The following is a 226,743-nucleotide window of genomic DNA, read 5'->3' on the forward strand; positions in this document are numbered from 1 at the left end:
GGCACCACCATGGAGCTGTTTTTCGACACGGATTTTTATTATTCCATAATAGGCTTGCGGATTTACGGTGGCGATCCTTCCCTTCTTGGCGGATTCTTAAACGATACCCAGACGGGGGCCCTGACACAGTTGTCCATATCGGGTTATGATTACCTGGGCAGTGCCGACGTGACGGCCTCAGGACTCTATACCACCCCGGAGCATCTTGTGGTGTCCATATCCGGCGATAGCAGTTATGTGGATGATTACGTCGATCTGTCCGGGATTTTCGGGGGCAAGGCGGTGCAGTCTTTGACGTTGAGCGAATTCGTCGCTGCGGACGGATATCAGAACGGTTTTTCCTTTAGCGAGATAGAGGTATACGGGGAGAAAATCGAGATCCCCGGCCAGGATGACCCCACCGCTCCGGTGCCGGAGCCGTCGGCGCTGTTGCTGACCGGTCTCGGCATTGTCGGTCTTCTTGCCCTTCGCCGTTGCCGCAGGGCTGTCCGCGACTAGCAGCAAACACATACACAACAGTAAACGCACCCCACGTGGGTGCGTTTTTTGTTTGGGGATAAAAGTGCACAACCCCCACTTGACTCTTAAGCTTTTTTTAGATTCGACCGAATACTAAGGCGTGGCACTGGCAATCAATCATAACCTGATGGCGATGAACGCCTCCCGGAACCTGGGCGCGACCTTCGGCGACCTGGCGACCTCCACACGTCGTCTTTCTTCCGGACTGCGCATCTCCCAGGCCTCGGACGATGCAGCCGGGCTGGCCATCCGCGAACTCATGCGGGCCGAGATTGCTTCCCTGAATCAGGGCATTCGAAATGCCAACGATGCCATCTCCCTTGTCCAGACTGCTGACGGCGCTCTCGGGGTCATCGACGAGAAGCTCATTCGCATGAAAGAGCTGGCAATGCAGGCCGCCACCGGAACCTACAATTCGGACCAGCGGTTGATCATCGACTCCGAATACCAGGCCATGGCCAGTGAGATCACCCGCATCGCCCAGTCCACCGACTTCAACGGCATCCACCTGCTTAACGGCAACCTGTCCGGTGCGCACAACGGCACCGGGCTTCAGGCCTCCGGCAGGCTCAAGGTCCACTTCGGCACGGGCAACGACTGCGCCGAGGACTACTATTACATCCAGATTAATACGGCCACGGCCAGCGCCCTCGGCGTTGGAGGCGGTACCAGGCGGATAGATAACCTCGACCAAGCAGGCATCCTGGCAGCAAATGCCGGAGCCACTTTCATCGCCACCGGAACCTGGCAGGTGGGGTTGCCTCTCTATAACAATACGCCGGACCCGCCCCGGAGCGAATTTGCCTCTGGATCCCAGGCCCAATTGTATACCTACAACGGCAACGTTTATGCGGTGATGACCGACACGACCGGCAGCCAGCGCGCCCTGCGTTATTCTGGCGTGACCTATCAGGGAGAGGGCGGCCTCACCGTGACCGAGGTTACCACGCCTCCGGGCAGCCACGTGGACACCCAGGAGCGGGCGCAGGAGGCTCTTGATCCGCTCAACCGGGCCATCATCTCCAAGGACACCATCCGCGCCAATCTGGGTGCGTTGCAGAACCGGCTGGAGAACACGGTCACCGCCCTGGAGATCCAGGCCGAAAACCTTCAGGCCGCCGAGTCGCGCATCTCGGACGTGGACGTGGCCACCGAGATGACCGAGTTCGTGCGCAACCAGATCAAGGCCCAGGCCGCCGTCTCCATGCTTTCACAGGCCAACTCCCTGCCGAGAATGGCTCTCTCGCTTATCGGCTAGGCCGGTTGCGACACGATCACAGAAGTTCTCCTGCGGACCGTCGTGGCATGCTGGGTGATGGCGTTCCGGAAGTGGTCAGGGATAGCTTACAGAGACAAGGGTGAGCCCCTGCGGAGGGGCCGTGGCGGGCGCAAGGCTCCGATCGCCGCTTTCCAGAATGGTCCTGATCTCGTCGGGCGAAAGCCTGCCGCGTCCGGCGGCCACCAGGCAGCCCGTCAGATTGCGCACCATCTGTTTGAGGAAGCCGTTGGCCGTGAACCGCCAGACTGTTTCGTGTCCGCTGGGGCCTGGGTGGCGCGAGATACCCGTTATGGTCCGCACCGTGGATTTGACCGGGGTGCCCACGTTCTGGAAGGAGGCAAAGTCGTGCTCACCCAGAAAGACGCGGGCTGCCGCTTCCATGGCCTCGAAATCCACGGGGCCGCAGTTCCAGACGAATCGCCTGCGCTGGGGCAGGCAGAACTCGCGGGTGTGCCAGAGAGCATACTCGTAGGTTTTTCCCGTGGCCGAGTAGCGGGCATGGAAGTCCTCGTCGGTCACGACACAATCCACGACGCGAACGTCCTTGGGCAGGATGGCGTTGAGCGCCCGCTGCCAGGGCAGGTCGGCCCGTTCGTCCGGGCTGTCGAAGTGTGCGGCCTGGCCCAGGGCATGGACCCCGGCGTCCGTACGCCCGGAGCCGTGTACACGCGGCGGCGCGCCCAGGATTTTACCCAGGGCGCGTTCCAGCTCACCCTGCACGGTGCGGCCGTAGGGCTGCAATTGCCAGCCGGAAAAGTCGGTGCCGTCGTAGGCTAGGGTGAGCTTGACGCGAGCCATGGGTTCCTCCAGGCCGGGACCATAGCGCATTAGCGCGGGGCGGGGAAGGGTGGGCTTCTGGCGTCCCGGACCGGGCTGTGCTATCACTCCGGCCATGGGTCTGATTGCACGAATTCTGCCGTCCAGGCGGCGTGGGGAACAGGGCGAGGAAGCGGCCGCCCGGTTCCTCAAGACGCGTGGCTTCCGCGTGCTGGAGCGCAACTGGCGATACCGGCAGTGGGAGCTGGACCTGATATGTCGCGACAGGGACACCCTGGTTTTCGTTGAGGTCAAGACCCGGGCGGCCACGACCATGGGCTCACCAGCCGACGGGCTGGGCAGGCGGAAGCGGGAACGGCTGGTCAAGGCCGCGAGCCGGTATCTTTCCACCAAGAACCTGTGGGACATGCCGTGCCGCTTCGACTTCGTTGCCGTGGTGGACAGGGAGGGCTCCCTGGAAGTGGAGCATGTTGAAAACGCTTTTGATCTGACAGGGATGGAGTAAATGGACGAGACGGGTAAACTGTGGGTGGTAGCCACCCCTCTGGGCAATGCGGACGATCTGTCGCCGCGCGCCAGGGCAGTGCTGGAGGACGCGGACGTGGTTCTGGCCGAGGACACCCGCCGGGCCGGACTGCTCTTCAAGCGGCTGGAGTTGGAGCGCCATGGCCGCCTCATGTCTTTCTTCGAGCACAACGAGGACAAGCGGCTGCCCCGTGTTCTCGAATTTCTGGAGGAGGGCCTTTCCGTGGCCCTGATCTCCGATGCCGGGACCCCGCTGCTCTCCGACCCCGGCTTTACCCTGGTCCGAGCCTGCCGCGAGCGGAATATCCCGGTCTCGCCCGTGCCCGGCCCCAGCGCGCCAGTTACCGCGCTTTCGGCCTCGGGGCTGCCGCCGCTGCCCTACACCTTTCTCGGCTTCATGCCGCGCCGCAAGTCTCAGACCGAAAAGCTGCTCGCCGCCCATCGCGACACCGGGGCCACGCTGGTCCTGTTCGAACGCAAGTCGCGTCTGGAGGGCACCCTGCGTATCGCCGGGGAAGCCCTCGGCGGACGGGAGTTCTGCGTGGCTCGGGAGCTGACCAAGGAGTACGAGGAGTTCCTGTACGGCTCGTTGGACGCACTGGAGCTATTCGATTGCGACCTGCGCGGCGAGTTGACGGTTATCATCGGCCCCGGCGGTGGAGAGGGCGAAGTGTCAGAGGACGACCTGGCCCGACTCATCGAAGAGGAACGCGAGGCCGGCGGCAAGCCCAAGGAGATCGCCCGGCGCGTTGCCGAGCGGGCGCCCGGCTGGACCGCCAAGGAGATTTACGGGCTGATGCGCGATTGAGTTTGCGCCTGCTCAAAAAGATAACGGACCGGCAACCGGATGATTCCGGTTGCCGGTCCGTTATTTTCCTCTTTCACGCGGCCGTTGTCGCCGCGTGGGTTCTTCCTACATGCGGAAGCGGTCCCTGTCGAAAAAGGCGTAGAAGGTGGTGCCCGCGTCGCACCAGCGGGGGTAGCGTTTTTCGCAGTGCCTGGTCAGGCGGTGCAGGATGGGCGTCCAGCGGGCAATGCGCGGACCGACGACGAACTCGGCCTCAAGGATGATGCCAATCAGCACGAACGCCAGCAATACATAAACAAACAACATTTCCATCGACATGTGTCGGACCTCCTTAGTGATAGGGGTAACTACTGTAGCCTTTTTTGGGGCTTGGTCAACAGGGTTTGCAAATTCTATTTTTCACATACTTCCGGTGGGTCCGCGGCTGGACAGCCGTGGGCGTGTGTGCTTTGATGCGCTCCTCATGAGTCTCGACGTTATTTCCCGCAAGGTTCTGGACGGGGCCGCGCCCTCCGATTCCGACATCCGCTACCTGATCGGCCTGCCCGATGAACGGTTGGGCGAGTTGCTCCGGGCGGCCCACGCCATCCGAACGGCCCATTTCGGCAACCGGATCGGACTGTGCGCCATCATCAACGCTAAGTCGGGCACCTGTTCCGAGGACTGCGCCTTTTGTGCCCAGTCAGGGCATCACCGGGCCGAGAGCCCCGAGTATCCGCTCTTGTCGCCAGAGGAGATCGCGGCAGCGGGCGAGGCGGCACGCCGCAATGGCGCGTCTCGATTCGGGATTGTTGCCAGCGGCAAACTGGTGAGCAGCGCGGACCTGGCCGGTTTCACCGACGCGGTCCGGCGGCTTGCGGCCCTCGGGGTCAAGCCGGACCTCTCTCCTGGCATTCTCGACTGTTCGCAGCTAAAAGCATTGAAAGTCGCAGGGCTCGCGGGCTATCATCATAATTTGGAAACCTCGGCCTCCTTTTTCCCGAACATCTGTACCACCCATTCCTACGACGAAGATGTGCGGGCCGTGCGGGCCGGACTGGAAGCGGGCCTGTACGTCTGCTCGGGCGGCATTTTCGGCGTGGGCGAGTCCTGGGACGACCGGGTGGAGCTGGCTCTGCTGCTCAGGGATCTCGGTGTGCCCTCCGTGCCCATGAATTTTTTGATTCGCATGGTAGGCACCCCGCTGGAAAACCAGGAAGTGCTCACCTCAGGGGAGGCGCTGAAGATTGTGGCCCTGTACCGTTTTCTCCTGCCGGATCGCGCCCTGCGTATCTGCGGCGGGCGGCTCACGGTGTTCGGCGCGGCGGGAAAGAAGGCGCTGCTGACCGCAGGAGCCAGCGGACTGATGATCGGCGACTACCTGACCACCCGGGGCGGCGACCCGGAAGGGGACCTGCGCGAGATCGAAGAAGCGGGACTTGTCCCGGAGACCATCAAGGCGTAAGAAACCAAAGCATATGACGAAGAATTCCCTGACCGACCTGCATCTGCTCGTTTGGACCGCGCTCATGGCGGCGGCCATCGGCGCGGGTGCATACCTCATCGTGCCCATCGGGCCGGTGCCTATTTCCATGCAGCCCTTTTTCATCTTCCTGGCCGGGTACGTGCTCGGCGCCAGGCGCGGTGCGCTGGCCGTGGGGCTTTACCTGCTGGCCGGAACCATCGGGCTGCCGGTCTTCGCGGGCGGCAAGTCCGGCCTGGGCCATCTGCTGGGCCCCACCGGAGGCTATCTATTCGGTTTCATGGTCTCTGCCTGGCTGTGCGGCCTGGCAGGCCACCACGAGCGGGTCATCCCCTGGATCAAAGGGCTGGCCTTCGGCGCGGGGGCACTGCTCACGGCCTATGCCGCAGGCGCGGCCTGGCTCAAGTTCGCCCTGGGCCTGACCTGGTACAAGGCCTGGCTGGCGGGCGTGGTCCCGTTCATCCCGTGGGACGCCGTCAAGGTCGTCCTCGCCCTGCTCTGCGTCCGCTATCTGGCCAGACACAACCTGTTGCCGGGACAGCGCTAGGAACGGAACTTCATGTCCATGTCCCTGCCGTCCAGACCGGATTCGCGCACCATGGCGCACATGCGCAGCTTCATGCGCTGTTATCTGGCCGGGGCCGGGTTCAACACGCGGGGCATGCAGAACATCGGACTCATGTACGCCATGCAGCCTGGACTTTCTTCGGTGCATGACGACCCCAAGGCCCTGAAGACGGCCTACAAGCGGTATGTCAGCCACTATCAGTCCCATCCGTTCTGGATGCCCTGTCTGGTGGGCATCTACCTGAACGTGGAGGCCGCCATCGCGGCGGGGCGCTTTCCGCCCAAGATGTTCGCCAAGGTCAAGGACACCACGGCCTACACCCTGTCGGCAATAGGCGACTCCGTATTCGCGGGCAGCCTGCTGATTTTCTGGGCGCTGCTGACCATCTGCCTGCTGCTCACCGGGCACGACGCGTCGGCCCTGGCCCTGGGCGTGATTCTCTTTATCGGGCTCCAGGCGTTCCGGGCATATACTTTTGTCCAGGGACTGCGCCATGGTTTCAAGGTCCTGGAGCGCCTCAAACGGTGGGACCTGATCAACTGGGGCCGGCGGATAAAATATGTCAACGCGGTGCTGATGGTTTGGCTTCTGGCTCTGATCTGGCCCAAGCCGCACGTGTGGTGGGAGTGGCTCGTGGGCGTGAGCGCGCTCCTGCTTTTCGGACGATTCGTGCGCATCGGGCTCATGGCCCGGGTCTTCGCCGCTGCGGCCTTTGTCGTCCTCATCGATTCGTTCCCGCAGTTGGTGCAGTGGATTAATAATGCCCTTTAACTTGTATTTTTCGGCCAAAAGGACATATAAACGGCTCCAAGAAGTAGGTATGCATGACGGTTGATACGCAGACCCCGGGTTCCTTCCCGGAAGACATCGAATCCCGGCAGGTGGTGGTGGCCAATGATCACGGGCTGCATGCCCGTCCCGCCGGCAAGCTGGCCCAGCAGGCCCAGGCCTTCGAGGCCGAGATCCTGCTGGTATACGGCGAGCAGTCCGTGGACGCCAAGTCCATCCTGGACGTGCTGACCCTGGCAGCGGGCCCCGGCGAGGTGATCGAGATCCGCGCCAGCGGCGACGACGCCGCCGAGGCGGCCGACGCCCTGGAAACCCTCTTCCGGAACAAGTTCGACGAGTAGATATATGGCGGACAAGATCCTCACCGGCATCCCGGTGGCCACCGGCATAGCCATCGGAAAGGCGTTTTTCGTCAACCGGAACCACCGCGCGCGGCTGCCCAGGCAGACCGTGACCCTGGACCTCGTTTCAAACGAGGTGCACCTGTTGCAGGACGCCTTCCACTCCGTGGAGGCCGAACTGTCCGCCACCCGCGAGCATGTGCCGGCCGAGCTCAAGGACTACCGGCTGCTCATCGATACCCACATCCTGATGCTCAAGGATCCCAAGCTGGCCGGAGCAGCCGAGGAGTACATCAAGTCCCTCGGGCTGAACGCGGCCTGGGCTCTGGAAAAGGCCGTATCCGACCAGGAGGCCGCCTTCCGCGCCATCAACGACCCCTACATCCGGGAGCGGATGCAGGACGTGCGCGTGGTGGCGGACAAGGTCCTGGCCAAGATTATCGGCGAGGAGACCGACCTCGGGGCCATGGAAGGGCGGGCCATCATCATGGCCCACGACCTGACCCCGGCGGACACCGTGGAACTCCAGGTGAACAAGATCATGGGCTTTGCCACGGTCTGCGGCGGCAAGACCTCGCACACCGGCATCATGGCCCGTTCTCTGGCCATCCCGGCCCTGGTGGGTGTGAACAAGCTGGAGGACAACGTTCACGACGGCGACCTGGTGGTGCTGGACGGGCTGTCCGGCAAGATCGTGGTCAACCCCACCGAGACGGAGCTGGCCGAGTACAATGAGCGCGCCGCGTATTTCGAGGAGTACACGCGCAAGATCAAGCGTCATTGCCATCTGCCCGCCGAGACCATCGACGGCTCGCGAGTCCAGGTCCTGGCCAACATCGAGTTGGTGGAGGAGGTCGCCTCGGTCCTGGACAACGGCGGCGAAGGCGTGGGGCTGTATCGCACGGAGTACGCCTACCTCAACCGCACGGACCTGCCCGGCGAAGAGGAGCTGGCCGAGAAGTATATCGACCTGGCCTCGATCATGTCGCCGAAAAAGGTGGTCTTCCGTACCCTGGATTTGGGCGCGGACAAGTTCATTTCCTCCTATGGCGAGCTGGGCGAGACCAACCCCGCCATGGGGCTTCGGGCCATCCGCTTCTGCCTGAAGAACCCGCAGCTGTTCAAGACCCAGCTCCGGGCCATCCTGCGCGCCTCGGCTCACGGCAAGGTGTCGCTCATGTTTCCCATGATCTCGGGGGTCAAGGAGGTGCGCCAGGCCAAGGCGTGGCTGGCCCAGGCCAAGGCCGAGCTGCGACGCGAGGGCGTGGAGTACGACCCGGATATGCCCGTGGGCATCATGATCGAGCTTCCCGCCGCGGTGATGATCGCCGAATACCTGGCCTACGAGGTGGATTTCTTTTCCATCGGCACCAATGATCTGATCCAGTACTCCATCGGCGTGGACCGGACCAACCACCACGTGTCCTATCTGTACCAGCCGTTGCACCCCGCCACGCTGCGGACCATCAAGCTGGTGGTTGACGCGGCCCACCAGGCGGGCATAGAAGTGTCGCTCTGCGGCGAAGTGGCGTCCGACCCGTTCTGCGTGCCCATCCTGTTGGGCATGGGTATCGACTCCCTGTCGCTGACGCCCCAGGCTATCCCCGGCATCAAGCGCATCATCCGGCAGACCAACATGCACGACTGCCGCAAGCTGCTCAAGGAAGTCCTGGAGTGCCGCACGGTCGGACGCATCAATGATCTGGTGATGGACAATATTTTCAAGCACTTTCCGGACGAGGTGACCTTTTTCTCCTCGCTCCTGGAAAACGACGAAGCGCCTTCCTAGGCATCACATACATTCATGGCGAAGAAGAAAAAAAAGAAGGTGTCCCCGGACACCATTGCGGTCAATAAACAGGCGCGTCGTCTGTACGAAATCCTGGAAACCTTCGAGGCGGGCATCTCCCTGCTGGGCAGCGAGGTCAAGTCCCTGCGCGGCGGGCAGGTCTCGTTCAAGGACGGCTATGTGTCGTTTCGCGACGGCTCGGCCTTCCTGATCGGCGTGCATATCGCGCCCTACGAGCAGACCGGCCCCTTTGACCAGCACGAGCCCGAGCGGCCCCGCCGCCTGCTCCTGCACAAGCGCGAGATCGACCTGCTCCAGGCCAAGTCCGAGCAGAAGGGGCTGACCGTGGTTCCCATGAAGCTCTATTTCGCCCGGGGCAAGGTCAAGGTCCAGATAGGCCTGGGCCGGGGCAAGAACGTCCACTCCAAGAAGCAGGACCTCAAGGACCGCGACATCGCCCGCGACACCGCCCGCCAACTGGCCTCGTACAAGTAAGCGAGCAAGCCATGCTCAGTACCTTCGAGGACCTCGTCAACGCCTGCCTTGGAAGCGGCAAGCATTTCCATCTGCTCTACGTGTACATGAAGACGGCGGCCATGCCTGCCGGGGATGTGGGACAGGCGCTCTTTCCTGGCCAGGACGTGGCCGGTTTGGATAACCTGTGCACCATTCAGTTCGACGCCCATGAGCCGGTCAAGCCCGGGCTGACCTTTGCGGAGATGGTTTCCCACGCCGATTCCTACTGTCCCGACTGGGACGTGGTTTTTGTTCAAACCGCCCGCAACCGAAGCAACGCTCCGGTCTCGGATGAACAGGCCAAAATCTTTCTGGCCGACATGCGGGAAAAGATTCTGTCCGGCAACTTCCCGCAGGGCGCGCCCATCTTCGACAAGCAGGGCAACCTCAAGGGCATCCAACGCAGCGCCCCGATCCGCGTCAACGATTCCACGCATCGCGCCCAGTAACCCTGGTCTTTTTCTTCGGTCACCTTCCCGGCTTGTCGCTTCTTGCGGCTAACAAGGACGGAACCAACATCACCTCCCCGCCGAAGGCGCGCCAAAAAGTTTAGGAAGGGAGAGGAGATGGGGGGGCGGGGGAAGGGGAGAGGGGAACCCTTTACAACGGGTTCCCCTCTCCCCTTCCTCCGGCCGCCGGAGGCATACCATTGACTCCACCGCGCACCCCTCGTAAGGGTGTGGCATGTCCGATCTTGCCCAATCCCTGACCGCTGCCCATCGCGCCTTTCTCTCCGAGCTCTTTCCCGGCGAGGATTGCCTGTTCGCGCCCGAGGAGCGGGCCGCGTTTTCGGCTGACGCCAGCCTGGAGCGCGGTATGCCGTGGGCCGTGGTGCGCCCGGAGCGGCGGGAACAGGTGGAGGAGCTGCTGCGCTGGGCCGACCTCGAGCGGGTGGCGATCCTGGGGCGGGGGCGCGGCACCGGCCGCGTGGGCGGCGCAGTGCCCGCGCAGGGCGGCGTGGTGGTCTCCCTGCTCAAGATGAACCGCATCATCGATGTGAACGAGCGCGACTTCGTGGCCGTGGTCGAGCCGGGCGTGATCGCCGGAGACCTCCAGACAGCGTGCGCGGCAAAGCGGCTGCTCTACGCACCGGACCCGGCCAGCGTGCGTATTTCCACCATCGGGGGCAATGTCTCCACCTGTGCCGGCGGCCTGCGGGCCGTGAAATACGGCGTGACCCGCGACTGGGTGCTCGGCGTGGAGGCGGTCCTGCCCGGCGGCAGAGTGCTGCGCGCGGGCGGACGCTCGCACAAGGACGTGGTCGGCCTGGACCTGACACGGCTTTTTGTGGGCGCGGGCGGCAAGCTCGGCCTGCTGACCGAAATCACGGTGAAATTGCTGCCCCTGCCCGAAGCCTCGGCCTCGGTGCTCGTTGGTTTTTCCGACCTGGGCGCCTCGCTCTCGGGTGCGCAGGCTGTCTTTCGGGCGGGCGTACTCCCGGCGGCGTGCGAGTTTATGGACCGCGAGACCTTGCGGGCCGTGCGCCTGATCGGGGCGGACATCCCCTTGGCGGACGGAGCCGAGGGCGCATTGCTTTTTAAATTGGACGGCACCGGGCCTGGCGTTGACGCCGAAATCCGGGCGCTGACGGAGGTCCTGAAGCCGCTCGATCCCGCGTCGGTGGAAGTAGGGCGCGGCGAGGCGGAAGAGCGCCTCTGGTCGGTGCGCCGGTCCATCTCTCCAGCGGCCTACCAGATCGCGCCGGACAAGCTCTCCGAGGATATCGCCGTGCCGCGCGGCAGGGTTGCCGAGGCCGTAGAACGCGCCCACGCCATCGGGCGGGAGCGCGGGCTTACGATCCTCTGTTTCGGGCATCTGGGCGACGGCAACATCCACGTCAATATTCTGCATGACGCCCGACAGGAGGGCGAGGCCGCAAGGGCGGAGCAGGCCAAGGACGCCGTGTTCCGCCTGGCCGTGGAACTGGGCGGCACGATCTCCGGCGAGCACGGCACCGGCCTGACCAAGGCTTCATTCGTGTCCGAGCAGCTTTCCCCGCTGGCTCTGGAGCTGATGGAGTCCATCAAGCGGACCTTCGACCCCCACGGCATCATGAACCCCGGCAAGGGGTGGTAGCCGTGGCGGACTATTACCTTCACCGGATGCTGGCTAAAGATAGATAGAAGCCCCGAAGCCATGATGCGGCCTCGGGGCTTCCGTTTTTGCGGATCGTTTCCCGGTCACAGCGTCAAGACTGAGGCTGTTCGCATGTGAGCAGACCTTTCTTTTGACGGTGAGGACAGGAGTGCGGCATTTATTCATCCTTGAAGTATGGCAACCGGCAACAGGGGTCGGCGTCTGGCTGCTCTCCTCGGTAGTGTCGAAGGGTGTAGTCCAGCGGCTCCAGGGAAAAGCTGAGGGCGTCGGGTTGGAACAGGCCGATTCGTTTGCCTTCGACCTCTTTTGCGGCGATCTCCTCCTTGGAGTGGAAGGCGCAGTCGTCGTGCCGCAGGAATTGACTCGTCTCGATATTGTAGACGATGGAGGTGTCGCCGGGAATGATGAATTTGCGGTTTTCACTGCCCTGCATCCGCTGCAGGCCGAGGGCCAGGAACTCCGCGATCTGCATTCTGAGGTCCTTGAGTTCGGAGCCGAACTCGCTGACTATCGTTGATGCCGGGTCCAGTTCGTGGATCATGGTCGCCGTACCCAGCAGGCCGAGGTGGTTGGCGTAGAACATGGGTTCGTCCGGGTTTCTGGAGGGATCGAACTCATATCGCTGGATGGACCCGATGTGCGGGATGAACAGGTCCGGCGACTTGCCGAACTCCTCCGGGTAGTTCTTGTGGAGGGCTAGGCTCGGCTCATCCTCCCGGACCTTGGTGATGCCCTCGTAAGGTGGTTTGTCGAATTTTTCTATCTTGTTATCCAGGTCCTGCTTGGGCGGGAAAAGCCCGGTGTCTCCCGTGAAGACGATCTTGCGGGTTCTGCGGCCCTGGAACTTGAACTTGAAGCCGAGGCCAACGGCGTAGTCCTCGGTGAAGACGTCGTCGTGGTATGCCGGAAGCACTGTGAGCGAGCACTGGCTTGAGAGATGGATGGTCTGCTCGGACGTCGGATCATAGCTGTTCAGGCAGATGACCCGGTCGATATATTCGCAATCCTTGTGCAGCCGGAAGCCGGAGAACTTCTTGAGTGTACTGTGGTTAAGGAGCAGGAAGACCTTCTTCTTTTTCCCCTTCTTGTTGTACTGGTGGAACATGGTCAGCAACTGTTCCAGTTGCGCCGTGTGATCATCGTGGGCGTGGGTGATGACAATGTGGGTGATGTCGTGAATGCGCCCGCCGATCTTGTGGAAGTGCTCGATGAAGTCGTAGCCGGGGTCAACGACGATGCCCATGCGGTTGTGATAGATGAAGTAGCCGCCTCCGCGGTCGGACTCGGTGCCGTCGGCGATGATCGGGGTGAAGGAGTTCCACTGGCGCAGGACAAAGACGAGCGAGGCGCGGTGCTTGAACCGGCTGTGCTTTTCGAGGAAGGCGTCGATCTTCTTCTTTCGTCGGTCCATCTTGCTCAGAAAGTTTTCCTTTTCGTTGGAGAAGCGGTCGATGACTCCGGCCAGGGATTCCCTGAGGGTGATCCGCTGGACCTGCTGGTTCTCCGTGGCGCGGGCGGTTTCGATGGCGTCCTCAAGCACTTGTTGGGATTCGGCTTCCATTCCCATGTCGCGCAGGATCAGGCGCTTGTATCGTCTGGCCAGGGAGACCTGCTCCTGAATGTTGGCGTCGGCGCTGTCTTCAAATGTCTCCAGAACCCGGTTGTAGGCCTCGATCTCCCTGTCCGGTTCATCCATCTCGTTGAAGGCGAGCCCGATGTTGTTCAACGCCTCGGCCACCGTGACCTGGACCTCCTGCGACGGATTGTCCTTGAAGCGGTGGTAGATGTCTTCCCACTGGGCGATGGCTTTTTCGTATTCCCCGAAGTCCAATCGGCAATGACCCATGTTGAACATGGCCTCCGCGACGATCTCCTGGAGCCACTTGTTGTCACTGCCGCGATACGCCTTGATCAGCTTCAGGTAGTGGTCCGGCTCGGCCTTGTCCTCGATGTCGCCGCTGATGATGCCGATGTTTAGCCTGGCCGTGGCCACCGCAATGGTTATGTTGATGTCATCGAACTGTTTGAAGTCATTGATGACCTGGTTCAAGCAGCCATAGGCCTTGGTGACGTTCTTGAGCCGTCCGTACATGACTCCCATATTGTTCAACGCACGGGGGATGAAGGACTGGATACGGAGATCGCCGCTGTCCTTGAATGAGTCGAGCAGCTTCTCCAGGCATTCTTCCGCCGTGTCGGCGTCATCTATCGAGGAGGAAGCGGCTACAAGCTGGTAGAGAGCGTGCGCGACCAGCCACGGTTCGACTGGCGTCTTGCGCTCCACTGCCCATCTGTAGAATTCCCACAGCCTCTTGATGTAGGTGTCCTTCTTCTCAAAATCCTCCTGGACTTCCAGATAGCGTTTCCAATCTTTCCAGCCCTTTTTTGTAGCTGTCTCCAACAGGCTGGCGACCTGTTGGGCTCGGCCCGTGGTGTCGTAGGGATAGAATTGCTGCGAGTTGATGACGGTTTCGATCCATTCTGCCAACAGGGTGTCTCTCGTGTGCTGCATGCCGTCTCCCGGTGTTGAATCGTGACTTGCGTAATTTGATAATATATTCACAATCAAATATCAAGATCAAATATAAAATAGAAAATATAACGGTTGCCCGAGAGGGAGACGAAGCGTATGGATGCGGGTATGTCCAAAGATTGTATCCTGTGCGGCAAGTGCCTGGAGGTCTGTCCGCTTTTGCGGGCAACCGGGCGGGAGGAGCTTTCCCCGCGCGCCAAGGCGGACCTTGTTCGGTTGTTGGATGGCGACGGCGGCGAACTGCGAGAGGCGAACGTGGCCCGGCTGGCCTCCCTGTGCCTTGGCTGCAAGCGGTGCCGGGCTGTCTGCTCTCAGGATGTGGACGTGCCCGGGTTGGTGGCCATGCTGCGGGCGGCCCATCCCGATTTCAAGCAGTGGCTGTGGAAGACCTGGTTGAGCCACGCAGGGACGTTGTGGTCCGCTGGCTCGACTGCGGCCGGACTCATCCCCGAACGGTTCCGGCCGGAAAAGTTCGGCCCCATGCTCAAGATGCTCGCAGGCTTGAAGGGCGGGCCGGGGCTGACGCCGTTCCTCTCTCCCCAAAAATTCCCTGACACATCTCGCGGCGAGAAAATGCTGCTCTTTGCGGGCTGCACCGCCACCCATGTGCAGGGACGCTGGCTCATGGCCGCGTTGAGACTGTTGGACGGCCTCGGCATCGAGGTCCTGCCCGGCGACTTCGGCTGCTGTGGGGCGAGCCTCGAAGCAGGGGGGTGTCTGGACGAAGCGAAAGCCATGGCCAAGCACAACCTTGCGGTATGGCGTGCGGCGGGCAGGCCCAAGGTTGCGGTCTTCTGCGCCTCCTGCAGGGCGGGGCTGCTCGGGTACTCGGATTGCAGGGATGAGGAGGAATGTCTCCTCTGGAGGAAATCCATCCTGCCGTTATCCGAAGTTGTGAAAAATACTGAATTTATGATATTCGACAATGCGCCGGAAAAATTGGGATACCATCATCCCTGCCATGCCGGTGACGGCGATCCTGACTTCGGGTTCCTTTCCGCAGTGCTGGGCGAGCGCCTGGCCGCTCCGTCCGGCAGGGAGTGTTGCGGATTCGGCGGACTCCTGCGCCTGGCCGCGCCCGAGGTGGCCGAGGATGTCAACCGGCGCTGTTGGGACGCGCTGACCGGGCCGGAGGTGATCGTCACCGGGTGTTCGGCGTGCGTGGCGCAGCTTGCGGCCACCGCGCCGGAGGGAACGGCGGTGGGGCATTGGTTGGAACTGATAGGATAGGAGCATTCATGTCGGACAAGATTTCGGTGCTTCAGGTGTTCAAGGAGAGCATTGCTCTCATAAAGGAAAAGCTGGTTCTCCTCATTGTTGTGGTGGCTGGGATGACCGCCCTGGCCATTCCCATGCTCATGCAATTGGGCGGCAGGCCGCAAGACGCGCTTTCACCGGCGTACCTCGGGCAGTTTGTTTTGTTGGCGGTCATCGGCGTGGCGATCTACGTCATCCTGTTTCACGATTTTATCGGAACGCTTCGCAGCGAAGCGCATCCGTTGATCCCCGAGGGGTTTTGGGGGAAATATTTCAAGACGCTTCTCAAGATCTTGTTGCTGTCGCTGGCTCTCATAGTACCCTTTGCCCTCTTTTCGTTCCTGATTGTGTTCATTGTTGCGACTGTGGGAGCCGTCGGATCGGGGGAACGGGTCGTGGTGATGGCGCTCTTCGTGTCGAGCGCAATGGTGGCGCTGGGTGTGGGGTGCCTGCTTCTTGCCTGTCGCTGGGGGTTCCTGGTCCCGGCCGTTGCCGTCGACGAGGTTTCCACCTTCAAGCGGTCCTGGCGAATGAGCCGGGGGTATACCTTCAGGCTGGGGCTTTTCGGTCTCCCCTTCCTGATCGTGCAGTCGCTCCAACGCGTCTATTTCAATGGGCAAATTGAAAGCCGAACGTTCAGCTGGCACTCCCCCGGCTCCATCGCCTGGTCGCTGGCTATATCCGCCGTGTTCTGGTTCACCTTCACGTCCTATGTCGTCTGGTATGTTCGTCTCAAAGAGCGTTATGACGCAATGGAGGCGGCCGGAGCCGGGAACGGCGATGCCGCCGATGCGGGATAGACTCCCGCCGTCTTGAGGAGGGGGAGGCCTGCGTCCTGTAACGTGATTGAAACATTTTCTTCCGGGGTCTCCCTTTGCCCGGGGGGTGGTTTGTGCTATCCCAAGGCTCGTTGCGCCGCTGCGCAGGGAGCCACATGAATTACGTCCTTTCCCCGCCCGATATCCTTTTCAAAACCTTCGCCCGGTTGCGGCGCGGTTCCGGAGCGTTTGCGCGCATCGTGGCCGCCATCTTCGGAATTCATCTGCTGGCCGGATTGGCGCGGGGCCTTTTCCCGGGGCTGTATACATTCAATCCCTTTGACCTGGGGTGGCTGCTTATCCCCGAGGCCATGGCGCTCGGGCCCTTGCTGGCGTTGCTCTGCCACCGCATCCTGGACACGGGGGACGCCTTTGGCTGGTCCGGCGAGAACCGCCTGGTCAAGCTCGGCAAGGCGGCAGCCTACTGTTACGTGCTGTTCGTCTCGTTCATGCTCGGGACATTCGTCGTGGTCACGCTGGTGCCGACGCTGTTCGGGCAGGTGGTCGGTCCTGCGGCGGGCCGGTTCCAGCCGCTGATAGTGGCCGCCGGGGCTTTCCTGCTGCTGCCGGTTTATGTCCGGGCCATTTTGGTGTATCCCGTGTTGTCGGGCGACGAGGCCGAGCCGCTCATGCGTTCCCTGGCTCTGACCAAAGGATATGGCCGCCAAATGGCCTCCTGCCTCTTGCTTCTGGCCTCGCCCGTGCTTATTCCTTGGGTTGCCGCCTCGGCCTATGCCGGGGACTGGCTGAACCCGAGCCTGGGACCCGGGCTGCGGCTCATGCCGATCATCACGCGCTCCATGCTGTTGACGCTGGGCGCATTGTTATTATCCACAGGGCTTTGCGTTATATATGAAGCCCTCATCGCCGAAGAGGCCCGCGCAGAGCGAGCCCGGAAACAAGGCGACACCGACCTAGACGTGTAGGAGTCAGAATGCTCAAATTCCTGTTCGGTTCCAAAAATGACCGATACCTGAAGAAACTCAAGCCCATAATCGCCGAAATCAACGGTTTCGAATCCAAGATGGAGGCGCTGTCCGACGAGGACTTCCCTCGGATCATCAGTGAGTGGAAGGCCCAGGTGGCAGCCGGGGAAAAGACCCTGGACGACCTCCTGCCTGAATGTTTCGCACTGGTCCGCGAGGCCGGAAAGCGGGCCTTTGATCCGCCCATGCGGCACTACGACGTCCAGCTTATCGGTGGTATCGTCCTGCACCAGGGAAAGATTTCCGAAATGAAGACCGGTGAGGGCAAGACCCTGGTGGCGACCCTGCCCGTGGTCCTCAATGCGCTCTCCGGCAAGGGCGTGCACGTCATCACGGTCAACGACTACCTGGCCTCCCGTGACTCCGAATGGATGGGCCAGCTCTATGCCTTCCTCGGCCTGAGCGTGGGCGTCATCGTCCACGGCCTGACCGACCAGGAGCGGCAGGAAGCCTACGCCGCGGATATCACCTACGGAACCAACAACGAGTTCGGCTTCGACTACCTGCGCGACAACATGAAGTTCTACAAGGAGCAGCTCGTACAGCGGCCCCTGAACTACGCCATCGTCGACGAAGTTGACTCCATCCTCATCGATGAGGCCCGGACTCCGCTGATCATCTCCGGTCCCGGCGAAAAGTCCTCCGGTCTCTACCGCCGCGTGGACTCCATCATCCCCTCGCTGGCCAAGTCCTCGCCCATGGACCCCGAGGACAAGGACGCCGTGCCCGACGGCGACTTTGTGCTCGACGAAAAGACCAAGGCCGTGACCCTGTCCGACGCGGGCGTGGAAAAGGTCGAGGCCATGCTGGACGTGGACAACCTGTTCGACCCGCAGAACATCGCCCTTCAGCATCACGTACTCCAGGCGCTCAAGGCGCATCACTGCTACCAGAACGACGTGGAGTACATCATCAAGGACGGCCAGGTGGTGCTGGTGGACGAGTTCACCGGTCGCCTCATGCCGGGCCGCCGCCTCTCGGACGGCCTGCATCAGGCCATCGAAGCCAAGGAGAACGTCAAGGTCGAGGCAGAGAACCAGACCCTGGCGTCCATCACCTTCCAGAACTATTTCCGCATGTACGACAAGCTGGCGGGCATGACCGGTACGGCCGATACCGAGGCGGTGGAATTCGGCCAGATCTACAATCTTGAGGTCATCGTCATCCCCACCCACAAGCCCATGGTCCGCAAGGATCATCCGGACGCCATCTACAAGACCCAGGAGCAGAAGTACGAGGCCATCGCCGATGATATCGCCGACTGCTACCATCGCGGCCAGCCCACCCTGGTGGGCACGGTCTCCATCGAGAAGTCGGAGCTGCTCTCGCACCTGCTCAAAAAGAAGAAGATTCCGCACGACGTGCTCAACGCCAAGCAGCATGAGCGCGAGGCCGAGATCGTGGCCGAGGCCGGTCACAAGAAGAAAGTCACCATCGCCACCAACATGGCCGGCCGTGGTACCGACATCAAGCTCGGCGAGGGCGTGCGCGAGCTGGGCGGCCTGCACATCATCGGCACCGAGCGCCACGAATCGCGGCGTATCGACAACCAGCTCCGCGGCCGTTCAGGCCGTCAGGGCGATCCCGGCTCCTCCCGCTTCTACCTGGCCCTGGACGACGACCTCATGCGCCTGTTCGGCTCTGACCGGCTCAAGGGCATCATGGACAAGCTCGGCCTGGAAGACGGCATGGCCATCGAGAACAAGATGGTCTCCGGTGCCATCGAAAAGTCCCAGACGCGGGTGGAAGGACACCACTTCGAGATACGCAAGCAGCTCCTGGAATATGACGACGTCATGAACCAGCAGCGCGAGGTCATCTACTCCCTGCGCCGCGATCTGATGCAGGCCGAGACCGTGGACGGCATCGCCCGCGAGTACGCCATCGATCTGCTGGAGGACGTGCTCGAACCGGCCCTGGATATGCGCGATCCCGACAAGGAGACCGTGGACTCGGTCCGGGCGAGGCTGGAGGAGGTCTTCAACTTCGAGCGTTTCGAAGGGTGGCACGACAATCAGCTGCCGTCCCGCGAGCAGGCCGAGACCTGGGTGGATGAGATATTCGGTTACCTGCGGGCTTCCACGGGCGACCACTACCAGGAGATCCTGCGCTACTTCCTGCTCGATTCCCTGGACCGCAACTGGAAGGAGCACCTGCTGAACATGGACCACCTGCGCGACGGCATCGGCCTGCGCGGATACGGCCAAAAAGACCCCAAGCAGGAGTACAAGCGCGAGGGCTTCGAACTCTTCTCCGAGCTGGTTTACACCATCAAGGAGAGTTCCATGCGCGCCTTCTCGCACTTGCGCATCGAGGCCGAGGTCCGGGACGAGGAGTTTCAGCACGAGACCTCCGACGAGCTGGAGTACACCGACAGTGAATCGGCGGACAAGAAGGCCGAGCCGGTCAAGAAGGCCCCCAAGGTCTCCCGCAACGCCCCGTGCCCCTGCGGCAGCGGCAAGAAGTACAAGAAGTGCTGCGGCGCGTAAGCCTTATTACAGACAATTGATAGCAAGAAGGCCGTCCTAAGGGCGGCCTTTTTTGTTGAACAGACCCCGCCGAAGGCGAGAATGGGAATCCAAAGGGCTTGCCCTTTGGCCGCCGGATGCGAAATCACCCGGCAGCGCCGCCAACGGCGGCATCATATCCTGATTCCAAAAACATGGTGACTGTCCACCATGTCCACTCCGGGCACGGGAGTTGCTATTTACCTGTCAGCCCGCTCGGAAACGGGGAAACCAGGTGTGGATTGTCCACAATTTGCCCACAAGGTGCGCACGGTGCGCACCGGAAAGCGCGTCACACTCTCCTGGTCCGTTTCCGGCGGGTTGCGCTTGTCAGGGAGCAGGAGAGGGAGTATCTGGAGACGTCATGCACTACCTCTGCCGTTTGCTGCTCCTGCAGTTCCTCCTCCTGTTCCTGGCCGTCCATCCTGCTTTTGCCGAGGAGCCTTCCTTCACGTCCAGGCCGGGCTTCCTGCTGGCCGCGCCCACCAACGTCTCTACCAAGCTCAGAATGGAGGCGGACGTCTCCTATGTGGAGAACTCGGATTTCACCAATGGGCTGGGCAGCGTGGCCGTGGCGCGCACGACCATCAGCGCGGACTATTCCATCTTCCATTTTTCCTACGGCATTTCCCACTTCATGTGGGAGGACAAGGGGCAGGTGACCTTTGCCTCCAGCCATCGCGAGCCATGGGACAACCTCTACGACGTCACGCTCCAGGCCCGGCTGCTCAACAATCGGTTCTGGGAGAATTGGCGGTACTGGGTCAACGGGGAACTCTCCTCCTCGTTCGAGAGGGATTTCCCCGGCGCGGTAGGCGCGGGCTTCGACGGTGGTGTTGCCTATGACTTCTGGGACGGCTGGATGCTCGGAATCACAGCCAAGACCGTGGCCCTGAGCGCCTTGCATCAGGACCTGTTCGGCGACGTGGAATTCGGCCTGGCCGTGGCCGTGTCGCAGAAGACGCTGCGCGAGACCCTGAAGCGGATGGGCTTTTTCCCGGCCCTGCCCGGCGGCTCGGACAAGATCGGCTTCAGCATGGCCCTGTCCGGCGCGGACAAGACCTATCGCCTGTCACCGGACAGCCCGGTGCGCAAGAATGGCTATCTCGGCCTGGTGCGTGCCAAGGTCGGGGCCTATCTGGACTATTCGCCTGATAAGAGCTGGACCATCTCGGTTGGCCCGGAATACCATTACAACCGACGCTACAAACTCTACGATTCCCAGGGCAAGCTTCACTCCACCCACCGTCTGGCCGATGGCTGGGGCGGCTACGCACGCGTGCTCTATACCTTTTAGTCAGGCACGAAGAAAGCGGGCCCCGCATGAGCAGGCACCCGCTTTCGTCCACTATCCACGGGGTATCCCCGAAGAAATATTTCCCTTACTGCCCCTTGGCGCAGGAGATGTAGGTCTCGGCGTCCTCCCTGGACAATCCGTGTCCGCCGAGGATCTTGGCGGCCATGACCCAGACCTCAAGCCGCTCGTCATCGGTCAGATCGTAGCCCTTGGCAGTGATGAACGCCTCCATGCCAGCTTGGTCCGTAATGGTCATGGCCTCGGACAAAAGGGCCGGGTTGTTCATGACGTCGTTTACGAGGCGGGAAAGTTCATCCTGGCTCATGCGTTTCTCCTTGCGGTTATTCTACCTTGACGGCGGAGACGCTGTTCTTGGGCGATCCTTCAACCAGCTTGTCGCTGTAGACCATGTAGACGAGCACGTTGCGCTTCTTGTCATAGAAGCGCACCACCTGCATGGATTTGAAGACCAGCGAGGTGTTCTTCTTGAACAGCCGCTTGCCGTCCCGTTTGCCGTTTTTGACGTCTTCGGGGACCTTGATGGGCCCGGTACGGATGCACTCCAGCGAGGCGTCCGACGGGTCTTCGGCCACCCCGATCATGCCTTTTACCCCACCCTTGCGCGCCCGGCTCAGGTAGCAGGTCACGCCGGAAACCTCGGGGTCGTCGAAGGCCTCAAGCACGATGTCATCGTCCCGCGAAAACATGTGGAAGACCGTGTCCACGCTTCCTATGGTCTCCGAGGCCACGGGCGAGGCCGTGAGCATGCACAGGACCAGCGCGAAAAACACAGCCTGGACCGAGAAGCCGAAACCGGATCGAGATTTTTTCGAGTAAAAGTCTAGAGATTGCATGAGACGATATCTAGCAAGGGTTTTCCGAAAAGGCAAGGGAGAGGCATGGCGGTGTCCCCTCGCGTCTCAGGAGAGAGGCGATGTTAAGGAGAGGGGCTCTTGTTAGGTGACGTTGAGCGAGTCAAACCGCTTGGCACTGGCTCGCGCCAAAAGCGTGAAGACGAAAGTGAGAAGCCAAACTCAAATCGTGTGTTCTATCACGCGACCGCACTGTTCCGCGCTGGGCTCCAAGTCTGCCAATCCGAAGGCTGGATGAATTGCAGGGCTGGCGGATTTGCCGCCGTATCGTACGGAAGAGTGGGGCTTGTGCCGTTGTGATCGTCTATTCGGCAAGAATGCCGAGAGGTGGCTCCGGCTGGTAAATAGCAGAAGACGCGCGAGAGGCGGAGATCGGCGTCAGCCTGCGTCGATGAACTCGCACTCCATGGAGCAGTCGTCACGTACGGTGACGAGGGCAAGGGAGCGGGATTCGCCCAGGGAACCGGGGTTGAGCATCTGGACGCCCTCGACGATTGACCAGTCGCGCCTGTGGGTGTGCCCGTAGCAGATCAGGTCGAAGTCCGGGCCGAAGGCCTTGGCCACCTTGATCGGCACCTGGGAGCGCGGCCCCCAGCCATGGGCGGCTGCAAGGGTAATGGGGCCGACACGGGCCGTGAGGGTGTCCTGAAGTTGGGCTGTCAGTTGCAGGTCCCAGTCGCAGTTGCCGCGTACGCAGAGGAACCGGTCATGCTGCATGAAATAGGACCAGGTGGAAAAGGTGGTGATGTCACCGCAGTGGATGAGGCAGTCGGCGGGCGCAAGCCACTTGGCGTAAACGCGCTCGAGCCACGGCTCCGGGCCGGTCAGGTGGGTGTCGGAAATGACGGCGATTTGCATGAGGCTGAGGCCGGTTCGGTCGTTCGTTATTCCTCGACCTTCTTGGCCCTGAAGCGAATGTAGGCGTCGCGGACTGCGGCGTATTTGTCCACCGCGCCCTCGGTAATGGCTTCGTACTCGTTGCCCGTGAGTTGCAGCGACAGGTCGTTCAGGTTCTTGTAGGTGCGGATGGCCGCAAACTCGATGAACGTGAACTTACCGTAGGTGATCGGGTCAAGGTAGGCGTCGGCCACCCAACCCACTGATTCACGGATGGAGCTGGGGCCGATGATGGGCCAGACCAGGTAGACTCCGTGCCCGATGCCGGCCTTGCCCAGCGTCTGGCCGAAGCCGTCCGCTGTGGGCCGTTCAGGCTCCCAGTTGCGCTTCATGCCGGACGTGACGTCCGCCAGGCCCAGTGCGCCGAACGCGGTGTTGGCGATGAACTTGGAGGTCTCCATATAAGCGGCGTCGAACTTGCCCTGGAGCAGGTCGTTCACGAAACGGACAGGGAAGAGCAGGTTGGTGAAGAAGTTGCGGACCCACTGGCGTGGTTTTTCCGGCACGGCCCAGGCATAGCCCTTGGCGATCGGCTTGAACACGCCGTGGTACATGGCGTCGTTGAAGTGGAACATGACGAGGTTGAAGCCGTAGAGCGGATCAGCCACCAGCGGACCCTGATCCGCGTATTCGTCGTCCGCGAAGATGTCCTCATCCGCGGCGGTTCCGGTTGCGTCCTTGGCAGCTCCGGCTCCCTTCATACCCGAGAACTGGGCGACCATGCGGGTGGAGTCCCCGGATGGCGTATCGCCTGACGCGAGGGCAGACCCGGCCCCAAGCAGGAGAAGGGCGGCCAGTACGCCGCAGATCAGCATTTTGAAATTCATTGTATCAATTATCCCTGAACCTTGTCTTCGGAAGCGTCTACTTCACCCCGGTCAAGTTTCTGGATGCGTTCACGAATCAGATTGAGCAGATCCTCCGGGCTTCCGGTATCCAGAATCTCGGAGAATTGACTACGATAATTGGCCACCAGGCTGACGCCCTCGGCAACCACGTCGTAGATCATCCACTGCTCTCCAGTGTCCCTCAACCTGAATTCAACAACTATTTTTTTATCTTTGTCAATGATTTCTGTGAAAACTTTTGCTTTTTTCCCGGCGACAAGCTCCTTGTCGTACTTCACTTCCTGGCCTCCGTAGGCCGGGATGCGCTTGAGGTAGGTGCGCTCCAGAAGCTGGACAAATGCCTCGGTCAGGTCGCTTTGCATCTGCTCGGACATCTTCAACCACGGCTTGCCCACGGAGTACATGGTCACCAGCCGGAAGTCGATGTATTCCTCGGCGGTCTTGCGCAGGGTGCTGATGGCCTCGTCGTGTTTTGCCTCGTCCTGCAAGGCGGGATCGGACAGGACCTTGATGAGCTTGTCCGCGCCCTCCTTGACCCGCTCCATGGGGGTCTGTTTGGCGGCGGACACGGTTGCCGCGGCCAGGAGCGCGCAGAGGAGGACCAGGGGAAAGAGTATCTTCTTGAGCATTTATGTACCTTGTTGCGGGTCTTTTTGCTTATTTTACGTTGCCCAGAGCGAACTTGCTGATCAGGTCCTCTAGAATGATTGCGGGGTTGGTGTCAAACAGCGTGTCGCCCGGTTTTACCGGTTCGCCCAGACCGCCTGGGGAAATCTTGAGGTATTTGTCACCGATAAGGCCGTTGGTCTTGACCGAGACGATGGCGTCGTCGGTGAGCATGATCTCCTTTTCAATGAGCATGGTGACCGTGGCCATGCCCTTTTCCTGATCCAGGCCGATCTGCTCGACATAACCGATGGAGACACCGAACATCTGCACGGGCGCGTTGACCTTGAGGCCGGAGATGTCCGTGAAGTTGGCGTGGACCGGATAGTATTTGTCCGAGAACAACTGGACGTTGCCGAGCTTGACGGACATGTACACGATGGCGGCCAGTCCGAGGAGAACGAACAGGCCCACGGCGGTTTCCTTTTTCAGTTTCAGCATCTCTCACCCTTTCGGACAGTGTCTTTTTCGCCCATTACGGCGTTGCAGTTGCGTTTCATCATGCTCTGGTCGATGGGCGGCAACGTCAGCCTCGGCGCATCGCGTTCCGTGGCGATGCGGTCCAGGAAATTTCTCAGATACGGGTCCGTCGTCGCCTCGAGCTCCTCCAGCGAACCCTGGAAGAGGCACCGGGCCTCGCCCAGGACGACCACGTAGTCGGCCAGGCTGCGCATGCTTGCCAGGTCATGGGTGACCACGATCATTGTCATGTCGAAATGGCACATCATCTCAAGCAAGAGCTGGTCCAGTTCGGCGGACATGACCGGGTCGAGCCCACTGGTGGGTTCGTCGCAGAAGAGCACCTGCGGGTCCATGACCAGGGCCCGCGCCAGCCCCGCGCGTTTGCGCATGCCGCCCGAGAGTTCGTTGGGGTAGAGGTCCAGGGCATGCTCCAGGCCGACCATGGCCAGGCGGTCCTCCACGATGCGCAGGATTTGCGCTTCATTCAACCTGGTGTGCTCGCGCAGGGGCAGGGCCATGTTGTCCTTGACCGTGAGCGAGCCGAGCAGGGCGCCGTCTTGAAACAGGACGCCCGTGCGCTGGCGGATGCAGTGCGCCTCCATCCGGCTCATGGCGTTCGTGTCGTGCCCGCCGATGAGGATGCGGCCGCCCAGGGGCGGCTGCAGCTGGAGGATGTGCTTGAGCAGGGTGGACTTGCCCGAGCCCGAGCCGCCCACGACCATGGACAGCTTGCCGCCGGGAAATTCGATGTTCAGATCCTTGCAGATGACCTTGCTGCCGTAGCCGATGGCCAGATTTTCAAGCTTTATGCCGGGTGCGCCGCTCATCTTTCACCTACCACAACAGCGACGTGAGCACGTAGTCCGCCGCAAGAATGATGACACACGACTTGACCACCGCGTTGGTGGTCGACTGGCTCACGCCCTCGGGCCCGGCATGGCCGGAGCGGGTGTGAGTCCAGTATCCCTCGAAACAGCAGATGGTGCAGACCAGCACCCCGAAGACCATGGCCTTGATGAAGCCGCCCTGGATGTCGTCCCATTGCAGGGAGGATTCCACGCTCGACCAGTACACGCCCTCGTTGGCCCCCAGGAGCTTGACGCCGGTCAGCCAGCCGCCCCACATGGCGATGAGGTTGAAGAACGTGGTCAGGATCGGGAATGAGAGCAGGCTGGCGGCCAGCTTGGGGGCCACCAGGTAGCGCATGGGGTTGATGTCCATGATGGTCAGAGCGTCGATCTGCTCGGAAATGCGCATGACGCCGATCTCGGCGGTCATGGCCGATCCGGCGCGGCCGGTAAGCATGATCGCGGTCAGCACCGGGGCCAGCTCGCGGACCATGGACAGGGCCACACCCGTTCCCAGGAAGCCGTCCGCGCCGAAGGTGGACAGGGCGTAGTAGAGCTGCATGCCCATGACCATGCCGGTGAAGAGCCCGATGAGCGCGATGACCGAGATGGACTGGACGCCGATGAAGTAGATCTGTCGGACCGACTTGGCGAACTGGCCCCATCCCGCGAATATGAGCACGAAGGACTCCAGCAGGAACAGGGTCATATTGCCCAGTTCATCGACGAAATCGCGGCACATCCTGTACGGAACCGCAAAAGAAAATATGGATTTTCCAGCCTGTTCGGCCATCGAAAGTCCCACTCCCGGCAGAGGACTGCCCTTAACTTTGTCTTGCACCAACGGTCTGCGGATTTTCAACCGGCCAGCTTCGTTGGCGTTCCCCATCAAACGTTAAGAATTCATTACTGACACGTCTGTACCGAAATAGTGATGAAACGGCAAGGCTGTTAGCCCTTTCCGTCACTTCGTGCACCAGCATCGCCGGGGAACTAAACACGAAACAAGTTGTTCGTGCAACTTATTTTTTGTCTTTGCCGTTCTTTTTGACCCACCAGGACGGGTCCGGGCCGAGGAACCACCACTCCTTGTGATCGGTTCTGGCGATGGTTTCGGCCAGCTCGTGGCCCCACTCGGTGCGCACCCGCTTTACGGCCATCTCCAGCCACTCGCCCGCATACTTGTTTCCCATGTCGAACTCCTCCTTCAGGTTCAGGATGAAGTCCAACTGATCGGCGTCCTGGGCCAGTTTCGCCTCCAGGGTCTCGGTGGTCTCCAGCTCTTCCCAGTAGCCCAGGATTTCCTCCTCCAGCCCGGTGCCGCCCGTGGCGTGTTCGAGCGCCGTGGTGCGGTCCGACCTGTCGTAGATGCTGTTGACGTAATTGAAGTCCGCCGTGCGCGCCTCGTGAAGGTCGTGAAAGAGGCACATGTACGTGGTCCGCGCCACGTCCGCTCCGGCCATCAGCGCCAGCACGTGGCCTATGACCGCCGTGCGGAACGAGTGCTGGGCCACGTCTTCGCTGCCCGAGCCCAGAAACTGGTAACCCGTGCGCGGCGTCTTGCGGAGCATGCCGCACTCGTTAAAAAAATCGACTATCCGGGTTGTCTTGTCCCGGCCCTTCATGTCTGCCATGGAATGCCTCCGGCAAGCCTCTTCCCCTCTATCTCTCCCGCACGTATTGACGCTGCCTCGCGACGAGAGCGGAGTGGGGTGATGGGGTGTGCCGTGTATAGTATAATGGTATTATGTTAGCTCAGTAAAATGCTTCCGATGCCGTTACTTGTCCGGGAACCGCTCGGAGCAAAGCTCGCCCGCCGCGCCCCAGTTCTCCTTGGGGACCTCGTCGATGATCACGGTCACGGCCTCGGGCGGGCAGCCCAGGATGCGCGTGGCCTCCCTGGTCAGGGTTTCCACGAAGTCCCGCTTCTTTTCCTTGGGCAGTCCGGCCCAGGTCTCGACGCGCAGGATGGGCATGTTTCCGTCTCCTAGCTGCGGTAGTCCGCGTTAATGCTGATGTATTCCTTGGTCAGGTCCGAGGCGAGCAGCATGGTGCTGCCCGGCCCGTCGCCCACGTCCAGGTGGATGACGATGTCCCGCTTGGCCATGATCGGCGCTAGCAGATCGTCCATGTCTCCCGGCTCGGGCGTGCCGTTGCGGAAAACCAGAACGCCGCCGATCTTGAGCACCAGATCCTCGGCCCGGAAATTCGCGCCCGAGTAGCCCGCGGCGCAGATGATCCGGCCCCAGTTGGGGTCCGATCCGAACAGGGCGGTCTTGACCAGGGGCGAATTGCCCACGGCCCGGGCCACGAGCTCGGCGTCCGCATCGGTCTTGGCTCCGGACACCTCGATGAAGGCGACCTTGGTGCCGCCCTCGGCGTCCATGACGATCTTGTAGGCCAGCTCCTCCAGCACGCTCAGCAGGTGCTTGCGCAGCAGGATGTAGTCGTCCTCGGACTCGATGGCCACGCCGGACCTGCCATTGGACAACGCCAACACGCAGTCGTTGGTTGACATGTCGCCGTCAACGGTGACCCTGTTGATGGTCAGGTTCACGCAGTCGGAGAGCATGGTCTGCCACGCCTCGGCCGAAACGTCCGCGTCGCAGGCGATGAAGGAGAGCATGGTCGCCATGTTCGGGGAGATCATGCCCGCGCCTTTGCACATGCCTATCAGGCGGACCTCGCCGCCCTTGAGCTCGAAGGAGGCCTCGGCCAGCTTGTGGACCGTGTCCGTGGTCATGATCGCCTTGGCTGTGAGTTCCGGGTCGTCGCCCAGGGACTCGGCCAGTGAGGGCATGACTGCCTCCCACTTGGCCATGTTGAACTGTGCGCCGATGACGCCGGTGGAAGCGGGCAGGATTTCGTCCGCCGGGACGCCCAGCGCCCTGGCGGCCAGGTTCAGGGTCTCACGGCAGTTGGCACGGCCCTCTTCGCCGGTGCAGGCGTTGGCCTGGCCGGAGTTGCCCATGATGGCGGAAATTTTTCGACCGTCGGCCAGCATCTCCTTGCACTGGAGGACCGGCGCGGCCTGGAACTTGTTGGTGGTGAACACGCCCGCGGCCACGGCCGGGGTGTCGCTGACGATGGCCCCGAGGTCGAGCTTGCCTTCGTACTTGAAGGCGGCCCGTGCCGCGGCGAACCGGTATCCCTTGGGTATATTCATGTCGTGCTCCATATGGATTTTCGTGATTGAGGCATTGGTGTACCCCAGAGCGGCCCTGCTGAAAAGGGGTAACCGCTTGCCAGCGGTCCAGGGAGGGCGTAGTCAGGTGCGATCATGGAACCGCTGACAATCGCCTTCGTCTTCGCCACCTTCCTGTTCGCCGCTTTTCTCAAGGGAACCGCAGGGCTCGGTTTCGCCACCACCTGCCTCGGGGTCATGGCGGGCTACCTGGACATGCGCCTGGCCATTCCGCTGGTTATCGTTCCGTCCCTGCTCTCCAACGCCCTGGTCATGATCGACGCGGGCGGCTTCGTGCGCATCTTCCGCCGCTTTTGGTTCCTGTACGCGGCCACGCTGCCCGGCCTGGCCGTGGGGTTGTGGGTGCTGGGCGGCGGGGACACGACCCTGCCCAGGGCCGTGCTCGGCATCTCCATGGTCCTGTACGGCCTCTACGGGCTCTGGGGCGGCAGCTTTTCCCTGCCTTACACCCGGTTTACCGCCTCGGTCGCGGGCACCCTCACCGGTCTGGTCAACGGCCTGACCGGATCGCAGATCATGCCCATGCTGCCCTACCTCATGTCCCTGAACATCACCAAGGACGAGCTGGTTCAGGCCATCAATACCTCGTTTACCATCTCCAGCGTGATCATGCTCGCCGGGCTGGGCCGCATGGGGCTGCTTTCCGCCGAAACCATGACCGTGTCGGCGGCGGGCGTCATTCCTGTGGCCGTGGGCATCTGGCTGGGGGGAAAGGTCCGCCGAAAACTGCCGGAAACCGTATTCCGGAAGATCGTTCTCGGCCTGGTGGCGGTGCTGGGCGCGGCCCTGGTCGTCAAGGCCCTCGGCTGACCTTGCAATTCCCCGGGCGAGCGGGCATATATCCGGGTACGATCCCCGTTCCATCAAGGAGTTCCCATGCGCCGTAATACTTTGATTCCCGTCCTGGCCGTACTGGCCGCATTCCTGTTCGTCCAGTCCGCACAGGCCGGGCGCGAGTTGTTTCTTTCAAGCGGACAGAAGGTCTACGTGCCCGTGTATTCGCATGTCTACCAGGGACCCAAGAATCGTCCGTACAATCTTTCGGCTTTGCTCTCCATCCGCAACGTGGACTCCGAGCACTCCATCACCGTGTCGTATGTGCACTACTACAACGACGACGGAGAATTGGTGAAAAGTTTCTTCAAGGAGCCGGTGGTCATCCCGCCCATGGGCACCAAGGAGGTCTACATCCCGGAGCGTGACACTTCCGGCGGGTCCGGCGCCAACTTCACGGTCAAGTGGGAGGGGGGAGCGAAGGTATCCACCCCCATCATTCAGGCGGTCATGATCGGCACGGCCTCCACCCAGGGCATCTCCTTCGTCTGCGACGGGGTGGCCATCGAGGAAGACTGAGTTCCTCCGGTTCAAGGAAAACAAGAGGGCCGTTTCCATCTGGAAACGGCCTTCTCTTTCATTGTCGGTATCGCAACGCCGGATCAGGCGTCGAGCAGCTCCATGAGCCACTTCTTGATGGGCGGGGTCAGTTCCAGGATGCCCTTGATTCCCTTGATGTCTTCCAGCAGTTCCTTGACCAGCTCGTCCGGGATCTTCTTGGAGCAAAGCACGGTGGAGCCGTAGTTGTCCATCTTCATCAGCACGACCTTGGGCTCGTCCCAGGTGTCGATGGCGAAGTAGATGGAATACTCGCCGCTCTTGGTCACCGGGGACCGCATGGCGTCGCGATAGTTGTTGTTGCCCCATTCCAGGTACAGGGTGACCGCGTCCTCGTGGATCATGTCCCAGTTCACTTCATTCAACCACTGCTTGCAGGCATTTTCGTCACTCATATGGCTACCTCCGGTATTTTTCCATTCTTCCATGATATATAACAACGGAAGCGCTGTTCGTCCAGCATGCGGGGACAGCTAGGGGTCGATGCCCCCGGCCATGTTGTCCCGGACCACGTATACCAGGTAGGCGAAGGCGGCGAGCAGGGCCAGGACCACCGGGTCGCGGGTCCACAGGGCCCATGCGGCCACGAGGGCCACAAGGAGGACAAAGGCGAAGCGCAGCACCTTGTGTCGGTTCCACGGAGCCGCTGCCCAGTTCTTTTCCCATTCCACGGCGCGGGCTGCAAGGCGGAACCACCGGTTGTCCGGCGGCGTGGGCAGATCTGGTTCGAAGAAGCCGGCCCCGGCCACGATGAGCGAGGCGGCGAAAAGCAACGGGCTGTGCGCAAGCAGGGTGAGGGCGAAACCGGCCAGCGCCGCAGTGTGCAGGGTCCAGTTCCATGGCAGGCGATGGCGTTTTACGGCCAGGTCGAAAATCTCGGACGGGGTGGCTGTCATGGTCATATTCTATCCGCTTGAAGCTGCGCATTGCAACCGGCAAGGGGATTTTGTAGAACCATTGCCGGAGGAATACATGGATACCAATCTCATCAGCCGCGCCATCGCCGAACTCGGCGAATGCCTGCGCGCTCACGGCAACATGCTCGCCACGGCCGAGTCCTGCACCGGCGGGCTCCTTTCCAGCACCCTGACGGACGTTCCCGGCAGCTCCGAGTGGTTCGCCGGAGGCATCGTGGCCTACGCCTACGAAGTGAAAACCAAACTGCTCGGCGTGCCCAAGGAAATGCTGGAAGAGCACGGCGCGGTATCGGAACCCGTGGTGCGGGCCATGGCCGAAACCGTGCTCAAGACAGTGGGCGCGGATGTGTCCGTGGCCATATCCGGCATTGCCGGTCCCGGCGGAGGCACCCCTGATAAACCCGTGGGCACGGTCTGGATGGCCTGGGCCTGGGCAGGCGGCGTGCGCGCCAAATGCTATACTTTCAGCGGCGACCGCGCGTCGGTAAAGGGCCAGTCGGTCATGGCCGCCGTCAACGGACTGCTGTCCGTGGCGCGGTAGGCCTGGATACTGGCGCCTCGGGAGGGCCGAGGGGGAATTCCTCCAGGGCGGTGTAGCTGGCTCCCTCTTCGGAAAGCTCGCTCTGCCACAGGGTGAACCTGTCCACCGTGAAGCTCGGCCAGACGCCCCTGCACAGGAGCAGGGCGGATTCCCAGTCGTCGTTGCGGTTTTCCTTGATCCGGCCCAGCGTGATGTGGCTGGTGAAGGGCTGCTCTTCCGGCGCGAAGCCGATGGGCGTGATGGCCGCCGTGACGGATGCCGCCAGGTCGGCGCACGCCCGCGCTCCCTTCATGATGCCCGTCCACAGGACGCGCGGTTTTTTCGCATTGGGGAAATAGCCGCAGCCTCCCGCCCGGAGCGAAAACGAAGGATAGCCCACGGTGGACAGGAGCGTCTTGACCCTGGGGAGGGCCTCTTTGTCCACATGGCCGAGAAAGGCGAGGGTGATGTGCGCGTTGCCGCGCGGGGTCCACTTGATCCGGGAGGCCAGCTTCCGGTCGAGGAGCCTGGCCAGTTTTTCCGCTTTGTCGTGATAGGATTCCGGCAGCGGAATGCCGATGAAGAGTCGCATGGTGTAGTTCCTCCGCATTGGGGTGCGGGAGCGGGAAGACCGTGAACGGGAAATCGCCGGAGTGGGATTCGCGTTGTATGCACCTAGTCGGGAAAGAGTTTTATGCCGTTGCCTTTTTCCAGAAGTCCGGCCACAGCTCCAGGAGCTTCTTCATGGCCTTGCCCCGGTGGGAGCGTCCGTTCTTGACCTCCGGGTCCAGCTCGGCCACGTGACAGCCCAGTTCCGGGTCGATGACGATGACGTCGTAACCGAAGCCGCCCTTGCCCTTATACCCGTGGCCCACCAGGATTTCGTATGCGCCGTCGGTGTCGATCTCGGCCCCGTTGGGTGCGGAGGCGGCCATGACGCAGCGGTAGCGGCCGGTGCGTTTTTCTTCAGGCACATCCTTCATCTCGGCTAGCATCTTCTCGTTGTTGGCGTGGTCGTCGCATTCTTCTCCGGCATAGCGCGCGGAATAGACGCCGGGGCGTCCGTCCAGGGCGTCGATTTCGATGCCGGAATCGTCGGCCACGGCCACCAAGCCTGTCTTCCGGGCCACGGTGCGCGCCTTGATGAACGCGTTTTCCTTGAAGGTCTCGCCGGTCTCGGGGATTTCGCCGATCTCAGGGAATTCAGCCAGGGACTTCACAGTCACGCCGAAGGGCTCCAGCATGACGGACAGTTCCCGGATCTTTCCCTTGTTGTTGGTCGCAAGGACAATGGTATCCATTGTAACGTCTCGTTCTGAAAGGGTTTATGTAAAAACACATATTGCGAAAGCCCAAGGCACAACGGCTCTCGGGGCGCTCCGCAGCTTCATGTTGAGGGAATTACTTACTCGGAGTCGGGCGCTTCCGCAACCGCAAGCAGGGGAGGAAGGGTCAGGGTGATGGTTGTGCCCGCCCCGACCTTGCTGGCCAGGTCCAGGCTGCCGCCGATCTCGTCGACGATCATCCGCGTCTGGGCCAGACCCAGTCCGGAGCCCTTGTCCTTGGTGGAGAAGAACGGGCTGAAAATCTTGTCCCTGATCTCCGGCGGGATGCCGTGCCCCGTGTCCGCCACGGAGAGGGATACACCGTCCGGGACCCGGGCTACGGCGATGCGCAGCTCGCCGCCGTCTTCCATGGCCTCCAGGCTGTTCTTGACCATGTTGCTCAGGCATTGCTTGATCAGGTCGGGGTTGGCTTTGACCAGCGGCATGTCCGGCGGCAGGTCCAGCTCGGCCCGGACGTTCTGGTTCTGGCAGGGCAGGGCCATGACGTCCATGGTCTCGCGCGCCACTATGGCCAGGTCCACCTCGGCGACCTCCACCCCGGCCGGGCGAGTGAAGCGCATCAGGCTGTTGAGGACCTGCTCCAGCCGCCGGGCTTCATCCAGGATGATCCCGAGCTTGGAGCGCACCCGCGTGTCCAGGTCGGGTTCGCGCATGAGCGAATTGGCGAAGCCGCTGATAGTGAAGAGCGGGTTGCGGATTTCATGGGCCATATAAGTGGAGAGTTCGCCGATGGAGGCGAGCCGCTCGGCCTGTTGGAGACGGTTCTCGATGGAGGCGCGGCGGGTGATGTCCCTGCGGACGGCCACCACGTGGCTGACTTCCTTGTCCTCGTCCTGCACCGGGTGGGTGTAAACGCGAAAATACTGCACCCGACCGTCGCCGTTGATCGCCGTGGTCACGGTTTCGGATGGCTGGCCGGTGCGCATTGTGGCCGCGAAAGGATCGCCGTCCCCGCCGCACTTCGGGTTGGCGGACTGGAGAAAGAGGTCGCAATAGGGCTGTCCGATGATCGTTTTCTTGGTCAGGCCGGTTCGCATCAGGACGGTCTGGTTGGCGTCGAGGACCATGCCCTTCCTGTCCAGGAACAGGATTTCATGCTCCATCTGGTCTATTATCGTCTTGAGCATGTTCTGGGTGTGGAGCAGGTCGAGCTTGCAGGCCACCCAGATCTTGTTTTCGGTCAGCAGGTTGATAAAAAAGTTGGCCGCGCCACGCTCCACGAGGACGACGGAGGGGGGAAGGTAGGTGCGCAATTCGTGGACCAGGGCCTTGCGCCCGGTGGCCTCGATGATCATGTTGATCTCCGGGTGGCTGTCGAGCATGGCCTTGTAGCCCGCGTAGGTGGGTATGGTCCGGTCGCCGTCGTGGGCCTCGGGCAGCACGGTCTCGCCGGGAAGGGCCGCCGCCACGATGCCGATCTCCTTGCGGAGTTCCTCGTTGGAACGGTCCCGGAACATCTCCCAGAACGTCAGCAGCGCGGGGATGTCCCCGATGACGCCGATGGCGAACCGTTTGTTCTGGTTGTACGTTGCGCTGAGCAAGTTGACCTCCTGCCTGGCCGTGGTGCACTCTCCACCCGGGGCGGAGAGAAATCCCTGCCCATGAACCTAATCCATTTGTCCGTTCATATCAAAGGAAATGCCATGCCTCATTCTTCCGATCCCGTCCGCGTCTACACCGTCAGCCTCGGTTGCCCCAAAAACCGGGTGGATACCGAGCGGTTGCTCGGAACCCTGGGTGAGGCCATGGTCCCGGCCGAGACCGTTGACGGGGCCGACCTGGCCCTGATCAACACCTGCGGTTTCATCCAGCCCGCCGTGGAGGAATCGGTCGCCGCCATCCTGGACGCCGTGCGCGAGGCTGACGAGGCCGCCGAAGGCCATGGAATCCGTCCCCTGGTGGCCGTGGCCGGGTGCCTGGTCTCGCGCTACGCCGAGGACCTCAAGAGCGAACTGCCCGAGGTGGACCTCTGGCTCAATACCGAGGAGATCGGCCTGTGGCCCGGTATGGTCAAGGCCGCTCTGGGCGTCGGCGTGGAAGAGGACACCCCCCGCCGTCTCTCCACCGGTCCGGGACACGCCTATCTGAAAATTTCCGAGGGATGCTCCCACGACTGCCGCTTCTGCACCATCCCCTCCATCCGGGGGCCGCACGTGAGCTGGCCCGTGGACGTGCTGCTCAAGGAGGCCGCCGAGCTCGCCCGGGCCGTGCCCGAGATCGTGGTCGTGGGCCAGGACTCCACGGCCTACGGCTCCGACCTGGGCGGGGACAACGATCTGGTCCATCTGGTCGGCGGACTGGCGAAAATCCCGGATCTGCAATGGCTGCGGCTCATGTATCTCTATCCCGCCGGGCTGACCGAGTCCCTGCTCGGGTTCCTGCGCGACGTGGGCGCGCCGTTCCTGCCCTATTTCGACATCCCGCTCCAGCACGCCCACCCCGATGTGCTCGGGGCCATGGGCCGCCCCTTTGCCCGCAACCCGGAAAAGGTCATCGACCGCGTCCGTCGTTTCTTCCCGGAGGCGGCCCTGCGCACCACCATCATCGTTGGCTACCCCGGCGAGACCGACGCCCACTTCGAGCACCTGATGCGCTTCGTGGAAAAAACCCGCTTCCATCACCTCGGCGTGTTCCCGTATTGGCCGGAAGAGGGCACGCCCGCCGCGGTCATGGACAACCAGGTGCCGGACCACGTGAAGGAGGAACGCCGGGACGCGCTCATGGCCCTGCAGGCCGACATCAGCCGCGAGATCATGGAAAGCTACGTGGGCGAGATCCTGCCCGTGCTCATCGAACGCCCCTCGCCCGAATGGCCCGGACTCTACGAAGGCCGCGCCTGGTTCCAGGCCCCGGAGGTGGACGGCGTCACCTACGTCAGCGCGCCGCCCGAGACCGGATTGACGCCCGGCACCATCATTGAAGTGGAGATCGAAGGCGCGGACACCTACGACTTGTCAGGGCTGGCTTAGCTTAGGCTAGTCCTTGATAGGGGGGGGGGCGGTTGCTCGCAACGGGCTGCCATGGGATGCGCCTTTCAAAGAGAACGAGGGTTCGGCATTTCCATCCCCAAAAGCAGGCATGAATTGGAGGGGGGCAGACCTCATGCCGCCACTTCAACGCGCCGTCGTAATTCTGCTCGACCGGACGGGGTGAGTCTGGCATTTTGGTGAATGGTTGTTTGTAGGCTGTCTGCCGGTTGAGATCGGGCAATCCCGACTTGCGCCAGTCAGAGGTGAGCGGGCAACCTCCCGGCACTGCCCAGTCGGCGCAAAAACGCGCTGTCTCATTGCACCCGGACACGATGATAGCCATGCACCACCCCCTCTCCCATACCGGGCCGAAGCCCGTGCTTCCCCGCTCCATCCGAACCTTGGGCTGGGTCAGCTTCTTTACCGACGTGGCCTCGGAAATGGTCTACCCGGTGGTGCCGTTGTTCCTGGTCTCGGCGCTCGGGGCTCCGGCCACGGTGCTCGGCGCCATGGAGGGAGTGGCCGAAGCCGTGGTCTGCGTGATGAAAGGGGCCTCCGGCTGGCACAGCGACCGCCTGGGACGGCGCGTCCCGTATATCCGCGCCGGGTACGGGCTGGGCGCCCTGTCCAAGCCGTTGCTCGCCATGGCCCTCTCCTGGCCCCTGGTCTTTGTCGCGCGCATCATCGACCGCTCGGGCAAAGGGCTGCGCACCACGGCACGAGACGCGATGATCGCGGATGCGGCACCCGCGTCGATGGGCGGGAGGGCGTATGGATTTCACCGCATGATGGACACGGCAGGGGCCATCGTGGGCGTGCTGCTGTCCATGGGGCTTCTGGCCCTGCTGCCGGGAGCGTATCGCACCATCTTTCTGCTGGCCCTGCTGCCCAACGTCGTGGCAGTCTGGCTCACCTTCCGGCTCAAGGACCGTGCGCCCGCACCTGGCAACCCGGCCCCGGGCCGTCCGCTCCGCCGGTCACTCAAAGGCCTGCCGCGCGCATACTGGCGCGCTCTGATCCTCTTGTCGCTGTTCGGCCTCGCCAACAGCACCGACGCCCTCCTTTTGCTCAGGGCAAGGAATCTTGGGCTCAGCGATCTTCAGGTAATCGGCACCTATGTCCTTTTCAATCTGATCTATGCGGTCACGGCCTATCCGGCGGGCATCCTCAGCGACCGCTTCGGCCGCTGGCGCGTCCTGCTCACCGGGTGGACCCTCTACGCCCTGACCTATTTCGGCTTTGCCCTGTCCGGCCCGGGCGGGGTCTGGCTGCTGTTTCCGGCCTACGGCCTTTACATGGGCCTGACCGAGGGGGTGGGCAAGGCGATCATCGCCTCCGGGATTCCCATGGAGCGCCGAGGCACGGCCATGGGCTTCTTTCTCATGCTCACGGGGTTGCTTACGCTGGTTGGGAATCTGGCCGCCGGGCTCGCCTGGGACCTGATCGGACCACGCGCCCCGTTCCTGATGGGCGGCGCGCTCTCGCTCCTGGCCGTGGTCGCCGCAGTGATCTTGCTTCGCAGCCGAGACGTAGCCTGACCACGCGGCAACGCTCAGGCGTGATCGGCCGGAACGATTCCCCTCCCGGGAGGAGCGTCGCTTTTGCGCGGCAGGGTGTCTGAACAGCGAGGCTCTGCTACGGAACGTCAGATGTCGATTTCGATGCCGATGGGGCAGTGATCGGAGCCCAGGATATCTGGCTCGATCCAGGCGCGGACGACCTTGTCTCGCAGCTCCTCGGAGACGAAGAAGTAGTCGATGCGCCACCCGGCGTTGTTCTTGCGGGCGTTGAATCGGTATGACCACCAGGAGTAGTGGTGCGGCCCTTCCTCGAAGAGCCGGAAGGTGTCCACGTAACCGTGCTCGATGAACTTGTCGAGCCAGGCTCGCTCCACGGGCAGGAACCCGGAGCGTTCGGCGTTGGCCTTGGGGTTCTTGAGGTCGATTTCCCTGTGTGCGGTGTTGAAATCGCCGCCGACCACGATGGGTTTGTCCCGGCGCAGTTCTTCGGCGTGGGCCAGGAAACTGTCGTAGAAGCCGAGCTTGAAATCCAGGCGCTCGTCCGACATCTGGCCGTTGGGGAAATAGATGTTGAACAGGTGGAAGTCGGGGTATTCGAGATGGAGCACGCGGCCTTCGTCCTGAAAGCGCGGGTCGGGCAGGCCTGTGTCCACGGCCAGGGGCTCGGGGTTGGCGAAGCACGCCACGCCGGAGTAGCCCTTCTTTTTCTTGGACCAGTTCCAGTAGTGATTGGAGAAGGAATCCGGTTCGCGGTCCTCCTCGCCGAGCTGATCGGGGTGGGCCTTGGTTTCCTGGAGCATGACCACGTCTGCGCCGCAGGCGTCCAGCCAGTCCCGGAAGTTCTTCTTGATCACGGCCCGGTAGCCGTTCACGTTCCACGAGTAGATGATCATGACGATACCCTTTTCATGAAAAAGGGGGGAACCGGACTGCCGGTTCCCCCCTGTCGCCGCGCGGGCGGCAAAGATTACTTTTCGTTGGGGGAGCTGACCTTGATCATGACAAGCGTGGCAATGGTCATCATTAACCCCAGGAAAAACCAGAAATAACCCATCATCCTTCTAACCTCCGTTGAGTCTCTGTCAATGAGTCAGCCAATAGCAGAAACCGGGGTGGATGAAAAGGGTGCTTTCGCGGTCCGGACGGCTAAGGCTCGATGGTGGTGCCCAGCACTTCCAGGAACTTGCGCATCCATTCGGGGTGGGCGGGCCAGGCCGGGGCGGTGACGAGCTTGCCGTCCACGCAGGCTGAGCTGAAGGTCTCGTTGGGTTCGCACCAGGTGCCGCCCGAGCCCTCGATGTCCGGCCTGACCGCGGGGTAGGCGGAGCAGGACTTGCCCTTGACCACATCTGCGGCGGTAAGCAGTTGCGGGCCGTGGCAGATGGCAGCGATGGGCTTGTCCGCGTCGGCGAAGTGGCGCACGCAGGCAATGACCGCCGGGTCCAGGCGCAGGTATTCGGGTGCGCGTCCGCCGGGGATGACCAGGGCGTCGTAGTCTGCGGCCTTGATGTCATCGAAGGTGGTGGTGATCATGAAGTTGTGTCCGGGCTTCTCCGAGTAGGTCTGGTGGCCCTCGAAGTCGTGCACGGCGGTGGCCACGGTCTCGCCCGCTTTCTTGCCCGGGCAGACCGAGTGGACCTCGTGTCCGGCCATGAGCAGCATCTGGAAAGGCACCATGGCCTCATAGTCTTCGACGAAATCACCGACCAGCAGCAGAATCTTTTTCACAGACATGTTTTCCTCCATAGATGGGATTGGTAGCCTCCTATGTGATCAAACAGATGTTTTTTGTCAACGCCCCGGTGTGAAAGTCCGGTGAAGGTCGCAGCTTGCTCTCCTCCCCGGTCTGCCGTAAGACCGGCCCATGACATCCAGCGACATTCTCATCCTCGGCGCCGGGGCCTCCGGGCTCTACTGCGCCATGCACGCGGCCCGCAGGGGCCGCACGGTAACGGTTCTCGACCACGGGAAGAAGCCGGCCCGCAAGGTCCGCGTGGCCGGCGGCGGCAAGGCCAACTTCACCAACCTGTCGGTGGAGCCGGAGAATTTTCTCTGCCGCAATCCCCACTTCGTCAAATCCGCTCTGGCGCGGCACACCAACTGGGACGTGATCGCCTTTTTCGCGGAGCACGGCATCAGCTACGAGGAACGCGACCACGGGCGGCTCTTCAGCCGGGAGGGTGCGGGCAGGATGGCGGGCATCCTTGCCGACCAGTGCCACCGGCTCGGCGTGGAGCTGGTTTCGGAGCGACCCATCGACTCCGTAGAAGGGACGGGCCCGTTTCGGGTGCGCTCCGGCGACGAGGCCTGGAAGGCGGACAAGTTGGTGCTGGCCCTTGGCGGTCCGTCCTGGCCCCAGGTAGGGGCGACAGACCTGGGGTTCCGGCTGGCCAAACAGTTCGGTCTGCCTGTGGTGAGGCCGAGGCCCGGCCTGGTTCCGCTGGTTTTTCCCCGGTCGCGGCGCGCCATGTGCGAGGATCTGGCGGGCAACGCGTTGCCCGTGACCATATCCTGCGACGGCCACGCCTTTTCCGATGCCCTGCTGTTCACTCACAAGGGCGTGTCCGGCCCGGCTGTCCTCCAGATTTCCTCCCATTGGCGAGAGGGGAAAGCCGTGCTTGTGGACTTCCTGCCCGGAGACCCCATGGAGGAGCTGGTGGAGGCGAATCGCGGTGCCAATACCCGGTTTCGCACGTTCCTGGGCAGGATGCTGCCCAAACGGCTTGTAGCCCATCTCGTGTCCGGCGAGCTGGCGGAGACGCCGGTGAGCCAGTTGTCCAAGGCCCAGATAGAGGCGGCGGCCAACCGGGTGCACCGCTTCCGCATCGTTCCGGCTTCCACCGAGGGCTATGCCAAGGCCGAGGTCACGGTGGGCGGGGTGGACACGGACGCCATTTCGTCCAAGACCTTCGAGGCCGTGGACGTGCCGGGCCTGCACGTCATCGGCGAGACCCTGGACGTGACCGGCCACCTGGGCGGCTATAATCTGCAGTGGGCCTTTTCTTCAGGGGCGGCCTGCGCGGAGACGCTGTAGCCGAACGAGCTAAGGGAAAAGCTGGACTTTTCATCGAAAAACGCGGGATACTGGCGCGAGAAGAAACCACGCCTGTGGAAAACCGGCCCCTGAAACCGGGGCGCAGCCAGTCCATCACATCATGACGAAACACTGCTTCCGACTTCTTCTGCTGTCTTTGGTGGTACTCACGGCCACCGTGCTTCCCGCCGCTGCGGCGGGCAGGATCTACGAGGAACTTGCCGGCAAGTATCTTGTTCGCGGCTGGGACCCCGGCCACAAGCCCGAGGGAAAGCCCGACTATGAGGGCTGGGCCGTGCTCGAGGTCTGGGGAGACGTCCTGCACTACCGGGGCTACATGGACGAAATGACCTATGCCGGGGCCGGAATCTATGACGCACGCGGCGAGACCCTGAGCCTCTCCTTTACCAACGGCGACGGCTCGGAGCGGGGGATTACCGTGCTGCGCCATGCAGAGGGCGTTCTGGCAGGGAAGTGGACCACGGACAACGGCGGCGAGGGCAGGACCGGCACCGAAATCTGGACAAAATGGGGGCAGGAACAATGAAGACCAAGGAAGCTTACCGCTGCGCCTCCTGCGGAGCCCAGTCACCGCGCTGGCAAGGGCAATGCCCCTCCTGCAAGGAGTGGAACACCCTGGAGCCCGTGACCGTGACCAAGACGACCTCCCGGCCCGTCGGGGCCGCTGCGGCGCAGGACGCACCTCGGCCGCTGGAGGAGCTGGCCTCCGAGGACCTGCATTCCCGCCCGTCGGGCATCGACTCACTGGACGAGCTGCTCGGCTCCGGCCTGGTGCCGGGCGCGGCCATCCTGCTGGGCGGCGAGCCGGGCATCGGCAAGTCCACGCTGCTGTTGCAACTGGCGGGCAGCCAGTCCCGGCTCGGGCATACGGCGGTCTATCTTTCCGGTGAGGAATCCCTGCCCCAGCTCCGCTCCCGCGCCGACCGCCTCGGGTTGCTCGGGCCCGGCCTGCTGGCCCTCTCCACCAACAAGGTGGAGGACGCCCTGGCCATTCTCGACGGCCCGGAACCGCCTGAACTGCTCATCGTGGACTCGGTCCAGACCCTGGCCTCGCCCCTGGCAGAGGGCATCCCCGGTTCGGTCAGCCAAGTGCGCGCCGTGGCCGGTGAGCTGGTGGAGAAGACCAAGAGGAGCGGCACCACGCTGATTCTGGTGGGCCACGTGACCAAGGACGGCCAGATCGCCGGACCCAAGCTGCTGGAACACATGGTGGACACGGTCCTCTACCTGGAAGGCGACCGGAAACATTTTTCCCGAATTTTACGAGTGCTCAAGAACCGGTTCGGCCCCAGCGACGAGCTGGTGGTCTTCACCATGAAGGAGAAGGGGCTGGAAGTGGTGGAAGACCCGGCCACGTTCTTTCTCGGCGCGCGGGACCCGTCTCTGTCCGGTACGGCCATGGCCATGGCCGTGGACGGTCAGCGTCCCTTTGCCGTGGAGGTCCAGGCCCTGGTCTCCAAGTCCTTCCTGTCCATCCCCCGGCGGACGGCCCTCGGGTTCGACACCAACCGGCTGAATCTGCTCCTGGCCGTGCTGGAGAAGCGGCTTCGGCTCAACCTGTCCGGTTACGACATCTACGCCAAGATTTCCGGCGGCCTGGCCACACGCGACCCCGGCCTGGACCTGGCGGTTATCTCGGCCATTCTCTCCTCTTTCTATGATCAGCCCCTGCCCGAATCTTCGGTCTTCTGGGGCGAGATCGACCTCAACGGGCAGGTGCGTCCGGTGGCGGCCCACGATGTCCGGCTCAAGCAGGCCGGGCGGCTCGGGCATGATCCGGTCTGCCACAGCGGGAATTGCCCCACCCTGGCCGACCTCCAACGCATGCTCTTCGGCAGGAACGGATGATCTCCTAGTCCCCGGCGTGGAGGGGGAGGAGAAAGTGGAAGGAGGCCCCTCCGTCCTCGGGGGATTCGGCCCAGAACTTGCCGCCGTAGTGGGTTATGATCTGATGGCAGATGGGGAGCCCCAGGCCGGTGCCGCTTTCCTGTATCAGGGGCTGGGCGCCCTGGTAGTACTGCTCGAAAATGCGGTCGATCTCCTGCTTTGAGATGCCCCTGCCGGTGTCGGTCACGCGCGCCTCGGCCCAGCGGCCGTCCCGGATGCCCACGGCCAGTTCGACCCGTCCTTTTTCCGTGAATTTTGCCGCGTTGTTCAGCAGGTTGATGAAGACCTGCTTGATCCTGTCGCTATCGGCCCTGACCGGGATGGGGTCGGTGTAGAGGATGTGCCCCAGCTCCACCTGCGGCTTGGCGGCAAACTGCCCCTTCATGGCCTCGGCCGAGGCCCTCGCCACTTCGTTGAGGTCGAATACCTCATCGTTCCAGGTCATCTTTCCCGATCCGATCTTCTCCAGGTCGAGCAGGTTGTCGATGAGCCGCTTGAGCCGCAGCCCCTCGTCGGTGATGATGGACGCGTTGGATTCCATCCTGGTAATCACCCTCCTGGTTTGCGGGAGTGTCTCGCAGGTGAGGGTTCGGACGTTGGCCGCGTCCCGGCGGATAAGGCTGGCGAAGCCGAGGATAGACGTCAGCGGGGTCCGCAATTCGTGTGAGACCGCCGACATGAAGTCATTCTTGAGCTTGACGCCTTCCTCCAATCTGCGGTTGGCCTCCAGCAGCTCTTCCGTCCGTCTGGCCACCCTGTATTCGAGGTTCGCGCTCGCTTCGCACAGCTCCCGCTCGATCTCCTTCTGTCGTGTGATGTCCCAGAACATGCCCATGACGCCGATGGTGCGCCCTTCCTCGTCGCGCAGGGGGGCCTTGACCACCTCGATCCACTTGGAGCCGCCGTCCGGGCGGACATGCCGCTCCTGGCAGTTGAAAATCTCCCCCGTGGCTGCCACCCATTCGTCGTCACTCCGGTATTTTTTCGCCGCTTCCGGGGCATGCAGGTCATAGTCGTTCTTTCCTCGCAATTCCTCCAGAGAGAGATGCATGGCTTTGCAGTATGCGGGATTGCCATACAGAAAGTTGCCGCCGAGGTCCTTGCAGAACACGGCATGGGGAATGGAGTTGGCCAGGTGGGCGAAGTTGGCTTCACGGGCGGGGAGAAGGGCGGCGACTCCCGGGAGGCCGGACGTTTCCGTCTCCAAGCCTTTCCGGGCGGCCGACAAGAAGAGGATTTTCCAGCGTCGGTGCTCCGCCTCCGTTATGCCGTTGGCTTCCAGCAGCTCCGTTTCGGGAGTGCCTTGGAGTCCCTCCAGGACGATTCGGTAAATCTCGCTCGGCGTCTTGGAGTCTTGCATGCCCGCTACCACCGTTGTAAAGCAAGTAGGATCAGGGGAGATTCCCTACTTCTGAAGTTACGCCAAACTCCCCGTCCTGTCGAATCAGGTGATTTCTCGAGGAAAAAGGCATACAAGGCATGTCTCGGAGACCAAAAATAACAGGAACTCCGTGCATGTCCCCTTCAAACAGTGTATGATAGGTGGCCGGTATGACGCAAATGCAGACGTATTACGATATAGCAAGCCGTTGCCCATGACGGGCAACCCGGAGGAAGACATGGCTGACATCCTCGACTGGACCAACGCGGCCCTGAACGATCTGGACATGAACGCCTACGCTGAGCGGGCTGATGAAATGGCCGGACGCCTGTCGGCGGAGACCTCGGCCGGGCGGCTGCCCTTCCTGACCATGCCCTACGAGGCCGGACTCAGGCGGGAACTCGAAGAGCTTAGGGAATATCTTCATGATTTCGAGCACATGCTGTTGCTCGGCATCGGTGGCTCGGCCTTGGGCGCGCGGGCGCTTCAGAGGGCGTTCTTTCCCCAGCAGGACCAGCCCGGGCACACGGGGCAGTCCCTGTGGATCGCCGACAATGTGGACGCCTACGCCCTGGAGGCCTATCTGGCCAAGCTCCCGCCAGAAAAGACCGTGGTCGTCACGGTCTCCAAGTCCGGCGGCACCATCGAGACGGTGGGCCAGTATTTCATTCTCAAGCAGTGGGCGCAGAAAAGCCTGGGCGATGCCTGGAGCGACCACATGCTTCTGGTCACCGACGCCAAGCAGGGCTTCTTGCGGGGTGAAGTGGAGCGTTACGGCATCAAGGCCCTGCCTGTTCCCGACAACCTCGGCGGGCGCTACTCGGTGCTTTCGGCCGTGGGCCTGATCCCGGCCCTGTTCCTGGGCATCGACGTGGAAGCGCTCCTGTCCGGGGCGCGCAAGGTGGCGGCCCCCCTGGCGCAGGACGACCTTACCGGCGAACAGCTGGCCGCGCATCCCGCGTTCCAGCTAGCCTGCTGGGGGGCGGCGCTGCAGGACAAAGGGTTTGATGAGATGATCTTTTTCGCCTATATCCCTCTCTGGGCCAGTTTCGGAGACTGGTTCGCCCAGCTCTGGGCCGAGTCCCTGGGCAAGGAGGGCAAGGGGAGCCAGCCTGTTCCGGCCACCGGCGTGACCGATCAGCACTCCGTGAACCAGATGTTCATGGACGGCATTCGCAACAAGGCGTGCCTCTTCCTGACCTGCCCGAACCTGCCGTCCGGGCCGAGATTCCCGGCGGACCTGCCGGACCAGTTCGGTTACGTCCGTGGCAAGGACTTCGGGAAACTCCTCCAGGCGGAAGGATTGGGCACGCGCATGGCCCTGGCCGCAAGCGGCGTGCCCCTGGTGGAAATCAGTCTGGGCGAAGACTCTCCCGAACAGGCAGGCAAGCTGATCGCGCTGCTGGGCGCGGCCACTATCCTGACCGGCTGGCTCATGGGCATCAACCCCCTGGATCAGCCCGCGGTGGAGCTCGGCAAACGACTTGCCAAGGCTCGCATGGACGCGGACGGGCTGGAAGAGGAGAAGGCCGACTTGGCCGCCTACCTTACGGCCGAAAGGGACATACGGGAGTTCTAACTCGTTGAGACAATTCAATGAAGGCGGCAGCAGGCCGCTCCAGTTCGTCAGGGTCATTTCCTGGACCCTGTTCGTCATCATCCTGGGCTTCAGCCTGCTGCTGTCGGTCTTCATCTCCAAATACGCGGAGCGGACCCTGCTGGAGAAGCAGAAGGAATTCGGCCTGTTGCTGGCGGAAAACGTCAGCCACCAGGTCTTCACCCGCTTCGTCATGCCTGCAGTCATGCAGTACGGCGGCATCAGCCTGCGCAACGAGGTCCAGTCCAAGGCCCTGGACGAAGTGGTTCGTTCAACCATTCATTCCTTTCACGTCACCTCCCTGCGCATTTACGATCAGAACGGCGTGATCACCTATTCCCTGGACAAGGACGAGATCGGCACCAAGGGCAACGCCCTGTACATGGTCACCCGCACCTGGAAGACCGAGGAATTTTCCTCCGAAATCCTGGCCAAGGTATCCAAGTTCGTCTCCCTGTTTCGTGTCCGGCTCAGTCCCGGGAACATGACCCTGCGCGCCTACTACCCGCTGCGCGCCGAGCGGAGTCTCACCGACATTTCCGAGAACCCGATCATGGGTATCCTGGAGTTCAAGCAGGACATCTCGGCGGACTTCATGGCCATGCTCAACTTCGAACGGTTGGTCATCGCCTTCTCCCTGGTCACCTCCCTGGTCCTCTTCTTCCTGGTGGTAGCCGTGCTGCGCAGGGCCGAGCGGCTCTCCAACAAGCAGCTCAAGGAGAAGGAACAGCTTCTCTTCGAGCTCCAGCAGCAGGAAAAGCTGGCGGGCATGGGCCGCATGGTAGCGGGCGTGGCCCACGAGATCCGCAATCCGCTGGGCATCATCAGCTCCAGCGCCGAGTTGGTCCTGAAGAAGGCTCGCAAGGAAGGCAGCTCCTACACTCGGCTCCTGGAGGCCGTGCATGAGGAGGCCAAGCGGCTGACGCGCACCGTGGCCGAGTTCCTGGACTACGCCCGGCCCAAGAAGCCGACCATGGCCGATGTGGACGTGGGCAGGCTCCTGGATCAGGTGGCCGTGTTCATGGAGCCCGAGTGCGAAAAGCTTGGCGTTACCATCCAACGCGACTACTCGGGAGACCTCTCGGCCAAGGGGGACAAGGACCTGCTCTACCGCGCCTTCTACAACCTGGTGGCCAACGGGCTCCAGGCCATAGCGCAGGCGGGGGTAAATGGCGGTCTGCTTGTCATCCGCGCCGTACGCGAGGAAGGGCGGTTGCATGTGCTCTTCCAGGATTCCGGCCCCGGCTTCCCCGCCGAACATATTGAAAAGGTCCGTGATCCCTTCTTCACCACCAAGGACTCGGGAACCGGTCTGGGGCTGGCTCTGGTCTCCACCATCCTCGAATCCCACGGCGTGGAGATGCACCTCTCCAATGCCGAAGAAGGCGGCGCACGGGTGGACATCCTTTTCCCGGAGGGCTAGAAACAAGCTATGTCGAAAGCGTGGATACAGGCCAAACACCCCGAGTTCGTCCGGGATCTGTTCAAGTTCTTCTGCCAGAGTTGCGAAGTGCTTGAGGAACAGTTTGCCGCCTTTGACGAGGACGGCTCGGTCCGGTTCGAGGTGCTCAAGGACATCGTGGGCAACGAAATGGACAAGGGGCTGCTGTGGCGGATGAAGGACACCGCGCACCACGTCTTCCGTAACGATCCGCACTCCCAGCTCGGCGGCATGTTTCTGGACTGGGCCATCGGCTACATTTTTCACGAGACCCTCAAGCTCAAGGAAGACGCCTACCAGAAGCAGAATTACGCGCCGTGGTTCCACAAGCTTTACGAAGAAGAACTCGACGGCAACGAGAAGGACGTCACCGGAGAACTTTTCCTGGTCCTCAACCAGACCGAGGAGTCCATGCGGCGTGAGATCGACCGCATCCGCTTCATCATGGCCAAGTGCCGGCAGCTCCTGCCATACTATCTCCACCGCTACAGCGCCAACGAACTGCTGGCGCGCTATATTTTCTCGGAAAACGAACTGGTTAGGTCCGTCTTTGCCGATGAATACGAGGGGCTGGTCAAGGCCATCTATGGCGACGAACCCGAGCGGTTATACCTTCTCGCCTGCCAATCCCTGCGCATGGGCGGCTGGATGGAGGAGGCCACCCGCGCCATCGGGCAGGCCATGGAGGTTAATCCAATGTCCAAAATAGTCTTGCAAGAAAAGAAAATGATTGATAATTGGGTGTCCAGAATCGAAACCTGAGCTGGCTGCTTTCAGGTCATACAAAAAGATTATCAATTCGAGGAGGCCATTAATGAAGAAGCTGATTTTACTCGCAATCGCCGCGTGCCTCGTGTTCGCCTGGGGTTGCTCCAAGAAAGTGAAGACCGAACCCGAAGTGGTCGTGGTCGAGGAAAAGGAAGTGATGGTCGAGGAAAAGGCTCCTGTGACCGATCCCATGCAGGTTTACAAGGCCGAATACGACGCCCTGCCTGTGTCCCACACCGTGACCAAGGGTGAATGTCTCTGGTGGATCGCCGAGTACAAGCATGTGTACAACGATCCTTTCATGTGGCCTCTCATCTACAAGGCCAACCGCGACCAGATCAAGAATCCCGATCTGATCTACCCCGGCCAGCAGTTTGAAGTGCCCCGCTACGGTTTCGACCTCGAAGAGGTCAAGGCCGCCCGCAAGGACGCTGGTGCCCCGTGGAAGGCTCTCGAGCCCGGCGAGGACGCCATGCTGCCTGCCGAGATGCGCGCTGCACTTGGGTATAGCTTCTAGCCTCGAAGAAAAGCATAAAAAAAGACCCTGTGGCTTTTGCCGCAGGGTCTTTTTTTATGCTTTTCTTCGAGAGTGCCGGCTTGCGATAGCGGGCCATCTGCGCCGCTGCCGGGCGCAATTTGATCCTCAACGTCGCAGGGCTACGCCTGCGGTCAAATTGTGCCCGTCGTCGACACAGCCGACCCACTCTCACAAGCCTCCCTGCGTGGTGGGGCTCGCATTGCTTCGCTCTGCACGCGCGGGCGGGGCTGGACACGGCCTCGGCCTTGTCGGCGCTAGGGGGAGGATTTTGGTCATTTGAAGATTTCGGCATCCCCTTGGGGGCTATGTGTCCATGGTTTATGTTCGCGAGGTCTGATTCTCTCGCTTCACGACGTCGGGTGCGTCAGATGGCCATGCGCTTTTTTCCTGCTGGTACCTGTGCGGTATGGGAACGGCCCCAATCGGCTTTTTATCCCCAAGCTGCAGTCGCCACAGCGGGTATTGCACACCGTCCATTTTCCCTCCCTTTCCTTCGCCTTTTCCCCGGCTGCCGGAGGCGTTGCCATCCGTTAGCTTTCCGGCCATGATGGGGCATGCCGCGTTTTCCTTCCAAAGAATCCGTCTCCATGACACCGCTTCCATTCTGGGGCGGGGTGGAAGTGTTGCGAGCGCGGTTCGTGACCCAGCGGTTCTCGAAGCACAGCCATGAGGGATACGCTCTGGGGTGCATCGAGGACGGGGCCATGCGCTTCAGGTATCGTGGAGAGAGCGTGGTCGCGCCCCGTGGGCAGGTCAATCTGGTGGTGCCGGGCGAGCCGCACGACGGGCACGGGGCTGACGAGAGCGGCTGGGCTTACCGCATGTTCTACCTCGATCCCGGCGCATTGCTGGAGGCGGCGGGCGGGCTGATGCGGCGTCCCGGAATGCCTCATTTTCGGGCGGGAGTCCTCGATGACCCGCAGTTGGCGGCGTGGGTGGATATGACACACCGTGCGTTGTCGAGTCCCGACGTCTCTTCCATGGAAAAGGAAACCCGGCTGCTGTGGCTGCTGACGCACTGGATTTCGCGGCATGCGGACGAGCGGGGAGAGTGGCCGAAGCGGAGCAATGAGCACGGGGCCGTGAATCGGGCGCGGGAGATTATCCGGGCGAGGTTCGGCGAGGACCTGCCGCTCGGAGAGCTGGCGCGGGAGGCCGGGCTGTCGCCTTTCCATCTGGTGCGGGTCTTCGAGAAACAGCTTGGCATGACCCCGCACGGCTACCTGACGCAGACCCGGGTGGAGCGGGCGCGGGAGCAGTTGTCCGGCAACGGGCGGCTGGCCGACATCGCGGCCGCGTGCGGGTTCTCGGACCAGGCGCACCTGACACGGCTTTTCAAGCGCCAGACAGGACTCACCCCCGGCAAATACCGCAAGATGCTTCAAAACAGCTAGCCGCCGATGGGACATGGTCGGGCCATGTCCAAACCGATCCTTCCTTATATATACCTGTCGCTGGCCATGATCATCGTGGGCAGCTCCGTGGTGGCGGGCAAGCTGATGGTTGCCGAACTGCCCGTGTTCCTGGCCTCGGCCCTGCGTTTCGCTCTGGCCCTGGTCCTGCTGCTTCCCATTCTTTACTGGCGCGAGGGCGGCCTGCCTCGCCTTTCCCGCCGTTCGTGGCTCCTGATGGGGGCGCAGTCCCTGTGCGGCTCGTTCCTGTTCACGGTCTTTCTGCTCTTCGGCCTCAGGTACACGGGCCCGGCCAGCGCGGGCGTCATCACCTCCACCACCCCGGCCTGCATGGGGCTCATGGCCTGGCTGTTCCTGGGCGACAGACCATCGGCAAAGACCGGGGCTGGTATAGGGCTGTCGGTGCTCGGCGTGGCCGCCATCAATGTGGCAGGGCAGGGCGGAACGGGCGGGACAACGCCGCTCGTGGGTAACGCACTGGTGCTCGGCGCAGTGGTCTTCGAATCCCTGTTTCTGCTCCTGCGCAAGACCGTGCCGGAGCCCGTCTCGCCGCTTGCCGTGTCCACGATCATCTCACTTTTCGGCCTGGCCTGGTTTCTGCCCGTGGGCGGTTGGGAGCTGTTTTTCACGGATCTGGGCGCGGTCTCGGCCACCGGCTGGTTTACGGTCATCTATTACGGTGCCTGCGTCACCGTGCTTGCCTATCTGTTCTGGTTTGCGGGCATCACCCGTGTTCAGGCCTCGGTAGCCGGAGTGTTCACGGCGATCATGCCTGTCTCGGCCCTTGTCCTGTCCATGCTCGTCCTGGGCGAACCCGTGGGCTGGCCTCAGCTGGCTGGATGCGGCTGCGTACTGGGCGGCATCGTGCTCATCTCCAGGGCGTGATCCGGTCCGGCTTTTCAAACTTCCGGTAGGGCATTTTTTTCACCCTCCATGCGACGAACCCTTGACGGGCAATGGTTTCCTACCCTGAAAAAACAGGGAAAAAATGTCCACTTACACCTTTATCCTCAAGATATGGGCTTAATATTTCTATACAATCTTAATTTGGCATGCATGATGCTGAAGAACCCGCAAATGGATTTGTGAAAAGAACAAGGAGGGTTCTGATGTCTTTAGTCATTAACCATAACCTCATGGCGATGAACGCCCAGAGAAACCTGTCCGACCACTATGGCCGGCTCGGTGTCTCCACCCGGCGTTTGTCCTCCGGCCTGCGTGTCGGCACGGCTGCCGACGATGCCGCCGGGCTGGCCATTCGCGAATTGATGCGTTCGGAAATCAGCTCCATGCACCAGGGCATCCGAAACGCCAACGACGCGATTTCCCTTATCCAGACCGCTGACGGCGCGTTGCAGGTCATCGATGAGAAGCTCATTCGCATGAAGGAACTGGCGATGCAGGCTTCCACCGGTACCTACAACTCGGATCAGCGGCTGATCATCGACTCGGAGTACCAGGCGATGTCTTCGGAAATCAACCGAATCGCAAACGCCACGGACTTCAACGGAATTTATCTCCTGAACGGCAACCTGTCCGGCGACCTGGGTTCGGCAAACAACCCGCACAACGGTCACGGCATCAACTCCACCGGTCCGCTGAAGATCCACTTCGGTACCGGCAACGACTCCAGCGAAGACTACTACTACGTTGCCATTCAGGGCGCGACAGCATCCGCCTTCGGCCTCGGCCATGCTGCGGCTATCAAGTCCGGCTCCAGCGCCGAGGCGCGTAACGCGGGTCGGGCCATTTCCACCCAGGCCCTTGCCCAGTCGGCCATGGCGGCGATCAACAATGCCATCATTTCCAAGGACAAGATCCGCGCCAACCTCGGCGCCATGCAGAACCGGCTGGAAAACACCATCACCAACCTGGAAATCCAGGCCGAGAACCTGCAGTCCGCCGAATCCCGCATCTCCGACGTCGATGTGGCGCAGGAAATGACGGAGTTTGTCCGCAACCAGATTCTCACTCAGTCCGCCGTGGCCATGCTGGCCCAGGCCAACTCCCTCCCGAGGATGGCCATGCAGCTCATCGGCGGCTAGCCGTAACACGCAAGACACGGCTGAAGACGATCAGAACCGGACCCGGTTGGGAAAAGGAATTTCCGCCGGGTCTGTTCTGATCGTTTTTTCTTGGCCTGCAGGGGGGGGATTGCTGCGTTGCTGCGCAAAAGCCGGACCCTCGCGTATGAAGAATACGCTTCGGTCCCGTCTTTTGCTTGCGCCTTGCACTCACCTCCCTGCAGGCCAAGAAAACCAGTCTAAGGGCCGGGGAAAGGCCGAGCCGACTTTTCCAAGCTCTTCATTGCCCCAAACAAATCTCTCATCGTTTTTGTGAAGCCATTTCAATGCAAAGGGGCAGATGCCCGCAGTCCCCAATACGGGGTAGGGCGGACACGCTCGTCCCGCAGGCCCCGCACGGAGCTGGCTTCCGCACGGCTCTGAGCGGAGCGAACATAAAAAGTTTAGGAGGGAAGAGGGGATGGGGGTCCGGGGGAAGGGGAGAGGGGAACCCTTTACAAAGGGGTCCCCTCTCCCCTTCCCCCGGCCGCCGGAGGCGCTTCTATTCTTCGCCGAGATGTTCGAGGGCGGCTCGGGCGGCGGTTTGTTCGGCGCGTTTCACGCTGGTGCCGCGCCCATGGAAGAGTTCGCCGGTGGGCAGGGTCACTTCCACGTCAAAGAGTTTGGCGTGGTCCGGGCCGTGGGTATCGGACAGCACGTAGACGGGCAGACTCTTGTTCCGATCCTGGGTGACTTCCTGCAGACGGCTCTTGTAGTCCTTGGCCTTGGCTTCCATCACCTCGTCCGGCCAGTGTTTTTCGCAGATTCGCAGGATGGCGTGCCGGGCGGTTTCGTAGCCCGCGTCCAGAAAGATTGCGCCGAAGACCGCCTCCATGGCGTCGGACAGGATGGAGTCCCGCTCGCGTCCTCCGTGCATATCTTCGCCCCGGCCCAGGCGGATGTGCTCGTGCAGGCCCAGTTCGCGGGCCATGGCGGCGAGGCTTGCCTCCCTGACCAGCCGGGAGCGGATGCGCGTGAGCTGGCCTTCGGGCAGATTCGGGAAGCGGGCGAAGGCCTCCTCCGAGATACTCAGCTCCAGAACGGCGTCGCCGAGGAACTCCAGGCGCTCGTTGTCCTTCTCCTCGCCATGCTCGTATGCATAGGTAGAATGTGTCAGCGCCGTTTCCAGGAGCTTGACTTGGGTAAACCTATGGTGGATACACTCTTGAAGGTCGTCGGTATCCATTCAGCCTCCGGTAAGTTATGCAATCGAACGCAAAATTCCACTCACTGCTCTGCCCGGACTCCATCGCCATTGTCGGCGCGTCACGGAATCCGGCCAAGCTTGGGCACGTGGTGGTTTCCAACCTGATCCGCTCTGGATACAAGGGGACCTTGTACCCCGTCAATCCTGCAGGGGGAGAAATCCTCGGCCTGTCCGTCATCCCGTCCATAGGCGAGTTGCCCTCGCCCCCGGACCTGGCCATCGTGGCCCTGCCGCGCGATCAGGTCCTGGACGCCATGCGCGAGCTGGAGACCGCCCAGGTTTCGGCCATCTGCGTGATTTCCGCCGGGTTCAGGGAGACCGGGCGCGACGGCTTCGAGCTGGAGATGAAAATGGCGGAGCTGGCCCGGCGGCGGAACATCACCCTGCTCGGACCCAACTCATTAGGGCTGGTCAACACTGCCTGCGGCATGGACGCCACCATTGCCCAGACCCTGCCCAGCAAGGGCTCCATCGCCTTTTTCTCCCAGTCGGGTGCGCTCTGTTCAGCTATCCTGGATTGGGCCGACGGCGAGAACATCGGCTTTTCCAAGTTTCTGAGCCTGGGCAACAAGGCCGGGGTGTCCGAGGCCGACGTGCTCGAGGCCCTGGGCGACGACCCGGAGACCAAGGTCATCATCGGCTACCTGGAATCCGTTGACGACGGCGACAAATTTTTGCGCGAGGCGCGTGTGGTCACGGGGAAAAAACCCGTGATCATGATCAAGGCGGGCACCACCCAGGCCGGCGCACGGGCCACTTCCAGCCACACCGGCTCCATGGCCGGCTCGCTGGTGGCGAGCACTGCGGCGTTCCGCCAGGCGGGCATCATCGAGGTCCACGACCTGGAGGCGCTCTTCGCCCTGGCCCGTTCCTTTTCCAGCCAGCCCCTGCCCGAAGGGCCGAACCTGACCGTGGTCACCAACTCGGGCGGCCCCGGCATCCTGGCGGCGGACGCCTGCGAGGCGGCGGGGCTGAACCTGGCCCGTCCCTCCCAGAAGACTCTGGATATCCTGAGCGAAGCACTGCCGCCGTTTGCGGCCATCTACAACCCCATCGACATCATCGGCGACGCCAAGGCCGACCGTTATCGCGTCACCCTCGAGGCCGTGGCGCAGGACGAGTTTACCGACGCCATCCTCGTGCTGCTGACGCCTACGGCGTCGGCGGAGATCGAGGAGACGGCCCAGGCGGTCATCGACGTGGCCGAGGGCTGCGACAAGCCTATTTTCGCCTGCTTCATGGGCGGGCAGCGCATCGGGCCCGGCCGGGACATGCTCATCAAGGCGGGCATCCCCTGCTACGGCTACCCAGAGCCCGCCATCGGCGCGGTCGAGGCCATGTATGCCCATTACCGCTGGCTGAATCGCCCCTACCCGGTGGAGGTCTGCTTCCGGCGCGACAAGGGACGCGCCGAGCGCATCATCGAAAAGGCCCACCGCATCGGCCTGGCCGAGCTGCCTTTCGAGGACGCCATGGAGATTGCCATGGCCTACGAGCTGCCCATCCCGGAGACACGGCTGGTGCGCACCAGCGACCAGGCCGTGCGCGCCGCCAAAAAGCTGGGCTACCCCGTGGCCCTGAAGGTGGTCTCCCCGCACCTGCGCAGCAAGAGCGACGTGGGCGGTGTGGCCCTGAACCTCAAGACCCCGCGCGAGCTGCGGGACGCCTGGATGGAGATCACCACTCGTTTCCAGCGCAAGCAGCCCGACGCCTATCTCGCCGGTTGTCTGGTTCAGACCATGGGGCCGCTCAAGGCGCGCGAGGTACTGGTCAAGTTCACCCAGGACCCGCAGTTCGGGCCGCTGGTTTCCTTTTCCCTGGCCGGGCCTTCGGCAGAGGTGCTCGGCGACGTGGCCTACCGGCTGGCCCCGCTGACGCTCCAGGACGCCCAGGATATCGTCCGTGAGATACGCAGCTTCCCGCTGTTGCGGGGCGCGCGCGGCGAGGAGCCGGTCAACCTGGCTGCCATCGAGGACATCCTGCTGTCCATGTCCCAGATGGCGACGGATTTTCCCGAGATCCGCGAGGCTGAACTCAGCCCCGTGCTGGTGGACGCCGAGGCGGCGTTGGTCACCGACCTTCGCTTGACCATAGGCTGAAATTTGAGCAAAGTTATGAGGATGGAAAGCGGTGCGCAGCCGCCCCGTCCGCGAGACAACCCCTGAAGGAGAGAGGCATGGCAGGTTTATACATCGGTTCGACCACCGGATACTCAGGCAAGAACATGATCGTCATGGGTATTGGCCTGCGGCTACAGAAGGAAGGCTTCAATGTCGCCTACATGAAGCCTGTCGGCGCCATGCCCATGGAAGTGGACGGCAAGCTGGGGGATGAGGACGCCGCCTTCGTGCAGGACGTGCTCGGCCTGGACGGCGACCCCGAGCAGGTTACCCCCGTGGTGGTCACCCAGGACTTCAAGGTCAAGGCCTTCACCGGCAAGGTGGAGGGGCTCCTGGACAAGATCGTGGACGGCTACAAGGCCCTCTCCGACTCCAAGGACGTCACCCTGGTGGCGGGGTCCGGCTCCATGTACTCCGGCAAGTACTGTGATACGGACGCCATCTCCGTGATCAAGAAGCTCGGCATCAAGGCCGTGGTCATCGACCGCTTCCAGAAAGAGCTCAAGTACGACTATCTGCTCATGATGAAGGAGCACCTGGGCGACCTGCTGGCCGGCGTGGTGCTCAACGACGTGCCTCCCCATTTCATGGACGAAATTTCCCAGCTCCTGGGGCCGGTCCTGGAGTCCAAGGGCGTCAAAATCCTGGGCGTCATCCCGCGCGATCCGCTCATGGGCGCCATCAAGGTGGGCGACCTGGCAGACCGGCTGGGCGGCAAGATCATCTCCGCCCACAACAAGGCCGAGCGCGTGGTCGAGTCGTTCCTCATCGGCACCATGCAGGTGGAGAACTTCATGACCCACTTCCGCAAGAAGAAGAACTCCGCCATCATCGTTGGCGGCGACCGCTCCGACGTCCAGCTCGTGGCCCTGGAGGGCGACTGCCCCTGCCTGGTCCTGACCGGCAACCTCTATCCCAACGACATCATCCTGACCCGTTCCGAGGTCCTGGAAACCCCGATCATCATGGTCCGCGAGGACACCTTCACCGTGGCCAAGAAGATGGACGACATCCTCTCCCGCCATAAGCTCCGCGACGCCATCAAGATCAAACAGGGCGCGGAACTGGTGGCGAACAACATCGACTTCCAGTACCTGAAGAAGGAGCTGGGGCTGAAGTAGCTTCTTAATACATTTCGACAACGCAAGGGGTCTCGAAAGAGGCCCCTTTTTTTGTTCCGAAAACGGTGTTGCGCCGATGGGGAACTTTAAGCGTTCGCCTTATTGCCCCAGTCGGACGCCGCAGGCGATCATCCCGCATGCGACCAGCTGGGCGACGGTCAGGGTCTCGCCCAGCAGGAGCCAGCCCGCCATGAGCGCTACGGGCGGCACCAGATTGATGGCCAGGGCCGCTTTGCCTGCGGGCATCAAGGTCAGGGCCATGTTATACAGGCCGAACGCACCAAGCGAAACGAACAGGCCGAGATAGGCCACGGCCACCCAGGCCTCGGTCGGGACCCGGACAAAGCCACCCGCGTCGTTCGCCAGAACCCACGGCAGGAAGAAGATTGCTCCGGCCACGCACTGCATGCCGGTCAGCCACCATGTGGGATAACGTGCCGAGAGCCGTTTCATGACGACCATATAGGCCGCCGCGCTGACCATGGCTCCCACCTCCAGGAGGTTGCCCAAGGCGGGATGGGGCGCGGTCTTGCCGGCGCCGCCCGTAAGGGAGAGCCACACGACGCCGCACATGGAGACGGCCAGGCCGAGCATGCCGTCCCGCGAGAGAGGTTCCTTGAGCGCCGCCCAGGCCCCGACCGCCACCAGTAGGGGGACCAGCGCGGAGATCATCCCTGCCTGGGAGGAGGTGGTCAGGCTGATGGCGTATCCCTCCAGCAGGAAATAGAGACACGGCTGCATGAGGCAGAGGAAGGCCAGGATCTTCCAGTCGCCCCGTTTGTATCGTGGTGCGGGAATCCGGCTGTGCATGATCGACACCAGCAGCGAGGCAAGGGCCATTCGCAGCCATATGGCGGTCATGGGCGTGAACCCGGACAGGGCCGCCTTGGTGGCTACGAACGATGTGCCCCAGAGCAGCACTGCTCCCGCCAGGCACAGCGGGCCGAGCAGGCCTCCCGAGCCAGCGCGGACGGCTGGAGAGGCGTCCTTGGTCATCTTGCCGGATTGAAGGCCGAGCGCAGCACGAACCCCAGGTTCTTCGGGTTTTCTCCCACGCGGCGGATGGAGTAGGGGAACCAGTCCCGGCCAAAGGGCAGGTAGAGGCGCAGGGCCACGCCTTGCTCCACCAGCTCCCGCTGGTAGTCCGGGCGCACGCCCAGCAGCATCTCCACTTCCCATTGGTCGTTTTCCCAGCCGTTCTCCCGGGCCACGTGACGGGCAAAGGAGACCATGGCATGGTCGTGGGTGCCGAAGACCGGATATACGCCGCGCTCCCTGGCCTTGGGTGAGAGCAGGGTGACGATGGCTTTCCGGTAAGCGTCGTCCCGCTCGCGCCTGCCGGTCACTGCCTTGGAGCGGGGCTCGGCGAACGCGCCCTTGACCAGCCGGACCATGGCCCCGGACTCCACGAGCCGCGCCAGGTCGTCCTGTGTGCGGTGCAGGTAGGCCTGGACGGTCACGGCCACGGGCAGCCCCTGGTCGCGCAGGTGGTGGTAGAGACTTAGTGTGGGGTCCGTAACCGAGGCATCCTCCATGTCGAGCATGAGGGCGTTCCGGCCTTTCCCGGCGTTGTCCGCAACGGCCTTGGCCAGGGCGAGGGCGTTGTCGCGGCACTCGTCCCAGGAGCGCATGGCCCCGGCCTGGGTCGGGTCCACCGAGATGTGGACGTCCAGCCCGGTCTCGCCGAGCCCGTCGGCGCAGCGGGCCAGCCGGTCCACCGTGGCCCGGATCTCTGCCGGGTCGTCCACATATTCGCCAAGGTAGAACAGGGACGCCGTGATCCCGGCGGTTTTCAGTTCCTGCGCTCGGGCCAGGCCGCCGATCACGTCCTCGCCTCCCACGAAGCGGCGGGCAAACCCGGCCATGCGGGGCGAGCCCTGCATCCAGGCGGTCACGCGACCGCTCCGGGCCAGTCCGATCATCATCTTCTGCCACAACAGCATGGGGTCCTCCTTTGTCTGGAGCCCCCTGCCTACGGAACGCGGCGGACGATGTCTGGTATGAAATTGCGGAAATGCGGGATCAGTTTCCGGTTTCTTCGGCCTGCTGGTATTGTTTGGGGGTGGCTCCTGTGTGCTGCTTGAACACGCGGGTGAAGTGGGACTGGTCCACGAACCCGGCCTCGGCGGCGGCTTCGCTGATGGAGCGTCCGGCGGCCAGCAGCCGCTTGCCCATGTCCACGCGAAGCTGGGTCTGGTAGGCGTGGGGCGGCAGCCCGGTCCGCTCCCGAAAGACGCGCAGCAGATGGTAGCGGCTCAGGTGCGCTCTCTCGGCCAGCTCGTCGAGGCTGACCTTTTCGCTCAACTGGGCGGACAGGTGCACGGCGGCGAGCTGCACGGCCAGGTCGGCGTTGGTCGGGTCGCCTTTCTCTTCCTGTTTCGGCGGCTCGAGCAGGGCATGGCGCAGGAGCAGATCGGCCAGCGCCTGGAAGAGCAGGCTCTCCTTCTCCAGTCGGCCCGCGCCTTCGGCCACTGCGTTAAACAGCGCCAGCCACGTTGCGGTGAGGTCCGGGTCGTCCACAACGGGGTCGGGAAAGGCCGGGGCCGTGACCCTGCGCCCGAATACCTCGGTGCCCACGTTCTCAAGCTGTTCAGCGTCCACGTAAAACATTCGGTAGGTCAGGCCCTGGTCGGAGTCCGGGTTGCAGGCGTGCACCGCGCCGGGGCCGATGAGCGCGATCTGCCCGGCCCGTGCCGCGTGTTCGGCTCCGTCCAGAAGGAAGACCGTGCTCCCGCCCTCGATCAGGCCGATGGAGTAGGCCGGGTGGGTGTGCTTGCGGAACGCTTCGTCGTTGTAGCTGGAATAGCGGAATTCCACGCCCGGCAGATCCGGGTCCCTCCAGAAGCGCACGTCGTTGCTGTCCTGTGTCTTGCTCATGACCGGACCCTACCGCTGCCCGGAAGGCTGCGTCAACCGGCTTTGCCTTGCGCACTCCGTCTTAAAAGACTGTATCCCGGAGCGGGAACCGGGTATGCTCCCCGAGTGAGCCCGTCCATGACAGATACGACCGACCTGACCACGCGTCCCATCCCCGAGGTGATCCGCCAGGTGGCGGTGCCCGCCTCGGTGGGGTATTTCTTCCACACCATGTTCAATGTGGTGGACACCTGGTGGGCCGGGCGAATCGACACCGAGGCCGTGGCCGCGCTGTCCCTGTCCCTGCCTGTCTATTTCATCATCACTTCCCTGGCCAGCGGCATCGGCACGGGCTCCACCGCGCTCATGGGCGCGGCCCTGGGGGGAAGGGATCGGGATCGGGCTTCGCTGGTGGCCGTGCAGATGCTCGGTTTCGGCGTGTTCGTGTCCGCGCTCCTGGCCTGGTTCGGGCTGACCTTTTCCCCGGCCATCTTCAGTTGGCTCGGGGCAGAGGGCAGGTATCTGGACACCTGCCTGGCCTATATGAACCCCATCTTCGCCTGCAACTTCACCACGGTCTTTCTCTACCTGTTCAACGCCATCCTCCAGTCCCAGGGCGATACCAAATCCTTCCGCAACGTACTGGTGTTCACCGCGTTGCTTAACGTGGCCCTGGACCCGTGGTTCGTGTTGGGCGGTTTCGGCCTGCCCGCCATGGGGCTGGCCGGGGTGGCCTGGGCCACCGTGGCGCTTCAGGCCTGCGGTGTGGTCTATCTCGGCTTCAAGGCGCGGCGGACCGGGCTGATGTGCACCGGGGGCGGGCGCAACCTCATCCCCCACCCGCGCATCTACGCGGAGATCGCACACCAGGGCTTCCCCGCGGCCCTCAATTTCATGACCATCGCCCTGGGCTTCTTCGTCATCTTCCGCTTCGTCTCGCGCTTCGGACCCGAGGCGAGCGCGGCGTACGGCATCGCCACCCGCATCGACCAGATCGTGCTCCTGCCGACCATCGGCCTGAACGTGGCCTCTCTGACCATCACCGCCCAGAACTACGGTGCGGGACGGATGAACCGCATCCGCGAAGCCATGGGCAAGAACCTCAAGTACGGCGCGATGCTGCTCCTTCCGCTGTCGCTGCCCATCCTGCTCTTTGCCGCCCCGCTCATGTCCATCTTCACTTCCGACCAGGCCGCCATCGCCATCGGGGCGGAGTACCTGCGCATCGACGCCTTTACCCTGTACGGCTACGTGGTGATCATGGTCTCCACCTCGGTGCTCCAGGGCATGAAACGGCCCCTGTTCGCCATCTGGCTGGGAGCCTCCCGCCAGGTGGTCGCGCCGTGGCTGTTCTTCACCGTGTTCTGCACCTGGCTTGGCTACGGCACTATCGCCATCTGGCTCTCCATCTTCGTTATCGTCTGGGTTTCGGCCCTGGTGGCCTACCGGTTCGCGCGCGGGACGTTGCGGCGGATGGCGTGACCCTGGCTCGTCCGGCCGGGAAGGGCGGGGCAAAGCCCTCGACGAACCCGCCCCGGGCGTGCTACTGAACCGCAAAAAAGAAGGGGGCTCACCGGTTTCTTTCTTTTTCTCCGCCCGGCACCCTGACTGCGTTGGTCAAGGCCATTTCCCACCGGGCGGTTTTTTTCCTCCAGTGATCAGGGAGATAGCATTATGGAAAAGTATCAGAAGCAGGCCCTTCAGGTCGCCAAGGAAGTGGTGATCAAGTTTATCGAGGTGGGGCGCATTTCCCCCAATAATTTCGGGCAGAATTTCGACGTGATTTACAAGGACGTCATCCGCACCATCTCCGGCGAGACCGCCGGGGACGGTTCGCGCGAGGCCGAACCGGCGGAACAGGGCGAATGATGACGAAGCCCGAGTGCCGGTCCGCCACGGGAGCGTCCACCCACGCCGAGCACGGCAAGCGGGTGGCCGCCATGTTCGGCCGCATCGCCGGTTGGTACGATTTTCTCAACCACGCCCTCTCCGGGGGCCAGGACATCTACTGGCGTTATCGGCTGGCCAAGGCTGCCCGTCCCGCGTCCGGGGAGACCCTTCTGGACCTGGCCGCCGGGACCATGGACGTGTCCGTGGAGTTGCTCCGGCAGTACCCGGACTGCAAGGTCGCGGCCCTGGATTTCGCTCTGCCCATGCTGGAGAACGGAAAGGCCAAGAAGCTGAAGGGTGGTCGTGAGGACGCCATTTTCCCGGTTCAGGCAGACGGGCGGGCCCTGCCGCTGCCCGACGAGTCCATGGGCGCTGCCACCATCGCCTTCGGCATCCGCAACATCCTGCCGCGCGAGGACGCCTACAGGGAGTTCTTCCGCGTGCTCAAGCCGGGCGCGCGCCTCTGCATCCTGGAGTTCGGCACCGGCTCCAAGCGGGTCTGGAAGGGCGTATACAATTTTTATCTGGACAAGCTGCTGCCGTTCATCGGCGACCGCATCTCCGGCGACCCGGGCGCGTACCGTTATTTGGCGGAAACCATCAAGACGTTTCCTGATGAGCGGGCCCTGGCCAGGGAGATGGTCGACGCTGGGTTCGAGCGCGTTTATCACGTGCCCATGATGTCCGGTATCGTCTACCTGCACGTGGGCGAAAAGCCCGCAGCCGGGGAATAGGGGGAGCGGTCCCGTGCAGGGAGGCTAATCCCTGGCGCTGCCGTAGTCGTAGCGGAGCTACGGCGAGGATTGGTTTGCGGCCGGCAATGACGCGATTACCACGCTATCGACAACCCGACCGTTATAAGGCTAAAGATTGGCCGAAGGATATGACGAGGAGGCCAAGGATAATGGCCGCCAGTCCGATGAAACGCAGGAATTTCGGCGGTTGTTCCGCCAGCTTGACGAGCATGAGCGGCATGCGTTCGGCAAAGAGGAAATAGGGAACGCCCTCGAAGACCAGGGCCAGACCTATGGCTGAAAAAAGCAGGGACCAGTCGATGTTCATACGGTACTGATAGCCGGGAACCCCGACGGTGTCCACCTGACTTAATAACGATAGCGAAGAGTGGTATAATGATTACATTCGAACAACTGAAAATGAAACAGGACGCCGTGGCCGTGGTCGGCCTCGGCTACGTGGGACTCCCTCTGGCCGTCGCCCTGGCCGAACACTTCAAGGTGCTGGGCGTGGACGTGTCGGCCAAACGCGTGGAAGAGTTGAAGAAACGTATCGACCGCACCGGCGAGGTTGATTTCGCCACGGTGCCCGAAGACATTGATCTGACCTTCACGGCGGAGATTGCGGACCTGAAAAAGGCCCGGATGGTGATCGTGGCCGTGCCCACGCCCATTGACGAGTACCGTTCGCCGGACCTGACACCCGTGATCGGGGCCAGCACTTCGGTGGGCGCGAACCTTCAGCCCGGCAGCGTGGTCTGCTACGAGTCCACGGTGTTTCCCGGCCTGACCGAGGACATCTGCGTGCCGATCCTGGAGAAGGAATCGGGCCTGACCTGCGGCAAGGATTTCTGGGTGGGGTATTCGCCCGAGCGCATCAACCCCGGCGACAAGGTCCACCGGCTGGAGACCATCATCAAGGTGGTGGCCGGACAGGACAAGGCTTCCGGCGAACTGCTGAACGCGGTGTACGGCACCGTGGTCACCGCCGGGACGCACCTGGCCCCGGACATTCGCACGGCGGAAGCGGCCAAGGTCATCGAGAACACCCAGCGCGACCTGAACATCGCGCTGATGAACGAACTGGCCATGATCTTCGAGCGGCTGGGCATCGACACCCTGGACGTGCTCGAGGCGGCGGGCACCAAGTGGAATTTCCTGCCGTTTCGGCCCGGCCTTGTGGGCGGCCACTGCATCGGCGTGGACCCGTACTACCTGACTTTCAAGGCCGAGGCCGAAGGGTTTCATCCCCACGTGATCCTGGCCGGGCGCGAGATCAACGACGGCATGGGCAAGCACATAGCCGAGTCCACGGTCAAGCGGATGATCAAGAACGACCGCAAGGTCAAGGACGCCCGCGTGGGCGTGCTCGGCGTGACCTTCAAGGAGAACGTCCCGGACCTGCGCAACACCCGGGTGGTGGACATTTTGGCCGAACTCGCCGATTACGGCGTCAAGACTCTGGTCCACGATCCCATGGCCGACCCCGAGGAAGCGCTGGAGGAATTGGGCGTCAAGCTGTGTTCCCTGGATGAATTCCGGGATTTGGACGCGCTCATTCTGGCCGTGTCCCATGAGCAGTACCGAACGCTGCCTCTTGCCGAGATCAAGCCCTGGTTCAGCGATCCGGATTCGGCGCTGGTCATTGACGTGAAGTGCTTCTTCGACCGCGCTGAAGTGGCGGCCGCAGGCATCGATCACTGGCGGCTGTAGGTAATACTGATGATCGTCTTCGTTACGGCCACCGCCAAGGAGATGCGCTCCGCCTTCGGGGGGAGCGCGCCTGCCGTGGAGCAGGGTGAGACCCGCGAGTTTTCGTTTCGGGGGCGTTCCTTGCTGCTGGCCGTTTCGGGTGTGGGACTGGTCAATGCGGCCTTGGCCGCGGGCCGGTTGCTGGATCTGCCCCGCGTGGAAGGGATGGTCAACGTCGGCATTGCCGGAGCCTACGACGTGGAGGCGTTTCCTCTGGGAACCACCGCCTATGCCTGGCGCGAGGCGTGGCCGGAATACGGTCTGCTGGACGAGGAGGGGCGGGTCGATCCCAAGGCCATCGGCTTTCCTCAGGGCAAGGCGGGCAAGCAGCTTGTCTGGAACCGGGTCAAACTTCAGCCGGTGCGTGACGCCGGGGCCATGGGGCTGCATCTGGGCGAGTTGTGGAACCGGGCGTCGGCCCTTTCCGTGGGTTCCGTGACAGGCTCGGCGGACCGCGCCGGGTGGCTCAAGACCGCCTTTTCCGGCGATATCGAAAACATGGAAGGGTTCGCCTTCGGCTATGCCTGCCAGAGCACCGGCGTGCCGTTTCTGGAGGTGCGGACCATCTCCAACATGGTTGGTTCCCGCCTTGACGGAGACTGGGACCTCAAGGGCGCGCTGGGCTCCCTTGAAGAAGCGGTCGAAACCCTTTTCTCAGGCGCGTAGTTTGCTTTACTACCGGGCCGCAATCTGACACTATACCGGGATATGAACGACTTGCTTCGCTATTTCCAACGGGAACTCCCCGCCATCAACGATTTTCTCGACGCCGAAGCCGACCTGTTGAACGGTCTGGTCCGGGACGTCGCCAAACATATCATCGGCTCGGGGGGCAAGCGCATTCGGCCCATGTTGACCCTGCTGTTCGCCCGTTCCCTGGGCTACGGCAAGGACGACTATCTTGCCATCGCCTGCGCCCTGGAGCTGCTCCACTCGGCCACCCTGCTGCATGACGACTTCCTGGACGACGCGGAGTTGCGTCGCGGCAAGGTCGCATCGCACCTGAAGTTCGGGCGCACCGAGACCATCCTGGCCGGCGACGCGTTGCTCGCCCTGGCCAACGAGATGGGCGCGCGCTACGGCAACGCACGTCTTTCCTGGTTGCTGGCCAGGGGGATCATGGAGACCGCCGTGGGTGAGATCGAGGAGATCGAGTTTTCCAAGAAACCGTCACTGGACCGGGAACGGTACATGCGGATCATCATCGGCAAGACCGCAAGGCTGATCGAGTGTGCCTGCCGCTGCGGTGCGGCCCTGGCCGGGGCCACCCCCGAGCAGGAGGACGCTGCGGGCGAATACGGACTCAACCTCGGCATCGCCTTCCAGTTGGTGGACGACGCCCTGGATTACGCCTCGCCCACCAGCGAGACCGGCAAGCCAGAGGGCGGCGACCTGAGGGAGGGCAAGGTGACCCTGCCCCTGATCCTGCTCATGGAAGATGGCGACGAGGCGGGCCGTGAGAGTCTGCTCGAAGGGTTGCAGGACGGTTCCCTGACCGCCAGCCAGTGCGAAGCCGTGCTGGAGCAGGTCCGAGAGGGACGCTACTCGGAGAAGACCCGTGACGAAGCCTCTGCCTACGTGGAAAAGGCCAAGGCGTGTCTGGACGGATTCCCTCCGGGCGAGGAACTGACCGTCCTCAAGCAGGCCGCGGATTTCGTACTGACCAGAACCAAGTAATTTCAGGCCGGGCCCGCTGGGGCCCGGCCTTTCGCATTTGATATAGAGAGGAGAAACCGACATGCTGTGCCGTGTTATCGTGGGTTTGAAGGAAAACGTTCGTGACGTCGTGGGCGAAAAGGTCGCCCGCAAGATCAAGAGCGAGCTGGGCATGGACGTGCGCGGCGTGCGCATCGTCAACGTCTTCACCCTGGAAGGGCTGGAACAGGAGCAGGTGGACCTCGCCCTCGAGCGGGCGGCCCTGCACGATCCCGTGCTGCACGAGGCCTCTCTCGCCCCCCTGGCCCGCGACTTCGACTGGATTCTCGAGGTCGGCTTCCGCCCCGGCGTGACCGACAACGAAGGCCGGACCGCCAAGGAAACCCTGGGCGTGGTTCTCGGGCTCTCCAAGGAGGCCCTGGAAACGGTCAAGGTCTACACCTCCAAGCAGTACCTCGTTACCGCGGACATGGACGAGGACGGCATCCGTCACGTGGCCAAGGACCTGCTCGCCAACGAACTGATCCAGCGCTACGAGTACAAGTCCTCCGCCGTCTGGGCCGATGAGCCCGGCTTCGAGGCAAAGGCCGCCCGGGTCACCGGCCAGGCGTCCGACGAGGTTGCGATCATCCCGCTCTCTACCATGAGCGACGATGAGCTGATGGATTTCTCCCGGGCCAACACCCTGGCCCTGTCTCTGCGCGAGTTGCATGACATCCGCGCCTACTATGCGGACCCTGCGGTGCGGGCCGAGCGCGAGGCCATGAGCCTGGCCGCCGATCCCACCGACGCCGAGATAGAGGTCCTGGCCCAGACCTGGTCCGAGCACTGCAAACACAAGATTTTTTCCGCCAGGATCAACTACGAGAACAGGGAGACCGGCAAGACCTCCGAGTTCTCCAGCCTGTACAAGACGTTCATTCAGGGCTCCACCAAGCAGATCCGCGAGCGCAACGCGGCCACCCGCGAGGGCGGCGACTACTGCCTCTCTGTCTTTAAGGACAACGCGGGCGTCATCTCCTTTTCCGACAAGATCAACGTCTGCGTGAAGATGGAGACCCACAACTCCCCGTCCGCCCTGGACCCGTACGGCGGAGCGCTGACCGGCATCGTGGGCGTCAACCGCGACCCCATGGGCACGGGCATCGGCGCCAACCTGCTCTGCAACACCGACGTGTTCTGCTTCGCCTCTCCCTTCCATGAGGGCGAGCTGCCGCCCCGGCTGCTGCATCCCAGGCGTGTGTTCGAGGGTGTACGCGAGGGCGTGGAGCACGGCGGCAACAAGTCCGGCATTCCCACGGTCAACGGCTCCATCGTCTTCGACGAGCGCTACCTGGGCAAACCCCTGGTCTACTGCGGCACCATCGGCACCATGCCGGTGGAGGTGGCGGGACGTCCTTCCCATGAGAAATGCGCCATGCCCGGCGACTGCATCGTCATGTCCGGCGGCCGCATCGGCGCGGACGGCATCCACGGCGCGACCTTCTCGTCCGAGGAACTGCACGAGGGCTCACCGGCCACTGCGGTTCAGATCGGCGACCCCATCACCCAGCGCAAGATGTACGATTTTCTGATGCGCGCCCGTGATCTCGGCCTGTACAACGCCATCACCGACAACGGCGCGGGCGGGCTCTCCTCGTCCGTGGGCGAGATGGCCGAGGACTCCGGCGGCTTCGAGATGGATCTGGCCAAGGCCCCGCTGAAGTACGACGGGCTCCGCCCCTGGGAGATTCTTATCTCCGAAGCCCAGGAGCGCATGACCATGGCCGTGCCGCCCGAGAAGCTGGACCGGTTCATGGCCCTGTCCGCCGAGATGGACGTGGAGTCCACCGTGCTCGGCAGCTTCAACGAGTCCGGCAAGTATCTGGTCAAGTACAACGACAAGATCGTCACCTGCCTGGACATGGAATTCCTGCACAACGGCGTGCCGCAGATGTCCCTGGACGCCGTCTGGGAGCGTCCGGCCATCAAGGACGAGCCCGTGCCCGAACCCGCCGACCAGGGCGGAGTGCTCAAGGCCATGCTCGGCAGGCTGAACATCTGCTCCAAGGAGTACGTGGTGCGCCAGTACGACCATGAGGTCCAGGGCCGCAGCGCGGTCAAGCCCATGGTCGGCGTCAAGGCCGACGGCCCGTCCGACGCTGGCGTGGTCCGGCCCGAGCTGGACAGTGACCAGGGACTGGTCATCTCCCACGGCATCTGCCCGCAGTTCTCCGACCTCGACACCTACTGGATGATGGCCAACGCCATCGACGAGGGCATCCGCAACGCCGTCGCCGTGGGCGCGGACGTCAGCTACATGGCGGGCTGCGACAACTTCTGCTGGTGCGACCCGGTCCAGTCCGAGTCCACCCCCGACGGCCACTACAAGCTGGCCCAGCTGGTGCGCGCCAACCAGGCACTGGCCCACTACTGCCTCGGCTTCGGTGTCCCGTGCGTTTCCGGCAAGGACTCCATGAAGAACGACTACAAGGGCGGCGGCCAGAAAATCTCCATTCCGCCCACCGTGCTCTTCTCGGTCATCGGCGTCATCCCGGACGTGAACAAGTGCCTGACCTCCGATTTCAAGCGGGAAGGCGACCGCATCTACATGCTCGGCCTGACCCGGCCCGAGTTCGGCGGCAGCGAGATCGGCGCGGAGCTGGGCTTCTCCAGTTCCCGTGTCCCGCAGGTGGATCTGATCTCGGCCAAGAAACGCTATGAGACCATGTTCGCGGCCACCCAGGCCGGGCTGGTCAACGCGGCTCATGACTGCTCCGACGGCGGTTTTGCCGTGGCCCTGGCCGAGATGTGCGTCGGCGGCCGCCTGGGCGCTGACGTGGACCTCGCGAAGCTGCCTGTGAACGGCGACCTGAACGTCACCGGCAAGCTCTACGCCGAGTCCGCCAGTCGGCTGCTTGTCTCCGTGCCGGAGGACAAGGCCGAGGCTTTCGAAGCCGCCTTTGCCGGGCAGACCTTCGCTTGCGTGGGCACGGTCTCTGACTCCGGCAAGCTGGCTGTCGCCAACGGCGGAGCTCCGGTGCTGGAAGAAGGCGTCGAGGCCCTGGCCACCGCCTTCAAGGAGACGCTCAACTGGTAAGATAGACACCCCCCGGTTTTATGATATCAACTGCTTTACCTTGCTGGAAAAACCTCCTATAGACATGACAGGGTAAGGTTAGAATCCTATTTGCTCTGTTGGTTGAGCAAGGCTTTTGGTACGGGGGGTATACATTGTTTGAAACAGTCTGGTTCAAAGGCTGCCCGATATGCATCGTGGCGGCCTTTTTTTTGGTCTTCGGCATGGCCTTGGCTGCTCATGCCGAGGAGAGTCGGTACGTCGGTTCCGATGCATGTGCCGAATGTCATGAGCAGGAGTACAAGAACTACAAGCAGTATTCGAAAAAGGCGCATTCCGGCCGTTCCGTCAAGCATATGGCGGGCGATCTGACACCGGAAGAGCTGAAGGAATGCTTCGAATGTCATGTGACCGGGTACGGCAAGCCTGGCGGTTTCGTCAGCTTCGAGGAGACGCCTGAGCTCGCTGACGCCGGCTGCGAGAGTTGTCATGGCCCCGGCTACGCCCATGTGGAGTCCGGCGGCGACAGCGATTTGATAAAGGGTAAGCTGGTCCTGGAAGACTGCTCGCATTGCCACAATGCCGAGCGGGTCGAGGCGTTTGACTTCAAGCCGCTGATTTTCGGCGGCGCGCACTAGGGGAGATTCATGAAATTCATCAATCAATCCCTTGGCGTCAAAGTCATACTCCTGTCCTCGCTGATGACCATTCTGGCATTCACGGGGCTCTTCATCTACAATTCCTATTCCACTTACGATCATTACCTTTCGGAGGTAAAGCAGGCCGCTTCCAGGGAGGCCGACCTGCTGTATATCGCCATTGAGGACCCCATGTCGGTGGGGGACAACGACGGCACCATCATCAAGTTTCTCCAGTTGGCCGAGCGGTATCCCGACACGCGGGCCTATCTGACCGACTGGAAGGGTGAGGTCACCTATTCAACCGATGACGAGGCCACTCGAAAGTCCATTTACGACCTGCGCAAGGAAGACGGCATCTCCGGGATGGTCAAGCAGGGACTGGATGAGGCCATCGGGGATGGGACTTTGCTGGAAATCGACGGCAAGCTCCAGTTCCTGGAGGTCAAGCCCATCCCCAACAACCCGTTTTGCTACCACTGTCACGGCAGGAGTCGCAAAATCCTGGGCACCATGGTCATGACCGTGGATGTGAGTAAGCAGTTCGCCGCCCTCAAGCAGAGCCAGATCCGCTCAGCGGGAATTTCCGTCGTCGGGGTAGTGGCCCTGCTGTCGGTCCTCATCCTGTTCATGCGCAAGTCCGTGGTCAACCGGATCACGGATATCGCCGCCACCACCGAAGAGGTCTCCAAAGGGAACCTGGACGCGCGCTTCACTGTCAAGGGACAGGACGAGATCGCGTCCCTGGCCCAGTACCTCGGCGAGATGGTCGCGCAGATCAAGGATCAGCTCCAATACAACAAGTCGGTGCTTGAAGGCATCGTGGTGCCCCTGTTCGTTACCGACGGAGAGGAGCGTCTCCAGTACGTCAACCCGCCTCTGCGGGAGATTCTCGGCATGTCCGAGCAGGAGGCCATGGGCAGAATCGTCTCCGAGGTCTTCGTCTGTGGAGAAGGGGACGACAGCTGCGACGCGGCACAGGTCATATCACGGGGAACGGCCCTGTCCGGCCATTTCCACTATGTCCGTTCCGACGGCGTGTCCTTTCCGCTTCATTTCGAGGCATCGCCTCTGCTTGACGCGGAGGGCACCGCAGTCGGAGCCATCTGCGTATTGATCGACCTCACCCGCGAGGAGGAGGATCGAAAGAATATCGAGGCCCAGCGCCAGAATCTGCTCGTGGTGGCCAATGAGGTCACGGACGTCGCCAATCGCCTCAACGAGGCGTCCGACATCCTGTCCGAGCAGATGAGCGCCTTGGCCAATGGTGTGGATACTTCCGCGGCACAGACCGGTCAGGTGGCCACGGCCATGGAGGAGATGAACGCCACGGTGCTCGAGGTCGCCAGGAACGCGTCCGAGACATCCGAGGCATCCACTCGGGCCAACAAGGTCGCAGCCGAAGGCGGCGTGGTAGTCAGTAATACTGTCAGTGAGATCAACGCTGTGGCCGAGATCACCGAGACCCTGGCCGATGCGCTCGGCTCCCTCTCGGATCGAGCCGAGAATATCGGCAAGGTCATGGCGGTCATCAACGATATTGCGGACCAGACCAATCTGCTCGCCCTGAACGCGGCCATCGAGGCCGCCCGGGCAGGAGAGGCCGGGCGAGGGTTCGCCGTGGTGGCCGACGAGGTGCGCAAGCTGGCAGAAAAGACCATGGTCGCCACCAAGGAAGTGGAAGGGGCCATCTCCCTTATCCAGCAGTCCACAGGCGATGTGGTACGCGAGATGGATACGGCCCGGGAGCGCGTGCTCAACACTTCCGGCATGGCCAAGGAGGCCGGTTCGGTGCTCGACGAGATAGTGACCCATTCCAACGTCATGGCCGACATGGTCCGGGGCATCGCAACGGCGGCGGAGCAGCAGTCCTCCACCTCGGATGAGATCAATACGTCGGTTACGCAGATCAATAGCCTCTCCCAGGAGGTGCTCTCGGGCATCCGCGAGTCCAATCGGGGGATTCAGGAAGTCTCGGAGATGGCGTCCAACCTCAGCGAGTTGGTAGCCAAATTCCGTGAGTAGCGGATGATCAAATCGGTATGAAAACATGGCGGTCCGGCTTTGCGCCGGGCCGCTTTTCCACAATTCCCCTATGCTCCTTCCATGAAAAAATCGGGGATTGCCCATGGTTTCAGGCAGTAGGAGCTGATTTTCCTACTGCCCACAAAGGGTATTTGCGCCGAATGGAATTCTGGGGTAGGTGAGAAAATCTTTTGACGAGATTCATGCTCTTGACACGCATACTATAATACAATAGTAATTATTTCTACAAAGCGAATGGAGGTGGCCTATGGCTTCCGATGAAGGATTCCGACTTTCCAAACAGCGGAAAGTGATTTTGGAAGAATTGAGAAAGGTTAAGACGCACCCCACTGCCGACGAGGTGTATGACATGGTGCGCAAGATCATACCCCGCATCAGTCTTGGGACTGTGTATCGCAACCTTGAATTTCTGAGTAACCGGGGCTTGGTTCTCAAACTCGGTGCGCCTGGCGCACAGAAGCGGTTTGACGGGACTCCCGAGCCGCATCCGCACATCCGGTGTGCCGTATGCACCCGTGTGGTCGATGTGGAGTGCAATATTTCCATCCCGGACATTCCGGAGGAGTGTACTTCCGGGTACAAGATCCTCAGCACCAATGTGGAGTTCGTGGGTGTGTGTCCCCAGTGCCAGGAGTCGCAGCAGTAAATCTGCCTAGACGCAATCGAACAAGCGAAAACGGCGGGGCCGGCAGCGAAAGCTGTCCGGCCCCGCCGTTTTGTTTTGGTGATTGCGATACCGGCAGTGATCGCCGATTGACTTCTCTGCGTATCGGCCGGGACTCGATCTATTTATGACGCAGTCTTGGCGAACCTTTCATCATGCAGGCTGCCACTGTGCTGCCTGATGACATGGTTTTGCCGAGCCTGGCTATAGTTGCTGCAGCCGTCAGAACACCGTTTACCTCTCTTTTTTGAACCTTCAATGTGGAGGTGTGTCATTTTCGGGTTTTTCATCGGTTATGGGCGTCAGGTATGTAATTTCCTTTTTTTTCTTTTCGCGCACTTGACAAGCCCTGATTTCACAATTAGTAATAGTTCTCAAGTTGGAAGTAAAACTTTCTTTTTATTTGAATAGTCATTGGTTATTTCTACTATTGATAATGCCATTATCAAGACAATTTCCCGCTGGGGATGGATTTTCGTCCACGATGTGTTAGATAAGAGCTTAGCGTAGAAATCGGATAACCCAATTAAGATATGTCTCAGGAGGAATGATGTCGCTCAAAGGAACCCAGACCGAAAAAAATATCATGATCGCCTTTGCCGGTGAATCTCAGGCCCGTAACCGCTACACCTACTTCGCCAGCGCGGCCAAGAAGGAAGGTTACGTACAGATTTCCAAAATTTTCGAAGAGACCGCAGGTCATGAAAAGGAACATGCCAAGCGGCTGTTCAAATTCCTCGAGGGCGGCGACGCCGAGGTCATGGCCTCCTATCCTGCGGGCGTGATCGGCACGACCCTCGAGAACCTCAAGGCCGCGGCTGCGGGTGAAAACGAGGAGTACAGCCACATGTACCCCGAGTTCGCCAAGATCGCCCGCGAGGAGGGCTTCCCCGAGATCGCCGCCGTCATGGAGAATATCGCCGTGGCCGAGAAGTACCACGAGGAGCGTTACCTCTCCCTGGCCAAGAACATCACGGACGACAGGGTGTTCGTCAAGGATGCGGAAATCGTCTGGCGCTGCCAGAACTGCGGCTTCAATCACAAGGGCACCACAGCCCCTGTGAAGTGCCCGGCCTGCGATCATCCCCAGGCCCATTTCGAGATCAAAGACACCAACTGGTAAACAACAAACTTTTAAGGAGTTTTATCAATGGCTATCAAACTGGGCGAAGTGTACAAGTGTGAAGTGTGCGGCAACATGGTCATCGCCATCCACGAAGGCGGCGGCGACCTGGTCTGCTGCGGCCAGGACATGACCCTGCTGGTCGAGAACACCGTTGACGCAGCCAAGGAAAAACACGTTCCCGTGGTGGAAAAGGACGGCGACACTCTCAAGGTCAAGGTCGGTTCCGTGCCCCATCCCATGGAAGAGAAGCACTACATCGAATGGATCGAGTGCATGGTCGGCGATGTCTGCCTGACCAAGATGCTCAAGCCTGGCGATGCCCCCGAGGCAGAGTTCTGCATCCGCGGCCTGTCCGGCGATATCCAGGTCCGCGAATACTGCAACCTGCACGGACTCTGGAAGGCCTAGCCTCATTGTGAAGAAAATCGGCGGGGGCGGGCGCTGGCCCGTCCTCGTTTTTTTTGAAAGAATTTCATGAGCTGACCGGAATGCCCGGAAGGCCAAGGAGGTTTCATGGCCCGCCCCGAAGACATGTACCAATGCCAGACGGTCAATTGCGGCTACATCTACAATCCCGACAAGGGCGATCGCAAGGGCAAGATCAAGAAGGGCGTGTTGTTCCAGGACCTGCCTGACGATTGGCGCTGCCCCATCTGCGGCGGCACCAAGAAATGTTTCCGCCCCCTCGCGGGCGAAGGTTCCACCAAGTCCGATTGTGAACTTCCGGTGGAAACGGATGCGGACAAGTTGACAGCGGCAGCCTCTGCTGCAAAAGTTACCGACCAAAAGGAGAGAGACCCCATGCAGAAATACGTTTGCGACATTTGCGGCTATGTTTACGACCCCGAAGTGGGTGATCCCGACAACGACATCGCTCCCGGCACCAGCTTTGACGATCTGCCGGACGATTGGACCTGTCCCATCTGTGGCGCTGACAAGGACAGCTTCTCCCCTGAAGCCTAAGCGCCCCAACGTTGACTGAGTGGACCGGCCCATTGCCGGTCGAGGCCGGGGAGAGATCCCCCGTTGGATATCGTTTCCATCGGACGTCCGCAGTGCGGTCCGAGAACAAGGATTGAAACGGAGGCGTGGCCGAAATGACCGCGCCTTTTTTTGAAATGGCGGTTGATTAGCCGTCCAATGTGGAGAATAGAATGAAACCCGTCGAGATTAAGAAAGATGTCTTTTGGATTGGCGCCGTTGATTGGAATCGGCGCAATTTCCACGGCTATTCCCTGTCGCATAAGGGAACCACCTACAACAACTTTTTGATCAAGGATGAGAAAGTCACCCTGATCGACACCGTGTCCGAAGAGTTCTGGGGCACCCTCCAGTGCAACATCGCCCAGGTCCTGGGCAAGGACGCCAAGATCGACTACTTCGTCATCAACCACCTGGAGCCCGATCATGCGGGTTGCCTGGCAAAGGCCGTTGAGAAATACCAGCCCGAGAAGATCTACACCTCTCCCATGGGCCAGAAGGCCATGATGGCTCACTTCCACTATGAGAACTGGCCGGTCGAGGTCGTGCCCACCGGCACCGAGATCTCCCTCGGCGCCCGCACCCTTCACTTCATTGAAGCGCGCATGCTGCACTGGCCCGACTCCATGCTGACCTACTGCCCCGAGGACAAGATCCTCTACACCAACGACGCTTTCGGCCAGAACTGGGCCACCAGCGAGCGTTTCGCCGACGAGGTGGACCGCTATCCCCTGGAACAGCGCATGCAGGAGTACTACGCCAACATCGTGCTTCCCTACTCCCCTGTGGTCGAGAAACTGCTCTGCTCCCTGGGCGACATGGGCCTGGATATCGACATGATCTGCCCGGACCACGGCCTGCTCTTCCGCGGAAAGGAAGACTGCCAGTGGGTCGTCGACAAATACTGCGAGTACGCCGCACAGAAGCCCAAGAACAAGGCTGTCATCTTCTATGACACCATGTGGCACTCCACCGAGAAAATGGCCGAGGCCGTGGCTACCGGCCTGGCGGACGAGGGCGTCTCCGTGCGCATCATGTCCCTGAAGGCCAACCACCACTCCGACGTCATGTCCGAAGTGGTTGACGCGGCCGCCGTGATCGCGGGTTCGCCCACGCACAACAACGGCATCCTGCCGCTGGTCTCCAACATGCTCACCTACATGAAGGGCCTCCGTCCGCAGAACAAGATCGGCTCTGCCATCGGTTCCTTCGGCTGGTCCGGCGAGTGCGTCAAGATCCTTTCCACGGCTCTGTCCGACATGGGCATGGAGATGATCGACCCAGTCAAGGTCAAGCACGTTCCCACCCATGACACCATGCAGCAGTGCTACGAGCAGGGCAAGGCCATCGCCGCCGCCATCAAGGCGAAGATCGGCTAGTCCCGAGTCGTCAGTCCGAATTCGGCCCGGTCCCTTTCTGGGGGCCGGGCCTTTTTTTATGCTGGAGATTCCGGTTCCGCCCGGCCTGAACTGGGGTGCGGCCCTGTCGGGAAGGGCGTCATATGTCAATGCTCCCTGGTATGGGGCAAAGGCTCCCATCATTGTCAGCTGTGCGGCAAAGTGGTAATGAATTCTACATGAAACAGCCTTTGGAGATAGGGATGTCAAGTGTCACGGTGCTTCGAAAGAGGAGCCTGCGTTGGTTGAGTGGCCGAAGACGGCCCATGCCCGGTCGCGGTAGTCTCTTCTACTGGGCGGCCTGCATGGTGATCCTGCTCTGGACTATTCTTGCCTCCCCGGGCCTTGCCGCGTCGGCAGCCGCCCCGGCCAATCCTCAGGCTGAGCCAACCATGGTCTTCACTTCCTTCCCCTGCCAGGGGATGGGGGTCCTGTTTGAGCGGATTCTACGCGAAGCCTACGGTGAGCTGGGGTATTCAGTCGTGATACGGCGGGTGCCCGCAGAGCGCGCCCTGGTCATGGCCAATGCAGGGCTGGTGGACGGCGAGGCCGCCCGCGTTCCCGTCATTGAGCTGCGGAATCCCGATCTGATCAAGGTCCCCACGCCTCTTTACGTCAACCGGGTGGCTGCATTCACTCGCGGAAAGGATATCGACCTCGAAGCCGGGTGGGACTCACTGCGTCAGTACCGCATCGGCTGCCTGCTCGGATACAAGTATATCAACAAGCAGACCCAGGGTATGGAACGTGTTATGGTTCCTTCGTATGAGCAGTTGTTCGCCCTTCTCAGGAAGGGGCGGGTGGATATCGTGGTGGCGGAGTATCTGGACGCCATGTCGAATATCCTGAAGGAGGACGATTTTCAGGTCCTTCAGCCATTCCTGGCCGAGAATCCCATGTATCACTATCTGAACAAGAAGAATGCGGCCCTTGTGCCCAAAGTCGACGCCGTGCTACGCCGTATGCTTGCGGACGGTCGGATGGATGCCATCCTCAGGGATGTTGAGGTATCGTTGGGCTGCCCCGATCTCGACTGTCCCGTCAATCACTGAGGATTTCCTTGACCCGGCCGACCTGGCCGTCCTCCAGACGGACCTTGATGCCGTGGGGATGGGTCGGCGACTTGGTCAGCAGGCGCGCGATCACCCCTTCTGTCAGTCTGCCGGTTCGCTGGTCCTTTTTCAGGACTATGTTCACCCGCATGCCGGGCTTGAGGTTCTTTCTGATCGTCCCTTCCATGGGATGCTCCTCGGGCCATGGGCGCAACACAAGACCGGGGTGTCGGCCCCGCCTTTCCCCATGGGGGCTTGCTTAGCGCCAGGCGCCTTTCTTGTAGCTGAAGATGTGCCGGTTCGGGATGATGGCCACAGGGATGAACTCGGCCTTACGGCAGGCCGCCGGGCTATCGGCAATGGCCTCGAACACCTTCTCCTTGTAGGAGAGGACCGCCACGTAGGGGATGGTCTTGGACTTGGAGCGGCGCACCTTGCAGATGAGCGAGTTGCGGTCGATGGCGTGGTACCGCGCGCGGTAAGTGCCGTCGGGCAACTGGACGATCTGCATCCGGCTCTTGGAGAGGCGGTGGTTGCGATTAAGGGCCGAGACCTTGGTTTTGGCGAAGTTGGTGAAGTCGGCGTGTTTGCTGGCCAGGTCCTCGTCAAGGTAGACGGGCAGGTTCTTGGCGGAGACCGGCGTGTTCGCGTTGCCGGGCGCTGCCACGGCCACGTCAACGGCCTTTTGCTCAGGTTCCTGCGCCAAGGCGTCGGAAACGAAAAAAGGCCCGCTCAGGAGCGCGGCAAAAACGACAAAGATGACAAAATGTTTCATTGGACGGGTTCCTCTGACCAGAGCAGTCGGCTGGGCGGCAGTGCCGCCCAGCCGTTTTTTTTATAGCGCTACTTGGTCAGGATTTCAACCCTGCGGTTCAGCTTGCGGCCTTCCTTGGTGGCGTTGTCGTACTTGGGGCTCAACTCGCCGTAACCCTTGGCATTCAAGCGATCGGCGGAGATGCCGTTCTTGACGAGCCAGGTCTTGACGGAGTTGGCGCGGCGTTCGGACAGGCCCTGGTTGTAGGCCTCGGGACCGGTGGAGTCGGTGTGACCGGCGACCTCGAAGGTGGCCTTGGCGTCTTCGTCCAGAATGGCCTTGGCTTCCTCGAGCACGGGGATCATCTCATCGGTGATGGCGTACTTGTCAAAGCCGAAGTGCAGGCTGAAGGTGATGGTTTCCTTGGCCATGGGAACGACCGGGGCCGGAGCCGGAGCCGGGGCGTCCGCCACTTCTTCGTAGAACACGTCCTTGGCGTACTGATCCATGGCGCCGGCGGCCATCAGGGAGGCGTAGTCGGCGGGCACGGTGCAGGAGGACAGGGCGCGGATTTCGTCGATGATCATCTGGCCGCGCGGGGTGTCCGCGTAGCTGACCACGTGAATGCAGAGCTTGTCGCCGTACTTGGAGTACAGGGCCTGGGCCTGGGCGATGGGATCGGCGCCGAGGTTGGAATTACCGTCGGTGAAGATGATCAGCGCGGTCTTGCCGGAGAGGCCGGCGATGACCGGGTCGAGGTCCATCAGGCCGTTACCCAGGGTGGTGCGGCGGTTGAAGATGGCGAATTCGGTGCCGACGGAGTCGATGCCGGAGGCCATGGCGGCCTTGTTGTAGGCGCCGGGCTGAACCTTTGCCTCAAAGGGGGCGAACAGGAACATGCCCGAGGTGTAGTCCAGGTCGGGAATGGCCTTGTTCATGGATTGAAGGGTTTCGACGGCCAGGTCGATTTTCTTTTTGCCAAGGCTCTTATGGTGCATGGCCATGGAACCGGACTGGTCGAGGAAGAGGATGAAATTGTCCGCCTTTTTGATCATTTTCGCGGAGGCCGGGGCGGCCAGGGAGAACGTCAAGGTCAGGACAGCCAACAGAGTCAACAAAAGCAGTTTTCTGGATTGTTCCATGATGGTGCTCCTTTGGGAATTATACACGCAGTAACGGCTGCATGCGGCTTTACAGATAAACCATATACTCTACTGGAAAGGCTGGTGCAAGGGGGATATTTGATTTTTGATGGTATATTTATATTGTATAATACACTGAAAGGGCTTTGGTTGCGTCTCGGGCGCGAACACAGTATGAAGAGGCGTTTGCCGCTCATGTGAGTGGCTCGGTTTTCGAAGACAAGGAGTCTGCATGTATATTGTCACCGGCGGCGCGGGGTTCATCGGCAGCGCCATGGTCTGGAAGCTCAACCAGATGGGCATTGACGACATCCTGGTGGTGGACAATCTCGCCAAGAGTTCGAAGTGGAGCAATCTCGTAGGGTTGAAGTATGAGGACTATCTCCATCGGGATCAGTTCCTGAAGTTCGTCATCGAGGGGGAAGACCCCTTTGAGGTGGACGCCGTCATCCACATGGGTGCGTGCTCCTCTACCACCGAACAGGACGCCGACTTCCTCATGGAGAACAACTACCGCTACACCCAGTACGTCTGCCGCTACTGCCTGACCAACGATGCCCGGTTCGTCAACGCGTCAAGCGCGGCCACCTACGGCGAAGGCGAGTTCGGCTTCGGCGACGCCCACGAGGACATCGACCGCCTGCGTCCCCTGAACATGTACGGCTACTCCAAGCAGCTCTTCGACCTCTGGGCCAAGCAGGGCGGCATCCTGGACAAGATCGCCTCCCTGAAGTTTTTCAACGTCTACGGGCCCAACGAGTACCACAAGGACGACATGCGCTCGGTCATCTGCAAGGCGCACAAGCAGATTCTGGAGACGGGCAAGCTCAAGCTCTTCAAGTCCTACCGCGAGGAATACCCCCACGGCGGCCAGAAGCGCGACTTCGTCTACGTCAAGGATGTGGTGGACATCATGGCCTGGCTGCTGGAGAACCCGGAGATCAACGGCATCTTCAACGTGGGCACCAGCACCCCCCGCACCTGGAACGACTTGGCGGGCGCGGTCTTCGCGGCCATGGGCCGGGAGCCGGAGATCGAGTACATCGAGATGCCGGAGACAATCCGCGACAAGTATCAGTATTTCACCGAGGCGGACATGACCAAGCTGGTTGAGGCCGGGTACGACAAACCCATGACCTCCCTGGAGGACGGCGCGGCCGACTACGTGCAGAACTACCTGGCCAAGGATAACCCGTACCTGACGTCCCGGTAGGGAGTTCTTGCGCGAGGGCTACGCAGCACCGCGTTTTCGGATGAATGAAGGGGAATAGTTGAAGCGCAAACGGCACATATCGCTGAGCCTGGGGCTCTTTTTGGCCCTGGTGTTCTGCCTGCCCCTGACCCTGCTCGGGAGCAATCCGCTGCTGAACAACGTCAGGCGCTACGTGGCCGACGCCCCTGAGCGCGAGCCCCAAGGTGACGAGTGGACCTTCTCCGCCGACAGGGTGGTGGGGGACCACACCAGCGAGTACGTCGAGGCCTTCGGCAACTGCTCCCTGTCCCTGGGCACGAACCAGTTGCGTGCCGATTTCGCCCGCTATTACCAGACCACGGGTTGGGTCTTCCTCAAGGGCAACATCCGCGCCCATTGGGGCGGCGACTTTCTCCAGGCCGACGAGGCCGAGTTCGACCTGAACAACATGACCGGCTGGCTCAAGAACGGCAAGCTGTTCATGTCCAAGCCCCACATCTACGTGGAGGCCGAGCGCGTGGGCAAGTCCAGGGGCGACTCCTACACCTTCAAGAACGCCAAGGTCACCGCCTGCGACGGCGAGAAACCGGCCTGGTCAGTAACCAGCGAGGAGGGCGAGGTCGAGCTGGACGGCAAGGTCCGTCTCTACCGCTCCGCCTTCCGCATCAAGAACGTGCCGGTTTTCTACTGGCCCTATATGTCGTTGCCGGGTCGCCAGAAGCGCGAGTCCGGCTTCCTCGCGCCCTACGTGGCCTCCAGCCGCAAGCTCGGCTTCCAGATCAACCTGCCGTACTACTGGGTCATCAACGAGGAAGCGGACATGACTTTCTACCAGAACTACATGACCCGGCGCGGCTACATGCAGGGCCTGGAGTTCCGCCACGCCGAGGACGCCTCCTCCAAGGGCATGTGGAAGCTGGACATGCTCAAGGACAACAAGCGCGCTGTCAGCGAGGCCGACGAGTGGGAGGATTACAAGGGGGACGGCCTGGCTCGGCCCAATCGGAGCCGTTGGTGGCTGCGTTCCAAGTACGACGGCTGGCTCGGCAGCCCCGACCTCAGGGTCAAGCTCGACCTGGACCTTGTCTCCGATCAGAACTACCTGCGCGACTTCCAGAGCGGACCCAACGGGTTCGACCGCAACCGCCAGGAGTTTCTCGACGCCTTCGGTCGCGATATCGACAACAAGGACGATACTACCCGGACGTCCACGCTTATGGCATCGCGCAGCTGGGACCGCGTCGGTCTGGTGGGCAAGGCGCAATATGTCGAGAACCTCGAGTTCATGAACGGCAACGGCGACGACAAGGACAACACCACGGTCCAGACCGTGCCCGAGCTGGAGGCATTCGCCTTTCAGCAGTCCATCCCCGGCACCCCCGCCGAGTTCTCCGCCGAGGCCAAATACGATTATTTTTACCGCAACAAGGGACACACCGGCCATCGGGTCAGGGTGACCCCCACGGTGAAGATGCCCCTGGCCTCGGAGTTCGTGACTTTCATCCCGTTTGCCGGGGTGGACCACACCTCCTACGACCTGACCCGCCACGAGGGCTACGGCAACCAGACCGTCACCGACTCCGGCGGACGCGAGGTGGAGCTCAACACCAACGCCACCAAGAGCGGCTACAGCTCCCGCACCACCTGGTCCGCAGGGTTCGACGCCTTCAGCCAGATGACCCGCGTTTTCCCCCTGGCCGAGGCCATCAAGGCCGAGCCCGGGCTGGCCGGGACCTCTCGCTGGACCCGGCTCAAGCATTCCGTCGTGCCCCGCGTGTCCTACGCATACACGCCGAACATAACCGGCCAGGAGAAGTATCCCTATTTTGACGAGTTCGATCGGATCAAGGCCAAGAACGAGGTTACCTATTCCCTGACCAACGTTCTTGACCGTCGGCGCGAGAGCGTGGTCCTCAAGCCCGGCAGGGACGGCACCCCGCCCCAGGCCGAGGTGGTTTCGGACTATCTTGATTTCCTGCTCTTCCGGTTGGAACAGACCTACGACCGCAACGAGGCATCCCGCAAGGACCAGCTGGACGAGTATGTCCGTCGTCCGTTCTCGGACGTGCTGGCCGAGCTCAAGATCCGGCCCGAGGACTTCATCGACGTCATCAGCCGCACCTGGTTCTCGCCCTACAAGTCCAGCCTGACTCAGGTGGAGAACACGGTCCGGCTCTACAAGGAAGGCCTCGGCGAGTTCTCCGTGGGCTATGACTACCTGACCCGTATCGACGAGTACAAGCGTCAGCGGGTGGACACCATGTCCATCCTGGAGCTGGCCGCCAAGTGGGAGCTGAACGACACCCTGACCCTGGGGGCCAAGTACCGGCACGACTTCAACAGCGAGCGCGACCTGGAGCGGACCCTGAGCGTGGACTGGGCTGCGGAATGCTATTCCCTGTACTTCGCCTTCACCCAGAAGCCCAACGATCAGCGCTTCGAACTGGGTTTCAACCTGATGGATTTCTAGCCAGCCGCTTTCCCCGGCGTTGGCGCGTTCATGCCAATGCGCCAGCCCCTGGAAAAATACGCTACTTCATGTAAGAGAGACTCCATGGAACAGACTCCCGTCATCCGCGTCCTGCCTGCAGGGTTGAAGAACCAGATCGCCGCCGGTGAGGTGGTGGAACGACCGTCCAGCGTGGTCAAGGAGCTGGTGGAGAACGCCTTGGACGCCGGGGCCACCCGTGTGGACGTCATTGTGGAGCAGGGCGGCCGTTCCCTTATCGTTGTTCAGGACAACGGCGCGGGCATCGGCGCGGATCAGCTCAATCTGGCCGTGACCCGGCACGCCACTTCCAAGATCGCCTCTTTCGACGACCTCTCGGCCATCGGCTCTTTCGGATTCCGGGGCGAGGCCCTGCCCTCCATCGCTTCGGTCTCCCGCTTCACCATGACCTCCAAACTCAGGGGGGCGGATGAGGCCGCGTTTATTGCCGTGCGTGGGGGCGAGGTGCAGGAGGAAGGGCCTGCGGCCCTGGCCTCGGGCACGCGGGTGGAGGTCCGCGACCTGTTCGCCAACACCCCGGCGCGGCTCAAGTTTCTCAAGACCGAGGCCACGGAGAACAAGCGCTGTCAGGACACGCTCATGCGCATCTCCCTGGCCCATACCGAGACGGGCTTCTCCCTGACCGTGGGCGGCCGCGAGGCTTTTCGGCTGCCGCCCGGCCAGGCGCTGGCAGACCGGCTGGCCACGTTCTGGCCCCCGGCGGTCTGCGAGGGGCTCTCTCCCTTCGATTTCGAGCGTGAGGGCTACCGCGCCCACGGCGTGGCCGGTTCGCCGTCCACGGCCCAGGGGCGTGGGGACCGCATCCTGCTCTACGTCAACGGTCGTCCGGTTCAGGACAAGATGATGCTCTCGGCGGTCCGCCAGGCCTACCGGGGCATGCTCCTGTCCCGCGAATACCCGCAGCTGGTCCTGTTTCTGGAGCTGCCCACCCGTGAGGTGGACGTCAACGTGCATCCGGCCAAGCTGGAGGTCCGCTTCCTGGAGGAGAGCCGCGTCTTCTCCTCCATCCGGGGCGGCGTACTCCAGGCTCTGTCCGGCTCCTCCGACGATACTTCTTCCTTTACTGCTACCGGTTCCTTTGCCGGTACGAACGAGATGACTGGCGAGCCTGCCGCACCGTCCTTTGGCGGGGCGTCCGCTCCCGCCTCTGCCTCTACTGGCTCGGCCCGGCGGGCGCACACGCCTTCGGGCGGCGGCGAGGCCCCCAAGTTTGCCTCCTACCGGGAGTACCGGGCCGGATACAATCCGCCCCGTGACATTCCGCTGCCCGTGCCTCCGCCCTCGGTCACGGGAGGAGAGGGGCTGGTGGAACCTCCTTCAGGCCCGGCGGCGACTTCGTTTCCTCTGGCCGAGGCGGGTCGGAGCGCCCCGCTGGCCGGAACGGATTTTACCTATCTCGGCCAGGTGGCCGACACCTATCTGGTTCTGAAGCAGGGCGAGTCGCTGGTGCTCATCGACCAGCACGCGGCCCACGAGCGTGTGCTCCTGGCCGCCATGCGCCAGGCCCGGACCAAGGGCGACTCCCAGCCCCTGGCCCTGCCGGTTGAGATTTCCCTGCATCCCAGCGAGGCCGAGGTCCTGCAAAACCTGTGGGAAGGGCTGCGCTCCATGGGCTTTCTGCTTGAGATGGACGGCCCGGCCCGGGTGCTCATGCGCGGCATCCCCCCGACACTGGACTCCGGCAAGGCGCGGGAGTATCTTGCCGACGCCCTGGCCGAAAAGGCCGGGACCCTGGACGATCTGTGGACCATGATGGCCTGCAAGACCGCCATCAAGGCGGGTCAGCCTTTGGCTGCGGACGAAGCGCTCTCCCTGCTCGAAACCTGGCTCGTCACACCGGAGCGGGAATTCTGCCCCCACGGGAGACCCATCGTGGTCACCTGGTGTCCGGCGGATCTGGAAAAACTCTTCAAACGGAAATAAGACCATGACCATCGAATACAACAAACTCAAGGTGCGGGTGAATCTGGACAACCTGCGCCACAACCTCCGCGTGTTCAAGAAACTGCACGACAACGTCATCCCGGTCATCAAGTCGGATGCTTACGGGCACGGTCTGGCCGAAGTGGCCCGCGCCCTGAAAGGGGAGGCCGAGACCTTTGCCGTGGGCTTCGTCAATGAGGCCTCCCTCCTGCGCCGGTCAGGCTGCGAGGCCCGGATTTTCGCTCTCCTCGGCCCTCAGGACGAGGCAGACTATGCCGCCCTGTGGGATGACCGAGTGCTCACGGCCTTCGGGCAGATGGGGCAGCTGGAGGAGGCTGCGAGGTTGGCTCAGGATCGCGGTCCTTTGGATATCGGGCTCAAGTTCGACACCGGCATGCGCCGTCTGGGTTTCCTGCCGGAGGAGGCGGACGAGGTCGTGGCTTTTCTCAAGGCCAACCCCGCGCTGAACCCGGTCATGGTCACCTCCCACCTCGCTCTGGCCGACGAGCCGGCGCGCAAGGAGGCCGTTGATCGTCAGGCAAGCCGCTTCAGCCGGGCCGTGGATACCCTGCGGGGCGCGGGCTTCGACGTGGAGGCCAACCTGGCCAACTCGGCCGGGTCCATGGGGCACGAGGCGTGCCGCCACGACTCCCTGAGGCTGGGCATCTCCCTGTACGGCGGTAATCCCTACTACGGCACGGAGTGGGCCGGACTGGGCGAGGATCTCAAGCCTGCCATGGAGGTCTCGGCTCCGGTCATGCAGGTGCACGCGCTGAAAAAGGGCGAGGGCATCAGCTACGGCTGGACCCACGTGGCCGAGCGCGACTCCATGGTGGCCGTCATCGGCGTGGGCTATGCGGACAACTACAGCCGCGGGCTCTCCAACACCGGCCAGGTGAACATCGCCGGACGCCGCGCTCCCATCCTCGGCAGGGTCTGCATGCAGATGTGTGCGGTTGACGTCACCGATATTTTGGGCGAAGGGACACCTGTTGTCCCCGGTGATCGCGCATGGCTCCTGGGCGGCCCCGGAGAGGGGTACATCAGCCCGGACGAGCTGGCCGGATGGTGGGGGACCATTACCTATGAAGTTTTTTGCCTGCTGGGGATGAACCCGCGGGAATATCTTTAATCGCATCCGCGAGAGGCAAGGAGGAAGCTATGCCCGCAGTACGGGAAGACGAATGGACCGTGGCCGAGAGCTACGCCCGCAAGGATATGGACGAGCAGGGCGTGAGCCCGGAGTGGCTGGCCGGAAAATGGATGAACGTGGCCGAGGACATGGCCCTCATCCCCGAGAACAACGTCCGCGTCGTTGAGGAAAACGGCGTGGTGCGTGTGGAAGTCTCCACTTATCTGATGGAATGCATGCGCGGCTTCTAGCCTGATGACGTTGCTGGTATTTGCCGGGGGAGGCGCACGAATGTGCGCCTCCCCTTTTTTGTTTCAACGTGATAAAGTCCTGTGGAAAATCGGTGGAAAACGCACGGATGACAAGGGGTTGTTCCCTCGGGAACAGTGTGTGTCAATTGCGTCAAAATCGACATATTTTTGTAGCAATACACTGATATGTTTGGTGATTGGCATTGTAACATAACCGTAACACTATAAGACGTTACATTTGTGTGACGTCCATGTTACAGACCCCTCGCGCCGTGTCGGGCGTTTTCCGCCGCCGGCGGAAGCAGCCGGACGACGCGACCAAGGAAAAACAGAATGAAGCTGCGTACCTTTCAGATGCGGATTCTCCTGTGGACATGGGGCTTGCTCCTCGTGGCCCTGGCCGTGATCTTTTATTATTCCACGGAGCTGGTCGGAAACGACCTGGTCAAAGCGACCCGCCAGCGCGCCATGAGCGAGCTGGACTCCATCGAGTGGCTGATCAGGGAGCACGTCACCTTCGACACGGAACAGGACTTCGCCAAATGGGTGGACGGCCTGGGCCGCAGGTTGGGCACGCGCATCACCTACATCGGCAAGGGCGGCCGGGTCATGGCCGACTCCGTGGTGGGCTACGCGGCGGTGCACACCATGGACAACCACAGTGGTCGTCCCGAGGTGGTGGCCGCACACATCGACGGCAGGGGCTCCAACATCCGCTACTCGGACACCCTTCGTAAGGATATGCTCTACGTGGCGGCCCGGGTTACCGGCGCGATCAACGTGGAAGACGGCATCCTCAGACTGGCCGTGCCCTTTTCCAAGGTCGGCGACCGACTCTCCTCCCTGCGTGCCAACTTCATCTGGATATTCCTCGCGACCATGGTCTTCGCCGTGGTGGTCAGCATGCTCATGTCCCGGAACATGAGCCGGGAGATCACCGAATTCTCCCGGCTGGCCCAATCCATCGGCGACGGCGACTACGCCACCCAGTTGAGAGTGGTGCCCGGCAGCGAGTTCATGCCCCTGGCCCAGTCCATCAACTCCATGGCCAAGTCCATCGAGCGCAACGTGCGCACCATCCGGGACCAGAAGGGCCAGCTTCAGGCTATTTTCGAGGGCATGCGCGAAGGCGTCATGTCCCTGGATGCGCGGGGGCACATCGAGTCCTACAACACCGCCCTGGACGAAATGTTCAATTTGGCCGACTCCACGGTGGGACGGACGCCCATCGAAGTGACCCGGCGCTATGAAATCCAGGACCTGGTGGACGAACTCCGCGAAAAGCCGGAGCAGGAGGAGCGCTCCGTCCAGATCGACCTGATGGATTCGCGCGTCGTGGAGGTTTCGGCCGTGCCGTTCCTCGACCATAACGGCGTGCGCAAGATCATCCTGGTCTTCTACGACATCACCGAGATGAAACGCAGCGAAAAGGGACTCAAGGAGTTCGTGGCCAACGCCTCGCACCAGTTGCGCACCCCGCTGACCTCCATCAAGGGATACACCGAGACCCTGCTGGACAATCCTCCGGCCAATCCCGAGGATGGCCGGTTCTTCCTGGAGATAGTGCTCAAGAACGCCAACCACATGGACAAGGTCATCTCCAGCATGCTCGCCCTGGCCAAGTCCGAGCAGGTGGGCAAGCAGCTCAAGCTCGAACCCGTTTCCGGGCGCGAGTACATCGCGCGGACCGTGGGCGACGTCACCCCCTGGGCTGCCGAGCGCGGCATCACCCTGCGCACGCGCACCCCGGATGACGACATGACGGTCATGGCCGAGACCGACGGCCTGCTCCACGTCTTCCACAACCTGCTCAACAACGCGGTCAAATACAGTCCGGACAACGGCGTGATCACCGTCGGCGCCGAGGATGACGGCGAGTCCATCGTCTTCACTGTCGAGGACCAGGGCCCGGGCATCTCGCGCGAACACTCCACCAAGGTCTTCGAGCGCTTTTACCGGGTGGACGAAAACACCGTGGACAGCTCCTCCGGCAGCGCGGGGCTCGGCCTCGCCATCTGTCGCCGCATCGTGCGGAACTTCGGCGGGGAAATCTGGCACGACGGTTACGGAGAGGGAACGCAGGGCGCGCGCTTCTGCTTCCGCCTGAACAAGCCTGCCCGAGCGGCGGGGTAACGTTTAACCAACTCCCTCGAAAGAGGGGTAATGAAATGGATATTTACGACCTGTTCTTCTACATGTCGCTGGGGGCCGGATTTCTCATGGCCTTCAACCTGGGGGCCAACGACGTGGCCAACTCCATGGCCTCGGCCGTGGGCGCAAGGGCCATCTCGGTCCGCCAGGCCGTGTTCATCGCCAGCATTCTGAACTTTGTCGGCGCAGTGTTCATGGGTTCCCACGTGACATCCACCATCAGCAAGGGGATCATCAATCCGGAGGCCATATCCGACCCGAAGTTGATCATGATCGGCATGTTCGCGGCACTGCTGGCCGCGGCCACCTGGGTGCTCATAGCCACCCTGACATCGCTGCCGGTCTCGTCGACACACTCCATCGTCGGAGCCATTACCGGCTTCGGCCTTGTGGCGGGCGGGCCCGGCGTGGTCAACTGGCTGAAGATGGGCGGCATCGTCATGTCCTGGATCATTTCGCCGTTTCTGGCTGCGGGCATCGCCTTCTTCATCTTCTCCCATATTCGCAAGTACATCCTGTACAAGCACCATTTCATCGAGCAGGCCAAGCGTTGGGCCCCCATCTGGGTCGCCCTGACCCTGTTCCTGGTCTGCCTCTCCTTCCTCTACAAGACGCCCGTCGGCAAAGGGCTGCACCTGCACTGGACAGTGTCCCTGCTCGTGGCCAGTGGCTTTGCCGTGTTTTCCTGGCTTCTTGGCCGCATTTTCGTCAGCCGCATCGTCATTGACGAAGAGGAGGGTGCCGAAGGTGTCGAACGTATCTTCCGCAAGATGCAGGTCGGCACCTCCTGCTACGTGGCTCTGTCCCAGGGCGCAAACGATGTGGCTAACGCCATCGGCCCGGTGGCGGCCATCTACCTGATCGCCAAGGAGCACCAGCTGCTGGCCAAGGCTGACGTACCGCTCTCCATGCTCATCCTCGGTGGTCTGGGCATCGCCGTGGGCATCAGCCTGCTCGGGCACAAGGTTATGGCCACCGTGGGTTCGCGCATCACCACTTTGACCAATACACGCGGTTTCGCCGTGGACATCGGGGCAGCCTCCACCGTGCTGGTGGCCTCCAACCTCGGTCTGCCGGTCTCCACCACCCACGCGGCCGTGGGCGGCGTGGTCGGTGTTGGTCTGGCGCGTGGATTCAAGGCCGTGGACTTCCGGGTCCTGCTGCGAATCATCGCCTACTGGGTGGCCACCGTTCCCATCGCCGCCCTGACCAGTATTGTTTTCTTTGTGCTGCTTAAATGGTTGTGTTACAGCTAGGTTACAAAACTAACAAAAGAATCCTTTTTTCTCAGAGGTTACCATATGACGCTCAGAATTCCCTTTTTCGGTCTCCTGGCCAGCCGTTCCCCCATGGACGGTCTTGTCGAACACTATGACAAGATCGCCGAGTGCATCGCCACCATCGACGAATCCCTGGAGTGCTACGTCTCCGGCGGTGTGTGCCGCGAGTTCGAGGAGCTGACCCGGACCATCGACGAAATCGAAAACCACGCGGACGTGATCAAGCGCAATATCCGCAACCACCTGCCCAAGGGGTTGTTCATGCCCGTGGAAAAGTCGCTTTTCCTCAACTACACCAAATCACAGGATAACATTCTGGATTCTGCCCAGGATGCCCTGTACTGGCTGGCCATGCGCAAGGTCCTCATTCCCGAGTCCATCCAGAAGGACATCATCTACCTCCTGGACGCCGTGTCCCGCACCACCGTGCTTCTCGGCCCCGCGCTCAATGCGACCATCTCCCTCATCCACGGCCAGTCCCTGGACCGCGATGGCACCAAGGCAACCTACCGCAAGGTCCGTGCCGAGCGGGACAACGTCCGCAAGCTCAAGAATGCCTTGAACAAGAAGCTTTACGCCATGGATATCGACTTCAAGGACATCTACCAGATCATGCACTTCGTTGATTGCCTCGACGACATGGGCCACAACACCGAAAACTGCGCCGACCATCTCCGGGCCATGATCGCCCGTTAGGTTGCGCGTCCATCCTTTCACCCCTCCCTGCCGCCGAGGCTTTGGCGGCAGGGTAGGGGAGAGCGCCTCCGCGCTCCTCCCGGACCGATAAGCCGGGCCTCCTCTTTCCCTTTCTCCGAGATAACCTCCCCCCCTCGCTCGGGCATCCACTTCGGAGGCTTGGCAGCGGCCACTCGCCGCTTCATTCGCTTCACAACAGGTTCCCTCAATTCGGGCAAAACAGTTGACAGGCCATACCAATAGAGGTGAACTACCCGTCCAAACCGCATCCCAGATCGAAGGAGAAATATCGATGCGCAGCAAGAAAATGACTGAAGGACTGGAAAAGGCCCCCCACCGTTCGCTGCTTTACGCGGACGGCTTGACCAAAGAGGAAATGGAAAGGCCGCTGATCGGCGTATGTTGCGCCGCCAACGAAATCATCCCCGGTCATGTGCATCTGGACACCATCGCCGAAGCCGTCAAGGCGGGCATTCGCATGGCGGGAGGCACCCCCATGGAATTCCCGGCCATCGGCGTCTGCGACGGCCTGGCCATGAACCACGAGGGCATGCGGATGTCCCTGCCCAGCCGCGAGATCATCGCCGACTCCGTGGAGATCATGGCAACCGCCCATCCCTTCGACGCCATCGTCTGCATCCCCAACTGCGACAAGATCGTGCCCGGCATGCTCATGGCCATGCTCCGCCTGAACATCCCGGCGGTCATCGTCTCCGGCGGCCCCATGCTCGCCGGACGCAGACGCACCGCCGATCTGATCTCGGTCTTCGAGGGCGTGGGACGGGTCAAGACCGGCTCCATGACCTTGGATGAGCTCACCGACCTCGAAGAGTCCGCCTGCCCCACCTGCGGCTCCTGCTCCGGCATGTTCACGGCCAACTCCATGAACTGCCTCTCCGAGTCCATCGGCCTGGCCCTGCCCGGTAACGGCACCATCCCGGCGGTCATGTCCGCCCGCGTCCGTCTGGCCAAGCAGGCCGGCATGCAGGTCATGGAGATGCTTGAGAAGAACATCTGCCCGCGCGACATCGTCACCGAGAAGTCCGTGCACAACGCCGTGACCATGGATATGGCTCTGGGCTGCTCCACCAACACCACGCTCCATCTGCCCGCCCTCTTTGCCGAGGCCGGACTGGACCTGAATCTGGAGATGTTCAACGAAATCAGCAAAAAGACCCCCAACCTCTGCAAGCTGGCCCCTGCCGGGCCGCACTACATGGAGGAACTGGAGGAGGCCGGCGGCATCCCCGGCGTCATGAGCGAGCTGGCCAAGAAAGACCTGCTCAACCTCGACGTCATGACCGTCACCGGCAAGACCCTGGGCGAGAATCTCGAGGCCCTGGACGCCAAGGTCACCAATAACGACATCGTCCGGTCCATCGACAATCCCTATTCCCAGGAAGGCGGCATCGCCATTCTGTACGGCAACATCGCCCCCGAAGGCTGCTGCGTGAAGCAGTCCGCAGTGGCGCCCGAGATGATGCAAAACACCGGCATCGCCCGCGTCTTCAATTCCGAAGAGGAGTGCGTCGAGGCCATCCTTGGCGGCAAGATCACCTCCGGCGACGTGGTGGTCGTGCTCTATGAAGGTCCCAAGGGCGGTCCGGGCATGCGCGAGATGCTTACCCCCACCTCCGCCATCTCCGGCATGGGCCTGGGCGAGTCCGTGGCCCTCATCACCGACGGCCGCTTCTCCGGCGGTACGCGCGGCGCGGCCATTGGTCATATCTCCCCCGAAGCTGCGGCAGGCGGCCCCTGTGGCCTGATCAAGGACGGCGACAAGATCGAGATCGACATCCCCGCCCGCACCATCAACCTGCTCGTTGACGACGCCGAACTCGAGGAACGTAAAAAGAACCACACCCCGGTGGTCAAGGAAGTCAAGTCGTCCTTCCTGCGCCGCTACGCCAAGCTCGTCACCTCCGCCTCCCGTGGCGCCGTGTACGAAAAATAGGCGTTCATTTACCGCATGCAAAGCGGGCAGCCCGGCATCAGCCGGACTGCCCGCTTTTCTTTTTTTCGCCTCCGGCGGCCAGGGGGAAGGGGAGAGAGGGAAACCCTTTGCAAAGGGCTTTCCCTCTCTCCCCTTCCCCCTGGACCCCCATCCCCTCTCTCCCTTCCTAAACTCTTTATAGCTCGCTGCGCTCGGAGGCAGAGCAGCGCAGGACGGCCCGTCATCTTTCATCGTGGTGGAGGCGGATGGGAATGGATTAAAGAAAAGTAACGGTTTTGGCTGGTTGATGCGGTGGATGTGAGTCGCCTGGAGGGTATGAGTACAAGGCGCAAGTGGGTTGCGGGACTGAAGCGTACCTTAATACGCGAGGGTCCGTGCCTCAGGCAGCAGCGCAGCAATCATACATTTCCCTTTCCCCCTCAGGGTGGGCAGAAGGGTATGAGTGCAAGGCGCAAGTGGGTCGCGGGACCGAAGCGTATCTTAATACGCGAGGGTCCGTGCCTCAGGCAGCAGCGCAGCAATCATGCATTTCCCTTTCCCCCCTCAGGGTGGGCAGAAGAGTATGAGTACAAGGCGCAAGTGGGTCGCGGGACCGAAGCGTATCTAAATACGCGAGGGTCCGTGCCCCACGCAGCAACGCAGCAATCATGCCCTTCTGCCCACCCTGAGAACGAGAAAAGCCTCCTTGCGGAGGCTTATTGTTTTTCTCGGTGCAAATAAAAGGAAGATGCTTTTTATATTGCACCCACCGTGCCAAACTCGTTTCCAACGATCGAATTATTTTTTAAATAAATAATGCTGATTGGTTATACGCAAATGCTTCGAGCTGATATCCATGAAGGATCTCCCCCTCATGGTACAAAAATCTTAACTTCCGACCGCATGGGCGCAGCAGGGGCCTATTTTTTGTACCTTTGGTATTGTTTGCCCTGATTCATCCATGGACAGGGTTTCCATGATGCCTCGGACGGTTTCGCCGGAGCGGCGGAGCGCTTCAACCACACGCGGGTCGAACTGGGTGCCGGAGTTGCGGATGATCTCCTCCAGGGCGGTAGCAAAGCTCATGGCGCGACGGTAGGGGCGGTCCTGCATCATGGCTGACAGGGAGTCGGCCACGGCTATGATCCTCGCCCCTTGGGGAATGGTCGTGCCGCGGAGGCCGTGAGGGTATCCTTTGCCGTCATAGCGCTCGTGGTGGTGCAGGACCATATCCACGATGCCCAGCCGGGCCAGGCCGGTCACGGGGCGGATGATCGCCGCGCCCGCCTCGGGGTGCTTGCGGATGGTCCGCCACTCTGTGGTGGTCAGTGGGCCCCGTTTCATGAGGACGGCGTCCGGTACGCCGATCTTGCCGATGTCGTGCAGATGCCCGGCCACGTGGATGATGTCCGCCTCTTTGGGCGTCAGCCCCATTGTCAGGGCCAGGATGTGGGCCACCTGGGCCACCTCGTCCGAGTGCCGCGACGTGTGTGGGTCCTTGGCATCGATGGCGTTGCCCAGGGACTCGGCGAACTGGTGGAGGATGGTGGTGACGGCCAGGGACGTGGTGCAAATGGAAGACCCCGGCAGCGGGGGCTTCGCTGCCGGGGCGGAACCTTGGACGGACATATCAGGCTTCCACCTGTTCGAGGCGGGTGAGGTTACGGGTGATGATCTTGTGCAGGACGTTGCCTTCCCCTGCGCCTTTTACCGCCGCCTTCTCCGCCAGGCGGAAGCAGGCCAGCGCCTCGGCGCGTCTGCCGTCGCCCTGAAAGACCAGTCCGATGTTGTTTCGAACCTTGGCCTCATGCAACGGCGAACCCATTTGCCGGGCGATCTTGCTGGCCTGGCTGAGCTGGAACATGGCGTCTTCCACCCGTCCCTCGTTGAACGACTTCATTCCTTCCCGATTGAGCAGGCCCAATTGCTGCAGAGTGCTCATTGCGAACTCCTTGGTGTGATGGTTGCCGGCGCGGCGTTTTTGCCGTCCGGTTGCTACATCGCCCAAAGAGCGGGCTGTCGTTCGTTTTCCTATCCTTCATTGGTCCTTCCCTCGTGGGCCGCTTCATGCGGCACGAGTTGAACAGTAGTGAAAGTGAAAATCAATTTCAAGTAGTTTTTCTAAAAAGGGTAGATTTATGTGGTTGGAGGAGGAAGGTGAGGCGTGATTGCGGGAGGAGAGCCAGCGTTGGGGCCTGCGGCCCCTTGCTTCCAGGTTCGCGCTTGCAGCGCGCGGAGAGCCGGGTTTGGGAGCTGCGCTCCCAAAAGCCCTCCATGCCCTCCCGGCGGGGTCCATTTCTTTTGCTGCGCCAAAAGAAATAGACGAAAGAAAAGGCGCTTGGAGGGTCATCACCGCCCCCGGTGCTCGCTGGCGAGAATCTCATCCAACCCGGTCGGCTCCGGACTTCGTTGAGTGGGACGCCCTGCCAACCTTCTCGTACGGAGGCCGTCCGACGCCGTGCGGGTCACGACAGAAGAGCCGCCTACCGGTTTGGTGAGCTTCTAGGCCCGTGAGCAAGGGGCTGACTGCGCTCCTCCGAAGGGAAAGTCGAAGCGCCGAATTGCTTCTTTTTGATTCGTAACGGGGTGCTAACTCGATTTGCCGGGCGAAGAACAGTTGCTACGCACTGCAAGCTACCAATCATCCCGGCAGCGACCGGTCATCGAGCTCGGGGCTTAGAGACGCTTGGCACGGCTGTAGTGCGGCCCGAAGCGCGCCTGCCCGCAGGCTTTCGCTTTTCGGGCAGCTGAAGCCGTGTTAGCGGCTCTTGGCTCCGAGCTCGCGCTGCAGCACCACCAAAGGCGTCTTTTGCTTACTTTTGGACGCCTTGGCCCAAAAGTAAGTCGCCCCGAAAGGGGCGAAACCTTTCCCCCATCAATGCCGCCGACAGGCGGCTTCCTTATCTCTCCCAAACCAGCGCGAAGCGCAAAACACTTGTCTCCCCCACCATTTCAAAGTAACACTATATACGCTCTGGACAAATTCTAGACATTAGTAATTCCTGCCGTTTCCAGTCGCCTGGAATGGCAGGGGATCGGTGATACATATGGTCAAGCAATCGCTCTTCGCGGGCATCCCGGACATACTGGACGAACAGAAATTCGCCCATGGGGGCAACCTGCGCAAGATGGCCGAGCGGGCCGGGTGCTCGCCCGACGACATCCTCGATTTTTCCGCCAACGTGAACCCGCTGGGGCCGCCGCCGTGGCTCGGGCAGGTGGTGGGGCAGGCGCTCCGGGACGTGGACGCCTACCCGGACCCCGACTGCCACGAACTGCTCATGGCCGCCTCCGAGCGGTACAAGATCTGGCCCACCCAGGTGCTGGCGGGCAACGGCGCATCCGAGCTGCTCTTTGCCGCCGCCGGGATGGGAGGCTACGGCCAGGCCGTGATCCCCTCGCCCACCTATGTGGACTACGCCCGGGCGTGCAAGGTCCACCGCCTCTCAGTACGCGAGATGCCGCTGACCGACGACCTTCAGGTGGACTTCCCCAGGCTTGGGGCGGTGCTGACCACCCCCTCACTGGTCTTTCTCTGCTCGCCCAACAATCCCACGGGCCAGACTTTTTCCGCCAACGACCTGCGAGAGGTGGCAACCATGTTCCCACAGTCGCGCTTCATCGTGGACGAGTCCTTTGCCGAGTTCCTGCCCGAGGACGCGGACCGGCTGATCAAGGACCGTCCGGCCAACGTGATCACCGTGCTCTCCCTGACCAAATTTTACGCGATCCCCGGCCTGCGCCTGGGCCTCGCCTTTGCCGACCCGGACGTCATCCTGCGTCTCAAGCACCGTATGCCCGCCTGGTCGGTCAACCTGCTGGCCCAGAAGGTCGGCGTGCGCTGCCTGCGTGATGACCAATACGCCGCCCACACCCGCGAGCAGACCGCTCTGCTGCGCGAGAATCTCGCCTCCGGACTGCGGGAGGTGCCGGGCATCACCGTGCTGCCCGGACAGGCAAACTATCTGCTCTGCCGGGTGGACCGCGTGGGCCAGGATGCCGCACCGCTGGCCGAGCGGCTGCTCCTGGAGCACCGCATCGCCATCCGGCTGTGCGGCAACTACGAAGGGCTGGACAACAAGTGGTTCCGGGTGGCCGTGCGCAACGGCGCGGACAACGAGCGGCTGATCCGGGCCATGAAGGCGCTCTCCGGCACCGCACGCGGGCCGGTGATCAAGCGCGCCAAGCGCACCCCGGCGCTCATGCTTCAGGGCACCAGCTCCAACGCGGGCAAGTCCGTGCTGACCGCCGCCTTCTGTCGCATCTTTCTTCAGGACGGGTACAACGTGGCCCCGTTCAAGGCCCAGAACATGTCGCTCAACTCCTTTGTTACGGACGAAGGGTGCGAGATGGGCCGCGCCCAAGTGACCCAGGCCATGGCCTGCCGCCTGCGCCCGGACGTGCGCATGAACCCGGTGCTGCTCAAGCCCGGTTCGGACACGGGTTCCCAGGTCATCGTCATGGGGCGACCCGTGGGTAACATGTCCGTGCGCGAGTACGTGCGCTACAAGCCGCGCGCCTGGGAGGCGGTCAAGACGGCCTACGACTCCCTGGCAAATGAACACGACATCATGGTCCTGGAGGGCGCGGGCTCACCCGCCGAGGTCAACCTCAAGCACCACGACATCGTGAACATGGCAATGGCCCGTTATGCCCGGGCTCGCGTGCTGCTGGCGGGGGACATAGACCGGGGCGGCGTGTTCGCGTCCATGGTCGGGACCATGAATCTGCTGGAGCCGCGCGAACGCGATCTGGTGGAAGGGTTCCTCATCAACCGCTTCCGGGGAGATCCCTCCCTGCTCGATCCGGCCTTCGGCCAGATGTTCGAGCACACCGGCAAGCCGGTCATGGGCACCATCCCCTATATCCACGCCCTGGGGCTGCCCGAGGAGGACTCGGTATCCTTCAAGGAAGGCTTCCGGCCAGAGAGCGACAAGTTCCCGGAGGACGAGTGCGTGGACATCGTGGTTCTCGACCTGCCGCGTATAGCCAATTTTAACGACATCGACCCGCTCCACGCCGAGCCTGACGTGCGCGTGCGCATTGTCACCGACATTGAGGACATGGGCACGCCGGACGCGGTGATCATCCCCGGCTCCAAGTCCACGGTGCCGGACATGAAGACCCTGCGCGGTTCGGGCATGGCCGCCGTGGTCCGCGAATTGGCGGGCGAAGGGCACCGGACTCAGATAGTGGGCATCTGCGGCGGGTTCCAGATGCTCGGTGATATCATTGACGACCCCTACGGCCTGGAGTCCGAGACCACCCGCATGGAAGGGTTTGGCCTGCTCCCGGTCCAGACCACCCTGGCCCCGGAAAAGACCCTCACCCGCACCTGGGGAACCCACTCCCAGTCCGGCCACCGTGTGCACGGCTATGAAATTCACCACGGCCAGACCGTGCTGCTCGACGACAGCCCGCGCGTGGCCCTGCGCGACAATGCGGGCGAACCCCTCGGGTTCATCCGTGCCGACGGCCGCGTCTGGGGTACTTACCTGCACGGCCTGTTCGACGCCGACGAGTTTCGGCGCTGGTTCATCGACCAGTTGCGCATGAAAAAAGGGCTTTCGCCGTTGGACCGAGTGCAAGTTCGATTTGACCTGGAAGACGCTCTCGACCATCTCGCCGGAGTTGTCCGCGAGGCCGTGTGCATGGAGAAGGTGTACAAGGCCCTCGGGCTTGGGGGGTGTTGTACGCAGGCGAGTTTGTTTTTTAAGGTTGGCGGGTAAGTTGTTATTTTTGCAAGACAAGAGAGAAGGAAACCGCCTTTCAGGCGGCGATGGTTGTTGGAAGGGTTTCGGCCCTTTCGGGCCGACTTACTTTTGGACCGGAGCGCCCAAAAGTAAGCAAAAGTCGCTCTTTTTTGTGCTGCAGCGCGATCTCGTGGCCAAGAGCCGCTAACACGGCTTCCGCTGCCCGGAAAGCGAAAGCCTGCGGGCAGGCGCGCTTCGGGCTGCACTTCAGCCGTGTGCAAGCGGCTCTAAGCCCCGAGCTCGATGACCGGTCGCTGCCGGGGTGACTGGTAACTTGCCGAACGAGGGAATTCTTTTTTGCCCGTCACATCGAACGAGCACCCAGCTATGCGATAAGGGCAACTTGTCATCGCCCATCAAGTCGAGCGGCTCCGCTGTGACGAACCAGAAGAACGCAATTCGGCGCTTCGAATTTTTCTTCGGAGGTCCGCAGTCAGCCCCTTGCCCGCGGGCCTAGAAGCTCACCAAACCGGGCGGCGGCTCTTGCCCCGGAACCCGCACAGAGTAGGACGGCCTCCGTACGATAAGGCTGGCAGAGCGTTCCATTCCACGTAGTCCGGAGCCGACCGGGTTGGATGAGATTCTCGCCAGCGAGCACCGGGGCGGGGATGATGCTCCAAGCGCCTTTTCTTTCGTCTATTTCTTTTGGCGCAGCAAAAGAAATGGACCCCGCCGGGAGGGCATGGAGGGCTTTTGGGAGCGCAGCTCCCAAACCCGGCTCTCCGCGCGCTGCAAGCGCGATTCCCGGAGGCGAGAGGCCGCAGGCCCCAACGCTGGCTCTCGCGCCCGAGGCGCGCATCCCACAAAAAAGGCCGCTCCACCAAGGGAGCGGCCTTCCTTACCTCTTCACCAAGTTATCAAAAAATTACCCGATCAGGACAAACCCCACCCCGGCGGCCACCTCGCCGACCATGACGGCGCAGCCGAGAAAATCCCCGTTGACGCCGCCGACGCGTTCGGCGAGCTGATGGAGCCAGTAAAGCGCTCCGGTGGCCAGGAACATGGCCGCAACGGTCGCGCCGGGACCGGCCATGACCAGCCCGAGCAGGAAGGTGGCTCCGGCCGCGCCGATGGCCACGGGCAGGGTGGCGCCGTCTATGTAGAGCTTTCCGAGCCCGGGCCGTGCCAGATGACGGGTTACGTAGCCGAAGCCCACGCATGCGCCCCTGCCGAGGACAAAGGCCCAGATGAGGGCGGTGTAGTCTCGGCGCATGAGCATCTCGTGAAAAAGGACCAGTTCGCCCGCGCAGACCATGACCAGGCCGAGGACGCCGAAGGCTCCGGCCCGAGAGTCCTTGACCACGGTCCAGAACCGCTCGGGGTCGGCGTGAGTGGTCACGGCGTCGCAGACGTCGGCCAGGCCGTCGAAGTGGAGCCCGCGCGTCAGCAGGATGTTGAACAGCACGGCCAGCCAGGCCTGGGTCCAGGGTGACGAACCGAACAGGCCGAGGAAAAAGGGCAGGGCGATGACCGCGCCCAGGGTGAGGCCCACGGCGGGCATGTAGCGCATGCAGCGGTTCATCTCGGCCTCGGGGATGATCCGGGCCGGGGCCAGGCGGGTGAGAAAACCGAGGGTGTTCAGATAGCGGCGAAGCATGAATCAGGCCTCCCAGGTGAGGGTGATCTCGTCGCCCATGGACAGGCCCAGAGCCTTGGCCGCCGAGCGCTGGTTGACCGCGATCTCCAGGAATCCCTGGCTGCCTTCGAGCAGGCCGGGCGCGCCCTCGGGCATTTGCGCGTAAGTTGTCACGTAGGCCAGCGGGGTGTGGGACGGCGCGGTCAGAGCGAGCTGGTTCGGGGTGCCGAGGCAGCCTGCCTCCAGGTTGAGCACGCAGTTGCCGAAGCGGTCCACGTGCAGCACATGGCCTGTTGCCGTGCCGGGCGAGACGTCCGGCGTTGCCCAGTCCGGGGCCACAAGGCTGGCGGGATCGATCTCGCCGCCCAGACCGGTGCGGTCCCCCCCCAGCGTGAGCCAGGCGGCCAGGGGCGCGAACACGTCGCGGCCGTGAAAGGTGTGCGAGACCTTGTCCGGGGCGTCCACGGCGCGGGAAAAATCATAGGCGCGCACAGACTGGGCCCAGGTGGTGGACAGGGCTAGGGAGAGCAATCCGTTGTCCGGGGCTATGAGTAGGCGCTCGTCCAGCTCCAGGCCCACGATGCGCCGGGCGGTGCCCACGCCCGGATCAACCACGGCCAGGATGACTGCGTCGCCAGGGAAGTGGACGTAGCTGGCGGCCAGGAAGAACCCGGCCTGGGCCACGTTGAATGGTTCCACCTCGTGGGAGATGTCCACCACGGTGCAGGCCGGAGCCTTTTTCGCCAGGACCGCCTTCATCTGGCCCACATACGGGTCGGCCATGCCGAAGTCCGTGAGCAGGCCGATGGTTCGGGGCGGCGGTGTCTCCTTTTTTTTCGGAAAGAGCATCTAGTAGACCTTCCTTGAAGAGAATCCCTGGCCCAGGACGTGGAAGCCCGAGCCCATGATGAAGAAGGCGTCGTTGTCGATGGTGTAGACCAGCTCCTCAAGCTCCTTGAGCTGCATGGAGGAGATCATGGTCAGGACGACTTTCTTGGGATCGCCCGAGTAGCCGCCCGTGCCCTCCAGAATGGTCACGCCCCGGTCCAGGTCGGTGAGGATGGCCTCGCGGATGGCCTCGTGATGGTCGGAGACCACCAGGCACATCTTGCGCTCGGAGAACATGCCGAGCACGTATTCGATGGCCAGGGCGATGATGAAGGTCATGGCGATGGAGTAGAGGACGATGGTCATGTCCAGGTAGACGAACCCGCCCACGAAGCCGATCATGTTGAACCAGAACTCGAAGGAGCCCATGGACATGTTGAACTTCTCCTTGCAGATGACCGCCAGGATGTCCGAGCCGCCCGTGGAGCCCAGCGAGCGCAGGGCCACGCCCACGCCCGCGCCCATGATCCCGCCGCCGGTGATCACCGCCAGCCAGATGTCCTGGATGGGCAGGGTCCAGGGGATCAGGTCGATGAAGAACGACGTGGCGAACATGCCGAACAGGGAATAAAAAAAGAACCTGCGGCTGACGAAGACCCAGCCCAGCACGAATACGGGCAGGTTGAGGACCAGATACCATTGGCCCGTGCTCAGCCCGCCGAAGGCGTAATAGCAGAGCAGGGCGATACCGGACATGCCTCCGGTGAGCAGGCCATGGGGCACGGCCACGGCCTTGACCGAGAAGGCGATGAGAAAGGACCCGACGGCCAGCAGCATCAGGTTCCAGGGAACGCCGAAAGTAAACCGGCGCAGGCTGTTTTCAAGGGCGTTTGTTTCCATGCAATGTCTCCGCCCCCCGTTCTAGCGGGTTTTGGCGGGAGTGCAAGTGGAAATGGGAGAGAGGGAGCTGGTCTCGTCGTATAGCTTGTTATTTCGGTGTGCGTAGTATTTTTTAAATTTCGATATATAAACGTTGATAAAATTATGCTAGTAGTTGGAGCATCGTCTTGGTTTCCTTTGTTAGAGTTCTTTCAAGGAGGTGCAAAAGATGTTGATTTCAGGAGTGTTTTCCCGGAGTCGAGTGGGTCGCGGGCTGAATTTGATTCTTGCCGCCGGTCTGCTCATGCTGTTGGCCGGGTGCCCGTCACTGATGACAGCCACCCAGGCGCAGCAGGTCAACAAATTCGCTACCGCTGCCGAGGGGTATGGTCCTGTACCCGGAGATGTCATCCGACAGTATGCCGATCAGCGGTGGAGCCTGGCTCAGGTGAACCTTTCCACCATGCGGCCGAAAAACAGCGCCGCAATGCTCAAGCTGGCCAATGAAAGCAAGGCAAAGACCTATGCGCGGGCAAAACAGGCGGACCAGGCCTTATCCGTACTGATGGACTATGCGGCGCTGCTGAAAACCCTGACAGCCTCGGACTACTCCGATGCTCTTGCAAAGGAGGCGGAGAGTTTCGGGGAGAGTATCGACAAGGGAATCGGCAAGTTCAACGAACTGTCTGGAGGGTCCGTTGAAACCTTTGGCTCTCTTGCCGGAGCCGCCGTGCGCGGCGTCGGCGGGTTGTATATCCGCCATAAGCAGGGTGAGGCTCTCAAGAGAGCCGTGACCAAGGCCAAGAAAGGCGTCAACGAGTTGATGAGCTACACACGGCTCCTGCTCCAGCCCTACGCAGGCGAGAGCAACGATTTTTCTGATCTGCGTGGCAAGTTGGGATCGTCCTTCATGCCGCTTGCGGCTAAATGGTACAAGGCGGGACAACCTATCCCGATGGAGACCCTGGCTTGGTATGACGAGCAGTACAAGTTGGCGTATCAGGGAGAAAAGTTGGCCAAACAAGCTGTCAGCGCAGCAGAAAAGTTCATCGCAGCCCATGACAAATTGGTCGAAGCCCTTGAGAACAAGGATGAGATCGCAGGGATAGTCGGGCGGGTGGGGGCCTTCGCAAGCGAGGTGGAGGCGGCTTTGACCCTGAAGAAACAAATGGAATCATAAGAAAGTACGGCGGTGCTTTCGGGAGGAGTTATGGCTAATACGGAAAGGATGAAGGTCCTCAAGGCTGTTCGGGCTGCGCAGAATCAGGTCAATGAACTGCGCGCTGATCCGAGTTTGGCGGAGGACCAGGTCGATGCTTTGGAAAAGTTGTTTATTATCCTTTGGACGCTTGAAGAATTGATTATGGCTGCACGGGACGAAGAGGCCATTGGGGGAATGACCGGTGCCGCTGCCGAACTGAAAGAGGTCAACGAGCAGTTGAACAAGGATATAGCCGAATTGAAACAGGTGGCCGAGGCGGTGGACAAAGCCGCGTCTGTAGTAAACCTGTTGGTCGACATCCTTGGCAAGGCTGCTCAGTTGGCCGCTCTGGTGTAACTTGTCCTAAGGGGGATGTCTTGCAAGACATCCCCCTTTCTTGCACATCGTTGCCAGCGGTTTCGCTTTGGGCTAGGGCACCTCTCCGCAAGGAGTTCCCGAGTCATGAAGTTCCCTCTCTCGCCCGTTCGGTTCCGGTTGGCCCTCCAGGCCGCGTTTACCCTGTTCAACCTCTATGTGGGGTTCCGTTTCGCTGCCTTTCTGGCGTGGGCCGGGGGGCATTCCCCGGATTACGTGCCCAAGCCCGGTGCGGTGGAGGGCTTCCTGCCCATCAGCGCGCTGCTCGGACTGCGTCATCTGGTCAACTCCGGCCAGTGGGACTTTATCCATCCTGCCGGGCTGACCATCTTTCTGGCCGTGCTGGGCATGGCCGTGCTCTTTCGCAAGGGGTTCTGCGGCTATGTCTGCCCGGTGGGCTTCCTGTCCAACCTGCTGGACCACGCCGGGCGGCGGGTGGGGCTCTCGCGCGTGCCGCCCAAGGTCGTCGATTACCCGCTGACCGCACTCAAATATCTGGGGATGGGCTTTTTCCTGTTCTCCGTGTTTTTCGCCATGGACACCCGCTCCCTGGAGGCGTTCCTGACGGGGCCATACAACAGTGTGGCCGACGCGCGCATGCTCGGTTTCTTCATGAGTCCCTCCGGCCTCTCCCTGATGGTGCTGGGCGGGTTCGGCCTGTTCAGCCTGGTGGTGCGCGGCGCATGGTGCCGGTATCTCTGCCCCTACGGCGCGCTGCTTGGGCTTCTGTCCTGGTTCGGGCCCGTGGCCGTGTCCCGCGACCGGGACAAGTGCGTGTCGTGCGGCAAGTGCGCAAAAGGATGTCCGGCGGGCATCCGCGTGGACCTGAAGCAAACCGTGCGCACACCCGAGTGCATCGGATGCATGGAGTGCGTGGGAGCCTGTCCTGTGGACGGGTGCCTCGAGGCCAGGGCGGCGGGGCGGCGCATCCCGTGGCCCGTGGTGGGGCTCGGGGCAGTATGCGTCCTGCTCCTCTTCTGGGTTTGGGCCAAGACCACCGGTCATTGGGATTCGACCATGCCCCAGGCCATGCTCGCGAGACTCTACGCGCCGTTTGCCGCCGGGAATTGACCGTCTGCCGCCATTATCCCGTAAACATCCGTTTTTATCTTGACTTCCAAGGTAAAAATCGGTTTTAACCAGCGTCTGCTGGCTCCGGACATGCTCGGCGGCCGATTGCGCCGCGAGAGCAAACCGTGTATGGGATGCGGACGGATCGAACCGGTCCCGTTCACATCGAAGAGCCGCACTCCAAGGAGGATTTAGGACATGTACGTCGGACTGAAAATGCTTCGCGACTTCGTCAAGGTCACCCCGCACACCCTGGTCAAGGACGCCCAGAAACAGTTGGAAGACAACAAACTCTGGATGCTCCTGGTGGTTGACGAAAACGACAAGCTGGTCGGCTACGTGCGCAAGGAGGACATCTCCGCCGCGCTGCCTTCCATCATGACCTCCCTGGAAAAGCATGAACTCAACTACCTGATGAGCAAGCTCACGGTGGAGAAGATCTACCGCACGGACATCAAGACCGTGACCCCCGAGACAGAAATCGAGGGCGCAGCGGACATGATGTACGAAATGAACCTGGCCGGCCTGGCAGTGGTCGGCAAGGAAGGTGAGCTCATCGGCTACATCAATCGGAGCGTCATGCTCGACGTGCTGTCCGAGGAGATGGGCTACCGCGAAGGCGGCAGCCGCATAACCCTGGAAGTGGAGGACCGCTCCGGCGTCCTCTACGAAGTGGCCGGGGTCATCGCCAACATGAAGATGTCCATCATCTCCACGGGCACATTCTTTTATAACGGACGCCGCATCCTGGTCGTCCGAATCGATACCGAAGACCCGTCCGCCGTCGCCGCAGCTTTGACGGAACGGGGCTACAAACTGGTCGCTCCCGAAGACTTCGAGGGAGAGTGGACCTAAGGGTTTACGCTTTACTCCGGCGGCACAGGACCGGGACGGTGTTACGTAATTCACCGGCCGGCCGTGCGAGGCCGCAGCCTTGAGGGGTATACCCTGATACCATAATTGCAGGATTATGGCTTATCTTGACGTCTGCGACGTGACGCTCACGTTCAAGGGCATTGCCGCCCTTATGGGAGTGTCTTTCACCGTGGAGCAGGGAACCATCGCGTCCCTGATCGGACCCAACGGTGCCGGAAAGACCTCCATGCTCAACTGTATCAGCGGCCGCTACGTCCCCGACGGGGGCGCATCCGGGCCGTGCGGGATCTCCCTCGACGGCGAGTGCCTGCTCTCCCTTCCTGCGCACAAGCGCACGGAACTGGGACTGTCGCGCACTTTCCAGAACATCGCCCTGTTCAAGGGACTGTCCGTGCTGGACAACCTGATGGTCGGACGGCACAGCAGGATGCAATACGGGATTCTCCCCGCCATCTTCTATTGGGGCAAGGCCGTGCGCCAGGAAAGCGCACACCGCCGCCGCGTGGAAGATGTCATCGACTTCCTCAACCTCTCCCCATACCGCCACCAGCACGCGGGGCGCCTACCCTACGGCGTGCAGAAACGGGTGGAGCTGGGCCGGGCGCTCGCCGCCGAACCCAAGCTCATCCTGCTCGACGAGCCCATGGCCGGAATGAACCTCGAAGAAACCGAGGACATGGCCCGGTACATTCTCGATATAGCCGAGGAGTGGGGCGTGACCGTCCTGCTTGTGGAACACGACATGGGGGTTGTCATGGACATCTCCGACAAGGTCGTGGTCATCGACTTCGGGCAGAAGATCGCCGAGGGCACGCCGGACGAGGTCCAGGCCGACCCGGGCGTCATTGCCGCCTATCTTGGCACCGAGGAAGCGACCTTCACCGGACGATAGCCGATGACCCCAGATGGCCCGATCGCCGGGCCGGAGTGAGGGGGCATCCGCACCGTGGCGCAGCCCGCCGCGGCAGTCCCCCGCATCCGCCCTCCGGCGCTCGAACCATTTCGGATCACCGGCTCTCAGCCGCTGTGAGAGGATTGGAGTTGAGTACGTAACGACGCGAGGCCGCCTCGCGCCCTGCTCCCATCGGGATTGTTCCCGGAGGGGAGGGGCGTTCGGCAACCCGAGCGAGAGCACACGGATATTTACATGGCAAAGCCCTACAAGACGACGTTGCCCAGGCTGCTGCTCAAGCAGGCCGGGGAGCGGGCAGGAAAGCCCGCCCTCCGGGAAAAGGAATGGGGGGTGTGGCAGGCCGTCTCCTGGCACGACAACCTCCGGATAACGGCGGAGTTCGCCTGCGGACTCAAGGCCCTCGGTCTCGGCAAAGGGGACATCGTCATCCTCATCGGCGACAACCGGCCCGAGTGGATCTGGGCCGAGTTGGCCATCCAGGGGCTGGGCGGCATCGCCCTGGGACTCTATCAGGATTCGCCGCCCGAGGAGATCGAGTACATCTTCGCCCTTGCCGAATGCCGTCTGGTGGTGGCCGAGGACCAGGAGCAGGTGGACAAGATCCTCTCCTTCAGGGACAACCTCCCCGGGTTGGAGTACCTCATCTACCATGACGCCAGAGGGCTGACCGCCTATGAAAAGGACGTGCCGGGTCTCAGGGATTTCAAGGCGGTCCGCCGCCTGGGCCGGGAGAAATATCCGGAATCCGTGGATCGCTACCGGGAGTGGGCCCGCGAGCTGAAGCCGGAAGACCCGGCGCTCATCGCCACCACCTCGGGCACCACCGGGCGGCCCAAGCTGGCCGTGCTCTCCCATCAGAACCTGCTCTCCATGGCCCACAACCTGGGGCGGTTCGACCCCAAGAACGCCGCGGACGAGTTCGTCTCCTTCCTGCCCCTGGCCTGGATGGGCGAGCAGATGATGGCCGTGGCCTCGGCATTGCTCTTCGGCTTCTGCGTCAACTTCCCGGAGGAGCCGGATACGGCGGGCGCGGACTCGCGGGAGATCGGCCCGCACTTCCTGTTCTCGCCGCCGCGCGTGTACGAGTCCATCGCCGCCAAGGTCCAGGGCGACATCATGGAGACCACGCCGCTGAAGCGGTTTCTCTACCACTTCTTCCTGCCCATCGGGTACGAGTACGTGGACACCCTGTTCGCGGGCGAGGCCCCATCGGCCTGGCTGCGGTTCAAGTATTTCCTGGCGGACCAGGGGTTGTTCCGCGCCCTGCGCGACCGCCTCGGGTTCTCGCGCATGCGCTCGGCCACCACGGGCGGCGCGGCCCTGGGACCTGATGTGTTCCGTTTTTTCCACGCCCTGGGCGTCAACCTCAAGCAGATCTACGGTCAGACCGAGATCGCGGGCATCTCCTGCATCCACAAGGAGGGCGAGGTTGACTTCACCAGCGTGGGCGCGCCCATCCCCGAGACCGAGGTCAAAATTACGGACGAGGGCGAGATCGTGTCCCGCTCCCCCGCGGTCTTCCTCGGCTATTACAAGAATGAGGAGGCCACGCGCGAGACCGTCTCCGAGGACGGCTGGCTGCGCTCGGGCGATGCGGGCTACTTTGACGACAACGGACGGCTGGTGGTCATCGACCGGCTCAAGGACGTCATGCATCTCAACGGCGGCACGCAGTTCTCGCCCCAGTTCCTGGAGAACAAGATCAAGTTCTCCCCGTTCCTGCGCGAGTCCGTTGTGCTCGGCGGCGGACGGGACTTCGTGGCCGCCATCCTGTGCATCGACATGCCCATCGTGGGGCACTGGGCCGAGAAGCAGATGATCACCTACACCACCTACCAGGATCTAGCGGCCAAAGACGAGGTCTACGAGCTGATCAAGGGCGAGATCGCCAAGACCAACGAGACCCTGCCCGAAGAGACGCGCATCCGGCGTTTCTGCCTGCTCTACAAGGAGCTGGACGCGGATGACGGCGAGTTGACCCGGACCCGCAAGGTCCGGCGCAAGGTGGTGGGCGAACGCTACGGCAAGCTGATCGAGGCCCTGTACACCGATGAATGCGTGTTGAATCTGGAAACCGAGATCACCTACCAGGACGGGCGGGTGCGCGGCATGTGCGGCGAGATTCGCATCGAGGACATGGAGGCGTAAGCATGGAATATTACCTGCAACTCATCGTCAACGGACTGGTGGTCGGCGGCATCTACTCCCTGGTGGCACTGGGGTTCGTCATCATCTACAAGGCCACCAAGGTGGTCAACTTCGCCCAGGGCGAATTGGTCATGGCCGGAGCCTACGTCTGCTTCGCGCTCACGGTACAGTTTCACATCCCGTTCATATGGGCGTTCCTGCTCACCCTGGCGTTCTCGGTGCTGCTCGGCTTCGCCATCGAACGCATGGTGCTCAGGCCGCTTATCGGCGAGGAGCACATCTCGGTGATCATGGTCACCGTGGGCATGAGCTCGGTACTCAAGTCCCTGGTCCAGCTTTTCTGGGGCACGCAGATCAGGGTCTACCCCCAGGTGCTGCCCTCGGAGCCCATCGTCATCGCCGGACTGCCCGTGGCCCCGGTCTACATCGCGGCCTTCGGGCTCTCGGTGGTCCTGTTCGCCATCTTCTCCGCCTTCTTCAAATACTCCCGCACCGGCATCGCCATGCGGGCCACGGCCTTTGACCAGCAGGCGGCCCAGTCCATGGGCATCGGCATCAAGAACATCTTCGCCATGAGCTGGTGCATCGCCTGCATCGTCTCGGCGGTGGGCGGCGTGATCCTGGGCAACATCAACGGCATCAACGCACAGCTTGGCCACCTGGGGCTCAAGGTTTTCCCGGCGGTCATCCTCGGCGGCCTGGATTCCCTGCTCGGCGCGGCCCTGGGCGGACTGATCATCGGCGTGCTGGAAAACGTCTGCGACGGCGCGGCCCGAGAGTTGCTCGGCCTGGGCGGTTTCAGGGAGGTGGCGGCGTTCATCATCCTGGTGGTCATCCTGATGATCAAGCCGTACGGCCTGTTCGGAACCAAAGAGATCGAGAGGGTGTAGCCATGCAGGGCAAATGCGGACTTTTCTTCACTTCCTATCCCGGCGAGGCGCAACTGTTCCCCTCCGGGTTCCAGAAGCTCATGATCGGGCTGTTCCTGCTGGTTCTGCTTGCGGCCCCGGCGGTGCTCAACGTGTACCTCACCTCGGTCATGAACCTCATCTTCATCGCGGTCATCGGCGCGGTGTCTCTCAACCTGCTCACCGGCGTGTGCGGGCAGATATCGCTGGGGCACGGCGCGTTCATCGGCGTTGGGGCGTACGCCGCCGGACAGTGCACCCTGCACGGGGTGCCGTTCCCCCTGGCCATCCTGACCGCCGGTGCGGTCACGGCCCTGGTGGGCATGGTCTTCGGCGTGCCGTCGCTCAGGCTCAAGGGAATCTATCTGGCCATCGCCACCCTGGCCGCGCAGCTGGTGCTGGAATACGTCTTCCTGCACGGCGGTGAGCTGACCGGCGGCTCCAACGGGCTGCTGCTGGATTCCCCGTCCCTGTTCGGCTTCTCGTTCGATACGGACGCGCGCATGTACTATCTGCTCTTCTTCTTTGCCGCCGCGTCCCTGCTCATGGTCTCAAACATCATGCGCACCAAGTTCGGCAGGGCTTTCGTCTCCATCCGCGATTTCTACCTTTCGGCTGAAATCGTGGGCGTGAACCTGTTCCAATACAAGCTGGCGGCCTTCGGGCTGAGCTCCTTCCTGGCAGGCGTGGCCGGGGGGCTGTGGGCGCACTACACCGGGTACGTGTCCGCCGAGCAGTTCAACATCGGGCTGTCCATCTCCTATCTGGCCATGATCATCATCGGCGGGCTGGGGAGCGTGCTCGGCTCGGTCTTCGGTGCGGTGTTCATCACCGTGCTGCCGGAAGTGCTCAATGTCCTGGCCAACGGCCTGGGTGCGTACATGCCGGAGATTTCCCAGCACATCGTGGCCCTGCGCGAGGGCGTGTTCGGCCTGGTGCTCATCCTCTTCCTCATCTACGAGCCGGAAGGGCTGGCGCACCGCTGGAGGCTGGTCAAGGCGTACTGGAAGCTCTACCCGTTCGCCCACTAGGGCGTGCGTGGATGTTGTCGCAATCCCGCACCGGGTGCGGGTGAAACATACAAACCGTGCCGCTTCAAGGCGAGGCGCGCGTAAACCTTAAATCCCTTAGGAGACTGAGTATGAGGGTTGGTAAAATCATAACCGCGGTCTGCATCGTTATCCTGGCCGGAATGATGCTGGTTGGCTGCGGAGGCGAGGAAAAGAAACCGGCTGAAACCGCTAAAAAGGACACGTCGCCCATCAAGGTCGGCGGTCTCATCGACCTGTCCGGTCCCACCTCCTCGGTGGGCGTGCCCTATGCCGCCGGACTGCGTGACGGCGTCAAGTACGTCAACGGCGAAGGCGGCGTGGACGGCCGCATGATCGAGCTGGACGTGCAGGACACCGCCTACAAGGTTCAGCAGGGGCTGTCCCTGTACAAGAAGATGGTCAACACCGACAAGGTGGTCTGCATCCAGGGATACGGCTCCGCCGTGACCGAAGCCCTGGTCCGCAACCTGGCCAAGGACAAGATTCCCGATATCTCCGCGTCCTACTCCGCACACCTGACCGACCCGAAGAAGGCTCCCTACAACTTCTTCATCGCCGCGGACTACACCACGCAGCTGCGCGCCGCCCTCAAGTATTTCCGCGACACCTGGAAAGAGGAGCGCGCTCCCAAGCTGGCCTTCATCTACCCCGACCACCCCTACGGCCTGGCCCCCATCCCGGGCGGCAAGGAATACGCCAAGGAGCTCGGCTATGAGATCGTGGGCGACGCCAACGTCTCCCTGAAGGCCATCGACGCCACCACCGAGCTGCTGCCGCTCAAGAAGCTCGAGCCCGACTTCTGCTGGATCGGCGGCACCACCCCGTCCACTTCCGTCATCCTCAAGTCCGCCAAGAACATCGGCATGGACACCGTGTTCTTCACCGACATCTGGGGCACGGACGAGACCCTGGTCAAGCTGGCCGGGGATGACGCCAATGGCTCCTACTCCAACCAGGCCGCCGCAGTTTACGGCGCGGACGTGCCGGGCATGAAGGCCATCGAGAAGCTGACCGAAGGCAAGCCGCAGATGTCCCACTACACGCGCGGTTTCGTCTCCATCCTGGTCATGGCCGAGAGCATGAAGCGCGCCGCCCAGAACGGCCCCATCACCGGCGAGTCCATCAAGATCGCCCTGGAGTCCCTGCGCGACTACGATCCCATGGGACTGGCTCCGGCCATCTCCTACTTCCCAGATGACCACCGTCCGAACATGGCCGTGTTCCTCTACAAGATCGAGAACGGCAAGATGACCTTCGTCAAGGAAGAAAACCTCGAGCGCCGCGCCGAATGGCTCGGCCACTAGAGGCTTCGAGAGAGAGACCGGGGGAGCCCCCGAAAGGAGGCTCTCCCGCCCCTCCCCCCGGAGGGGCAACGAAAGACAAGGCGGCACGGAAACGGATTACCGATCCCCACCGCGCCCCTCTTCGACACTAACCCTGACCCCGAGGCGAGCCGTCAAACAGCCCGCCCGACCATCCTCCTCCGCCCTCGCGAAGCGAACCAAAAAGTTTAGGAGGGAGAAGGGGATGGGGGGTCCGGGGGGAAGGGGAAGAGGGAAGCCCTTTACAAAGGGTTCCCTCTTCCCCTTCCCCCCGGCCGCCGGAGGCATCCATTGAGCGATATACTGAAGGTCGAGAATCTTGAGGTCGTGTACAACGACGTGGTCCTGGTCTTGAAGGGCCTGTCCCTGTCTTGCCCCGAGGGCGAGATCACGGCCCTGCTCGGGGCCAACGGTGCGGGCAAGTCCACGACGCTGAAGGCCATCTCCGGGCTGCTGGAGACCGAGGACGGCGAGGTCACGGACGGCGCGGTCGTGTACAAGGACGAGCCCATCCAGGGCATCATCCCGGAAAAGATCGTGCGCAAGGGCATCTTTCAGGTCATGGAGGGCCGCCGCATCTTCGAGGACCTGACCGTGGAGGAGAACCTCCGGTGCGGCGCGTTCACCCGTCCGCGTTCGGAGACCGTCAGGAACATGGAGAAGGTCTACGAGTATTTTCCGCGCCTGAAGGAACGGCGCAAACAGCTTGCGGGCTACATGTCCGGCGGCGAGCAGCAGATGTGCGCCATCGGCAGGGCGATCATGGCCAGGCCGGATCTGCTCCTGCTGGACGAGCCGTCCCTGGGGCTGGCCCCCATGCTGGTGGAGGAGATCTTCGATATTATCAAGAAGTTCAACGCCAGCGAGGGCGTGACCGTGCTGCTGGTGGAGCAGAACGCCCGGGCCGCGCTCTCGGTGGCCAGCCAGGCCTACATCATGGAGAACGGCAGGGTGGTCATGGAAGGGACTGCAGCCGAGCTGCTCGACAACCCGGACGTGCAGGAGTTCTACCTGGGCATGGGCCATGGCGGCGACAAGAAGAGCTACCGTGATGTAAAACATTATCGCCGCCGCAAACGCTGGCTCGGGTAGCGCGGCTTGCGAGAGCGGCGCATCCGCTGCGTTGGGAGGATTGCGCCCGTCCTCGCCGTATTGGGATACGGCTGCGGGTGGCGCGAATCCTCCCGCCTTGCGGCTGCACCACTCTCGCAAGCCGCGCGGTGTGTCTGGGAAAGGCAGGATGTCTCACTAGGCAGGCGGCGCATCCGCTGTGTTGGGAGGATTGCGCCCGTCCTCGCCGTATTGGGATATGGCTGCGGGTGGCACGAATTATCCCGCCTTGCGGCTGCACCACTCTCGTAAACCATGCGGGGCGGCAGGAGATTAGGGCTTTAGAGGGGCGCTTGCGGTTGATTTAGGTCTTCCGTCTAGCTCGACCCACTCTGAACAGCCGCGCTGCGCTTTGCGATGGATTGGGTTGTTGACGCGTATTTCGATTTCGGGGGGATAATCAAGCGCGGCAGGGTGTGGCCGTTTCCCGGCTTTGACGGGTGGTGGTCATTCCCTGCCGCCATGCGGTGTGATTTCATTGGATTGGCCTTTTTATGGCATTTTTACGTGACGTATCGTAAGAAAGAATATCACAGGTAACCTGCGCTCCCGCGAAGCGCGTTAAAAAGTTTAGGAAAGAAGAGGGGATGGCGGCCGGGGAAAGGGGAGAGGGAAAACCCTTCTCGAAAGGGTTTCCCTCTCCCCTTTCCCCGGCCGCCGGAGGCAACACCATGTACTACAGCGAATACGAGACCGAGCCGCGCGAGAAGCGGATGAAGCGGAAGTGGAAGGGCGTGCGCGACGTGCTGATTGCTGCCGAGGCCCATTCGGGCGAGTTTCAGGCCCGGCTTGAGGCGTTGGGGGCGTGCGCTCGCGATTTCAAGGACTGGGACGACTACGGCAAGATTCCGCCCCTGAGGAAGAAGGATCTCATCGACTGGCAGAAGGAGCACGGGCTGGGTTGGTTCCTGGACTGCGAGCCGGGGCAACTCAAGCGCATCTACCAGTCTCCGGGACCGATCTTCGATCCCGAGGCCAGGGAGGAGGACTACTGGGCGTGGTCCGAGGGCTTCTTTGCCGCGGGAGTCCGTCCGGGGGACTTGGCGCAGATGACCTTTTCCTATCACATGACGCCCGCCGGGCTGATGCTTGAGGAGCCCCTGCGCGATATCGGGTGCGCCGTGATTCCCGCCGGGCCGGGTAATACCGATAAGCAGATCGAGTTCCTGACCGGGCTTCCGGTCACCGTATTCGTGGGCATGACCAGCTATCTGAAGGTCATCGGGGAGAAGGCCCTGGCCGCGGGGTATGACCTGAAGAAGGATTTTTCCCTGAAAAAGGCGTATGTGGCCGCCGAGCCGCTGCCGGAGTCCCTGCGCCGGGAGGTGGAGGAGATGTTCGGGATCTCGGTGCGTCAGGGGTACGGCACGGCGGACGTGGGCTGCATCGCCTACGAGTGCATGGAGCTGGCCGGTATGCACCTCTCCAACTATCGCCATGTGGAAATATGCGATCCGGCCACGGGCGAGCCGTTGCCCGAGGGCGAGGTCGGCGAGGTGGTGGTCACCCCATTTTTTACCGACTATCCGCTGGTCCGGCTGGCCACGGGTGATTTGTCGTCCATCGACCTGACGCCGTGCGCCTGTGGACGCACCGCCAGGAAGCTGACGGGCTGGAAAGGGCGCGCCGACGATACAGCAAAGGTCAAGGGACAGTTCCTCTATCCCTCGCAGGCTGCCACGGTTTTCTCGAAATATCCGCAGGTTGCCAACTGGCAGATACGGATTGAGAATCCTGGTGGACGTGACGAGCTGGCCGTGGTACTGGAGGTCGGACACGGTCTGGACACCGAAGCGTTCGCGGCGGATTTCCAGGCGGTCATGAAGTTGAAGCCCATCGTCGAGACGGCGGCTCCCGGGACTATCCCGGTCGACGCCCCGAAGCTCGTCGATGAACGGACTTTCGATTAACCCGGCTTGCCGCTGGGGTTGCGGTCCTAATCGAATGGGTCGGTGACATTGATCACCGGCCCTTTTGGTTTTTGTGGGGGGAATGCCGAAAAGCGGTCCCGGCATATTGCCGGGACCGCTTTTCGGGAAGAATGGTTTTGGCTGTCCGCGTTGGTTAGTGACCGCCGCAGGTACCGGTGCCGCAGGAAGAGCAGCCGCAGCCGCCTCCCGCGCCGGGGACTTCCCGCTCGGAAGCGAGGGTGAAGCCGTATTCGCTCATGTCGATGGTGATGGCGCCGACGACCTCGGCCAGTTCGCTCTGGATGAGGAAGGTGAAGTCTCCCTGCTCAACGGACTTGTCGCCGTCGCGCAGCTCGTCGATGGCCAGAGACAGGCGCGGGCCGCTGCATCCGCCGTCGGCCAGATGGACGCGGATGGGCTGAATGTCCTTGTCTTTGAAATGCATGGAAAGGCTTTTAATGGCAGCGTCAGTGGCTGTGATCATGGTCACTCCTGGTTGTTGTGGTTTTCGATAGGATAAATAGAAAAAAACGATTGTAAAGGGGGGAGGCTCATTTTCCTTTTGCGGGACATGGTGCGGCGCGTTGCCCTTTCGTTTCGCGATTGGCGGATGTGCCCGGGATATGGGTATAAAAAAAGTCCGTATCACGGACTTGGTAGTTGGAAGAAGGCGCCTGGGGCGGCTTGATTATTCTCCGCAGTTGCGGCCTCCGCCACTGTGGAAACGGTCGTAGCCTTCTCCCACGGGTCGCTCCGAGTTGATGGAGAAGCCGCAATGGCCGGTGTCGATGAAGACATCCCCTGTGGCTTCGGCCAGGCGTTCGTTTATGAGGAAGGTGAGGTCGTCGTAGGTTACGGAGCGGTCGCCGCAGCAGCGGTTGTCCAGGGCCAGCATGAGCTTGGTGCCGGTGCAGCCTCCGGTGGTGAGCTGAATGCGGATGGGGCGGGCGGCCTTGCCTTTGAAATAGGTCGTCAGCTCCTGTCTCGCGGATTCAGTCACGTTGATCATGCACACTCCCTGTAAAACGATTGACCCGACCATACCGGATTGCGTCTTGATAAAAAACACGATCCTGTGAAGATGGGGCTTCATCTCTTAACGAAGTGCTCGCCTTCTTGTCAATGGGAGGGGCGAAAAGGGCTGCCTCCTAAACGACAAAGCCCAGGCCGACCATGCCTTGGGGCATGGGGCCTGGGCGTTCATCACTGAATCGTGGTGCGTCCGGTTAGCAGGAGCAGGAACCGGAGGAGCAGCCGCCGCCGTCGGTGGAGCAGGAGCCTGAAGAGCAACCGCCGCCTCCGCCGACCGGGTTCTCGGAGTCAACGACGAACCCGTAGTATGTCATGTCTATTTTTACTTTGCCGGTCTGGGCAAGCAGTTCCTTGTCGATCAGGAAGGAGAATCCACCGGCCTCGAATACTTCGTCTTTGTCGTTAGGCTCATCCAGAGCCAGAGTCAGGCGCGGGCCTGCTCAGCCACCTGCTGCCAGATAGACGCGTACCGGGGACGCTTCCTTGTCCTTGAAGTAGCCCTCGAGCTGCTTTTGCGCAGCTTCGGTCAGTTCAAACATTACTTATTCCTCCTATGAGTGGTCGGGAATAGAAGAGGTAAGACCTATAGTAGGGTTTGTCAAATCGAAAATAACGTCTATCCGGCGATGGTGTTGACCCACCTTTGGCTATGGGATATTTCAGGACTTTGCCCATTACCCCTTACTACAAGACAAGGCGGAAGACATGAAAGAATGCGGCACCATCCTGAATGCCAAGGAAATGAGCCGGACCCTGGAGCGGCTGGCCTTCGAGATATACGAGCGCCACGGCGAAAACGAATCCCTGGCCATTCTCGGCATCCAGCGGCGCGGCGCCGACCTGGCCGAGCGGCTCAAAAAGCTCCTGGACGATCGCCTTGGACGAAAGGTTCCGCTGGGCAAGCTCGACATCAATCTCTACCGCGACGACTGGACCACGAACCTGGAACTCGCGCCGGTCATCAATTGTTCCGAGATCGGCTTCGACATCGAGGGCGCGGCCATCGTGCTGGTGGACGACGTGCTCTATTCCGGCCGGACCATCCGGGCCGCCCTGGAGGCCATCCTGGACTACGGCCGCCCCGAGCGGGTGGAGCTCATGGTCCTGGTGGACCGAGGGTGGCGCGAGCTGCCCATACAGGCCGACTATGTGGGCAAGAAAGTGGAAACCCTGGGCAATCAGCATGTCAACGTCCTGGTCACCGAGCGTGACGGCGAGGACCGCGTCTGCCTGGTGGAGGCCTAGCCCGTGAGCTTTGTTCCCATCGAAAAAGATCCCGTGCCGCTACCCTGCATCACCCTGGTGGGCATGGCCGGAGCGGGCAAGTCCACCCTGGGCCGACTTCTGGCCGAGCGGCTGGAATGGGGGCAGTTGGACACCGACCAGTACATGGAGTCCTACTACGCCATGCCTCTCCAGAAGATCATGGACAACTTCGGCCTGGAGGAGTTCCTGCGCATAGAGGAGCGGCTGGTCAGCGAACTGGGGCTGACCCGGACCATCATTTCCACCGGCGGCAGCGTCATCTACGGCAAGTGCGCCATGGAGCGCCTCAAGTGCCTGGGCAAGATCGTCTTTCTGGACATTGACGAAGAGACTTTCACCGAGCGGGTGGGCAGCGGCGAGAACCGGGGACTGGCCATCGCCCCGGGCAAGAGCATGCGCGATCTTTACAATGAGCGCCAGCCGCTGTACCGTGCCGCCGCCGACATCGTCGTCCGCACGGACCGCCACACGCCCGAGGAATGTGTGGACCTGATTCTCGAACGCATCGACCTGCCATGAACAAACTCACCCCCAAGGCCGCCTTCCGCAAGCTGGCCGCCATATACGACAAGATGGTCGCCCAGTACGGCGAGGCCGCGGACGCCATCGGCCTGACCTGCGAAGGCTGCACCGACAACTGCTGTCTTTCCTTTTTCCAGCACCACACCTACGTGGAGTGGGCCTACATGTGGGAGGGGCTGAAACAGCTCCCCGCCGACCGCCTTGAAGAAATCAAGGCCAGGGCGCAGGACTACGTGGACCAGGCCCAGGCCGCCTTGGCCCGGGGCGAGCGTCCGCACATCATGTGCCCGCTGAATATCGACGAGAAGCAGGGCATCTGCGGCCTGTACAAGCATCGGCTCATGATCTGCCGCATGCACGGCGTGCCCAACCTTCTGGTGAAGCCCAACGGTCAGCAGGTCCAGTTCCCGGGCTGCTACCGCTGCCAGGAGCGGACCGAAGCCTATGAACAGGACGGCAAGATGGCCCCGGTGGTCAACCGCACGTCCCTGTACAAGGATTTGGTCATGCTCGAAATGCAGTTCGTCGGAAAGAATCTTCGCCAACTCCCCAAAGTTGACCACACCATCGCCGAGATGATCGTCCTCGGCTCGCCTCGGCTGCGATAGCGCGGCGTTCGCTGCGTTGCTGCGCGAAGTGCAGACCCTCGCGTAGGAAGACTACGCTTCGGTCCTGCTCTTCACTTGCGCCTTGCGCCCGTCCCGCTCTCGCAGCCGAGGCTCATGCTCGGGGGTATTGTATGAGGTCTCTCGCGTAGGAGGACTACGCGTCGGCCCTGCTCTTCGCTTGTGCCTTGCGCCTGCCCGGCTCTCGCAGCCGAGGCTCGGAGTGTTGTATGAGTTCCCTCGCGTAGGAGGACTACGCGTCGGGCCTTCCATTGCTTGTGCTCGGTTCATTCTCGGAGCCAAGGTTCATGAGGAGCTTTGCAGGAAGAGTTGGCGGGGACGTTTCCGAGTGGGGGGATTTACTTCGGGGGAAGCGTGGTCAGCTTATGCATTGGGGCTCTTGTCCTAGCACAGCATGGGCTTGTTGAAGATGGGTGAACTCGTAGGAAGAGTGGCGTTACCCGAATTGAAGGCTGGACCGCTCCTTGACCATGGCCTACGGTCGAAACATGCGAAGAGCCGTTTGTTCCGTTTTGCTGTTGTGCGTTCTGGCCCTGGCGTGGGGCGTGGCGGGCGAGCCGTCCCTGCCTTTGACGTCGGAGGCGCTGGCGGCGTCCGTATACCACGGCAACAAGCGCTCGCACGTCTTTCACCAGCCGGGGTGCCGGTATTTCGACTGCAAGAACTGCGTCGTGGTCTTCACCTCCCGACAGGAGGCCATCGGCGCGGGATTTCGGCCCTGCAAGATTTGCAGGCCGTAGGGCGGCGCCTAAACCTCCAGAGCGAACCCGGCCTTGGCAAAGGAGAACTGCCCGGCCTGGAGAATGGCGATCTCGTTCTCCTTGGCCGATATCTGGCGGTATTTTTCGTCGTCGGGCAGGGCGGAGTTCCAGACCTGGACTATCTCTGCGCGCACCACGTTGATGCGCCGCTCCATGCTCTTGAGCGTGTAGCCGCCGTCGTTCACCGGCTTTATGGCCGATTTCTCGAAGGCCGTCATGGCCTCGGTGGAAATTTCGGCCAGGTCGCCGTCCCACTGCTTGGCCTCGCCTTGCACCACTTCCCTGAGGTGCGCCTCGAAGTCGATCCCGCCTAACAGGGACCAATCCATTTCAACCTGCATAACCTACCCTCCATGGTGGTTGCGTGCTCTTCTTATCGGCAGGCAGGGCCGCTTTCTGAAGGGGGCATGTCGGTGCGGGAGGGCTTCCCTCCTGCTGAAAAAGCAAAGGCTCCCGCCGGAACGGGAGCCTTGTTTCGTCAGCCGGTGGGCCGGGTTATTGCAGATTCAAAGCGGCGGGTGGCGTGGTGTCGCCGCCGGAGCCCGGGTAGGGCTGCCAGAGCGGGAACTTCTCGCCGGACTTCAGGTGTTCCTCGACCATCTCGCGGAAGTGGTTGAAGCGGTGCTTGCACTCGTAGAAGCCGTGCCACCATGCATAGTCCGGGGCCATCATGGCCGCGCCCATGCGCGCCCTGCGTCCCTCGTGGTGCCAGAGCTCGTAAAACTCCACTTCGGGCCGTTCGTCGAAGAAGCCCTCCTTGGTGATCAGCCCCTTGGCGTACAGCTCGTCGAGCATGGCCTTGGCGGGCTTGAAGTAGATGTCGTTGTAGTTGGCCACCACCTTGTCGAGCTTGACGTAGTGGTTGTCCACCCACGTGTTGGTGTGGCACTGGGTGCAGACCGCCTTCATCTTGTCGCGCTCCACCTTCCAGTCGTTCTGGGCGGGCAGCGGCTTGAAGTCCTGCGGCCTGACGGTCAGCGGGGCCTGGAGCTCCCAGGAGAGCCGCTCGGTCACGTCGTGGGTGGTCATCACCGGGCCGGTGCCGGACATGTGGCAACTGGCGCAGGTCGGGCCACGGTAATCCACGCCCGCGGTCCAGGTGCCGGGGGCGGCGTCCCAGTTGTAGGATTCGCCGAAGGAGTCATAGATGGCGCCGTGCTTGGATTCGGTGAAGATCTCGATTTGCGGATGGTCGGGGCCCAGGTGGCACTGGCCGCAGGCTTGCGGGCGGCGCGCCTCGGCCACTGAGAACCGGTGCCGGGTGTGGCAGGAGGTGCATGAGCCGAACGAACCGTCCATGTTGATGCGGCCCACGCCCACGTTGGGCCAGGTCGCCGCGTCGAGGTTGCCCTTGTCGTCGAGCTTGAGGGCTGTGCCGTGGCAGGTCAGGCAGCCGGACTGGCGCTCGGCGGCGTTGTTCATGCCCTTGCGCATCCAGGGGTCTATCTTCCAGACGATGGAATTGGTGTTGGCGTGCTTGGACCGGGCGTACTGCTTCACCTCGTCCGGGTGGCAGCGGGAGCAGTCCTTGGGCGTCACCGCCGTGGCGATGGGCACCTTGTACTCGGGACGTCCCCACTGGGTGTCGGAGCGTTCATACTGCTTGAAGTGCTCCTTGATTACGTCTTTGTCCGCGGGGTCTGCCTGGTGGCAGTCCAGGCAGGTTATGTTGGCCGAGGCATGGCGGCTCATGGTCCAGTCCGCGAAGAGTCCCGGATTTTCCGCCTTGTGACAGTTGATGCACGCCTTGGCCTGCTCGCTCATCCCCCGCTCGATCCTAAATTCCTTCATTTTCGGCATGTTCTGGGCCATCGCCGGCACGGCCAGCAGGATGACTCCGCAACAGAACAGAAACAGCACTCTCTTCATAATCTAGCCTCCAATGCGTTCATGACTCGTTTTCTGCGCCCGTATTCATGAATCCATACCCTTGTAGTCGTAGTGACCACGGTCCGTGTGGACGAGGTTGGAATGGCAATCGAGACACCGTTTCTCGTAGCCCGGCATGGGGTACAGGACCTGACGGTGGGCCAGCATGGCCCCGCGCTTGTGCGGCATGTACTCGATGTTCCGGTGGCACTTGAGACATTGGGCGTTCTTGATCGATTCCGTGGCCCTGGTCCGCATGGCCTTGCGGTCGTACTCCTCTCCCATGAAGTGGGCGAGGACGTCCTTGGCTCCGTGCAGCGTCTTCGTATAGAAGAAGTTCACGGTGTCGTGGGGGGCCGGGAGGTGGCAGTCCATGCAGTCGGCGACGAACCCCTGCGGGTTGTTGACGTGCGTGGACGTTCGCCAGGCCTGGTAGGCGGGCTGGATCTCATGGCAGGAGGCACAGAATTCCGGCGTGGAAGTCCTCACCATGGTGTAGTAGGCCATGCTGAAAATCGGAAATCCGAGCACAATGCCCACGCATATCCATATGGTGGGCTTGAACCATTTCCTCATGCCTCCCCCTGCTCGTTCGGGTTGGGTTGACGACATTACCCGGTGACGCGCCCCATCCTGGCCCGGCTCATCGCGTCATTTTGCCCCCGTGACGAAAAGAACCGGCATTTTTGAGAATTACCGGAGCAATAGCACACGATTTGCTTTTCTGGCAATCCGGTTTGGCAAAAAATAACGGCTGATCCGCCGAAATGGAGATTGGCGGGGGGGACGGCCGGCTAGCGGCCCAAGGCGGCCCGAAGGTATGCCCGGCCCAGCTCGCTGTCGCCGTAGGCCTCGGCCCAGTGCAGGTAAACAAGTTTGAGGTATTTGGCGTGGATGTGGTCCGCGTTTTCCAGCCGTTTGGTCACGGCTTCCGGGGGAAGGGTGCGCAGGGCCTCGTCCAGAGTGGCCGCCCGGTGTGCGGCCAGGTGGCTCTTTCGCACGGCAGTCAGCCCGGCCCGGCTCATGGCCTCCCGCCGCTCCGGATCGGCGAGCAGGGCGCAGACCGTGTCGATGAGCGCGTCCATGTCGTCCATGGGATAGGTGGCCAGGTGCACGCCGTCCTCGAAGAGCCGTGACTGGCCGTGCCCTACCTCGGGAGTGACCAGGCACGCGCCGCAGGCCAGGGCCTCGAACACGCGGAAGTTGAGGTCGCCGCGTTCGGCGTAGTTGAGGACCACCCGCGCCCTGGGGAAAAGCTCCCCGAACCGGCCCGAGCGGACCTCGAGGTTGGGGAAGCGGGCCTTGAGCTCCTTCAGGAACACATGGCGTTCGGGCGTGGTCTCCGGGTCCACTGTCCCGGCAAAGAGCAGGTCCCACTCCTTTTGCACTGGCGAGTCCGGCGGGGTCAGGTCGTCCCGGGCATAGGCCGGAAGCCAGATGACCTGACTGTGGGGCAACCGCTGCCGGAAGCGGGGCAGATGGTCGCGCAGGCTCACGGCGGCCAGGTCGAACCCCTGGGCGTACATGGGGTACCAGGAGTGGATGTGGGAGTCGATGGCGTAAAAGACCGAGGGGCAGGGGAAGCGCTCCACTCCGGCCAGGGGCGGTGGGAAGCTGCGGTCCGCGTAGACCACGGCGTCCGGTTCCCGGCCCGTTTTGGAGACCAGGTCTTCCCAGGTCAGCAGGGCGGGTTCGTTCAGTTGGATCTGAACCACATTATGGCCCAAGGCCCTGACGTGCTCGCGAAAATAGATGCCGCCAATCCAGGCGATGGTCTTAGAAGAGCTCAATGTACGCCCCCTGGAGATAGCCGACGAAATCCGGGATGCCCGCCTGGGCGCACATGACGTAGTTGGCCACGTACCGGGCGTGGGTCATCCGCCTGCCGTAGATCTGGTATTCCGTCTCTGCCGTGGCGAAGTCCCAGCCGAAGTAATCTCCGATGCGCGGATGGATGGGCTGCTCGAAGTCGGCGAAGGGGTCGTCCACCGCGTCGAACGCGGCCTGACCGGGGTGGTCGAAGCCGAGGTGCTCCAGGACGCCCGAGGCCACGTGGTCCATGAGCAGCCTGCCGGGATGGTTGACCGTGTTGAAGAGCCGCTGGTCCCGGTATTCGGCCAGGAGCAGCTCCAGATACTTGATCGGCGTGTGGCTCTCCCGTTCCCGCTCCTGCTCTATGGACTTGCTGACCAGGTCGAGCAGGTCGAACCTGCGGGGGATGTCCGAGCGCAGGTAGAGCATGACCGTCTCCCTCGGCGGGAGGTTCATGGCCAGGAATTCGTCCAGGTGGGAGCAGCGGTAGTCGAACCCGGCGGCCCCGCTCCACAGCGGCCAGTAGCCCTTGAAGAACATGTTGGGCACGCAGAGGCTGCGGGCTGAGTCCGGCAGCTTGGAGAGCAGGGTCTTCGAGGCGAGGTCGCCCCAGGACGGTGTGAGGAACTGGTAGAGAAACAGGTCGCACCGGGCGAGCAGCTCGTCCGGCACTGGCTCACGCACGTAATTGGTGTACAGCACGCACTCGTATTGTTCGTCGAACTGCGGACAGGCCCTGAGCCGATCCAGAAGCGGCGGTCCCTGGCAGTTGGCGTGCACGATGCAGAGCTGTTTGTCCATGCTGTCCCGGAAGCGGTTGAAATTTCCTTACAAGGCGCAGCGGAAGAACTATCACGGATGGCGTCAGGCTTCAACAGGCCCCACAGGTGTTTACACGGCGAGGGCCAGGGTGTATCCCTCCGTGACCGATCTCAATTCGTACGCAAAGAGGTACAAATGCAAGCACGATTCGACGCCGCCGTTGCGGCCATATGTCCCGTGGACCGGGAACTCGCCGCCAAAGGGCAAGCCCATATCGACAGCCTGACCAAGCCCTTGGGAAGCCTCGGCAAACTGGAGGAACTCGCCTTGCAGCTCTTCCTCATTCAGGAGGGCAACGCGCCTCAGGCCGACCCCATGCGCATCTACACCGTGGCTGGCGACCACGGGGTCAACGAGGAGGGCGTCTCCGTGTACCCGCAGGAGGTCACCCGCCAGATGATCCTCAATTTCCTTAACGGCGGGGCGGGCATCAACGTTCTGGCCGGGACAGCCGGGGCGCAGTTCTACGTGGTTGACGCCGGAGCCTGCGGCGGTACCTTCGATGAACACCCGCTGCTCATCCAGGCCAAGGTCGCGCCCGGCACGGCCAACCTGGCCAAGGGCCCGGCCATGACCCGCGAACAGTGCCTCCAGGCCCTGCTGCTCGGCATCGACCTGGCCGACCGCGCCCATGCGGACGGCGTCAAAATTCTCGGCACGGGCGATATGGGCATCTCCAACACCACGCCCTCCACCGCCCTGTATTGCGCCTACCTCGGGTTGGAGCCCGAACCCATCACCGGCCCCGGCACCGGCCTTGACAAGAACGGCGTGGCCAACAAGGCAGAAGTCATCCGTAAAGGCCTTGCCGCCAACAAGGACGCCGTCGAATCCGGCGATCCCCTTGCCATCCTGGCCGCTCTCGGCGGCTTCGAGATCGCGGCCCTGGCCGGGTTGATCCTGGGCGGCGCCAGGAACCGCCAGCTCGTGAGCGTGGACGGCTTCATCTCCACCGCCGCCTATGCCGCCGCTTACGCCCTCTGCCCCACGGTCAAGGACTACTGCGTCATCAGCCATGCTTCCGCCGAGCCGGGCCACAAGGCCGCCGTGGCCAAGCTGGGCATGACCCCGCTCCTGGACCTGGGCTTCCGTCTGGGCGAAGGCACCGGCGCCGCCTGCGCCATGTACCTCGTGCGCAGCGCCGCCGACATGTACAACAAGATGGCCTCCTTCGCCGACGCCGGCGTGGACGAGGCCGAGTAAGAAGACGCCTCCGGCGGCCGGGGGAAGGGGAGGAAAAACCCTTTTGAGAAGGGTTCTTTCCTCCCCTTCCCCCGGACCCCCATCCCCTCCTTTTCCCAAACTTTTTGAGTTCGCTACGCTCAGAGCCGTGCGAAAGCCGAAGCCGTGCCGCTTTTGCGGAGACGGGGCCTATGCAAGACGCCGCTGTGCCGGATGGTGTCCTGTCACCGGGAGAAGTGGGTGAAAAACTTGTCTTCGAATCGGATATGGGCCGATGCTTTGCCCGGCGCAACCGCGAGGGTTCTGTTCGGATGTTATCGATAGGTTGCCGATGCCGATTGGCTCTATACTAGCGAGGTAAGGGGAGAGGTAGAGGGCGGAATGAGCAGCTATCACTTATTGTTAAAATGAGTTGGCATTCCTGCGCGGACTTTTCGCCTACTCTCGCCCACGAGCGAAGCGAGCGACAAAGAGTTTAGGAGGGGAGAAGGGGATAGGGGGTCCGGGGGAAAGGGGAAGAGGGGAACCCTTTGCAAAGGGCTTCCCCTCTTCCCCTTTCCCCCGGCCGCCGGAGGCGCCCCAAAAAAATAGGCCGGTCGCTGTTGCGACCGGCCTATTGTCCGTATGTGCCGTGGTTCCCGGCGTGTTTAGGCTTCACCGATGTTCCCCACTGTCTGGATGATACTGCCCTTGGCGTTGTAGGTCCCGGTGGCTTCCACCTTGACCAGTTCGCGGGCCAGTTCCGGGTTTTCCATTACCTCACGTTGCAGCCGAACCTTGCGGATGGACTTGATCTGTTCCGCCTGGTTGAACGACGTTGCTTCGAATCCACCGATTTCCATGATACGTACCTCCTTCCATGGAGTGTTGAATGAATGACGTGCCATTCTTATCGGCTGATATAAAGAAACCTTAAGGTGTCGCCGCAAATCGCGCGGAGCGCGCTCGCCGGTGAGTTTGATTTTCCGTATGATTTTCATTGGATATAAAATATTCCGCGTCCGGAGGCCGGACGCGGAAATAAAGTCGTTGCGGGTGTGATCAGGCGGATTCGCGGGCGTAGACTTCGTCGAGGATGGCCTTGCCGCCGGCTTGCAGCACTCTTTCGGCCAGGGCCATGCCGATGTCCCAGGCCTCGGCCACGGTTCCTTCGGCCTCCATGCGTATGGGGCGGGAGCCGTCCACGTCGGCCACGAAGCCGGTCAGCTTGATTTGGTCGCCGTCGATGACGGACCATGCCGCGATGGGCACCTGGCAGCCGCCGTCCAGGCCGGTCAGGAAGCCGCGTTCGGCCAGGACCTGGTGCTTGGTCTCCTGGTGGTCCAGGAAGGTGAGCATGGCGAGCACTTCGGCGTTGTCCTTGTGGTATTCGATGCCGAGGGCGCCCTGGGCCACGGCGGGCAGGAAGTCCGGCGGACCGAGCACTTCCATCTTGGGGGCGGTGAGTTCCAGCCGGTTGAGCCCGGCGGTGGCAACCACGATGGCATCGAAGTCGCCGTTCAGAAGCTTTTTCACCCGGGTGTCCAGGTTACCGCGCAGGGACTCGATCTTCAGGTCCGGGCGCAGGGTGGCGAGCTGGGACTGGCGGCGCAGGCTGGAGGTGCCGACCACCGCGCCTTCAGGCAGTCCCTTGAGCCCGTCGCACTTGACGGAGAGCAGGGAATCGGTGGACGCCTCGCGTTCGGGGATGATGCCGACCTCGAGGCCTTCGGGCAGTTCGGTGGGCACGTCCTTCATGGAATGGACCGCCAACTGGGCGCGGCCGTCCAGCAGAGCCTCTTCGATCTCCTTGACGAAGAGTCCCTTGCCGCCGACCTTGGCCAGGGGGACGTCCAGGATTTTGTCGCCCTTGGTCTTGATCTTGAGCAGTTCGACGGTGAGGCCGGGGTGTTCGGCCTCCAGCAGGGCCTTGATGTGGTTGGCCTGCCAGAGGGCCAGGGCGCTGCCGCGCGTGGCGATGACGAGTTTGTTCATTGTTTCCCTGTGATGGATTGAAAGTCGTGGGTTAGCCGCAGCTGGAGCAGTTGCCGCCGGAGCACCCGGCGCAGCCGGAACTCGCGGCCGGTGCCGGTGCGGATTCGCTCTCGCCGCCGGACGCGGCAGGACCGCCGCCCACGCGGGAGCGGACCGCGCTCATGAGTTTGCCGGTTTCCTTGCTGCCACACTTGGGGCAGGGCGGACACTCGTCCCGGTCAAAGACGAGTTCCTCGAATTCATTGCCGCAGTCGTTGCACTGGTATTCGAATATGGGCATGGATTGCTCCGTTCGTTGTTTTTCAGGTGCCCGACATGTCCCGGGCAGACGGTTTCCATAGCGGAAAAGCACGGGACTGGCAACGGTGGCCCCCTCGCGCTCCTTTTCCGGTAGAGAGATAAGACCCTGCCGTCTCATGTCCACCCCTTTCGCTCCCGACACGCGATTATAACGTCGTGGGCGTTGAAAGGTGCAACCATGGCTGGTAGGGTGCTGATGGCGGTATAGGTTTTTTCCTTATGGCGGCAGTTCGCCGCCGGTCTTCTCATGTGGAGTTTTGATGGAAGGGGAACGGGAAACCGCAGGAGTGGAAGCCCACTCCGGCGAGGTCGGCTGCACCGGTCTGGATGATTCCGGCGAACGGCTCAGGTGCGTCTTTTCCACGGTAACCAAGGTCAAGCTGGGGACCGGGACCACAGCCCGGGTCCAGGAAAACCGTGTCCTCTGGTACGTGTTGCAGCGTAACGCCGACGCCTACGGGGTGCGCAAGATCAACCCCCAGTTCGTGCCCACGGGCGATGAGACGCTCATCGACAAGGAAACTCTGCTGGCCGAGTATACCCCGGAAGTCGAAATCCACAATTTACAGGTGGAACCCGCCGTCCAGGCCCTGAAAAAGACCGTGGCCAAGGGCGACAAGCACCGCGAGCGCAACGAACCCCTCTCGGCCGAGATGTACTATGTGGAGGCCCTGGACACCGAAGTGACCAACGTCCGCGCCATTTTCGGTCTCGGGCTCATCTATCTGCAGCGCGGCGACTGCGAGAAGGGCAAGGTCCTGTTTGAGGAACTGGTTCAGATCAAGGCCGCCTTCAACGTCGAGCACAAGCACCTGTTCAACGAGTTCGGCATCGCCCTGCGCAAGGCCGGGATGTTCGATGAGGCCGTCAGTTATTACGGCAGGGCCGTGGAACTGGCCGATCCGGACGAGAATCTCTATTACAACCTGGCCCGCGTCTTCTTCGAGAAAGACGACTGGGACCAGGCAATCCTGTTTGCGGCCAAATCCCTGGATCTCGATCCCAACCACCAGCACGCCCTGGAGCTGTGCCGCTTCGCCAGAGCCCTGGCGGGCAGCGAGACCCTGCGCGGCAAGTACAAGAAGCCGCCGGTCCCCGAAGATGTGGCCAGGCAGGCAGAAGCCCTGCTTGGCGGGGGCCAGGACGAGCTGGACCTGCCTCTGGAGTTCGGTGGCGGGGAACTGGACCTGACCCTGCCGGAGTAGTCATGCAAGAAACCTTCAAACGGCTCGAAGTCTCCATCAGGGGGGCGCTGCACCTGGTGGGTGCCATCCCGTTGCCCAAGCGTGTGGTCAAGGAAGGGCTTAAGGCCTTTGGCCAGGGACAGTGGACCGATCTGATCACGGACATCGCTCTGGGGCTGGCTTCTCGCAGGATCATTGCCCGCACCGAGGGGGTGGTCGGTGCTTCGCTCAAGCCGATTTACCGGATGCAGGGCGTCTCCATGCAGGGCAACCGGTTCGGCCTGGAGGTGTTTCATGCCGGGCGGGACGCGGCGGTGGACCATATCGGCGCATCGCACAAGACGATCGACCCCGGGGATCTGCTCAAGGCCTGTGCTCCAGGCGATATGCTCGGCGTGTTCCATGCCCGCCGGGACGGAGTCCTGTCGTTCCGTTGGGACGGGGTGGACCCGTTCCGTCAGGAGGATCTTGTGTTGGAGTATGAGGATTGCGCTCCGATGCTGGGCGGCAAGAGTCGTTTCGAGCTGGCAACGGGCGTCACCTGGCAGGGACTGGCCGGCCCCCGCAACGCCGGAAAAATGAGCGGGAGATTCTACGATCGCAGACACGTGTTCCACACTGTCCGCTAGGCGTTGACCTTGCGTGTTGCGAGAAAGGATGCGCTCCGGGACAGGCCCTCCGCATATCGTCGCCTACAGCCGGCCCCTTCAACTCTGATTCCTTGCCGCAGGCGCGTGTAGCCCTGAGCATGTAGGTGCCATCGTCGTGGGGGCGCACTGGCGATAGTCATCTGAAATAAGCAGGACTTTCATTTCATTCCTCCTCCTTCCTCCGTCCGGAGCCCCATTCCCCGAGCAAGCCCGGTTTTTGGCTTAATACAGATACTTGACGGTGAGGCCGCACCCAAGCTAAAGGCAATCAATTGTCCGAGCCCGGCTTAATTCATGCCGACTCTTTTGATCCGAAAACAAACAGAGTTCATTGTAGCGCCAACAAGGAGTATTGCCATGTCCAAAAAGGAAGTGGAACGTCTGCTGATCGCAGGCGGAGAGGATAAGAGCGTAAAGGCCAAGTACAACGCCATTCCGTCCAAGGAGGCCTTTGTGGCCACCGCCAACGAGGATGGATACGATTTTACGATCGACGAGCTGGACGCGGTGATTTCCGAGTCCGGCGACGACTTCACCTCGTACGGCAACCCGCCCGCCCGCTCCATCTGGTGGGCCTAAAAGTTTTTTTGCGTTGCGGGCTCTTGCGCATGGCGTGAGAGCCCGCAATTGCGTCTTCCCCTCCATGTAACTTCTCGCCACCCCTCACTGCCGCCATGCGTCCGAGGATGCTCAGGCGACTTTTAAGCGCAATTCCTTACGGAATGGAATTGCCGTGCATTGCATCCTGTCGGCAATAGCGCGATGCGATTACCAATCAAAAAGCCCCCGCCGGAGACCGGCGGGGGCTTTTTGATTTCGTGTTGGGAGAGGGCTACTTGGCCTTGGCCAGGGGCCAGACCTGCTCGATCTTCTCGATGGTCTTGATGGTGATCCTTTTGCGCAGCTCGTCCGGGATCTCGGCCAGGTCCTTCTTGTTCTGGGCCGGAATGAGCACGGTCTTCATGCCGCGAGACACCGCCGCCAGGATCTTTTCCTTGATGCCGCCCACGGGCAGGACGCGGCCGCGCAGGCTGATCTCGCCCGTCATGGCCACTTCCGGGTTGATGGGCGTGTCGGTCAGGGCCGAGATGAGCGCCGTGACCAGGGTCACGCCTGCAGACGGACCGTCCTTGGGTGTGGCTCCCGCGGGCACGTGCACGTGGATGTCCATGTTCTCGGTGAACTTGGGGTCGATGCCGTACTCGTCGGCGCGGGCTCTGGCGATGGACAGGGCGGCCTGGGCCGACTCCTTCATCACGTCGCCCAGCTTGCCGGTCAGGGTCAGCTTGCCCTTGCCGGTCATGGTGGTGACCTCAATGTGCAGCAGTTCGCCGCCCACCGGAGTCCAGGCAAGGCCCACGGCCACGCCCGGAGGCAGAGTGGTCTCCTTCTCGTCGTCCAGGAAGATCGGGGGGCCCAGCAGGGTGTAGAGGTTCTTGGACGTGATCTTGAACGGCCCCTTTTCCCCTTCGGCCTTCTTGCGGGCCATCTTGCGGCAGAGCTTGCCGATCTCGCGCTCGATGTTGCGCAGGCCGGCCTCACGCGTGTATTCGCGCACGACCTTGGACACGAGCTTGTCGCTGATGGCCAGCTCGTCGTCCTTGAGGCCGTTGTCCGCTATCTGGCGCGGGATGATGTAGCGCCGGGTGATGGCCGTCTTCTCCTGCTCGGTGTAGCCGGGGATGCGGATGATCTCCATGCGGTCGCGCAGGGGGCCGGGGATGGAGTCCAGCATGTTGGCCGTGCAGATGAACATGACCTTGGACAGGTCAAAGGGCACGTTCAGGTAGTGGTCGGTGAACGAGTAGTTCTGCTCCGGGTCCAAGACCTCCAGCAGGGCCGACGACGGGTCGCCCCGGAAGTCGGAGCCGAGCTTGTCGATCTCGTCGAGCATGATCACCGGATTGCGGGTGCCGCACTGCTTAATGGCCTGGATGATGCGGCCCGGCATGGCTCCAATGTAGGTCCGCCGGTGACCGCGGATCTCGGCCTCGTCGCGCATGCCGCCCAGGGACATCCGGTGGAACTTGCGCCCCAGGGAACGGGCGATGGAGCGGCCCAGGGAGGTCTTGCCCACGCCGGGAGGACCGGCGAAGCAGAGGATGGGGCCCTTCATCTTCGGGTTGAGCTTGCGCACGCTCAGGTATTCGAGGATGCGCTCCTTGACCTTTTCCAGGTCGTAGTGGTCCTCGTTGAGAATCGTCTCCGCCTTCTTGATGTCCAGGCGGTCGCGGGAAAGTTTCTTCCATGGCAGTTCGATCATCCAGTCCAGGTAGGTGCGGATGACCGTGGCCTCGCTGGATTCGGCGTGCATGGACTCGAGGCGGCGGAGCTGCTTGTGCGCTTCCTTCATGACGTCCTTGGGCATGCCGGATTTGAGGAGGCCCTGCTTGAGTTCCTCCATCTCTTCGGTTTCGTCGCCCTCGTCGCCCAGCTCGCGCTTGATGGCCTTCATCTGCTCGCGCAGGTAGAAGTCGCGCTGGGCCTTGTCCATGCCTTCCTTGGCCATGGACTGGATTTTCTGCTGCATGTTGGCCACTTCCACTTCCTTGAGGAGCTGGGTGTTGACCAACTCCAGGCGGATCATGGGATCGTGGCACTCGAGGATGCGCTGGGCAACCTCGACCTTCATGCGCAGGTTGGAGGCGATCAGGTCGGCCAGCCTGCCGGGCTCGTCCACGTTGTTGAGCACGCTCATGATGTCCTGGCTGGAAATGCCACGCAGGGAGAGGATGCGTTCGGACTGCTCGCGGGAGGAGCGGATGAGCGCTTCCTGCTCGCTGGTCAGGGTGCCGGTCTCGGGCTCCATGAGCGGTTCGAGCTCGGCGATGTGGAACGGGTCGCTGGTGGTGAACCGTTTGACCTTGGCGCGCGCCAGCCCCTGCACCAGGACCTTGAGGCGGCCGTCGGGCATCTTGAGCATGCGCATGATCATGCCCACGGTGCCGGTGGCGTAGAGGTCATCCTGGTCCGGGTCCTCAACGGACTCGTCCTTCTGGGTCAGGATCAGGATGTAGCGGTCGCCCGCCAGGGCCTTGTCCACGGCCTGGATGGATTTCTCCCGGCCCACGAACAGGGGCAGGATCATGTAGTTGAAGACCACGATGTCGCGCACGGCGAGCACCGGCAGCACGGACGGGATGTCCGCCGGGTTGGGGCCGGGCAGGGACTCGCCCTCCCCGAACATGCCCGAGGCTCCGGCGGCGCCGGTCAGGGCCTGGATGATATCAGGCAGCTCCTCGTCCTTGCCGGGCTTCTCCTTGTCGGGAGCGTCCGGCTTGCGGGCGGGCTGCTTCTTTTCTGCTATATTCGGCGTCTTGCGCCTGATTCGCGCCGGTTTGACGGGCGATTTGTTCTTCTTCCTGCTCAAGATGACATCCTCTTGTTTCAGTGAAAATGGGATCGTTAACCCCACATAAGTCGTCAATTCGGCTTGGCAAGTCCGATTTTCATGTAAATTCACTAATCTTACACGCGGACGTCGAAGCGTTCGAAGCGCTCCTCAACGGCGCTGCGGGACGTCTCGATCCGGCTGACCCTGGCCAGGGGCGGCCCGTCGTGCAGGCGGGCCAGAAAAGCGTCCAGGTCGTCGTCCGAGCCCTGGGCCGTCACTTCCACCGGCCCGCCGGGAAGATTGCGCACCCAGCCGGTCACGCCCATCTCGCGGGCCACGTCGCGCGTCCAGGCCCGGAACCAGACGCCCTGGACCTTGCCGTGCACGACGGCGTGCATCTCCCGCATTTACAACCTCCCGGTTTCGTTGAAGCTGTAATAGTCGTGATCCGTGACCACGAGGTGGTCCAGCACCCTGATATCCAACCCCTCGGCGGTCTCCCGGATGCGTTCGGTGAGCCGCACGTCCTCCATGGAGGGGGTGGGGTCGCCGCCCGGGTGGTTGTGGGCCAGGATGATCCCCGAGGCCTCAAGCTTCAGGGCCCGGGCCATGATCTCCCTGGGGAAGACCGGCGTGGCGTTGACCGTGCCCCTGCTGACCCGCTCCCAGGCGATGACCCGGTTCTTGGTGTCCAGGAACGCGGCCCAGAATTCCTCTGTGCCCTTGGAGCCGATGCGCGCCATGGCTGCCCTGGCCACCTCGGCCGGGTCGGACAGGGGTTCGCGGGTGCGGGCTCCGGCCTCGCCCAGTCTGGCGAAGAGTTCCTGGAGCAGGACCCAGTGGGCGGCCACGCCCGGGCCGACGCCCTCGACCTCCTGCAACTGGTCTGGGCTTGCCGTCAGGGCGTCCTTCAAAGATCCGAACCGCGCGAGCACGGCCTTGGCCAGCGGCTTGGTGTCCTTTCGCGTGAAGATCTGGGCCAGGACCAACTCCAGCAGCTCGTAGTCTGCCAGGCCCCGACTGTTCTCCACAAGCTTTTCCCTGAGCCGCTTGCGGTGGCCGTGGTAGTGCGGTTTCGTCTTTTCCGTCATAGCCTTTGTGTCAAGGGGTGGGGTATTATTATACTCGAATTATAACTCGGGCCGCGTCTATCTGCCCATTGGTCCGCCCGTCTGGCGGGGCCGGAAAAGGTCGATGAGCCCGGCGATGAGGATGTCGAGGACCTCGTCGTATTTGCGCGCGCCGGTCTTGATGGAAAACTCCGCCTCCAGGGCCAGGTCGATCATTCTGGCCACGCCCGCGCGTCCCAGCCGCTTGGCCACCGGGGTCTTCCGGCGGATGACGTAGGGGTTGCCCGCTGGTTTGCCGCCGGACACGATCAGCCAGTACATGCGCGCCTGGCTCATGAGGAACCCGATCAGGTTGAAGAGCATCTGGTCTTTGGCCGCCTTGGCGTGGTCGTCGATTACCCGCTTCCATACGGCGGCCTCGGCGCCGGGCTGCCCCAGGGCGTCCATGAGGTCGAAGAAGGCCATCTCGTCCGTGTGTGCCACCAGAGAAACGTGGCTCTGCCGGATGGTCCGCTCGTCTCCGGCGGCCAGCTCCAGCTTGTCCAGCTCCAGTCGGGCGGCCACGGCGTCCACTGGCAGGACTCTGGACAGAGCCCGCTCAACGCCCGGTTCGAAGGAAATACCCGTCTTCGCGCCCCAGCGCCTTACGAAATCTTCAAGCGAGCCCCTGTCGAGCCCCTGGGATTCCCAGACCCAGCCCGCCTCCCCGGCCTTCTTGTAGAGGGCTCGACGCGACAGGGTGGCAGGGATCGGAGCCTTCTTGGTCTTCCACTGCCCCTCCAGGCAGAAAATGGGGTAGACGTCAGAGCCGAGGCCCTTGACCCCGGCGTCGAGCTTGTCCCAGTGCTCGGCCTTGAGCGCGTGGGCGCGGCGCACGATCAGCGCCTTGGGCTGGGGAAAGAGCGATTTGATGGTCAGGTCGGTCCAGAAGGCTCCCGGCAGGGGATCGTCGTCGTCTCCCCAGAAGGTCTTGCGCTCCCAGCCGTCCTGGCCGGACGCGGCAAGGCGCTCGGCCACCTGGGACTTGATCAGCTCGGGGTCGGGGCAGACCAGAAAAAGGTATTTGGGACGGGACATGGTCTGCCTTCGTTAGTAGTTCTGTTCCATCTTGTCGGCCAGCCTGCGGATGCCCAGGCGGGTGACTTCCTCGTCGGCCTGCGTCTCCTGTCCGGAAAAGAACGGCCAGTTCTGGCTGATGCTGCCGGAGCGCCAGATCACGTGGTCGTCCAGCGCGGAGCTGATGGTAGCATGAAAGTTGAAGTTGGCGTTGGAGCGCAGGGTGGTGTCACCTGAGCCCTCCACCGCTGTGGGGCGGTAGTAGCGTTCCACGGTGATCTGGATCAGGGCGTCGGCTTTGCGCCGGTCGTCGGTCCAGGTCACGGTGCCCCGGTTGGTCAGCTCGTCCCTGAGGAGCTTGCGGATGCGCGGCTCCAGCCAGGTGAGGGTGGTCGGGTTGTCCACGCCGGAGATGGCAAGGACCCGATATTCGTCTTGCAGGACCGAGTGGCCCTTGTCGCCGAAGGAATAGCCGCATGCCGCGAGGGTGAGCGGCAGGAGCAGGACTAGGCATGCGTAAAGGTGTCTCATGCCGGGGGATGGTACGTGGAAACCGGGCAAAGGTCCACTTCCCGGAGCACCGGGGGAGCGTAATCGAAAAAGGCGCCCGAGGCCGCAATCAGGCCTGGGCACCGAAATTGGAGCAAGGTGGAGGGCCCGGTCTCAGAATCCCTTTTCCAGCGGGGGCCATACGAGGGCATAGGTCGGCGGATCGATGTCGGCTTTGGGCTGTCCTGCGCAGGGACGCCCGGCCACGCGGAGCTCCACGTGGCGGTTTTCGATGCGCAGCCTGTTTTCGGCAAACCACTGGATGGCCTGGGGGAAGACGCGGTGTTCGAGCTTGAGGATGCGCGGGCCCAGCTCATCTTCGGTTTCGCCCGCCTGGCAGGGGACTGCGGCCTGGATGATGACCGGTCCATGGTCCATCTGTTCGTCCACGAAATGGACGGTGCAGCCGGAAATCTTCACGCCATAGTCGGCAGCGTCGGCCTGCCCGTTCACACCCGCGAAGCTGGGCAGCAGGGCGGGGTGAATGTTCATGACCCGGTTCGCGAAGGCCTTGAGAAAAACCGGCGTGACCATGCGCATGAACCCGGCCATGACCACCAGGCCCTCGTCCGTCACGCCCGCCTCATGGATGGCGTCGACCATGGCCTGGTCGAAGGCCTCGCGCGAGGGGTAGTCGGTGTGGAGCAGGACGCGGTACGGAATGTCATGGTCCTTGGCCCGTTGGATGCCGTAGGCTGATGCCTTGTTGGAGATGACCAGCTTGATCTCGGCGTCGAGCGCGCCCTCTTCGATGCGGTCGATGATCGATTGCAGATTGGACCCGCTTCCGGAAACGAGGACGGCAATGGGCAGCGTCATGTATTCTCCTTGGCATGGCCTTACGGCCCTGTGATTTTGGGGGGTGACGCGCCGGCGCGTCGCACAAGGAGGTAGTTGGCGCAATTGGCCGGATTAATCAAGGATTGTTTTTACGATGTCACGAGAGGCGAGGAGTGTCGGTAATTCCCCGGTCCTTTCCGTTGGAGATACTCTCAATCAGCTGCGATTTCAGGGGGGAAAATGAATTTCAGCGAAGATGAGCCTGCCATTCATTTTCCCCTCTCGCCACGGGCTCGCGACTTCGATCGCTAATGCGTGAGCCAGGATTCGGCCTCGGCCATGGAGGAAAAGGCCAGAAAGAGGTAGCCCCGGTTGGTGATCATGGTCTCGAAATCGCGCACCGGTTTGAGGCGCTGGGGAGGAACCACCAGAGCCCACTTGATGCGCCGCTGGTCGTTGTTTTTGTCAAAATGGGAGACGATATCGTATTTGTCGAAAAGGGTCAGGTTCGGTTTGTTCATTTCCCGGAAGTCCAGCAGCACCCTTTTTTCCGCCATCGTCCCTACCGTGGCGGCCACTTCGTCTATCATCCGCGTAACGCCTCCGGGGGATTCGAAGACCCCCCTGGCCCTGACTAATGCGAACCCGTTCTGGCGGGTCATGTCGTAATCAACGGACATGGGGACCCTCCCGGTTTCATGGTGTGTCCTGGCCAAGCACCTGGGCAGTATGTTCTGTGTCGTCATCCGTCTTTCCCTTTGTGTTGCGTCGCCACCCTGTCGGGCTGCGGCAGTATCAGGATGAAAGCCAGACCGATGCCATTTTGAGTTTGTTGAACACCTTTATCTTCATACCGGCGTGTACGCCGATGGTTTCGTAAATGCGGGCCAGGGCCATGCGTTCCGGCCGGACCAGCAGCGCCACCTTCATGGGCCGTTCGCGGGAAATTCGCTCCATGGCCCAGACGGCCACGTCGTAGCTCTCCTCATGCTCCCCCTGGAATTGCAGATCCCGGTGATCCAGAAGGAATCGGTCCGCTTCGCGGCTGGCCGGTTCCGCCAACAGACCGTCGAGATAGCTGACCATGTCGTTGGCGTTATCTGTTTCGCCCTCGACGTGCACGAGCAGATAATTAGTTTTTATTTCAGTCTGATATTTGATCATCGTGCAGTCTCTTTTCGCTCCGTTCTTCATAGAGGGAAGATGGGGGTTTATGTTAATATTAGACGATCATGAAAAATAAATCCACACACGTTTGGAAAAAAAGTACTGCTCATGAAAAAAAGGGGAACGGCGCATCCGCCGTTCCCCTTTTGATTCGATATGTTCCGTATGCTCAACCGTTGTCGGTCAGCAGTCCCTCCACCAGGCCGGGGATGGTGTATTCCTCCGGTTCAATGGCGGGCGTAAAGCCAAACCGCTTGACCGTTTCGGTGGTCACCGGTCCGATGGAGGCGATCTTCACCTCCGGGTACTGCCTGAACACGTCCGGATTCACCAGCTCGAAGAAGTTCTCCACCGTGCTGGACGAGGTGAAGGTCACGTAGTTGATCTTGCCCTGGTCAAGGGCCGCCTCGATTTCATCGCCAGAGGACTGGACCAGCCGGGTCTCGTAGACCGGCAGTACGGTCACCGAGCAGCCTGCCTTCTTGAGCTCCTGCGGCAGCACTTCACGGGCAACCTTGGCGCGCGGGATAAGCACGTCCTGGCCCTGGATGCCGAGCTTGAGCAGTCCCTCGACCACATGTTCGGCAACGTATTTTTCCGGGATGAAGTCCGGGTTGATGCCTTTTTCGCGCAGGGCGTCCGCGGTGGCAGGCCCGATGGCCGCGATCTGCATGCCCGCGAATATGCGCGAGTCCAGGCCGATCTGGGCCAGTTGCTGCCAGAAGAATTTCACGCCGTTGACCGAAGTGAAGACCACCCACTGGTAGCGGGCCAGTTGCATGATGGCGGTCTCGACTTCCTCGTAGTCGTCCAGGGGCTCCACCGAAATGGTCGGGAACTCGTGTACGCACGCGCCCAGTCCCTTCAGGGTGTTCACCAGCCCGCTGGCTTGCTCTCTGGCGCGGGTCACGACCACGCCCTTGCCGAGCAGGGGCCGCTTCTCGAACCACGCCAGCTTGTCGTGCAGGGAGCAGACCGTGCCGACCACGATGATGGACGGAGATTTCCACTGCCGCCGTTCAGCCGCCTCGGCCACTTCCTCGAGGGTGGAGACGAACGAGGTCTGGTTGCAGCGCGTGCCCCAGCGGATCAGGGCTACAGGAGTGTCCGCAGGCCTGCCGTTCTTCATCAGGTTGTCCGCGATCATGGGAAGATTGCCCACGCCCATGTAGAAGACCAGGGTGGAGGTGGACTTGCCGTACACTTCCCAGTTGTGGCCGGACTCGCCCTTGGTCGGGTCCTCGTGGCCGGTGATGAAGCAGACCGAGGTTGTGTGGTCGCGGTGGGTGACCGGGATGCCCGCGTAGGCCGGGGCGGCCACGCCTGCCGTGATGCCGGGCACGACCTCGAAGTCGATGCCGGCCTCGACCAGCTCCTCGCCCTCTTCGCCGCCGCGCCCGAACACGTACGGGTCACCGCCCTTGAGGCGGCAGACGGTCAGCCCGGAGCGGGATTTCTCCACGATCAGGTCGTTGATCTTGTCCTGGGGCAGGGTGTGGTCGCCGCCCTTTTTGCCCACGTACAGGATTTCGCACTCCGGCTTGCACCACTTCAGAAAGTCGGCGTTTGCCAGGTAGTCGTAGATCATGATGTCGCAGGTCTCGATGATCTCCTTGGCGCGCAGGGTGAGCATGCCCGGATCGCCCGGACCGGCTCCGACGAGAAAGACGTTTGCCATGTTTGTTGCCTCCGGCGGCCGTGGGAAGGGGAGAGGGGAACCCTTTGTATAGGGCTTCCCCTCTCCCCTTCCCACGGACCCCCATCCCTTCTCCCCTCCTGAACTTTTTGGTTCCGCTTCGCGGGGAGGGTAGTGGGAATGGTGTGTTTTGTGCGGCGCCTGGGAAGGATCAGAGAGCGTCCTGTTGGGTAGAACGCGACTCTACGCCGCTTATGTGTCATATCGATCCCGGTCCGGGCTTCCCGGCGTGTAGGCCGAAAGTCCTGGCAGGGAGGTCTGGGGGAACCCTCTTGAGGGAGGGAGCCCCCAGGTTGCTTTCAATCTATGCCATCACCGACTCGAGGCGTTCCTTGAGCTGGGTGAGTTTGGTCTTTTCCTCTTCCATCTCGGCGAGCTTTTTCTTTTCGCCTTCGACCACGGCCTCGGGGGCGTTGTTGACGAAGCCGGGGTTCTTGAGCTTGCCGGCCACGCCCTTCATGGTCTTTTCGAGCTTTGCGAGGTTCTTGTCCAGGCGAGCCAGCTCCGCGTCGAAGTCGACCACGCCCTCCAGCGGGACCGAGATTTCGTTGCCACGGACCACGGCCGCACCGGACGCCTTGGGCGCCTTTACCTTCGGGCCGATGGTCACGTTGTCGATGCGGGCCAGGGACTTGATCAGGTCCACGTTGTCCTCCAGCACCGCGCGGTCGTCGTTGTCCACGGTCTTGATCAGCAGGTCGAGCTTCTTGGCGGGCTCAATGAGCAGTTCGGTGCGGATGTTGCGGGTGCCGGAGACCACGCCCATAAACAGGTCCATGCGGGAGACCACGTCGTGGTCGAGCAGGTCGTCGCGCATTGCCGGGAAGGGCAGGGTGGCGATGTCCTCGCTGCGGTCGTCGCCCGCCGGGCGCGGCAGGGCGGACCAGATCTCCTGGGTGATGAACGGGGTGACCGGGTGCAGCAACTGCATGGTCTCGGAGAGCACGGTCCACAGGACCTTCTGCGTGACCGCCTTGGCCTCGGCGTCCTCGCCGTACAGCACCGGCTTGATCATCTCCAGGTACCAGTCGCAGAACTCGGACCAGATGAATTTGTACAGGGTCTGGGCGATGTCGTTGAAGCGGTACTCCAGGGTGGCAGCCTTGATCTCGCGCTTGACCTCCTCCAGCCGGTGCAGGATCCAGGTGTCTGCCAGGGAGTCCGCGGCGTTGAGCTCCACCGCCGGGATTTCGTCCGGCAGGTTCATCATGGCGAAGCGGGTGGCGTTCCAGATCTTGTTCATGAAGTGCTTGTAGCCCTCGATGCGCTGCTCCGAGAGCTTGATGTCCCTGCCCATGGCCGCGAAGCTGGTCAGGGTGAAGCGCAGGGCGTCCGCCCCGTACTTGGCGATCATGTCCAGGGGGTCGATGACGTTGCCCGTGGACTTGGACATCTTCTTGCCCTTTTCGTCGCGGACCAGGGCGTGGATGTAGACGTGGTGGAACGGCACCTGCTCCATGAACTGAAGGCCCATCATCATCATGCGGGCAACCCAGAAGAACAGGATGTCGAAGCCGGTGATCAGGCAGGAGGTCGGGTAGTAGCGGGCCAGTTCCTTGGTGTCGTCGGGCCAGCCCATGGTGGAGAAGGGCCACAGGGCCGAAGAGAACCAGGTGTCCAGCACGTCCTCTTCCTGGACGATGTTCTTGCTGCCGCAGGCGGAGCAGGCGGACGGGTCCTCGATGGACACGGTCAGCTCACCGCACTTCTCGCAGGTCCAGGCCGGGATGCGGTGGCCCCACCAGATCTGACGCGAGATGCACCAGTCGCGGATATTGTCCAGCCAGTCGTAGTAGGTCTTGGTCCAGTGTTCGGGGAAAATCTGCGTTTCGGCCGGAACCGCTGCGCGGGCCTTCTCGGCCAGCGGCTTCATGGACACGAACCACTGGGTGGAGACGTGCGGCTCGATGACGGACTTGCAGCGGTAGCAGACGCCAACCGAGTGATCGTGCTCGACGATCTCCTCCAGGAAGCCCTCGGCTTCGAGGTCGGCCAGGATCGCCTTGCGGGCGGTGAGCACGTCCATGCCCTGGTACTTTTCCGGGCCGTTCTCGTTGATGATGCCGTCCTCGTCGAGCACGGAGATGACCTCCAGCTCGTGGCGAATGCCGATCTCCCAGTCGTTCATGTCGTGGGCCGGGGTGACCTTGAGGCAGCCGGTGCCGAATTCGACGTCGACGTAGGCGTCGCCGATGATGGGCAGCTTGCGGCCCACCAGGGGCAGGACGGCCTCCTTGCCGATGAGCTGGTTGAAGCGGTCGTCCTCGGGGTTCACCGCGATGGCGGTGTCGGCCAGCATGGTCTCGGGCCGGGTGGTGGCCACGATCAGGTGCCCGGAGCCGTCGGCCAGGGGATATTTGACGTGGTGCAGGTGGCCCGGCTTGGCCTCGTGTTCGACCTCGTCGTCGGCCAGGGCGGTGTGGCAGCGGTTGCACCAGTTGATGATGTAGTCGCCCTTGTAGACCAGGCCCTCTTCGTACAGCTTGACGAAGACCTGGCGCACGGCCTTGGCGCGCTGCTCGTCAAAGGTGAAGCACTCGCGGGTCCAGTCCACGGACGCGCCCATGCTGCGGATCTGGCTGAGGATGTGGTCGCCCTTTTCCTTCTTCCACTCCCAGACGCGCTCGATGAATTTTTCGCGGCCCAGGTCGTGGCGGGTGAGGCCCTCGGCCTTGAGCTGGCGCTCGACCACGTTCTGTGTGGCGATGCCCGCGTGGTCGGTGCCGGGAACCCACAGCACGTTCTTGCCCTGCTGCCGGTTGAAGCGGCACAGGATATCCTGCAGGGTCAGGTTCAGGGCGTGGCCCATGTGCAGCACGCCGGTGACGTTGGGCGGCGGGATGACGATGGAGTATGCGTCGCCCGGAGCATCCGGGTCGGGGGAGAAGGTCTTGTCCTCTTCCCAGTGTTTTTCCCATTTTGCTTCGACATCCCACGGTTCGTAGGCTTTGGCGAGTTCTTTACGGGCCATGTTGTTCCTTCCTTTATGGCGGCAAAAGGGTCGGCGCTCAGCACCGACAGCTTGAAATTTCGTATGGTTGCGCTTGCCTTGGCCAGCGTCTCTTTGATAGCGTCGGACTACCTTTGTCGAGAGAGCCGGGCATGTCAAGCATACATATATATTGGGACGAGTCGCATTTCTGGGGATTGCTGGTCACCCGCGCGCTGACCGCGTGGGGCATTCCGCATCGCCTCGTGCGCGGCCACGAAATAGCCGATGGCGTGCTTTCTGGCAAGTCCGGCCCAAGGCCGGAGCTGCTCATCGTTCCCGGCGGGCGGGCCAAGGGCAAGACGGATCGGCTCGGCCTCAAGGGCATGGACGCCGTGTGCGAGTACGTCCACTCGGGGGGCACCTACCTCGGCTTCTGCGGCGGCACAGGCCTGGGTCTCACCGGGCCGTACTCGCTGGGGCTCTCCCCCTGGACTCGCCAGGGCTACAAGAACAGGCTGCATCATTTCCTCTCGGGCCACGTGACCTCGGACCTGGCCGCCGACCCGCTGGTGCCGGAAGGGCTGGGCGGCGAGGCCATGCTCCCTGTCTGGTGGCCGGGCCGCTTCGCCCCCTCTGACAACGGGGTGACCGTGCTCGCCCGCTACCGCGTCCCCGGTCCGGACTTCTGGGTGGCCGACCTGCATCTGGCGTCCCTGCCCAAGGGGACCATGACCGACTGGGAGAACCTGTACGGCATCCACCTCCGCCCGGACTTCCTCGAAGGGCTGCCCTGCGTCACGCGCAACGAGTTCGGCGCCGGGCGGGTCATCCTCAGCTACGCCCACCTGGAGACCCCGGCTTCGCCCCCGGCCAACCGCTGGCTCGGGCATATCCTTTCCACTGTGTTGGGCGAAACCGTGGGCGAGATCCCGGTCCCGGCCTGGGACGTGGCCGCGCGTCCTGTGCGCTGGGACGACCCGGTCCTGGCCTCGGCCAGGGCGGCAATGGAAGAGACTGTGGCCACCGGACTCAGCCACTTCCTGCTTTTCTGGCGCACTCCCTGGCTGCTCGGCTGGCGGCGCGGCATTCCGGGCGCGGGGATCAACTCGCTTTACTCCCTCATCTGCGAGGCCATGGCCCGCGAACCCGACGATGCGGCCCTCGCCTTCTGGAAGCGTCGGCGCGACCAGTTCGCCGTGTTGATGAAGCTCTTGGCGGGCGGGTTGTCCGGTTACCTGCTGGCCGAACGGCTGGCCATGACCGTATTCCACTCCGATCCCGAAGCCGTTTCACAGGCCGGACTTCTGGAGCAGCGACGCGCCCTTTTTGGCAGGCCCCCCGAGCCCGGCGGCATACACGCCGACCTGGCGGCCATGCTGGAGGAACTCTACTGGTTGCTTTCCTTGTCTAATAATAACAGTCACTAATGCTGCCTGCTTCTGGCCCATTTGCCATTTATGGCATGGGTGTGGTATATATCAAACCTAACTGTTGGGAATTGGACGGAAGGGGAGCCGTCTGTTTTCCTTGAGACTTTTCTGGGGCGGAAGCCTCTCCACTCCCGGATCACTCCTTGCGCGGGTCGGCCATGGCCAAAAACAACGCAACGAAACAGCCTCGGGATGCACAGTTCCGATTTGCCATGTCCGAGGACGGCATGAAGCTCGGCGTGAGCCGTTACTTCCCGCCCAATGGCGGCGAAGGGCCGTCCGTGGAGTTGCTCAAGCGGCAGTTGGCCGATGCGGGCGTGCTCCTGCCCGTGGACGAAGTCGCTGCCCGCCAGGTGGTGGAGGGAATCCTCGATCAAGGCGAGATCAAACGCCTCGCCCTGGTCAACGGCATCCCTGCCCAGGAGCCGAGAGACGGCTGTCTCATGGCCCTGGGGGACCTGGAATTCCCTGTATTCCCCGGTGACCGTTTCGCACGCAAGCGCGAGCCGCTCCAGGCCAAGCCGGGCGAAACCATCGACGGCCGTCTGATCAAACCCCGCGAAGATTTCGAGCCCGCCGACCTCAAGCTGACCATGGGCGACAATGTCGAGTTCGACGCCCTGAGCAGTTCCTACGTCTCCCAGGTCTGGGGTATGGTCCGGCTCAAGGACGGCATCATCTCCGTTGACCTCATTCCCGTTATCTCCGAAGACGCCATCACGGTCTCCGGCACGGTGCACCATCGCGACTTCAAGGGGCGCGCCGTGACCGTGGCCCAGATCGAAAAGGAGTTGCGCGACCTGGGCGTGGTCATCGACATCGACACGGACCGCCTGGACGCCCTCCTGAAAAAGGCAGCAGCCCTGGGCAAACCTGTGCCGGACGAGGTCCTGGCGTCGGGCGCCTACCCGGTGCCGGGCAAGGACGGCTGGTTCGAGTTCCTGGTCTCGTCGCGAGAGACCGCGGGCATCGAGGACGAGGCGGGCCGCCTCGACTTCCGCAATCGCGGCACGTATCCCATGGTCAACCTGGGCCAGGTCATCGGGCGGCTGCACGCGCCCACGGCAGGCGAGGGCGGCATCGATATTTACGGCAAGACCATCCCCGCCCACGCCGGGCGCGAGCTGCACGTTCACAAGGGCCAGGGCGTCCAGGTTCTGGATGACAAGGTGACCTACACGGCATCGGCCGAGGGTGTCGTCTCCATGGAAAAGGGGACCCTGTCGGTCACGGATTGCCTGATCATTTCCGGCGATGTGGATATCTCCACGGGCAACGTGGAAGTGGAGCGGGGGTCGGTCAAGATCCTCGGTTCGGTCCAGGCCGGGGCCGTGGTCTCCGCGCCCAAGCACGTCATCGTGGCCGGGTCCGTTGAGTCCGCCACGGTCACCGCCGGGGGGGACGTCGTTGTTTCGGGCGGCATCCTCATGCCCGAGGGCGGCACGGTGCGCGCCGAAAACGACGTGCTGGCGGGCTACGCCACCAATGCCCGCATCATTGCCGGCCGCGACGTGGAGATCGCCAACGACACCACCAATTCCCGCATCCAGGCGGAGGGGCGGTTCCTGGGCACCAAGGGCAAGGGGCACGTCCAGGGCGGCGAAATCATCACCTCCAAGGGCATGGAGATCAACGAGGTCGGCTCGGAGCTCGGGGTGGACACCCGGATTACCGTACGCATAGATCACGCCGACGACAGCGCGTTGCGCGAGGAGCGGCAGAAGATCAAGGTGGCCATCAGCCGCATCGACGAGGCCATCGGCACCGACCCGGTTGAGGCGATCCTGTCCCGGACCCCGGCGGAGAAGCGACCGGCCGTGGCCGAGGTCATCAAGCATCGGAACGCCCTGATCCGGCGACGGAAGGATATCGCGGACCGCATCACCCGCCTCATGCTCGAGCGCCAGGAGGAGCTGGCCGGGGTCAAGGTCAAGGTCAAGCGGCTGCTGCATCCCGGCACCATGATCCGATTCGGCGGCAAGTCTTTCAACATCACCAAGCGCACCGAAGCGTCGACCATCTACTGGAGCGAGCGCGACCGGGATATCGTCATCGAGTAACCCGCCGGACCGGCTGTGGGAAATTTTCCTTCCTCCTTGCCTCTGCTCGACCACAGGGGCTAGGATGACAGTGTTGCGCACATCCAACCAAAGGAGTCTGCCATGTCCATGACCGACAGGATGACCACGGCCTCCAGGACCGATATCCTGAAGCGGTTCGCCGTAACCCTGGTATGCATGATATTTCTGGAGGTGACGATCATGCTGGTCCAGCTCTCGGTGTTGTTCCAGTATTGCTACCTGCTTGCGGCCAAGCGGCGGAGCGAGCCCCTGCGAGGGTTCACCAACGGCCTGACCCAGTACGGGTACCGTCTCATGCGCTATAATACCCTGAGCGAGAACCGCCGTCCCTTCCCCTTCAACGCCTATCCCGAAGACGGGGATTGCGAACCGCCGACGAGGCAGGTACAGTTCCGGTAATCATGCAGAACAGCTACCGTTTCTTCAGCAATCGCGAGTGTGAATACTTCCCCTGCCACAAGACCGGGAAGCCGGATGAGTTCAACTGCCTGTTCTGCTACTGCCCGCTCTATTTCTTCGAGGAGTGCGGCGGGAACTGCCGTGTGCTCGAGTCCGGGGTCAAGGACTGCACCGGCTGCCTCATACCCCACAGCCCCAAGGGCTACGACTACATAGTGGGACGGCTCAAGGAGCGCTTCGAGGCAATCCGGAACAGCGGAGAATAGAGTCCCCCATCGGGGGGCAGAGATTCCAGGTGTTCTCCTGAACGGGATGATCCCGCCTTATGGCGCGGCCTTCCCGGCTTCGCTCCGCTGCTTTGGCAAGCGCTTTTTGACCAGGTGGTCCGACAGGATCAGCGCCTGATAATACATGTTGATCTTGTTCACGTACCGAACGGGCTCCATGCCGACCAGGCTCATGGCTCCGTATTCCGTATTGTGGAACCAGAAACGGTCGTCTAGGCCCATGCTCACTGCCTTCTCCCTGCATTGTCTGATTCTGGTCGGGCCGGCGTTGTATGAAGCCAGGGCAAAGCGGATTCGGACCGCCTCGTCTGGGACTTGCGCCGGGTCGAAGTATCGGTCCCGGAGCAGGGCCAGGTACTTCACCCCGGCGTGGATATTGTTCTCCACGGAGTGGATGTCCGCTATCCCGATGCGCTTGTCCCTGGCGATGACCGGCATGAGCTGCATCACGCCCACTGCGCCGGCGTGCGACTTGGCGTTGTGGTCGAACTGGGATTCCTGGAAGGCCAGGGCCGCCACGAGCCGCCAGTCCAGTCCATATCTGGCCGCGTACTTCTTGAACAGCGGCGTGTAGGCGCTGAAGTTCTCCACCTCATAGGGCTCATCCAGCGGGTGCTCCAGCAGGGCGCCGCTTCGATAATAGCGGTTGAAATAGATGTTGCCGAGCAGAGAGCCCTTTCTCACCGTTTTGGCAAAGGCATCCAGACTGGCCTTGAGTTCCGGGTTGTCCTTGCGAACCATCCAGGCAATCCGGCCCCCGGTCTTCAGGGCCACGTCCTTGAGGACGCGAATGTCGGGCAGGCTTCTGGTCCAGAGCTCGGCGAGGTGACCGTCGGCAAGGGTGATGCCGACGATCCCGGCATTGACCATCTCCAGAACGTCCTCGGTGGTCTCGTATTCCGGAATGGTGACCACGTCCACGAGCGGCTTGCCCTTGGCGAGCAACTGCCGGTTGAGTTGATCCAGGCTTTCCTTGTAGCTGCTGGACTCGCGGACCAGGACCGTGCGGCCGGAAAGATCCTCCGGCTTCCGGATGCCGGAAATGCTCTTGTGCGTGACCACCAGCTCCTTCACGTCCGTCAGGTAGGGAGCGGTGAAGGCGACCTTTTTCTCGCGCTCAGGGGTGATGGTGGTCAATGCGGCCACGATATCGCCGCGCCCGTCCAGCAGGGCGGGGATGAGCTGGTCGGAGGGCACGGGGATGAACTCCACCGAGACTTCGTGTTTTCCGGGGAGGGTCTTGCTCAGGAATTTTTCATACTCCTTGAGCAGGCTGTACTCGAAGCCGTAGACCTTGGCCTTGTCCATGAAAAATATGGTCGGAGAGAAGGACGTCAGGACCCGGACAGAACGCTTTTTCAGCATGTCGGGCAGGTCGCCGGTCCTGGCTCGGGAAGTCCTGGAGTAGGTGTGGTGTTCGTATTCAGCGGCGTACGCCGTGGCATGCGCCGCGAGGAACAGGCAAAAGATGGTCGGAAAGAGTAAGATCGTACGCATTTTCATCGGGCTTCGATCCCTCGTTGACACGCTGAAAAGGGGAATGTCCGGCTTGAAAGCGTCATTTCGATTCCTCTGAATCAGTCTGGTCCGGATGAACCGCTACAGGCTGCGGTCACTTCTTTTTCTTCACGTTGAAGGGCGAGTGGGACATGTATTGGTCGAACTCGCGGGAGTTGAGCTTGTGCTCCCGGGTCATCTCGCCGGCCTGGTCCTCCAGGTCCATGTCGCTGTTCTGGAAGCGGCACAGGGAGATGTAGGCGTTCTTGACCCTTGCCAGCTCCTCGGGCTGCTTTTTCTTCCAATAATAGTAGGCCAGGATCTTGGCCGCGCTCTTGACGTGCTCCTTGGGGAAGGGGAGACGGCGCTTGTCGATGACCGACTTGGTGTCGCCGCCCTCGATGAGCGGCAGGTAGGCTACCAGGACCTGCTTTGAGCGTTGCAGGGAATCCGCTGAAACGCGGTACACGGTCCGTTTCCGGTTGCGGTTCTGCATGTAGCGGATGAAGTAGAGGATGCCGGTCAGGATGAAAATACCGAGCCAAACCTCGGTGTCGAGGATTTCGAACATGGGGTCTATCTCCGCCGCGTGAGGTACGGTTTGAGGTTGATCCGGTAGGAAGCCGGGTCCGCGCATTCCAGGATTTCCAGGTCTTCTCCGCCCATGGCGTGGCGCGCGGCCAGGTCCACCAGTTCAGAGGGGATGGGGTGCAGATCCTGATCCAGGATGATCTTGATCTTGGGCAGGAGCGGTTGGGCCGGGTTGGACTCGTAGACCACGCCGTAGAATCCCGAGGAGAGCTTGACCAGGCTGCCCGAAGGAAAGATGCCCAGGCACTTGATGAAGTTCTGGACCTCAAGGGGGTCGAAGTCCTGTCCGCGCATGCCGTACATGATGGCCAGGGCCTTATTGGGCAGGATGGCGTCCTTGTAGGAGCGGTCGCTGGTCAGGGCGTCGTAGACGTCGGCCAGGGAGATGATCCGCGCCAGCGGCGACGTCCCCTCCCTCGTCCTGTGGCCCGGATATCCGCTGCCGTTGAATTTTTCGTGATGGTCGCGCACTGCGAGCAGGATCTCGTCGGGCACGGTCTCCTGCTTTTTCAGGATTTCGAAGCCGTATTCCGGGTGACGCTTGATCTCCGCGAATTCGTTGTCGTTGAGCCTGGCCCGCTTGTTGATGATCCGCTCGGGCACGGCGGTCTTTCCCAGGTCGTGCATCAGTCCGGCCACGCCCAGCTGGTTGAGGTCGTGATGACTCAGGCCGAGGTACTCGCCGAAGACCACGGCGATGGCCGAGACGTTGATGCAGTGGGAGTAGGTGTAGTCGTCGAAGCGGGAGAGCTTGGAGAGACAGAGCAGGGTGTTGGGATTGCGTACGGCCGAGGCCACGATTTCGTCCACGGCCTCCACCGAGGCGGCGTAATCCACCTTGCGTCCCAGCTTGGCGTCGTGGATGACCCGGTGGGCCTGGGTCATGACCTTTTCATAGGCTTCCTGGGCCACTTCGATCTCTTCCTCGAAGGGCACGCGTTCCCTGACCGGGGGGGATTCTCCCGTCTCCTTGAGCAGTTGGTCCAGCCGTTTTTCCAGGGGCGGCTCGCCGGGCACGCGGACCTCGATGAAGGCGTGGCGGAACCCCTCGTTCCTGATGCGGGCGATCTGGGCGTCGGAGCGGATGACGCCGGGCACGGTATAGAGGTTGGGCAGGTGTTCCCACACGTCGCTGGACAGCCGGACGATTTCCATGCCCGGTTTCAGCTCGTCTATGGCAACCTTCTTGATCATGCCCCGTTCACTCCCCGCGCCCTACAGGCTGTGGCGCGAAATCTTGTCGAGATACTCGCGGATGGTGCCCATCTCTTCCTTGCTTATGTCCAGAAACATGCAGCCCATGGTCATGATGCCCTTTTCCCTGGAGAGATTCTTTACCGCCACGGCTACCTTCAGTTCCCCGAGGCTGCCCAGGTTCATGGCCACGATCAGGGCGTCGTCCACCCTGGTCTGCCGGAGCACGTCGCGTTCCCCCACCCGGACCGAGAGCTTGCAGCCCGACTCGCTGGCGTTGACGATGAGGCACTCCACCTCGTCGTCGGTGGTGTGCAGCACGCCGTCGATGTTGCATTCCTTTCGCTTGGAGGAACGCAGGGCGAGCTTTTCCACCATGTTCGGGTACTGGATGAACAGCAGCGGGGCAGGCGTGGTGATGGCGTTTTCGACCTGGGCCATGAACCCGTTGACCGTTCCCTGGTGGACGTATTTGACGACCACGTTGCGGCCGTTGGCGAGTTCCCTGCGCAGGGCCGAAGGCAGGCGGACCTTGATGATGACGAATTCATAGGGGTCGAAGCCGACGATACGGCCTCTGTAGCTTTGGCTGCTGCCGGGAACGCGCAGAATGACTTCCTTGCCGGGCGAGGCGTCGAGTTGGACGCCAGGGACCCGGATCACCTTGGCGTTTTCGGGAACGGCGGTTGCCTGAGTCTGGGAGCCTTCCTCCCGTTTTATCTCCGGCGCGGCCGCCGCCTGTTGCTGTGCTGGGGTCATGGGTGCTTCGCTCACTCCTGTCCTGTGTTCAGTCTGATTTGTCGGCCTGTTCCCCGCATGCGAGGGAATGGTCCTCTCTTTCCATTAGCCGATGCGGCAGGGGCTGTCGATAGGGGTATTTCACGATCAGGACAAAGTCGCCCGGAAAAGTCAGAAGACCTCGGCCTCGAACCAGAGGATGGTGGTGTCGGGGTCTTCCCAGGCGCTGGGGTCCAGCCCCGCCTTGACGCAGGTCTGGGCCAGGAAGGTCGCCCGGTCCCAGCCCCACTCCACGGGAACCTGGGGCAGGAGCAGGCCGGTGCGGCCGTGGCGCGACATGATGAGCCCGTGGCGGCCCACCTCGACCAGAGCGGGGTCGGGACAGGGCTCGATGGGGCCGAGGATGGAGATTTCGTACTCCAGCGCGTCGAACTCGTGCTCGCTGACCGGGGGGAACCTCGGGTCCTGGAAAGCCGCGCTCTGGGCCATGTTCCAGACCGTGCGGAAGAGTTCGCCCGAGCCCTGGACGTTGCCGATGCAGCCGCGCAGGTGGCCGCCCAGCTTGAGGGTGACGAAGGCACCCAACTCCTCGCGGAGCTTGTCCGTGGGCGGTTCCGGCGGTCCGAAGGGACCGTCCGAAGGGTGCAGGCCGAAGGAGATGGACTGGACCACCAGGTCCTTGAGGTATGCCTTTTCCTCGTCGGTCAGTTCAAAGCGGAATTCGGACATGGCTACTCCTTTGTTTGCACGGCCCGGGGCACGAAGAACATGCCCGCCAGGCCGACGGCGAAGAGAACGATGACGGATGACAGCCCCACCCGCTGGCTGCCGGAGGCAAGGGTCAGCCATCCCACCAGCAGGGGGCCCATGAAGGACGTCAGCTTGCCGGAAAGGGCGAACAGGCCGAACATCTCGCCGCGCAGCTCCGCCGGAGCGGTACGCGCCAGATAGGAACGGCTGGAGGCCTGGACCGGCCCTACGAATATACCCACGGCCAGCCCGAAAATCCAGAACAGGGTCAGATTGGTGATGGTCAGGATCAGTCCGCAGCAGATCGTCAAGCAGGCCAGGGATACGAGGATGGTCCTGCGCGGGCCGACTTTGTCGTCCATCCAGGCGAAGCCGGCTGCCCCGAGACCGGCGGTGACGTTCAGGCCGATGCCGAAGAGGATAACTTCGGACGGGGACATGCCGAAGCTCCCGGCAGCGTAGATGCCGCCGAAGGCGAACAGGGTGGCCAGGCCGTCGTTGTAGAACATGCGCGCCAGCAGGAACAGGGCGATGTGGCGGTAGCGGCGCACGTTGCCCAGGGAACTTTTTATCTGGGCGGCCCCTTCCCGGATGGCCTGCCCGAGCGGAATGCGCCGGTCTCCGGCGTCGGGCGAGAACAGGAACAGGGGCAGGCAGAAGAGCAGATACCAGGCCGCGGTCAGCGGCATGACTGCGCGTACGTGTAGGGCCTCCTCGTGGGGAATGCCGAACCACGCGCCCGGCTGGACGAAGCCGTACAGGGCGATGACCAGCAGAACCAGGCCGCCGGCGTAGCCCAGCCCCCAGCCCCAGCCCGACCAGCGGCCCACGGCCTCGGGCTCGGCCAGGCCCGGGAGCATGGCGTTGTAAAAGATCATGGCGTATTCGCTGCCCACGGTGCCGATCCCGGCCAAAAGCAGGGCCAGGGGCACGCAGGCGGTGTCCGGGCGCACGAACCAGAGCAGTCCGGTTGCGGCGATGCAGAGCCCGGTGAAGAGGGCGAGCCATGGCTTTCGCCGCCCCGTGCGGTCGGCCACGGCTCCCAGCAGCGGGCCGCCCAGGCCGATGACCAGCCCGGCCGCGCCCATCATGTTGCCCCACAGGGCCGTGCCCACGGTCTCGTTCGCTGCCACCCCCTTGGCGAAGTAGGCGGCGAAGACAAAAGTCTGGATCAGGGCCGCAAACCCGGAGTTGGCCCAGTCGTAGAGCGCCCAGGCTCGGAGGGCGCGCACATCTGTGGCGCGGGGTGAGTCGTCCTGTGTGCTCATTGGGTGGGAATGGCGTCGCGGCACGCCTGGACAAAGGCTTCGGCCATGCCCGGATGACTTGCGAAGTGGAGGTGGATGTAGGAGCCCAGTGTGTTTGCGTGCAGGAACCCCTCGGGGTGAGGGATGACCCCCTTGCGTCCTCGCACGGCATAGGCCGTTCGGGTGGTGGAGAGATCGGCGTCCTCGCGGATGGAGGAGTAGTGGAACTCGTGGCCCCTTGCCGTCAGCCCGGCCGGGCCGAACAGGGTTGTATCGCGGGTGGTGACCTCCCGGTAGCCGAGGGCCCGGAACCGCTCGCCCATGTCAGCGCGGAAGGGGAAGACTCCGGTCATGGCGTAGCGCCCGCGCCCGGTGATGATGTCCTCCATCAGGTACATGAAGCCGCCGCACTCGGCGTAGACCGGGCGGCCGGACTCACAGAACTCCCTGACTTCGCGCCGCAGCTTGTTGTTCTGGCCCAGCTCGAAGGCGTAGAGTTCGGGATAGCCGCCGCCCAGGTAGAGGCCGTCCAGGGCGTCGGGCAGCCTCGGGGCGGTCATGGGTGAAAATTCCACCAGCCGTGCGCCGGCGTCACGCAGCAGGCGCAGGTTTTCCTCGTAGTAGAAGCAGAAGGCCGCGTCCCGGGCAATGCCGATGGTCACGGTGCCCATCTGGGGGACCGGCTCGAAGGGCGGGATCGCCTCGATATCCGGCAGGGCCTCCAGGAGCGCGTCCAGGTCCATGCCTCGCTCCACCCAGTCCGCCAGCCGTCCATAGCGGTCCGGGTCGGCCTCGCCGCATTCGGCGGTGACCAGGCCCAGATGGCGGGAGGGGGTGGCGATGGATTCGTCCCGGCCCAGGCAACCCAGTACCGGGATATTCGGCATGAGGGACATGGCCTCGGTGAGCAGGCTCGCGTGGTTTTCGCTGCCCACCCGGTTGAAGATCACCCCCGCGAGGTTCACGTCCGGGTCGAAGCCCGCGTAGCCCGAGACCAGGGCCGCTGCGGAACGGGCCATGGACCGGGCGTCCACGACCAGGATTACGGGCAGGCCCAGGGTCTTGGCCATCTGGGCGGTGGACCCGCTGTCGTCCGTGCCGGAGATGCCGTCGTACAGGCCCATGACGCCTTCGGCTACGGCCACGTCGCAGTGGGCGGCGTAGCGGTTGAAAATGTCGAGGTTGGTGGCCGCGTCGAGCATCCAGCCGTCCAGGTTGTGGCTGGGCACGGGCTTGCCGTCCACGGCGCAGGCCAGGGCGTGGTGCCCGGGATCGATGAAGTCGGGGCCGCACTTGTAGGGCTGCACGGCCAGCCCTCGTCGGGCCAGGGCCGCCATGAGGCCCAGCGAAACCGATGTCTTGCCGCACCCGCTGTGCGTTCCGGCGACGACAAAGCCCTTGACCGTGCTCATGGGGTCTCCCGGGTTAGATCAGCTCGTTTTTCGTCAGGTACGCCAACAGCTTTCCGCCCTCCGGATGGTCCGGATTCAGGGCGAGGCAATGCTGGGCGGCATCGGCGCATCCGGCCCAGTCTTCCATGTCGAACAGGGCGCGGCCCAGATTGTACCAGAGGTTCTCGTCGTCCGAGGAGAGCTCCAGGGCGCGCCGGTAGTAGTCCACGGCCTGCTGAAGCATCTTTTCCCGGCGCAGGGCGATGCCGTACTCGTTGAACAGGTGCTTGTGCTCGTCGGCGAACGCGGCGTCGATCTTGACGATCCGGTCGAAGACCTCCTGCGCTTTTTCCTTTTCGTCGCGGGCCAGCAGGCAGAGGCCGATGCCGAAGTTGGCCCGGACATTGGCTTCGTCCAGGTCCAGGGCGTTGGCATACTCGAATTCGGCGGTGAAGGTTTCGTTGCGCTTGCGGAATTTGTCGCCCCGGGCCAGGGCCTTCTGCACCTTGCGCAGATTGCCCAGAACATCCTTGTAGAGCTGGGGCATGGGCAGATAGTCCTCCAGCAGCTCTTCCTTTGAGATGCGCTCGATAGGCCCGCAAGGCGTAAGCTTGTTATTGATGAGTTGCATTTCCACGGTGTCGTCCTCGACCTCCTTCACGTAGTAGAAGGCCTTGGCCTTGACCCGTTTGGCCGTGGTGCCGGTGCCGATCTTGGAGTGGCGTTCGATGCCGAAGACGCCTTCGATGGGGCCGCTGTCGTGGGGTGCGCTCATGATTTTCATACCGGTTCAGGTTGATGCGGGAAGCGTTTCGATCACGATACACGTGTTTGCGCTGTATGAGAAGCCTCGGCGTATTCGCTTATTCCTCGGGGAGAGGCAGCGTCCTGAGCAGGAGGTATCCCGCGATTCCCGCCAGTGTGGAGGTGGCCAGGATGGCCGTCTTGGCCGCGCCGAGCAGGGCTGCGTCGTTGCCGAAGGCAAGTGAGGCGATGAACAGCGACATGGTGAAGCCGATGCCGCCCAGAAGCCCCGCGCCCAGGAAATGCCGGAAGGTCATGCCGCCCGGCCAGCCACCTGAAAGCCGGGCCATGAGCCAGACCATCAGGACGATGCCGATGGGTTTGCCCAGGAACAGGCCCAGGCCCACGCCCTGGGCCACGGGAGAGGCTGCCAGCGCGCCGAAGCCGTTCTCCAGGGTGACGCCCGCATTGGCCAGGGCGAAGACGGGCATGATGGCGTAGTCCACCAGGGGGTGCATGGCGTGCTCAAGCCGCTGCAGTGGGGTCTGGGCACGGGAGGTCACGTGGCGCATGGCGAGCAGCGCGGAGTTCATGCCCGAATTGGAGAGCACTGTAGCCCCGGGTTCGACCGCCTCCTGGTATGATTCGAGGATGTTGCTGGCATTGAAATGGAAGGCCTCGGCGTCGCAGCGGGTTCGGGCCGGAATGGCGAAGGCCATGAGTACGCCCGCCACCGTGGAGTGGACTCCGGACTTCAGGATGGTCAGCCAGACCAGAATGCCCACCAGAGCGTAGAAGGCCGGAGCGCGGACCCCCATGCGGTTGCCCGCAAAGGCCAGGGCCAGCAGCCCGGCTGCGGTCAGGAGCATCCAGAGGGCCACATCCGAGGTATAGAACAGGGCGATGACCAGGACCGCGCCGATGTCGTCCACAATGGCCACGGCGGTCAGGAATATCTTGAGCTGGTAGGGCACGCGGTCGCCCAGTAGGGCAAGGATGCCCAGTGCGAAGGCGATATCCGTGGCCATGGGGATTCCCCAGCCGTGGGCGCCCGGCGTTGCGACGTTGACCGTCGCGTACAGCAGGGCGGGTACGGCCATGCCGCCCACCGCCGCCAGGATGGGCAGGATGGCCTGGCGCCGGGAGGAGAGTTCGCCGACCTTGAATTCCCGCTTTATCTCCAGGCCGACCACGAAGAAGAACATGGCCATGAGCCCGTCGTTGACCCATAGGAGCAGCGGTTTGGAGAGCTCCAGGGAGCCGTAGCCCATGGTGAGCTTGGTCTCCCAGACCAGGTGGTAGCTGTGGCTCCAGGGGGAGTTGGCCCAGATGAGCGCGGCCAGGGCGCTGAAGATCAGAAGCAGGCCACCGGTGGATTTGGATTTGAAGAACTCCTGGAAGGGGAGGAGAACCTGTTCGATGGGTTCAAGCCCGCAGGAGACAAAGTTTCGTATCGTCATGAGGTACTCCCGGAAAGCCGGGAATACCCCCGCTTTCGTCAGGTTCTGTGTTTATCGCCGGACAGGACCTCGTCGACGTCGTCGGCGAACAACGGCTTGTAGAATAGGAAACCTTGGACGTAACGGCAACCTTCCCGCTCAAGAAAGGCGAGTTGTTGAGGCGTTTCCACCCCTTCGGCCACGATTTTGAGGTCCAGGGACCGGCCCAGGGCGAAGACCGTGCGCACGATGGCCTGGCTGTCCAGGTTGTCGTCCACGTCGTTGATGAAGGAGCGGTCCAGCTTGACCACATCGATGGGGAAACGCTGGAGATAGGAGAGCGAGGAGTAGCCGGTGCCGAAATCGTCGATGCAGACGTTGGCCCCCAGATTCTTGATCTGCTTGAGGATGTCCTCGGCCACGGACGGGTTCTCCATGAGCGCGGACTCGGTTATCTCTATGTTCAGGCATTCAGGCGACAGGCCGGACGCCTCCAGGGCACGTGAAACCTGGCCGGGGAGGATAGCCTGGCCGAAGTGCTTGCCGGAGATGTTGATGTTCAGGGTCAACTCGTCGTTGCCGAACTGCTTCTGCCACAGGCGGACCTGCTCGCAGGCCTTGTTCAGCACGAGGTTGTCGATGGCGTAGATGAGGCCGGTGTCCTCGGCCAGGGGGATGAACCGGTCCGGGCTGATGGTCCCGTGCTCGGGATGGGGCCAGCGGATCAGGGCCTCGAAGCCGGATATATGCCGGGTCTCCAGCCTGACGATGGGCTGGTAGGCCAGCACGAATTCATCCAGGTCCACGGCGCGCCTGAGGTCCGTCTCCAGGGCCAGGAGCTTGAGGGCCTGGTCGTGCATCTTGCGGTTGAAGACCTTGAACATGGATTTGCCCAGTTCCTTGGCGCGGTACATGGCGGTGTCCGCGTCCCTGAGCAGGGCCTCGGGCCGATCGTACCCCTCGGTCTTGAGCACGATGCCCAGCGAGGCCGATGTGAAGACTTCGTGCCCTTGGATGGTAAAGGGCTGGCGCACTCCGTCAAGAATGCGTCGGGCGATGGTGATGGCATCCCTTGGCGCGGTGATCTCTTCCAGCAGGATGGCGAACTCGTCGCCACCGAACCGGGCCACGGTGTCCACGGAACGGGCGCAACTTTCCAGGACGCGCGCCACGCTGCGCAGCAGCTCGTCGCCGGTTTCATGGCCCAGGGAGTCATTGATGATCTTGAACCGATCCAGGTCCATGTAGAGGACCGCGAAGAGGTGCCTGCGGCGGCGTCCGCGCTCCATGGCCATGCGCAGGTGGTCGAGGAACAGGGCGCGGTTGGGCAGGCCGGTGAGCGGATCGTGGAAGGCCTGGCGCTTGAGCTGGTCCTCGGCCTTCTTGCGCAGGGTGATGTCCTCGGCCGAGCCCTCGTAGTGGTCCAGGATGCCGTCTTCGTCGAAGATGGCCCGGGCGTTTTCCGTTATCCAGATGATCCGGCCGTCCCGCCGCCTGATCTTGGAGACGAAGTCGATGACCTCGCCGTCCTTGGCGATGCGGCGCACGAACTCCTGCCGCCGTCCCGGTTCCATGTAGACCTGGGTGCCGATGTCGTAGACAGCCCCGGTGATCTCCTCGGGCGCATTGTAGCCCAGGATGCGGGCCAGAGCGGGGTTGGCGCTGAGAAAACGGCCCGAGGGCGAGGTCTGGTAGATGCCCTCCACCGCGTTTTCGAAAATGGTCCGGTATTTCTTTTCGGCCTTCTTGAGAGCCTCGCCGATGACGCGCCGTTCGGCGATTTCCACCTTGAGCTGGGAGTTGGTCCTGAGCAGTTCGCCGGTCCTCTCCTCAACGGTATTCTGGAGGGCGTCCCTGGCCTCTTCCAGTTCGCGGGTCTTTTGTCGAACGCGTTCTTCCAGACCGGAGACCAGTTCGGCGATGTGCCGGGCCATGGATTGCATGGCCCTGGCCAACTGGCCCACCTCGTCGCTGGAGTCGATCTCCGGCACGTTGGTGAAGTCCTTGGCCGCCACGCGCCGGGCGTAGTCGGTCAACTGCTGCAGGGGGCGCGAGATGCTCAGGAAAAAGAGCAGGGCCAGGCCGAGGCTTCCGGCCAGGAGCAACAGCGAGAGGAACTGCTGTTCGACCACGGCCTCGCGAATCTTCTTGTTGATGGCCGCGGAGTCCATCCCAATGTGGACGTACCCGGCCACCCCTTCCAGAATAGGTTCGACCACATGCAGGTGCGCGTCCTTACCGCTGCCCACCGTGTAGAGCTTTTTGCCGCTCTCGGGCAGGTTTTTCGGAATGGAGGCGGCCAGTTCCTTTACGGCCGGGGGCACGTTAGGGATGAAGGTGTGGGCGATAACCTCGCCCTTGCCGTTGGTGACCAGGACATAGGCCACGCCTTCGATGCTCCGGTACCGTTCGATGCGCGACTGGGTGCTTCCCGCGTCCCGCCGCAGGACGTCGACGATGTCGGAATCGGCCACGCTTTGCGCCAGGGCTATGGCCTTGGACTCGTATTCACTCGTCATTTCGCGCCGGAGGCGGTTGGCAAAGGTCAGGGAGGAGACCAGTGCGATGACTCCGAACATGATCACCATGAACAGAAGCGGCTTGAGAAAGAGTTTGGGAGCCTTCACTTGCGCCACCTCGCCCAGTTGAGCACAGGCAGAAACGCTCCGTCCCTGACCGTGGTGAAATAGATCTCGTGCAGGCCCTGGTGCCCGGAACCGAAGCTGACCGGTTCGCCTATGCCCAGATCAAACCCCCTGATGGAGGCGAGTGCCTCGGGGATCCTGCTTCGGTCCGGTTTGTCTCCCATGCGCCTGACCATTTCCACGAGCAGCATGGCGTTGAGAAAACCCTCGAAGCTGACATGGCTGAACCGTCTCGGGATATACTCCGGTCCGGATACCTCTGGCGTCTCCCTGTATTCCGCCATGAGCATGCGGTAGAGGCGGACCGTCCGGTATCCCGTGGCCTCGTAGCTGGGGACGACCTGGGTGTTGAGCAGCCTCGTGGTGTAATCCCTGTTCTTGCGCTGTCCCTCCGCGATAAGCAGATCCAGCATCTTGTCGCTGTCGTCGAAGGAGAGACCAGCCACGGGCAGGGTATGCCCTGCGTCTCGCAGGTCGCGGATGAATGCGGCCTGGGCGGCGTATGTCCCTGCGCAGATGATGGCGTCCGGCTCGGATTTCATGATCAGCCGGACCTCCTCGGTGAAATTCGAGTCCAGTTCCGCGCCTCGCGCATAGGCCGCATCGCTCGCCATTGGCAGGCCGTAGCCTTTCAGAGCGCGCCTCACTCCGTCCCATCCGGTCCTGCCGTAGGCGTCGTTCTGGTAGAAGACCGCGATACGCTTGCGGCCCGTTTCAATAAGCTTGTGCACCAGGCTGGCGGTTTCCTCGAAATAGGAGGGGCGGAGGTTGTATACATACTGGTAGTATGGCTGTGAACGCAGGGGCTGGGAGCCCGAGAGGGGGAAGAGCAGATAGAGGTCCCGGTTGTTGAATTTCTCCAGCAGGGGCAGGACGTAGGTGGTGGTGGGAGTGCCGACGTAGGAGAACAGGGCGAAGACGTCCTCCTCAGCGAAACGGAGCGTGTTGCGGAAGCTGGGGCTGGGGTTGTAGCCGTCGTTGGCGGGCATGATCTCGATCCTGCGCCCGTTCACGCCGCCATTGGCGTTGACGTGCTCCAGATAGGCCATGATCCCCCGATAGAACTCGATGCCGATTTCGCTGTTTGCCCCGGTGAAGGCCGCCGACATGCCGAAAACCAGCGGCGGTTCCTGTCCTGCATGCGCCGTGCCCGCCCTGATGGGCAGGGACACCAGAAGAAATGCCGCCAGCAGGACTGCGGCCTTGTTGGTTACTTTACCGGGATTTGGCACAGGGAATCAATGCCACTCATGGAGGGAAAGTGCAACCGGGCGAGCCGATATTCACGGAAAGATCAGGTATCGGCATTCCTGGGCGGAGCGTTTGGAGAGCAACACATTCATGGCGGCTCCTTCCTTTCTCGCCCTGTTTGAATTATGGGATGAGCAAGGAGAAATATATGTTCATGCGGATCCTCATCCCGTTTTTGTCCGTCGTCCTCGGCTGCGTTTTCGCGGTCGAGACTCTCGCCGCAGGGAACTCAACCCGGAAGGCGCGGTCCGGGACCGAACTCGTGTTCGATGAGGTTGCCTATGATTACGAACTGCGGCGCAACCTAGGCTATGCGGTTTCCGGTGGCGCGGACATCAACGAGTGTTTTCATGCGGCCCGGTCGATTGCGCCAGGGGACGGTGTCTCCTGGTTCAAGGCCTGGAATGAGCTGGCCGAGCGCCTTCGCGCCGATGCCGCCCACGCCCTGGCCGGGGACCACAGGATTTCGGCGCGCGAGGCGCTGTTGCGCGCCAGCAACTACTACCGTAGCGCCGCCTTTTTTCTGCACGGCGATCCGTCCGATCCGCGCATCGTGGAAACCGCGCGCCTCAGCCGCGAGACCTTCCGCCGGGCGGCCGCCCTCATGGACCGACCCGTGGAGGCGGTCGGCATCCCGTACGAGAACACCTCCTTGCCCGGCTATTTCTTGCAGCCGGACCGTTCCTCCAGCCCCAGGAAGACCTTGCTGCTGCAGACCGGGTTCGACGGTACGGGAGAGGAGCTCTACTTCACCTCCGTGTTTGCGCTGGACCGGGGGTACAACGTGCTCATCTTCGAAGGCCCGGGCCAGGGCGCGGCGCTCCTTGAACAGGGTCTGCATTTTCGCCGGGACTGGGAGAAGGTGGTCACTCCGGTGGTGGACTATGCCCTGAAACGGCCAGAGGTGGCCCCCGGAAAGGTGGCCCTCATGGGCCTGAGCATGGGCGGTTTCCTTGCACCCCGCGCCGCCGCCTTCGAGCATCGCCTGGCGGCCTGCGTGGCAAACCCCGGACAGCTCGATCTCTATGGTGCAAAACGGCCTTCACCCAAGGAGTGGGAGGAAATGCTCGCCGACCCGGCCGGGACCGACCGGGAGCTTCGCGCCCTCATGGCAAAAGACGTGGGCTTCCGCTGGTGGATCAATAACGGCATGTTCACCACCGGCGCGAAGACGCCGCTGGAGTTCATGAAGGTCTGGGGGGAGTTCTCCCTGGAGGGCGTGGTCGGAAATATCGCGTGCCCGACCCTGGTCATCGGCTCCGACGGCGATCACTTCCTGACCATGGACGATTCGCGCGCTCTCTACGACAGGCTCAAGTGCCCCAAAACATTTCTTGCCTTCCATGGACGCAACCAAGCCAACCGGCATTGTCAGGTGGGAGCCCTGGTCGCCGGGACGGCGCGGATTCTCGACTGGCTGGACGAGACCCTCAAATAGCGTCTTCGGCGGACGTTCAGCGGTCCTGCGTGCCTTTCGGGCCGTGGGCGCGCACGAACCACTGGATCTGGCGGCAGACGCCCATGAGCAGGTTGAACTCGTTACGCTTGAGGTTGATCTTGGAGAAGAAGCGGCGCACCGGGAGCATCCAGTAGTCGGGGTTGTCGTCCTTGAGAAAGTCGATGGCCAGCAGGGACTCCTGAAGGTTGGCGAAGAGCGCCTCCTGTTCCTGCACGGTGGTGGGGCGCTCTTCGGGCGGTCCGCCAGGCGTGAAGGGCTTGTCCAGAGCCTTCTTGAAGCACTCGTAGAGGACCACGACCACGGCCTGGGCCAGGTTCAGCGAGGTTCCCTCCCGGCTGGTGGGGATGGTCATCAGCCCCGAGCAGAGGCTGGTCTCCTCATTGGTCAGTCCCTTGTCCTCCGGGCCGAACACGATGGCCACCCGGCCTCCGGAGCGCAGTCGTTCATCGATCACGCCTGCCAGGGTGGACGGGGACATGATCCCCTTGCGCCAGCCGCCGGTGCGTGCCGTGGTGCCGAATACCGCCGTGAACCCCTCCAGGGCCTCGGGCAGGGTGTCCACGATGCGCGCCCCTTCAAGGACGTGCTTGGCGTGGGCCGTGGCCAGGGGACGGGCCTTGTCCAGGTCGAAATTCTGCGGGGCCACGAGGATGAGCTTGTCCACGCCCATGTTAAGGCAGGCGCGGGCGGCACTGCCCACGTTTTCCGGGAACTTGGGCCGGAACAGGACCACGGCGAGTTCGTCGAGCATTGTTTTCCTCCGAATGAAAGGGATGTCCGCTGTGCGGAAGCATGCCATGTAGCCGCAAGGCGCGGGCATGTCAAAAGGCGCGCGGCGGGGTTTGCGGCCGCGGAAGGGGTCAGTCCCCCTGCTGGGGGCGATAAAGGGCGGGCAGGTCGTCTCCGTTCAGAAGTTCTTTTTCGAACCGGGCGTAGGTCCCATCCTCGTGCATCATCCGCAACCCTTTGTTGAAGCGCTCGATGAGCTCCTTCCCGTTCGGCATTTCCCTGGAGATGATGAGGTGAAGCGCTCCCGAGTAAAGCGGCTTGGGGTCCCACTTGATCTTGGCCCGTTCCTCGGGCTTGAAGTGCATCAGGAGCAGATAGCGCCCGACGTTTTCCGAACAGGGGAAAATGTCGATGCGTCCCCTGGCGAGCTTGCGCAGGTTGGCCTCGTCCGAGGGGGCATATTCCAGACTGCCGCATTCGGCCCGGACCAAGGGCTCCAGGTCTTTCCCCTGGGCGTAGCCAAGGGTCGCGCCGATGGCCCAATGGCCGACGTCCTCGAGGGTATCCCAGTGAAAGTCGATGCCATGGCGGTAGAAGAAGATGGTGTTTTCGTTGAACACCGGATCACTGAAAAAGAAGAGTTTTTCCCGTTCGGGATTTTTGCGCCAGGCCAGCGAGCCAGTGTAGCGGCCGTGCAGGGCGCCCTCGAAGGAACGCTTCCAGGGAAGAAAGAAGTAGCTGGGGGTGATGCCGACCTTGCGGAACGCTTCCGTACAGACGCGAGGGCCAAAACCGAAATGCGGAAATTCCTCCGAAAAATAGGGCGGCCATTCGCCAATGCTCAGGCTCACCTTGTCCGCCGCCCACGTCGTTTGCGTGGTGCCGAGAAGCGCCAGACAGAGGAACAGGGTCAGCAGTTTTCTTATCATCCACAGTCTCCCGTCCTCTATCTATCAGAGCTATTGGAGAAGTCAATCCCGGCAATAGGCAGTCCCAGGCGCGGTGTTCGCAGTCTCTTTGCATGACAGCCGGTCCCAGTCTGGGCAGCGGGGAGAGCGGGAGAGGCGTGAAAAGGTGTTTGCGGAGGCCGGGACGGGCGGCGTAAAGCGCCGGAAAAACCGATTTACTGATCAGTCGGTCAAAAAAAGCAATGATATTGAAACGCTAATAAATTCAGGTAGTGGCGATAGGAGAATTGGAAAAATCCGTTGAAATGAATGGTAAAATGTGCGACAACATGCTACTGAATGGAGTAAACCTCCATTCGAGGTGGGTTTACCGTGCAGCGGATGCTGTGGGTAAATTAGTTGCGGTCCATATCAACCTTTTTGCGGTTCCTTAGGAGGAAGCATGAAACGTATTCTGATCCTGGTCTTGTCGCTCGCCGTCATCCTCGGCATGTCCGTCTCCGCGCAAGCCAAAAAACGCTACGTCTTCGGCGGTGGTCCCGCCGGTGGTACCTTCCAGACCGTGGCCAACGGCATTCAGGTCTTCGGCCCCATCAAGAACAATCCCAATTTCTCCGTCAAGGCCCAGTCCTCTGCCGGTTCCACCGAGAACCTGCGCACCACCAACGCCGGCCGCGTGGCCTTCTCCACCGTCTACGCCGGCGAGGTCTTCCTTGGCCGCAACGGCAAGCTGAAGAATGACCCCCGCAAGTACGAGAACGTGCTGGTGGTGGGCTACCTCTACGGCGCGCCCGCCCAGTTGGTCGTTCGCAAGGACTCCGGCATCACCTCCGCCAAGGACCTGGTCGGCAAGAAGGTCGGCGTGGGCAATGCCGGTTCCGGCGCCTTCGCCAACTGCGAACGCTTTTTCACCCACCTGGGTATCTGGGACAAGATCGAGCGTAACGCCATGGGTTACAACGACGCGGCCCAGGCCTTCGGCAACGAGCAGTTGGACGCCTTCTGGCTGCTGACCGCCTACCCCTCCGGCGCGGTGATCATGGCCGCCCAGACCAACGACATCGCCCTGGTCAACGTGGGCAAGGACGCCGAGGACTTCGGTTACTTCGCCGAGTATCCCTACTTCGGCAAGCTGACCATCCCCGCCGGCGTCTACCGCGGCGTGGACACGCCCACCCCCTCCTTCTTCGACTCCGCCCTGCTGGTGGCCAACGCCAAGATTCCGGCCGAGCACGTCTATGAGCTGCTCTCCGCGGTCTGGTCCGACGAGGGCCTGGCGCACATGGTCGGCCAGAAGAAGACCTTCAAGGCCATGTCCGTTGCCGACGGTCTCAAGGGTGTGAACCCCGAGGCCACTCCGCTGCACCCGGGCGCCATCAAGTTCTGGACGGAAAAGGGTATCCTCAAGTAGGCCGACTCAATCAGCAAACCATATCGGGCGGGCCGCATGGCCCGCCCGCTCCAGGCGTTGCGCGGTGGCGGTCCGCGTGCAAGGCGCACCGGTCCCTTTCCGCATGCGGACTCGTCCCCCGGTCCGGGTCCCGTTCCCAATGGCGGAACGGGTCTTTGCCCCGGCACGGGAGTGGCGAGGGTGAGCGATCTTTCTAAGCACCGTCCGACAAGGGCGGACATGAGCATGAAATGTACGACAAGTTAAATAAAATCGAGCAATTTCTTTTCGACTTCCTGTCGGTGGGCATGGTCCTGTTCTATTCCTGGTCCGCCATTTTCGAGCCTGCGGCAACGCAGTTTCACCGGGGCGTCTACGTCATCATCACCTATATTCTGATATTCCTGATCTACAAGTCCAAGGGCATCTTCCGCCTGTTGGACTACGCGCTCATGGCAGCATCTGTTGTCACGGTGGGATACTGGATCATGAACTTCGAGGCCATCAACTACCGGATGGGCATCGAGACCGAACTGGACCAGTGGATGGCCATGGTCGGCGTGCTCATCGGCGTGGAGCTGGCCCGGCGCGTGGTCGGCAATGTTTTTGTCATCATCGGCGTGGCCATGCTGCTCTTCGGCATGTACGGGGCGCACATGCCGGACCTCATCGCCCATGCGGGCGCGACCTTCCCGGAGCTGTGTACCTCCATCTTCTACCGCTCCGACGGCGTGTTCGGCATCATGGCCAACGTCCTCGCCACCTACATCATCCTGTTCGTGCTCTTCGGCGCGTTTCTGGAACGGTGCGGGGCGCAACGGTTCTTCATCGATTTCCCGCTGGCGGCAGTTGGGCATAAGGTCGGCGGCCCGGCCAAGGTTTCGGTCATCGCCTCCGGCCTGTTCGGCTCCATCTCGGGTTCGGCCATCGCCAACACCGTGTCCACCGGCACCTTCACCATCCCGATGATGAAGAAGGCAGGCTTCAAGCCCCATGTGGCGGGCGGCATCGAGCCCGCAGCCTCCATCGGCGGCATGTTCATGCCCCCGATCATGGGCGCGGGCGGGTTCATCATGGCCGAAATGACCGGCCTGCCGTACTCGCACATCATGCTGGTGGCGGTCTTCCCGGCCATCATGTACTTCTTCTCGGTCTTCGTCATGGTTCACTACGAGGCCAAGAAGAACAACGTCGTGGGCGAACGCTACAAGTACTCGGCCAAGGAAATCTTCCGCAAGGAGTGGCTCTACACGCTGCCGCTCATCGGCATCACCGTGTTCATGCTCGCGGGCTACTCCCCAGGCTATTCGGCCATTGTCGGCCTGGCCATCTGCATCGGCCTCTCCTTCAAGGACGAGGGCAACTACATCGATCCGACCCTGCTCTGCATCATGACTTTCATGGTGCTGTGTCCGTGGCTGATCAAGCTGATCGGCCATGTGGGCGGCAAGGGGGCCGCGGACGCGATTCGTCCGTTCCTGTCCGGGCGCATCCTGCTGCTCTACGGCCTTATCGCCGCCGCAGCGCTTTACGCCTACCGACGGCAGACCGTGAGCGGCATGAAGTCCGAGCTCGGCCAGTTCGTCAAGGCCGCGCGCGAGGGCACCATCAACTCGCTCAAGATCGGCGCGACCGTGGGCGTCATCGGCATCATCATCGGCGTGCTCACGTACTCCGGCCTGGTGCTGACCTTCGCCGACATCGTCATCGAACTGGCCCACGGCTCCCTGGTCGCCACCATCCTGCTCATCGCGTTGGCATCCCTGGTGCTGGGCATGGGCGTGCCGGTCACGGCCGCCTATCTGATCACCGCCGTGGTCGCGGTCCCGGCCCTCACCCACCTGGGCGTCAACGAGGTGGCCGCGCACATGATCGTCTACTGGCTCTCCCAGGATTCGAACATCACGCCGCCGGTCTGCATCGCGGCCTTTGCCGGAGCGACCATCGCCGGAGCAAACATGTGGCGGACGGCGTTCACGTCCTTCAAGTTCGCCAAGTTCCTGTACCTGGCGCCGTTCCTGTTCGCCTACATTCCGGCCTTCACCCTGGAGGCCCCGCCCATGCAGATCGCCATGTGGTTCGCCATCATCGCGGTCTGCGTCTTTACATACGCATGGTTCCTGTCCGGCATCTGGTTCGCTCCTTTGAAGCGGATGTTCGGCGGCGCGCCCGCGTAGACGTTTCAGACACAAGTGACCCAAAGGGAGCCGGTTTTCCGGCTCCCTTTTTTCATGGCCCATCGAAGCTCTAGGGAGTGGCACGCCGCGTCCAACCTCTTGAATTGATTGGGCGCTCAACCAAGCCTGTTGGTCGGCATGGGCCTGATTGGCGGAAAGCCTTGGCGTACAAGGATAAAATATGCTTGACGGAAAAGGAAATTCCCCCTTACGAACAGGGTTCCGACTATTGCGGTCCATTACTATACCATTACGGAGGCCCGAGCATGGCACTGTTCACTAAAGAAGAGGCGTTGAAGTATCATTCCGACAAGCGCAAGGGTAAGCTGGAGGTCATCTCCATCAAGCCGTGCGACAACCAGAAGCACCTGTCCATGGCCTACAGCCCGGGCGTGGCCGAGGCCTGCCGCGAAGTCGCCGCCGACCCGGAGACGGTCTACGAGTACACCAACAAGGGCAACCTCGTGGCCGTGGTCTCCAACGGCACCGCCGTGCTCGGCCTGGGCAACATCGGCCCCATGGCTGGCAAGCCGGTCATGGAGGGCAAGGGTGTCCTCTTCAAGATTTTTTCCGACATCGACGTCTACGATCTGAACATCGACGCCAAGACCCCTGACGAGGTGGTCTCCTTCTGCAAGATGCTTGAGCCCACCTTCGGCGGCATCAACCTGGAAGACATCAAGGCCCCCGAGTGCTTCGAGATCGAAACCCGCCTCAAGGCAGAGATGGGCATCCCGGTTTTCCATGACGATCAGCACGGCACGGCCATCATCTCCGCCGCGGGCATCATCAACGCCCTGGAGATCTCCGGCAAGAAGATCGAGGACATAAAGATCGTTGTCTCCGGCGCGGGCGCGGCGGCCATCGCCTGCTCCAACCTCTACGTGCACATGGGCGTGAAGAAGGAGAACATCTACATGTTCGACTCTCGCGGCCTGATCCACGCCGGTCGCGAAGGCCTCAACGAGTTCAAGCAGAAATACGCCCAGGCCGAGGACGCCGGTTCCCTGGCCGACTGCATGGTTGGCGCGGACATGTTCCTGGGTCTGTCCGTCAAGGACGCCATCAATCAGGACATGGTCAAGACCATGGCCGAGAACGCCATCATCTTCGCCTGCGCCAACCCCGACCCCGAGATCCCGTACCCGGACGTCAAGGAAGTTCGCCCGGACATCATCATGGGCACGGGCCGTTCCGACTTCCCCAACCAGGTCAACAACGTGCTCGGCTTCCCCTTCATCTTCCGCGGCGCCCTGGACTGCCGCGCCACGGCCATCAACGAGGAAATGAAGATCGCTGCGGCCGAGGCCCTGGCCAAGCTGGCCAAGGAGCCGGTGGCTCAGGACATCTGCGACGCCTACGGCGTGGACAAGCTCGACTACGGCATCGACTACATCATCCCCAAGCCCCTGGATCCGCGCGTCCTGACCTGGCTGGCCCCGGCTGTCGCCAAGGCCGCCATGGACACCGGCGTGGCCAAGGTCCAGCTCGACCTCGACCAGTACGCCAAGGACCTGGAAGCGCGCATGGCCGCCTCCAAGGCCCGCACCAAGGGCGTGGTCGACTCCTTCGGCTTCGACATCTAGAGCCGTACATAGAATGACATAACAAGGCCCCGCTCCGAACTCGGAGTGGGGCCTTTTTGAGTGGCGACATAGTTGATTTCCTGAACGACAAAAAGAATCAGAATGCCTAATCTCGCACCGTCGGTGCGAAAAAGGGGATGCAAGGGCGCTAGTCCTTGCCCGCCGGAGGCGGCAAATCTGCAGGACAGCGGGTTTTGACGTTGCGGCCTCCGCAACGCCCTGAAAGGGTGAGCCTCAGGACGAGGCGAATCAGATCACCTGGCAATCGCCGTCGAAAGGCGGTTCAACTTCCGTTTTTCCCGCCTCAAGCCCGCCGTTGCGCCTCGGCCCATTGTCCTCTATGCTTCCGAAAAAACCATCGCAGGAATATCATGAAACGCATCCTTACCCTTGTCGCCGTCCTGGCCATGCTCATGCTGGCCCAGGGCTGCAAGTCCTCTCCCGCAGAGCTTTTGGACCTGTCCACCGGGCCGGAATACGTGGGAGACTATCTTGAAGTTTCGGACGTGCTGCGCATCGGCCACGCCCTGGACACGGCAGAGACCCGCCAGCCGGTCCAGTGGGAGAACCCGGCCACGGGCTACCAGTGCTCCATGATGGTCTTCAATTCCGATGCGGCCATGGGCACGGCCACGCGCACTTTCACGGTGCTGACCATCGCCCCGGACGGTAATGCCGAGGTCCTCAACCTCTCGGGCAAGTCCTCGACCAGGAACGTCTGGAACATCGTAGCCCTGAAGCCCGCCTCGCCCGTGGGCAAGGCCAGCCGCATGACCCTGGCCGCCTCGCCAGTGCCCGAAGCCTCCCTGACCGGCAAGATCTTCAACGGTTTCATGGTGCAGGAGTAAGGCGGCGTGGACGATCCCCGGCGCGACGCCATCCGGCAATTGGCCGAACAGAACGGCCTGGACCCCGCCGAACTGGAGGCCGCGCTTCTTTCGGGTGACATTCCCGAGCCGCTCCTGCGGGCCATGGAGGCCGTGCTCGGCGACATCGAGCTCTTTGCCGAAGCCGTGACGAAAGCGGACCGATAGCCCTTTGCGCCGGGCTCGCCGGGCGGTGCGATCAGACAGTATCCTTGTTTACGATTTCGCACCCCAGTTCGGGCACGGAGAGGTTGTTGCAGATGTGCGCGCCCAGGCCCGCTCCCGCCTCGCTGAACACGTTGAGCGAAGTGTCCACGCCTGCCTCCCGCAGAATTTCGATCTCGTCGTCGTATTGGGCCACGGCCGCCAGCTTGCCCGTGAACCCCATTTCCTGCGTTTTTTCCGCCACGTACAGCTGCGCTTCCAGGCTGGGGACAGCCAGGACGATCAGTTTTACCTCGCTGTCGCGCTCGGGCAGCTTGCGCCAGAAGTCCGGGTTGGTCACGTCGGCCAGGGCCGCCTGGCGTCCCGCCTCCAGGTGGCGGTCCACGGTCTCGGCGTTGAAGTCGAGGCCCAGGGCCACGGGGCCGAATTTGTTTGTGAAGTAGTCATAGGCCCCGGTGCCGATCCGGCCCATGCCCATGATGACAATGCGCCACCTTCCGGCCTCGAAGGGCTCCTCGTCAGGGTGACGTTCGACCGTCTCCAGCCGCTTGAGCGCGTCGCCAGTCCTGTCAAAGAGCGCGTCGCCCTGGCGGTTGAAGGGCGCGGCCAGGATAAAGGACAGGGACAGGGCCACGGCCAGCACCAGGAGCCACTCCCTGGGGAGCCAGCCCGAGGCCACGGCCAGGCCGCCGACGATCAGGCCGAACTCCGAGTAGTTCGCCAGGTTGAGGGCGGTGATGAACGCGGTCCGCGCCCGCAGCCGGAAGCGTGTGAAGAGCAGCAGGAAGAGCCCGGCCTTGAGCGGCAGGACGGCCACCAGGAGCAGGGCCGCCCAGAGGATGTCCAGGGACGGCAGGCCGGACAGGCCTATGTTCAGGAAGAATCCTACCAGCAGGACGTCCTTGATGTTCAGCAGGGAGTCGGCCAGGTCTCTCGCCTGGTCGTGTCCGGCCAGGAGCATGCCCATGATGAGCGCGCCCAGGTCGGCCTTGAGTCCCACCAGGTCGAAACCGTAGGCCCCGGCCACCATGGCCAGGAAGAATCCGAACAGGACCTGGAGCTCGCCGTGCCCTATGCGGTCCAGCATGCGCAGGAAAATGAGCCTGGCCAGGGGCAGCCCCGCGAGCATGGCCAGGGCCCAGACCGAGGGGACTTTGCCCGTGGAAAATGCCAGAAAAAGGACGGCGGCGATGTCCTGCACGATGAGCACGCCGATGGCCGTTCGTCCGTTCAGGGACCCGGCCCTGCCGCTTTCCTCAAGTATCTTCACCGCGAAGACGGTGGAGGAAAAGCTCAGGGTGAAGGCGAGCAGCAGGGCGGTGGTGGGCGTGAGGTCTGCGAACAGCCCGAGTCCTGCGGCGGCCAGTCCGGCCAGCCCCAGGGTGAAGACGCTCACGGTTATGAGCATGTGCAGGCTGGCCCCGGCCCAGACCTCCGGTTTGAACAGGGTCTTGAGCTTCAGCTTGAGGCCGATGGAAAAAAGCAGGACTGTGACACCGACGTCCGCGACCTCCCGCATCACCGGCCCGGAGGTGTAGCCCTGGGCGGAGAGGGCGAACCCGGCGGCAAGGTAGCCCACCAGCGGCGGCAGACCGATTCGGTTTGCCAGGTAGCCGAGCCCGAAGGCGAGGAAGATGATCAGTGGGTCCATGGCTATTCCCCGTTTTCTTCCCGGGTCCGCACCACGCCCCGGGTGATAATGCCGACCATGAGCGCGAACATGATGTAGCTGGTCAGGCTCTGGAAGATGAGCAGGAGCTTGGCGTCCCAGGTCCTGGGCACCAGGTCGCCGTATCCGAGGGTGGTCATGCTCACCACCGTGAAGTAGAGGGCGTTGAGAAATATTTCGCCGCTGTTGGTCAGGAAGCCGAAGGGGGCCTCCATGCCGAGCAGCAGGTGGATGACCTCCAGGGTGGCGTTGACCAGGGTGAAGCCGGCCAGCATGGTCAGGTAGATGCGCAGCAGCTCGATGACCTCCTCCCAGGTGGCCGAGTTGCCCGGCCTGAGCAGCACCACGATCGTGTGGGTGAAGGCGCGCAGGTGCCAGGCCAGGATGGAGAGCACGCCCAGGGTCAGGGGAATGAGACCTTCCCTGTGCAATCCGAGCAGGACCATGACGATGCCGCAGAGGAAGCCGGTAGCCATGCCGTAGCTGATTTTTCTTGATGACGCAGGCTTGCGGGACACCGCGCCAACCCGCCGGAGGTGGCGGTTGTAGAGACCGTGGAAGCCCAGGACGGCGACGCCCACCAGCAGGCCGTTGGCCAGGGCGAACAGGAAATCAGCGGTTACGAACCGATCGTCCGTCAGCGCGGCCGCCACATCGTGCGGAAAGAGGGCGTTGCCCAGATAGAGCAGGGCGACCCCGGCGAAGAAGCAGGGGACGAAGTGCGTGTAGAGCACGTTTTTGAATGTCGTCTTATCGGATGGCATGGCTGTTCTCCCAACAATACGGGATATTGGCACAGAAGCGGGGTGGGGTGCAACGAAAAGCGGACGTCCGGGACGGATACTTGTGGACTTGCTCCTGAGGCGATCTTTTTGTCGGTTTTTTTAGAGTTTTTCTAGAGAGATGGCGTGGGGTCGATTCGGCTCCGGGCAGGGCCTCCGCCCTTGACTATATTGTGAATCTGGCTTAACAAACCTCCTCTTTGCCCGCGCTGGACGGTTTAATTGCGCTTGGAGACCGATAGATTTTAGGGAGATAGGACACTTGTTCGAAAGCCTGCAAGATAGACTCGGAAACGCCTTTCAAAAATTCAAGGGCCAGAAGCAACTCACCGAAGACAATGTCAAGGAAGGGTTGCGTGAGGTCCGTTTGGCGTTGCTCGAGGCGGACGTCAACTTCAAGGTCGTCAAACAGTTCGTCGACCAGGTGAAGGAGCGGGCTCTCGGGGAAGAGGTCATGAAGGGCCTGGACCCGAGCCAGCAGATCGTCAAGGTCGTCAACGACGAACTGGTCGAGCTCCTCGGCGGCGAGCAGCAGGGCGTGGACGTCAAGGCCAGGCCGCTCAAGCTGATGATGGTCGGCCTTCAGGGTTCGGGTAAGACCACCAGCTCCGGCAAGCTGGCGCTCTACCTGCGCAAGAATCACGGCAAGAAGCCCTACCTGGTGCCTGCCGACGTCTACCGTCCGGCGGCCATCGACCAGTTGACCACCCTGGCCCGGCAGTTGGATGTGCCGGTCTACCCGTCCACCACGGACATGAATCCGGTGGACATCTGCAAGGACGCGCTGGTCAAGGCCGAGGAACAGGGCTGCGACCTGGTGCTCTTCGACACCGCGGGCCGTCTGCACATCGACGAGAAGTTGATGGACGAGCTGGAGAACATCAAGAAGGAATGCTCTCCGCAGGAAATTTTGTTCGTGGCCGACGCCATGACCGGTCAGGACGCCGTCACCGTTGCCGAGGCCTTCAACGAGAAGCTCGACATCTCCGGTGTGGTCCTGACCAAGATGGATGGCGACGCCCGTGGCGGCGCGGCCCTGTCCATCAAGTCCGTGACCGGCAAGTCGGTCAAGTTCGTCGGTGTGGGCGAGAAGCTCTCCGAGCTGGAGCTCTTCCACCCGGACCGCATCGCCAGCCGCATCCTCGGCATGGGCGACATGATGACCCTCATCGAGAAGGCGCAGTCCGAGATCGACGAGGACGAGGCCAAGGCCATGGCCGAAAAGATGGCCAAGGCGGAGTTCGACTTCGAGGACTTCCGCAGCCACATGCGCAAGATCAAGAAGCTTGGCAGCATGGAAGGGTTGCTCAAGATGATTCCCGGCATGGGCAACATCATGAAGCAGATGGGCCAGGATGCCCTGCCCGAGGACGAGATGAAGCGCACCGAGGCGATCATCAGCTCCATGACCATGAAGGAGCGTCGCCAGCCCAAGCTCATCAATCAGAGCCGCAAGGAGCGCATCGCCAAGGGCTCCGGCGTCAAGGTGGCCGACGTCAATGCGCTCATCAAGAATTTCAATCAGATGAGCAAGGTCATGCAGGCCATGATGGGCGGTGGCAAGTCCAAGAAGCAGAAGGGCCTGATGAACAAGCTCAAGGGGCTGGCCGGTGGCGGCATGCCCGATATGAGCGCCCTGGGCGGCATGGAAGGCATGGGCAACATGCCCGGGATGCCGGGAATGCCTGGGATGCCTGGGATGCCGGGCATGGGCGAGGAAGAGGGCGGCAAGCGCTCTCTCTCCAAGAAGACCCTCAAGGCGCGCAAGAAAAAGAAGCTGAACAAGAAGAACAAGAAAAAGAAAAAGAAGTAGTGGAGTGAAGGTCGGACCGGGAGCCGGAAAAAACAGAACCGGACACCGATCTTTGTACAGATATCAACTTGCCAAGTAGTAGGCAAAAACGTATTAAATCATTATTGGGAGTATAAGCACAATGGCTATGAAAATCAGACTGACTCGTATGGGTTCCAAAAAGCGTCCCTTCTACCGCGTCGTGGCTCTCGACAGCGCCACCCGCCGCGATGGACGCCCCGTTGAGTACCTCGGCCACTACAATCCGATGGTCGAACCCAACGACATCCAGCTCGACATGGAAAAGATCGAGAAATGGCTGGCACAAGGTGCCGAGCCCAGCAACACTGTTCGTTCCCTGCTGAAGAAGGCCGGCAAGTAAGCACTGTGCTTTCGTAAGTCCGGTACTCAATTTGGCAGCTCAAGTTCACGGCGCGAGACGACGCGCCGATAGCGGAGGTAGACGTCATGCTGAAAGAGATGATTGAGTACATTGCCAAGTCCCTGGTGGACAACCCGGATGAAGTGCATGTGTCTGAAGTCGAAGGCGAACAGACCTCGGTGATCGAACTGAAGGTTGCGAAAGAGGACCTCGGAAAGGTGATCGGCAAGCAGGGCCGTACGGCGCGCGCCATGCGCACTCTGCTTGGAGCCGCCTCCACCAAGGCCCGCAAGCGCTCCGTTCTGGAGATTCTCGAGTAGCGGCTCCCGACCGGGAGCTGCGGCAATGCCGCAGAAAACGGGCCGACGGTCGGTCGGCCCCGAAGCGCGAAAAACCCAGGGCCGTCACGCATGAGCATGCGTGGGGTCTGGGTTTTTTGCGGCGCAACGCACGTGGACCCATGAAACGAACCGGATTCATCGAAGTTGGTGGCGTGGCCAGACCGCACGGAATTCGCGGGGAGTTCTGCATAAAGAGCTATGCGGACTCCCCGTCGCTTTTCGGGCGCGTGAGCACCGTCTTTCTGCAACGGGACGGCGGACGACCCGAGCCGCTTGCCGTGGAGTCCTGGCGCGAGCACAAGGGCATGGTCCTGCTCAAGTGCAAGGGCGTGAACGATCGCGACCGGGTCGACGAGCTGCGCGGCATGGCCGTGCTCATCCGCGAGGACGACCTGCCCGAGCCGGACGAGGGCGAGCACTATATCGTCGATATGCTCGGCTGCCGCGTGCGCCTGGACGACGGCACCGATGTGGGCGTGCTGGAAACCTTCTACGAGAACCCCGGCCAGGACACCTGGGTCATCGTGGCCGACGACGGCAAGGAGATCCTGCTCCCGGCCGTCCCCGAATTCGTTCTGGACGTGGACCTCGATGAGGAGGTCATTGTCATTGACCCGCCCGAGGGGTTGCTGGACCTCTACCTCAACCCGGAACCGCCCAAGAAGAAAAAACCGCGACGCCGCACGGCAAAGAAAAAGCCGCGCCCCAAGAAGCCGTCCGCAGCCGAGTAGCCCATGCGTTTTCATCTCGTCTCCATCTTTCCGCACTATTTCGAGTCGCCGCTTTCCTCGGGGCTCATGGGCAAGGCCGTGGAAACCGGACTGGTCGAGTTCGACCACGTGGACGTGCGCCACTTTGCGGGCGGGGTTCACAAGTCCGTGGACGACCGCCCCTTCGGCGGCGGGCCGGGCATGCTGCTCAAGCTCGATCCCATGGTCAAGGCGCTCGGGTCCATCGAGCGTCCGGGTCGGATCATGATGCTTTCCCCGCGCGGCAAGCCCCTGAATCAGGCCCGCTCCCGCGAGCTGGCCCTGGAAGAGGACGTCACCCTCATCTGCGGCCGTTACGAGGGCATCGACGAACGCCTCCTGGACCTCTACGACATCGAGATGGTCAGCGTGGGCGACTTCGTGCTCAACGGCGGCGAGGCGGGCGCGGTCTGCCTCATAGAGTCCGTGGCCAGGCTGCTGCCCGGCTTCATGGGGCATACGGATTCAGGGGACGAGGAGAGTTTTTCCGCCGGACTGCTGGAGTACCCGCACTACACCCGGCCCGACGACTGGGACGGCCTGACCGTGCCCGAGGTGCTCAGGAGCGGCGACCACGGCAAGATCTGCCAGTGGCGGCGCGAGCGTTCCCTGGATGCGACCCTGCGCGACCGTCCGGACCTGCTGCCCACTGCCTCCCTCACCGTGGAGGACGTGGACTACCTGCGGAAGCAGTCGCGCACCCGGCTGGGGCGCAACCTGTATATCGCCCTCTGCCACTACCCGGTGCTCAACAAGTTCGGCGAGAAGGTCGCGGTGTCCGTGACCAACCTGGACCTCCACGACATGGCGCGGGTGACCCGCACCTACGGGCTGGGCGGCTTCTACGCCACCACGCCCATCGAGGACCAGCAGGCGCTGGCCGAACAACTGCTTGCCCACTGGAAACAGGGGGCGGGGGCCAAGGCCAACCCGGACCGGGCCGAGGCGCTTTCCAAGGTCAAAGTTTTTGACGATATCGAGGCTGCCATCCTTGACATTACGCGTCAAACAGGGCAATGTCCCCGCCTCGCGGCTACGTCAGCAAGGCTGGATCGCCGCAAGGAGGCCGAGCCCGCGACTACCTACGGAACGGTGCGAAAATGGTTAGAAAATTCACCAGTTTTGCTCGTTTTTGGAACCGGACACGGCCTGGCCGAGGAGATCCTCTCCCGCGCGGAAGGAATCCTGCGGCCCATCCGATATCTGGACGATTACAACCATCTGTCGGTGCGCAGTGCGGTGGCCATCACCGTCGACCGCCTCATCGCGGATGAATATTAGATTTTGAGGATTAAGGAGAATACCATGAACGTGATCAAGAAAATCGAGTCCGAGCACATCCGCCTGGACATGCCCGATTTCAAGGCCGGCGACACCGTCAAGGTCCACTACCGCATCATCGAGGGCGAGAAGGAGCGCATCCAGGTCTTCCAGGGTGCTGTCCTGCGCCGCCGCCGCGGCACCACCAACTCCACCTTCACCGTGCGGAAGATTTCCGACGGCGTGGGCGTGGAGCGCGTGTTCCCCATGAACTCCCCCTTCATCGACCGCGTGGAAGTGGTCTCCGAGGGCAAGGTTCGTCGCGGTCGCATCTACTACCTGCGCAACCTGCGCGGTAAGGCCGCCCGCATCAAGTCCAAGCAGATCTGGGAGTAATTTTCCGGATAGGCGGGCGTCTGCGCCGCCGCTCGGTCGACCGGGACTCTTGCGTATTGAGATACGCTTCGATCCCCGGTCTCCCTCGCGTCGGTACATCCACCCACCTCTTCGAAAAATTCCTGGATTTCTATCTTGAGATATAGTGCCCGGAACGTCTGTTGGCGTTCCGGGCTTTTGTGCTTGCGCCGAGGTTCAGGTAGTCATAAGCCTTGGTTGCCGGGGCCGAATGCAATCGCTGTTTGCGTCTTTTCTTCTCTCCGCAATTCGGGCACAACATCACCACCATGACGCAACCGACCCTCTTTTCCGTTACAACCCACCTGCCCGAAGATGTGGCGGGTGTGGACGAAGCCGGGCGTGGCTGTCTGGCCGGGCCGGTGGTGGCAGGGGCGTGCATCCTGCCCGCCGAATACGACCTGCCCGGGCTGACCGACTCCAAACAACTCACCGCCGCCAAGCGGGAGGCGCTCTACGACCTCATCCGCGAGCAGGCCGTTGCCTGGTCTTTGGGTGTGGCGTGGGCTCCCGAGATCGACCGCATCAACATCCTGGAAGCCACATTCCAGGCCATGGGGCGGGCCGTGCGTCATCTGGGGCGCGAGCCGAAATTTCTGCGTATCGACGGAAACAAGACCATTCCGCACTACGCCCTGAAGCGGGACATTCCCCAGGAGTACGTGATCAAGGGCGACGGCTCGGTCCCGGCCATCTCGGCCGCATCCATCCTGGCCAAGACCTTCCGCGACAGGCTCATGGTGAAGCTGGCCGTCCGTTATCCGGGCTATGGCCTCTCCAAGCACATGGGGTACGGCACCAAGGCGCACATGGAGGCCATCCGCAGCCTGGGGCCGTGCCGTCTGCATCGCCTCACCTTCCGGGGCGTCAGGCCCGAGGAGAAGCCTCAGGCGCAGGCCTGCCTGTTCTGATCAATCCGTTTCGTGATAGGTGCCGGCGAAGCCTCGGATGGCATCGGCGTGGTTGTTTCGTCCGTTGTGGCAGCGGCGGCAGGTGTCCAGCACCGGTTTGCCGTCTCTGCCGGGCGTAGCGATGGTTTCGGCGCTCTCTTCTTGGATGTGCTCCCTGCCCGGACCGTGGCACGCCTCGCAGCCAACGCCGAGCTCCGTGTACCGCTTCTCGTAGGGGTTGCACCCTGTCAGATGGCACATGCCGCACCGCTGGCGGTAGTCGCGTCCGCCCCAGCCCGGCTTTCGGTTCCATCTGTGCTTGTCGAAACGGTATTCCGCAGGCAGGACGCGCCAGTCCGTATCGACGAAAGCCGCCTTCCTGTGCAGGCCCACCACCAGAAAGACGTCGTCCGCCCGGAGCGGGCTTTTCCCCCAGTCGCCGGGCAGGGCCGCGAGGTCCCGGCGGTAGCGGACGAAACGCGCCTTGAGCGTTTTGGACCACTGTTCATACTGCGTTTCGTGGCACTGGGCGCACGCCTTGGAGCCCGCATATGTCTCGGGAGGGGCCGTGGCGACGACGCCTTCGTTTCTGATGGAAGCGGCATGGGCGCTGGCCGCCGCCAGGCAGAGCAGCAGGCAGGAGAGAAGCATACAGTTGCGCATGGGGCCTATCCTACATGCCCCGGTACTCTGCGCAAAGCCCTTTTCCATGCTTAACAAACAGGCCCTGTCCATTTACAATGCAAGGGATGCAGACGTGGATTCTCCATATCGACATGGACGCTTTTTTCGCCTCCGTGGAGCAGCTCGACAACCCGGAACTGCGGGGCAAGCCCGTGGCCGTGGGCGGGACCTCGGACCGGAGCGTGGTCTCGGCCGCCAGCTACGAGGTGCGCAAGTACGGCGTGCGCTCGGCCATGAGCGTGGTCAAGGCCCGCCAGCTATGTCCGGATATCATCCTAGTGCCCGGACGAATGGCCCGCTACAAGGAGGTCTCGAGGCAAGTCATGGGCGTGCTGGCCGAGTTTTCGCCCACGGTGGAGAAAGCCAGCGTGGACGAGGCCTACCTTGATGGTACCGGCCTGGAACGGCTCTTCGGCCCCATCGACGAGGTGGGCCGGCAGATCAAGGCGCGCATGGCCGAGGTGACCGGGCTGACCTGCTCGGTGGGCGCGGCCCCGGTCCGCTTCCTGGCCAAGATCGCCTCGGACATGGACAAGCCAGACGGCATGTTCATCATCCATCCCCATCAGGTGGAGGACTTCCTGCGCACCCTGCCGGTGAAGAAGATTCCCGGCGTGGGCAAGAAGCTGCTCGACATCCTGACCCGGCTTGGCGCGCATACCTGCGGCGACGTGCTCAAGCGGGACCGCGCTTTCTGGGAGGAGCGGCTGGGCAAATACGGCGCGGCCCTGCACGACCGGGCGCGGGGCATCGACCCCAACGGCGTGGTCACCACCTCGGCGGCCAAGAGTTGCAGCGCGGAGAACACATTTCACGAGGACACCACCGACCGTGCGGTACTTACCCGTTGGCTCCTTGCCCAGTCCGAGCGGGTGGGCGCGGACCTGCGCCGCCACGGGTACAAGGGTCGCACCGTGACCCTCAAGGTCAAGTTCGCCGACTTCAAGCAGATCACCCGGTCCCTCTCCCTGGATTCACGAACGGACAACACCGCTGTCATCTTCGAGACGGCTTGCGCGTTGTTGAAACAGGTGGAGCTGAGACGCGCGGTGCGGCTCATCGGAGTGGGTGTCTCCAATTTCGAAGGCCGCAGCCGCCAGGTCACCCTTTTCGAGGAAGCGCCCCGGGCCAGTGAGGAAACAAGCGGCCTGGACAAGGCGGTGGACGCCGTGCGCCATCGCTTCGGCTCCAAGGCTGTCACTCGCGTGGATTTATTGGGTTTCAAGAAAAATAAAGAAAATGAATAAGTTGAGGCTATGCTGTTATAATGTCCCATTGGCCTTGCCAATGGTATGAAAGATTACTACATAGTTATTTCGAAGCACGTAAAAAACGTCTCCGGCGGGTTAGGGAGACACACCCAACATAGCATATGAAAATACTTAATTATAATGGCGCCTTGAGCGCTCGTTTTGTGGTTGCCCTGCTGGCGCTCTTCGCCCTTGCCTTCCTGGCCGTTCCGGCCATGGCGGAAGACGAAGAGGGGATCATGGAGGTCAAGCTCTCCAAGGAGCCTGCCGCCCTGGACAAAACCGTGGAAGGGAGTCTCGACTATCTTTTCGAGGTTTTGGAAAATCCCTCCGCCTCCTTTGACGCAGCCAGGCTCGATCCCATGCTCGACCTGGTGGCCAACGGCCAGGAGGACCCCAAGGACATCAAGCCCGCCCGCCGCTTCGGTGGTAACGGCATTCTGCTGAGGCGCGAAGTCTCCTCCGACCTGGAGACGATCATGCGCTACTTCTACAACAAGGATATCCCCAACTTCCTGCTCTGCCCGGCGGTGCTCCGGCTCTCCGGCTGGCACAAGGGCAGCGAGTTCCTGGAGCGCAAGACCCCCCTGTGGGACGAACTTGGCAATCTGGACAAGCCGGTCCTGACCCGCGGCAGCGAGTTCGAGGTCTGCACCCCGGACTCCTTTGGCGAGGCCTACTTCCGCTATGACCTGAACCGGCTGATCGTGCTGCTCAAGTACCAGGGCCGCAACGTGCTCATCTCCATCTCGGAGCAGGCTGACAAGTCCGACGTGGGCCGCAAGGGCGCCATCCTTGATGACAGCCAGTGGGATTATTTCTATTCCGGCATTGAAGGCCTCAACAAGGGTATGATCGGCTGGATGGACACCTACATGTACAAGTCTGCGTCCGTGCTCATCTTCGTGGAGCAGGACAAGGAGGCCAAGCAGTCCACCACCTTCCTGTTCAAGTGGCTCAAGGCCGGCTGGGCGGGCATGAACGTGGTCAAGCGCACGCACATCTACGACGGCACCCTGCGCTACGCCCGGAGCCTGATCAAGGTCCTGGAGAGCCCGGACCTGACCCCCGTCGAGATGACCGAGGGCATGCAGAGCGTGGCCCGGTTGAGCAAGCCCGAAATCGACTCGCTTATCGACCGGTACGCCAAGAACTTCGAGGCGCGCTTCAAGGACGACCCCAAGCTCAAGAAGAAGGAATACGCCAAGGTCATCGCGGACGGCGGCTATGCCGGCGTTCTGGATGCCGATGCGCGCAAGTCCGTGGTCTACCTGCAGAAGCTCAAGTCCATGCTCGGCATGGAGACCCTCATCGACGTCAGCGCCTCGCCGCTGGCAAAAAAGGGCGACGAGGCGGCAGTCGGTTCGGACAGCTAGCCAACCCGCGCGAACATCGTTATGCTGACGGCGCACCGCATATTGCGGTGCGCCGTTTCTTTTTTGCGCGGGAGGCGTTCATGAAGACCAGTGAAAGCGATGCCAAGTTCAAGTTCTGTCCGCTGCTCAAGACCAGCGACGACAAGATGAAGATGTGTCAGGGCTCCATGTGCATGATGTGGCGCTGGGTGCCGGACGAAAAGGGCGGCGACACCGAGGAGGGCTATTGCGGCCTGGCCGGAACGCCCTGCGCTTCCCTCAGCTGACCCGGCTTGCCCGGCCTGCCGGTTCGTGGCACAAGTGAGTCATGCCGAAGCCGTTTCATTTCAAGCTCGAAAGGGTCCTGGACTACCGCACCCAGCTGGAGGATCAGGCCAAGTCCGAACTCGCCCGCGCCCAGCACGCCTTTGACGAGCAGGCTGCCGTGGTCGACGATCTGCTGTCGCGTCAGGCCGCCCATCTGGCCAGCGAGGCGGAATCGCGCAAGTCGGCCAACGACATGTGGCTGTGGCGGCAGTACAAAGAGGCCCTGGAACGGGACGTGGCGGATGCCCGGTATCGCCTGAGTGAGTTGGAACTCAAATTGCATGATAGCCGCGAGAAGGCGGTGGCACGTTCCAGGGATCGTAAACTCCTGGAGAAGCTCAGGGAAACCCAAGCCAGGAAGCATCATGAAGAAGAAAGCGCCAGAGAAGAGAAGGAAAACGATGAAATGGCAACGCTCCGCCACCAATCTCAAGATTTCTAGGGTCCTGGCCAGTCTTGTTTTTCTGGCCCTTTTGAAGCTCGCCGTGTTCGGCATGCTCAGCGTCGATTCCGTGACGCTCAAGGTCATGGAGACCGTCATGCCCGACGACGTGGCCGTGGCCGCCGAAACCGGGACCCAGTCCACCACGCCCATCGCGGACAAGGCCGATTCCGAGGCGAATCGGGCCACAGCACGGGAAACCGAGGCGGACAAGCAGGCCGAAGCCGTGCGCACCGAGCAGGACATGCCCTCCGAATGGAAGGCGCTCAAGCGCAAGGAAGAGGAGCTGGCCGTCAAGGAGCGCACCCTGCGCGAGATGGAGGCCTCCATCAAGGCGGAAGCCCTGCGCGTTGAGAAGATGCACGCCGAGATGCGCCAGATGCTAGACGAGGCCAAGGAAATCAAGGACAAGCGCGTCAAGCAGTTGGTGGACATGATCTCCAACACCAAGGCCAAGAAGGCCGCCGAGATTCTCCAGACCATGGAGACCGAGCTGGCCGTCAAGGTTTTGTCAGGCATGCGCGGACGCCAGGCGGGCGAGATCCTCACCTTTGTTGAGGCCAAGAAGGCCGCCGAACTCTCCGAGCGTCTGACCAAGCTCCAGATTCCCTTCATGGACGGCAACCAGTAGTCGTTCACCCACGAAAGTAAAAAGGCCGTCCACCCGGACGGCCTTTTTTTTATGAATTTTCATCTCGAGCCGCCTCCGCGAAGCGGCACCAGAAAAAATGAATTGGTCTAGAAGCCGTGCTCGCGCAGATAGTCCATGGTGATGCCCTTGGCGGGCGTAGCGGGGTCGTCCTGGGCGGTCCAGGGCGCGACCATGCGTTCGACGTACTTGCCGATGACATCGGTCTCCATGTTCACCTTGCGGCCCGGGGTCCAGCCGGAGATGGTGGTGGCCTTCTGGGTCTCGGGGATGATGTTCACCTCGAGCCAGTCCGGTCCGCAGTCGTTGACGGTCAGGGAGATGCCGTCCAGGGCCACCGAGCCCTTGGGGATGACGTATTTGCCGTGGGCTGCGGGGAAAGTGAGGCGGTAGATGTTGGACTCGCCCGCGGGGCGGACCTCCGCCACCTCGGCCAGTGTGTCCACGTGTCCGGCCACGATGTGTCCGCCGAAACGGTCGCCCATGGCCATGGCCCGCTCCAGGTTGGCCTTGGAGCCCACCTTGAGATCGCCGAGAGAGGTGACGGACATGGTCTCGCGGCTGGCGTAGGCGGTAAACCATTTCTCGCCGAAAATTTCCACGGTCAGGCACGTGCCGTTGACGGCGATGGATTCGCCCAGTTCGATATCCGGGAGATCGAAGAGCGGTTCGATGCGCAGGCGTGTTTCCGCGCCCCGCCTTTCGACCGACGTGATTCGGCCCAAGCCCATGACCAGTCCTGTGAACATGATGATTCCTCGTTTGGTGCGTCGTTGCCCGACGTTGTAGCAGGGTGCGCTACGGGTGTAAATCGCGCCCCTATAGCGGGCGCATGGTCAGCAGCATGTCCGGTCCGGTGCGCTCGCTCTTGATGATGCGGAAGTCCATGGTGTCTTCCATGGTGACGTCCTGGCGGCCGAAGTAGGAGGACGGTGCCTGGTTGTCGCCGAGGATGCGCGGGCAGACGAAGTGGATCAGCTCGTCGGCCAGGCCGTGGGCCACGCACTGGAGAGCGAAGCGGCCGCCTCCTTCGATCAGGGTGGTGTAGCAGCCCAGGGAGTAGCGCAGCCGCTCGAAGCCCACGGACAGGTTGAAGCAGCGGGGACCGCCCGGCAGGGGCCAGACGCTGGTGCCACGCTGGCGCAGCTCGTCGGCCAGGGTGGTGGAAGCGGCGGCTTCGGTGGTCCACAGGATCACTTGTTCAGGTCTATCGCGCAGCAGGGTGTAGGCATCCGGATTGTCCGGCAGCCGCGAGGTGACGACCACGGCATAGGGCTGGCGAAAATCCGGGTCGAGCCCCGGAGCCCGGCAGGTAAGGCTGGGGTTGTCGGCGCGCAGGGTGCCGCCGCCCACTACCACGGCGTCCACGCGGGCGCGCAGTTCGTGCACGCGGGCAAAGGATTCCGGGCTGGAGACGGGTTCGGGCCTGAGGTAGCGGGAGGCGATCTTGCCATCCAGGGTGGCGGCCATCTTGATGATATTGAATGTGGAGTGGGAACTCTGCCAGAGCAGGAAATCCGCGATGAGATCCCGGCACTCCTCTTCGAGCACGCCGGTGATGACCTTGATGCCGTGCTCCTCGAGTTTTTCCACGCCACCGGCGGCCACGGGGTTGGGGTCGCGCGTGCCCACCACCACCTTGGCCACCCCGGCCTCGATCAGGGCCTCGGTGCAGGGCGGGGTCTTGCCGTGGTGGTTGCACGGCTCCAGGGTCACGTACATGGTCATGCCGCGCGGGTCCACGCCCTTGCTCCGGGCGTCGGCCAGGCACTCACGCTCGGCGTGCAGCGCGCCGTACCGGGTGTGGTAGCCCTCGGCCACGATGGTCCCGTCCCCTTCGGAGGTGTCCACAAGCACGGCCCCGACAGTGGGGTTGGGCGCGGTCGGGCCCTTGCCCTGTTCGGCCAGTTTGATGGCCCGGGCCATGAAGCCCTGGTCCCTAGAGAAATTTGCCCGGCATGAAAACATGGTTCACTCCGGCTTCGTCGAGCATCTGCTCGGACAGCTCGTCAGGGTAGTTCTCGGCGTAGTAGATGTTTTTCACTTCGCAGTTGATGAGCATCTTGGTGCACAGGATGCAGGGCTTGGTGGTGCAGTATATGTCGCAGCCGGTCAGGTCCAGGGAGTGGGTGGCCGCCTGGATGATCACGTTCTGCTCGGCGTGCAGCCCCCGGCAGAGTTCGTGCCGCTCGCCGGAGGGGATGCCCATCTGGTCGCGGAGGCAGCCCACGTCCTCGCAATGGGCTATATTGGTGGGCACGCCGTTGTAGCCGGTGGCCAGGATGCGCTTGCCGCGCACGGCGATGGCTCCCACGGCGCGGCGGGTGCAGGTGGAGCGCTGCGCCACCAGGTGGGCGATGCGCATGAAATATTCGGGCCAGGGCAGTCTGTCGGACATGGTGAATCCTCTCGCGCTATGATTTTGCCGGAAAACCCGTCTATCACTTCTTGGAATGAAAGGAAATCCCCGGCGTCGCGCCGTTGCGAACGGTTTTCCTCTTTTGAAACGAAAAAAGGGAAACATCCATGGGCGTTTCCCTTTTCTGATGGCACCCGGACCGGGCGCCGCACTAGATGCCTCAGCCTCCAGGCGAACATCCGCCGCTCCCTGCGGTCGGCATGGGGCCGAGCCCGGTGGCGCCGCCATCAGTCTGGACGGCGCAGGCGCTCATGAGCTTTTCGACCTGAGTGGAGCCGCATTTCGGGCAGGGCGGCAGTTCGTCCTGCGAAAAGACCAGCTCCTCGAACTCTGCGCCGCAGGCGCGGCAGCGGTACTCATAGATGGGCATGATGTCCCCTCGTGTAGTTGATGGTGAATGGCCTGAAAAAGATGGGGTCGGAATCCGCAAAGTCAAGCACGTTGCACTTGCACTTGTTACACAAAATGTGCAATATCGAGTGCATCAAGTTGCACAAAACTGAGAGTGCAACCGGTTCTTTGAATTGGTAATGTTTCAATTGAATCAGCCTGTTACAGTGTTTGGCACGTCCTATGCTTTGGCCATAGCAAGAAGACACCAGCACACTCTCTTCTTCCTCTGGCAAAAACATTTTTAACAACAGGAGACTGTATCATGACAAAGAAGAACATTACCATTACTTCCCTGGCGGCGGTGCTTGTCCTCGCCATGTCCGCCTTCGCCTTTGCCGGCCCCGGCTATGGGCGTGGTGGCTGCGGCGGTCCCGGCTACGGCCAGGGCGCTGCCTACACCCAGCTGACCCCGGAGAAGCAGGCCGCCGTGGACAAGATCTACGAGAAGTACGACGGCAAGTTCGACGAGCTGCGTACCGAGATGTGGACCAAGCGCGCCACTCTCCAGGCCATGATCAACGGCGGCAACGCCGATGAGGGCAAGATCGGCAAGCTCACCACTGATCTGACCAACCTTCGCGACAAGATGTGGGACCTGCGCAAGAGCATGTCCGATGAGTTGGTCAAGGAGACCGGCATCGAAGGTTTCGGTTACGGGTATGGTCGTGGCGCCTGCTCCGGTTTCCGTGGCGCAGCACGCTCCAACGGCGACTGCCCCGGCTACGGTCAGGGTTACGGTTCCCAGCAGGGTCGCGGCTACGGCCGAGGCATGGGCCGCATCTAGCAACGTATTTCCGCATTAACCCGGAAAACAGGATAGGGCGGAGCGGTCATTCACGGGGAATGCCGCTCCGTTTGCTTTGCCTCGGGGTGCGAATATAATGGACGGCAACAGTCAGAGACTACAGCAGATATCCATGTTAGGACTGGTTGTGTAGGAATCATTTTACTCCCGGAGGTTCGCATGTTGCGGAAAATAACGTCCCTCACGTCATTTCTTTCCTTCATCGTCACTCTGATCACCAGCGTCGTGCTGTACATCATCCCGCAGGGACGCGTCGCCTACTGGGCGAACTGGCACCTCATGGGGCTGTCCAAGGATCAGTGGGACGACATCCACATCACCGTGGGCACCCTGTTCGTGGTCGCGCTGCTGCTGCATATCTGGCTGAACTGGAAACCCATCATGGCCTACATGAAGAACCGTGCCCGTGAGCTGGTGGTCCTGACCCCGGCCATGGTTGTCAGCGTGGTTCTCACCCTGTTCGTGACCGTGGGCACCCTGTTCGACCTGCCGCCCATGAAGCAGCTGCTCGACGTGAGCGCCTCCATCAAGGACGACGCCGTGAACACCTATGGCAACCCCCCGTACGGCCATGCCGAGCTGAGCCCGCTCAAGAAGTTCTGCGGCTTCCTCGGCTATGACGCGGACAAGGCCCTGGCCGCTCTGAAGGCCGCCGGATACGGGCCGGATATTTCTCTCAACAGCCGGATCAAGGACATCGCCGCAACCAAGGGCGTCAGCCCGCAGATGGTCCTGAACGCTATCCGCGGGGATCAGGGCGGCGATCCGTTCCTCTCCCTGCCCGCGAATCCGCCCGAGGGCACCGGCAGGCTTAAGCTCACCGATCTGGCCAAGTCCTTTGGCCTGCCCATGGACAAGGTCCTCTCTCGCCTGGCAGCCAAGTCCATCCAGGCCGACGAGACCATGACCATGAAGGAAATCGGAAACAAGAACGGGCTCAGCCCCAAGGAAGTCTACGGCGCGTTGCGCGCAGAGTAGCGTCATATGGAAGTTCATTACAGCGGAAGAGAAAAAGGCCCCCTGGTCGCCCTGGTCCTGGCGCTCATCGTGCTCGGCCTGGGCAGCCTGTATCTGACCTGGCGTTCCATCGCGCACCAGCGCGAGATCGTGCAGGATCACATGATCATGACCGGAGCCTCCATCCTCCGCGGGGTGGACAACAACATCATGCGTATCGTGCGTAGCCTGCGAATGAATCCGCAGGCTACGCCTCTTTTCCCGGCCATGGCCGAGGATCTCTTCACCGAACTGGCCAAGTCCGAGGACATTCTGTTCATCACCCTCTACGACAAGGACGGCAAGCCGCTGGTGACCTCGGAAAAGGACAAGACCAAACCTGTCCTGGCTCTTCCCGACAATGTCACCGGAGAGATCGAGCCGGGCCGCGCCTGGCACGTCATGGCCTCATTCGACAAGCAGGCCGTGCTCATCTCAGGGCTCAAGGTACGACCCAGCGTGGCCGCGCTCAGCAGCCCGAGCCTGCGCAAGAACCTGGAGACCGAACTCGCCAAGCGGCGGGGACTCGGCCGGGGGCAGGGCATGGGCCAGAATATGGGGCAGAACATGGGGCAGGGCATGCGACCCGGCATGGGCCCGCTCATGGGGTCGGAAGAGATCGACGCGCCGCCCGTGTTCCTGGTCATCGGCTTCAACGCCGAAAAGCACCTGGCCCAGTTCCGCCAGTATCGGCGGGCCGCCACCTATCAGACCGGGTACGTCTTTCTGGCCGCCGTGGTGCTCTGGTCCCTGGCCTTCGCCTATCTCCGCCGACGCGGCGAGGGGCGCAAGCTGATCCGCATGGAGCGGTTCCAGAACAAGCTGCTGGACAACATGCCCGACGGCCTCGTCACCCTGTCCGAGACGGGCCGGGTCATGGCCGCCAACCGTTCGGCCAAGAAGCTGCTCGCCCCCGAGGGCGAGGACACGGTGCCGGAGATCATCGGGGCCGACTGGCGCGAGTTCTCCTTCGGCCAGCAGGCCGGAGAGGTGCATCACACCTCTTATGAATGGGAACAGTTCGACTACCAGGGCCGCCAGCTGGAGATTCTCTCCCTGCCGTTCCAGGCTAGCGACGTGGACGCCGCTCCCGAGTTGGGGCAGCGCCTGGTACTCATCCGCGACCGCACCGAAATCCGCTCCCTGGAAGAGGACCTGAACGAGGCCAAGCGGCTGGCCGCTATCGGCTCCCTGGCAGCAGGCGTGGCCCATGAGGTGCGCAACCCCCTGTCCTCCCTGCGCGGGTTCGCCCAGCTCTTCGCCACCAAGCTCAAGGGGCAGGCGCCGCTGGATCAGTACGCCGCCACCATGGTCCAGGAGGCGGATCGCCTCAACCGGGTGGTCACGGATCTGCTCTATCTGGCCAGGCCGCGTCAGCTCGCCCCGCTGGAGACCGATCTGGCCCAGGTGGGAGAGTCGCTCAGACAGCTCATGCGCTTCGATTTCGAGAACAAGCGGACCGAGCCGCACTTCGAGTTTGGCCCGGAGCCGGTCTACGCCGACCAGGACGCGCTTCGGCAGGTGCTGCTCAACCTCATCTCCAATGCCCTGGACGCCATCGCCGGGTGCGAGGAATGCGACAAGCCCGGCCATGTCACCCTGACTTCGGCAAGGGGCGAGGGCGGCGTCTGGATCACCGTGGACGACGACGGACCGGGCATGGATCCCAACCTTACCGACGACGTGTTCAAGCCCTTTGTCACCGGCAAGAAGACCGGCACCGGCCTGGGCCTGGCCATTGTCCAGAACATCATGCGCGCCCATCGGGGCAGGGTGACCATCGACTCCCGGCCCGGCGAAGGCACGCGGGTGCGGGTGTTCTTCCCGGACGGGGAAGAGCTCCGGGAAATCGACGATGCGGTGCTCATGGGCTCCGAGGAGGGCGCGGCCGAGGTCGCTGAGGAGACCGGAGCCGAGATCGCCTCGGAGGAGGCCCGATGATATTTCGTGTACATGCGACGCCCTGCCCGGTGCGGTGCGTCGCGGGATGAACCGACAACCTCCCAGCCCGTCCTGCGGAGCCGGGGGAGGCGAGCCATATGGAAGAACGAATTGTATTGATCGTGGATGACGAGCCCGGCCACCGCATGATGGTCCGGGCCGTGCTGGAGGACGACGGCTGGACCGTGCTGGAGGCCGACTCCGGCGAACGCGCGCTGACCGTGCTCTCCGAGGAGGCCGAGGCCGACACCTATCCCGACGTGGCCATGGTCGACATGAAGATGCCGGGCATGGACGGTATGCAGCTGCTCAAGGAGCTCCAGGTCCGGCGGCCCGGCATGCCCGTGGTTCTGCTCACGGCCTTCGGCTCGGTGGGCAGCGCCGTGGACGCCATGAAGAGGGGCGCGTTCGACTACCTGACCAAGCCGGCGGACAACGACGAGCTGACCGCCGTGCTGGGCAAGGCCTATGAATATCACAAGCTCCTTGAGGAGAACGCCCGCCTGCGTGCAGAGGTGGGCGGCGAGGTGGATTTCATCGGCGCGTCGCCCGGCATCGAGCGGGTGCGCGACCTCATTTCCCAGGCCGGGCCCACCGAGGCCACGGTGCTCATTCTCGGACCGTCCGGCACGGGTAAGGAGCTGGTGGCCGAGGGGCTGCACCGTGCTTCCAACCGCGCCGACAGACCGCTGATCAAGGTCAACTGCGCGGCTCTGCCCGACGACCTGCTTGAGTCCGAGCTTTTCGGCTACGAAAAGGGCGCGTTCACCGGCGCGGTCAAGGACAAGCCTGGCCGCTTCCAGTTGGCTGACGGCGGTACGCTCTTCCTGGATGAGATCGGGGAGATGCCTGCGCCGCTCCAGGCCAAGCTGCTCCGGGCCCTTCAGGAGAAGACCATCGAGCCGCTGGGGTCGGTCAGGACCGTCAAGGTGGACGCCCGGATCATCGCGGCCACCAACCGCAACCTCAAGGCCGAGGTCGAGGCGGGTCGATTCCGCGAGGATCTGTTCTACCGCCTGGCCGTGCTGGAAATCCGCATCCCTCCCCTGTGCGAGCGCAAGGAGGACCTGCCTCTGCTGGTCAGTTTCCTGCTTCGCCGCCTGGGCAACAAGAACAACAAGATCATTCGCACGGTGACCCCGGCCTTTCTGGACGCCCTCTCCGGCTACGATTGGCCGGGCAACGTCCGGGAACTGGAGAACGTGCTGGAGCGCGCCCTGATCCTGTCCCGCTCGGACGCCCTGGGGCCGGACCTGCTTCCGCCCCAGATTGCCGGAGCGCGCGAGGCCGCCATTGACATGCATTCGGGTTTTGAGCCCGCCCCGTCTTCCCCGTCCATGGGAACTCCGGCATCTCTTGAGGAGGCTGAGAAACTCGCCATCATGCGTGCCCTGGAGGAGAACGGCAATCACCGGGAGCGCACGGCCGATGCCCTGGGCATCTCGCGCCGCACGTTGCAGTACAAGCTCAAGAAATACGGCCTGACAAGGCGGTAGGCGAATGGCCGGGCTGACTGTCGAGACCTTCGTCCTCGGGCCGGACGAGACCAACTGCTACCTGCTCTCCCGCAACGGGAAGGGGGTGGTCGTGGACGTCGGGCTCGACCCGGCTCGCCTCATCGAACGCATCAGCGAGTGCGGTCTGGAGTTGGAAGGGGTGTACCTGACCCACTTTCACTTGGACCACATGGGCGGGGTCAAGGAGCTGCTGGCGAGCCATCCCGCCCCGGTTTTTTCCAGCGGCGGGGACGAGTTCCTCAAGGAGATCTCTCTGGAAGCGGGCGGCATCCGCGAGTTCGTCGCCTACGTGGATTTCCCATACGAATCCATAGGTCCCGGTCGCCGTACGGCCCTGGGCCAGACCATGGTGGTCCTGGACACGCCGGGGCACACGCCGGGCAGCCTTTCCTACTTTTTCCCTGCGGCCGGGTGCGTGTTTGTTGGGGACCTGCTGTTCATGATCGCCGTGGGACGCACCGACCTGCCGCGCGGTTCCGGGCCGGAGTTGCTCGGCTCCATCCGTTCCCGCATCTTCATTCTGCCGGACGAGACCCGCATTTATTCGGGCCACGGCCCCATGACAACCGTGACTCATGAGAAGCGGAACAATCCTCATTTCCTATAAAACGCGCCGCGTCCGCTGCCGCGTTCCGGATTCGACTCATTACGCACAAACCCCTTTTGCTTCATCCCGTTTTATTCTATGGTGAAACTGCTCAACGCTTCCAAACCCCATAGGATTTACACATGGTTGAAGAAACCGCCAAAGAAGTGGACGTCGCTCCGGAGACCCTGGAGGCCGCCAAGCAGCTCATGGCCCGGCGTTTCAAGTTCATCAAGCATCCCGACGGTGTCATGAAGCGGGTTGCCAGGATCGGCGCAAAGCACGTTGCCAGAGACATGACGCTGGACCCGGAGCGATATGCCGAAAGGGAGCAGCCGGATAAACCGTTGCCCGTGGATGGCCTGGACCCGCTGGATATCCTGCGCAAGGAACACCAGTTGCCGGCCCTGCCCCAGGTCTTTCTGGAGTTGCAGCAGGCCATCAATGCGGACAACACCTCTGCCGACGATCTGGCCTCGGTCATCAGCCGTGACCCGAGCCTGACCGCCTTCCTCCTTCGCATGGTCAACTCCGCATTTTATTCCCTGCCCATGCAGATCGACACCATTTCCCGCGCCGTGACCGTCATCGGCGTAAACCAGCTCTCCACCCTGGCCGTGGGCACTTCGGTCATTTCCCTGTTCAAGGATGTGCCCGCAGAGGTCATGGACATGGAGCAGTTCTGGAAGCATTCCATCGTGGTCGGCCTGCTGGCCCGCCGCCTCTGCCGGATGACCGGCAAAGGCGACCCGGAGCGCGCTTTCGTTGCCGGGTTGCTGCACGACATCGGCCAGCTCATTCTGCTCCAGACCGAGCCGGAGCGCGCGTCCGCAGTCCTGGGGCACGCGCGGGCGTCGGGGGAGCTCCTTTGGGACAAGGAAAAGGCGCTCCTCGGGTTCGACCATGCCACCTTGGGCGGCATGCTGCTGCGCAAGTGGAATTTCCCCTTTGTGCTGGTCAGCGCGGTGCTGGAGCACCACACGCCCAAGGCGAGCCAGAAGGCCGAGGAGCCCGGTCTGGTCCACTGTGCCGAGATCCTTGCCACGGCTTTGGGTATCGGGACCAGCGGGGAGTATTACGTCCAGCCGCCGGAGTCCGCTGTCTGGGAGGCCATGGAGCTGACACCCGACCGGGTGGAGGAGATGATCGCCGACCTCGACGAAGAATTGGAGGACGCCTTTTCCATCCTGATCGCCCGGTAGGCGTGATTGACAACCGAAGGGCAAAGCCTTACTCCTCTCGGGCCAATACCCGATCAAGGAGATTTCATCATGCGCGAAAAAGTTGAAGCCGTGCTCGACAAGGTCCGTCCCATGCTCCAGTCCGACGGCGGCGACGTGGAACTGGTGAACGTTACCGACAAGGGCATCGTTCAGGTGCGCCTGACCGGTGCGTGCAAGGGATGCCCCATGTCCCAGATGACGCTGAAGAACGGCATTGAGCGCATTGTGCTCAAAGAGATTCCCGCGGTTAAGGGCGTGGAGGCCGTAGACTAGCGGGCATTGGGGGGAACGCGCGTGTTGCGACCCGCGCCAATCCATTTTTTCGGCTTCTCACGGGAGCCCCGGAAACCCTGGAATTGCCGTTTCTCGGTTTCGTACGAACGAGGCAGGGAATCTACTGTTTTTTTAGGTGCATGAGATTTCCAAGGCTGCAAGGGTAGAACAATACGAAATCTTCCCGCGCCAGCGGTGCGCAAAAGGGGATGCAAGGGGGTCAACCCCTTGCCCGCCGGAGGCGAAATCACCTGATAAACGCCGCCGAAAGGCGGCTTCCCTATCTGATTTTCCAAGCGATGGCATGACGCCTTTCAGGAAGACATATTTCAAGGAGTAATGAGATCATGACCAAGATTGTATCCCGGTTCGCGCCCAGCCCGACCGGTTTTCTGCATATCGGCGGCGCCCGGACCGCGCTGTTTTCCTGGCTGCTGGCCCGTGCCGCCGGGGGCGAGTTCCGGCTGCGCATCGAGGACACGGACCGGGAGCGCTCCACCCAGGAGGCCACGGACGCCATCATCGATTCCATGAAGTGGCTTGGGCTCGAGCATGACGGCGAGGTCGTGTTTCAGTCCACCCGCGCCGACCGGCACAACGAGGTGATCGACACGCTGATCGAAAACGGTCACGCCTACTACTGCCAGTGTTCCAAGGAAGATGTTGACGCCATGCGCGAGAAGGCCATGAAGGAAGGCCGCAAGCCCAAGTACGACGGCACCTGCCGCGACAAGGGACTGACCTCTGGCGTGGTCCGCCTCAAGGCCCCCCTGGAGGGCTTCACCGGCTACGTGGACATGGTCAAGGGACCCATCAACGTGGAGAACACCGAGATGGACGACATGATCCTGCGCCGCTCCGACGGTACGCCCACCTACAACCTGGCCGTGGTGGTGGACGACCATGACATGGGCGTGAACACCGTGCTGCGCGGCGACGACCACGTCAACAACACCCCGCGCCAGATTCTCATTTACAAGGCCATGGGCTGGGACGTGCCGCGCTTCGGCCACGTGCCCATGATCCTCGGCCCGGACAAGAAGAAGCTTTCCAAGCGCCACGGTGCGCTTTCGGTCATGGAGTACGAGAAGATGGGCTACCTGCCCGAGGCCGTGTGCAACTATCTGGCCCGCCTGGGCTGGTCCCACGGCGACCAGGAGCTCTTCACCATGGACGAGATGGTCGAGCTCTTCTCCACGGACAACCTCGGCAGGTCGCCGTCGGTCTTCGACCTGACCAAGTTCGAGTGGGTCAACGGCCAGTACATGCAGAAGGCTGACCCGGAGCGGTTGGCCGATATGCTCATGGATTTCCTGGCCCGCCAGGACGCGGACGCGGCGGCCAAGGCTGATCGCGCCACCATTGCCAAGGCCGTGCCGCTCCTTCAGCAGCGCGCCAAGTCTCTGGTGGACATGCTGGAGCAGGCCGGTCCTTTCATCGCGGACGCCGCCCAGCTCGACTATGACGAGAAGGCCGTGGCCAAGTTCCTCAACGAGGAGACCAAGCCGCTGCTCGAAGAGATCGCCGCGCGCATGGACGCGCTGGAAGAGTTCTCGGAACAGACCCTGGAAGATCTGCACCGCCAGTTCCTGGAGGACAAGGACATCAAGTTCAAGGTCATCGCCCAGCCTATCCGTGTAGCCCTGACCGGGCGCACCCAGTCCCCCGGCCTGTTCGAGACCATGACCGCACTGGGCCGGGAGCAGACCCTGGCTCGCATCCGGAGGGCGCTGGCGCTGTAGCCCGTCGCACATCTCTGACTACGCAAAAATGAAGCCCCCACCGGACCGTCCGGTGGGGGCTTCTTTTGGAGAGGAGGTGTGTATCGCGTCTATATCATGCGTCCCTCAGGTCGCTTTTGATGCTCTTGTAGGTCTGCTCGTCGATTTCGCCGGTTGCGTACCGGCGTTTGAGAATTTCCTCGGGCGTCTGTTCCTTGGGCCCGGGCGTGCCGCAGGGGGTCGCGGGTTTACGGAACATCCGCACAGTGAAGTAAATGATCAGCCCAATGACGACCAGTTGCAGGATGCCGCCGAAGTGGAAGGGGAAGAAGCCCCCGCCCCAGCCGACCATGCCGTGTCCGCCGCCTTGCCAGAAGCCCGGACCACCGCACCAGTTGCCGAATGCGCTCAAAAATTCCATACCGTCACCTCGTTTAGTCTTTGCCCAAAGATAAGCATAGGGCGTGCCAAAGCATAGTTTCCTGGAATCAATGGATAAAACAGGATATCCGTATTTGTGGGGATGTGCAGCTGTGCAGCTTGGTGCACTTGACCGGGCAATGGCTTGCACGTTGCACGCTGTACAGGGGGGCATCAACAGGGCGCAAAAAAGCTGCCACCGGCAGTTTGCCGGTGGCAGCAGTGGCTCGCAGAGCCGAAATGACGTAGCGTAAGCCTAGTCGGCCTTCTTGGTGGCCACGGGCTTGACCACGGCGCCGCTGCGGATGCAGCGGGTGCAGGCCTTGATGGACACGACCTGGCCGGACTCGAGCTGATGACGAACCTTCTGCAGGTTAGGCATGAAGCGGCGCTTGGTTTTGATGTGGGAGTGAGAGACGTTGTTGCCGGTCTGGGGACCCTTTCCACAAATATCGCAAACCTGGGACATTGCGACCTCCTGATGTATTCTAAATGAAATTTATCACTTGCGTGTGTTGCATGCCGGGTGGGGTTGGTAGCTTCCCCAGGCGGCGGGAGAGATTCATTACCGAGCCTTCCGGCAAATGGCAAGGGTTTTTTTCTTGACAATGGAAAAACTTCCCATATAGGAGACTCCGGTTGCCCGAGCGGGCCGGGGCGCATGAAGGCGTCCTCCGTTTCACCGCAGCCGGGGCGCGCTCCTCATATTACAGAGGAACCGGGCCGCGGCGGCGACGCCTTTTTCATGGCGGGAACCGACGGCTGGCCGGAGCAACCCAATGGAGCAATACGATGACCGATCTGTGGATAGCCATAAGCGACATTTCCCCTGAAGGAAAGACCTTCACCTTCGACGACCAGTCCATCTGGAGCCGGGGGTGGGAGGAATTTGCCATTCCGGTCACGCCGGTCGAGGATATGGTCGCCGAAGTGACCATCCAGCCCCAGGGCAAGGACGGCGCGTTGGTTCGGGGCACCCTCAAGGGGAGTGTCTCGCTGCCGTGCGACCGTTGTGCCGAATCCTTTGTGCTGTCCATCGATTCGCAGTTCGACGCCTTCGAGCAGCTCCCAGACGGGGAGTACGACGGCGAGCCTCGAGTCCGCGAGGAGTCCGGCCAGCTTCAGTTCAACATCGGCGCGCTCCTCTGGGAGGAGTTTGCCGTGGCCCTGCCTGTGAAGCCCTTGTGTTCGGATGATTGCCGGGGCGTGTGTCCCCAGTGCGGTCAGGACCTGAACAAGGGCGAGTGCGATTGCGAGCAGGATGAGGGCGACGAAAGACTTGCGGTTTTCCGCAATTTGAAGATAGACTAACGCCCCTTGGTCGGAGGGCGGCTTGCCGCTTTCCCTCCGGGCACTGAAATAGAGAATCTACATAACACGAGGTATACATCATGGCAGTCCCCAAGAAAAAGACTTCCCGGTCCCGCAAGGGCATGCGCCGTTCCCACGACAAGGTTGCGGCTCCCAACGTGATTTACTGCGAGTGCGGTGAACCGACCCTCCCCCATCGCGCTTGCGCCGTGTGCGGCACCTACAAGGGCCGCCAGGTGATCAGCGGCGAAGATGCCTAGCACCGGCGAACAGATGGCTCCGCGCATTGCCGTGGACGCCATGGGCGGCGATTTCGGCCCGCAGGTCGTGGTCCCGGGCGCGGTTGACGCCGCGCGCGAGGGCATTGCCGTCACCCTGGTCGGCGACGAGGAGCGCATCAACGCGGAACTCGCCAAGTTGAACACCGGTGGGCTGGACATTTCCGTTGTCCACGCCACCCAGGTGGTCGAGATGGATGACAAGCCCGCCGACGCCTTGCGGCGCAAGCGGGATTCGTCCATTCAGGTGGCCTGCCGTCTTGTCAAGGACGGCGGGGCCGATGGCGTGGTTTCCGCGGGCAACTCCGGGGCGACCGTGGCCTGCGGCATGTTCGTGCTCGGCCGCATTAAGGGCGTACTGCGTCCGGCCCTGGCGGGCATCATGCCCACGGAGAAGACCCCCGTGGTGCTCATCGACGTCGGCGCCAATGTGGACTCCAAGCCTCAGCACCTCTTCCAGTTCGGCCTCATGGCCGATGTCCTGGCGCGTTACGTGCTTGGCGTGGACAACCCCTCGGTGGGTATCCTGTCCATCGGAGAGGAAGAGGGCAAGGGCAACGCCACCGTGCGCGAGTCCTTCGATCTGCTGCGCGAGTCCAACCTGCGGTTCATCGGCAATGTCGAGGGCCGCGACATCTTCACCGGCGACGTGGACGTGGTCGTCTGCGACGGCTTTGTGGGCAATGTGGCCCTCAAGCTGTCCGAAGGGCTGGCCAAGTCCATGAGCAGCCTGCTCAGGAAGGAACTGACGGCGAGCTGGCTTTCCAAGCTCGGCGCGCTGCTCTCCCTTCGCGCCTTCAAGCGGTTCAAGAAGCTGGTGGACTACGCCGAATACGGCGGGGCTCCGCTTCTCGGGCTCAAGGGCGTGGTCATTGTGGCCCACGGCAAGTCCAACGAGCTGGCCGTGGCCAACTGCATCCGCATGGCCGCCACCTCGGTGCGCAATCGGACCCACGAGCACCTGGCCGAGGGGCTGGCCGCGCACAAGGACATCACCGGCAGGAATGGCCGGTCCGACAAGGACGCGGCCTAGGTCCGGCATCATGACGACTCCGGCTCTGGGCCCGCAGTTCGGGGCGAAAACAACCCTCCTCGAAGAGCCTCATCCGGAGAAAACCCGCCGAGTTGGCGTCAGGGCGAGCCTTGCAGGGCTGGAGCCTTGTCGTGCCGTTTTCCGGCCCCGGCGGGGCGGTCTCGCAAGCCGCCGTGTCATGGCTTGCACAACTTGACCGCACCCATCCAATCCCTTACACCACCACCCATGAATATGAATTTCATCCTCCGAGGCCTTGGCAGGTACGCTCCCGAGCGTGTCCTGAGCAACGCCGATCTCGAAAAGATAGTGGATACGTCCGACGAGTGGATCACCACCCGTACCGGCATTCAGCGCCGCCACGTGGTGGCTGACGGTGAAAACGCTTCGGACATGGCGGCCGAGGCCGCGCGCATGGCCCTGGCCAACGCGGACATGGACGTCTCCGAGCTGACCCACATCGTCTGCGCCACCTTTACCCCGGACTCGGTCATCCCGTCCTGCGCCTGCCGCATTCAGGAGAAGCTGGGTATCAAGGGGCAGATGTGCATCGACGTGTCGGCAGCCTGCTCCGGCTTTCTCTACGCCCTCCAGACCGCACGCGGCTACCTTCTTCTCGAACCGGACGCCAAGGTGCTCGTCGTCAGCACCGAAGTCATCTCCCGGCGCATCAACTGGGAGGACCGCACCACCTGCGTCCTGTTCGGTGACGCCTCGGGTGCGGCCATCATGACCGCCGGGGAAGAGTCCGACAGGCCTCGCGTGCTGGACGTCATGCTCGAAGCCGACGGCACCCTGGGCGACCTGCTCACCGTCAACGGCGGCGGGTCGGCCTACGCCTACAAGAAGGACGAGCCCGTGGGCAACGAGTTCTTCGTGCAGATGGAGGGCCGCGAGATATTCAAGCACGCGGTGCGCAACATGGTCGGTATTTCCGAGCGGCTCCTCGAGCGCAACGGCCTCGCCAAATCCGAGGTGGACGTGCTCCTGCCGCACCAGGCCAACTACCGGATTATCGACGCGGTGGGCCGCAAGTTCGACATCCCGGAGGAAAAGGTCTTCTCCAACATTCACGAGTACGGCAACACGTCCGCCGCCTCGGTTCCCCTGGCCCTTTCCGAGGCCTGGGACACCGGGTTCATCAAGCCCGGCAACCTGGTGCTGATCCCCACCTTTGGCGGGGGCTTCACCTGGGGTGCGGGCCTGATCCGGTTCTAGGGAAACGCCGCTCCGGGACGGTCCTGTCTCGGGAACCGGGGAGCGGGTTTTTCGTCCGGCTGCGTGAAAAACAGGGAGTATGCATTTAAACGCCCGTTTCGCTATACTTTCGTAACAATGTTGTGATAGACCACCTCACCCGGTGGCCCCATGCCAATTTGCAGTCGCAGACCAATTGGTATATGGGGGTGCAGATCAACGAGCAAGACAGAGGTATTTGATACATGAGCGATCTTCCCAAAGTCGCATTGGTCACGGGTGGTTCCCGGGGCATCGGCCGTACCGTGGCCGAGACCCTCGCCGCCGACGGTTTCGAAGTCTACCTGACCTACGTGAGTCGCCCCGAGGCCGCGGAGGATGTGGTGGCAGCCATCGAAGAGAAGGGCGGAAAGGCCAAGGCCTTCAAGCTCGACTCCGCCGACCGCGGTGCCATCGCCGCCTTTTTCAACGACGAGATCAAGGGCAAGGTCGCCCTGGAGGTGCTGGTCAACAACGCGGGCATCACTCGCGACGGTCTGATCATGCGCATGAAGGACGAGGACTGGGACAAGGTCCTCGATATCAACCTGACCGGTTGCTTCGCCTTCCTGAAGGAAGCGTCCAAGATCATGGGCAAGCAGCGCTCGGGCCGGATCATCAACATCACTTCCATCGTTGGCCAGATGGGCAACGCGGGCCAGGCCAACTACTGTGCCGCCAAGGCCGGGCTCATCGGCCTGACCAAGTCCGCCGCCCGCGAGCTGGCCGGACGCGGGATTACGGTCAACGCCGTGGCTCCCGGATTCATAGAGACCGACATGACCGCCGAACTGCCTGAGAAGGTGGTCGACGCCATGCTCGCGCAAATTCCGTTAAAATCCCTCGGGCAGTCCGAGGACATAGCAGCCGCAGTCGCCTTCCTTGCCGGACCCGGAGCCGGGTACATCACCGGCCAGGTGTTGGGCGTCAATGGCGGCATGTACATGTAACCTAGAAGAAAAAAGAAAAGTATACTGGAGGAAAGTATGTCCGATGTTGCAGCAAAAGTGAAAGATATCATCGTGGAGCAGCTTGGCGTGAGCGAGGACGAGGTTGTTGAGACCGCCGCCTTCGTCGAAGACCTGGGTGCCGATTCCCTGGACCTGACCGAGCTGATCATGGCCATGGAAGAGGAGTTCGACCTGGAGATCGATGACGAGGAAGCTCAGAAGATCATCAAGGTCCAGGACGCCATCTCCCACATCGAGAAGGCTCTGTAGCTTTCGATTTCTTGACATTGACAAGAATGCGAGCGCCTTGTGCACGTTTCGTGTGAGGCGCTCCTTTTTCATTTTTCCCCACAAGAAGGTATCACGGATAACTATTATGAACAGGGTTGTCGTCACCAGCGTTGCGGCCATCACTCCCCTTGGTAATGACGTTGAGACCAGTTGGCAGAACCTCCTGGCCGGCAAGTCCGGCGTCCGCGAGATCCAGAGCTTCGACACCACGGATTTCGCCACCCGGATCGCGGGTGAGGTCAAGGATTTCGATCCCACTCTCTACATTCCCAAGAAGGAAGCCCGCCGCATGGAGCGGTTCACCCAGTATGCGGTGGGCTGTGCCCGGCAGCTTTTCGATCGGGCCGGATGGACCATCCCCGAATCCGAGGCCGCGCGTGCCGGAACCATCATCGGCGTGGGTCTGGGCGGCATTCATTCCATCGAGGTCAACCACGAGAAGCTCCTAGACAAGGGCCCCAAGAAGATCACGCCCTTCTTCATTCCCATTCTCATTGCCAACATGGCTGCCGGACAGGTGTCCATCGAGGCCGGGGCCATGGGGCCGAACGTGTGCACCACCACGGCCTGCGCCTCGGGCACTCATGCCGTGGGTGCGGCCTACACCGATATCGTCATGGGCCGGGCCGACGTCATGATCTGCGGCGGTTCCGAGTCCACCATCTCCAAGCTGGCCGTGGCCGGCTTCAACGCCATGAAGGCGCTCTCAACCCTCAATGAGGAGCCGGAGAAAGCGTCCCGTCCCTTTGACGCTGACCGTACCGGCTTCGTCATGGGCGAGGGTGCTGGCCTGCTCCTCCTGGAGTCCCTTGACCACGCCAAGGCGCGCGGTGCAGAGATTCTGGCCGAGGTGGTCGGGTTCGGCGCGTCCGGCGACGCATACCACATGACCGCCCCGCGCGAGGACGGAAGCGGCATGGCCCTGGCCATGGCTGCCGCCGTGCGCGAGGCCAAGGTGGACCCGTCCGTCATCGACCACATCAATGCGCACGGAACCTCCACCAAGCTCAACGACCTGTGCGAGACCCGCGCCATCAAGAAGGTCTTCGGCGACCACGCCTACGACATCGCCATCTGCGCCAACAAGTCCCAGATGGGCCACCTGCTCGGTGCGGCGGGCGGCGTCGAGTCGGTCTTCTCCGTCAAGACCATTGCCGAGGGTGTCATCCCCGGCACCATCAACCGCGACACGCCTGATCCGGACTGTGATCTGGACGTGTGTGCGGACGGTCCGCGCGAGAAGCGGATCGACTACGCGCTTTCGAACTCGTTCGGATTCGGCGGCACCAACGGCTGCATCCTGTTCAAGCGCTTCACGGATTAGCAACAAGGGGAGGGCGAACGCCTTCCCCTTTTCTGATATAAGGACGGATCTCCACCCCGCATGGACAGGCGGGAGCGGCAGGCGGACGAGGGTGAAAAAGCCGGATTCCGCTTGACGCGACGAACCGCCGGGGACATGTAACCGGGGTGGGAAGCCATTCGCATCCACCATTTACAACGAGGTAAGACCCATGGAAGAACTGCTGCTCCAGGATTCCGCGGTAGCCAAGGCCATCATCGCCGAAGCCGATCGCCAGGTTTCCAAGCTGGAACTCATTGCCAGCGAAAATTTCGTTTCCACCGCCGTGCGCCAGGCGCAGGGCTCGATCATGACCCACAAGTACGCCGAGGGATATCCCGGCAAGCGGTGGTACGGCGGCTGCGAGTTCGTTGACCAGGTGGAAGACCTGGCTCGCGACCGCGCCAAGGAGCTCTTCGGAGCGGCCTACGCCAACGTCCAGCCCCACTCCGGCTCCCAGGCCAACATGGCCGTCTACTTCGCGGCCTGCCAGCCCGGCGACACCGTGCTCGGCATGGACCTTTCCCACGGCGGCCACCTGACCCACGGCTCCCCGGTCAACTTCTCGGGCAAGCTCTTCAACATGGTCCACTACGGCGTTTCCAAGGAGACCCAGACCATCGACTACGATCAGGTCGAGGCCCTGGCCAAGGAACACAAGCCGACCCTGATCATCGCGGGCGCTTCCGCCTACCCGCGAATCATCGACTTCGCCCGCTTCCGCAAGATCGCGGACGAGGTCGGCGCCAAGCTGATGGTCGACATGGCCCACATCGCAGGCCTCATCGCCGCCGGAGAGCACCCGTCCTGCATCGAGCACGCCCACTACACCACCACCACGACCCACAAGACCCTGCGCGGCCCGCGCGGCGGCATGATCCTGGGCGCGGAGGAGCTGGAGCAGGAGCTCAACTCCAACATCTTCCCCGGTATCCAGGGCGGCCCGCTGATGCATGTCATCGCCGCCAAGGCCGTGGCCTTCGGCGAGGCCCTGTCCCCCGGATTCGTCGAGTACCAGCAGCAGGTGGTCAAGAACGCCAAGCAGCTCGCCGCCTCGCTCATGGAGGCCGGTCACAAGCTCGTCTCCGGCGGCACCGACAACCACATGATGCTGATGGACCTGTCCGACAAGGACTACACCGGCAAGGATGCCCAGATCGCCCTGGACAAGGCCGGCATCACCGCCAACAAGAATACCATCCCGTTCGAGACCAAGTCTCCCTTCCAGACCTCCGGCGTGCGCCTCGGCACTCCCGCGCTCACCACGCGCGGCATGATCGAGGAAGACATGATCGTGGTCGCAGAGGCGATCACCGCCGCCCTGGAGAACATGAACGACGACAAGATCCTGGCCGAGATCGCCAGCGAAGTTGAGGAGTTCGCCCACGAATTCCCGCTCTACGCCTGGTAAGTCGGTACGACTGATACGCCAAAAACACGGCCCGCGACTCTTTGGAGTCGCGGGCCGCTTCATTTGCATCCACTATATGGGCCTTGAAGGGTATTACTTCTAGAGATATTCCACGCCGCAGTTTGGACATTGGCCGCAGCCCTGGGGCGGGCAGCCGGGGGAGACGCGGGCTCGCTTGGCCCGTTCCCATTCCTTCCACAGGAACTCCCGCTTCACGCCGATGTCGATGACCTCCCAGGGGAAGACCTCATCCCTGCCGCGTTCGTGGTCAAGGACGGCGGCAGGGTCGCCGTTCCACAGCTTGAGCGCCTTTTTCCAGCCACCGTGCTCGGCGGCCAGGAGGATGAAGTCGGCCATGTCCTCGCCGCCGCGCGCCAGCAGTCCCTGGAGGCGGGCCTGGAACGGGTTGTCGTGGTGCAGGGTGACGCCCTTGTGCGGCTTGACCATTTTGGTGAGCCCTTTCATTCGGGCGTTCAGCTCCTGCTCGCCCATCATGGGAGCCCACTGGAACGGGGTGAATGGTTTGGGCACCAGTGAGGAGACGCCAATGGTGATGCGCATGAACTGCTTCTTTTTGCCGCCAGGCTCCTCGGAGCGGATGCGGACCACCTCGTTCAGCAGTTCGGCCAGTTCGGCGTAGTCCTCGTCGGTCTCGCCGGGCCAGCCCGCGATGAGGTAGAGCTTGAGGTGGTTGACGCCGTAACGGGCGCACAGCCGGACCGCGTTCAGGAAATCCTCTATCTTGAGCTTCTTGCTCATCATGTTGCGCAGCCGTTCGCTCGCGCCCTCCAGGGCCAGGGTCACGGTGCGGATGCCGCGCTCGCGGAGGTAGACGAGGAGTTCCTCGGTGATGCCGTCGGCGCGCATGGACGAGAGGGAAAATTTCTTTTTTTTGCCGTGCAGCCATTTGAGGAAGGGCAGCAGGTCGGGCCAGTCGGTCAGGGCCGTGCCCACCAGTCCCACCTTGGGCGGGTCGGCCAGTTCGACGATGCGCTTGAGCTCGTCCATTTCCGCGTGTCGCGGAGGGCGGTAGATGTAGCCTGCGGCGCAAAAACGGCAGCCATAGGGGCAGCCTCGGTTGACCTCCAGGAGCAGGGTGTCGCGGAAGGTGGCCCGGCCCGAGATGAAGCAGGAGAAGGCTGGGTCGGGCAGCAGGCCCGGCTTGCCCGTGGCAAGGCGTCTTACCGGCGTTTTGGAGCGTCCGGGCACGTAGACGCCGGGATCGTCCTTGATCGCGTCAAGGATGGCGTCCTTGTCCGCGCCGTCGAAGATCAGCGCCTTGAGCTTGTCGAAAAAGGGGACAAATGCGTCGTCCGCCTCGCCCACCCAGAAGAGGTCCACGAAGGGCGCTATGGGCGCAGGGTTCAGGAAGGCGGGCGGTCCTCCGGCCATGACCAGAGGAAGGCGCGGGCGTTCCGCCGCCAGTGGCGGAACGCCCGCTGCCTGGAGCGTCCGAGGGAGGGTGAGGAAGTCCTCCTCGAATGTGACGCTCCAGGCGGTTACAGGGAATGAGGATAGTGGGCTGTTTGATTCGCGCGTTCTCGGTTCGCTGCCGTCGGTCAACCCCAACTTGTCCGGGAAGACACGTTCTACGGCCATGCCGGGGTCTTCGGCCAGCAACCGGTATACGGATTGCCAGCCGAGCGTCGAGATGGCGTTCTTTTCGCCTCCGGGGACGACGATTGCCACGGGCAGCCGTCCGCCGAGGGCGGGAGCTTCTGGCTCCCTGACGCCATGATACAGGGTTCGATCGCCTATGGCAGCTTCCCCACGCGCAGAGTGTTCAAGTGTCACTCCTTTGATGATTGCGGTCCACGGGGCCTGAGCCGCATGCCATACGCATGCGGGCACTCGGGCCCTGCCGGGTCCGTTTGCGTCCGTCTTGCTGCCGGGAGTCCTCGCGGGCTTCCCGGCGGGCAGCGGGGCCTAGTCCACGTTCTTGCGGATGAAGGCCGGGACGTCGAAGTTGTCTTCCGCGTCGTCGAAGATGAATTCCTCTTCGCCCGGAGCCGGACCGTTGCTCACGGCCCGCTGGGTTATGGGCTGCTGGCTCATGGGCTGCGGGGGCAGCTCGGTGGTGTTCAGCTCACCGCCCTGCTTGCGCAGGTAGGCCGGAATGTTCCGGTCGGTGTTGATGACCTTCTGGTGGCCGGGGCGCATGGTCTGGGCCTGGGCCTGAGCCTTGTTCACGCCGCGGGGTCCCAGGAGCATGAGCTTCTGCTGCTCGGCCTTGCTGAGGACCGGTTCCGGTTCCTCTGCGGCGCTCTCGATGCCGGTGGCGATGACCGTGATGCGCATCTCGTCGCCCGCGTCGGGGTCGAAGACCGTACCGAAGAAGATCTCGGCCTCGGGGTGGGCTTCCTTGTAAATGATGTCGGCGGCTTCGGAGACCTCGTCGATGAGCATGTCCGGGCCGCAGGTGATGTTGATCAGCACGCCCTTGGCGCCCTCGATGGAGACGTCCTCCAGCAGCGGGGAGGTGATGGCCTTCATGGCGGCTTCCTTGGCGCGGCCTTCGCCCGAGGCGATGCCGGTGCCCATCAGGGCCATGCCGGAGCTGGACATGGCGGCCTTGACGTCCGCGAAGTCTAGGTTGATCAGGCCGTGCACGGTGATCAGGTCGGCGATGCCCTTGACCGCGTAGTAGAGCACTTCATCGGCTTTCTTCAGCATGTCGGAGAAGGCGGCGCGCTTGGCGGCGAGCTGGAGCAGACGGTCGTTGGGGATGGTGATGATGGAGTCCACCACCTCGGCCAGGTTGCGGGTACCCAGTTCGGCCTGTTCCAGGCGGCGTTTGCCCTCGAAGTAGAAAGGCTTGGTGACCACGCCGACGGTGAGCGCGCCCATTTCCTTGGCGACCTCGGCTACCACCGGAGCGGAGCCGGTACCGGTGCCGCCGCCCATGCCTGCAGTGATGAAGACCATGTCAGCACCGTCCAGGGCTTCGCGGATCTGGTCCACGGATTCCATGGCGGCGGAGCGGCCGATCTCGGGGTTGGCACCGGCGCCCAGGCCCTTGGTCAGCTTCTCGCCGATCTGGATCTTGTGCTCGGCCAGGGACTTGTCGATGTCCTGGTGGTCGGTGTTGGCGACGATGAATTTGACGCCCTTGAGCGCGGACAGGATCATGTTGTTGACCGCGTTGCCTCCGCCGCCACCGCAGCCGACGACCTTGATCTTGGCATTGGTGTCATGGATGATTTCAAAATTTTCCATTGTGTCTTCCTCCTCTGAGTGAACGCCTTGGCGTTCCTCGTCGTGTACGTTCCCTGTTAACCTTCGATTTCCACTGTTTCCTCATTCCACTAGGCGATGTCCGTGAACCACTTCTTCATCCGGGAGACGATGCGGTCGAAACCTGTCTCGTCGCGGATCTTGAAGGGACGGACGCGCTGCAGGCCCTCTTCCTCGGCTCCGTGGAGCAGAAGGCCTACGGCGGTGGCATACTGCGGGCTCATGACTTCCTCGGTCAGCCCGCCGATGCCCTCGCCCGGCACGCCGATGCGGACCGGCAGATCGAAAATCTGCTCGGCCAGTTCCTGCATGCCGTCGATCATGCAGGTGCCGCCCGTGAGGACGACGCCCGCGGCGACCATGTTCTTGAAGCCGGACTTGATCAGCTCCTGGTCCACCAGGGCCAGGATCTCCTCGCAGCGCGGCTCGCAGATCTCCGCCAGCACGCGTTTGCTCATCCGGCGCGACTCGCGTCCGCCCACGCTGGGCACCTCGATGATCTCATCGGTGGTGACCAGGTCGGCCATGGCGCAGCCGTATGCCATCTTGATCTTCTCGGCGCTCATCATGGGCGTACGCAGGCCGTAGGCGATGTCGTTGGTCAGGTTGTGACCGCCGAGCGCCAGGACCGACGTGTGCTTGATGGAGTCCTTGGAGAAGATGGCTATATCCGTAGTGCCCCCGCCGATATCCACCAGTGCCACGCCGATCTCACGCTCCTCGGGCGAGAGCACGGCCTGGCTGGAGGCGAGGGACTCCAGAACGATGTTGGAGACATCCAGGCCCGAGCGGTTGCAGGACCGGATGATGTTTTGCGCGGAGGTGACCGCGCCGGTGACGATGTGGACCTTCACCTCCAGGCGGACGCCCGCCATACCGAGGGGGTCGGCGATGCCGCGCTGGTCGTCCACGATGAATTCCTGGGGCAGGGTGTGCAGCACTTCGCGGTCCATGGGGATGGCGATGGCCTTGGCGGCCTCGATGACCCGGTCCACGTCGCGCTGGGTGACTTCGCCGCCCTTGACGGCGATGACGCCGTGGGAGTTGAAGCCCTGGATGTGGGAGCCTGCGATGCCTGCGTAGACGCTGCGGATGTCGCAGCCCGCCATGAGCTCGGCGTCCTCCAGCGACTTCTTGATGCACTGGACCGTCTTTTCGATGTTGACGACCACGCCGCGCCGCAGCCCCGTGGAGGGGGCGGTGCCGATGCCGATGATATCCACGCCGTTCTCGCTGGCTTCGCCGACCACCGTACAGATCTTGGTGGTGCCGACGTCGAGTCCGACGATCAAGTCGTTCCTGGCCATAAGTATCTCCTCTTCCTCTGTGGTTCCCTGTAGTATGCTAAGCCGCCGGTTCTTCGTCCGGCCGTTTCTTTACCCAGACCTTGTCGCCGCTGGCGGCGATGATGGCGGTGTCCTTGAATTCGTGTCGACGCATGAGGTCCGCCCAGGCGATCTTGAGTCGCTCCAGTTGCAGTTCCCATGCGTCCATGGAGAGGCGCACGGTGAGGCCACGGCCTCCGGCATGCCCGTCCAGGTATATCTCCACCTCGTGGCTGCTGGTCAGTTTGATCCAGGCTGCCTGGTCCATGGTGAAGGGGGTTTCTCGATCATCGATCTTCTTCATGATGCCGGTCAGCACCTTGCCTCCGTCGTCGATGGAGTCGTCCACCGACAGCACCGGCAGGGAGCCCATCTCGCCGGGATGCATGGGCGCGATGACCTTGCCGCGCGCATCCGCGAAGTAGAGGCCGTCCCCCTGGCGGATCCAGAAGGCCGGGACCTTCTCCGCCACCCCGATGCGCAGTCGGTTGGGAAACTCGCGGCGCACGGTGACGGACTCGATCCACGGATTGTCCGAAAGATTCTTCTCCACCTCGCCCACGTTCATCTCCAGGCAGTTGAGCCCCAGGGCCACGTGGCCCGTCTTGAGGATGTCCCCCTGGGTCAACCGGGAGTTGCCCGTGACCTGGATCTCCTTGAGCGCGAAATAGTCGGCGGAGGTGATGTAGCGGTAGCCGTAGAGCAGGCCCACGCAGAGCACGGCCATCAGCGAGAGCGTCAGCAGCAGCATGATGGTGCGTACGATCATCTGGCCAACGCTGGTCAGCTTTCGGGCCGGGCGGGGGGAGCGCAGCTTGTTGTTCCGTTTTCCCCCCATCTTGAGGCGGCTTTCCTTGCCCATGGTTAGCGTGCTCACAGTATGATGACCTCCGTCTTCAGGGTGATGCCGAATTGTTCCCTGACCGCGTTTCTGCCCATCTCGAGGAGTTCCAGAGCCTCGGTCGCCTTGCCTTCCCCAAGGTTGATCATGAAGTTGGCGTGGACGTCGGAGAAGGCCATGTTGCCCACGGTCGCGCCTTTCATGCCCGCCTCATCCAGCAGTTTTCCGGCGGATTCGCCCTCCGGGTTCTTGAACACGCACCCGGCGGAGCGGGCCGTGACCGGCTGGGTGGCTTTCTTCTTGTCGTAAATTTCCTTCATTGCCGCGCGTACCGCCTTGGGCGATTCCTCGGTCAGGGCAAACTCCGCCTCCCAGATCAGCGCCTTGCCGGGCACGGTCGGACAGGAAAAGCGGCGGTATTCGAATTCGCATTCCTTCGCGTCCACCCAGACCAGCCCACCGGAGGGCGTCCAGATGCGGATGCGGCTGATCACGTCGCCGATCTCGGTGCCGTAGGAGCCCGCGTTCATGGCCACGCCGCCGCCCACGCTGCCGGGGATGCCGGTCAGCCCCTCCAGGCCGGAGAGGCCCGCCATCTGCGCCCAGCCGAGCAGGCCGGGCAGCCGCTGGGCCGCGCCGCAGCGGACGATGAGCTTGTTGTCGCGTTTTTCCACCCGCTCCGGACCGGGCGTGGTCTCGGTGCGAATCAGCGCCAGGTCCAGGCTGCCGTCCTGGGCCAGGATGTTGCTGCCCTCGCCGATGGCGAAGGGACGCAGTGTGCGCGTGGTCAGAAATTCGCTCAAGTCGTCCAGGTCGGCCGCGTCGCGCACCACGATCTCGACCTCGGCGCTGCCGCCGACACCCAGCGTGGTCCGCTCTGCAAGCGAAGGATTGCTGATCAGTTCCAGTGCCATGGGTTTACTCCCCGTCTCCTGCCTCGTCCGGTTCGTTTTCCGGCTCGTCGGCCTGGTTGAGCCAGTTCTCCCCGACCGTCCAGATGGAACCCGCGCCCTGGGTGATGAACAGGTCGCCGGGCCTCAGGGTGTCCCTGAGCCGTTTTTCCAGAGCTTCGAAGTCAGGGAAGAATTGGACCTTGGTTTCCGAGACCTGCTTGATGCCCTGAGCCAGGGAGAGGCCGGATACGCCCGGAATGGGCGACTCGCTGGCCGGGTATATCTCCGTGAGCAGGAGCAGATCCGCATCCTTGAAGACCTTGCAGAATTCGCCGAACAGGGCCTGGGTCCGGGTGAAGCGGTGGGGCTGGAACGCGACCACGATACGCCGGTCCGGGTAGCAGGCGCGGGCGGTCTCCAGGTTGGCCTTGATCTCCGCAGGATGGTGCCCGTAGTCGTCCACGACCATGACGCCCTTGCGTTCGCCCTTGCGCTCGAAGCGGCGGCCCACGCCGCCGAAGTTGGCCAGGCCGTTGATGATGTCGTCCTTGTCCAGCCCGGCCTCAAGGGCCACGCCGATACAGGCCAGGGCGTTGAGTACGTTGTGCGTGCCGGGTTGGGCCACGGTCACCTCGCCCCACTCCTCACCGTCCAGATAGACCTTGAACATGGAGCGCAGGTGGGAGGTGATGATCTCGCCGCGCAGCCGGTTCTTGGGGCCGATGCCATAGGTAAGGCAGGGGCGCTTGATGTTCGGGAGCAGCCGCTGCACACCCTCGTCGTCGCCGCAGACCACGTTCATGCCGTAGAAGGGGATGGAGTTCATGAACCGGGTGAAGGAGTCGTCGATGGCGTCCTGGTCCGCGTAGAAATCCATGTGGTCCTTGTCCACGTTGGTGACCACGGTGATGATCGGGGCGAGCAGCAGGAAGGAGCCGTCGGACTCGTCGGCCTCGGCGATGAGATAGTCGCCCTCGCCCAGCCGGGCGTTGGAGCCGAAGATGGAGAGCCTGCCGCCGATGATGACGGTGGGATCGAGGTCTGCCTCGGTGAAAATGGTCGCCAGCAGCGAAGTGGTCGTGGTCTTGCCGTGGGTTCCGGCCACGGCCACGCCCGTGCGCAGACGCATCAGCTCGGCCAGCATTTCGGCCCTGGGGATGATCGGGATGCCGCGCTCCCTGGCCTCCACCACCTCCGGGTTCTTGTCCGGGATGGCCGTGGACTTGATGAGCACGTCGGCGTCGCCCACGTTGGCCGCGCCGTGGCCGATGTAGACCGTGGCGCCGAGCTTCTCCAGCCGCCGTACCGGGGCCGAGGCAGAGAGGTCGGAGCCCGTGACGTTGAAGCCCATGTTGATGAGCACCTCGGCGATGCCGTTCATGCCGGAGCCGCCGATGCCCACCATGTGGATGTTGTTCACCCGAGCCCGCATTGCCGGGCAGGCCTCGCCGCCGACGGTAAGATAGGGTCCCTGTGCTGCTGCCATTATACTGTCCTTGTTCAGCGTTACGCTGCTAAGTTTTCCATATGCTTGGCGATGTCCGCCGCCGCTTCCGGCCTGGCGAAACCGCGCGCCGCTTTTGCCATGTTCGCGAGCCGCCCGTCGTCTCCGAGCAGTTCCAGCACCAGCCCCGCGAGGGAGGTCCCGTCCATGCCCTTCTGGGGCAGGAGCAGGGCCGCGCCGATGTCGGCCATGGCCTTGGCGTTCATTGTCTGATGGTCGTGGGTGGCCTGGGGGAAGGGTACGAAGACCGCAGGAACCCCCGCCGCCGCCACTTCAAAGACCGTGGTGGCTCCGGCCCGGCAGACGATCAGGTCAGCCCGGGCGTATTCCGCCGCCATGTCCTCGATGAACGCGTGCACCTGCGTCGGGTCCGCCTTGGCGGTCTCGTAGCTGGCGCGCACGCGCTGAAAATCCGTTTTGCCCGCCTGGTGGACCAGGGTGACGCCCGCTTTCATGAGCTCGGGCAGGGCCGCGATGATTGCCTCGTTGACGGGCCGCGCTCCCTGGCTGCCGCCGAGGACGAGAACACGCTTGGCAGGCGTGCGCCCCTCGCGCAGGGCGGGCACCCTGGCGATCTCCCGGCGCACCGGGTTGCCCGTGAGCACGGTCTTGCCCGCCGGGAACACGCCCATGACGTCCGGGAAGCTGAGGAACACCTTGCGGACCACTTTCCCCAGCACCTTGTTGGTCACGCCGGGCACGGAGTTCTGCTCGTGCACCGCCGTGGGCACGCCGGTCATGGCCGCCGCCAGCACAGGGCAGAAGCCCGCGTAGCCGCCGAAGCCGACCACCGCGTCCGGGCCAAAGCGCCGAACCGCGCCCAGGGCCTTGGGGATGCCCGTGCAGAGCCAGCCCAGGCCGGAGAGCGCGCCGGACAGGCCGCGCCCCATGATGCCCTTGGCCGGGAGCTCCTGAAATTCGATGCCGCGTCCGCGCGCCAGCTCGCCCTCGGGACCGGAGCCGCCCAGGAACAGGATGCACACGCCGGGATTGCGGCGGCGCAGCTCGTCGGCCACGGCCAGGGCCGGGAAGATGTGGCCGCCAGTGCCGCCGGTGGTGAGGATGACGCGGGTAAGACTCATGACTTGGCCGTCCTTGAGAGATTGAGCAGGATCCCCGCGCAGACGAAGGAGGCGGTCAGGCTGGAGCCGCCGTAGCTGATGAACGGCATGGCCACGCCCTTGGGCGGGACCGTGCCCAGGACCACGGCCAGGTTGAGGACCATTCCCAGGGCCAGGATGCAGGTGATGCCGAAGGCGGTGAAACGGTCCTGGAGGTCCTCCTGCAGAATCGAGACGCGGAAGGCCCGGTAGAGGAAGAAGGCGATGGTCAGGAAGAAGAGGGACATGCCGATGAAGCCCAGCTCTTCGCCCACCACGGCCATGATGAAGTCGTTGTGCGCCTCGGGCAGGAAGAAGAGTTTCTGCTTGCCCGCGCCCATGCCCGTTCCCCAGAACCGCCCCGAGCCGAAGGCGTACAGGGACTGGACCAGTTGGTAGCCCTCCTTTTGGGCGGAGGCGAAGGGGTCCAGGAAGGCGGTCCACCGTTTGAGGCGGTAAGGCGAGGAGGTGATGAGCATCCAGCCCGCGCCCCCGGCGAAGACCAGGGAGAGGAGCAGGTAGCTGATGCGGGTGCCGCCAACCAGGCACATGAAGAAGAGCAGCCCACACAGGACCACGGCCCCGCCGAAGTCCGGTTGGAGCAGGAGCAGGCCCGAGAGGAAACCGGTGACGATGAAGGGAGGCAGGAAGCCCACCGAGAAGGTGCGTACCAGCTCCTGTTTCCGGGCGAAGAAATAGGCCAGGTAGAAGACCAGGGCGATCTTGGCGAACTCCAGGGGCTGGACGTTGACCGGGCCGAGCCTGATCCAGCGGCTGGCTCCGTTGACGCTCGCGCCCAGCGGGGTGAGGCACAGGGTGAGCATGGCCACGGCCAGGGCCACCCAGAAGTAGGTCAGGCCGTAGAGCAGCTTGCGCGGCGCCTGCATGCACAGCACCATGCCCGCCAGCCCGACGCCCGCAAAGGCGAGCTGGCGCTTGAAGAAGAAATACTTGTCCGCAAAGTCGTGCTCGGCGGTGATGCCGCTCGAGGAGAGGACCATGATCAGGCCGAAGCCGCCCAGAAGCAGGGTGGTCATGAGCAGCCACGGGTCGAAGCGGCCGCCGGTGGCGGGTTTTTTGGCGTTCAGCTTGGTGCTCATGCCAATGCCTCCGCCACGCGTTTGAAGTCGTCGCCACGCTCGCCGTAGTTCCTGTACTGGTCGAAGCTGGACGTGGCCGGGGAGAGCAGGACGACCTCGCCTTCCCGCGCCTCGGCGGCCTGCCTTCTCACGGCGGCCTCCAGGGTCTCGTCCCAGGTCACGGGGAAGACCTCGGACAGGGGGCCTTCCAGGATGTCGCGGCTGGCGCCGAAGAGGCCCACATGGATGACCGCGTCCCTGACGTCCGCGGCAAAGGCGGCCACGTCGCCGCCTTTCCACACGCCGCCCATGAGCAGGCGCACCGGGCGGTCGAAGGAGCGGACCGCCGCCCGGACCGCGTCCAGGGTGGTGGCCTTGGAGTCGTCCACGTAGAGCACGCCGCCTACCTCGGCCACGGTCTCGATGCGGTGGGCCAGGGGCTTGAAATTCCGGATGGCTTCGGCAGCCTGGGCTTCGGTCACGCCGAACCTGCTGACGGCCTGCCACGCGGCCTCCACGTTGGATCGGTTGTGCTCGCCCGGCAGGTTCGGGGCTTCGAACCGGTCCGTGGGACCGAACCACTCCACGTGGGCGTTGGTGAAGCCCCGGTCGCCGATGGTCTCGCGCAGGGACTCGTGGAGCAGGGCGGTGTCCTCGCCGGTCATCTGGGCGAAGAGGTTCAGCTTGGCGTCCAGGTATTCCTCCATGGACTCGTGGTAGTCCAGGTGGTTGGCCGCGAAGTTGAGGAAGACGCCCACCCGGGGCTTGAACAGGCGGCAGTTCTGGAGCTGGAAGCTGGAGACCTCGAGCACGATGACCTCGGCGGGCTCCATGTCCAGCAGGTATTCGCACAGGGGCGTGCCGATGTTGCCGCCGGTGAAGGCGCGTTTGCCCGCGTGCTCGAAAATTTCGCTGATCAGGGTGGTGGTCGTGGTCTTGCCGTTGGTTCCGGTTATGGCCAGCACCGGGGCCTCGATGAACCAGGAGGCGAACTCCAGCTCCGAGACGATCTTGCGCGCCGGGATGCCGTCAAGGGCGTCGGCCATGCGCTTCACGGGCACGCCCGGGGAGAGGACGATGATGTCCGCGTCCGCGAAGTGCGCCTTGTCGTGCGGTCCGGTGACCAGCTCGGCCTCGCCCTTGAGCGCGCCCAGGGCGTCCTCGGTCAGGGATTCGTTGCGGTCCACCACGCGCACCTTGGCCCCGAGCACGTCCAGGAGCCGGGCCGCGGCCAGGCCGGACTTGCCCACGCCCACGACCACGCCCCGCTTGCCGGTCAGGATGGCCTCGTTGATGAAATTCTTGACGATGCGGTTCACGGGGCTACCTCAGTTTCAGGGTGGACAGGGCCATCAACGCCATCAGGATGGAGAGAATCCAGAAACGGACGATGATCTTGGATTCCGGGATGCCCTTGAGTTCGAAGTGATGGTGAAGCGGCGCCATTTTGAAGATGCGCTTGCCGCCGGTGAGCTTGAAGTAGCCCACCTGGAGGATCACCGAGAGGGTCTCGAAGACGAACACGCCGCCCACGATGGCCAGGAGCAGTTCCTGCTTGGCGAGTACGGCCACGAAGCCCAGCGCGCCGCCCAGGGAGAGGGAGCCCACGTCGCCCATGAAGACTTGGGCCGGGTGGGCGTTGAACCAGAGGAAGCCGAGGCCCGCGCCGACCATGGCCCCGCAGAAAATGGTTACCTCGCCGATGCCCTCGATGTTCTGCACCGCCAGGTACTCGGCCATCTTGGCGTGGCCCGAGACGTAGATGAAGATGGCGAAGCAGGCCATGGCCACGACCATGGGCCCGATGGCCAGGCCGTCCAGCCCGTCGGTCAGGTTGACCGCGTTGGACGCGCCGACCATGACCACCATGGCAAAGGGCAGGTAGAACCAGCCGAGGTCCGGCGTGAAATTCTTGAAGAAGGGCACGGACAGCTCGGTGGAGTAGGCGGGCTGCTGGATGAGCATGTACAGGGCGGCCCCGGCCACGGCGCACTGGAGCACGAATTTGGCCTTGGCGGACAGCCCTTCGTTCTGCTTTTTGACCACTTTCCGATAATCGTCGATGAAGCCGACCGCTCCGAACCCGGCGAACACAAGCAGGGTCAGCCAGACGTAGATGTTGGTCAGGTCGGTCCAGAGCAGGGTGGACACGGCCACCGAAAAGATGATCATCACGCCGCCCATGGTGGGGGTTCCCTGCTTGGCCTGGTGCTGTGGGCCGTCCTCGCGGATGTACTGGCCGCACTTGATTCGCTGGAGCCATCGGATCATGGCCGGTCCGAACACGATGGAGATGATCAGCGCGGTGAGCAGGGCCCAGACCGACCGGAACGTGATGTAGCGGAAGACGTTCAGGACGCTTACTTCGGTAGCGAGCGGTGCGAGAAGATTGTAAATCATTTGGTCTTGGCCTCCTGTGCTCCCGCAGTGTTGTCGCGTCCGGTTCCCCGCTCCCTGCACAGGGCGTTGGCGAACTCCTCCATCTTGAGGGAGCGCGATCCCTTGACCAGGACCACGGCCCCGGTCAACCCCATTTCGCGCCAGGCCCGCATGAATTCCTCCGGGGTCTTGACCCCGGTCACGTTGTCGCCGTCCAGGCCGCAGATCACGTCCCCGCAGTGATCGCCCTTGTAGAAGAAGGCGGCGGGCGCGATGCGCTTGACCAGTTGGCCGAGTTCCTCGTGCCGCCTGACGGCTTCGTCGCCCAGTTCGCGCATATCGCCCAGGATCAGCACCAGGGGCCTGTCACCGGCCATCTCCGCCGCCGTCTCGATGGAGCGGGCCATGGAGAGCGGGTTGGCATTGTAGGTGTCGTCGATGATCAGGGCGTCGGCGGCCAGCTTGCAGCAGAAACGCTGCGGGTCGGCGGCCAGGGTGCGCACGCCCTGAATCACATCGTCGCGCGTCAGCCCCAGCTGGTGGGCGACAGCCGCCACGCAGGCGAGATTTTCGGCGTAGTGCGCGCCGCAGAAGGGCGCCTCGAATTCACCGTCGCCCTCGGGGGTCCGGAGACTGAAGCGTCCCCACCCTTCGGTCCCGGACCCGCCGAGGAACGAGGCAACATAGGAGGTGTCGTTATGACCTACGGAAAATTCGATCGGCTCGGGCACGATTTTCAGCGCGGCTTCCCTGAGCGGCTCGCAGTCCCGGTTGATGACGGCCACGCCGCCCTCGCGCAGGTACTTGAGCAGGGTGGTCTTGGCCTTGGCCACGCCCGCCACGCTGCCCAGGCCGGAAAGGTGGCCGGGGCCGACATTGGTGATCACGGCCACGTCCGGGTTGGCGATGGGGGCCAGGTCCTCCATGTCGCCCATAACCGAGATGCCCAGCTCCATAATCCAGACCGGCTGGCTCTCGTCCGCCTTGAGCATGGACATGGGCAGGCCGATCTGGTTGTTGAAATTGCGATAGTTCTTGGCCGTCTCGAATTTGCGCGAGACAACGGCGTGGAGCATCTCCTTGACCGTGGTCTTGCCCGCCGTGCCCGTGACCGCCACCAGTTTGGCGCCGCACTTGTCACGCCAGCAGGCGGCCAGCCTGCCCAGGGCGCGGGTGGTGTCGCGGACCATGATCACGGAGGCGTCCACGTCGACCAGCTTGGCCGTGACGATGCCCGCCGCGCCTTTGGCCGCAGCCTGTTCGGCGAACTCGTGTCCGTCGAAGTTGTCGCCCTCGATGCACACGAAGAGGTCTCCCTTGGACACGGTGCGGCTGTCGGTCTGCACCGAGTTGACGGGGATGGCGTCGTGGCCCTCTTCGGCCGCGCCGGTCAGGCAGCGCTCTACATCGGCCAGGGTCAGATTCATGAATACAGTTCCTCGATGGCCTTTGCGGCGGCTTCGCAGTCGTTGAAATGGCGTTTCTCTGTGCCGATGATCTGGTAGTCCTCGTGGCCCTTGCCCGCGATGAGCAGGGCGTCTCCGGGCTGCATCTCCTTGACGGCCAGCGTGATGGCGGTCTGGCGGTCCGGGTCCTCCAGGACCTTCTTCGCCTTGGCCAGCCCGGGCCGGACCTCGTCCATGATGGCCAGCGGGTCCTCGGTGCGCGGGTTGTCCGAGGTGAGCACGGCCACGTCCGCGAGATCGGCAACGGCCTTGCCCATGAGCGGCCGCTTGGTGCGGTCGCGGTCGCCGCCGCAGCCGAACACGGTGATCAGCCGCTTGAAATCCAGGGCCTTGATGGTGCTCTGCGCCTTGATCAGGGAGTCCGGGGTGTGGGAGTAGTCCACGAAAATGTCCAGATTGTGCTCGTTGGGAACGCGCTCCAGCCGTCCGGCCACGCCGGAGAAGCTCTTGATGGCGCGCATGTCCTTGCAGCTCAGCCCCAGCTGCAGGCAGGCCGCCTGGGCCGCCAGCAGGTTCATGACGTTGAAGTCGCCGATGAGCGGGGATTCCACCTTCCAGGTCTTGCCCTTGTAAGCGGTCTCGACCTCCGCGCCCTTGCCGGTCAGGGAGAGGATGCGGCCCTGGAGCATGGGCTTGTCGCCCGCTTCCTGGCGGGCAAGGGTGGTGTCGCCCAGACCGTAGCCGATGCCCTCGGGGCACATGGCCAGCAGCCTGCGACCGTAGGGGTCGTTGTAATTGAGGATGCCCCCCCGGCCTTCGCTCAGGTAGTTGCGGAAGAGCCGGGACTTGGCCGAGAAATACGTCTCCATGTCGCCGTGGTAGTCGAGGTGGTCCTGGGTCAGGTTGGTGAACACGGCGGCGTCGAAGTCGAGGCCCGCCACCCGGTCCTGTTCCAGGGCGTGGGAGGAGACCTCCATGATGGCCACGTCCACGTCCGCCTTCTTCATGTTGAAGAGCAGTTCGTGGATCATCCAGCAGTCGGGCGTGGTGAGGGAGGCGTTCATGGTGAAGCCGGGCCAGCGGTAGCTCACCGTGCCGAGCACGCCCACCTTGAGCCCTGCCGAGGCCAGGAGGTGTTCGATGATGTAGGACGTCGTGGTCTTGCCGTTGGTGCCGGTGATGCCCACCAGCTTGAGGCCGCGATCCGGAAGCCGGAAGTGGGCGCGGGCCAGTTCACCCAGGGCCACGGCGGGGTTGTCGTGGTACACGGCCAGGGCGCGCTTTTCGACCACCGGGGCCACGAGGTCGCGGGCCGGAGCCGGGGCCACCACGTATTTGGCACCGTTGTCCAGGGCGGCGGGGATGAAGTCGATGCCGCGCACGCTGGTGCCGGGCATGGCCACGAAGCAGTCGCCCGGCTGCACCTTGCGTGAGTCCGTGCGGACCACCATCCCCTTCCCGGCTTTCTTGAGCAGGGTTTCAAATTGCATAACGCCCACCTTTTTCTCGCTAGGAGAGCCAGAGAACAAAAACATCATCCGTTCCCTCCTTATTGGTGTCTTCGGGCCAGGGCTGCCCAGCGGCGGGCTTCTGGTCCGAGACGGTCATGCCCCGGCCCTTGAGCACGGGGACGATTCCTTTTCTGGTCAGCAACTCCAGGGCGCGGCGCACCGGCAGTTTTCTCAGGTCCGGCACGCGTTCGGTCAGCAGCTGTTTGCGCGGTGATTCCATGCTGTCGGACAGGGGCTGTTCCACCAGTCCGTCCACATCCACCTGTTCGGCCTCGGCCTGGTCCAGGGTTTCGGACAGCTTGCCGTTGTATGCCAGGGTGCGGACCGTGACCTCGCGACAGACAGGGGCCGCGACCATGGAGCCGTAGTTGGCCTTCTGCGGCTCGTCGACCATGGTCAGGACGAGGAGTTCCGGGTCTTCCGCCGGAACCAGAGCCACGAAGGAGGAAAGATACTGGTCGCCGTAGCCGCCCTTGGCCGCCTTCTGGGCGGTGCCGGTCTTGCCCGCCATGGTGATGCCGGGGATGCGGGCGCTGCGGCCCGTGCCGTCCTCGTGGACCACTTCCTTCATCAGGGAGAGCACGGTGTGTGCGGTCTCCGCGCTGAAGACGCGGATGGCGGCATTCTTGCGGTCCGGCGCGGGCGACTTGATCAGATTCAGTTCGCGGGTCACCCCGTCGTTGGCGAGGCAGAGGAACGCGCGGGCCAGTTGGACCGCCGTGGCGCCGATGCCCTGGCCGAAGCTGATGGCCGCGAGGTCGACGCTGGTCCACTTGCCCGGGACCATGAGGATGCCCGAGGATTCGCCGGGCAGGCCGAGGTCGGTCTTGCGGCCGAAGCCGAGCTTGGAGAGGTAGTCGTGGTAGACTCCCGCGCCCAGATCCAGGCCGATTTTGGCCGAGCCGATGTTGGAGGAGTAGCGCAGCACCTTGCGCGCGGGCAGCCACCGCTCGGGGTGGGTGTCACGGATGGTCTTGCCGCCGATCTTCCAGCGCCCGTTCTCGCAGTCGATGAGGGTGTCGGGCTCGATGACCTTCTCCTCCAGGGCTGCGGCGAACAGGAAGGGCTTCATGGTCGAGCCCGGTTCGTAGATGTCGGTGATGGCCCGTAGGCGGCGCTGCCGGGCCTTGGACCCGGAGACGTCGTTGGGGTTGAAGAAGGGCTGGACGGCCATGGCCAGGATGTCGCCGGAGTCCACGTCCACGACCAGGACGATGCCCGCCTTGGCCTCGTACTTGGCGATGGAGGTGGCCAGGGCCTGCTCGGCGGCGTGCTGGATGTGGGTGTCGATAGTCAGGCGTACGTCCAGGCCGTTGATGTCCACTTCGCGCCCGTGGGCGTCCAGGTAGAGGCGCTGGCCCAGGCGGTCGCGCTGGACCACGAAACGCGCCTTGTCCGGTTTCATGCGGTCATTGAAGATGCGCTCGATGCCTTCCAGTCCCTGGCCGTCGATGTTGACGAAGCCCAGGGTCTGTCCGGCCAGGTGCCCGTTGGGATAAATTCGGGAGAAGCCGCTTTGGAGGTAGACGCCCGGCAGTTCGGCCTTGGCCACGGCGGCGGCTTCGCGGTCCGTGACGTGGCGCTTGATGTACACGAAGCGGCGTTTGGACTTGAGCCGTTTATAGACGCTGGGACGGGAAATTTTCAGGATGCGCGACAAAGCGTCGGCCGCCTTGTCCACCCCTTCGATCTTGAAGGGGTTGGCGGTGACCGACTTGGTCTCCACGCTGGTGGCAAGCATCTCTCCGTTGCGATCGAAGATGCGGCCCCGCTCGCCTCGGATTTCCTCGGCGGCGTGGCTCTGCCGTGCCGCTTTCGCTTGCAGCACGTCTCCCTCGTGGAGTTGCAGCCATCCTGTTTTGGCCCAAAGACCTGTCAGCGCCACGGCGAAAAGGGCCATTGCCAGCCCTATCTTCACCTTGCTGTGATCCTTGCGCCCCTGGCTTCCCTTAGCCATTCATTTTCCCTGTATCCCACTTGGAGCGCACAAACCGTTTTGCGTTGCCCTCAGCGTCTTCGCGCGCGGGTTCCCGGTTCGCCGAGCCTTGAGCTCCGGCTTTGGGGGCCTGCCGCGATCCGCATCCGGACCATGCCCAACCGTCTGTCGAACGTTACGTTCATGCGCCTTGTTACCTTTAGTCGGCAATGCGCCGTATCTGACCCGGCGCGGCCACCCGCAGGCCTTGCCGGCCGGCGAGCTCCTTGAGCTGATAGGGTGAAACCAGGTTGTTCCTCTCAACCGTGAGCTTCACCGCCAGATCCTCTTTCTGGCCCAGACTCTTTTCCATCTTGCGCAGGTCGTAAGCCAGATCCATGCGCTCGATGTTCAGCCATACCGCTCCCAATCCAAGGGTGAGCGCCGCGCCCAGGAGGGCGAGGATCATCCACAGGAGCGTCTTGTCGACTTTGCTCATACTTCCTCTCCGTCGGAGTTGAGTCTCTCCGCCACGCGCAGCTTGGCGCTGCGGCTGCGGGGATTGGCCTTTCTTTCCTCTTCGGACGGGAGTTGCGGCTTTTTCGTCAGCACCTTCATCTCGGGTATGCCGCCGCAGGTGCAATGAAGCTGATGCGGGGGGCATGTACAACCCTTGGCGGCATCCCGAAATGCGTGCTTCACGGCCCTGTCCTCCAGGGAGTGAAACGAAATAATGGCCACTCTTCCGCCCGGTTTCAGGCGTCCGACTATGGTTTTAAGGTAGTACGTCAGTTCCTCAGTTTCCCTGTTGACTGCCATGCGCAGTCCCTGAAAGGTCCGGGTGGCCGGATGGTTGCGCGCCGTATGCCGCATCTTGGGCGGATAGGCGAGCCGTACAATTTCAGCCAGCTGGAGGGTTCTCGTAATAGCCTCCTTTTCCCTTGCCTTCAGTATTGCAGACGCGATTTTCCCGGCCAGGGGATCTTCCCCCATGGTCCGGATGATCCGCGCCAGATCACCGTGTTTGAGCGTATTCACCAGGTCCGCGGCCGACGGGCGGCCCGAGTCCGGGTTCATGCGCATGTCGAGTGGCCCGTCGTGGATGAAGCTGAATCCTCTATCAGCCTCATCGAGCTGCATGGACGAAACGCCGAGGTCCAGGACCGCGCCGTCGATCTCGTCCCAGCCCAGCTCGTCCAGGGCTTCCTCGAACCGGGAGAAGGGCAGGTGGAAGAGGTGTGCCCGGTCGCCGAATTCCTCAAGTCGGCGGCCGGCGTGTCCCAACGCGACCTTGTCCCGGTCGAGCCCGCAGAGCTCGGCCTTTTCGCCTGCCGCCCGCATGAGCGCCAGGCTGTGCCCGCCCATTCCCAGGGTGCCGTCAAGATAACGGCCTCCCGGTGCGGGACGGAGCCACTCGATAACTTCCTGTAAAAGAACCGTTGTGTGCAGGTCGGCCGGTTGCATGGAGCCAGCCATCCTACAGCTTCAGATCCACGTTGTATTCCGCCATCTGGGGCGCGATGTTGCGCCGCCTGCTCATCAGCTCCTCGAAGCTGCCGGCGGGTCGGATCTGAAAGTGGTTTCCCGCGCCCATGACCTCCACGTCGCTCTCCAGCCCGCCGGTCTTGCGCAGCTGGGCGGGGAGGGCGATGCGGCCCTGCTTGTTCACCGCAACTTCGGTGTAGCAGGCGTAGAGCATGAGCTTGGTTTCCTCGACATCCGGGTCCGGGGCCTTTATCTTCTCGATTTCCGATTCGATATGGTCCCACTGGGTCGGGGTGATGCCGATGACCTGGTTGTTGAACACGGTCAGCACGATGTACCCCTCGGGTACATTCTCGAGAATGAGGTCCTTGAACGAGGGCGGCAGGATGAGCCGTCCCTTGTCGTCCAGACTTCTATGTGCGTGACCCCTGAATTTCACTTTTTACCCCGTGGGTGTTTTTGGTCCCACATTTTTACCCGTTTTGTGAACAAAATACCACTTCTTCCCACAGGTGAAGGAAAATCAAGAGAAAGTCAACCGATAATGGAAATTGGAACCGTAAAATAACGAAGGTATCATTGCTTTTTTGACCACGGGAGCCTAGGATTTGGCTGTCGCGGCCATTGCCGCTGCCTTGTAAGTGATTATATTTCTAAAGGAATAGGACGGCGCTCCGATCCACAGGGTACAGGCCTGCTCCGTCCGGGCGCACACAGGGAAGAATCCTTACCATCGGGAGGAACATGGACAGGCACATCAAAATCATCGCCACGCTGGGACCGGGAACGGAGACCTACGAAGCGGTCAAGGAACTGGTGGAGTCCGGGGCCAAGATCTTCCGGCTGAATTTTTCCCATGGCGGCCGCGAGTTCTTCGCGAAGATGGTCGAGATCATCCGCCGCCTTGAGCAGGAAACCGGGCTGACGCTGACTGTCATGCAGGACCTCTCAGGGCCCAAGATCCGAACCTGCGACGTGGGGCTCGGCGCCATCGAGGTCAACAAGGGCACCGAAGTGCTGCTCGGCACTCCCGAGAAGTTCGAGAAAACGGACGAGCCCTTCATCTGCCTGGACATCCCCGAACTGTTCGAGGGCGTGAAGGTGGGCGACCCCGTGGCCCTGTCCGACGGCATGATTCGCTTCGTGGTCAAGAAGGTGGAGGAAGAGCACCTCATCCGCCTGGAGGCCACCAACTCCGGCATGTGCCCGCCGCGCAAGGGCATCACCTTCCCCGGCACCAAGACCCCCCTGGCACCCCTCACCGAAAAGGACAAGAAGGATCTCGCCACAGGCATGGAGCTGGGCGTGGACGTGGTCGCCATGTCCTTTGTCCAGAAGCCCGAGGACATCTGCAACCTGCGGGCCGAGATGATCCAGTACGGCCGCCGGATACCCATCGTGGCCAAGCTGGAGCGGACCGCCGCCCTGGAGTGCCTGGACGATATCATCGCCGAGGCAGACGGGATCATGGTCGCGCGCGGCGATCTCGGCCTGGAGCTTGATCTGGCCGAGCTGCCCGTGGCCCAGAAGCGGATCATCAACGCCTGCAACGAGGCGGGCAAGCCGGTCATCGTGGCCACTCAGATGCTGCTGTCCATGGTCAACTCGCCCATGGCCACCCGCGCCGAGACCACGGACGTGGCCAACGCCATCCTGGACGGCACGGACTGCGTCATGCTCTCAGAGGAGACCGCCATCGGGCGCTATCCCGGCGAAGCCGTCCGGTTCATGCGCAAGATCGCCTATCAGATCGAGGCCTTCATGTTCGAGTCCGGCCTGACCAAGACCGTCGGGGACAGGGAGAAGGAGCACCCGTCCACCTTCCTGGCCCACGCCGCCGCCATGCTGGCGGGCAAGACCGACGCCAAGGCCATCGTCTGCCACTCCACGTCCGGGGCGACCACACGCATCCTTTCGTCGCGGCGGCCCAAGCAGTCCATCTACGCCCTGAGCACGGACCCCGTGGTCCGGCATTTCACCAACCTTTCCTGGGGCGTGATCCCGGCTGAACCCCTGGACGTCATTGAGGACCACCAGGAGCGGGCCGAGGTCTTCGTCCGTCAATGTCCCGATTTCAAGGAAGGCGACATCGCCATCGTCACGGCCGGGCAGCCCGAGAAGGGCAAGAGCGTGACCCAGACCAACGTGGTAAAATTGTATGAGAAACTGGCCAAAGAAGTGAGCTGATGAGCCCCAGAAAGAATACATCCGATACACTGAACGAGGAATACTACCAGATCAGCCAGGGCATCCTGGGCAGCTTCAACAAATACCGCCCGCCGCTCGACCTCTTTGCCTTCAAGGAGGACGTGGCCAGGGTCGTGCCGTACTACAAGACGGGCGACAGGCTCAGCAACGAGCAGGTGGAGGAGTTGGCCCGGCTGACTTCCGAGGGGCTCATTTTCGTTTCCCGGGCCGACCACTCGGTCTACGTCAAGCACATCAGCTACCAGCTCGACCTGGTGCTGGTGGACCGCAACCTTGTGGAACGGGAGATAGCGGACATCTTCACCCAGGCCCTGACCCGCAGGCTGGAAGAGTTCTTCGCCCAGCCCGTGGCCGTGGTTTTCGAGAAGCTCTGGGTCGACATGATGGTGCTGACCGAATACCTCTACAAGGATATCTCCCGGACGCGGGCTCTGGTTCGGCGGCTCCACACGGAACACAGCCTGGAAAACCACAGCCTCAACTGCGGCTATCTCGGCCTGGCCCTGCTGGCCAAGCTCAAGGCTGACAATTTCACTGAAAAGGTTCCGCGCAAGACCTTCGACCGGCTGGCCGCAGGGCTGTTCCTGCACGACATGGGCATGAGCAAGGTGCCCGCCTTCATCCGGGAGAAGGCCAAGCCCCTGGCCCCGGACGAGCGCACCAAGGTGAACGCTCACACCAAGTCCGGTTACGAGATGCTCGCCCGTCTGGACCTGAAGTTCGCCGAGGTGGAGCAATGCGTCACCGAGCACCACGAGCGCGCCAACGGCTCGGGCTATCCGCTCAAGTCGACCAAGCAGGGTTTTGCGGGCCGTCTCTGCGCGCTGGTGGATTCCTTTTGCGCCATGACCGTGAAGCGGCCCTATGCCGAGGCCAAGCCCATGCTCAAGGCCGCTGCCGAGCTGGGTGCGGACCCCGGTTACGACAAGGTCATGGCCAAGGCGCTCCAGGTGTTGCTGGTGGTGGATCTCAAGCTGAAGCCGTAGGCGGGAGCCGAGCTACTGGGCCGATCGCGGCCGGAACCTCTCCGGGCGCGGATCAGTCATTGTCCCGCAATTTCATGTGCAGGAGCGGATACGGCTTGCCCATGCCGTCCCGCTCCGATCGTCCCACGACCTCGAAGCCCATGTGCTCATAGAACTCCAATGCCTGCGGGTTTTGTTCGTTGACGTCGACCCTGGTCGCTTTCAATTCCTCTATCCCATAGGACAGGAGAGCCTTGCCGATGCCCGTGCCTCGGCTATCGGGCGCGATGAAGAGCATTTCGATGCTCTCTTCGGCCACGCCCATGAAACCGAGGATTGCGCCTCGCTCATCCCTGGCGCAAAGCAACTCCACGGCATCGAGGAATGTGTTGAGGATCAACGGCTTGAAATAGAGAATGGCCTCTTCCGTCAGGAAGTCGTGCGTGGCGCGGACCGATGCTTCCCATACGTCGAGGATCTCGGGGTAATCGTTTTTTGAGGCCGGGAGGATTTGCATGGCGAATAGTCCGAGGCTCTTCAGCCGTCGGAAAAGGGCGGCACGCCCCTTGGCCGTGCCGCCTGTCTTGTCTTCTGGAAGATCAGAAAATCTGAACCATGTCGCGGGTCATCTCGCGGTACACGTCGGTGACGTAGACCACGCCCATGACCTTGTCGCCTTCCATTACCAGGGCCCAGTCGCGGCGGGACTTGAGGAAGGTGTCCAGCACGAGCAGGATGGGCTCGTTGGGTTTGAGGATGGGCGGGTTGCGGATGAGGTAGTCATCCAGCCTCATCTGGGTGCAGATGAGGCAGGCGTTGGCGAATTGTTGATCCCAGTCCACCTGGCCGTCCTGCCTGAGGTTTTCGTCCTTGAGCACCGATTGCCGGACCGCCTTGAAAAGCTGCCACAGGTTGATGGCGCCCACGAGTTTGCCCGCCTTGTTTTGGACCACCACCACCTGTGAGTCGGGCGCTTCGACCATGGCCGTGCGCATGACGCGGATGGTCTCCGCCAGGCTGGCATCGTCCCTTACTGCGGGGAATTCGTCGCGCATCATGTCCCAGGCGCGTTTTCTGAGCATCATGGGTTGTCGTCTCCTTGCTGATGTCCGTTTGAGAAAAATCGGGTACTCTCGGTGCCATATCTATCTTTTCCCACACGATTTGTCCACTTTTCGAGCCGGTTTCTGCACAACTTGACTTCCGACCGGAAGGCCTCCACAGTCGATCCATGAAGAAAAGCATCATTTTGTCGGCCTTGCTGGCGCTCCTGCTCCTTGCCGCTCCGGCCCATGCCGGGCTGAAGCCGCCTTACGGACCGGGAGAAAAGTTGACCTACGCCATCTATTGGACCTTCATCCATGCCGGGGACGCCGTGCTGGAGGTTATGCCGGACACCGAAGTGGACGGCGTGCCCGCGCGCCTGTTCCGGGCCGAAGCCAAAACAACGCCGTGGGTGGACAAGTTCTACAAGGTCCGCGACACCATGGAGTCCTGGACCGACAGGGACGTGACACACTCCCTGCGCTATCAAAAGGATCAGAACGAGGGTACCTACCACAAGAAGGTCGACCTCATTTTCGACAAGGACCTGGACATGTCGTTCCGATGGGTGCGCGGCGAACTCAAGCACACCCTGGAACAACCCGAGGACGTGTTCGACCCCATGTCCGTGCTGTTCTCCTTCCGCAAGGCGGTGCTCTACAAGACCATGCGTTTCTCGTCCCATGTCACCGACGGCAAGAAGAGCGTGGTGGGCGAGGCCTACGTGGAGGGGCTGGAGGATGTGGAGACCCCCATGGGCGTGATCCGCGCCTTCAAGGTCAACCTCGACATCAAGCACCTCTCGGGCGTGTTCAAGAAGAGCCGGGATGCGGAGCTGGTGGTCTGGTTCTCGGCGGACGCGCGGAGGATTCCGGTCAAGGTTCGCTCCAAGGTCAAGGTGGGCCATTTTTCCCTTGAGCTGGTGGACTATCGCCCGCCGGATAAAACAACTGATTAATATAATGGCTTCAAATGATTATTGTTAGCATAGTGAAGCCGGATCGTGGAAAACGGTCCGGCTTCATTTTGTTTGAATGCTATAGTCTATCTGGTAGAAGATATTATAAAAGGTTAATAGTTGTCCAATCTTGTCAATGGGTTGTTGGCTACTGTATAGTAGACGTAAGTAAGGGATTGCGCTTTGGCGGGGGGAAATGCGGACTTAGTGAGGGGTGCTGTGAGTAAGCTTTTTGGAGACTACATACGAGCGAGAAGGGAATCCCTGCGCGAGGGGAACCCTGAATACTCCATACGGAAGGTGGCCAAGCGGATAGGCATCCACCACTCCTATTTGAGCAAGATCGAAAGGGGAGAGCCTGCCTCCTTGTCCGAGAAGCGGATGGTCGCCCTGGCCGAAGAGTTGGGGGATGATCCCGATCTCCTTCTGGCCATGAACGGCAAGGTCTCGGAGGATATCCGCCGTGCCGTTTTCGAGGACCCTGAGTGGGTGTTGGAGAAGCTCGGACAGATCAAGTTCGGGCGAAACGGCGACAGTTGATTGCCCGTTTCCTCGGGTCAGCCCGGGAATTCGTGCACCCTGATCTTGTGGCTGCGCGGAAACTCTCGTTTGAGCAAGGTCCTGAGCAGCCGTTTCAGTTCCTTGTGCCCGCTTTTGAACCGCTCCTGCCGGAAGCCGTCTTCGATCACGGCATAGGTTTCCACGTCCTCCTTCATGATTATCACGGAACGGTCGCGCTTGTAGGTGCGCAGGTCCAGCCCCGCTCCCACCGGGAGCTTTTTCAGCCGCGTCAGTATCAGCGGGATCGCGCCCGCCTTGTCGATCACAGCGTTTTCCTTTGCAGGTGGATATCGGCGGAATATTCGCCAAGGTCATAGAGTCGTATTTTGGTGGAGCGGGGAAACTCCCGTTTCATCAGCATCTTGAGCAGTTTTTTCAGCTTGTCGCGGGAGACGAGAAAGCGAGCCTCCTCGAAACCTCTCTCCACCACGTCGAATTCGTCATTGCCCACACGCGCGATGAGCACCGAGCGGTTCCGCTTGTATGTGCGCAGGTCGATGGCGTGCCCTGTGGGCAGCTTTTTCAGCCGATTCATGATAGTGGTAATGGCGGTGGCCTTGTCGATCATGCAGTTAACCATAGACAGCCGCCCGAAACCGTGTCAAACGGGCCATCCATCCCGGCTTCGAAGCGGACGGGAAAACCTTACTCGGAGAGCGCAATGCCCCTTGAAAAAGACAGCACCATACAATGTGAAATAGAATCTCTGGCCTACGGCGGACGCGGCGTGGCGCGCGTGGACGGCATGGCCGTATTCGTAGCGGGCGGCCTGCCCGGCGATGTGGTCAGGGCACGTGTGGTCAAGGCCAAGAAGCGGTTCGCCGAGGCCGTGACCGAAGAGGTCGTCACCCCGTCGCCCAAGCGCGTCGAGCCTGCCTGTCCCCATTTCGGGGTTTGCGGCGGCTGCGCCGTGCAGGATCTGGAATACGCGGAACAACTCGCCCAGAAGAACGGTCAGGTGGAGAACGCGTTGCGTCGCATCGGCGGCGTGGAGACTCCGGTCATGGACGCTCCTGTGGCATCGCCCGCCATCTACCGCTACCGCAACAAGATGGAGTTCGCTTTCGAAGGGCGCGACGGAGAGCTGTTCCTCGGTCTGCGAGCCAACCCGGAGCCCGGCGAGCGAATCGGGCAGGTTCTCGATTTGACTGAGTGCCACCTCTGCGCGGTGCGAGACATGGAGATGGTGCACTTCGTGCGCGACTTCTGCCGCGAATCCAACGTTGCTGCCTATCATCCGCCCACGGACACCGGCTTCTGGCGGCACCTTGTCCTCCGCCACACTTCCATCGGCCAGGTTCAGGTCCATCTGATCACCACTGCGGACGAGCGCAAGTACAATCTGCCCGAGGAATTGGGCGAGGCGCTGATCGACCGCTTCCCGGAGATCATGTCTTTTGTCCACTCCCTCCGCACCAAGCGTTCGACCGTCGCCTACGGCGAGCAGGCCATCTTCCGCCTGGGCCACAAGTTCGTGGAGGAGCGGCTGCCCAAGGGCGAGTCCATGGTGCGCTATCACCTCGCGCCCAATACCTTTTTCCAGACCAACACCGGGGGCGCGGCCGAACTCTTCGCCACCGTGGCAGAATACGCCGCCCTTACCGGTCACGAGACCGTCCTCGACCTTTACTGCGGGGCCGGTGCCATCGGCATCTATCTCGCCGACCAGGCCGGACAGGTCATCGGCTACGAGATCAACGAGGAGGCCATCGGCAAGGCATGGGCCTCTGCCAAACTGAACCGCATCAACAATTGCGAATTTCACGCGCTCTCCCTCGAATCCGGCATCGAGGGCGTGGATGATCTGCCCACCCCGGACGTGGTTGTGATCGATCCGCCCCGGTCCGGCATTCAGGAGAAGACCGCCGAGTCCTTGCTGCGGCTGGCGCCGCCGCGCATCGTGGCTGTTTCGTGCGATCCGACCACGCTCGCGCGCGATGTGAAGCGGTTGTCCGGCAAGTATGCGCTCGAGCGCGTTCGGGCCGTGGATATGTTTCCGCATACACATCATGTGGAGACGGTGGCCCTGCTGGTTAAGAAGTAGGGTGCCTGACGGCGTCTTGAAGAGAAAAGGAAGGCCGCCCTTATGGCAAGACGTTTTCCATAAATGTTGACGAAAACACTGTAAATTAATCGTAACCCCCTGTTCGCTTTGGCGAACAGGGGATTCTTCTTATGGGTAAAATATTTTCCCAGGTTGCCTAATTCGGCGCATTATTTTCTCGATGAAATGGTAATCACACTACTTCCGATTAGTTGCAATAATTGAGAATAGTTCTTGACTTTTTTTGAGAATATGTTATAATACATATTCAAGTCCGATATGGATTTAGATCGATTTTACAAGGTGGATTTTATGAGTAATTTTAAGTTTTCTTTTAACCAAACAAATGAAGGAGACCTCTTCCCCCATGCTAAATGCATGCGGTGCGGCGAGGATCATGTTTTTGGCGTCCTTGACGACGACCCAACGTTCTCGGATAGAATCAATTATTCTGTTAATTGCAGAAAATGCAACGCCGTAGGCGAAGCCATCTATAAAAAAGTAGATGGTGAATGGACCTTTAACCCCTGCGAATAGCACTTTTCCTCTCCTTCATTAGCCCCCCCCATCGGGGGCTTTCATTTATCGCGCACTATTTTGAAATCGTTTGCCATCGGATGACATGCGCCCTGCTTTGCGGCATAGTCACGCCAAAATATATAGCGAGGTTGCCGTCATGGATTTGAAGGAATTTGTCGCCGAGTCGCTGAAACAAATTATTGATGGAATAAAAGAGGCCCAAGAATATGCTTCCCAAAATGGTGGGGTGGTCGCCCCATCCTATAACAATTTTACAGGGAGACAGGGATCCGAAGGCCATAAGCAAAGCGTATTGCTTGATGTGGCTGTGACCACCCAGGAGAGCAAAGGGCAGGAAGGTCGAGCTGGTTTGAAAATTCCTTTCCTTGATGCCGGGGGGACACTCTCTGCAGATCAAGTCAATTCGACAGTATCCA

Annotated in this window: 219 protein-coding genes and 2 pseudogenes (2 of these 221 cut by a window edge); 123 read left to right on the forward strand and 98 right to left on the reverse strand. The window is 62.3% G+C overall.

Annotated elements, in window-relative coordinates; genetic code table 11:
* Both GM415_RS07235 and GM415_RS07240 read left to right on the forward strand, forming a co-directional pair.
* Positions 1-498: the 3' portion of a PEP-CTERM sorting domain-containing protein gene (locus GM415_RS07235; RefSeq protein WP_158947150.1), read on the forward strand. Its footprint begins 288 nt before the window's first position; only the last 498 of its 786 coding nucleotides appear in the window; its start codon lies beyond the left edge, outside the window; the stop codon is at positions 496-498.
* Between the two features lie 121 nt (positions 499-619).
* Positions 620-1,777 carry a flagellin N-terminal helical domain-containing protein gene (locus GM415_RS07240; RefSeq protein ID WP_158947151.1) on the forward strand — a complete coding sequence of 386 codons (1,158 nt, stop codon included), beginning with the start codon at positions 620-622 and terminating at the stop codon, positions 1,775-1,777.
* A 75-nt stretch (positions 1,778-1,852) separates the two neighbouring features.
* Here GM415_RS07240 and truA read toward each other — a convergent pair whose 3' ends face one another.
* Positions 1,853-2,596 carry a tRNA pseudouridine(38-40) synthase TruA gene (gene truA, locus GM415_RS07245; RefSeq protein ID WP_158947152.1) on the reverse strand — a complete coding sequence of 248 codons (744 nt, stop codon included), beginning with the start codon at positions 2,594-2,596 and terminating at the stop codon, positions 1,853-1,855.
* Between the two features lie 94 nt (positions 2,597-2,690).
* On the opposite strand from truA, the gene GM415_RS07250 reads away from it, so the two are divergent.
* Together GM415_RS07250 and rsmI are read left to right on the forward strand one after the other, a co-directional pair.
* Positions 2,691-3,080, forward strand: coding sequence for a YraN family protein (locus GM415_RS07250; RefSeq protein ID WP_158947153.1), 390 nt, complete (start codon positions 2,691-2,693; stop codon positions 3,078-3,080).
* Positions 3,081-3,908 carry a 16S rRNA (cytidine(1402)-2'-O)-methyltransferase gene (gene rsmI / locus GM415_RS07255; protein ID WP_158947154.1) on the forward strand — a complete coding sequence of 276 codons (828 nt, stop codon included), beginning with the start codon at positions 3,081-3,083 and terminating at the stop codon, positions 3,906-3,908.
* 105 nt (positions 3,909-4,013) lie between these two features.
* Here rsmI and GM415_RS07260 read toward each other — a convergent pair whose 3' ends face one another.
* A complete protein-coding gene (locus GM415_RS07260) occupies positions 4,014-4,226 on the reverse strand; it encodes a hypothetical protein (protein WP_158947155.1) in 213 nt (70 codons plus the stop codon).
* Positions 4,227-4,371: 145 nt separating this feature from the next.
* Here GM415_RS07260 and bioB point away from each other — a divergent pair, with 145 nt between their 5' ends.
* The 8 genes from bioB (at position 4,372) to GM415_RS07300 (ending at position 11,449) form a co-directional block, all read left to right on the forward strand.
* Positions 4,372-5,352: a biotin synthase BioB gene (gene bioB / locus GM415_RS07265; RefSeq protein WP_158947156.1), complete on the forward strand. Its 981-nt coding sequence runs from the start codon at positions 4,372-4,374 to the stop codon at positions 5,350-5,352.
* 13 nt (positions 5,353-5,365) lie between these two features.
* Complete coding sequence (locus tag GM415_RS07270) at positions 5,366-5,917, forward strand: biotin transporter BioY (RefSeq protein WP_158947157.1); 552 nt, start codon at positions 5,366-5,368, stop codon at positions 5,915-5,917.
* A gap of 12 nt (positions 5,918-5,929) precedes the next feature.
* The gene (locus tag GM415_RS07275; protein WP_242012397.1) at positions 5,930-6,709 is read left to right on the forward strand and encodes a PTS system mannose/fructose/sorbose family transporter subunit IID; all 780 of its coding nucleotides are present in this window, start codon (positions 5,930-5,932) and stop codon (positions 6,707-6,709) included.
* Between the two features lie 53 nt (positions 6,710-6,762).
* The gene (locus GM415_RS07280) at positions 6,763-7,068 is read left to right on the forward strand and encodes an HPr family phosphocarrier protein (RefSeq protein ID WP_158947158.1); all 306 of its coding nucleotides are present in this window, start codon (positions 6,763-6,765) and stop codon (positions 7,066-7,068) included.
* 4 nt (positions 7,069-7,072) lie between these two features.
* A complete protein-coding gene (gene ptsP, locus GM415_RS07285) occupies positions 7,073-8,857 on the forward strand; it encodes a phosphoenolpyruvate--protein phosphotransferase (protein ID WP_158947159.1) in 1,785 nt (594 codons plus the stop codon).
* Between the two features lie 15 nt (positions 8,858-8,872).
* A complete protein-coding gene (gene smpB, locus GM415_RS07290) occupies positions 8,873-9,352 on the forward strand; it encodes an SsrA-binding protein SmpB (protein ID WP_158947160.1) in 480 nt (159 codons plus the stop codon).
* An 11-nt stretch (positions 9,353-9,363) separates the two neighbouring features.
* The gene (locus tag GM415_RS07295; protein ID WP_158947161.1) at positions 9,364-9,822 is read left to right on the forward strand and encodes a hypothetical protein; all 459 of its coding nucleotides are present in this window, start codon (positions 9,364-9,366) and stop codon (positions 9,820-9,822) included.
* Between the two features lie 235 nt (positions 9,823-10,057).
* A complete protein-coding gene (locus GM415_RS07300; protein ID WP_158947162.1) occupies positions 10,058-11,449 on the forward strand; it encodes an FAD-binding oxidoreductase in 1,392 nt (463 codons plus the stop codon).
* Positions 11,450-11,627: 178 nt separating this feature from the next.
* Here the strand turns inward: GM415_RS07300 and GM415_RS07305 are convergent, their stop codons facing one another.
* Positions 11,628-13,982: an MBL fold metallo-hydrolase gene (locus tag GM415_RS07305; protein ID WP_158947163.1), complete on the reverse strand. Its 2,355-nt coding sequence runs from the start codon at positions 13,980-13,982 to the stop codon at positions 11,628-11,630.
* A 129-nt stretch (positions 13,983-14,111) separates the two neighbouring features.
* Here GM415_RS07305 and GM415_RS07310 point away from each other — a divergent pair, with 129 nt between their 5' ends.
* From GM415_RS07310 to GM415_RS07330, 5 genes are all read left to right on the forward strand, one after another.
* Positions 14,112-15,233, forward strand: coding sequence for a (Fe-S)-binding protein (locus tag GM415_RS07310; protein WP_158947164.1), 1,122 nt, complete (start codon positions 14,112-14,114; stop codon positions 15,231-15,233).
* An 8-nt stretch (positions 15,234-15,241) separates the two neighbouring features.
* Positions 15,242-16,060 (forward strand): hypothetical protein, encoded by an 819-nt coding sequence (locus GM415_RS07315; RefSeq protein WP_158947165.1) that lies wholly within the window; start codon positions 15,242-15,244, stop codon positions 16,058-16,060.
* A gap of 134 nt (positions 16,061-16,194) precedes the next feature.
* On the forward strand, positions 16,195-17,004 hold the full coding sequence (locus GM415_RS07320; protein ID WP_158947166.1) for a hypothetical protein: 810 nt from the start codon (positions 16,195-16,197) through the stop codon (positions 17,002-17,004).
* 8 nt (positions 17,005-17,012) lie between these two features.
* Complete coding sequence (secA, locus tag GM415_RS07325; RefSeq protein ID WP_158947167.1) at positions 17,013-19,553, forward strand: preprotein translocase subunit SecA; 2,541 nt, start codon at positions 17,013-17,015, stop codon at positions 19,551-19,553.
* Between the two features lie 382 nt (positions 19,554-19,935).
* On the forward strand, positions 19,936-20,868 hold the full coding sequence (locus GM415_RS07330) for a hypothetical protein (RefSeq protein WP_158947168.1): 933 nt from the start codon (positions 19,936-19,938) through the stop codon (positions 20,866-20,868).
* An 85-nt stretch (positions 20,869-20,953) separates the two neighbouring features.
* Here the strand turns inward: GM415_RS07330 and GM415_RS07335 are convergent, their stop codons facing one another.
* From GM415_RS07335 to argJ, 11 genes are all read right to left on the reverse strand, one after another.
* On the reverse strand, positions 20,954-21,193 hold the full coding sequence (locus GM415_RS07335) for a Nif11 family protein (RefSeq protein ID WP_158947169.1): 240 nt from the start codon (positions 21,191-21,193) through the stop codon (positions 20,954-20,956).
* A gap of 16 nt (positions 21,194-21,209) precedes the next feature.
* Positions 21,210-21,722 (reverse strand): CreA family protein, encoded by a 513-nt coding sequence (locus tag GM415_RS07340; RefSeq protein WP_158947170.1) that lies wholly within the window; start codon positions 21,720-21,722, stop codon positions 21,210-21,212.
* Between the two features lie 396 nt (positions 21,723-22,118).
* Positions 22,119-22,598: a metallophosphoesterase family protein gene (locus GM415_RS07345; RefSeq protein ID WP_158947171.1), complete on the reverse strand. Its 480-nt coding sequence runs from the start codon at positions 22,596-22,598 to the stop codon at positions 22,119-22,121.
* A 26-nt stretch (positions 22,599-22,624) separates the two neighbouring features.
* On the reverse strand, positions 22,625-23,464 hold the full coding sequence (locus GM415_RS07350; RefSeq protein ID WP_158947172.1) for an MlaA family lipoprotein: 840 nt from the start codon (positions 23,462-23,464) through the stop codon (positions 22,625-22,627).
* Positions 23,465-23,472: 8 nt separating this feature from the next.
* A complete protein-coding gene (locus tag GM415_RS07355; RefSeq protein ID WP_158947173.1) occupies positions 23,473-24,114 on the reverse strand; it encodes a Tgt2/MlaC family protein in 642 nt (213 codons plus the stop codon).
* 28 nt (positions 24,115-24,142) lie between these two features.
* Positions 24,143-24,592 (reverse strand): outer membrane lipid asymmetry maintenance protein MlaD, encoded by a 450-nt coding sequence (gene mlaD, locus GM415_RS07360; protein ID WP_158947174.1) that lies wholly within the window; start codon positions 24,590-24,592, stop codon positions 24,143-24,145.
* Positions 24,586-25,440, reverse strand: a complete 855-nt coding sequence (locus tag GM415_RS07365; protein ID WP_158947175.1) for an ABC transporter ATP-binding protein — start codon at positions 25,438-25,440, stop codon at positions 24,586-24,588. The genes mlaD and GM415_RS07365 overlap by 7 nt, the downstream gene beginning before the upstream one ends.
* Before the next feature lie 7 nt (positions 25,441-25,447).
* Positions 25,448-26,254: an MlaE family ABC transporter permease gene (locus GM415_RS07370; RefSeq protein WP_158947176.1), complete on the reverse strand. Its 807-nt coding sequence runs from the start codon at positions 26,252-26,254 to the stop codon at positions 25,448-25,450.
* Between the two features lie 229 nt (positions 26,255-26,483).
* The gene (locus GM415_RS07375; RefSeq protein ID WP_158947177.1) at positions 26,484-27,095 is read right to left on the reverse strand and encodes an HD domain-containing protein; all 612 of its coding nucleotides are present in this window, start codon (positions 27,093-27,095) and stop codon (positions 26,484-26,486) included.
* Positions 27,096-27,239: 144 nt separating this feature from the next.
* The gene (dmpI, locus tag GM415_RS07380; protein ID WP_158947178.1) at positions 27,240-27,437 is read right to left on the reverse strand and encodes a 4-oxalocrotonate tautomerase DmpI; all 198 of its coding nucleotides are present in this window, start codon (positions 27,435-27,437) and stop codon (positions 27,240-27,242) included.
* An 11-nt stretch (positions 27,438-27,448) separates the two neighbouring features.
* Positions 27,449-28,627 carry a bifunctional glutamate N-acetyltransferase/amino-acid acetyltransferase ArgJ gene (gene argJ, locus GM415_RS07385; protein ID WP_158947179.1) on the reverse strand — a complete coding sequence of 393 codons (1,179 nt, stop codon included), beginning with the start codon at positions 28,625-28,627 and terminating at the stop codon, positions 27,449-27,451.
* Positions 28,628-28,741: 114 nt separating this feature from the next.
* Here argJ and GM415_RS07390 point away from each other — a divergent pair, with 114 nt between their 5' ends.
* Together GM415_RS07390 and GM415_RS07395 are read left to right on the forward strand one after the other, a co-directional pair.
* Entirely contained in the window at positions 28,742-29,476 is a 735-nt protein-coding gene (locus tag GM415_RS07390; protein ID WP_158947180.1) for a sulfite exporter TauE/SafE family protein, read from the forward strand.
* A 66-nt stretch (positions 29,477-29,542) separates the two neighbouring features.
* Positions 29,543-30,019: a DUF3124 domain-containing protein gene (locus GM415_RS07395; RefSeq protein ID WP_158947181.1), complete on the forward strand. Its 477-nt coding sequence runs from the start codon at positions 29,543-29,545 to the stop codon at positions 30,017-30,019.
* An 83-nt stretch (positions 30,020-30,102) separates the two neighbouring features.
* Here GM415_RS07395 and GM415_RS07400 read toward each other — a convergent pair whose 3' ends face one another.
* Both GM415_RS07400 and GM415_RS07405 read right to left on the reverse strand, forming a co-directional pair.
* Entirely contained in the window at positions 30,103-30,453 is a 351-nt protein-coding gene (locus tag GM415_RS07400; protein ID WP_158947182.1) for a DVU0772 family protein, read from the reverse strand.
* Between the two features lie 78 nt (positions 30,454-30,531).
* Positions 30,532-30,960, reverse strand: coding sequence for a hypothetical protein (locus GM415_RS07405; RefSeq protein WP_242012398.1), 429 nt, complete (start codon positions 30,958-30,960; stop codon positions 30,532-30,534).
* A gap of 70 nt (positions 30,961-31,030) precedes the next feature.
* On the opposite strand from GM415_RS07405, the gene GM415_RS07410 reads away from it, so the two are divergent.
* A complete protein-coding gene (locus tag GM415_RS07410; RefSeq protein WP_158947183.1) occupies positions 31,031-31,516 on the forward strand; it encodes a CinA family protein in 486 nt (161 codons plus the stop codon).
* On the opposite strand, the gene thpR is transcribed toward GM415_RS07410, so the two are convergent.
* The 3 genes from thpR to GM415_RS07425 all read right to left on the reverse strand — a co-directional run bounded on the left by thpR (position 31,488) and on the right by GM415_RS07425 (position 34,382).
* The gene (gene thpR, locus GM415_RS07415; RefSeq protein ID WP_158947184.1) at positions 31,488-32,087 is read right to left on the reverse strand and encodes an RNA 2',3'-cyclic phosphodiesterase; all 600 of its coding nucleotides are present in this window, start codon (positions 32,085-32,087) and stop codon (positions 31,488-31,490) included. The two genes, GM415_RS07410 and thpR, sit on opposite strands and share 29 nt — an antisense overlap.
* A 100-nt stretch (positions 32,088-32,187) precedes the next feature.
* Complete coding sequence (rdgB, locus tag GM415_RS07420) at positions 32,188-32,796, reverse strand: RdgB/HAM1 family non-canonical purine NTP pyrophosphatase (RefSeq protein WP_158947185.1); 609 nt, start codon at positions 32,794-32,796, stop codon at positions 32,188-32,190.
* A 104-nt stretch (positions 32,797-32,900) separates the two neighbouring features.
* On the reverse strand, positions 32,901-34,382 hold the full coding sequence (locus tag GM415_RS07425) for a two-component system sensor histidine kinase NtrB (protein ID WP_242012399.1): 1,482 nt from the start codon (positions 34,380-34,382) through the stop codon (positions 32,901-32,903).
* A gap of 102 nt (positions 34,383-34,484) precedes the next feature.
* On the opposite strand from GM415_RS07425, the gene rimO reads away from it, so the two are divergent.
* Together rimO and GM415_RS07435 are read left to right on the forward strand one after the other, a co-directional pair.
* A complete protein-coding gene (rimO, locus tag GM415_RS07430; protein ID WP_158947186.1) occupies positions 34,485-35,810 on the forward strand; it encodes a 30S ribosomal protein S12 methylthiotransferase RimO in 1,326 nt (441 codons plus the stop codon).
* 341 nt (positions 35,811-36,151) lie between these two features.
* Entirely contained in the window at positions 36,152-37,348 is a 1,197-nt protein-coding gene (locus tag GM415_RS07435) for an MFS transporter (protein WP_158947187.1), read from the forward strand.
* A 107-nt stretch (positions 37,349-37,455) separates the two neighbouring features.
* Here the strand turns inward: GM415_RS07435 and GM415_RS07440 are convergent, their stop codons facing one another.
* Both GM415_RS07440 and GM415_RS07445 read right to left on the reverse strand, forming a co-directional pair.
* The gene (locus GM415_RS07440) at positions 37,456-38,223 is read right to left on the reverse strand and encodes an exodeoxyribonuclease III (RefSeq protein WP_158947188.1); all 768 of its coding nucleotides are present in this window, start codon (positions 38,221-38,223) and stop codon (positions 37,456-37,458) included.
* Between the two features lie 253 nt (positions 38,224-38,476).
* Entirely contained in the window at positions 38,477-39,064 is a 588-nt protein-coding gene (locus GM415_RS07445) for a DJ-1/PfpI family protein (RefSeq protein WP_158947189.1), read from the reverse strand.
* A gap of 130 nt (positions 39,065-39,194) precedes the next feature.
* Between GM415_RS07445 and GM415_RS07450 the strand changes: the two genes are divergently transcribed.
* The 3 genes from GM415_RS07450 to radA all read left to right on the forward strand — a co-directional run bounded on the left by GM415_RS07450 (position 39,195) and on the right by radA (position 42,233).
* On the forward strand, positions 39,195-40,364 hold the full coding sequence (locus GM415_RS07450; protein ID WP_158947190.1) for a BaiN/RdsA family NAD(P)/FAD-dependent oxidoreductase: 1,170 nt from the start codon (positions 39,195-39,197) through the stop codon (positions 40,362-40,364).
* Between the two features lie 121 nt (positions 40,365-40,485).
* The gene (locus GM415_RS07455) at positions 40,486-40,911 is read left to right on the forward strand and encodes a hypothetical protein (RefSeq protein ID WP_158947191.1); all 426 of its coding nucleotides are present in this window, start codon (positions 40,486-40,488) and stop codon (positions 40,909-40,911) included.
* A complete protein-coding gene (radA, locus tag GM415_RS07460; protein WP_158947192.1) occupies positions 40,908-42,233 on the forward strand; it encodes a DNA repair protein RadA in 1,326 nt (441 codons plus the stop codon). The genes GM415_RS07455 and radA overlap by 4 nt, the downstream gene beginning before the upstream one ends.
* Positions 42,234-42,237: 4 nt before the next feature.
* Here radA and GM415_RS07465 read toward each other — a convergent pair whose 3' ends face one another.
* A complete protein-coding gene (locus GM415_RS07465) occupies positions 42,238-43,632 on the reverse strand; it encodes a PAS domain-containing sensor histidine kinase (protein WP_158947193.1) in 1,395 nt (464 codons plus the stop codon).
* Positions 43,633-43,891: 259 nt separating this feature from the next.
* Between GM415_RS07465 and GM415_RS07470 the strand changes: the two genes are divergently transcribed.
* The 7 genes from GM415_RS07470 (at position 43,892) to GM415_RS07500 (ending at position 51,454) form a co-directional block, all read left to right on the forward strand.
* Positions 43,892-45,232, forward strand: a complete 1,341-nt coding sequence (locus GM415_RS07470; RefSeq protein ID WP_158947194.1) for a glucose-6-phosphate isomerase — start codon at positions 43,892-43,894, stop codon at positions 45,230-45,232.
* A gap of 4 nt (positions 45,233-45,236) precedes the next feature.
* Positions 45,237-46,673 carry an ATP-binding protein gene (locus tag GM415_RS07475; RefSeq protein ID WP_158947195.1) on the forward strand — a complete coding sequence of 479 codons (1,437 nt, stop codon included), beginning with the start codon at positions 45,237-45,239 and terminating at the stop codon, positions 46,671-46,673.
* Between the two features lie 9 nt (positions 46,674-46,682).
* On the forward strand, positions 46,683-47,453 hold the full coding sequence (locus GM415_RS07480; RefSeq protein ID WP_158947196.1) for a hypothetical protein: 771 nt from the start codon (positions 46,683-46,685) through the stop codon (positions 47,451-47,453).
* Between the two features lie 52 nt (positions 47,454-47,505).
* Entirely contained in the window at positions 47,506-47,976 is a 471-nt protein-coding gene (locus GM415_RS07485) for a LysM peptidoglycan-binding domain-containing protein (RefSeq protein ID WP_158947197.1), read from the forward strand.
* 608 nt (positions 47,977-48,584) lie between these two features.
* Positions 48,585-49,391, forward strand: a complete 807-nt coding sequence (locus GM415_RS07490) for an AraC family transcriptional regulator (protein ID WP_158947198.1) — start codon at positions 48,585-48,587, stop codon at positions 49,389-49,391.
* A gap of 24 nt (positions 49,392-49,415) precedes the next feature.
* The gene (locus GM415_RS07495; RefSeq protein ID WP_158947199.1) at positions 49,416-50,294 is read left to right on the forward strand and encodes a DMT family transporter; all 879 of its coding nucleotides are present in this window, start codon (positions 49,416-49,418) and stop codon (positions 50,292-50,294) included.
* A 224-nt stretch (positions 50,295-50,518) separates the two neighbouring features.
* Positions 50,519-51,454: a flagellin N-terminal helical domain-containing protein gene (locus tag GM415_RS07500; protein WP_158947200.1), complete on the forward strand. Its 936-nt coding sequence runs from the start codon at positions 50,519-50,521 to the stop codon at positions 51,452-51,454.
* 520 nt (positions 51,455-51,974) lie between these two features.
* Here GM415_RS07500 and rnc read toward each other — a convergent pair.
* A complete protein-coding gene (gene rnc / locus GM415_RS07505; RefSeq protein ID WP_158947201.1) occupies positions 51,975-52,658 on the reverse strand; it encodes a ribonuclease III in 684 nt (227 codons plus the stop codon).
* A gap of 17 nt (positions 52,659-52,675) precedes the next feature.
* Here rnc and GM415_RS07510 point away from each other — a divergent pair, with 17 nt between their 5' ends.
* Both GM415_RS07510 and GM415_RS07515 read left to right on the forward strand, forming a co-directional pair.
* Positions 52,676-54,778 (forward strand): acetate--CoA ligase family protein, encoded by a 2,103-nt coding sequence (locus tag GM415_RS07510; RefSeq protein ID WP_158947202.1) that lies wholly within the window; start codon positions 52,676-52,678, stop codon positions 54,776-54,778.
* A gap of 77 nt (positions 54,779-54,855) precedes the next feature.
* Positions 54,856-55,920, forward strand: a complete 1,065-nt coding sequence (locus tag GM415_RS07515; protein ID WP_158947203.1) for a phosphotransacetylase family protein — start codon at positions 54,856-54,858, stop codon at positions 55,918-55,920.
* Positions 55,921-56,019: 99 nt separating this feature from the next.
* On the opposite strand, the gene GM415_RS07520 is transcribed toward GM415_RS07515, so the two are convergent.
* The 3 genes from GM415_RS07520 to GM415_RS07530 all read right to left on the reverse strand — a co-directional run bounded on the left by GM415_RS07520 (position 56,020) and on the right by GM415_RS07530 (position 58,797).
* Entirely contained in the window at positions 56,020-56,916 is an 897-nt protein-coding gene (locus tag GM415_RS07520) for a DMT family transporter (protein WP_158947204.1), read from the reverse strand.
* Positions 56,913-57,863 (reverse strand): proline dehydrogenase family protein, encoded by a 951-nt coding sequence (locus GM415_RS07525; RefSeq protein ID WP_158947205.1) that lies wholly within the window; start codon positions 57,861-57,863, stop codon positions 56,913-56,915. The genes GM415_RS07520 and GM415_RS07525 overlap by 4 nt, the downstream gene beginning before the upstream one ends.
* 79 nt (positions 57,864-57,942) lie before the next feature.
* A complete protein-coding gene (locus tag GM415_RS07530; protein WP_158947206.1) occupies positions 57,943-58,797 on the reverse strand; it encodes a helix-turn-helix domain-containing protein in 855 nt (284 codons plus the stop codon).
* Between the two features lie 117 nt (positions 58,798-58,914).
* Here GM415_RS07530 and GM415_RS07535 point away from each other — a divergent pair, with 117 nt between their 5' ends.
* The 3 genes from GM415_RS07535 (at position 58,915) to GM415_RS07545 (ending at position 61,400) form a co-directional block, all read left to right on the forward strand.
* A complete protein-coding gene (locus GM415_RS07535; RefSeq protein WP_158947207.1) occupies positions 58,915-60,258 on the forward strand; it encodes an MATE family efflux transporter in 1,344 nt (447 codons plus the stop codon).
* A gap of 192 nt (positions 60,259-60,450) precedes the next feature.
* Positions 60,451-60,645, forward strand: a complete 195-nt coding sequence (locus GM415_RS07540; RefSeq protein WP_158947208.1) for a hypothetical protein — start codon at positions 60,451-60,453, stop codon at positions 60,643-60,645.
* Positions 60,645-61,400 carry a ubiquinone/menaquinone biosynthesis methyltransferase gene (locus GM415_RS07545; RefSeq protein ID WP_158950819.1) on the forward strand — a complete coding sequence of 252 codons (756 nt, stop codon included), beginning with the start codon at positions 60,645-60,647 and terminating at the stop codon, positions 61,398-61,400. Before GM415_RS07540 ends, GM415_RS07545 begins: the two co-directional genes overlap by 1 nt.
* A 121-nt stretch (positions 61,401-61,521) precedes the next feature.
* On the opposite strand, the gene GM415_RS07550 is transcribed toward GM415_RS07545, so the two are convergent.
* The gene (locus tag GM415_RS07550) at positions 61,522-61,728 is read right to left on the reverse strand and encodes a DUF2065 domain-containing protein (RefSeq protein ID WP_158947209.1); all 207 of its coding nucleotides are present in this window, start codon (positions 61,726-61,728) and stop codon (positions 61,522-61,524) included.
* A gap of 68 nt (positions 61,729-61,796) precedes the next feature.
* Between GM415_RS07550 and GM415_RS07555 the strand changes: the two genes are divergently transcribed.
* The 13 genes and pseudogenes from GM415_RS07555 (at position 61,797) to GM415_RS07610 (ending at position 75,770) form a co-directional block, all read left to right on the forward strand.
* Positions 61,797-63,113 carry a nucleotide sugar dehydrogenase gene (locus GM415_RS07555; protein ID WP_158947210.1) on the forward strand — a complete coding sequence of 439 codons (1,317 nt, stop codon included), beginning with the start codon at positions 61,797-61,799 and terminating at the stop codon, positions 63,111-63,113.
* Between the two features lie 9 nt (positions 63,114-63,122).
* Positions 63,123-63,818, forward strand: coding sequence for a futalosine hydrolase (gene mqnB / locus GM415_RS07560; protein ID WP_158947211.1), 696 nt, complete (start codon positions 63,123-63,125; stop codon positions 63,816-63,818).
* 42 nt (positions 63,819-63,860) lie between these two features.
* Positions 63,861-64,829, forward strand: coding sequence for a polyprenyl synthetase family protein (locus tag GM415_RS07565; protein ID WP_158947212.1), 969 nt, complete (start codon positions 63,861-63,863; stop codon positions 64,827-64,829).
* A gap of 61 nt (positions 64,830-64,890) precedes the next feature.
* Positions 64,891-67,887, forward strand: a complete 2,997-nt coding sequence (locus GM415_RS07570) for an AIR synthase-related protein (protein WP_158947213.1) — start codon at positions 64,891-64,893, stop codon at positions 67,885-67,887.
* A gap of 203 nt (positions 67,888-68,090) precedes the next feature.
* Positions 68,091-68,504 carry a cytochrome c family protein gene (locus tag GM415_RS07575; RefSeq protein WP_158950821.1) on the forward strand — a complete coding sequence of 138 codons (414 nt, stop codon included), beginning with the start codon at positions 68,091-68,093 and terminating at the stop codon, positions 68,502-68,504.
* A gap of 9 nt (positions 68,505-68,513) precedes the next feature.
* A complete protein-coding gene (locus GM415_RS07580) occupies positions 68,514-70,529 on the forward strand; it encodes a methyl-accepting chemotaxis protein (RefSeq protein ID WP_158947214.1) in 2,016 nt (671 codons plus the stop codon).
* A 268-nt stretch (positions 70,530-70,797) separates the two neighbouring features.
* On the forward strand, positions 70,798-71,196 hold the full coding sequence (locus tag GM415_RS07585) for a Fur family transcriptional regulator (RefSeq protein WP_158947215.1): 399 nt from the start codon (positions 70,798-70,800) through the stop codon (positions 71,194-71,196).
* A 565-nt stretch (positions 71,197-71,761) separates the two neighbouring features.
* Positions 71,762-72,337: a rubrerythrin gene (gene rbr, locus GM415_RS07590; RefSeq protein ID WP_199244342.1), complete on the forward strand. Its 576-nt coding sequence runs from the start codon at positions 71,762-71,764 to the stop codon at positions 72,335-72,337.
* Between the two features lie 27 nt (positions 72,338-72,364).
* Complete coding sequence (locus GM415_RS07595; RefSeq protein WP_158947217.1) at positions 72,365-72,748, forward strand: desulfoferrodoxin; 384 nt, start codon at positions 72,365-72,367, stop codon at positions 72,746-72,748.
* Between the two features lie 105 nt (positions 72,749-72,853).
* Positions 72,854-73,066, forward strand: a pseudogene (locus GM415_RS18190) (rubredoxin); the annotation flags it as partial.
* An 87-nt stretch (positions 73,067-73,153) separates the two neighbouring features.
* Positions 73,154-73,303, forward strand: a pseudogene (gene rd, locus GM415_RS18065) (rubredoxin); the annotation flags it as partial.
* 191 nt (positions 73,304-73,494) lie between these two features.
* The gene (locus GM415_RS07605; protein WP_158947219.1) at positions 73,495-74,700 is read left to right on the forward strand and encodes an FprA family A-type flavoprotein; all 1,206 of its coding nucleotides are present in this window, start codon (positions 73,495-73,497) and stop codon (positions 74,698-74,700) included.
* 284 nt (positions 74,701-74,984) lie between these two features.
* The gene (locus GM415_RS07610) at positions 74,985-75,770 is read left to right on the forward strand and encodes a substrate-binding periplasmic protein (protein WP_158947220.1); all 786 of its coding nucleotides are present in this window, start codon (positions 74,985-74,987) and stop codon (positions 75,768-75,770) included.
* Here the strand turns inward: GM415_RS07610 and GM415_RS07615 are convergent.
* The 3 genes from GM415_RS07615 to GM415_RS07625 all read right to left on the reverse strand — a co-directional run bounded on the left by GM415_RS07615 (position 75,760) and on the right by GM415_RS07625 (position 77,666).
* A complete protein-coding gene (locus GM415_RS07615; protein ID WP_158947221.1) occupies positions 75,760-75,957 on the reverse strand; it encodes a YwbE family protein in 198 nt (65 codons plus the stop codon). The genes GM415_RS07610 and GM415_RS07615 overlap by 11 nt on opposite strands.
* Positions 75,958-76,029: 72 nt before the next feature.
* Positions 76,030-76,545 carry a hypothetical protein gene (locus GM415_RS07620; protein ID WP_199244343.1) on the reverse strand — a complete coding sequence of 172 codons (516 nt, stop codon included), beginning with the start codon at positions 76,543-76,545 and terminating at the stop codon, positions 76,030-76,032.
* Between the two features lie 68 nt (positions 76,546-76,613).
* Entirely contained in the window at positions 76,614-77,666 is a 1,053-nt protein-coding gene (locus tag GM415_RS07625) for an OmpA family protein (protein ID WP_158947222.1), read from the reverse strand.
* Positions 77,667-77,898: 232 nt separating this feature from the next.
* Here GM415_RS07625 and rfaD point away from each other — a divergent pair, with 232 nt between their 5' ends.
* The 9 genes from rfaD (at position 77,899) to ilvD (ending at position 90,754) form a co-directional block, all read left to right on the forward strand.
* On the forward strand, positions 77,899-78,879 hold the full coding sequence (rfaD, locus tag GM415_RS07630) for an ADP-glyceromanno-heptose 6-epimerase (protein ID WP_158947223.1): 981 nt from the start codon (positions 77,899-77,901) through the stop codon (positions 78,877-78,879).
* A 58-nt stretch (positions 78,880-78,937) separates the two neighbouring features.
* A complete protein-coding gene (locus GM415_RS07635; RefSeq protein WP_158947224.1) occupies positions 78,938-81,328 on the forward strand; it encodes an LPS-assembly protein LptD in 2,391 nt (796 codons plus the stop codon).
* An 84-nt stretch (positions 81,329-81,412) separates the two neighbouring features.
* Positions 81,413-83,290 carry a DNA mismatch repair endonuclease MutL gene (mutL, locus tag GM415_RS07640; RefSeq protein ID WP_158947225.1) on the forward strand — a complete coding sequence of 626 codons (1,878 nt, stop codon included), beginning with the start codon at positions 81,413-81,415 and terminating at the stop codon, positions 83,288-83,290.
* A 4-nt stretch (positions 83,291-83,294) separates the two neighbouring features.
* Positions 83,295-84,422, forward strand: a complete 1,128-nt coding sequence (alr, locus tag GM415_RS07645) for an alanine racemase (protein ID WP_158947226.1) — start codon at positions 83,295-83,297, stop codon at positions 84,420-84,422.
* Positions 84,423-84,451: 29 nt separating this feature from the next.
* Positions 84,452-84,673, forward strand: a complete 222-nt coding sequence (locus GM415_RS07650; protein ID WP_158947227.1) for a hypothetical protein — start codon at positions 84,452-84,454, stop codon at positions 84,671-84,673.
* A 333-nt stretch (positions 84,674-85,006) separates the two neighbouring features.
* Positions 85,007-86,806, forward strand: a complete 1,800-nt coding sequence (locus GM415_RS07655; RefSeq protein WP_158947228.1) for a HAMP domain-containing sensor histidine kinase — start codon at positions 85,007-85,009, stop codon at positions 86,804-86,806.
* 35 nt (positions 86,807-86,841) lie between these two features.
* Complete coding sequence (locus GM415_RS07660) at positions 86,842-88,080, forward strand: inorganic phosphate transporter (RefSeq protein ID WP_158947229.1); 1,239 nt, start codon at positions 86,842-86,844, stop codon at positions 88,078-88,080.
* Between the two features lie 45 nt (positions 88,081-88,125).
* Positions 88,126-88,800: a DUF47 domain-containing protein gene (locus GM415_RS07665; RefSeq protein ID WP_158947230.1), complete on the forward strand. Its 675-nt coding sequence runs from the start codon at positions 88,126-88,128 to the stop codon at positions 88,798-88,800.
* A 292-nt stretch (positions 88,801-89,092) separates the two neighbouring features.
* Positions 89,093-90,754, forward strand: a complete 1,662-nt coding sequence (ilvD, locus tag GM415_RS07670; protein ID WP_158947231.1) for a dihydroxy-acid dehydratase — start codon at positions 89,093-89,095, stop codon at positions 90,752-90,754.
* An 867-nt stretch (positions 90,755-91,621) separates the two neighbouring features.
* Here ilvD and GM415_RS07675 read toward each other — a convergent pair.
* Both GM415_RS07675 and GM415_RS07680 read right to left on the reverse strand, forming a co-directional pair.
* Positions 91,622-92,362, reverse strand: a complete 741-nt coding sequence (locus tag GM415_RS07675; protein ID WP_158947232.1) for an HD-GYP domain-containing protein — start codon at positions 92,360-92,362, stop codon at positions 91,622-91,624.
* A gap of 1 nt (position 92,363) precedes the next feature.
* A complete protein-coding gene (locus GM415_RS07680; RefSeq protein ID WP_158947233.1) occupies positions 92,364-92,675 on the reverse strand; it encodes a hypothetical protein in 312 nt (103 codons plus the stop codon).
* Positions 92,676-93,780: 1,105 nt separating this feature from the next.
* Between GM415_RS07680 and GM415_RS07685 the strand changes: the two genes are divergently transcribed.
* Positions 93,781-96,462 carry a cobyric acid synthase gene (locus GM415_RS07685; protein ID WP_158947234.1) on the forward strand — a complete coding sequence of 894 codons (2,682 nt, stop codon included), beginning with the start codon at positions 93,781-93,783 and terminating at the stop codon, positions 96,460-96,462.
* Positions 96,463-97,351: 889 nt separating this feature from the next.
* On the opposite strand, the gene GM415_RS07690 is transcribed toward GM415_RS07685, so the two are convergent.
* Genes GM415_RS07690 through GM415_RS07700 form a run of 3 tightly spaced genes read right to left on the reverse strand, consistent with a single transcriptional unit; the run spans position 97,352 to position 99,790 of the window.
* A complete protein-coding gene (locus GM415_RS07690) occupies positions 97,352-98,083 on the reverse strand; it encodes an adenosylcobinamide-GDP ribazoletransferase (RefSeq protein ID WP_158947235.1) in 732 nt (243 codons plus the stop codon).
* A 3-nt stretch (positions 98,084-98,086) separates the two neighbouring features.
* Entirely contained in the window at positions 98,087-98,911 is an 825-nt protein-coding gene (locus GM415_RS07695) for an SAM hydrolase/SAM-dependent halogenase family protein (RefSeq protein ID WP_158947236.1), read from the reverse strand.
* Complete coding sequence (locus GM415_RS07700; RefSeq protein WP_158947237.1) at positions 98,912-99,790, reverse strand: YitT family protein; 879 nt, start codon at positions 99,788-99,790, stop codon at positions 98,912-98,914.
* A gap of 208 nt (positions 99,791-99,998) precedes the next feature.
* Between GM415_RS07700 and GM415_RS07705 the strand changes: the two genes are divergently transcribed.
* The 11 genes from GM415_RS07705 to GM415_RS07755 all read left to right on the forward strand — a co-directional run bounded on the left by GM415_RS07705 (position 99,999) and on the right by GM415_RS07755 (position 112,655).
* Positions 99,999-100,949 carry a hypothetical protein gene (locus tag GM415_RS07705; protein WP_158947238.1) on the forward strand — a complete coding sequence of 317 codons (951 nt, stop codon included), beginning with the start codon at positions 99,999-100,001 and terminating at the stop codon, positions 100,947-100,949.
* A 30-nt stretch (positions 100,950-100,979) separates the two neighbouring features.
* A complete protein-coding gene (locus GM415_RS07710) occupies positions 100,980-101,327 on the forward strand; it encodes a hypothetical protein (protein WP_158947239.1) in 348 nt (115 codons plus the stop codon).
* A gap of 105 nt (positions 101,328-101,432) precedes the next feature.
* Entirely contained in the window at positions 101,433-102,416 is a 984-nt protein-coding gene (locus GM415_RS07715) for a 4Fe-4S binding protein (protein ID WP_158947240.1), read from the forward strand.
* Positions 102,417-102,614: 198 nt separating this feature from the next.
* Positions 102,615-103,271 (forward strand): CBS domain-containing protein, encoded by a 657-nt coding sequence (locus GM415_RS07720; RefSeq protein WP_158947241.1) that lies wholly within the window; start codon positions 102,615-102,617, stop codon positions 103,269-103,271.
* A 115-nt stretch (positions 103,272-103,386) separates the two neighbouring features.
* Positions 103,387-104,184 (forward strand): ABC transporter ATP-binding protein, encoded by a 798-nt coding sequence (locus GM415_RS07725; protein WP_158947242.1) that lies wholly within the window; start codon positions 103,387-103,389, stop codon positions 104,182-104,184.
* Positions 104,185-104,439: 255 nt separating this feature from the next.
* Positions 104,440-106,353 (forward strand): AMP-binding protein, encoded by a 1,914-nt coding sequence (locus tag GM415_RS07730; RefSeq protein ID WP_158947243.1) that lies wholly within the window; start codon positions 104,440-104,442, stop codon positions 106,351-106,353.
* Positions 106,354-106,355: 2 nt separating this feature from the next.
* Positions 106,356-107,243, forward strand: coding sequence for a branched-chain amino acid ABC transporter permease (locus GM415_RS07735; RefSeq protein WP_158947244.1), 888 nt, complete (start codon positions 106,356-106,358; stop codon positions 107,241-107,243).
* A gap of 2 nt (positions 107,244-107,245) precedes the next feature.
* Positions 107,246-108,292, forward strand: a complete 1,047-nt coding sequence (locus GM415_RS07740) for a branched-chain amino acid ABC transporter permease (protein ID WP_158947245.1) — start codon at positions 107,246-107,248, stop codon at positions 108,290-108,292.
* Between the two features lie 110 nt (positions 108,293-108,402).
* Complete coding sequence (locus GM415_RS07745; protein ID WP_158947246.1) at positions 108,403-109,617, forward strand: ABC transporter substrate-binding protein; 1,215 nt, start codon at positions 108,403-108,405, stop codon at positions 109,615-109,617.
* 309 nt (positions 109,618-109,926) lie between these two features.
* The gene (locus tag GM415_RS07750; protein WP_158947247.1) at positions 109,927-110,727 is read left to right on the forward strand and encodes an ABC transporter ATP-binding protein; all 801 of its coding nucleotides are present in this window, start codon (positions 109,927-109,929) and stop codon (positions 110,725-110,727) included.
* Positions 110,728-111,416: 689 nt separating this feature from the next.
* Positions 111,417-112,655: a phenylacetate--CoA ligase family protein gene (locus GM415_RS07755; protein ID WP_158947248.1), complete on the forward strand. Its 1,239-nt coding sequence runs from the start codon at positions 111,417-111,419 to the stop codon at positions 112,653-112,655.
* A gap of 154 nt (positions 112,656-112,809) precedes the next feature.
* Here GM415_RS07755 and GM415_RS07760 read toward each other — a convergent pair whose 3' ends face one another.
* The 3 genes from GM415_RS07760 to GM415_RS18070 all read right to left on the reverse strand — a co-directional run bounded on the left by GM415_RS07760 (position 112,810) and on the right by GM415_RS18070 (position 114,226).
* Positions 112,810-113,139: an IscA/HesB family protein gene (locus GM415_RS07760; protein WP_158947249.1), complete on the reverse strand. Its 330-nt coding sequence runs from the start codon at positions 113,137-113,139 to the stop codon at positions 112,810-112,812.
* 204 nt (positions 113,140-113,343) lie between these two features.
* Positions 113,344-113,664, reverse strand: coding sequence for a heme biosynthesis protein HemY (locus GM415_RS07765; RefSeq protein WP_158947250.1), 321 nt, complete (start codon positions 113,662-113,664; stop codon positions 113,344-113,346).
* A gap of 217 nt (positions 113,665-113,881) precedes the next feature.
* Entirely contained in the window at positions 113,882-114,226 is a 345-nt protein-coding gene (locus GM415_RS18070) for an IscA/HesB family protein (RefSeq protein ID WP_242012403.1), read from the reverse strand.
* A gap of 166 nt (positions 114,227-114,392) precedes the next feature.
* Between GM415_RS18070 and pyrR the strand changes: the two genes are divergently transcribed.
* From pyrR to GM415_RS07785, 4 genes are all read left to right on the forward strand, one after another.
* Complete coding sequence (pyrR, locus tag GM415_RS07770) at positions 114,393-114,932, forward strand: bifunctional pyr operon transcriptional regulator/uracil phosphoribosyltransferase PyrR (protein ID WP_158947251.1); 540 nt, start codon at positions 114,393-114,395, stop codon at positions 114,930-114,932.
* A gap of 3 nt (positions 114,933-114,935) precedes the next feature.
* Entirely contained in the window at positions 114,936-115,472 is a 537-nt protein-coding gene (gene thrB / locus GM415_RS07775) for a homoserine kinase (RefSeq protein ID WP_158947252.1), read from the forward strand.
* Positions 115,469-116,083 carry a hypothetical protein gene (locus tag GM415_RS07780; RefSeq protein ID WP_158947253.1) on the forward strand — a complete coding sequence of 205 codons (615 nt, stop codon included), beginning with the start codon at positions 115,469-115,471 and terminating at the stop codon, positions 116,081-116,083. The genes thrB and GM415_RS07780 overlap by 4 nt, the downstream gene beginning before the upstream one ends.
* A gap of 530 nt (positions 116,084-116,613) precedes the next feature.
* A complete protein-coding gene (locus GM415_RS07785) occupies positions 116,614-116,841 on the forward strand; it encodes an Ada metal-binding domain-containing protein (protein WP_242012404.1) in 228 nt (75 codons plus the stop codon).
* Positions 116,842-116,849: 8 nt separating this feature from the next.
* Here GM415_RS07785 and GM415_RS07790 read toward each other — a convergent pair whose 3' ends face one another.
* From GM415_RS07790 to GM415_RS07810, 5 genes are all read right to left on the reverse strand, one after another.
* The gene (locus GM415_RS07790) at positions 116,850-117,203 is read right to left on the reverse strand and encodes a hypothetical protein (RefSeq protein WP_158947254.1); all 354 of its coding nucleotides are present in this window, start codon (positions 117,201-117,203) and stop codon (positions 116,850-116,852) included.
* A 154-nt stretch (positions 117,204-117,357) separates the two neighbouring features.
* On the reverse strand, positions 117,358-118,731 hold the full coding sequence (locus GM415_RS07795; RefSeq protein ID WP_158947255.1) for a multiheme c-type cytochrome: 1,374 nt from the start codon (positions 118,729-118,731) through the stop codon (positions 117,358-117,360).
* 45 nt (positions 118,732-118,776) lie between these two features.
* A complete protein-coding gene (locus GM415_RS07800) occupies positions 118,777-119,307 on the reverse strand; it encodes a cytochrome c3 family protein (protein ID WP_158947256.1) in 531 nt (176 codons plus the stop codon).
* 218 nt (positions 119,308-119,525) lie between these two features.
* Positions 119,526-120,521 (reverse strand): glycosyltransferase family protein, encoded by a 996-nt coding sequence (locus tag GM415_RS07805; protein ID WP_158947257.1) that lies wholly within the window; start codon positions 120,519-120,521, stop codon positions 119,526-119,528.
* Positions 120,508-121,344, reverse strand: a complete 837-nt coding sequence (locus GM415_RS07810; RefSeq protein ID WP_158947258.1) for a WcbI family polysaccharide biosynthesis putative acetyltransferase — start codon at positions 121,342-121,344, stop codon at positions 120,508-120,510. Before GM415_RS07810 ends, GM415_RS07805 begins: the two co-directional genes overlap by 14 nt.
* A 156-nt stretch (positions 121,345-121,500) precedes the next feature.
* On the opposite strand from GM415_RS07810, the gene cobT reads away from it, so the two are divergent.
* On the forward strand, positions 121,501-122,568 hold the full coding sequence (gene cobT / locus GM415_RS07815) for a nicotinate-nucleotide--dimethylbenzimidazole phosphoribosyltransferase (RefSeq protein ID WP_158947259.1): 1,068 nt from the start codon (positions 121,501-121,503) through the stop codon (positions 122,566-122,568).
* A 626-nt stretch (positions 122,569-123,194) separates the two neighbouring features.
* On the opposite strand, the gene GM415_RS07820 is transcribed toward cobT, so the two are convergent.
* From GM415_RS07820 to GM415_RS07830, 3 genes are all read right to left on the reverse strand, one after another.
* On the reverse strand, positions 123,195-123,389 hold the full coding sequence (locus tag GM415_RS07820; RefSeq protein ID WP_158947260.1) for a hypothetical protein: 195 nt from the start codon (positions 123,387-123,389) through the stop codon (positions 123,195-123,197).
* Between the two features lie 199 nt (positions 123,390-123,588).
* Complete coding sequence (gene hemC / locus GM415_RS07825; RefSeq protein ID WP_158947261.1) at positions 123,589-124,521, reverse strand: hydroxymethylbilane synthase; 933 nt, start codon at positions 124,519-124,521, stop codon at positions 123,589-123,591.
* Positions 124,522-124,552: 31 nt separating this feature from the next.
* Positions 124,553-124,801, reverse strand: a complete 249-nt coding sequence (locus GM415_RS07830; protein ID WP_158947262.1) for an FmdB family zinc ribbon protein — start codon at positions 124,799-124,801, stop codon at positions 124,553-124,555.
* Positions 124,802-125,081: 280 nt separating this feature from the next.
* On the opposite strand from GM415_RS07830, the gene GM415_RS07835 reads away from it, so the two are divergent.
* The 3 genes from GM415_RS07835 (at position 125,082) to GM415_RS07845 (ending at position 127,234) form a co-directional block, all read left to right on the forward strand.
* A complete protein-coding gene (locus GM415_RS07835; protein ID WP_158947263.1) occupies positions 125,082-126,026 on the forward strand; it encodes a tetratricopeptide repeat protein in 945 nt (314 codons plus the stop codon).
* 2 nt (positions 126,027-126,028) lie between these two features.
* On the forward strand, positions 126,029-126,634 hold the full coding sequence (locus GM415_RS07840) for a hypothetical protein (protein WP_158947264.1): 606 nt from the start codon (positions 126,029-126,031) through the stop codon (positions 126,632-126,634).
* Between the two features lie 378 nt (positions 126,635-127,012).
* Positions 127,013-127,234 carry a Nif11-like leader peptide family natural product precursor gene (locus tag GM415_RS07845; protein ID WP_158947265.1) on the forward strand — a complete coding sequence of 74 codons (222 nt, stop codon included), beginning with the start codon at positions 127,013-127,015 and terminating at the stop codon, positions 127,232-127,234.
* Between the two features lie 253 nt (positions 127,235-127,487).
* On the opposite strand, the gene lon is transcribed toward GM415_RS07845, so the two are convergent.
* The 10 genes from lon to GM415_RS07895 form a co-directional block, all read right to left on the reverse strand.
* On the reverse strand, positions 127,488-129,842 hold the full coding sequence (gene lon, locus GM415_RS07850) for an endopeptidase La (protein WP_422393767.1): 2,355 nt from the start codon (positions 129,840-129,842) through the stop codon (positions 127,488-127,490).
* A gap of 281 nt (positions 129,843-130,123) precedes the next feature.
* A complete protein-coding gene (locus tag GM415_RS07855; RefSeq protein WP_158947267.1) occupies positions 130,124-130,396 on the reverse strand; it encodes an acylphosphatase in 273 nt (90 codons plus the stop codon).
* Positions 130,397-131,080: a RadC family protein gene (gene radC, locus GM415_RS07860; protein WP_158947268.1), complete on the reverse strand. Its 684-nt coding sequence runs from the start codon at positions 131,078-131,080 to the stop codon at positions 130,397-130,399.
* Positions 131,081-131,137: 57 nt separating this feature from the next.
* On the reverse strand, positions 131,138-132,136 hold the full coding sequence (locus GM415_RS07865; RefSeq protein WP_158947269.1) for a DNA polymerase III subunit delta: 999 nt from the start codon (positions 132,134-132,136) through the stop codon (positions 131,138-131,140).
* A 12-nt stretch (positions 132,137-132,148) separates the two neighbouring features.
* Complete coding sequence (gene lptE, locus GM415_RS07870; protein WP_158947270.1) at positions 132,149-132,646, reverse strand: LPS assembly lipoprotein LptE; 498 nt, start codon at positions 132,644-132,646, stop codon at positions 132,149-132,151.
* Between the two features lie 132 nt (positions 132,647-132,778).
* Positions 132,779-133,483 (reverse strand): phosphoribosylglycinamide formyltransferase, encoded by a 705-nt coding sequence (gene purN / locus GM415_RS07875; RefSeq protein ID WP_158947271.1) that lies wholly within the window; start codon positions 133,481-133,483, stop codon positions 132,779-132,781.
* 269 nt (positions 133,484-133,752) lie between these two features.
* On the reverse strand, positions 133,753-134,124 hold the full coding sequence (locus GM415_RS07880; protein ID WP_158947272.1) for a hypothetical protein: 372 nt from the start codon (positions 134,122-134,124) through the stop codon (positions 133,753-133,755).
* A 115-nt stretch (positions 134,125-134,239) separates the two neighbouring features.
* Complete coding sequence (locus GM415_RS07885; RefSeq protein ID WP_158947273.1) at positions 134,240-134,608, reverse strand: hypothetical protein; 369 nt, start codon at positions 134,606-134,608, stop codon at positions 134,240-134,242.
* A 172-nt stretch (positions 134,609-134,780) separates the two neighbouring features.
* Entirely contained in the window at positions 134,781-136,289 is a 1,509-nt protein-coding gene (gene cobA, locus GM415_RS07890) for a uroporphyrinogen-III C-methyltransferase (RefSeq protein WP_158947274.1), read from the reverse strand.
* 322 nt (positions 136,290-136,611) lie between these two features.
* Positions 136,612-139,278, reverse strand: coding sequence for a valine--tRNA ligase (locus GM415_RS07895; RefSeq protein WP_158947275.1), 2,667 nt, complete (start codon positions 139,276-139,278; stop codon positions 136,612-136,614).
* 131 nt (positions 139,279-139,409) lie between these two features.
* Between GM415_RS07895 and GM415_RS07900 the strand changes: the two genes are divergently transcribed.
* The 4 genes from GM415_RS07900 to GM415_RS07915 all read left to right on the forward strand — a co-directional run bounded on the left by GM415_RS07900 (position 139,410) and on the right by GM415_RS07915 (position 143,415).
* The gene (locus GM415_RS07900) at positions 139,410-140,666 is read left to right on the forward strand and encodes a BPL-N domain-containing protein (RefSeq protein ID WP_158947276.1); all 1,257 of its coding nucleotides are present in this window, start codon (positions 139,410-139,412) and stop codon (positions 140,664-140,666) included.
* 161 nt (positions 140,667-140,827) lie between these two features.
* Entirely contained in the window at positions 140,828-142,729 is a 1,902-nt protein-coding gene (locus tag GM415_RS07905; protein WP_158947277.1) for a FapA family protein, read from the forward strand.
* Between the two features lie 102 nt (positions 142,730-142,831).
* Entirely contained in the window at positions 142,832-143,149 is a 318-nt protein-coding gene (locus tag GM415_RS07910; RefSeq protein WP_158947278.1) for a DUF4389 domain-containing protein, read from the forward strand.
* Between the two features lie 2 nt (positions 143,150-143,151).
* A complete protein-coding gene (locus GM415_RS07915) occupies positions 143,152-143,415 on the forward strand; it encodes a cysteine-rich small domain-containing protein (RefSeq protein ID WP_158947279.1) in 264 nt (87 codons plus the stop codon).
* 57 nt (positions 143,416-143,472) lie between these two features.
* Here GM415_RS07915 and GM415_RS07920 read toward each other — a convergent pair whose 3' ends face one another.
* From GM415_RS07920 to GM415_RS07970, 11 genes are all read right to left on the reverse strand, one after another.
* On the reverse strand, positions 143,473-144,933 hold the full coding sequence (locus GM415_RS07920; protein WP_158947280.1) for an MltF family protein: 1,461 nt from the start codon (positions 144,931-144,933) through the stop codon (positions 143,473-143,475).
* 115 nt (positions 144,934-145,048) lie between these two features.
* Entirely contained in the window at positions 145,049-145,504 is a 456-nt protein-coding gene (locus GM415_RS07925; RefSeq protein ID WP_158947281.1) for a hypothetical protein, read from the reverse strand.
* A 5-nt stretch (positions 145,505-145,509) separates the two neighbouring features.
* Positions 145,510-146,718 (reverse strand): HD-GYP domain-containing protein, encoded by a 1,209-nt coding sequence (locus GM415_RS07930; protein WP_158947282.1) that lies wholly within the window; start codon positions 146,716-146,718, stop codon positions 145,510-145,512.
* A gap of 21 nt (positions 146,719-146,739) precedes the next feature.
* Positions 146,740-147,477 (reverse strand): flagellar brake domain-containing protein, encoded by a 738-nt coding sequence (locus tag GM415_RS07935; RefSeq protein WP_158947283.1) that lies wholly within the window; start codon positions 147,475-147,477, stop codon positions 146,740-146,742.
* A 150-nt stretch (positions 147,478-147,627) separates the two neighbouring features.
* Positions 147,628-148,185, reverse strand: coding sequence for an AmmeMemoRadiSam system protein A (gene amrA / locus GM415_RS07940; protein WP_158947284.1), 558 nt, complete (start codon positions 148,183-148,185; stop codon positions 147,628-147,630).
* Positions 148,186-148,187: 2 nt separating this feature from the next.
* Positions 148,188-149,474, reverse strand: a complete 1,287-nt coding sequence (locus GM415_RS07945) for an MFS transporter (protein WP_158947285.1) — start codon at positions 149,472-149,474, stop codon at positions 148,188-148,190.
* Positions 149,471-150,865 (reverse strand): cobyrinic acid a,c-diamide synthase CobB, encoded by a 1,395-nt coding sequence (locus tag GM415_RS07950; protein ID WP_158947286.1) that lies wholly within the window; start codon positions 150,863-150,865, stop codon positions 149,471-149,473. The genes GM415_RS07945 and GM415_RS07950 overlap by 4 nt, the downstream gene beginning before the upstream one ends.
* A gap of 13 nt (positions 150,866-150,878) precedes the next feature.
* Entirely contained in the window at positions 150,879-151,619 is a 741-nt protein-coding gene (locus GM415_RS07955; RefSeq protein ID WP_158947287.1) for a tetratricopeptide repeat protein, read from the reverse strand.
* An 88-nt stretch (positions 151,620-151,707) separates the two neighbouring features.
* Positions 151,708-153,048: a Na+/H+ antiporter NhaA gene (nhaA, locus tag GM415_RS07960; protein WP_158947288.1), complete on the reverse strand. Its 1,341-nt coding sequence runs from the start codon at positions 153,046-153,048 to the stop codon at positions 151,708-151,710.
* 38 nt (positions 153,049-153,086) lie between these two features.
* Positions 153,087-155,654 carry an EAL domain-containing protein gene (locus tag GM415_RS07965; RefSeq protein WP_158947289.1) on the reverse strand — a complete coding sequence of 856 codons (2,568 nt, stop codon included), beginning with the start codon at positions 155,652-155,654 and terminating at the stop codon, positions 153,087-153,089.
* Positions 155,651-156,904, reverse strand: coding sequence for an ABC transporter substrate-binding protein (locus tag GM415_RS07970; protein WP_242012407.1), 1,254 nt, complete (start codon positions 156,902-156,904; stop codon positions 155,651-155,653). The genes GM415_RS07965 and GM415_RS07970 overlap by 4 nt, the downstream gene beginning before the upstream one ends.
* A gap of 167 nt (positions 156,905-157,071) precedes the next feature.
* Between GM415_RS07970 and GM415_RS07975 the strand changes: the two genes are divergently transcribed.
* Positions 157,072-158,361: an alpha/beta hydrolase family protein gene (locus GM415_RS07975; RefSeq protein ID WP_199244344.1), complete on the forward strand. Its 1,290-nt coding sequence runs from the start codon at positions 157,072-157,074 to the stop codon at positions 158,359-158,361.
* 16 nt (positions 158,362-158,377) lie between these two features.
* Here the strand turns inward: GM415_RS07975 and GM415_RS07980 are convergent, their stop codons facing one another.
* Positions 158,378-159,133 (reverse strand): RNA methyltransferase, encoded by a 756-nt coding sequence (locus tag GM415_RS07980; protein ID WP_158947290.1) that lies wholly within the window; start codon positions 159,131-159,133, stop codon positions 158,378-158,380.
* Positions 159,134-159,242: 109 nt separating this feature from the next.
* Positions 159,243-160,040, reverse strand: coding sequence for a substrate-binding periplasmic protein (locus GM415_RS07985; protein ID WP_158947291.1), 798 nt, complete (start codon positions 160,038-160,040; stop codon positions 159,243-159,245).
* 421 nt (positions 160,041-160,461) lie between these two features.
* Between GM415_RS07985 and GM415_RS07990 the strand changes: the two genes are divergently transcribed.
* The 5 genes from GM415_RS07990 (at position 160,462) to GM415_RS08010 (ending at position 166,206) form a co-directional block, all read left to right on the forward strand.
* Positions 160,462-161,430, forward strand: a complete 969-nt coding sequence (locus GM415_RS07990; protein ID WP_158947292.1) for a TAXI family TRAP transporter solute-binding subunit — start codon at positions 160,462-160,464, stop codon at positions 161,428-161,430.
* Between the two features lie 230 nt (positions 161,431-161,660).
* Positions 161,661-163,586: a TRAP transporter permease gene (locus GM415_RS07995; protein ID WP_158947293.1), complete on the forward strand. Its 1,926-nt coding sequence runs from the start codon at positions 161,661-161,663 to the stop codon at positions 163,584-163,586.
* A 266-nt stretch (positions 163,587-163,852) separates the two neighbouring features.
* Positions 163,853-165,172, forward strand: a complete 1,320-nt coding sequence (locus tag GM415_RS08000; protein WP_158947294.1) for a malic enzyme-like NAD(P)-binding protein — start codon at positions 163,853-163,855, stop codon at positions 165,170-165,172.
* Positions 165,173-165,543: 371 nt separating this feature from the next.
* Positions 165,544-166,020: a hypothetical protein gene (locus GM415_RS08005; protein ID WP_158947295.1), complete on the forward strand. Its 477-nt coding sequence runs from the start codon at positions 165,544-165,546 to the stop codon at positions 166,018-166,020.
* Between the two features lie 6 nt (positions 166,021-166,026).
* Positions 166,027-166,206 (forward strand): hypothetical protein, encoded by a 180-nt coding sequence (locus GM415_RS08010; protein ID WP_158947296.1) that lies wholly within the window; start codon positions 166,027-166,029, stop codon positions 166,204-166,206.
* Positions 166,207-166,237: 31 nt separating this feature from the next.
* Here GM415_RS08010 and GM415_RS08015 read toward each other — a convergent pair whose 3' ends face one another.
* Together GM415_RS08015 and GM415_RS08020 are read right to left on the reverse strand one after the other, a co-directional pair.
* On the reverse strand, positions 166,238-167,854 hold the full coding sequence (locus GM415_RS08015; RefSeq protein WP_158947297.1) for a cation:proton antiporter domain-containing protein: 1,617 nt from the start codon (positions 167,852-167,854) through the stop codon (positions 166,238-166,240).
* 2 nt (positions 167,855-167,856) lie between these two features.
* Positions 167,857-168,636: a potassium channel family protein gene (locus GM415_RS08020; RefSeq protein WP_158947298.1), complete on the reverse strand. Its 780-nt coding sequence runs from the start codon at positions 168,634-168,636 to the stop codon at positions 167,857-167,859.
* Positions 168,637-168,916: 280 nt separating this feature from the next.
* On the opposite strand from GM415_RS08020, the gene ffh reads away from it, so the two are divergent.
* From ffh to GM415_RS08055, 7 genes are all read left to right on the forward strand, one after another.
* Positions 168,917-170,467, forward strand: a complete 1,551-nt coding sequence (ffh, locus tag GM415_RS08025) for a signal recognition particle protein (RefSeq protein ID WP_158947299.1) — start codon at positions 168,917-168,919, stop codon at positions 170,465-170,467.
* A 121-nt stretch (positions 170,468-170,588) separates the two neighbouring features.
* Complete coding sequence (gene rpsP, locus GM415_RS08030; protein ID WP_158947300.1) at positions 170,589-170,828, forward strand: 30S ribosomal protein S16; 240 nt, start codon at positions 170,589-170,591, stop codon at positions 170,826-170,828.
* An 86-nt stretch (positions 170,829-170,914) separates the two neighbouring features.
* Positions 170,915-171,148 (forward strand): KH domain-containing protein, encoded by a 234-nt coding sequence (locus GM415_RS08035; RefSeq protein WP_015414977.1) that lies wholly within the window; start codon positions 170,915-170,917, stop codon positions 171,146-171,148.
* Between the two features lie 140 nt (positions 171,149-171,288).
* Positions 171,289-171,900 carry a ribosome maturation factor RimM gene (rimM, locus tag GM415_RS08040; RefSeq protein ID WP_158947301.1) on the forward strand — a complete coding sequence of 204 codons (612 nt, stop codon included), beginning with the start codon at positions 171,289-171,291 and terminating at the stop codon, positions 171,898-171,900.
* A 3-nt stretch (positions 171,901-171,903) separates the two neighbouring features.
* Positions 171,904-173,199: a tRNA (guanosine(37)-N1)-methyltransferase TrmD gene (trmD, locus tag GM415_RS08045; RefSeq protein WP_158947302.1), complete on the forward strand. Its 1,296-nt coding sequence runs from the start codon at positions 171,904-171,906 to the stop codon at positions 173,197-173,199.
* A 24-nt stretch (positions 173,200-173,223) separates the two neighbouring features.
* Positions 173,224-173,574 carry a 50S ribosomal protein L19 gene (rplS, locus tag GM415_RS08050; RefSeq protein WP_158947303.1) on the forward strand — a complete coding sequence of 117 codons (351 nt, stop codon included), beginning with the start codon at positions 173,224-173,226 and terminating at the stop codon, positions 173,572-173,574.
* A gap of 287 nt (positions 173,575-173,861) precedes the next feature.
* Positions 173,862-174,503, forward strand: coding sequence for a ribonuclease HII (locus GM415_RS08055; protein WP_158947304.1), 642 nt, complete (start codon positions 173,862-173,864; stop codon positions 174,501-174,503).
* Here the strand turns inward: GM415_RS08055 and GM415_RS08060 are convergent, their stop codons facing one another.
* Positions 174,504-175,145, reverse strand: coding sequence for a multiheme c-type cytochrome (locus GM415_RS08060; protein ID WP_158947305.1), 642 nt, complete (start codon positions 175,143-175,145; stop codon positions 174,504-174,506).
* Positions 175,146-175,231: 86 nt separating this feature from the next.
* On the opposite strand from GM415_RS08060, the gene dinB reads away from it, so the two are divergent.
* From dinB to GM415_RS08085, 5 genes are all read left to right on the forward strand, one after another.
* Positions 175,232-176,413, forward strand: coding sequence for a DNA polymerase IV (gene dinB, locus GM415_RS08065; protein WP_158947306.1), 1,182 nt, complete (start codon positions 175,232-175,234; stop codon positions 176,411-176,413).
* A 125-nt stretch (positions 176,414-176,538) separates the two neighbouring features.
* Positions 176,539-177,792, forward strand: coding sequence for a hypothetical protein (locus tag GM415_RS08070; RefSeq protein WP_158947307.1), 1,254 nt, complete (start codon positions 176,539-176,541; stop codon positions 177,790-177,792).
* Between the two features lie 80 nt (positions 177,793-177,872).
* Entirely contained in the window at positions 177,873-178,058 is a 186-nt protein-coding gene (locus GM415_RS08075) for a hypothetical protein (RefSeq protein WP_158947308.1), read from the forward strand.
* A gap of 41 nt (positions 178,059-178,099) precedes the next feature.
* Complete coding sequence (gene fliJ / locus GM415_RS08080) at positions 178,100-178,540, forward strand: flagellar export protein FliJ (RefSeq protein WP_158947309.1); 441 nt, start codon at positions 178,100-178,102, stop codon at positions 178,538-178,540.
* Positions 178,500-179,171 carry a MotE family protein gene (locus tag GM415_RS08085; RefSeq protein WP_242012413.1) on the forward strand — a complete coding sequence of 224 codons (672 nt, stop codon included), beginning with the start codon at positions 178,500-178,502 and terminating at the stop codon, positions 179,169-179,171. The genes fliJ and GM415_RS08085 overlap by 41 nt, the downstream gene beginning before the upstream one ends.
* A 107-nt stretch (positions 179,172-179,278) precedes the next feature.
* Here GM415_RS08085 and GM415_RS08090 read toward each other — a convergent pair whose 3' ends face one another.
* The 4 genes from GM415_RS08090 to GM415_RS08105 form a co-directional block, all read right to left on the reverse strand.
* Positions 179,279-179,938, reverse strand: coding sequence for a riboflavin synthase (locus GM415_RS08090; protein WP_158947311.1), 660 nt, complete (start codon positions 179,936-179,938; stop codon positions 179,279-179,281).
* A 70-nt stretch (positions 179,939-180,008) separates the two neighbouring features.
* Positions 180,009-181,157: a bifunctional diaminohydroxyphosphoribosylaminopyrimidine deaminase/5-amino-6-(5-phosphoribosylamino)uracil reductase RibD gene (ribD, locus tag GM415_RS08095; RefSeq protein ID WP_277872935.1), complete on the reverse strand. Its 1,149-nt coding sequence runs from the start codon at positions 181,155-181,157 to the stop codon at positions 180,009-180,011.
* Positions 181,129-181,587 (reverse strand): deoxycytidylate deaminase, encoded by a 459-nt coding sequence (locus GM415_RS08100; protein ID WP_158947313.1) that lies wholly within the window; start codon positions 181,585-181,587, stop codon positions 181,129-181,131. The genes ribD and GM415_RS08100 overlap by 29 nt, the downstream gene beginning before the upstream one ends.
* Positions 181,588-181,768: 181 nt before the next feature.
* On the reverse strand, positions 181,769-181,978 hold the full coding sequence (locus GM415_RS08105) for an FmdB family zinc ribbon protein (RefSeq protein ID WP_158947314.1): 210 nt from the start codon (positions 181,976-181,978) through the stop codon (positions 181,769-181,771).
* A gap of 285 nt (positions 181,979-182,263) precedes the next feature.
* On the opposite strand from GM415_RS08105, the gene GM415_RS08110 reads away from it, so the two are divergent.
* The 8 genes from GM415_RS08110 (at position 182,264) to gltX (ending at position 191,084) form a co-directional block, all read left to right on the forward strand.
* Entirely contained in the window at positions 182,264-182,785 is a 522-nt protein-coding gene (locus GM415_RS08110; RefSeq protein WP_158947315.1) for a periplasmic heavy metal sensor, read from the forward strand.
* Positions 182,786-182,965: 180 nt separating this feature from the next.
* A complete protein-coding gene (locus GM415_RS08115; RefSeq protein ID WP_158947316.1) occupies positions 182,966-183,784 on the forward strand; it encodes a DUF4405 domain-containing protein in 819 nt (272 codons plus the stop codon).
* A 6-nt stretch (positions 183,785-183,790) separates the two neighbouring features.
* Complete coding sequence (locus GM415_RS08120) at positions 183,791-185,743, forward strand: two-component system sensor histidine kinase NtrB (protein ID WP_158947317.1); 1,953 nt, start codon at positions 183,791-183,793, stop codon at positions 185,741-185,743.
* Between the two features lie 98 nt (positions 185,744-185,841).
* The gene (locus tag GM415_RS08125; protein ID WP_158947318.1) at positions 185,842-187,239 is read left to right on the forward strand and encodes a sigma-54-dependent transcriptional regulator; all 1,398 of its coding nucleotides are present in this window, start codon (positions 185,842-185,844) and stop codon (positions 187,237-187,239) included.
* 4 nt (positions 187,240-187,243) lie between these two features.
* Positions 187,244-187,867 (forward strand): MBL fold metallo-hydrolase, encoded by a 624-nt coding sequence (locus GM415_RS08130; protein ID WP_158947319.1) that lies wholly within the window; start codon positions 187,244-187,246, stop codon positions 187,865-187,867.
* Between the two features lie 122 nt (positions 187,868-187,989).
* Positions 187,990-189,048 carry an HDOD domain-containing protein gene (locus GM415_RS08135; protein ID WP_158947320.1) on the forward strand — a complete coding sequence of 353 codons (1,059 nt, stop codon included), beginning with the start codon at positions 187,990-187,992 and terminating at the stop codon, positions 189,046-189,048.
* A 69-nt stretch (positions 189,049-189,117) separates the two neighbouring features.
* A complete protein-coding gene (locus tag GM415_RS08140) occupies positions 189,118-189,342 on the forward strand; it encodes a NifU family protein (protein ID WP_158947321.1) in 225 nt (74 codons plus the stop codon).
* Between the two features lie 347 nt (positions 189,343-189,689).
* Positions 189,690-191,084, forward strand: a complete 1,395-nt coding sequence (gene gltX, locus GM415_RS08145) for a glutamate--tRNA ligase (RefSeq protein WP_158947322.1) — start codon at positions 189,690-189,692, stop codon at positions 191,082-191,084.
* 94 nt (positions 191,085-191,178) lie between these two features.
* Here the strand turns inward: gltX and GM415_RS08150 are convergent, their stop codons facing one another.
* Together GM415_RS08150 and rpmB are read right to left on the reverse strand one after the other, a co-directional pair.
* Complete coding sequence (locus tag GM415_RS08150) at positions 191,179-191,484, reverse strand: SHOCT domain-containing protein (protein WP_158947323.1); 306 nt, start codon at positions 191,482-191,484, stop codon at positions 191,179-191,181.
* Positions 191,485-191,739: 255 nt separating this feature from the next.
* Entirely contained in the window at positions 191,740-191,952 is a 213-nt protein-coding gene (gene rpmB / locus GM415_RS08155; RefSeq protein WP_158947324.1) for a 50S ribosomal protein L28, read from the reverse strand.
* Between the two features lie 323 nt (positions 191,953-192,275).
* On the opposite strand from rpmB, the gene GM415_RS08160 reads away from it, so the two are divergent.
* From GM415_RS08160 to glyA, 8 genes are all read left to right on the forward strand, one after another.
* Positions 192,276-192,794, forward strand: a complete 519-nt coding sequence (locus tag GM415_RS08160; RefSeq protein ID WP_158947325.1) for a DUF177 domain-containing protein — start codon at positions 192,276-192,278, stop codon at positions 192,792-192,794.
* A gap of 80 nt (positions 192,795-192,874) precedes the next feature.
* Positions 192,875-193,054, forward strand: a complete 180-nt coding sequence (gene rpmF / locus GM415_RS08165) for a 50S ribosomal protein L32 (protein ID WP_158947326.1) — start codon at positions 192,875-192,877, stop codon at positions 193,052-193,054.
* Positions 193,047-194,105, forward strand: a complete 1,059-nt coding sequence (plsX, locus tag GM415_RS08170) for a phosphate acyltransferase PlsX (protein WP_158947327.1) — start codon at positions 193,047-193,049, stop codon at positions 194,103-194,105. Before rpmF ends, plsX begins: the two co-directional genes overlap by 8 nt.
* Before the next feature lie 228 nt (positions 194,106-194,333).
* The gene (locus GM415_RS08175) at positions 194,334-195,323 is read left to right on the forward strand and encodes a beta-ketoacyl-ACP synthase III (protein WP_158947328.1); all 990 of its coding nucleotides are present in this window, start codon (positions 194,334-194,336) and stop codon (positions 195,321-195,323) included.
* Between the two features lie 224 nt (positions 195,324-195,547).
* Entirely contained in the window at positions 195,548-196,291 is a 744-nt protein-coding gene (gene fabG / locus GM415_RS08180) for a 3-oxoacyl-[acyl-carrier-protein] reductase (RefSeq protein ID WP_158947329.1), read from the forward strand.
* 36 nt (positions 196,292-196,327) lie between these two features.
* Positions 196,328-196,561 (forward strand): acyl carrier protein, encoded by a 234-nt coding sequence (locus GM415_RS08185; RefSeq protein WP_158947330.1) that lies wholly within the window; start codon positions 196,328-196,330, stop codon positions 196,559-196,561.
* A 106-nt stretch (positions 196,562-196,667) separates the two neighbouring features.
* Positions 196,668-197,906, forward strand: a complete 1,239-nt coding sequence (fabF, locus tag GM415_RS08190) for a beta-ketoacyl-ACP synthase II (RefSeq protein ID WP_158947331.1) — start codon at positions 196,668-196,670, stop codon at positions 197,904-197,906.
* 190 nt (positions 197,907-198,096) lie between these two features.
* Positions 198,097-199,335 carry a serine hydroxymethyltransferase gene (gene glyA, locus GM415_RS08195; protein WP_158947332.1) on the forward strand — a complete coding sequence of 413 codons (1,239 nt, stop codon included), beginning with the start codon at positions 198,097-198,099 and terminating at the stop codon, positions 199,333-199,335.
* Between the two features lie 99 nt (positions 199,336-199,434).
* On the opposite strand, the gene GM415_RS08200 is transcribed toward glyA, so the two are convergent.
* The 16 genes from GM415_RS08200 to GM415_RS08275 all read right to left on the reverse strand — a co-directional run bounded on the left by GM415_RS08200 (position 199,435) and on the right by GM415_RS08275 (position 218,446).
* The gene (locus GM415_RS08200; protein ID WP_158950829.1) at positions 199,435-201,093 is read right to left on the reverse strand and encodes a radical SAM protein; all 1,659 of its coding nucleotides are present in this window, start codon (positions 201,091-201,093) and stop codon (positions 199,435-199,437) included.
* A 168-nt stretch (positions 201,094-201,261) separates the two neighbouring features.
* Positions 201,262-202,551: a cell division protein FtsZ gene (ftsZ, locus tag GM415_RS08205; RefSeq protein ID WP_158947333.1), complete on the reverse strand. Its 1,290-nt coding sequence runs from the start codon at positions 202,549-202,551 to the stop codon at positions 201,262-201,264.
* Between the two features lie 89 nt (positions 202,552-202,640).
* Positions 202,641-203,876: a cell division protein FtsA gene (gene ftsA, locus GM415_RS08210; RefSeq protein ID WP_158947334.1), complete on the reverse strand. Its 1,236-nt coding sequence runs from the start codon at positions 203,874-203,876 to the stop codon at positions 202,641-202,643.
* Between the two features lie 37 nt (positions 203,877-203,913).
* Positions 203,914-204,771, reverse strand: coding sequence for a cell division protein FtsQ/DivIB (locus tag GM415_RS08215; RefSeq protein ID WP_158947335.1), 858 nt, complete (start codon positions 204,769-204,771; stop codon positions 203,914-203,916).
* The gene (gene murB, locus GM415_RS08220; protein ID WP_158947336.1) at positions 204,768-205,649 is read right to left on the reverse strand and encodes a UDP-N-acetylmuramate dehydrogenase; all 882 of its coding nucleotides are present in this window, start codon (positions 205,647-205,649) and stop codon (positions 204,768-204,770) included. The genes GM415_RS08215 and murB overlap by 4 nt, the downstream gene beginning before the upstream one ends.
* Positions 205,650-205,653: 4 nt before the next feature.
* Entirely contained in the window at positions 205,654-207,114 is a 1,461-nt protein-coding gene (murC, locus tag GM415_RS08225) for a UDP-N-acetylmuramate--L-alanine ligase (RefSeq protein ID WP_242012414.1), read from the reverse strand.
* Between the two features lie 20 nt (positions 207,115-207,134).
* Entirely contained in the window at positions 207,135-208,214 is a 1,080-nt protein-coding gene (gene murG / locus GM415_RS08230) for an undecaprenyldiphospho-muramoylpentapeptide beta-N-acetylglucosaminyltransferase (protein WP_158947337.1), read from the reverse strand.
* The gene (gene ftsW / locus GM415_RS08235; protein ID WP_199244345.1) at positions 208,211-209,332 is read right to left on the reverse strand and encodes a putative lipid II flippase FtsW; all 1,122 of its coding nucleotides are present in this window, start codon (positions 209,330-209,332) and stop codon (positions 208,211-208,213) included. The genes murG and ftsW overlap by 4 nt, the downstream gene beginning before the upstream one ends.
* Positions 209,329-210,630, reverse strand: coding sequence for a UDP-N-acetylmuramoyl-L-alanine--D-glutamate ligase (gene murD / locus GM415_RS08240; protein ID WP_158947338.1), 1,302 nt, complete (start codon positions 210,628-210,630; stop codon positions 209,329-209,331). The genes ftsW and murD overlap by 4 nt, the downstream gene beginning before the upstream one ends.
* Positions 210,631-210,634: 4 nt before the next feature.
* Positions 210,635-211,711 (reverse strand): phospho-N-acetylmuramoyl-pentapeptide-transferase, encoded by a 1,077-nt coding sequence (gene mraY / locus GM415_RS08245; RefSeq protein ID WP_158947339.1) that lies wholly within the window; start codon positions 211,709-211,711, stop codon positions 210,635-210,637.
* The gene (locus GM415_RS08250; RefSeq protein ID WP_158947340.1) at positions 211,708-213,117 is read right to left on the reverse strand and encodes a UDP-N-acetylmuramoyl-tripeptide--D-alanyl-D-alanine ligase; all 1,410 of its coding nucleotides are present in this window, start codon (positions 213,115-213,117) and stop codon (positions 211,708-211,710) included. Before GM415_RS08250 ends, mraY begins: the two co-directional genes overlap by 4 nt.
* On the reverse strand, positions 213,114-214,631 hold the full coding sequence (locus GM415_RS08255) for a UDP-N-acetylmuramoyl-L-alanyl-D-glutamate--2,6-diaminopimelate ligase (RefSeq protein WP_158950835.1): 1,518 nt from the start codon (positions 214,629-214,631) through the stop codon (positions 213,114-213,116). The genes GM415_RS08250 and GM415_RS08255 overlap by 4 nt, the downstream gene beginning before the upstream one ends.
* A complete protein-coding gene (locus GM415_RS08260; protein ID WP_158947341.1) occupies positions 214,606-216,564 on the reverse strand; it encodes a penicillin-binding transpeptidase domain-containing protein in 1,959 nt (652 codons plus the stop codon). The genes GM415_RS08255 and GM415_RS08260 overlap by 26 nt, the downstream gene beginning before the upstream one ends.
* A 178-nt stretch (positions 216,565-216,742) precedes the next feature.
* The gene (locus tag GM415_RS08265; protein ID WP_158947342.1) at positions 216,743-217,021 is read right to left on the reverse strand and encodes a hypothetical protein; all 279 of its coding nucleotides are present in this window, start codon (positions 217,019-217,021) and stop codon (positions 216,743-216,745) included.
* Positions 217,018-217,986 carry a 16S rRNA (cytosine(1402)-N(4))-methyltransferase RsmH gene (gene rsmH, locus GM415_RS08270; protein WP_242012416.1) on the reverse strand — a complete coding sequence of 323 codons (969 nt, stop codon included), beginning with the start codon at positions 217,984-217,986 and terminating at the stop codon, positions 217,018-217,020. The genes GM415_RS08265 and rsmH overlap by 4 nt, the downstream gene beginning before the upstream one ends.
* A gap of 13 nt (positions 217,987-217,999) precedes the next feature.
* Positions 218,000-218,446, reverse strand: a complete 447-nt coding sequence (locus GM415_RS08275) for a division/cell wall cluster transcriptional repressor MraZ (protein ID WP_158947344.1) — start codon at positions 218,444-218,446, stop codon at positions 218,000-218,002.
* Between the two features lie 305 nt (positions 218,447-218,751).
* Here GM415_RS08275 and pyk point away from each other — a divergent pair, with 305 nt between their 5' ends.
* Both pyk and GM415_RS08285 read left to right on the forward strand, forming a co-directional pair.
* Positions 218,752-220,194 carry a pyruvate kinase gene (gene pyk, locus GM415_RS08280; RefSeq protein ID WP_158947345.1) on the forward strand — a complete coding sequence of 481 codons (1,443 nt, stop codon included), beginning with the start codon at positions 218,752-218,754 and terminating at the stop codon, positions 220,192-220,194.
* Positions 220,194-221,201: an HD-GYP domain-containing protein gene (locus GM415_RS08285; protein ID WP_158947346.1), complete on the forward strand. Its 1,008-nt coding sequence runs from the start codon at positions 220,194-220,196 to the stop codon at positions 221,199-221,201. The genes pyk and GM415_RS08285 overlap by 1 nt, the downstream gene beginning before the upstream one ends.
* A gap of 52 nt (positions 221,202-221,253) precedes the next feature.
* Here the strand turns inward: GM415_RS08285 and GM415_RS08290 are convergent, their stop codons facing one another.
* Both GM415_RS08290 and GM415_RS08295 read right to left on the reverse strand, forming a co-directional pair.
* Entirely contained in the window at positions 221,254-221,697 is a 444-nt protein-coding gene (locus tag GM415_RS08290; protein WP_158947347.1) for an acetyltransferase, read from the reverse strand.
* Positions 221,698-221,779: 82 nt separating this feature from the next.
* Positions 221,780-222,265 (reverse strand): CBS domain-containing protein, encoded by a 486-nt coding sequence (locus GM415_RS08295; RefSeq protein ID WP_158947348.1) that lies wholly within the window; start codon positions 222,263-222,265, stop codon positions 221,780-221,782.
* Positions 222,266-222,411: 146 nt separating this feature from the next.
* Between GM415_RS08295 and GM415_RS08300 the strand changes: the two genes are divergently transcribed.
* Both GM415_RS08300 and GM415_RS08305 read left to right on the forward strand, forming a co-directional pair.
* A complete protein-coding gene (locus tag GM415_RS08300) occupies positions 222,412-223,182 on the forward strand; it encodes a DUF3108 domain-containing protein (protein WP_158947349.1) in 771 nt (256 codons plus the stop codon).
* Positions 223,183-223,401: 219 nt separating this feature from the next.
* The gene (locus tag GM415_RS08305) at positions 223,402-223,722 is read left to right on the forward strand and encodes a helix-turn-helix domain-containing protein (protein WP_158947350.1); all 321 of its coding nucleotides are present in this window, start codon (positions 223,402-223,404) and stop codon (positions 223,720-223,722) included.
* 17 nt (positions 223,723-223,739) lie between these two features.
* Here the strand turns inward: GM415_RS08305 and GM415_RS08310 are convergent, their stop codons facing one another.
* Both GM415_RS08310 and GM415_RS08315 read right to left on the reverse strand, forming a co-directional pair.
* The gene (locus GM415_RS08310; RefSeq protein ID WP_158947351.1) at positions 223,740-224,009 is read right to left on the reverse strand and encodes a hypothetical protein; all 270 of its coding nucleotides are present in this window, start codon (positions 224,007-224,009) and stop codon (positions 223,740-223,742) included.
* Positions 224,006-224,323, reverse strand: coding sequence for a hypothetical protein (locus GM415_RS08315; RefSeq protein ID WP_158947352.1), 318 nt, complete (start codon positions 224,321-224,323; stop codon positions 224,006-224,008). The genes GM415_RS08310 and GM415_RS08315 overlap by 4 nt, the downstream gene beginning before the upstream one ends.
* 81 nt (positions 224,324-224,404) lie before the next feature.
* Here GM415_RS08315 and rlmD point away from each other — a divergent pair, with 81 nt between their 5' ends.
* On the forward strand, positions 224,405-225,787 hold the full coding sequence (gene rlmD / locus GM415_RS08320; protein WP_158947353.1) for a 23S rRNA (uracil(1939)-C(5))-methyltransferase RlmD: 1,383 nt from the start codon (positions 224,405-224,407) through the stop codon (positions 225,785-225,787).
* A 676-nt stretch (positions 225,788-226,463) separates the two neighbouring features.
* Positions 226,464-226,743, forward strand: the 5' portion of a protein-coding gene (locus tag GM415_RS08325) for a hypothetical protein (protein ID WP_158947354.1). The gene runs 47 nt beyond the window's last position; only the first 280 of its 327 coding nucleotides appear in the window; its start codon is at positions 226,464-226,466; its stop codon lies beyond the right edge, outside the window.

It is taken from the genome of Pseudodesulfovibrio cashew (genome assembly GCF_009762795.1).
Lineage (GTDB): Bacteria > Desulfobacterota > Desulfovibrionia > Desulfovibrionales > Desulfovibrionaceae > Pseudodesulfovibrio > Pseudodesulfovibrio cashew.

Bases quoted from the DNA above. Each gene is read 5' to 3' on its own strand.
- truA (WP_158947152.1), bottom strand. From the start codon at position 2,596: ATGGCTCGCGTCAAGCTCACCCTAGCCTACGACGGCACCGACTTTTCC.
- GM415_RS07250 (WP_158947153.1), top strand. From the start codon at position 2,691: ATGGGTCTGATTGCACGAATTCTGCCGTCCAGGCGGCGTGGGGAACAG.
- rsmI (WP_158947154.1), top strand. From the start codon at position 3,081: ATGGACGAGACGGGTAAACTGTGGGTGGTAGCCACCCCTCTGGGCAAT.
- GM415_RS07260 (WP_158947155.1), bottom strand. From the start codon at position 4,226: ATGTCGATGGAAATGTTGTTTGTTTATGTATTGCTGGCGTTCGTGCTG.
- bioB (WP_158947156.1), top strand. From the start codon at position 4,372: ATGAGTCTCGACGTTATTTCCCGCAAGGTTCTGGACGGGGCCGCGCCC.
- GM415_RS07270 (WP_158947157.1), top strand. From the start codon at position 5,366: ATGACGAAGAATTCCCTGACCGACCTGCATCTGCTCGTTTGGACCGCG.
- GM415_RS07275 (WP_242012397.1), top strand. From the start codon at position 5,930: ATGTCCATGTCCCTGCCGTCCAGACCGGATTCGCGCACCATGGCGCAC.
- GM415_RS07280 (WP_158947158.1), top strand. From the start codon at position 6,763: ATGACGGTTGATACGCAGACCCCGGGTTCCTTCCCGGAAGACATCGAA.
- ptsP (WP_158947159.1), top strand. From the start codon at position 7,073: ATGGCGGACAAGATCCTCACCGGCATCCCGGTGGCCACCGGCATAGCC.
- smpB (WP_158947160.1), top strand. From the start codon at position 8,873: ATGGCGAAGAAGAAAAAAAAGAAGGTGTCCCCGGACACCATTGCGGTC.
- GM415_RS07295 (WP_158947161.1), top strand. From the start codon at position 9,364: ATGCTCAGTACCTTCGAGGACCTCGTCAACGCCTGCCTTGGAAGCGGC.
- GM415_RS07300 (WP_158947162.1), top strand. From the start codon at position 10,058: ATGTCCGATCTTGCCCAATCCCTGACCGCTGCCCATCGCGCCTTTCTC.
- GM415_RS07305 (WP_158947163.1), bottom strand. From the start codon at position 13,982: ATGCAGCACACGAGAGACACCCTGTTGGCAGAATGGATCGAAACCGTC.
- GM415_RS07310 (WP_158947164.1), top strand. From the start codon at position 14,112: ATGTCCAAAGATTGTATCCTGTGCGGCAAGTGCCTGGAGGTCTGTCCG.
- GM415_RS07315 (WP_158947165.1), top strand. From the start codon at position 15,242: ATGTCGGACAAGATTTCGGTGCTTCAGGTGTTCAAGGAGAGCATTGCT.
- GM415_RS07320 (WP_158947166.1), top strand. From the start codon at position 16,195: ATGAATTACGTCCTTTCCCCGCCCGATATCCTTTTCAAAACCTTCGCC.
- secA (WP_158947167.1), top strand. From the start codon at position 17,013: ATGCTCAAATTCCTGTTCGGTTCCAAAAATGACCGATACCTGAAGAAA.
- GM415_RS07330 (WP_158947168.1), top strand. From the start codon at position 19,936: ATGCACTACCTCTGCCGTTTGCTGCTCCTGCAGTTCCTCCTCCTGTTC.
- GM415_RS07335 (WP_158947169.1), bottom strand. From the start codon at position 21,193: ATGAGCCAGGATGAACTTTCCCGCCTCGTAAACGACGTCATGAACAAC.
- GM415_RS07340 (WP_158947170.1), bottom strand. From the start codon at position 21,722: ATGCAATCTCTAGACTTTTACTCGAAAAAATCTCGATCCGGTTTCGGC.
- GM415_RS07345 (WP_158947171.1), bottom strand. From the start codon at position 22,598: ATGCAAATCGCCGTCATTTCCGACACCCACCTGACCGGCCCGGAGCCG.
- GM415_RS07350 (WP_158947172.1), bottom strand. From the start codon at position 23,464: ATGAATTTCAAAATGCTGATCTGCGGCGTACTGGCCGCCCTTCTCCTG.
- GM415_RS07355 (WP_158947173.1), bottom strand. From the start codon at position 24,114: ATGCTCAAGAAGATACTCTTTCCCCTGGTCCTCCTCTGCGCGCTCCTG.
- mlaD (WP_158947174.1), bottom strand. From the start codon at position 24,592: ATGCTGAAACTGAAAAAGGAAACCGCCGTGGGCCTGTTCGTTCTCCTC.
- GM415_RS07365 (WP_158947175.1), bottom strand. From the start codon at position 25,440: ATGAGCGGCGCACCCGGCATAAAGCTTGAAAATCTGGCCATCGGCTAC.
- GM415_RS07370 (WP_158947176.1), bottom strand. From the start codon at position 26,254: ATGGCCGAACAGGCTGGAAAATCCATATTTTCTTTTGCGGTTCCGTAC.
- GM415_RS07375 (WP_158947177.1), bottom strand. From the start codon at position 27,095: ATGGCAGACATGAAGGGCCGGGACAAGACAACCCGGATAGTCGATTTT.
- dmpI (WP_158947178.1), bottom strand. From the start codon at position 27,437: ATGCCCATCCTGCGCGTCGAGACCTGGGCCGGACTGCCCAAGGAAAAG.
- argJ (WP_158947179.1), bottom strand. From the start codon at position 28,627: ATGAATATACCCAAGGGATACCGGTTCGCCGCGGCACGGGCCGCCTTC.
- GM415_RS07390 (WP_158947180.1), top strand. From the start codon at position 28,742: ATGGAACCGCTGACAATCGCCTTCGTCTTCGCCACCTTCCTGTTCGCC.
- GM415_RS07395 (WP_158947181.1), top strand. From the start codon at position 29,543: ATGCGCCGTAATACTTTGATTCCCGTCCTGGCCGTACTGGCCGCATTC.
- GM415_RS07400 (WP_158947182.1), bottom strand. From the start codon at position 30,453: ATGAGTGACGAAAATGCCTGCAAGCAGTGGTTGAATGAAGTGAACTGG.
- GM415_RS07405 (WP_242012398.1), bottom strand. From the start codon at position 30,960: ATGACCATGACAGCCACCCCGTCCGAGATTTTCGACCTGGCCGTAAAA.
- GM415_RS07410 (WP_158947183.1), top strand. From the start codon at position 31,031: ATGGATACCAATCTCATCAGCCGCGCCATCGCCGAACTCGGCGAATGC.
- thpR (WP_158947184.1), bottom strand. From the start codon at position 32,087: ATGCGACTCTTCATCGGCATTCCGCTGCCGGAATCCTATCACGACAAA.
- rdgB (WP_158947185.1), bottom strand. From the start codon at position 32,796: ATGGATACCATTGTCCTTGCGACCAACAACAAGGGAAAGATCCGGGAA.
- rimO (WP_158947186.1), top strand. From the start codon at position 34,485: ATGCCTCATTCTTCCGATCCCGTCCGCGTCTACACCGTCAGCCTCGGT.
- GM415_RS07435 (WP_158947187.1), top strand. From the start codon at position 36,152: ATGCACCACCCCCTCTCCCATACCGGGCCGAAGCCCGTGCTTCCCCGC.
- GM415_RS07440 (WP_158947188.1), bottom strand. From the start codon at position 38,223: ATGATCATCTACTCGTGGAACGTGAACGGCTACCGGGCCGTGATCAAG.
- GM415_RS07445 (WP_158947189.1), bottom strand. From the start codon at position 39,064: ATGTCTGTGAAAAAGATTCTGCTGCTGGTCGGTGATTTCGTCGAAGAC.
- GM415_RS07450 (WP_158947190.1), top strand. From the start codon at position 39,195: ATGACATCCAGCGACATTCTCATCCTCGGCGCCGGGGCCTCCGGGCTC.
- GM415_RS07455 (WP_158947191.1), top strand. From the start codon at position 40,486: ATGACGAAACACTGCTTCCGACTTCTTCTGCTGTCTTTGGTGGTACTC.
- radA (WP_158947192.1), top strand. From the start codon at position 40,908: ATGAAGACCAAGGAAGCTTACCGCTGCGCCTCCTGCGGAGCCCAGTCA.
- GM415_RS07465 (WP_158947193.1), bottom strand. From the start codon at position 43,632: ATGCAAGACTCCAAGACGCCGAGCGAGATTTACCGAATCGTCCTGGAG.
- GM415_RS07470 (WP_158947194.1), top strand. From the start codon at position 43,892: ATGGCTGACATCCTCGACTGGACCAACGCGGCCCTGAACGATCTGGAC.
- GM415_RS07480 (WP_158947196.1), top strand. From the start codon at position 46,683: ATGTCGAAAGCGTGGATACAGGCCAAACACCCCGAGTTCGTCCGGGAT.
- GM415_RS07485 (WP_158947197.1), top strand. From the start codon at position 47,506: ATGAAGAAGCTGATTTTACTCGCAATCGCCGCGTGCCTCGTGTTCGCC.
- GM415_RS07490 (WP_158947198.1), top strand. From the start codon at position 48,585: ATGACACCGCTTCCATTCTGGGGCGGGGTGGAAGTGTTGCGAGCGCGG.
- GM415_RS07495 (WP_158947199.1), top strand. From the start codon at position 49,416: ATGTCCAAACCGATCCTTCCTTATATATACCTGTCGCTGGCCATGATC.
- GM415_RS07500 (WP_158947200.1), top strand. From the start codon at position 50,519: ATGTCTTTAGTCATTAACCATAACCTCATGGCGATGAACGCCCAGAGA.
- rnc (WP_158947201.1), bottom strand. From the start codon at position 52,658: ATGGATACCGACGACCTTCAAGAGTGTATCCACCATAGGTTTACCCAA.
- GM415_RS07510 (WP_158947202.1), top strand. From the start codon at position 52,676: ATGCAATCGAACGCAAAATTCCACTCACTGCTCTGCCCGGACTCCATC.
- GM415_RS07515 (WP_158947203.1), top strand. From the start codon at position 54,856: ATGGCAGGTTTATACATCGGTTCGACCACCGGATACTCAGGCAAGAAC.
- GM415_RS07520 (WP_158947204.1), bottom strand. From the start codon at position 56,916: ATGACCAAGGACGCCTCTCCAGCCGTCCGCGCTGGCTCGGGAGGCCTG.
- GM415_RS07525 (WP_158947205.1), bottom strand. From the start codon at position 57,863: ATGCTGTTGTGGCAGAAGATGATGATCGGACTGGCCCGGAGCGGTCGC.
- GM415_RS07530 (WP_158947206.1), bottom strand. From the start codon at position 58,797: ATGAGCAAGACACAGGACAGCAACGACGTGCGCTTCTGGAGGGACCCG.
- GM415_RS07535 (WP_158947207.1), top strand. From the start codon at position 58,915: ATGACAGATACGACCGACCTGACCACGCGTCCCATCCCCGAGGTGATC.
- GM415_RS07540 (WP_158947208.1), top strand. From the start codon at position 60,451: ATGGAAAAGTATCAGAAGCAGGCCCTTCAGGTCGCCAAGGAAGTGGTG.
- GM415_RS07545 (WP_158950819.1), top strand. From the start codon at position 60,645: ATGACGAAGCCCGAGTGCCGGTCCGCCACGGGAGCGTCCACCCACGCC.
- GM415_RS07550 (WP_158947209.1), bottom strand. From the start codon at position 61,728: ATGAACATCGACTGGTCCCTGCTTTTTTCAGCCATAGGTCTGGCCCTG.
- GM415_RS07555 (WP_158947210.1), top strand. From the start codon at position 61,797: ATGATTACATTCGAACAACTGAAAATGAAACAGGACGCCGTGGCCGTG.
- mqnB (WP_158947211.1), top strand. From the start codon at position 63,123: ATGATCGTCTTCGTTACGGCCACCGCCAAGGAGATGCGCTCCGCCTTC.
- GM415_RS07565 (WP_158947212.1), top strand. From the start codon at position 63,861: ATGAACGACTTGCTTCGCTATTTCCAACGGGAACTCCCCGCCATCAAC.
- GM415_RS07570 (WP_158947213.1), top strand. From the start codon at position 64,891: ATGCTGTGCCGTGTTATCGTGGGTTTGAAGGAAAACGTTCGTGACGTC.
- GM415_RS07575 (WP_158950821.1), top strand. From the start codon at position 68,091: ATGGCCTTGGCTGCTCATGCCGAGGAGAGTCGGTACGTCGGTTCCGAT.
- GM415_RS07580 (WP_158947214.1), top strand. From the start codon at position 68,514: ATGAAATTCATCAATCAATCCCTTGGCGTCAAAGTCATACTCCTGTCC.
- GM415_RS07585 (WP_158947215.1), top strand. From the start codon at position 70,798: ATGGCTTCCGATGAAGGATTCCGACTTTCCAAACAGCGGAAAGTGATT.
- rbr (WP_199244342.1), top strand. From the start codon at position 71,762: ATGATGTCGCTCAAAGGAACCCAGACCGAAAAAAATATCATGATCGCC.
- GM415_RS07595 (WP_158947217.1), top strand. From the start codon at position 72,365: ATGGCTATCAAACTGGGCGAAGTGTACAAGTGTGAAGTGTGCGGCAAC.
- GM415_RS07605 (WP_158947219.1), top strand. From the start codon at position 73,495: ATGAAACCCGTCGAGATTAAGAAAGATGTCTTTTGGATTGGCGCCGTT.
- GM415_RS07610 (WP_158947220.1), top strand. From the start codon at position 74,985: ATGCCCGGTCGCGGTAGTCTCTTCTACTGGGCGGCCTGCATGGTGATC.
- GM415_RS07615 (WP_158947221.1), bottom strand. From the start codon at position 75,957: ATGGAAGGGACGATCAGAAAGAACCTCAAGCCCGGCATGCGGGTGAAC.
- GM415_RS07620 (WP_199244343.1), bottom strand. From the start codon at position 76,545: ATGAAACATTTTGTCATCTTTGTCGTTTTTGCCGCGCTCCTGAGCGGG.
- GM415_RS07625 (WP_158947222.1), bottom strand. From the start codon at position 77,666: ATGGAACAATCCAGAAAACTGCTTTTGTTGACTCTGTTGGCTGTCCTG.
- rfaD (WP_158947223.1), top strand. From the start codon at position 77,899: ATGTATATTGTCACCGGCGGCGCGGGGTTCATCGGCAGCGCCATGGTC.
- mutL (WP_158947225.1), top strand. From the start codon at position 81,413: ATGGAACAGACTCCCGTCATCCGCGTCCTGCCTGCAGGGTTGAAGAAC.
- alr (WP_158947226.1), top strand. From the start codon at position 83,295: ATGACCATCGAATACAACAAACTCAAGGTGCGGGTGAATCTGGACAAC.
- GM415_RS07650 (WP_158947227.1), top strand. From the start codon at position 84,452: ATGCCCGCAGTACGGGAAGACGAATGGACCGTGGCCGAGAGCTACGCC.
- GM415_RS07655 (WP_158947228.1), top strand. From the start codon at position 85,007: ATGAAGCTGCGTACCTTTCAGATGCGGATTCTCCTGTGGACATGGGGC.
- GM415_RS07660 (WP_158947229.1), top strand. From the start codon at position 86,842: ATGGATATTTACGACCTGTTCTTCTACATGTCGCTGGGGGCCGGATTT.
- GM415_RS07665 (WP_158947230.1), top strand. From the start codon at position 88,126: ATGACGCTCAGAATTCCCTTTTTCGGTCTCCTGGCCAGCCGTTCCCCC.
- ilvD (WP_158947231.1), top strand. From the start codon at position 89,093: ATGCGCAGCAAGAAAATGACTGAAGGACTGGAAAAGGCCCCCCACCGT.
- GM415_RS07675 (WP_158947232.1), bottom strand. From the start codon at position 92,362: ATGTCCGTCCAAGGTTCCGCCCCGGCAGCGAAGCCCCCGCTGCCGGGG.
- GM415_RS07680 (WP_158947233.1), bottom strand. From the start codon at position 92,675: ATGAGCACTCTGCAGCAATTGGGCCTGCTCAATCGGGAAGGAATGAAG.
- GM415_RS07685 (WP_158947234.1), top strand. From the start codon at position 93,781: ATGGTCAAGCAATCGCTCTTCGCGGGCATCCCGGACATACTGGACGAA.
- GM415_RS07690 (WP_158947235.1), bottom strand. From the start codon at position 98,083: ATGCTTCGCCGCTATCTGAACACCCTCGGTTTTCTCACCCGCCTGGCC.
- GM415_RS07695 (WP_158947236.1), bottom strand. From the start codon at position 98,911: ATGCTCTTTCCGAAAAAAAAGGAGACACCGCCGCCCCGAACCATCGGC.
- GM415_RS07700 (WP_158947237.1), bottom strand. From the start codon at position 99,790: ATGGAAACAAACGCCCTTGAAAACAGCCTGCGCCGGTTTACTTTCGGC.
- GM415_RS07705 (WP_158947238.1), top strand. From the start codon at position 99,999: ATGTTGATTTCAGGAGTGTTTTCCCGGAGTCGAGTGGGTCGCGGGCTG.
- GM415_RS07710 (WP_158947239.1), top strand. From the start codon at position 100,980: ATGGCTAATACGGAAAGGATGAAGGTCCTCAAGGCTGTTCGGGCTGCG.
- GM415_RS07715 (WP_158947240.1), top strand. From the start codon at position 101,433: ATGAAGTTCCCTCTCTCGCCCGTTCGGTTCCGGTTGGCCCTCCAGGCC.
- GM415_RS07720 (WP_158947241.1), top strand. From the start codon at position 102,615: ATGTACGTCGGACTGAAAATGCTTCGCGACTTCGTCAAGGTCACCCCG.
- GM415_RS07725 (WP_158947242.1), top strand. From the start codon at position 103,387: ATGGCTTATCTTGACGTCTGCGACGTGACGCTCACGTTCAAGGGCATT.
- GM415_RS07730 (WP_158947243.1), top strand. From the start codon at position 104,440: ATGGCAAAGCCCTACAAGACGACGTTGCCCAGGCTGCTGCTCAAGCAG.
- GM415_RS07735 (WP_158947244.1), top strand. From the start codon at position 106,356: ATGGAATATTACCTGCAACTCATCGTCAACGGACTGGTGGTCGGCGGC.
- GM415_RS07740 (WP_158947245.1), top strand. From the start codon at position 107,246: ATGCAGGGCAAATGCGGACTTTTCTTCACTTCCTATCCCGGCGAGGCG.
- GM415_RS07745 (WP_158947246.1), top strand. From the start codon at position 108,403: ATGAGGGTTGGTAAAATCATAACCGCGGTCTGCATCGTTATCCTGGCC.
- GM415_RS07755 (WP_158947248.1), top strand. From the start codon at position 111,417: ATGTACTACAGCGAATACGAGACCGAGCCGCGCGAGAAGCGGATGAAG.
- GM415_RS07760 (WP_158947249.1), bottom strand. From the start codon at position 113,139: ATGATCACAGCCACTGACGCTGCCATTAAAAGCCTTTCCATGCATTTC.
- GM415_RS07765 (WP_158947250.1), bottom strand. From the start codon at position 113,664: ATGATCAACGTGACTGAATCCGCGAGACAGGAGCTGACGACCTATTTC.
- pyrR (WP_158947251.1), top strand. From the start codon at position 114,393: ATGAAAGAATGCGGCACCATCCTGAATGCCAAGGAAATGAGCCGGACC.
- GM415_RS07780 (WP_158947253.1), top strand. From the start codon at position 115,469: ATGAACAAACTCACCCCCAAGGCCGCCTTCCGCAAGCTGGCCGCCATA.
- GM415_RS07790 (WP_158947254.1), bottom strand. From the start codon at position 117,203: ATGCAGGTTGAAATGGATTGGTCCCTGTTAGGCGGGATCGACTTCGAG.
- GM415_RS07795 (WP_158947255.1), bottom strand. From the start codon at position 118,731: ATGAAGAGAGTGCTGTTTCTGTTCTGTTGCGGAGTCATCCTGCTGGCC.
- GM415_RS07800 (WP_158947256.1), bottom strand. From the start codon at position 119,307: ATGAGGAAATGGTTCAAGCCCACCATATGGATATGCGTGGGCATTGTG.
- GM415_RS07810 (WP_158947258.1), bottom strand. From the start codon at position 121,344: ATGGACAAACAGCTCTGCATCGTGCACGCCAACTGCCAGGGACCGCCG.
- cobT (WP_158947259.1), top strand. From the start codon at position 121,501: ATGCAAGCACGATTCGACGCCGCCGTTGCGGCCATATGTCCCGTGGAC.
- GM415_RS07820 (WP_158947260.1), bottom strand. From the start codon at position 123,389: ATGGAAATCGGTGGATTCGAAGCAACGTCGTTCAACCAGGCGGAACAG.
- hemC (WP_158947261.1), bottom strand. From the start codon at position 124,521: ATGAACAAACTCGTCATCGCCACGCGCGGCAGCGCCCTGGCCCTCTGG.
- GM415_RS07830 (WP_158947262.1), bottom strand. From the start codon at position 124,801: ATGCCCATATTCGAATACCAGTGCAACGACTGCGGCAATGAATTCGAG.
- GM415_RS07835 (WP_158947263.1), top strand. From the start codon at position 125,082: ATGGAAGGGGAACGGGAAACCGCAGGAGTGGAAGCCCACTCCGGCGAG.
- GM415_RS07840 (WP_158947264.1), top strand. From the start codon at position 126,029: ATGCAAGAAACCTTCAAACGGCTCGAAGTCTCCATCAGGGGGGCGCTG.
- GM415_RS07845 (WP_158947265.1), top strand. From the start codon at position 127,013: ATGTCCAAAAAGGAAGTGGAACGTCTGCTGATCGCAGGCGGAGAGGAT.
- lon (WP_422393767.1), bottom strand. From the start codon at position 129,842: ATGTTCGGGGAGGGCGAGTCCCTGCCCGGCCCCAACCCGGCGGACATC.
- GM415_RS07855 (WP_158947267.1), bottom strand. From the start codon at position 130,396: ATGCGGGAGATGCACGCCGTCGTGCACGGCAAGGTCCAGGGCGTCTGG.
- radC (WP_158947268.1), bottom strand. From the start codon at position 131,080: ATGACGGAAAAGACGAAACCGCACTACCACGGCCACCGCAAGCGGCTC.
- GM415_RS07865 (WP_158947269.1), bottom strand. From the start codon at position 132,136: ATGTCCCGTCCCAAATACCTTTTTCTGGTCTGCCCCGACCCCGAGCTG.
- lptE (WP_158947270.1), bottom strand. From the start codon at position 132,646: ATGAGACACCTTTACGCATGCCTAGTCCTGCTCCTGCCGCTCACCCTC.
- purN (WP_158947271.1), bottom strand. From the start codon at position 133,483: ATGACGCTGCCCATTGCCGTCCTCGTTTCCGGAAGCGGGTCCAATCTG.
- GM415_RS07880 (WP_158947272.1), bottom strand. From the start codon at position 134,124: ATGTCCGTTGATTACGACATGACCCGCCAGAACGGGTTCGCATTAGTC.
- GM415_RS07885 (WP_158947273.1), bottom strand. From the start codon at position 134,608: ATGATCAAATATCAGACTGAAATAAAAACTAATTATCTGCTCGTGCAC.
- cobA (WP_158947274.1), bottom strand. From the start codon at position 136,289: ATGGCAAACGTCTTTCTCGTCGGAGCCGGTCCGGGCGATCCGGGCATG.
- GM415_RS07895 (WP_158947275.1), bottom strand. From the start codon at position 139,278: ATGGCCCGTAAAGAACTCGCCAAAGCCTACGAACCGTGGGATGTCGAA.
- GM415_RS07900 (WP_158947276.1), top strand. From the start codon at position 139,410: ATGTCAAGCATACATATATATTGGGACGAGTCGCATTTCTGGGGATTG.
- GM415_RS07905 (WP_158947277.1), top strand. From the start codon at position 140,828: ATGGCCAAAAACAACGCAACGAAACAGCCTCGGGATGCACAGTTCCGA.
- GM415_RS07910 (WP_158947278.1), top strand. From the start codon at position 142,832: ATGTCCATGACCGACAGGATGACCACGGCCTCCAGGACCGATATCCTG.
- GM415_RS07915 (WP_158947279.1), top strand. From the start codon at position 143,152: ATGCAGAACAGCTACCGTTTCTTCAGCAATCGCGAGTGTGAATACTTC.
- GM415_RS07920 (WP_158947280.1), bottom strand. From the start codon at position 144,933: ATGCGTACGATCTTACTCTTTCCGACCATCTTTTGCCTGTTCCTCGCG.
- GM415_RS07925 (WP_158947281.1), bottom strand. From the start codon at position 145,504: ATGTTCGAAATCCTCGACACCGAGGTTTGGCTCGGTATTTTCATCCTG.
- GM415_RS07930 (WP_158947282.1), bottom strand. From the start codon at position 146,718: ATGATCAAGAAGGTTGCCATAGACGAGCTGAAACCGGGCATGGAAATC.
- GM415_RS07935 (WP_158947283.1), bottom strand. From the start codon at position 147,477: ATGACCCCAGCACAGCAACAGGCGGCGGCCGCGCCGGAGATAAAACGG.
- amrA (WP_158947284.1), bottom strand. From the start codon at position 148,185: ATGTCCGAATTCCGCTTTGAACTGACCGACGAGGAAAAGGCATACCTC.
- GM415_RS07945 (WP_158947285.1), bottom strand. From the start codon at position 149,474: ATGAGCACACAGGACGACTCACCCCGCGCCACAGATGTGCGCGCCCTC.
- GM415_RS07950 (WP_158947286.1), bottom strand. From the start codon at position 150,865: ATGAGCACGGTCAAGGGCTTTGTCGTCGCCGGAACGCACAGCGGGTGC.
- GM415_RS07955 (WP_158947287.1), bottom strand. From the start codon at position 151,619: ATGAGCGCACCCCACGACAGCGGCCCCATCGAAGGCGTCTTCGGCATC.
- nhaA (WP_158947288.1), bottom strand. From the start codon at position 153,048: ATGACGATACGAAACTTTGTCTCCTGCGGGCTTGAACCCATCGAACAG.
- GM415_RS07975 (WP_199244344.1), top strand. From the start codon at position 157,072: ATGTTCATGCGGATCCTCATCCCGTTTTTGTCCGTCGTCCTCGGCTGC.
- GM415_RS07980 (WP_158947290.1), bottom strand. From the start codon at position 159,133: ATGCTCGACGAACTCGCCGTGGTCCTGTTCCGGCCCAAGTTCCCGGAA.
- GM415_RS07985 (WP_158947291.1), bottom strand. From the start codon at position 160,040: ATGATAAGAAAACTGCTGACCCTGTTCCTCTGTCTGGCGCTTCTCGGC.
- GM415_RS07990 (WP_158947292.1), top strand. From the start codon at position 160,462: ATGAAACGTATTCTGATCCTGGTCTTGTCGCTCGCCGTCATCCTCGGC.
- GM415_RS07995 (WP_158947293.1), top strand. From the start codon at position 161,661: ATGTACGACAAGTTAAATAAAATCGAGCAATTTCTTTTCGACTTCCTG.
- GM415_RS08000 (WP_158947294.1), top strand. From the start codon at position 163,853: ATGGCACTGTTCACTAAAGAAGAGGCGTTGAAGTATCATTCCGACAAG.
- GM415_RS08005 (WP_158947295.1), top strand. From the start codon at position 165,544: ATGAAACGCATCCTTACCCTTGTCGCCGTCCTGGCCATGCTCATGCTG.
- GM415_RS08015 (WP_158947297.1), bottom strand. From the start codon at position 167,854: ATGGACCCACTGATCATCTTCCTCGCCTTCGGGCTCGGCTACCTGGCA.
- GM415_RS08020 (WP_158947298.1), bottom strand. From the start codon at position 168,636: ATGCCATCCGATAAGACGACATTCAAAAACGTGCTCTACACGCACTTC.
- rpsP (WP_158947300.1), top strand. From the start codon at position 170,589: ATGGCTATGAAAATCAGACTGACTCGTATGGGTTCCAAAAAGCGTCCC.
- GM415_RS08035 (WP_015414977.1), top strand. From the start codon at position 170,915: ATGCTGAAAGAGATGATTGAGTACATTGCCAAGTCCCTGGTGGACAAC.
- rimM (WP_158947301.1), top strand. From the start codon at position 171,289: ATGAAACGAACCGGATTCATCGAAGTTGGTGGCGTGGCCAGACCGCAC.
- trmD (WP_158947302.1), top strand. From the start codon at position 171,904: ATGCGTTTTCATCTCGTCTCCATCTTTCCGCACTATTTCGAGTCGCCG.
- rplS (WP_158947303.1), top strand. From the start codon at position 173,224: ATGAACGTGATCAAGAAAATCGAGTCCGAGCACATCCGCCTGGACATG.
- GM415_RS08055 (WP_158947304.1), top strand. From the start codon at position 173,862: ATGACGCAACCGACCCTCTTTTCCGTTACAACCCACCTGCCCGAAGAT.
- GM415_RS08060 (WP_158947305.1), bottom strand. From the start codon at position 175,145: ATGCGCAACTGTATGCTTCTCTCCTGCCTGCTGCTCTGCCTGGCGGCG.
- dinB (WP_158947306.1), top strand. From the start codon at position 175,232: ATGCAGACGTGGATTCTCCATATCGACATGGACGCTTTTTTCGCCTCC.
- GM415_RS08070 (WP_158947307.1), top strand. From the start codon at position 176,539: ATGAAAATACTTAATTATAATGGCGCCTTGAGCGCTCGTTTTGTGGTT.
- GM415_RS08075 (WP_158947308.1), top strand. From the start codon at position 177,873: ATGAAGACCAGTGAAAGCGATGCCAAGTTCAAGTTCTGTCCGCTGCTC.
- fliJ (WP_158947309.1), top strand. From the start codon at position 178,100: ATGCCGAAGCCGTTTCATTTCAAGCTCGAAAGGGTCCTGGACTACCGC.
- GM415_RS08085 (WP_242012413.1), top strand. From the start codon at position 178,500: ATGAAATGGCAACGCTCCGCCACCAATCTCAAGATTTCTAGGGTCCTG.
- GM415_RS08090 (WP_158947311.1), bottom strand. From the start codon at position 179,938: ATGTTCACAGGACTGGTCATGGGCTTGGGCCGAATCACGTCGGTCGAA.
- ribD (WP_277872935.1), bottom strand. From the start codon at position 181,157: ATGTTTTCATGCCGGGCAAATTTCTCTAGGGACCAGGGCTTCATGGCC.
- GM415_RS08100 (WP_158947313.1), bottom strand. From the start codon at position 181,587: ATGTCCGACAGACTGCCCTGGCCCGAATATTTCATGCGCATCGCCCAC.
- GM415_RS08105 (WP_158947314.1), bottom strand. From the start codon at position 181,978: ATGCCCATCTATGAGTACCGCTGCCGCGCCTGCGGCGCAGAGTTCGAG.
- GM415_RS08110 (WP_158947315.1), top strand. From the start codon at position 182,264: ATGACAAAGAAGAACATTACCATTACTTCCCTGGCGGCGGTGCTTGTC.
- GM415_RS08115 (WP_158947316.1), top strand. From the start codon at position 182,966: ATGTTGCGGAAAATAACGTCCCTCACGTCATTTCTTTCCTTCATCGTC.
- GM415_RS08120 (WP_158947317.1), top strand. From the start codon at position 183,791: ATGGAAGTTCATTACAGCGGAAGAGAAAAAGGCCCCCTGGTCGCCCTG.
- GM415_RS08125 (WP_158947318.1), top strand. From the start codon at position 185,842: ATGGAAGAACGAATTGTATTGATCGTGGATGACGAGCCCGGCCACCGC.
- GM415_RS08130 (WP_158947319.1), top strand. From the start codon at position 187,244: ATGGCCGGGCTGACTGTCGAGACCTTCGTCCTCGGGCCGGACGAGACC.
- GM415_RS08135 (WP_158947320.1), top strand. From the start codon at position 187,990: ATGGTTGAAGAAACCGCCAAAGAAGTGGACGTCGCTCCGGAGACCCTG.
- GM415_RS08140 (WP_158947321.1), top strand. From the start codon at position 189,118: ATGCGCGAAAAAGTTGAAGCCGTGCTCGACAAGGTCCGTCCCATGCTC.
- gltX (WP_158947322.1), top strand. From the start codon at position 189,690: ATGACCAAGATTGTATCCCGGTTCGCGCCCAGCCCGACCGGTTTTCTG.
- GM415_RS08150 (WP_158947323.1), bottom strand. From the start codon at position 191,484: ATGGAATTTTTGAGCGCATTCGGCAACTGGTGCGGTGGTCCGGGCTTC.
- rpmB (WP_158947324.1), bottom strand. From the start codon at position 191,952: ATGTCCCAGGTTTGCGATATTTGTGGAAAGGGTCCCCAGACCGGCAAC.
- GM415_RS08160 (WP_158947325.1), top strand. From the start codon at position 192,276: ATGACCGATCTGTGGATAGCCATAAGCGACATTTCCCCTGAAGGAAAG.
- rpmF (WP_158947326.1), top strand. From the start codon at position 192,875: ATGGCAGTCCCCAAGAAAAAGACTTCCCGGTCCCGCAAGGGCATGCGC.
- plsX (WP_158947327.1), top strand. From the start codon at position 193,047: ATGCCTAGCACCGGCGAACAGATGGCTCCGCGCATTGCCGTGGACGCC.
- GM415_RS08175 (WP_158947328.1), top strand. From the start codon at position 194,334: ATGAATATGAATTTCATCCTCCGAGGCCTTGGCAGGTACGCTCCCGAG.
- fabG (WP_158947329.1), top strand. From the start codon at position 195,548: ATGAGCGATCTTCCCAAAGTCGCATTGGTCACGGGTGGTTCCCGGGGC.
- GM415_RS08185 (WP_158947330.1), top strand. From the start codon at position 196,328: ATGTCCGATGTTGCAGCAAAAGTGAAAGATATCATCGTGGAGCAGCTT.
- fabF (WP_158947331.1), top strand. From the start codon at position 196,668: ATGAACAGGGTTGTCGTCACCAGCGTTGCGGCCATCACTCCCCTTGGT.
- glyA (WP_158947332.1), top strand. From the start codon at position 198,097: ATGGAAGAACTGCTGCTCCAGGATTCCGCGGTAGCCAAGGCCATCATC.
- ftsZ (WP_158947333.1), bottom strand. From the start codon at position 202,551: ATGGAAAATTTTGAAATCATCCATGACACCAATGCCAAGATCAAGGTC.
- ftsA (WP_158947334.1), bottom strand. From the start codon at position 203,876: ATGGCCAGGAACGACTTGATCGTCGGACTCGACGTCGGCACCACCAAG.
- murB (WP_158947336.1), bottom strand. From the start codon at position 205,649: ATGGCACTGGAACTGATCAGCAATCCTTCGCTTGCAGAGCGGACCACG.
- murC (WP_242012414.1), bottom strand. From the start codon at position 207,114: ATGGCAGCAGCACAGGGACCCTATCTTACCGTCGGCGGCGAGGCCTGC.
- murG (WP_158947337.1), bottom strand. From the start codon at position 208,214: ATGAGTCTTACCCGCGTCATCCTCACCACCGGCGGCACTGGCGGCCAC.
- ftsW (WP_199244345.1), bottom strand. From the start codon at position 209,332: ATGAGCACCAAGCTGAACGCCAAAAAACCCGCCACCGGCGGCCGCTTC.
- mraY (WP_158947339.1), bottom strand. From the start codon at position 211,711: ATGATTTACAATCTTCTCGCACCGCTCGCTACCGAAGTAAGCGTCCTG.
- GM415_RS08250 (WP_158947340.1), bottom strand. From the start codon at position 213,117: ATGAATCTGACCCTGGCCGATGTAGAGCGCTGCCTGACCGGCGCGGCC.
- GM415_RS08255 (WP_158950835.1), bottom strand. From the start codon at position 214,631: ATGTTTTTGTTCTCTGGCTCTCCTAGCGAGAAAAAGGTGGGCGTTATG.
- GM415_RS08260 (WP_158947341.1), bottom strand. From the start codon at position 216,564: ATGGCTAAGGGAAGCCAGGGGCGCAAGGATCACAGCAAGGTGAAGATA.
- GM415_RS08265 (WP_158947342.1), bottom strand. From the start codon at position 217,021: ATGAGCAAAGTCGACAAGACGCTCCTGTGGATGATCCTCGCCCTCCTG.
- rsmH (WP_242012416.1), bottom strand. From the start codon at position 217,986: ATGCAACCGGCCGACCTGCACACAACGGTTCTTTTACAGGAAGTTATC.
- pyk (WP_158947345.1), top strand. From the start codon at position 218,752: ATGGACAGGCACATCAAAATCATCGCCACGCTGGGACCGGGAACGGAG.
- GM415_RS08285 (WP_158947346.1), top strand. From the start codon at position 220,194: ATGAGCCCCAGAAAGAATACATCCGATACACTGAACGAGGAATACTAC.
- GM415_RS08290 (WP_158947347.1), bottom strand. From the start codon at position 221,697: ATGCAAATCCTCCCGGCCTCAAAAAACGATTACCCCGAGATCCTCGAC.
- GM415_RS08295 (WP_158947348.1), bottom strand. From the start codon at position 222,265: ATGATGCTCAGAAAACGCGCCTGGGACATGATGCGCGACGAATTCCCC.
- GM415_RS08300 (WP_158947349.1), top strand. From the start codon at position 222,412: ATGAAGAAAAGCATCATTTTGTCGGCCTTGCTGGCGCTCCTGCTCCTT.
- GM415_RS08315 (WP_158947352.1), bottom strand. From the start codon at position 224,323: ATGGTTAACTGCATGATCGACAAGGCCACCGCCATTACCACTATCATG.
- rlmD (WP_158947353.1), top strand. From the start codon at position 224,405: ATGCCCCTTGAAAAAGACAGCACCATACAATGTGAAATAGAATCTCTG.